Raw genomic sequence first — 230686 nt, 5'->3', positions numbered from 1 at the left:
TGCTTCAGCGCAAGGTTCATGAAGTGTTCGTCGTTCATCACCCGCAAATTACAGATTGCGCACGGTTTTCTGTAACTTGATGCAATGGGGGAAGTTTTGCACAACGAACTGATTGCCATGCGCCGTTTCTTCGAAACCGGAGAGACAAGGTCATTATCGTGGCGACAAACGCAGTTGAAAATAATGTACAGAGCGCTGGAAGAATACGAAGAGAAGATTGCCGCCGCGCTATTTGCCGATTTCAGAAAACCTTTAACAGAATCTTATGTTACGGAAACGGGTATGCTAAAAGCGGAGATCAGCTTTACGTTGAAAAATCTCCGCAAATGGATACGGCCCGAAAAACCGGGCACCAATTTCCTCAACTTCCCATCTAAAAGCCGGATATACAAAGAACCGCTGGGTGTTGTATTGGTTATCGGACCATGGAATTATCCCTTCATGCTCACCCTGCTGCCAATGATCAATGCCATAGGCGCAGGCAATTGCGTGGTGTTAAAACCTTCGGAAGCCGCCCCCGCATCATCAGCGCTGATGGCTGAAATGATCGGTAAATATTTTTCTCCGGCATACATAAAAGTCGTGGAGGGGGACGGTGAAAAAACGGTCGGTGAATTGATGAATTTCCGTTTCGACCATGTTTTTTTCACTGGAGGAAGCAATATTGGAAAGAAAATATATGAAATGGCCGCCCGGCAATTGATGCCCGTTACCCTGGAACTTGGGGGTAAAAGCCCGGTGGTGGTGGCGCAGGACGCGGATATACCGGTTACGGCTAAACGAATATGTGCCCCTAAGTTTTCCAATGCCGGCCAGATGTGTGTAGCCCCGGATTATGTATTGGCGCACGAAAGCGTAGCGCAGCGGTTGCTGGAAGAAATGAAAAAATGTATCCGCTCTTTCTATGGAGAAGAACCATTTCAATCGCCCGATTACGCCCGTATCATCAACGAAAGGCAGTTTTCCAGGCTGTGCAGTTATCTTTCAGAAGGAAGGATATTTTGCGGAGGAAAAATAAATGCCGAGGAGCTGTACATTGAACCCACCATCATGGTAGACATCGCTCCCAACACGCGCATTATGGAGGAAGAAATTTTTGGTCCGATACTGCCCGTCCTGACTTATACATCAGAGGAAGAACTTTTTCAAAACCTTTCCCGCCATCCTTCGCCATTGGCCCTGTATGTGTTTACCAACAATACCGGCTATGCGGAAAAATTAATGAAGGCGTTTCCTTTCGGCGGCGGCTGCATCAATAACGTGGCCTATCACCTGATGAACCCGCGGCTTCCTTTCGGCGGCATCGGGAACAGTGGAATCGGCGCGTACCATGGCCTTCACGGCTTTCACACATTTACCCACCGAAAGGCCGTGATGCAAACCCCGGTGTGGTTCGATCCTTCCCTCAAATATCCCCCGTTCGGGAACAGACTAAAATGGTTGCGGAAATTTTTAAAATGAGCGGATGGTTACTTCATCTTCTGAAGCCATTTTGCCACATCATCTCTTTTTAAAGGACCGCCGTGTCCCACGTGAAAACGCTGCACGCCCCAATCCAGCAAACGTTGAACATTCATCAGGATGTTTTTCTTATCCCGGTACAGGTAGGGGAATCTGGGTTTGGAAGGTTGGATGTATCCCCCGAAATGACCGCCACTGAGCAGGTCGCCGATGATGGCCTCGCCATTCTCAAAAATGATGGAGGCGGAACCAAGCGTGTGACCAGGCGTGTGAATGAGTTTCGCGGGAGCGCCGAACGGGTTGAGGTCCATCTCCCCTTCGAAGATGATCTCGGTGGAGAAGGGTGTAAAGCGGCGGGCCAAAAACCAGGAGCCGATTAAACCCGTAAGTCCTTTGGCACCGGCGGGCGCATTCGCGCCTTTTTCGATCCATTGAAGGTCGTTGGTATGGATGATGGTGGGGATGTCCGCTTTTTCCTTGATGGCGTGGGTGGAACCCACATGATCGGCGTGGGCGTGTGTATGCACGATCATTGCAAGTTCATGGAGCGTGAGTCCTTCTTTTTCCAGGCGGCGCGAGAGCAGTTGAAAATCGCCGGGCGACCCCGTATCCACCAATATCGGTTGCTCGCATTGAATAAGGTATGCGTTGGAAATAGTGAGGGGCAGCCTGGAAATCATAAAATAAATATATAAAACAGTTGGTATTCGTTTTAATAATTCTTCGGGCAATGGGTTTATGGGTTATTTTTGCCCCGCTTTCATGCATCTGATATGGTAAAGAAATTGTTCAACAGGAGTGATGACCAGGCGGAAATGTCGTTCGTGGACCATCTTGAAGCGCTGCGCTGGCACGTGGTACGTTCATTGGCGGCTGTGCTGGTAGGCGCGATTGTCGTGTTCGCGAATATTGATTTTTTCTTCAACGATATTATTCTCGGCCCTGCCCACAACGATTTTATCACCTATAAGCTGATCTGCGACTTCAGCCATAAAGTCGGGATGGGCGATGCCATGTGCATGGAAGACATCAACCTGAAACTGATCAGTACAGAGATGAGTTCCCAGTTCATGATGAGCTTTACCATCGCCTTCGTAGCGGGCTTCATTATCGCCTTCCCTTATGTTTTCTGGGAATTCTGGCGCTTTGTGGGCCCGGCCCTCACGCCAAAGGAAAAGAAAAAGACACGGGGCATGATCTTCTGGGTATCACTGCTCTTCTTCCTGGGTGTGGGTTTCGGTTATTTCCTGCTCGCCCCTTATACGGTGAACTTCTTTGCGAGCTTTACGCTCAGTCCGCTGATCGAGAACAATTTCCGTATCTCCGACTATATTGAGAACATCACCCAACTCGTATTGGGCACGGGCGTGGTGTTCCAGCTTCCGCTGGCCGTGCTTTTCCTTTCGAGAGTAGGTATATTAACCCCGGCATTTCTCCGTGCCTCACGCAAGTACGCGGTAGTGGTAATCCTGGTAATCGCGGCCGTGATTACACCGCCTGATGTGGTGAGCCAGTTGATCGTAACCATCCCGCTCTGGATTCTTTATGAAATCAGTATCGGCATCTCCGCAAGGGTAGTACGCGACCAGGAGAAGAAAGACAAGGAATGGAGTTGATCGTGATTATTAGTTAACTTCACGTCCTGTAATCTTAATTTATCATGAATACTTCGTTCGACCTTTCGTTGCCTATCGCTATCGGTGCCGACCATGCCGGTTATGAATACAAGGAAATGCTGCTGGCTTATCTCCAGGAGAAAGGATATACCGTAAAAAACTTCGGCACCAACAGTCCTGATTCTGCGGATTATCCAGACTTTGCGCACCCCACTTCCCTCAGTGTGGAATCGGGCGAATCGGGCTGCGGTGTACTGGTATGCGGCAGTGCGAACGGGGTAGCCATTACCGCCAACAAGCACCAGGGTATCCGGGCCGCCATCGCATGGCAGGAAGAACTCGCGAGCCTGGCCAGGAAACACAACAACGCCAACATTATTTGTATCCCTGCAAGATTCATTTCCACTGACCTTGCCAAACAAATCGTGGACACATTCCTGCATACGGAATTTGAAGGCGGCAGACACGAAAAACGCGTGAACAAGATCTCCTGTTAACCACCATTCTCTCCGGAAAACACCAACAATTACATATGCGAAAACTGCTCTTTGCCATGGCATTGATGGGCGCCGTTCCCACCATGGCCCAAAAAACAACGTTGAAAGGAGCCGATAAATTCGGTAAAACCATCACCGCCGCTGACCTGAAAAAACACCTCTATATTGTAGCCGGTCCCGAAATGGAAGGCCGCGAAACCGCGAAAGAAGGACAAAGAAAAGCCGCAGCTTATATAGAAGAATACTTTAAATCCCTGGGACTGAAACCTGGTAACGGAACCAGCTACCAGCAGGCATTCCCCGTGTATGAAGACAAATTTGAAGCCGCGGAACTGATGGTGAATGGTACAGCGCTGAAACTGGACCAGGACTTCACACTCAACCTAGGCCAGAGCCATACCGCCACACAATATTTCAGTGAGTTCGTATATGTGAAAGACACCACTATGGTGGGCGGCGGAAATGATTACAAAAACCTGGAAGTAACCGGGAAACTGGTACTGGTAAACGGACTTTCCGCAGCAGCCAATTCCCGCAACGCCAACTACGCCAGGGTGATCAACGCGCTTATCCGTAAGGGCGCGGCCGCAGTATTGCTGGTACAGGGCGGGTTTCCCCGCGAACAGGGCATCGCCGCACAACATGGGGCAATGAGCCTGAACCAGTACAAAAGAAGCGTAACGCCAAATGTATTCTCCATTTCCGAGCAGGTGGCGGCTAAGCTGATGGGTGCCGACTGGAACCAGGCAAAAGCCAATACCATTCCTTCCAAAACTTATCCCGCTGAAGTAAAACTCGCGTTCAGCAAATCATTCACCCAACTCGAAAGTACCAACGTACTCGGTGTGGTGGAAGGAACCGATAAAAAAGATGAATACCTTTTTGTGACCGCGCACTACGACCATATCGGTATTGAAAATGGCGTGATCAACGCGGGCGCCGATGACGACGGCTCCGGAACCGTGTCCATCCTCGAAATGGCGGAAGCCTTCGCCAAAGCGAAAGCCGCCGGGAAAGGACCGCGCAGGTCCATCGTTTTCATGACGGTTTCAGGGGAAGAGAAAGGGCTCTGGGGTTCCGCCTACTATTCCAACCACCCCATATTCCCATTGGAGAATACAGTGGCCGACCTGAACATCGATATGATCGGAAGGGTGGGTTTTGAATACCAGAAAAGTGCCGACTCCGGCAATTATGTTTACGTGATCGGCGACGATAAACTCAGTTCCGATCTGCGCCCCGTAAGCGAAGCCGCCAACAAGCAGTTCGTGAAAATGAAGCTGGATTACAAATACAATGATCCCAACGATCCCAACCGCTTCTACTACAGGAGCGACCACTATAATTTCGCCGTGAAAGGTGTGCCCGTGATCTTTTACTTCAACGGCGTGCATGCCGATTACCACCGTCCCGGTGATACGCCTGATAAAATCAATTATCCCCTGATGGAAAAACGTGCCCGCCTGGTGTTCTACACCGCCTGGGAAATGGCCAACAGGGAAAACAAAATTGTAAGGGATAAGCCGCTGTAAACAACCAGGCTACCCGATTAAGAAATGTTGAACCGGAAAATACCGCGTTCAACATTTCTTTTTTAGGGAATCGGCTATTATTTTGTAGCCAAACAACCTTCTTATGGAAAAAGCTCCGCAGCAAAACGATCAGGACACGATCTCTTCTTATGTAGCCGACCTCGCACAAATAGAAATGGAAGGCTATGAACTGGGGGTGAAAAAAGCGCGTAACGCATTATTCTGGGCAGCCGGACTATTCTTCGTCGGTGAAATGATCAGCCTGTTCATGACACCCGACCTGGACGCGATCACGATTTCAGTAGTAATGGCCATCGCACTGGTGGAGGCTGGTATATTCGTTGCCCTTGGATTCTGGACAAAGAAAAAACCATACACGGCCATTGTGTGGGGCATCATTACTTTTTGCGCCTTTATTATACTGGGGGCAGTAGCAACGGGCTATTCAGACGGCGCTTCGGCCGGGGTGGCCAGCATTTTCAGGGGCATCATTGTAAAAACTATTATCCTCATCAACCTGATCCGTCCGTTGGGCGATGCGAAAGCGTTGGAGGCAAAGCGGGAGTTGTTCGGGAAGGAATGAGTTACGGCGTCGGGAGTAAATTTGTTTCACGCAACTGCTTCGTGCTCCGTTCCTCGCAGTCTCGCAGACATATTAAGGCGCCTGGGCGGATAAGTAATGTCAGGAACGCGTGTGCTGTTTGCGGGAAAAGTATGTAGAAAGGATTGATGTATAAAATAAAGCTGGCGCATCTCTTTGGATACGCCAGCTTTTATTATTTGTAGCACAATAGCTTCCTACCAACCTAACAGATAAGCGAAAATCAACGGAGCCACAATGGTGGCATCACTTTCCACGATGTACTTGGGCGTATGGATATCCAGTTTACCCCAGGTGATTTTTTCGTTGGGCACGGCACCGGAGTAGGAACCATAAGATGTGGTGGAATCTGATATCTGGCAGAAGTAGCTCCAGAAAGGAACATCGTGCCATTCCAGGTCCTGGTACATCATGGGTACCACACAGATGGGGAAATCCCCGGCGATGCCGCCACCGATCTGGAAGAAGCCCACGCCTTTTCCTTCGGAATTCTGGCGGTACCAGTCGGCCAGCCACACCATGTATTCGATACCGCTTTTCACCGTATCGGCCTTCAGTTCCCCTTTGATCACGTAACTGGCGAAGATGTTACCGGTGGTACTGTCTTCCCAGCCCGGCACCACGATGGGCAGGTTCTTTTCTGCTGCGGCCACGATCCAGCTGTCTTTGGGGTCGATCTCATAATATTGTTCCAGTTCTCCGCTCAATACTGTTTTGTACAGGAACTCGTGCGGGAAGAACCTTTCGCCGTTGGCTTCCGCGTCTTTCCATTGCTTCACCAGGTGTTTCTGGAGGCGGCGGAAAGCTTCTTCTTCGGGGATGCAGGTATCGGTTACGCGGTTATAGTGGTTCTCCAGCAGGTCCCATTCTTCCTGGGGTGTAAGATCGCGGTAGTTGGGGATGCGCTTATAGTGGGAGTGGGCCACCAGGTTCATCACGTCTTCTTCCAGGTTGGCGCCTGTGCAACTGATGATATGAATCTTATCCTGACGGATCATCTCCGCGAGGGAAACGCCCAGTTCTGCGGTACTCATGGCGCCTGCCAGGGATACCAGCATTTTACCGTTTTCAAGGAGATGGGTCTCATATCCTTTGGCGGCATCTACCAGGGCAGCGGCGTTAAAATGGCGGTAATGGTGCGTGATAAACTGTGAAACGGGTCCTTTACTCATTTTCTTTATCGTTTTTTGAACCGGGCAAAATTAGTCTTTTTCGGGGGGATGAGCCGGTTAAAAAATCGTGTGCAGTTCAGGCAGGGAATACACCGTATGCGTGGCCCTGAAATCGGTTTTCACCGCCATGTGGTTCACGAATATATGATCGATACCGGCATTCTTCGCACCTTCCATATCAGCTTCTATACTATCTCCTATCATGATGCTTTTTTCGGGAACGGCGCCTGTTTTCCTGAAAGCGAAATCGAAAATCTCTTTGTTGGGCTTGAGGCTGTTGGAACCTTCAGAAGTAATCACTTCCCCGAAATAAGGGGATAACCCGGAATACTTTAGTTTGCTGTGTTGCACGTCTTCGAACCCGTTGGTGATGAGGTGCAGTTGGTAATTTTTGGAACGCAGGTAATCGAGCAGTTCCAGGGTTCCGGGGAAAAGCAGGTTTCGTGTGGGTAATCCCGCGAGAAAAAGGCGGGCCATTTCGCGGGCGAGTTTTTCGTCTCCGATCTTAAAATCGAGCAGGGTGAGCCACATTCTTTTCCAGCGGAGTTCATCCTGTTTCACAAATCCCTTGCGGTATCTTTCCCAGAGGCGGTCGTTGTGGTAGAGGTATTTTTGGTGGAAGGAGTCAAAATCTTTTATGCCTTTTGCCGGAAGATCAAGTTGAAGGAAGAGCTCCTGCAAAGTGAGGCGTGAATTGGCTTCGAAGTCCCAGAGGGTGTGGTCGAGGTCAAAGAAAAGATGGGAGTATTTCATGCGCAAAGATAGGTAGGGATCTTAGAATAGAAACAAAATTCTTTCTAAAATGTCCAGTTTTTTCATTAAAAAACTGGACATTTAGTTTATATTTGTACTCAACTTAGATGAGTACAACAGCGTTCATATCGAAGCAAATTGAGAAGCTACCTCCTGGCCAGGTGTTTTCTTACTCAACCTTTTTAAAGGAGCCGGACCAGCGTGAGGCAACCATAAAGGCGCTCAACAGAATGGTGGAAGCCGGTAAATTGTCAAAGCTTGCAAAAGGCAGATATTACAAAGCAGAACATACTGTGTTTGGTAAGCTGGGGCCTGATTTGTACCAGGTGGTAAAGGACCTGCTGGAAGATGGTGGCAAGGTAACAGGTTATCTCACAGGATATTCAATCTATAATAAGCTGGGACTAACAACTCAGGTTAGTAACACCATTCAAATAGGCAAAAACGATGTTCGTTCAAAATTAAAACGGGACCGATACACGATCTCATTTGTCCGGCAGAAAAATGAAATTACTACAGAACATATACCATTACTTCAAATTCTCGATGCCATCAGGTATATCAGGGAAATACCAGACGTTCCGGTGCTGTCTTCTATTGTCCGGCTCAACACTATTGTAAATGATTTATCAGATTCGGACCAAAAAAAAATGGCAGCGTTGTTGCTCAAATACCCGGCGGCCACCCGTGCATTGGCCGGAGCCATGTTTGAGCAGGCAGGAAAAGATGCTTTGGCAAAGAAACTACATCAAACCCTCAACCCGGTAACAAAATATAAGATGCCCGGTATTTCCTCGATAATTCCAAATGCTGAAAACTGGTATTTCAAATGAAGCTACATGAAAATGAAGAACTATTCAGACAGGCGATACAGTTCACAGCACAGGACATAGGTATTCCTGAAATATTTATTGAGAAAGACTATTGGGTAACATTTGCGCTATTTTCTATATTCAAAAGTAAAATAGGTGATGATGCGGTTTTCAAAGGCGGCACTTCATTGCTGAAATGTTTTGGTGCAATCAAGCGGTTTTCAGAAGATATTGATCTGGTAGTATTGCGGAGAGAGGGCGAATCAAACAACAGGCTGAACGCGAAAATAAAAATGATTGGAGATGCTGTTTCCAATGTACTTCCCGAAGTCGATCTGCCCAATGTAACTGTAAAGATGGGGATGAATAGAAAAACCGCTCACGAATATAAAAAGAAGTTCGCTGGCGATTATGGACATGTGCGGGATAAGATTATTATTGAAGCTACGTGGCTCGGCTATTTTGAGCCCTATGCAGAAATGCCAATAACTTCTTTTGTGTATGAAATGATGGTAAGAGGTGGGCAGCATGAACTTATTAAAGAATATGACCTGTTTCCTTTTATGGGAAAGGTTCTGCTACCTACAAGAACAATTTGCGAAAAGATCATGAGTTTGGTTCGCTTTTCTTACGGAACGCAGCCTTTGGAAGATTTAAAGCTTAAAGTAAGACATGCTTACGACCTTCACCAATTATTGCAGGTAACTGAATTTTTGAATTATTTTAATTCGGAAGACTTCAACGAGATGTTAATCAAAGTAGGGCATGATGATATGGTAAGTTACAAAACTAACCACCAATGGCTCAGGTTTCATCCGAATGAGTCCCTTATTTTTAAAGAACCGGCTATTCCCTGGGAATATATGCGGGCTGTATATGACCACCAGTTCAGGGCAATGGTGTTTGGGAATGATTTTCCAGAGGCAGAAGATATATTGCAAACACTACAAAAAATCAAACAAAGACTCTCAACCGTTCGTTGGGATGTTATAGCAGCCCAATTCTAAAATCCCCTCAATCACAACTATGTCCCAAACTCCCACCATACTTATTACCGGCGCTTCCAAAGGATTCGGTTACGCCATCGCAGAAGCATTCGCAAAACAAGGTTACAACCTGCTCCTCAGTTCCCGGTCAGACCTGGCGCTGTACAAGGCCATGGAAACGCTGATTACAAAATTTCCCAACAACGAGATCAGGGGAAAACATTTTGACCTCGGCACAAAAGACGGTGTAACCGGACTGGCTGCATGGGTGAAAGAAACAGGGATTGTACCAGATATTCTCGTGAACAACGCGGGTGTTTTTCTGCCAGGAAGCGTCCACAACGAACCGGAAGATACATTAGAGACTATGCTGAACGTGAACCTCTTCAGCGCATACCATTTAACCCGGGCCCTGATTGGCGATATGATGCAAAGGGGCAGCGGACACATCTTCAATATGTGTTCTATCGCTTCCCTCAACGCATACAGCAACGGCGGGGCATACAGTATTTCCAAGTTCGCTTTACTGGGTTTCTCCAAAAATCTCCGGGAAGAAATGAAACCGTATGGCATAAAAGTGACCCATGTGATACCCGGCGCAGCTTTCACGGCATCCTGGGAAGGATCGGGTATTAACCCCCAACGCATCATGGAAGCCGCCGACATCGCGCAGATGATGGTAGCCGCCGCGGCCCTCTCCCCGCAGGCCTGTGTGGAAGAAATTGTACTAAGGCCCCAACTCGGGGATCTGTGATCAAGGTTTTAACGCATTTTTAACCGATGCCGCCCATGCGTGAAATTTATCTTTGTACGAGGCGTATGCTGATACCGTGTGCAATGAAGACTGTAAAACCTATCGTTATCGGAGCAATATTACACTACCGTTCTTTACTGGTCCTGTGCACCCTGCTGTGTTCGTTCGCAACCACGGCCCAGGTGAAATTTGAAACAAGGGTCCAAAGCAAGAAAGTCGGCAAGGAAGACCCTTTCCGGGTAGAATACATTATTGAGAACGCTGAATCCATCAGCAGCTTTCAGGAGCCGGAATTCAACGGCTTCACCGTATTGCAGGGTCCCTCTCAGGGACAATCCACCAGCATCATGAACGGGAAGGTGTCTCAGTATGTTTTCGTGGCCTATATTATCCAGGCAAAAAAGACGGGTAAGTTCACCATCCCGGGTACGTATGCCGTTATTGGCGGGAAGAAGATAAAATCACAGAACATTGAGGTAGAAGTATTCGCGGGCAGTACCGGGAGACCACCCGTTACCGCTGTGGTGCCCACCCCGCGCCCTTCCTGGGATGATGTAAGGCCCAACAGCAAAGAACTTTATCTTAAACCCGGAGAGAACGCGGTGGACAAGATCCGCGGGAACCTCTTCGTGAAGGCAGATATCGACAGGAGCCAGTGTTATGTGGGAGAACCCATTGTAGCTACGTACAAATTGTATACAAGACTCCAGTCGGAGTCGAAAGTGACCAAACGCCCGTCGTTGAACGGCTTTAGCGTGTATGATATGGTGGACCCGGAATCGTCCCACGCCAGAACGGAAACACTGAACGGGAAAGACTACAATGTTTATTATATCCGCAAAACACAGCTTTATCCGTTACAGCCTGGCAAGGTAACACTGGAACCTGTAGAAGTGGAGAACAAAGTACTCTTCTATCAAAACACAGAACAGCAAAAACCAGGAAGAACTATGGACGACCTGGTACGGGAATTCTTCAACGATGTACCCATGGGTGAAGCGGAAGAACATACCCTCACGCTGAGCAGCAAGCCCATGGAGGTGAATGTGCTTCCGTTGCCGGAAGAGCATAAGCCAGCCACTTTTAACGGAGCCGTGGGACAGTTTACATTGAAAGCAGCGCTGGAAGCAGATGGCATTGCAACAGGAAGATCTGGCACACTGGTGCTCACCCTGGAAGGCGCGGGCAATTTTCCCATGATCACCGCTCCGGTAGTGAACTGGCCAGCTTCTTTCGACGCATTCGATCCATCTGCGGAAGAAAACATCAATAAGCAGGAAGCCCCCATTGCAGGAACCAAACGGTTCAAATATGTTTTCACACCTTCCGATACCGGACGCTTTACCATACCACCCGTTCAGTTCGCTTACTTCGACCCCAAAAGCAAAAAATATGTTACCGCAGAAACCGCAGCGCTGGGCGTAGATGTAGCCATGGGTCCAGATTATGGGAAAAAAGCTGTGAGCGGCATTCCAACCGAAAGCAATATTGACAGTAGTACCATCATTAAGCTACTGATGGGCGCAGCCCTCCTTCTCGTGCTTGTGCTCGGTTATTACGCCTGGAACAATAAAAGAAAAGCTGCACCAGTTGTGCAGGTCAAAAAAGCAACTGCTGCTCCTGTCGCGCCCGAACCCTCACTCATACCAGCACCGCAACCAACGGCAACACCAATTGTACCACACGACACTTCCATCAACTGGACACCTTTGGAAGAAATGATTTCCTCCGGCGACAGCAAAGGTTTTTACCAGGCCATGGGCAACCAGGTATGGCAGTTCTTCTCACAAAAATTATCCCTAACAGGCAGTGAACGCAACAAGAGGACTTTGGTGCAAAAGCTTACTGCCGCAGGTGTGGGCTCTGAAGAAACGGCCACGGCAACAGGTATCCTCAGCGATTGCGAAATGGCGCTTTATACACCGGTACATTCGGCATCGGACATGCAGTTGATGCTGGCGAGTTCAAAGGAACTGGTTAGGGTGTTGTCGGAAAAGCTGTAGTAGCTCGCATTAATTGTATCTCGCAAAGGCACGCTGCTTCATACCTCGCAGGCGCTAAGTGATGAGGTGTTTCGGGGCTGTTTGTTTTCTTCTTGCTTTTCACGCAAGGACGCAAAGGTACAAGGACGCAAAGAGAGGCTGTACTTTAAGGCCTGTTTGTTTTGTTGAAGACCGTTATTTGCTTACTATTCAGTGTACTTATAACCGACACCTCTTACGGAGTGGAAATAACGGGGATTGCGGGTATCTTCTTCGAAATACTTTCTGAAGTTAAGAATGAAATTATCGATCGTTCGGGTGGTGGGGTATACGTTATAACCCCATACCGTTTGCAGGATTTTTTCACGTGTCACCACTTCGTTTTTATTTTCCACGAGCAGTTTGAGGAGCATGGCTTCCTTCTTGCTGAGTGAGATCACGGAACCATCTTTGATGGTGGCTTCCTGGGCCTTGAAGTCTACTTTATTGGAACCGAAAGTGTAGGTATCCCCTACTGTTTCGCGGTCCTGGATGCGCTTGTTTTTGCTGATGAGTTTGTCCACGCGGAGGAGCAGTTCTTCAAGGTTGAAGGGCTTGGTGAGGTAATCATCGGCGCCTTTTTTCAGACCGGTGATTTTATCGGCGGGGGTATTTTTCGCGCTGAGGATGAGGATGGGCACGTCGTTGTTCTGCAGGCGTACACTTTCCGTAACGCTGATCCCATCCATTTCGGGCAGCATGATGTCGAGCACGATCACATCGAAATATTCCTGCTGGATCGACTTCATGGCCTGCGACCCATCGTAGGCGGAAGTTACTTCATAGCCTTCCAGTTCGAGGTTAAGGCGAAGCGTTTCGTGCAGGTGTTCTTCATCTTCCACCAACAATACCGATGCTTTATAATTGGGACGTGCCATGTTTTTTACACTTGAAAGTTCACCGTAAATATACTGCCTGCCGGTTGATTGGCGGTAATGGAAATAGTGGCCCCGTGGTCGGCAGCGATCTTTCTGCAAAGGAAAAGCCCCAAGCCCGTGCCTTTTGTGGTGCGCGTGTTCTCATTGCCCACCCGGTAGAATTTCTCAAATACCTTATCCTTTTCTTCTTCGGCTATGCCCACCCCTTCATCTTTCACGGAGAAGTTCCACCCGTTTTTTACCCGTTCCAGTTGTACCTCAACCACCGATGTTTTGGGGGAGTATTTCACCGCGTTCTCCACGAGATTGGAGATCAGCAACTGCAACAGCATGGAATCGCCATGAAGGATACAATCCGGGGCGATATCGGAACTGAATTGCCGCCCCTGGAACCTGTTCGCGAATTCTTTCATGGTATGCGCGAGCAGCTCGGAGAAAGGCACCTGTTCCCTGCTGAAGCGGTAACCGCCCCCTTCCAGTTGAGACGATATAAGAATGTTATTGGTAAGTGTGTTCAGCCTTTCGTTTTCCTGGAGCGTGTTCTGGAGCAGTTTCTGTTGTTTCTGTTCATCCAGGCGGTGCTTAATCATCGTTTCCAGGTTCAGCCTGGTAATGGCGATGGGCGTTTTCAATTCATGCGTAACGGCCATCATAAAATGTTGCTGTTGCTGCTGGAACCTGATCTGGCGGCGCATGGCCCTGTATACGAAACCGGAGCCGAGGATGATGATGCCCAGAAAAGTAACCCCTTCGCCGATGTATTTGGCCCGGCTGCGCCGTTCGAGTGAATGGATCTGCGCCAGTTCGCGCCGGTATATTTCGGGAACGGCCGTACTGTCGATGGTCGCGTTCAGTTGCGTTACCTGGAAGCGGCGCATTTCAGCGGTCTGCAGCATCAGGGAAATGAACCACCACACCAGTGCGGTAATGATATAGATCAGCAGGAACCAGTACACCCTTGTAATGGTGCGCAATTTTTTCCTGTTGTGATCGGTCAGCATATTGTTGTGGGCTTATGGCGTTACTTTTTCAATGCGCACCCCTATGTTCATGATGTAAGGCAATGGATCTTTCCGCATAATATGTCCGATCCTGAAGCGGTGGTTGCCGGCTTTCAGTTTGATGCCGCCTTCGGGCGTAATGGGCAGGCGGTGCTCGAAGATATCGTCCATGCCGGAGCCGTTCCACCCTTCGTTATCGGCGAGGGTAAGGTTGAGGCGTTGCGGCGGCAGACTATCGGCACCATTGTTCCTTTGGAGTTCGATCCAGAGGTTGTTGAACTCATAAGCGTTCATATGCCTTACCACGATGAATACATTGTAGAACGCGGCTGTATCCGTAATGTTGAAGTTCAATTCAGGTTTGAACGAACTGCTCCATTGGTGTTCGGGAATGGCCACGTTGTTCTCGTAGGCGCCGATGGTGGTGCAGGCGGAAAAAATGACCGCCAACAGGAAGGTTATGGGGAAGAAACGTTTCAAGGGATGCGCTTTTCGTAAAGGTATTATAAAACGTTCAACACTTGTTCCTTGGCTTTCTCGAGTTCATCCTTCATCATCACCACACATTTCTGGATGGAGGAATCGTAGGCTTTGGAACCGGTGGTATTGATCTCACGACCAATTTCCTGGAGAATGAAGGAGAGTTTTTTTCCTTTGGATTCTTCGGGCTCATCCAGGATTTGTTTGAAGTAATCGCAGTGGTTGCGGAGGCGCACGTTCTCTTCGCTGATGTCAATCTTTTCGATGTAGAAGATCAGTTCCTGCTCCAGGCGGTTCTGATCGTAGTTCTCCTTGCCTACCTGGTCTTCGAGCAGCTTCACCAGTCCTTCGCGGATCCGGGTCTGGCGACGGGGTTCCAGCAGTATTACTTCCTGTTGCTGCTTTTCGATATTGGAGATGCGCAGGCGCAGGTCTTCTTCCAAAGATTTACCTTCTTCCAGGCGATGGTTGTTCAGGTCGTCGATAGCGGAGAGGATGATGTTGCGGAAGCTTTCCCATTCTTCGGGCGTAAGCGTATCGCCGGTAGGTGTGATCACTTCGGGCAACTTCAGCAGTGTGCTGAGGATATTGGAAGGATCGAGATTCAGTTCCGCGCACAAAGCGGCCACGGGCTGGTAATAGGCTTTGGCGAGGTCGGTATTGATGGTAACGGGCTTTGCGCTGCCGGTTTGTTTCAGGCTGATGGTACAATCGATGCTGCCCCTGCCGAGCCGGGTGGAAAGCACGTTGCGTATCTCAAATTCGAAGGGTTTCAGGAAGGCGGGCATTTTAAGCTGAACATCGAATTGTTTTCCGTTCAGCGATTTGATGTCGACCAGGAATGTTTTATCTCCCACGGATTGCTCCGCCCTTCCGAAGCCTGTCATAGATTTGAGCATAGTTCTCGTAATTTTCGCTGTAAAGTAGTTTATTTTCTTTTACCGGCCTTCCCTTCAAACAACAGATCATACAATTCCTTCTGGTTCATCTCCACCAGTTCACCGGGCTGCATGTTGTCTAACGTCAGCTTTCCGATACTGAACCGCACCAACCTTAAAGTGGGGAAACCAACCGCGGCGGTCATCTTTCTCACCTGCCTGTTCTTTCCTTCTTTGAGTGTAACCGCGATCCAGCTATCAGGAACATTTTTTCTGAAACGGATCGGCGGGTTGCGTTCCGGAAGTGGTGGCGGCGCATCGAATAACTTTACCCGCGCGGGAAGTGTTTGGTGCGGCTTCCCATTGATTGAAATGGACACACCTTTTTCCAGTTGCCGCTTCGCTTCTTCCGTAAAATTACCTTCCACCTGCACGTAATAGGTACGTTCATGCCGGTGCTTCGGATGCAGTAATCTTTCGTTGAGCGAAGCATCGTTGGTAAGGATAAGCAAACCTTCACTATCATAATCCAATCTTCCCACCGGATAAACATCTTTTGGAACCTGGAAATGATCTTTCAGACATGATTTCCCATCAGCGGCAGTAAACTGTGTTAGTACCTGGAACGGCTTGTAAACGATAAAATAACGGTGTATGCTTTGCATGGAAGAACGGTGCGCGTTAGGAATGAATGGCTTGAAACATTGATGAATAAAGGCTTTGCGAAGATACGTGTTTGAAGTGGAGGGCATGAAAAAAGCCCGGTTAAAAAACCAGGCTTTATTATCAAGATGGGTTAGTAAGTACCGGGAACTTTCATTCCCGACACAATATTAAAAATATTTTTTTCATAGTAGAACAAAAAGGTCAAAAATTTTATTCACATTTTTTATATGTATGTGGAAAATGGAAGCATGAAATTGGAAATGGAAACAAGTTTTTACTTTTGATGCTTCAACTAAATCATCACCATGAAATTTCCCGCACCCGTTTCCGTTCAATGGCTCGCTGAATTTCTCGGCGCGGAACTGATCGGTAATACAAACGGAATGGCTTCCGGTATTAACGAGATCCACAAAGTAGAAGAAGGTGATCTTGTATTTGTGGACCATCCGAAGTACTATGAAAAATGTATTCAATCACCCGCTTCACATATCATCATCAACCAGCGCACCGATGTTCCCGAAGGCAAATCGTTGCTGATCGTTGAACAACCTTTTGAAGCGTACCTGAAGATCGTTCAACACTTTCGTCCTTATGTACCGCAGGCATCTTCCATCAGCGATACCGCGGTGGTAGGCGAAGGTTCCATCGTATATCCCGGTGTGTTCCTCGGGCACCATGTCACCATCGGAAAAAATTGCGTATTGCACCCCGGTGTGGTGATCCGCGACTATTGTGTACTGGGTGATAATGTAGTGGTGCAATCCGGCACCGTGATCGGCTCCGATGCGTTTTACTACAATACGAAAAAGGACCGCGAAGTATGGTACCGCCGCATGGAAAGTTGCGGGCGCGTAGTCATCGCCGACTTCGTGGAAATAGGCGCGGGCTGCACCATCGACCGGGGTGTTACACATGATACTGTGATTGGTCGCGGCACCAAGATCGACAACCAGGTACATATTGGCCACGATACTGTGGTGGGAGAGAATTGTTTGTTCGCCGCGCAAGTAGGTATCGCGGGAGCCGCAACCATTGGTAACGGCGTTATTTTATGGGGACAGGTTGGCGTAAGTAAAACACTGGAGATCGGCGACAATGCCGTAGTGCTCGCGCAAAGTGGTATTCCTTCCAGTTTAGCCGGAGGAAAAACCTATTTCGGATATCCTGCTGAAGAAGCCGGTATGAAAAAACGTGAACTGGTTTGGATCAAACGCATCCCAGCTATGTGGGAGAAACTGAAGTAGCGTAGTAACGCGCGATGCGCCCGATGCTTTCGTCAAAATCCGTGTAAGAGAATCCCGGAATTTCTTTCAGAGACCTGCTGTTATCAAAAGAGACCTTCGCCATAGCCGTGCGGGTGGTTTCTTTTGTTACCAGTGGCGTTTTACCGGTAAACCATGCTTTCACCGCTTCCAGTCGCCATACAACTTTAGCAAGTATTGGCGTAACCTTTTTGTGTGGTGGTTTCTTATTCATGCCTTTCGCGATGGCGGAAAATACATTGCGGTACGTGTCCACTTTTCCGCTGAGGATGAACCTTCTTCCGGAGATATCACTTTCCATCAACAGCATCATGGCTTTCACCACATCTTTCACATCCACGAAGCCGGTGGTACCCTCGGTATACCAGGGAAATTCGTTGTACACGGTTTTAAAGATCGCGGAAGAACTTTTACCCCAGTCGCCTTCCCCAAGGATAATTACCGGGTTCACCACGGCCACCTGCAAGCCTTCACCCATGCCGCGCCATACTTCCATCTCTGCGAGGAACTTGCTCTTCCCGTAAACGGAGTTGCTGGTGGCCTCGCTCCATTGCATGGTCTCGTTGATCACCTGTCCTTCCCGTAACCGACCCAGGGCCGCCACGGAACTTACGAATACAAGTTTGCGTACACCTTTTTCGATACAGGCGTTCACCACATTCGCTGTGCCCTCCACATTGTAACGCAGGAGTTGTTTTCTTTCTTCTTTCTGAAAAGAAACGATGGCCGCGCAATGGTACACTTCCTCCACACCTTCCAGCAGCTCCTCTAACCGTTGAATGTCCATGATATCGCCCTGCACCCAGTCAATGCCCGGTAAGGCAGCAGGAAGTTCTTTGCGGTACAACGCTTTCACTTGTTTACCCTGCGCCGATAATGCCGCCAGCAGATGTGATCCTACCAAACCTGTGCCTCCTGTAACGAATATCATGGGGGAATTTTGAATGATGAATGTTGAAATTCAAATTTAATACGCATAGTAGCCCTTACCCGTCTTCCGACCCAGTTCATTGTTCCTTACTTTCTCCGCCTGTATGGGAGAAGGCTGAAAACGCGGGGCGTTGCCACACGCTTCATAAAGAGAAGTGGTAACGGCGAAGTTCACGTCGTTACCGATCATGTCCATCAGCCGGAAGGGACCCATTTTGAAACCGGCGTTTTCCAATGCGGCGTCTATCGTTTCAAAGGAAGTGTTGGTTTGTTCCGCGATGCGCAAGGCTTCCAGGTAATAATGCCTTGCCACGCGGTTCACGATAAAACCGGGCGCGTCTTTACAAACCACGGGTGTTTTACCGAGTTGTTGCGTGAAAGTGACCAGGGTTTCCATCACAGCTTCTGAAGTAGCATTACCTTTTACCACTTCCACCAGTTTCATGAGTGGCGCGGGATTGAAGAAATGCAATCCGGCCACCCGTTCAGGGTGTGGCAGGGCTGAAGCCAATGTGGATACCGACAACGAGGAAGTATTGCTGGCGAAGATGGCACCATCGCTGTTCTGCGCGGCCAGTTGGGAGAACAATGCAATTTTAGCGGGCATTTGCTCCACGATCGCTTCTATGATGATATCTGCCCTCACTTCGTTGGGATCAGCTGAATAAGCCAGCTTTTCCAGTGTAGCGTTCATGGTGGCCGCATCTATTCTTCCTTTGTTCAGCTGTTGTTCCAGGAACAGCTTGTTTGCGGTTTCCGCTTTGGCAAGTGCTCCGGCCTGCAGGTCGAACAGCAGGGTATCAAAACCGGCACGGGCACAAACGAGTGCAATTCCGCTACCCATTGTGCCCGCGCCGCATATGGCGATTTTTTTACTCATCTGTGTTGAATTTCCCTACGCCCCTTCAAACTGTTTCAAAAATCGCACATCGTTCTCACTGAACAGGCGGAGGTCTTTGATCTGGTATTTCAGCATGGTGATTCTTTCCACGCCCATGCCGAAGGCGAAGCCGGTGTATTTGTTGGGGTCGATGCCGCAGTTCTCCAGCACTTTAGGATGCACCATCCCGCAACCCAGGATTTCCACCCAGCCGGTGTGTTTACAAACATTACAGCCTTTGCCACCGCAGATCAGGCAACTGATGTCCATTTCAGCGCTGGGTTCCGTGAAAGGGAAATAAGATGGGCGGAAGCGCACTTTCACGTCTTTCCCGAACATTTCCTGTACGAAGAAGTACAAGGTTTGTTTGAGGTCGGCGAAAGAAACATTTTCGGCGATGTACAACCCTTCCACCTGATGGAAAAAGCAGTGCGCCCTTGCACTGATGGTTTCGTTCCTGAATACACGTCCGGGGCAGATGATGCGGATGGGCAGTTTGCCTTTTTCCATTTCACGTACCTGCACGCTGGAAGTGTGGGTACGCAGGAGCCAGTCGGCACCCCCGGTTTCCGGATTCTTTACATAGAATGTATCCTGCATATCGCGGGCGGGGTGGTTCTCCGGGAGATTGAGGGCGGAGAAGTTGTGCCAGTCGTCTTCAATCTCGGGACCTTCGGCAACGGAGAAGCCCAGTCGCTGAAAGATGGAGACGATCCTGTTTCTTACGAGTGTGATGGGATGGCGCGAACCGAGCGGAAGCGCATCTGCGGGCAGGCTCAGGTCGAGTCCGCTCTCTCCTTCACCGCCTTCGGAAACCTGTTGTTTCCAGGCTTCAAACTTTTCTTCGGCGAACTGCTTGAAAACATTCAGGACGGCGCCGAATTCCTTTTTCTTCTCCGCGGGAACATTCTTCATTTCTCCGAACAGTCCTTTCACGATTCCCTTGGTGCCAAGGAACCGGATGCGGTATTCCTCCAATGCTGTAGCGTTACTGATCTGCAACTGGTCAATTTCTGATTTCCAGGCTTCAATTTGTTGTACAATCTGCTCCATGGCGGCAAAGATATTCAGTTTTGCGTAGGTTTGCGGCAAAATCGTTGTATGGCTTCTCTTACGTTACTGGCAGACTTCCTCGAACCCCTGAACCTGTTCGCGCTTTCCGACGATGAAGGTTACCAGGAAGGCCAGCTTGGCACCGTGATCAAAGCTTACGAAGAGGAGTTCCCCGATCTGGACGACGCGGATATTATTCTGCTGGGCTGTGGCGAACAACGCGGTACCGGTCGGCCGGTGAACAACAATGCCGCGCCTGATGCCATCCGTAAACAATTCTACCAGTTGCATTACTGGCACCGCGATATGGTGATCGCCGATATAGGGAACGTAAAAACCGGCGCTTCCCTTAACGATACCTATGCCGCACTTTATTCCGTATTACAGGAACTCATCGCCGCGGGCAAAACAGTGGTGATCCTCGGCGGTAGCCACGACCTCACCCTGGCGCAGTACAAAGCCTACGCCAACCTGGAACGGGTGATAGAAGCCGTTTGCGTGGATGCACGCATCGACCTGGCGATCGACTCCGTTCACTGGAACGATAACTTCCTCATGGAAATGCTCACCTCAGAACCTAACTTCATCCGGCATTTCAGTCATGTGGGTTTCCAGAGCTACCTCGTTCAACCCCGTATGCTGGAAACACTCGACAAACTCCGCTTCGATTGTTACCGCGTGGGGCACGTAAAAGAAAGACCGGAAGAAATGGAGCCGGTGATCCGCCACGCCAGCCTTTTCAGCTTCGATGTGGCGGCCATCGCCCACGCCTACGCCCCCGTAAACAGAATTACCCCCAACGGTTTCAACGGAGAAGAAGCCTGCGTGCTGATGCGACAAGCCGGCCTGAGTCCCTGGATCAACACCATCGGCATCTATGGCTACGACCCCGCAATGGATGTGCAGGACATGACCGCAAAGCAGATTGCGCACATGCTATGGTATGTTGTGGACGGAAGGTTCAAAGGAAAGAACGAAGCGCCACTCTCGGATGAAACAGCTTTCAACGCGTTTCACCTCGCCTTCGCGGAAGTGGAAGCCACTTTCCTGCAAAGTAAAAAAACCGGCCGCTGGTGGATGCAACTCCCCGATAAAAGATATATTGCCTGCTCCTACCACGATTACCTGGTGGCCAGCAACAACGATATTCCCGAAAGATGGCTCCGTGCCATGGAAAGAGGGTAAAAGATTATTGCGTAGAATAAAAAATGGCTTGTCCCCTTTGGTGTGACAAGCCATTTTTGTTTTTTGTTTTTATATTGTGCATTCCCGCTCCAGTCCTATCCTAAGCCCGCCTCCATATCCCCCGATCAGTATTTAAAGCCCCTCAATATGAAAAAAAATGTACTTTTTTTTGGACTGTTCTTCCTATGCGTGACTGTTGCCAAAGCCAATGTTTTCCGAGTAAACAACCTGCTTACTACGGATAAGACGCAAAAAATATACAACACGGTGAAAGAGGCGCACGATGCGGCCGAAGTGGTGGCAGGCGACACCCTCATGATTGAAGGCACTTCAAAGATTCACGCGAACCTGGTGATCACGAAGCGCCTGGTATTGATAGGACCTGGTTTCCTGCTGAACGAAAACCCCGAAACGCAGGCCAACATCGCCCCGGCGCTTTTCTCCAAAATAACCGTAAACGCTTCGGCCGCGGGAAGTATATTTATCGGATTGAGCTTTGCTGAAACCAGTTCAGCCAACAGGTTTGAGATTGAAGCACCGAACGTAATTGTGATGCGTTGTTATTCTCCCTATGATATCATACTACTCAATGGCGCTAACAATGTACAAATAGTACAGAACCTGCTTGAAGGAGTGTATTATTCGAACAGTGGACACGTTTTTACAGGCATCGTTTTAAAGAACAACATCATCTCCTCTACCCTAAACCTTCAGTCAAGCGTAACCTACCCCAGAACCTTTTCCCTGGTTGAAAACAATATTTTTCTCCGTGGTGCGGTGTTGCAAGCCAGCACTTTCAGAAATAATATCCTGGTAGGGAACAACAATTTTACCATCCAGGCATCCTCTATCGCGAACAACCTAACCGGAAGCGGGCAACTCCCGGCAACCAACGGCAACCAGACTTACGATGCCACCAATCTTTTTGTGGGCAAAACGGGCAACAGCACGGATGGTCAATACAAGATCAAGCCCGGCTCCCCTTACCTTACGGCGGGTTACAACAATACCCAGCCCGGGATTTTCGGCGGCACAAATCCTTATGTACTCTCCGGTGTTCCACCGGTCCCTTCCATCTATGAGTTTTCCGCCGACAATTTCGGCAGCAAACAAACCGGGCTTCCGGTTCAGCTCAAGGTAAAAGCAAACCAGTAAGCCATGCGTACACTCCTATTTATCCTGCTGCTCGCGGCATGGAGCCCCCATACGTACGCCCAGGTGGCGCGGGTGGAATATTTTTTTGATGCCGATCCCGGTGCGGGAAAAGGCATGCCCCTTTCTGTTGCAACGGGCAATCAAACCGGAGGCAACTTTCAGCTCCCTATGAGTACATTGTCCAACGGTTTTCATACCCTCTTCATCCGGGCCGCCAATTCCGCCGGGTTATGGTCACATACTACATCGGCACAATTCTTTTTACAGGAAACCTCCGTTCCGCAAATCAACAGAACGGAATATTTCCTGGATACCGATCCCGGTGAAGGAAAGGGCACTTCAGTAAACGTTTCCTCCGCACCAGCGGGCAGTACTTTTTTTATACCGCTCAATACTGTTCCAGGAGGAATGCATACTTTATTCATTCGTACACGTGACGACAATGGAAGATGGTCGCATGTGAACAGCCAGGCATTCTATGTGCAGCCACATTCAGGCAGCACCGTTCCGGCCATCGAATATTTCATCGACAACGATCCGGGTATGGGAAAAGCAACGGCCGTAACCATTCCGGCGAATGGTTCATTAAATGCCATTATTCCGCTTTCGAATACACCCGTCGGGTTCCACACTTTGGGCATTCGTGCAAAAGATGATCAGGGTCGATGGGGACAAACGCAGGCTTACGCATTTTTCGTGAACGAAAGAAATGATGCGCAAATTGATCGCATTGAATACTACTTTCAAAATACGGAAGACACTTCATCTACCTATACCTATAAGGTTCCCGAACCATCCGCCTCCGTATCACTGGATTTTGACGCGGACCTCAGTGGCTTACAAGGCGAAAAAGAATATACCATGTTTCTTTACGCGGTTACCAATACCGGGGTGAAAAGCCTGGTGCACAGCAAACAAGTGAAAGTGTGCGGCGGCGCGGTGGCAGCCGCGAAATTCGGAAACATAGCAATGGGTACGGAAATCAGTTTCATCGACTCTTCCCGAGACGCAACAAAATACTACTGGGATTTTGGGGATGGAAGCATAGACTCCGTTTCTAACCCTGTTCACAAATATGCGGAAGGCGGAAATTATACCGTGAAACTGGTGGTGGAGAATTTCTGTAACAGGGACACCGTTGAACAAATTGTGAATGCGCTGACGCTGCAAAGCATCTATCCCAATAGGGGCGGAAATACGGGGAGTGTTACCGTGAGTATTTTGGGCGGAGGGTTTGCCAATCCGGGTAGCATCACGATAACGAATGGTAGCGCACAATACCAAGGAAAGGATGTATCAATAAGAAAGGGGGGGAACGAACTGGTAACAACTTTCGAACTCATAAATGCGCCACAAGGATCTTACGACTTAACCGTGGAACAACAAGGCAGTTCTTATACGCTGGCGAATGCCATAACAATTGAACCATTGGCAACACCAGACTTCAATATTACTATAGCCGGACGAAACAGTGCAAGAGTTGGCATTAAGCAGAAATATTCAATTGATGTAACCAATAAAGGTAATGTTGATGCGCATGGGGTTCCGATATGGATTGCAGTGCCTCATGGATCAACTATAGACTTTGACTTCACAGTATACACCTTAAAAAGCAGTCCTATTCACAAAGATTCTATATCGACATACTTTACGACAGATTCACTTTTCAGTTCCCGGTACGACTCAATGGATATATACCCGCTTCTTATACCCTTAATTCCGGCAGAAAGCTCAATAAAATATGACTTTGATTTAACGCAAAAATCAGTAAAGGAAACACAGCTAAAAGCGTTTGTTTTCAGCCCGATTTACGGATCGCCCCCCAACCCACAATACATTGACTGTAACTCGACTATAGTCAACAAAAGCCTTTACGAAACGTTTACTGATCAGATAAAATGCAAACAAAAAGTTGATCAGTTTTTCCGAACAAATCAGGAAAAACTCACGAAACACCCATGTGCCGGGATTTCTTACGATGCACTGGAAAGAGCGTACGGCAAAATTGGCGATTGCGATATTCATAAGTGGTATTACGGCCAGGCATTCTCTTTACCGCATATTGTTTTACAAAGCATAGCTGAACAAGGACCTGGGATAATTCTTGCTTGTGGAAGTGATGGCAGAAACATCGTAGACCTCATGAAAAGCAAAAATGCCAAAGAGGCCATTTACAAATTGCTCAAAAGAATTTTTATGAACAAGATGAAAGCAGCTGCCGAAAGTAAACTCGCCTGCTCAGGTATTTTCGGGTTCAAAGCACTGGAATCATTGCGCGTTCAGGTGGTCGCCTCCTTCGATCCCAACGAAAAAACAGGCCCCTCCGGCAACACCGCACAACACTATACACAGGGTTCCGCCCCCTTCAACTACACCATATACTTCGAGAACGTGGACACAGCAACAGCCCCAGCGCAGGAAGTAATCATTGTAGATACATTGGATAAATCGAAGTTCGACCTGTCCACCTTCCAGGTAACAGCTTACGGTTTCGCGGACTCCACCTACAAAGCGCCTCCAGGATTGAACGCTTATGCCGGTCAAACGGTATTCCGCCGCAGCGCCAAGCCCGACCTGCACGTGCGGTTCGATGCCAAACTGGATACCGCGGCAGGAGTGGTAACCTGGCGCTTCCTGAGCATTGATCCGCTTACAAGGGAGCTTACGGATGATCCATTGGATGGCTTCCTGGCCCCCAACAAAAACAAAGCGGAAGGAGAAGGTTTCGTTTCATTCAGCATTGCCCTGAAACCCGGCTTCAATACCGGAACCGCCATCAGGAACAAAGCGCTGATCTATTTCGACAACAACAAGCCCATCGTTACCAATGAATACCTGAACACCATAGATGTTACCGCGCCACAAAGCAGGGTGAACACGCTCCCCGCACAAACGCCGGATACTAGCTTCACGGTGAAATGGAGCGGCTCCGATGCACACGCCGGAGTTCGCGGCTACGATGTATATGTTGCCATAAACAATGGTCCTTTCACCCTCTGGCATTACGATATCGCGGCCACCGAAGCCGTATTCACCGGACAAAAAGACTCTACTTACCGCTTCTATTCCATCGCGAAAGATTACGCCGGCAACACCGAAGCAGGGAAAACGGGCGCTGAAGCAACGGTGAAAATCGTCCCCAACGCCATTACGCCCGTGGATGATATCAATAACCCCGGACTTGTTTTCCAGGTGAGGCCAAACCCGGTTGCGGCAAATGCTTTCGTTTTCCTGAAACTACCCCAGGCCGAAGACGTGACCATCACACTGCTGGACGTGCATGGACGTATGGTAGAGCTGGTGACCAAAGGAATGAGGTCTGCCGGAGAACACCATCTCCCGCTGCAACACGACGCGCTTCAGCGCGGGATTTATTTACTGAAACTCCAAAGTAAAACCTATCAGAAAACCATCCGCATGATGAAATAACGGCAATTGATAAAATGAACTAAATTGTTGCCCACGAACAGATGGCAACATGAAGAAGTTTAGTACATATTCTATCCCGGCGCTCACCAAAGCTTTCCTCAAACACAGGAAAAAAACAGTGGGCGCCGTTTTTATATTGATGCTGTTAACAGGATGCTCCGCGCCAAAAGCAACCACTGTTACAAGTATTAATGCTCCTTTCAGCGGAACGGTACTGGAGAACGCGCACGTGGGCGTTGTTGTTTCCGATGCAACAACAGGTGAAGTGCTCTATGCACACAATGCCGACAAATACTTTACCCCCGCTTCCAATATGAAGCTGTTCTCCCTGTACACGGCGCTTTCAGTCCTGAACGATCAATTGCCGGGCATGGACTATGTTGAAACCACCGATTCTATCTTCCTTTTTCCAACAGGAGATCCCACGTTTTTACACCCTGATTTCAAGGACCAGCCGGTATTCGATTTCCTGAAAAAAACCAGCCTTCCCCTTGCAATGACCACCGCCAACTGGAACGAAAAACATTTCGGTCCCGGATGGGCCTGGAATGATTATGATTCGTATTACATGCCGGAAAGAAGTCCCTTCCCGGTGTACGGCAATGTGATCCATTGGGTGCAACAAACACGGAAAAATGAACAACCGCTTTCCGTGGAGGACTCATTGGAAACACTGGTGCTTTCAGAACCGGACATCAACTGGAAAGTGAATTTTCTTTACGGGAAGAAGGGCAATACGTTTGGCGTATCGCGCGCGAAGGATAGCAACCATTTTTTTATTGCGGAAGGGAAAGAACCCTCGGCTACCGCCGATGTGCCTTTTGTAACCGATACACTCCGTTCGGGCCTGGAATTGCTGTACGATAGCCTGCGGAAAGACATCAGTATTACCTCCACCCTTCGCCGTGAGTTCCCTCAAACCGTTTACAGTCGTCCGCTGGACAGTGTTCTTCGTCCAATGATGCACGTGAGTGATAACTTCTTTGCGGAGCAACTCCTGCTTTGTTGTTCCTATATGAAAACAGGTTACTTCAATGCCGCATCCATCATCGATTCCATGATGACGGGACCGCTTGCCGCCATGCCCGACAAACCACGCTGGGTGGATGGCAGCGGGTTAAGTCGTTACAACTTGGTTACGCCCCGCTCCATGACCTGGCTGCTCAGGAAAATGCAGCAGGAATTTGGTATGGATCGTTTAAAACATATTCTTCCTACCGGAGGGGAAGGCACTTTAAAAAATTATTACCTCGGTCAGAAGGGACGCATCTTCGCGAAAACGGGAACACTTTCCAACCAGGTAGCCCTTAGTGGGTACCTCTATTCGAAAAAAGGGAAACTGCTGGTGTTCTCGTTCCTCATAAACAACCATACTGCTCCGGTTTCGGAGGTAAGAAGGTATGTGGAGGAGTTTTTGAGCAGGTTCTGATATTTCAAATCTTCTTTAAGGAAAATCACGTAAAGGTTAGCGCGTTATAACACTACAGAACCGTTGTTAAATAACCGTGGGCAAGGGCAGAAAACAACGTCGGTGGCACCGGGTTAACCCAAAAACACGGTTTCTCACCCAATTAACGCAATTTTCGCCATTGGAATCATCCGTGAAATCACCGTAACGGGTTGGCAGAAAAACACCATCTCCGTTGGTGCCAGTTATCGTGTAAAACTGTAAATCTTCTCTGTTTTATTTCCCGCGATATCCTCCACGGTTATTTTAAGTTCGTGCGCGCCGGGACCACATTTTTCATCTACAGGATAAATGTAGTTGCGTCCTTTATCGTTGGTGAAGCGCAACCATTTCCCATCCAGTTCAGCACGGAAGTTCTGCCACTGCTCGTAATTGTCTTTAACGGTGAAAACAAAACGCTTCGCGGTTTTAAGGTAGGTGGCTGCAGTGGCGTCGGTAAATCCTACGGGAACAATAACGGGCGGCTGTTCATCCACTACCAAACGGAACACACCGAAGTCCCTGAATTTCGCGAAGGCCCAGTCTTGTTGCCACTCCACTTTCACCACTTGTTTTTTAGCCCCTGTGACGCGCTGCATGAGTGTACGTTGCTTTTGTTCAGCGGTTATTTGTTTATTGGGTAAGATGCGGATGGCGAAATAATCCTGCAAAGGAATGTATGCTGCCCCGATGGTATGCACCGCAGAAACAACATCCGGCGCCGCGGTAACGCTGCGGGTATGGTTGATACTCACGGAATCGTACAGCGATTGTTCCCCCAGGAAAAATTCAAGGTCCTCACTTTCATACACATCCAGCATCAACGGGTAAAACCTTTTTCCTGCGGCCGGCGCTACAGGTTTGTAAGGAGTCGTTTGTCTGATTTTGAAAGAAAGGGTAGACAGGTTTCCATCTGCATCGCGCACTTCAATACGGATATCGTGGGTTTCACCATCTGAAAGGTCGATCACGCCATTGCCGGAAAAGGACCTGTAAACGCTGTTGATATACCCGGGCAATTCAGAAAGGTGCTGCAACCAGGGGCCACCATTGGCTTTGGTGCGGTAGTCGATATGCGCGTTCAGGTAACGGGTATCTTCATAACCGATTTTCTCCATCCGGAATCCGTTCACGGCTTCATCGTTGTCGTACAGCAGCATCGTATAAACGCCATTGAGGTTAGAAGAGCCGGTATGTGTATCGAAACTGGTGATGGCGAAGCTTACTTTTTCGAGACTGGTGGAAATAATCGCGGGTGTGGTCACGTATTTACCGCCCAGTTTTTTAACGGGGTACAGGGTTGGCGACTGCTCATAAACACTCCTGTTCCGGTCGTACAAAGAAAGCCGTAAAATGGAAGGGGCCACATTATCCGTGATGGGCAATCCGAACAACATGGGATTGATGCATTTGTCGGTGCTGGTTTCCCTGATCTCGAAATGCACGTGCGGACCGCCGGAACCTCCCGTATTCCCCGAATAAGCGATGAATTGTCCCTTTTTTACAGGGAAGAGCGTGGGGGGAATGTCGAGATACACCGGCCAGGATTCCTGTTTGTATTGTTGTTCCCGCACATACCTTTCCAGCTCTGGATAAAAATCGTTGAGGTGGGCATACAAAGTTGTCAGTCCGTTGGGGTGGTTGAGGTAGATGGCCCTGCCAAAACCGCCGGGTTCTACTTTAATCCTGGCCACATAACCATCGGCGGCAGCGTGCACCGGTAAGTTTTCCCGGGCCTGGGTTTTCAGGTCGAGGCCCATGTGGTAATGGTTGGAACGGAGTTCACCGAAATTCCCGCTCAGGGAAATAGGGATGTTGAGGGGATTTCTGAAGAAGTTATGGGGATAAGCCGTAGCCGGAAACAATTGCGCCCGAACCGGCAGGAGGTAAAAAATACCCAGAAACAAGATAATGCCACACTTCTCTGAAAATTTACGCGTCTTCGCCATCCTTTTACCTGTTTTTTGCGTTAATAGTGGGTCAAAGGTAGGTGAACAGGCTTATCCGGAGAACCAATGTTTGAACATCAAACCAAAAGTTCTGTTAACTTAAAAATTATATATAAAGGATACAGCGTTTGGCATGATATTTCTGTCATCAGTAAAACATCCAATCTTCCAATATGAGATTCCGCTATTAAGCCTTTAAAAATTTAAAACAGGAGCGTATGAAAACAGGATTTAAAACAAAACTTACATTGCTGGTAGCCGCCGCAGCAGGGTTTGTGGCGGGAAGATGGGGAAATTCGGAAACAAAAGACAGGTTGACACAACGCTTCAAGGTCAAACAGATCGATCAACGCCCTGCGGCTGGGGATGTGGATGTGATGCATGGCGAGGTTACCCTTGACGAGTACGAATTGTTATCGTTTCACAACTGAGTATCAGATTTTTAAACGGATGATATATCCCCGCGTGCCCGCTTCTTTTCGAAGCGGGCACTTTTTTTTGGAGTGGGGGGCGCATCTTCATACCTTTGCGCAATTTATCTCGATAAAAAAATGCCTAAAGACGCCTCCATCAAGTCGGTCCTGATCATCGGTTCAGGTCCTATCATCATCGGTCAAGCCTGCGAATTTGATTACTCCGGAACCCAGGCTGCACGCAGCCTTCGTGAAGAAGGTATCAAAGTAATTCTTATCAACTCCAACCCCGCCACCATCATGACAGACCCTATGATGGCAGACAGGGTCTATCTGCTCCCACTCACCGTGGAAAGTATTGAGCAGATCCTGGAGGAAAACCAGATCGACGCAGTTCTTCCCACCATGGGCGGCCAAACGGCCCTCAACCTGGCCAAAGAAGCCGAAGAACTCGGGGTTTGGGAAAAATTCAACGTGCGCCTGATCGGGGTAGACATCAAAGCCATCGATAAAGCCGAAGACCGCGAACTCTTCCGCCAGTGGATGATCAGAATGGGCGTGCCCGTTGCCACAGCGAAAACCGCGAACTCCTTCCTCGAAGGAAAAGAATTCGCACAGGAAATCGGTTTCCCCCTCGTAATACGCCCCTCCTTTACCCTCGGTGGTACCGGCGGTGGTTTCGTGCACTCCAAAGACGACCTCGACGAAGCGCTCAACCGCGGACTCCAGGCCTCTCCCATCCACGAAGTACTGGTGGAACAAGCCGTGCTGGGATGGAAAGAATATGAACTCGAACTGCTCCGCGATGCCAACGACAACGTGGTGATTATCTGTACCGTGGAGAACTTCGATCCCATGGGTGTACACACCGGCGACTCCATCACCGTTGCGCCGGCCATGACCCTCAGCGATACCGCCTTCCAGCTGATGCGCAATACCGCCATCAACATGATGCGCGACCTCGGTAACTTCGCCGGAGGTTGTAACGTGCAGTTCGCCCTCAACCCCGAAACAGAAGAGATCATCGCCATCGAGATCAACCCGCGCGTGAGCCGCTCTTCCGCCCTCGCCTCCAAAGCTACGGGGTACCCCATCGCCAAAATCGCCGCTAAACTGGCCATCGGATACAACCTGGATGAACTGGAAAACCAGATCACCAAAACCACTTCCGCTTACTTCGAACCAGCTCTGGATTATGTGATCGTGAAAGTGCCACGCTGGAACTTCGATAAGTTCAAGGGTGCCAACGATACCCTCGGTCTGCAGATGAAGAGCGTGGGCGAAGTAATGGCCATCGGCCGCAGCTTCACCGAAGCCGTGCAGAAAGCCTGCCAGAGCCTGGAGAACAACGCTGTTGGTCTGGGCTACTATGGCAAATCCCAGATGCACGCGGAAGAACTCATCGAATACATCAAGACCCCGAAATGGGACCGCCTCTTCCGCATCAAAGACGCGCTGATGCTGGGCGTAAGTGTGAGCACCGTAGTAAAAGCCACCAGGATCGACCGCTGGTTCATCTACGAAATTCAGAAGATCTGTAACATCGAGAAAGAGATCGCAAAATACAAACTGGAATCCCTGCCCATCGAATTGCTGCGTGAAGCCAAACACCATGGCTTCTCCGACGAGCAGATCAGCCGCATCATGCAGGATGCCAGCGAAGATGCCGTGTACGAGAAAAGAAAGGCGGCAGGCATTACCCGCGTATACAAAATGGTGGATACCTGCTCCGCAGAATTCGAGGCCAAAACGCCTTACTTCTACTCTACTTTCGAAAACGGCAACTACAACGAAAGCAAACGCAGCGATAAAAAGAAGATCGTTGTACTCGGCTCCGGTCCCAACAGGATCGGTCAGGGTATCGAATTCGACTACTGCTGCGTACACGGGCTACTCGCCATCAAAGAATCCGGTTACGAAGCCATCATGGTGAACTGTAACCCCGAAACCGTTTCCACCGATTTCGACGTGGCCGATAAACTCTACTTCGAGCCCGTTTACTGGGAACACCTCTGGGAAATCATCGAACACGAGCAACCTGAAGGGGTGATCGTGCAGCTCGGTGGTCAAACAGCGCTGAAACTCGCCGAGCGCCTCCACGAAAAAGGCATCAAGATCATCGGAACGTCCTTTGATAGTATGGACATCGCCGAAGACCGTGGACGTTTCTCCGATATGCTGAAAGAACTGGAAATTCCTTACCCGCAGTACGGCACCGCTTACGATGTGGATGAAGCCATCGTGGTGGCCAATAAGGTAGGATACCCGGTACTCGTGCGTCCTTCTTATGTACTCGGTGGTCAGCGGATGCGTATCGTGATCAACGATGAAGAAGTGGAAAAAGCGGTAGTGAGCCTGCTGAAACATATTCCCGGTAACAAAATTCTCATCGACCACTTCCTCGACCGCTGCCAGGAAGCAGAAGTGGACGCCATCTTCGACGGGGAGAACTTCCACGTAATGGGGGTGATGGAACATATCGAGCCCGCAGGTATCCACTCCGGCGACTCCAACGCGGTACTGCCCGCCTTCAACCTCACTCCGCTCGTGGTGACTACCATGGAACACTATTCCGAAAAGATCGCCCGCGCGCTGAACATCAAAGGACTGATCAATATCCAGTTCGCGATCAAAGACGGAAAGGTATTTGTGATCGAAGCCAACCCACGCGCTTCACGTACCACGCCGTTCATCGCGAAGGCTTACCAGATTCCTTACCTCAACATCGCCACAAAAGTGATGCTGGGCGCCAATAAACTCACCGATTTCAAATTCGAGAAAAAACTGAAGGGATACGCCATCAAAGAACCGGTGTTCTCTTTCAACAAGTTCCCCGGTGTGAACAAAGAACTCGGTCCGGAAATGAAATCCACAGGAGAAGCCATCCGCTTCGTGAAAGACCTGCGAGATCCTTATTTCAGGCAACTGTATAAGGACAGGAGCATGTACCTGAGTAAGTAAATTTTTACATATTCTTTTGAAAAGGATGTGCCGGGAGGTGCATCCTTTTTTTGTTTAGGGGTTTTCACTCAATTGCTTCCTGCTTCGTTCCTCGCAGCCTCGCAACGCTAAGGAGCAAGGACGCAAGGCCTTGGTTATGTTCGGTCAGGTAGTGTTGAGGATTTTTTGCTTGCGGCGGCGCGGAGCATTGAGAGGGTGCGGCAGGCAACTGCTTTGGCAGTGCAAAAGTGCAAGGATGCAAGGGATAAATTTGAGGGGAAAAGGTTCTGGGAATGTGGAGGATGGAAGACTTCTCATTTTTTCCCAAGCGCAACCTTGTAATCATCAGGGTTTCCCGTGATACGTACACTCAGGAAAGCCAGCTTCTTATCCATATCCCGGTATACAATGGCATCCTCTTGTTCAGGGTCCACTTCTTCCTTCTTTCTTCCCCCGAACAAGGCACGCCAACCTACTTGTGTTACCAGTTTAAGCGGCACCCGAACCAAGTATTCCATATTCATATCCAAAGATTGCTTCCCCCCGATCTCCAGGAAGCCCAATGAGGAATTGATATTCATCACCGGAATATGCAGCGTCGCGTCTTTTAAAGCAAGGGTATTCTTTAACGTGTCAAAACGCACCATACGAAGGTTCTTATCCTTGAAGTAAGCAGACATCGCCTGTATCGGCGCAAAGTCTACCAGACTTCCATCCGTGATGGAAATATCCATTTCCGCCTCAGATTTTTCCAGGATGGGCACCAGGTCGGGATGCATCAGGAACGTACTTTTAACCGTTCCGCTCAACATGCCATGCAGGTTCTTATTCAACTGATAATCCTGACCGAAATTATCGAAGCGGAAAAGCGCTTTGTCGAGATCGAGGTTGTTGACGGAGATGGTGCTTTTAAAATAGATATGTGTTGGATCGGATCCGTTGAAATAACCCTTCGCGTTGAATTGTCCGCCGGTGAGTTTCATGGCGAACGTATCCACATACAGGTAATGGTTGGGCTGCATGCGCAGTGTGGCTTTCAGATCCTTCAGCCATATTTTGTGGTGGTTCAGTTTTTTGATATCGGCATCCAGCTTCGCGTAAGTGAACGGGAGTTGAAAGATATTGAAAGCCGAATCATGCTGAACGGGGGCCGTGGTTTCTTTGTAATTCATCAGCGCGTCCACATCCAGGAAATCGGAAGCCAGTGTGATCCTGTTGTGTTCTTTCATCAGCAGGGAATCTTCACCGAGGTACCAGTCTATGTCGGCGCGCAGGTCACTCTTGCCCATCTTTCCATAAAAATCACGTACACGTAACCGCTGTTTTGCGTAAACGATCCGGCCCTGGAAATCTTCAAATTTCATAGGATGTACTTTCAACTTCGCTTCTGCTTTGTTGAAAACGAGGAAAGCGCCCTGAAATGTTTTGTTGTACTGCATGGCGGCGGCTCCTTTGAGGTGCAGTTCCCGCAGTTCCTCGTGGCGGTAATCTTCCGGAACGTAGTTTTCTCCTCCGTAGCTGAAGAGATCCTCCAGTTTCAGGAGATCACTGCGCAGGTCGAATTCGAAACGTGTTCTGCCGTTCTTTTCGGCTTTCAGCCACAGCGGGTAATTACTGAGTTTCCCGGAGAAATGAAAATCGGATGTATCGATCTGGCCCGTGAAATCCTTCAGTTCAAGGGTAGAATCGTTGATGAGTATGTCGGCGTGAAAGTCGTGGAACGTATGTGGGTAGTGCTTTAATTTGGCGAAGAAGTCTTCGATAAAAAACTCACCCTTTGGGATACCCGAAGTATTGGTAAGATCGGCCACTGAAGTTTTGAAGGCCATTTTCGCGGAGAAGTTACTGATCTCTTCTTTGGAGGCGGGCGTAGTAGAATCGCCCGTGAGCAGTTCGTTTAAACGAAGCAGCTTCGATTGTACGAGCAGCCCCATTTCGATGGGTTTTTCCTGGTGGTGGAATATAGCGGGGAGATCGCTGAGGTAGCCGCTCAGTGCAATGTCCGAAGCGCCCATCTTACAATGGAAAGTATCCACTTCCACTTTCCCGTTGCGCATCTGGGCGTGGAGGTTTAATTGCTCCACGGGGTGCCTGCCGCCTTTCATGTTAAAACTGAAATCGCGGATGCGCAGTTCGCTGTCGATGCCTTTCTTCAGTTGCACCAGACTGTTTTCCGGCTGTGCGAAATCGATGAGTTCATTGAAGTCCATGTCCAGCAGCACCTGCCCTTTCATCCCTTGTAATGCTTCCAGCCCGAGGAACGCTTCCAGGAACTGCAGGTTCAGATCTGAATGCAATCTCACCGCAATGTGCGGATCGGAAAAATTCTGAATAGTAAGATCGCCCTGGAAAATGCCCGTGCCTGGTTTGGCGTACATGTTTTCCACTTTCAGTTCGGCGGATGTCCAGGAGCTGTCTTTCCCATTTGAGAAGCTCCCTTTAAACGCAAGGTCCTCCAGTTTTTTATCGGATACCGTGTTCAGAAAATAACCCTGATCGCAGCCGAAATTCGCGGACAATGCATATTTTTTTCCGGGTACGAAATGGCCCTTCAGTTTTGCATCGAAGAAAACTTTGCCCTGGTTGGCGTACGGCCTGAACATCTCCCTGATGTTTTCTGGCGCGAATGCAAGGATCAGGTTGAAATCCGGCTTAGTACCCTGTAAAGTTATATCGGTGAAAAGGTCGTTGTCCGGATCGATTTTTCCGGAGAACCCGAATACGCCGCCATCCATATTCAATGTGCTGGGCGCGATGGTCACTTCACTTGTCGATTGGTCAATATCAACTTTGGTGGAAAGACTGATCTTCTTGTGTTTGAAGAAACTGGTATCGCCGTTCTGCACGAAGTTCCACTCCATATCTCCATCAAATGCGGCCATAAGATGTGGCTCCTTCATGGAGAAAGAAGCCTTTGCGGAGGAGAAATAGGATTCGAACAACAAACTGTCTTTTTCATTCAGGTAAGTAACATCCATGTTCTTCAACGTCGCCGCTTTCAGTCCGAAATGAAACGTGGAAGTATCCGTGGTTGATTCATTTCCATCCATACCTTTCGCAAGGAGCAGATTGAGTGAACCATCAGGATGTTGCACCAGATCGAGATGACCGTTCTCAATATGCAGGCGTTTCACTTCGTAGTTGCCGGAAAGAATAGATTTTATATTGAAGCCCACATAGAAGTCGGCCACCTCATACATTGGTTTTGCTGAGGTGTCTTTTGAAGCGAAGAAGCGAACATTTTTCAGGTCAACGGAAATATACGGAAACTGGCGGAATGGGGAAATATAACTGTCGCCGACAGCGAAATGCCCTTTAAAGGTTTTGTTCAGTTCACCCACCACCTGGCTCACGATGGCCTTTTGTTTTTTGTACAGGATGTAGGGGGCCGCGCACAATACCAATACCAGGAGCAGGAAGATGGCCAGCAAAGAACGCAAGAGTATCTTTTTCAATTTCATAAGCGTGGATTTACCGGGCTTTCCTCACCCAAAACGGAAGGTCGGCCAAAAAATTGCCGGGCCGTTCCGGATGCTGTGAAATTAAATTTAAAATTTATGCAACGCTTTTTTGCAACACTGTGTCACTCAGGAAACGACGCGTATGAAAAAAGTTTACTCCCATTTTTCAGCCCTTTCTCTCCTGTTGTTTTCACTGATGCTGGCCGGATGTTTTCGCCCGGTGAAGCCACAGATCAGGGCCGAAGCATATGTTCCGGTATATGGGTTTGATTCTTCGCTCCGCATGATATCCGCTTCAGGACCACAACCCACCGTGAATGCCGGCAAGTTATATGTGGTAGGCAAAACATTGTTCCAGGTGGAACTGGATAAAGGCATTCATGTAATAGACTATACCGATGAGCAAAATCCAAAAAAGCTGGGCTTCATCAACATCGGCGGCTGCAGTGAGGTAGCGGTAAAAAACAATGTCATCTTCACGAATTGCATGAACGATGTGGTGTCCATCGACATCAACGACCTCTCCGCGCCCAAAGAGCTGAACCGCGCCGTGAACGCTTTCTCCAGCGATTACTATTACAACCAGATGGCTGTGCGGCAAAAGCCGCCCTACCCCAACGTATACTATAAATGTCCCGACGGATTCCAGGGCGACGTAATCGGCTGGAAGCTGGAAAAGAATGTGGAATGGGCAAACTGCCAAACCTATTGATCTCACCCCCACAACTCCTTCAAATGAAAAATATAGTTTACAGTTTACTGATACTTCTCGTTGCCCTGCAGTTCTCCTGTACCAAAGCCGACAGTGGCGGACCTTCTCACGGCGCCGGCGGTTCCACGGCGCGTTACACGGTTGTTGGCAACTACCTCTACCTCGTGGACCATTACGACCTGAAAACATTCGATATTTCCAATCCTTCCAATCTCGTGCTGAAATCCGTTGAAAACCTGGGCTGGAACATTGAAACGATTTATCCGTACAAAGACAAACTCTTTATCGGTTCGCAATCCGGTATGTTCGTATATTCCCTTTCCGATCCTTCCAGGCCAAAACGCGAAGGCGCAGTGAACCACGTGCGTGCCTGTGATCCCGTGGTAGCCAACGATACGGTCGCTTATGTAACCCTGCGCAGCTTCGGCACAACATGTAACGGTACACAGAATGTACTGAATGTGTACAGTGTGAAACAACCACAACCCACCCTAGTAAAAACCGTGAACATGACCCTTCCCTACGGACTCGGCATTAAAAACAATGCCCTGTACGTTTGCGAAGGCACCCACGGTCTCGTGGTATTCGACATCAGTAAGGGCTTCGATCCCGCGAAGAAAAAAACACTGAAAGACGAGGAGTATTTTGACGTGATCCCGTATGGGGATTTACTCATCTGCCAGGTGAAAAGCGGGATCAGGTTCTATGATATCAGTGATCCGCTGAACCCGGTAAAGGAGGGGTTGGTGGGGAATTAGAAAAACTACCCCTTCAACTTACTCAACTCCATCACCGGCATATCATACAACACACTATCCCTGTTGTTTCTCCGTTGCACAAAATGCACCCGCGCAATATACGGCTCCACAATCTTTACCTCTTCCGCTTTCGCTGGCGATACCACCATGATCTGTAAATTCAACTGCTTACACAAATCCATCAGGTAACGGGCCTTGTCTTCATCCTGCCGGCTGAAAGCCTCGTCCACACATATAAAGCGGAACGAGCGCTGGTCGAGTCCTTCCTTGCTGATCCCGAACTGGTAGGCGATGGCCGAACCTAGTATGGTGTACGTAAGCTGGGCCTGTTCCCCACCCGAGAGTTTTTCGGTACCGGTATAACTTCTGTAGGTGGTATTGTCTTCTTTCAGCACCTCGCGGGCCGTGAACTTCAGCCATTGACGCACATCCGTTACTTCACGGCGCCAGGCTTCCTTTTCATCCATTTCATCGAGTAGCGATTTGATAAGGAGATAACTGCTTTCCAGGATGGTCTCGTCTTTAGAACGGTGGTATTCGGCTAAGTTCGGTTTCCAGTTGGTCAACCGGAGCCTGAAATCTTTGATGGAAGGGGAGAAATCTTCTTTCGCGTCCAGTTGAATATAGGTGTCGGGATTTTTTCTGAAATGAATGTTGCGCAGACTTTTATTCAGCGCTTCCACATTGCGGAGAATTTCATTGAGTTGTTCATCCAGCATTTCCTTGAACGAACTCATGCGGTTGATCATCTCCTCGTTCAGGTATTTTTTAAAGCGCTCCTTCTGGTCGGAAAGTTGTTCGCTTTCCAGCTTCTCTAGCAGATCGATGTATTCACCCGCGTACTCGGCGTTATCAGAAAGCCGATGGGTATCTCCGCGCCAGTCTTCAAATTGCTTGAGGAGTTTTTCGTTGGAAGGATTTTTAAACTCCCACATGTTGCGCTGCAGGGCGCTTTTTGTTTTTGTGTATTGCTCGCTGAGAGCGTCCATCTTCCGCTGAAGGGTAATGGAAACGAACTTCCTGGTCTTTTCTATCACATCAAGATCAATCTCATATTCAAGGGGAACGATGTATTCCTGCTGGAAAGCAATGAGCGCGTTTTCAATGGGCAGTCCGTCGTAATGAAGAAGCGTTTCATCGCAGGCACGAATTTCCTGTTCACGGTGCGCCATGTCTGCCTTCAATTTCTCCTCTTCCCGGATGCGTTCTTCCTGCTGCGCACGTGCTTTGGAAAGTAACTCCAGGATATTTTCCTGCTGACGTTTCAGTTCCTGTAAAGCGCCGCTTCCTTTTTCCAGTTTCTTCTTTTCTTTTTCGCGTTGCTCAATCTCACTTACCACAGCTTCCCAGTTCAGTTCCGAGAAACTTTTTACGCGCAGGATTTCTTCCAGGGAACGCAGTTGTTCTTCCATCTGCAATACCCTTCCCTTGTGCACGGCCACTTCTTTGCCCAATGCCTGGTACTGCGCTTCCAGTTCGCTCATTTCGCGGATCAGGGCGCGTATCTTGGCGCTGTTGTCCCATCCCAGTACATAGTGCTGACGGCCTTTTTTATCCTGGCGGTCATCCTTTTCGTGGCGGGAACCATTCTTTGAAAGTCCGGATGAAGTGATGGCGAAATCGGTCTTCCCGAATTCGGTCATGTTATCGGTGCAGCGGTAGTTGTAGTATTTATTGAGTTGAAGCCGTACCCATCCCGCATAAGGAGAATTGTCTTTCACGTCCAGTTTTCCGGGCACGGTATCGGCTTCGGTATGGAAGAAATCGTTGAGCGAAGTTTGTTCACGGTAACGTTCGTACACAATACGTCCTTTCAGATCAGTCTGGTTTACGAACTTGTTCACCTGCTTGTAATATTCATCGGGAACCAGTAAACGAAGCGCGAAATTGTGCAGGAGTTTTTCGATGGCGTATTCCCAGTTTTCTTCTCCCGGCAGTAATTGGATCAGTTCGCCTACAAAAGGAATTTCGTCTTCGGTTGCACCGGTGTGTTCCAGTATTTCACGGCGGATCTGGGCAACACGTCCGGTAATATTGTTTTTCTGTTCCCGCAACTCGCCGATCTCCAATTCCAGCGTATCCATTTGTAATCCCACATCGTTCTTCCGCTGCTCACACGAAAAATGCACCCTGCGCTTTTCTTCCAGCTCAAGTTGCAACTGTTCTTTTTTCTCCTGCGCTTTCAGGCGGTTCTTTTCAAATTCTTTCTCACCAGGATTTTCATCCCATCCCAAACGCGCTACCCACTGGTTGTATTTTTCCTTTCTCGCCGCTTTCTCTTTGCGTTCAGTTTCCAGTTCACGGATCTTCGCGTCCAGTTCCTGCAAACGCCTACCGGCATCGCTGCTCCTGATCTGTCCTTCAATTTCATATAGCTCGTTCTGCTGCTCTTCTATCACAGCAGAAATTTCGTTTTTACGGTTTTGGACAGCTGAAATTTGTTGTGCCAGTTCCTGCACCAGTTTCAGCAGCAATTGTTTTTGTCGGGTGCTGAACCACGCGGGTAGCACATCTTTGTGTTTCCTAAACGATAGGAGATCGCCATCGATATTTTTCAGTTGATCCCAACAATTTTTCACGGGGAGCAATAACCGAATTTGTTCCTGTGTTTTTTCAATGTTCCGGTGGGCATCGCTCAGGGTTTTGAAATGCGCCTTCAGTTTTATGAAAGCATCTTCCATATCCGTTTCTTCCAACATCTGGTTGCGTACGAACTCATCGAGGTTGCCGAGTATTTTCAGACTGATGGTTTGGTTGAAAAGGGTCTGTGCTTTCTCGGAGCGCATGCCGAATATCATACGGAGCCGGTTGCCATATTCTTTCGGTCCATCAAAAAATTCAATGGTTTCCCGGTGGCCCTGTTTGGGATAAGTTTGTTTGAGCCTTTTCTTCCAGTCGCCCTGCGCATCGAAGTAACGGAAATCCGCTTCGATCCCCAATGACTTGTGTGCCACGATAAATGCTTTTTTCAACTCAGCCCCCACGAACCACCGAACCTGTACCAGCGTAACAAAATAGTCTTCATTCTTAAACGTAGCCAGCAATACAGAACGCAACCCGGATTTATCTTCTCTCAAACGCTGTACCTTACTGGTTCCTGTGGCATGGTCCTCCGTGGTGCCGTATTCTCCAGTTACATAACTTTCCTCTGTTCTTTCGTTCTTTGTTTTGCCTTCGGCGCTCTGGTTGAAGGAACGCATTCTTTTCTCCGATGCCAGGAGGGTGAGCAGCGCGTGCACGAAAGTTGTTTTCCCGCTTCCGTTGGCGCCCGTCAGCAGCGAGTTCTCTCCATTGGGATGGATGGAATAAATTTTATCATGGAAGGTACCCCAGTTCCATATCTCCACTTTATCGAGCCGGAAACCGGCTTGTTCGGGGTTCAGACTAAACAGGCTCAGCATGGTCGTTCTCGGCTTTCAGTTGTTCAAGAAATTGGTGCAGCACATCATCATCGAAACGTGCTTTCAGGATGCGGCGTACTTCAAATGTATCTTCATCATCCACCTGTACTTCACCGCGTACTTTTTTCAGGTAACCCAGGTCTTCCACTTCATTGATGTAGCGGTTCAGTTCACGGATCAGCTTCATGCGGTTGGCTTTTTCGCGGAAGAAAGTTTCGAGTTCCGTTCTCAACCCACGCCGGGTAATGTAACAATGTTTGCTGGTGGTATCGTTCAGTTCGAATTCCTCCAGCCATTTCCGGAGGATCACACACAACAGGGTTATTTCATAACTGAGTGGTCGCCGTTGCATCAGTCCGATGGTGTTGCCTTTCTCATCCAGTTCCCATTGCTTCAGGTACGCGTACCCATCTTTGTTGTCTGCAATCAGTTCCACGCCAATCTGTTCAAAGTATTGACTCACCGCCACTTTATGCAGTTGAAGTTGGTTCCAGGCTTCTTCTTCGTCATCAAACAAGGGTCCTTTCAGCAAACGCACCACGGTCTTTGCCCATGGAGCGGGTTTTCTATCCTGCACGATCATCTCGTAAATACAATTTGTGGGGTTCTTAAATAGCGGCGCCCGGCGGCATCGTATAAAATGGGCTCGTATTGTTCTCCATCAATCATACATTTGTTGCCGTAGGAACCGGTAATGCTCACGTACGCCAGCAGTTCGGCGAGTCCTCTTTCACAACCGAAGTTTTCCACGACTTCTTTCAGACTCACCTGCGTTTTGCGTTTAAGCATGGAAGTTATATTGTCCTTTAGTTGCTGCTTATCTATAAAATCATCTTCCACCAGCTTCTGTAAGTCGGAGAGGTGTGTAAGATCGAGTTCCGCCATTTGTGGCAGCGTGGCGAAATCGTGTACCATGGGCTTTTCCCCGGGCTTTCTTTCAAGAGGAAGAAAGATCTCCGGCCTGTGATCCACGGTAATAAAGGAAACGGCGCGTTCTTCTTTTTCGGAATGCTGCAACGCCTGCTGCAATATCTGGTTGATGATGAGCTGTGTTTTTTTCCGGTTCGATCTTTCTTTTTCCACCACGATGCGGCTGAGTTTATAACCCAGGAGTTCATTCGTTTCCAATACTTTTCTTCCGGCGGAATGGAGGATCGATTTTAACCTTTTCAAAGAACGGCTTTCGTATTCAATGCCGTGTCCGTCCAGTATATCGTACATCTGTTCACACATGCGTGCGAATTGTTCCTGTTGCGTATCGTCCATCAGGAATTCCCAGAAAGCGTAGAAGCTTTTTCCCTGGTCGTTGTTCTTCAGTTCTTCGAGTGCGTCGAAGGTGAGTTTGAGCAGTTGTCCTTTGGAGAGTTGCGCATCCGCGTGCCTGCGGCTGATGTGTTTGTAGATTTCTTTGAAGTTCTCTTCCACTTCCCGGAAATCGCCCATCAGCTCACTGCTGAGTTTGGAGATATCGCTCCAGCGGCTTTTCACCTGGTAGGTCTCCAGCGTATCCGGGTCCTGTCCTTTTTTGATGGCTTTTATTTCCGCGTCAATTTCTTTTTTCTTTTTCTCCAGTTCGGCCAGGCGGAGTTTTGGATCGGAAGTACTTCTTGTAACGAGTTCCTGCACTTTATCGAAGAGGTCGAGGAACTTACTTTCTGTGGCCACGAATTCGCGGTCCTTCAATACTTCCAGCGCCTGGAACACTTTCTCTGAATGTTTGGAAAGTGTAACATAAGGCGCATGGGTCTTTTCATCGAGGTTAATGAGGATGAACCTGCTGTCTTCGCCGGCCCATTTGTTGAGGTATAAGATGGCGCGTTCCTGGTAATCCTGTCCGAGGTAATCGAGGCCTATTTCAGCGGCATCGGAATCGAGGTAATTGAGGGCTACCAGGTAATCAGCGAGGGCATACGAGAGTTCTTCCAGCGGGATGCTGATGCGGTTTTGCTCACGGAACTGCTTGTAAAGGAAGGTGATACACATGGCCGCATTGCCTGAGCGCAACAGCTTCAGGGAGAAGGATTGCTGGAGGAATTGCAGCAGTGTGTGGAAGGTGAAAAGTGGTTCCATAAAAACGGTGTAAGATACGGTTTTTTAGGGGGGTGGCACGCATAGATGCGATGCCTTTCACGCAATTGCTTTGTGCTTCGCACTTCGCAACGCACTGCTTCGTTTCACGCGAAGACGCAAAGAAGCAAGGACGCAAGGAGCGGTTAGACGTGCTGGCGGATGAAGGAAATTTTCTCGCCACGGCGCGCTGCTTCGTTCCTCGCAGACGCAACGTGGCTATTTTATGCACAGCGGCCTATATAGTGGGGGCGCTTTTCTGGTGTAAAAGTCAGGTGGAGTATTTTTCTTGCGGCGACGCGGAGGGCTAATGTATTGTGGAGTTGCGGGTTTGTTGGGAAGAGCTATTTCGGCTAAATGATTTACTGATTCAAGTTCTTTTGAAAACTAAATGTAGAAACCCATAAGTAGCAATTCAACCAGAACTACTGCACCTTATAAAAATGTCTCTATGCGACTCAAAAAGGCGGTCTTTCTGCCAGCAATTACTCAACAACAAATTAAATCAACCGCTAACGTTGCGTCGCCGCGTTGCGAGGTACGAAGCAATTGCGAGCAATAAAATATCATCAGAGAACCTGCCCGAATACAAACAACGCCTTGCGTCCTTGCTTCCTTGCGTTGCGAAGTGCGAAGCACAAAGCAATCGCGTGAAACTATGCTGTCGCGTGAAACTATGGCACCGGATCGTGCCCATGCCCGCCCCACGGATGGCACCTGCTAATCCGCTTCAGCGTTAACCAGAAACCCTTCAGCGGCCCGTATTTTTTAAACGCCTCAATCCCATATTGCGAGCAGGTAGGCGTGTACCTGCACTTAGGGCCAAGCCAGGGCGATATTACGATCTGGTACAACCGTATCAATGCCACGAACGGCCAGGATAATATTTCGCGGAAACGGTTCATGAAAGGCGTTGCTGTAGTTTGTGGAGCAGTATATTCATTTTCTCCTGCACATCGGTAAAGGTAGGAAGATCACGGCCCGTGAACTGGAAGAAAAGGTAGAGTGTAGTTTTTTGCGCGGACACCAGTTCCAGCAAAGGGTGTTTCTGCAAACGGTAGGCTTCGCGCATCAGGCGCTTGATCCTGTTGCGGTGCACCGCTTTTTTGAAGTATTTCTTTCCTGCACCAACGGCCATCAGTACGTTATTTTCTCCTTCGGCAGACGGTGTTTTTCCCAGAAGAAAATGTACCCTTATAGGTGGCGCAGACAGGTTTTTCCCCTCCCGGAAAATAGCATCCAGAACTTTCCTGCTTTTCAGCATCTCTGATCTTGAGAGGGAGAACTGTTTCATCGCAATTGGTTGCTGTAACAAAAATAGCCCCGCGTTAGGCGGGGCCAGATATTTTGAAGCCTGTTAACGGCTTATTTTGCTTTACGCTCGTCGGAAACGGTCAGTTTCTTACGGCCCTTTGCACGACGTGAAGCCAATACTTTACGGCCATTGGCAGTTTGCATACGCTTACGGAAACCGTGAACGGTTTTACGGCGACGTTTGTGCGGTTGAAATGTTCTTTTCATTTTTTTACAGTTTTGCTAACCCAATTAATATGCCTGGGGAGAACCAGGCGGTTTTTTCAACTTCCACACGGGCCACCATGCCCTGATGTGTCGTGAAAGGGACGGCAAAGGTATAAATTTTTGGAAAGATCTGAAAAAGATGTGCACATTTTTTTTCAGCGGCTCAGGATGCCGTTTCAATGTGCTGGGAATGAACTGCTTCCCCAAAAAACATGCTCGCCTTCCGGTCGAATTCTTCCGCTGAATCCGAGGTATAAAAGGTTTTTACGCCCCCTCTGCTCAGTTGCTGCTCCATCTCCGGATGGCGGTGCAGGTAATCTTTTAAGCTTTCAGCCACAATACTACCTTGGGAAATAACACGGATACCGGCTGGCAGATGCGCCTTTATTTTGGGCTCCAGCAGTGGGTAGTGCGTGCAGGCCAAAAGCAATACGTCAATTTCCGGCGCTTGTTCCTGTAAAATACCCAGGTCTTTTTTAATGAAAAAATCAGCGCCGGCACCGCCATATTCTCCGTTTTCCACGAGTGGAACCCACATGGGGCAGGCATGTTGGTGCACGTTCACACCGGGGAAGAACTTACTTATTTCCAAAGGATAAGAGCCGGAACTCACGGTTCCGTTGGTGGCAAGAATGCCTACCGCCTGGGTTTGGGTATAATTGCCAATCACTTCCGAAGTAGGCCTTATCACGCCCAGCACTCTTTTCTCCGGACCCAGTCTTTGCAGGTCCTTCTGCTGGATGGAGCGGAGCGCTTTGGCCGAGGCGGTATTGCATGCCAGGATCACCAGCGGACAACCTTGTTTGAACAGCCATTCCACGCATTCAAGTGTATAATGGTAAACCGTTTCAAACGAGCGTGTACCATAAGGCGCACGGGCATTGTCGCCCAGGTAGCAATAGTCGTATTGCGGCAGGGCTTCCACGATAGAACGCAGCACGGTTAACCCGCCATAACCAGAATCGAAAACGCCGATGGGGTGCGCCATGAGGTGATTTTGGAAAAACGAAAAGGACGCAATACCTGCGTCCTTTCAAAAGTATAAAACCCGTGGGAATTATTTAATGTTCAGTTTCTTTTTGGCCAGTGCCAGCAGGTCGTCGGCGGGTGGTCCTACCATTACTGCTTCTTTGGTAATCACGTAGGCGTAGCCACTTTCTTTAGCGATGGCCTGAACGGTTTCCATGGCTTTTTTCTGGATCGGCGCAATCAGCTCCTGTTGTTTCTGCTGGAACTTTTGTTGAGCGGTCTGGTTCTGGTTCTGAATTTTCAGATACAGTTCACCCAGTTGCTTTCTTTTAATTTCCAGCTGTGCTTTGGTATAGCTGGCGGTATCCTTGCTGGAGAGCAGGCTGTCTTTTGTGTTGAAGTCCTGCACCATTTCATTGTACTCTTCTCCGAGTGCTTCCTGGTATTCTTTGAGTGAAGAATCAGCTTTTTTGAATTCGGGCATCAGCACGATCAGCTCTTCGAGGCTTATATAACCGATCTTTGTTTGAGCCTGCAGGTTTCCCGCTGCCATCACGCCCGCAGCCACCAACAAGGTAAATACGAATTTTTTCATCTTCCTTTTTTTAATTGTTTTGTTTGGGTTCTGAAATACAAGTTGATTTTGGTTGACAATTGGTTGTAAGCCTGCAATGTTTTTTCGGTTATTTAACACCCAGCGCTTTCAGAATATCCTCGCTTTTGTCCAGCTTGGGGTCGGCAAATATAACGGTAATTCCTTCACTTTTATCCAAAATAAAGTCGTAACTCCGGTCTACCGCCAATTTCTGGATGGCGTTGTAAACTTTGTCCTGGATGGGCTTTATCAGGTCCTGTCGCTTCTTGAAAAGGTCACCTTCAAAACCGAAACGCTGGCTTTGCAGCATCCTTACTTCTTTTTCAAGGTTGAACAACTGGTCCTCCCGTTTCTTTTTCAGTTCCTCACTCAGCATCACCTGCTCCGCGTCAAAATCCCGGTACATCTTGGTGAGTGTCTGTTGTTTATCGCTGATCTCTTTTTCCCAGGCCTTGCTGATCTCGTCCAGTTGTTTCTGTGCGGTGGCGTATTCCGGCATCTTATCAAGGATGTACCTGGTATCCACGATAGCATAGCGTTGTGCATGGGCGCCGGTGATGGCGGCGATGGCAAAGGTGAGCAGCAGGAACAGCTTTTTCATCATCTGAAGGTTTTATTTGTATGAAATTTATTCCGGTTCGAAGCCGAGCATGAAGGTAAACCTTGCCGCGTCGCGGAGTCTGCCATTCGGTGTCATGCGGTCGAAGCCGATACCATAGTCGAAGCCGAGCAATCCGAACATGGGCAGGAAGAAGCGCATACCCACACCAGCCGACCTTCTCAGGCGGAACGGGTTGTACTCTTTAAAGTCGTACCATCCATTGGCTGCTTCAAAGAAAGTAAGTCCGTAGATGGTGCTGCTTGGGTTGGTACTGAACGGGAAGCGCAGTTCCATCGTGTATTTGTTGAAGATGGTAAAGAACTGCTGCGCGCTCTGCTGGTCGGGATTGACTTTGGGATCGGAACTTTCGTAAACAGGGTATCCCCTGTGTGCGATGATGTCGTAACCCAGTACACCGAAGTTGTTGGTCAAGCCGGCGTCGCCCACCTGGAAGCGTTCGAACGGAGAGAACGGCATCTTGCTGTTGTACCTTCCCATGAAGCCGTACTTGGCGGCGAACTTCAGCACAAACTGGCGGTTCTTATCCGCGCCCATGGCTTTCCCGATGGGTACGTACCATTCACCGTTGAAGCGCCATTTGTGGTATTCCACCAACTTGTAAGGGTCGGCAGATTTTTCAAGGCTCTTGTTGATGAGTGAATAGGGTGGCGTGAACTGACCGCTCAGCATAAAGTTGGAACCGCTGCGCGGGAACGTGGGCTGGTCCAGGGAATAACGCTGAAGGGTCAGCTTCAGGTTGATGTTATGCGAGGTCAGGTTGCTCTGGCCTCCGAAACCGAATACCTGGTAGTTCTTCAGTTTGTATTGTGTGTAGTTCACCGCGGTGGTCAAACTGAAATAGTCGTCGGGCCATTTCAATTGCTTACCGAGGGCTACGGTAACACCGGTGTTCTTCAGGTAAGAACTGTCGGAGCGTGCGCGGCTATACGTGTACGTGGTATAATCGAATGCGTTCGAGAATTTTGTATTGAAGAAACTGATGGTGAACGGGTTTCTTTTCTTTCCACCCAACCAGGGTTCGGTGAACGAGAAGTTGTAGGAGCGGAAGGCGCGCCCGTTGGATTGCACACGAAGACTCAGTTTCTGTCCATCCCCCGTTGGCAGCGGATCCCATGATTTTTTATTGAAGATGTTCTTCACGGAGAAGTTGTTGAACGACACCCCGAGTGTACCGGTCAAACCGATACCACCACCCCAGCCTGCCGAAAGTTCGAGCTGGTCGGAAGATTTTTCTTCTACGGTATAGTTGATGTCCACTGTACCATCATCCTGGTTGGGGATGGGTACGATGCCGATATTCTCCTGGTTGAAGTAGCCGAGGTTGGCGATCTCACGGTTGGAACGGATAAGGTCGGCACGACTGAATTTTTCGCCGGGCACGGTCCTGATCTCCCTGCGGATCACGTATTCTTTTGTTTTATCGTTCCCCGAGATGCGCACGTTCTTGATAGTGGCCTGCGGACCTTCACGCATCATAATCTCGAAATCGATGGTATCGTTGTAAACGGCGGTCTCCACAGGATCCACACTAAAGAACAGGTAACCATCATCCATATAAAGACCACTGATGTCGCCACCTTCCGGAGACATTTGTTTACCCAGTTTCTTTTCCAGCGTTTCCAGGTTGTACACGTCTCCCTTCTTGATGCCGAGCAGGTAGTTCAGCAGGGAATCGCTGTATTTGGTATTGCCTTTCCAGGTGATGTTCCCGAAATAATATTTGTGTCCTTCGTTTACTTTGATGTCGATGTTCAGGTTGCCGTTTCCACCATTATAGATAGAATCTTTTTCGATGGAGGCATCGCGGAAACCGAGTGAGTTGTAGAAGGTAACCACTTTTTCCTTGTCTTCGCGGTACTTCTGTTCATTGAACTTCGCGGAGCTGAACAGTTTGAAACGGAACCAGGGGTCGAGGAATTCTTTTGTTTTGGAAAGGGAGAGGTATCCTTTGTTGTTGAGGTATTGGTTCACATCGGGACGATCGTTCACACCGAAAGTGCTGGAGTCGATTACGGGATACAGCGTGATGCGGGTCATTTCTTTGGTGCCCTTCATCTGCTTTTTGATCTTCAGGTCGGAAGCGTTGTCGTTTCCATAAATAGCCACCTGGTTCACTTTCACCTTTCTGCCTTTGTCGATGGTGATCACCACATCATTGGCGTTGTTCATTCCCGCAACAGGTGTTTCATCGATATCGATGGTCACGTTCTGGAAACCTTTCTCCTTATAATATTTACGGATATTCTCTTCTGCCGTGCGTTTCATGTTCTCGGTAATGGGTCTTCCCTTTACCATACCTGTTTTTTCCTTCAGCTCATCCGATTCAGATTTCTTAATGCCTTTGAATATATAATTGTTAAGGCCCGGCCTTTCGGTAACGGCCAGTTCAATATATATCCTGTTTCCAACTACTTTGGTAATATAAATGCGGATGTTGGCGAAAAGGTTTTGTTTCCAGATGTTCTGAATGGCCTTGCTGAAGGCGTCACCTCCGGGAATCAGGATCTTGTCGCCCACATTGATGCCGGCGATGGAAATAACCAGTGAGTTATCGTAACGTTTGTTTCCCGTAACCACCACTTCAGCAACGGTATATTCCTGGGGGTTCCTGGAGTTGAACAAATCGGGCACTTCCTGTGTAGTAGTATCGGTAACCTGCGCGAACAGCGCCGGGGAGGATAGGAGAGAAAAAACAAAAAGCAGGGCAGCCAGCTTAGATTTCCGTTGCATCAAAATATCGATATTAAGAGGAGCAAATTAAAGGGAATAATTAAAACTCTTTGTTAAAAGGCCATTTACAGGGCATTTGTGTCGGCGGTTTCGGCTTTTACCTGGTCGCCCGTCTTTCCGAAGCGTCTTTCCCGTTGCTGGAAATCGAGGATGGCCTCATAGAGGTTTTCCTTTCTGAAATCGGGCCAGCGCACCTGAGTAAAATATAATTCAGCATAAGCGAGTTGATAAAGCAGGAAATTACTGATCCTGTATTCACCGCTGGTGCGGATCATGAGTTCAGGATCGGGGAACGCACTGGTACACAGTTTGTTCTGTATGGTATCGTGGGTGATGGTGTCGGGATCGAGGCCATTGTTTTTTACTTCCGTGGCGATGGCTTTTACCGCATTCAATAGTTCCCACCTGCTGCTGTAGCTGAGTGCCATAATGAGGTTCAGTCCTGTATTGGCGGCGGTCATCTGAAGGGCTTCCTGGAGTTCCTGCCGGGCGTATTCCGGCAGCATGCTCATGTCGCCGATCACGTGCAATTTAATGTTGTTGCGGTTGAGTGTTTCCACTTCTTTCCGGATGGTATCCACCAGCAGTTCCATGAGGCCGGTCACTTCGTACTCGGGACGGTCCCAGTTTTCGGTGGAAAAAGCGTACAGGGTAAGGTAACCTATGCCCAGTTCAGCGCAGCCTTCCACGATGTTCCGCACACTTTCCACGCCATGAAAATGGCCATAGAGGCGGTCCTGCCCTTTTTCTTTGGCCCAGCGCCCGTTGCCATCCATGATGATGGCGATATGGCTGGGCAGCCGGTCTTTGTTGATTTTTTCCTTCAGCGACATATTCGCGTCAAATTTTAACCAGCCTGGAAGAAGTCCGGGCATGGGCGGCGACAAAGATAGGGAATAGCATCGCTACTACCTAACCGGCGGGCAGCGATAGGAAGTGAGGTTGAAGGAAAGCGTGAACTGCGCGGTGATGTACTGGTCCTTCTGCTTGCTCTGCCCGCGCTGACGGCCCGCAACACCAATAGGATCGCCTTTCTCATAGCTTCTGTCCTGGAGGAGGAAAGCCGGACTGGGGTCGCCGTTGGGCAGGTTCGGGAAAGCGTCGGCACCAGCATAAGTGGTGCTTACGTCATCGAGGTAATCGGTATTCGTAAAACGGTGCACTACTTCAAAGCCAACGTTAATACCGGGTGTAAGGTTGTATTTCACGCCCACCCCAAAAGGTATGGCCACCGCCATGGAGCTGTACGCTTTTCTTTCGGGGTAAAGTGCGCTGCCCTGCCCTTCGGTACCCAGTTGACGAAGAAAATATTTTTCACCGCCGAGGTACGCGTAAGGATCATAATTAAAAATGCCCACACCCAAGGTTACATAGGGCGTGAATGCATGGTCGGGGTCACCCGGAACGAATTTATAAAAGTTGAAATCGCCTTGCAGGGCGAGTTCCCAGATGCGGGAGTTGAAGCTGAGGTTGCGGCGCTGTTGGTATTCATTGGAGCTGTACACATCCGAATAGCCCACCTGCGCGAACTGGCCCCCTACTCTCAGACCTATATAATTGCCGAATTGTTTGCGGAAGAAAGCGCCAAAAGCGAGTTTGGGCCTGTTCAAACCGGCGCGGGTATTGAGGTCGCCAAAATAATGGGCCGCCCCAAGTGTTACCCCGAATTCCCCTTCCTGTACGATGGCTTCCGATTGAGCCTGCACGGTTCCCAAGCCGGTTAAAAGGGCGAAAGCCGCAGCCGTGGTAATTTTTTTCAGATTCATGTGCGCACGAATGTGTTAGTGGTTAACGTAAATACCGGCTTTTTAGGATAGAGGATCTGTTAATTTCTTTTATCAAGGCCCCAGGAAAGTTTGGTTCTGAGGGTCTGAAGGAAATTATTTTCATTGAGGCGTACCAAACTTATGGTAAAGTTCTCCTTTTTTACGGCAAGTTGTATGTCTTTTTCAACAATTTCTCTCCTCGAGTCCAGGGCGCAGATGATCTGGTCGCTGCGGCTCTCTACTTCAAAACTGATGACCGTGTTATCCGGCACCACAATGGGCCGCACATTCAGGTTGTGTGGCGCAACGGGTGTGATCACGAAACTACCTGAATCCGGGAACACCACGGGGCCGTTGCAACTGAGGGAATACCCTGTGGATCCGGTGGGCGTGGCCAGGATCAGCCCGTCGGCATAATAGCTGTTCAGGAATTCTCCATTGAGGTAGGTATGGATCTTTATCATCGAAGCGATGTCCCGCTTGTGGATGGAAAACTCGTTCAGTCCATAAGGCAGCCCATCAAATAAGGGGATATTGGAATCGAGGTGGATCAGCACTCTTTTATCCAGCACATAAGTGCGGTTTACAAGTGCGGAAACGGCGCTGGTCAGGTTTTCCTTGCCTATGCTGGCCAGGAAGCCCAGCCTTCCGAAGTTGATACCCATTACGGGGATATTCTTGTTGCGCACGAGGGTTACCGTATCCAGTAAAGTACCATCGCCGCCCAGGCTGATGATACAATCTATTTCTTCCCCCAGTTCGGCCGATTCGGAGAAGGTTTTCCAGCCGGGGAGCAGTTCCATGGATTGGCTGATCTGCTGGTAGAAAGGCGCGTAAAAAACGGGGTCTATTTGCTGGGCAACCAGTTCGTCGATCAGGAGCTGTACTTCCTGGTACAGGTCCCACTCCAATTTCCGGCTGTAAATAGCAACTTTCATCCGTATCTTTTTTGGTGATGCCCGGCACTCCGGTACAATAAGGCGGCAAAATACTCAGAAATCGTTTCTGTTGTGTAAAAACAGGCCGTTTTGTCCGAGTTGGTTCAGACTGAATTCGAACCGCATCACAAAATCGTAGATGGTTACCACGTCAACACCCAGCCCGCAGGTGTACAACATGCGGTTGGAAAGCTGGTTGGTAGGGCCCGGATCACGTGAATATACATAGCCGATGTCCGCGTAAGTTTTCAGGAAAAAGCGGAAAGGGATGGAGCGCAGGTTCGACTTTACCGGGTTGCCGATGGTTAATTTGAACATTTCCCGCCTTAACGTGGTGCGCAATAATCCGCCGGCTACGCCATCCACCACATAGTATTCCATTCCGCGGAGGTAGTTGTCGCCGAAGCCCAATAACCTTCTCGCGTAGAAAGGCTGGTTGAAAGGAAACTTTACCGAAGCGTTGGCCTGAACGGTGTACGACATTTTGGGCGCGAACTTCCTGGAATAATTGGCTTTCGCGGCAAAGGACCATACGTTCAGGTCCTTATGGAAACCCTGTTTCGCAAAAGTGAAATCGCCCATGAACCCATCCTGCGGGTAAGGAATATAATCCACGAACTGGTAATCGAGCGTATAAGACAGTTCCGGGAACCGTACGCGGCGCATGCCCGCATTAAAATAACCGGGGTTCAACTGCACAACGGTATCGCCCACTTTTTCATCGGTATAAATGAGTTTGAAGGTATGGCGGGTACGCAGCGCGGGGCGGTAAACATATTCCAGGTTCACCTGCAACTGGTCGCGGATGAAACCATCCCGTTTCACGAAGGCCTGTTTATCATCGATGGTGGCATAGTTCACCTCCCGGTTCTTGAGGTAGGAGAAGCCAATATTATAGCCGTGTTTCAAAGATTTATCGGCATAAGGCTGTTCGTACCGCATCTGTATCTGGCGGTTATAGCCGTTGATGAGCCATAAACGAAGTTTGTCCTTTCTGCCCGTAAAATTGTAATAAGTGAACTTCAGTCCATAGTTCACCCGTTCAAGGCTCTTGTTCTGTTCTACCCACCATTGGTTCAGGTTACGGTCCACCAACTTAAAGTACGGGATGGGGAAAACATACCATCTTTCCTTCACATCCACCATTACATCCACGTTGTAGCCTTCAAAACTTTTCACGGCCACCACCACTTCATGGAAGAGCGCGGTGTTCATCAACTGTTGCCGGGCGATCTCGAATTTCTCCACCAGGTATTTCAGTTCTACCATATCTCCACGGAGGAAAGGTAACTCCCGTTCAATGGTGTAGGATTTTGTTTTTTTATTGCCGGTGATATAAATTTCGCGAATATGGAAAGGGGAATTGACCGCAGGGCGGGGAGTGGTGTCTTTAGGCGGAACCACATTCAGAAATGATGTATCCAGAATGGGCGGGGGTTCTATCCGGGCCTGTGAGGAAGCGCGCATTACACACAACAGCAGCAGACACAATGACCATGCGTATTTTAAATCCGGTATCCTCATGAAGTGAAATGTGATAAAGATAAGCGTTTAGGGTGCTAAACGATACCGGACTAAAAAATTTATGCCAAGTTTAGATATTGAGGTAATTCATCAGGTGTTCATAATTGCTTTTCAGCTCGTTCTCATATCTCTCTTCCCCAAAATAGTATTTCACATTGTATTCGAAACGTTGCAGGGTGGCAATGATGTCGGATACTTCAAACTTATTGATGCGCAGGATCACAATAAATTCACCGGTTCCCGGAATATGTGCCGTATTCAGTTGGGTAACATAGGCGTCATTGGTTTCAATCAACCGGCTGATCTCACTGAAAGAGAAGTCCTGTTTTTCCATCGAAAGCACGATCAGCGCACCTTTGTCGTTGGCACCGGTAAAAAGGGCCAGTTGTTTGAGCAGGTCCTGCTGGGTGATGGAGCCGACGAAGTTGCCATCCGTTTCCACCACCGCAATAGAGCTCAACTGGTATTCGGTTATCTTACTGAGTGTATCGAAAATATGGTTGCCCGCTCCGGTGAAATGAGGGATGAAACTTTCCTGGATCCTGTATAGGGGCGCCGTTTCATCGCTTACATCGAGCAGACTTTCTTCATTCACCACACCTACAAACTTATCATCCTGCACCACGGGGAGGTGGGTGAGGTGGAAATCAGACATGTATTGCAGGGCCAGGTACACGGTATCGTGCAAATGGAGACGGGGGATGGCAGCTGAAATGAGGTTTCTGTTGATCACCGGTTCTGATTTTAAGGACGAACAATATGACTTTCCCACACAAGCAAACGCTGTTCCTTGCTTTCATATTGCAGGCGCATCGTTTGGCTCCGCTGTTCCCTTATAGACGATAATTACTGGTGAACCGCTGCCGGTTGATTCAGTTTTGTAAGAAATTTATGAAGGATCGAATTAAATTCCCCCGGCACTTCCATCATAGGGGCGTGTCCGCACTTGTCGATGAAATGCAGTTCACTGTTAGGAATGAGTTTATTGAATTCCCGGGCCACAAACGGCGGGGTAATGGTGTCGTTGTTGCCCCATACCAGCAGCGTGGGCTGTTTAATCTGGGCTAGTTCTTCGCCGAGGTTGTTGCGGATAGCGCTTTTGGCCAGCGCGATGATTTTGATGACCTTGAGCCTGGAGTTCACGATCTCGTAAACTTCGTCTACCAGTTCTTTGGTGGCCATAGCCGGGTCGTAGAAGGTAAGTTCAGTTTTTTTCCGGATGTACTCGTAATCGCCCCTTTTGGGGTAAGTATCCCCCATACCGTTCTCGAAAAGCCCGGAACTTCCGGTGAGAATCAGTGATTTGATGCGTTCGGGGTGCTTGAGGATGTGTACGAGACCAACATGGCCCCCCAGTGAGTTGCCGAGCAGGTGGATATTATTGTAATCCCTGGCTTCGATGAATTTATGGACATATTTTTGCAGCCCGCCCACCGAGGTGTGCAGGATATCCAGGTCGAATAAAGGCAACATGGGCACCACCACTTTATAATGCTGCCTGAAATATTCGATGAGGTCACTGAAATTACTCAGTGCACCGAACAAGCCATGTAACAATACCAATGGCTCACCCTGTCCTTCTTCAACGAACCTGAACTTATCCTGTTGTTTGATCTCGTAATGCATCTTGCTAGTTGATATTCAAAGCCACAATCAATCGCTAAAATAAAGGATTTTAACGCTTTATTTGTATTCAATGTAAGAAAAAAAACGTTACTCACGGCCCAGCCATGCTTCCAGATCGAGCAGGGCGTCTCTTAAAAACGGGAGCCATTGGGCCAGGAAACTGAGCACTTTGGGTGCGATCGGGGTCAATATACCGGCCAGCCCTTCGGTCCTGGGTTCCATTAATCCGGCTTTTCCGCCGTAATAAAGCGCCATACTCACCACGAATGCATATAAAATAACGTAGAGTACCACGCCTGCGAGCTTGTTGGCCGCGCCCAGCAGTGCCGCATCCATGGTGGCTTCCACCATTTTACCGGCCATATTTACCACCATCGTCACCAGCAACAAAACAATCAGGAAGGAAACGAACGGCAGCCATTTTCCATCCCAACTGGTATGTTCTTCCAGGTAAACGGCCATCACCGCTGAGAATTTGATGGCGGCCAACACGCCCAGCAAGGTGCCGGCAAGTGAAAACAGGGCCATGATGAAGCCTCTGCTCCACCCTTTCCAGGCGGCATAACCCAATATCAGGATGATGATAAAATCCAATGGATACGATTTAGCCGGCGAGCAGTTCTTTTACTGTTGCTGAAATTGCTTTGCCGTCGGCTTTTCCCGCCAGTTGTTTGGTAGCCATGCCCATTACTTTCCCCATATCGGCGGGAGATTTGGCGCCGGTTTGTTCAATGATGGCCCGTAAAGCGGCCTTCAACTCTTCGGGATCCAGTTGTTTGGGCAGGAATTTTTCGATTACCTCAATTTCTTCCTGCTCTTTCTGCGCCAGCTCCGGCCTGTTCTGCTGGGTGAATATTTCCAGGGAGTCCCTTCTTTGTTTTACGAGTTTCAGCAAAAGCTTTTGCTCCTCTTCTTCAGAGATCACACCGCCCGCGCCTTCCGCGGTTTTCGCGTTGATGATCCCCGCTTTGATGGCGCGCAGGGCGCGGAGGGCTTTTTCGTCTTTGGCAAGCATGGCGGCTTTCATATCGCCCATAATCTTTTGTTCAAGGCTCATGTGTTCAAGTTTTAGGTGATGTATCCGGCGAGTAACTCAACAGCGGAATCGGGTTATCCCGCTTTTTCCTGGCTGTCGCGGAATTTCTTATAGAAATCCTGGGCAAACTTTTTCATATCGTCCACCAGTTCGGTATGCCTGGTGGCGCGGTTGTACGTATCGGCCATGGTGGTGATGGTCTGGTAGAAAAAATCGGCCATTTCATCCACCATCATGTCTTTGGTCCAGAGGTCAATGCGCATAGCGGATTTATCGGCGCCGTCCCAGAAGGCCAGCATCATAGCCTTGGCGTTTTGGGCGGTATCCGCGGTACTGTCGGTGGCCTGCCAGTTGATTTCCTGTGGAACTTTATCTTCGTCCAATGCTACATTGATCGTGATCGTGGATTGTTTCATAGTGCTTATTGCTTACGCGCTGTTGGTGCTTTGTATAATGATGTTTGAACCTGTTTTCACGGGTAAATTACATGCAAATGTACAGAATCGCGGCCGCAATCGGATTCAGAACCATTGGTTGATCTTTTCCATCGTGGCCCGCGGTGTAAAAAGAAGTGCGCGCTCCAATCCGTTGTGGATCAGTTGGCTCCGATGGGCTTCATCTTTAAAGATCAGTTTCATCGCTTCTGAAAGTTCACCCGGTGTTCCTGCTGATATCAATGCCCCGGCTCCGGGAACAGCGGCATAACCGGCTGAAGTAATCACTGGCGCACCTGCGGCCAACGCAGTATAAAGGGGCAGGTGCCAGCTTTTTTGTGTGGGGAAATATAGGAGTGCATAAGCCGCCGCAATCCATTGCCAGGGCAGGATGGCTTCGGGCAGGGGTAGAATAGTAAGGTGCTCGCGCAATTTATAGGAAGCCGTCAATACCTTAAAGGCCGCTACCTGCGCTTCGGTACCCGCGAACAACCAGCGCAGCCCGGTACGCTGGCGTTGCTTGAACAACGAATAAGCCTTCAGCATTTGCGTGAGGGAGGTTTTGTCGTGGGCATCCAGTAAGGTGAGGAAATATTCCTTTCCTTCTGTTAGCTGTTCTTTAACGGTCTCACGTTCTTCCCAGTTCAGCACAGCGGCTGCAGGGTCTGCAAAAGCCGGTAGCCAGGGAACATCGGTCTCTTCCGCAAGCGGAGCATCGGGCGTGAAAACACCAGTTCGGTTTTTTTGCCCAGGCGATAACACCACGTTCATGCAGGGCTTTTCTCCCGTATGTGGCCTGTATTCATCCAGACTAACCACGGCGCCGGTACCGGAGTTTTTCAGGAGCGAGGGTAGGGTGAACCTGCGAAACCAGGCTTTTTCAATAACAGAGGCCTCTTTATTTTCAGCATCAGGCGCATTGCTCCTGGCCCAGCCAATATGTACAGCAGCATTACCGGTGGCTTTCAGTTCCGCGGTAACGAACTGGCTTTCATCAAAGAAAAGCGCGTTCTTTTTGTTCTTACCGGGAACATGCAGCAAAATTTTTCCGTTCATTTCCGCAAAAGTAACACATTCCTGAAAGGCGCAATAAATAAGGCTTTGCTTCGTTTTACAGTTGTGTTCCGGCAAGGGTCCGGCCCAAAAAAGGCTTGGTTTTTGCGGGAATTACGGTGCTTAAAATTGAAGGGATTCCACCTATGAACGGGTTGGTATTCTTTCTAATTTTGCAATTGAATCCGAATCCAAGGTCCAAATCCAAATTGATCCCTATGAAACCAAAATTCTACACATTGTTATGTGCGTTATGGCTGATTGGTTTTAGTTTTTCTTCAAGTGGTGCTTCTGCACAGTGTAATTGCAGCAATGGCGATCCTGCCACGCCAATAACCTATTACTACGTTCTTGATACTACTATTGCGCCCTCGGCAACAATTTCTTTTCCAAAGTTTCTTCCTTCCACGGGCATGCTTACATGCGTTGTTTTTCAGGATACACTTTCATTGGTGGCATTAACGGAGGTTAAGAACAATGCAGATGTTGATGTAACCTACCGGTTTGTTCTGAATCTTGCCAATGAATTTAATGGCCCGGGAGTTTCCGTTTTTGAATCGGCATCGAGAAATTATGGGCCGAGTTTATTGGCAGCAAAAGGGAATCACCCCGCAGATAGTATTGCTTATGGCCCCGATACACTATTTAAAAGTAGTGCTCACATAACTTCTGCCGCGGTTTCAAGCCATGCAACATATCTGGGAACATCCGGCACAGTGGATTTTACTTATACGGTAAACGGCGGACTGATTTCTACAACGGGTGGGATTAATTTCCTTCAGCAAATAAATTCCAAATACTGGGGTTCATTCCGTCTTACCTATTATTGGTGCCCACAGGAAATCCTTCCTGATGGCATGAAATATTTTAATGCTTACAAGAAAGATGGAAAGATCAACCTTGAATGGCTTGGACTGAACGAAAACTCAGATATAAAATACGAAGTAGAAATCAGCACAGACGGGAAAAACTTTCAATCTGTAAAAACACTTCAGGGCACAGGGTCTTTGTCCTCTCTGTACAATATTGCCTATTCACCAGAAACAGGAATCAACTCCAACTTATTCTTCCGGGTGAAAAGAATTGAGCCCTCAAAAAATTACAGCTACTCTCCTGTTAAACTGGTAAATTTCAGTGATGGCAATCTTGCGCTCACCACTTACCCCAACCCGGCCATCTCCGGCGTACGCCTCGATTTCGACCGCGCCATTAAAGGAGATATGGAAGTGGAACTGATCAATACCACGGGCCAGCGGATTTTCACCAAACAATATACACTCCGCAACCAGCCTTCCCTCCAGGTAGACTGGTCCGTAAAACCAGTACCGGGTTTGTATTATGTACGTGCCACCGATAAGGCCACCAGGCAGCAATTTACCACCCGGCTTTTGATACAATAACGTTTAACCCATTCAAAATCAACACAATCCAGGGAGTTGCTTTTTTCAAATTGTTTCCTGTACCTTTGACGGTACTTATAAACCGCAATCGACTAAGGCTAGCCAGTACTCAGGCGCCATGCGCAGTTCGGTTTTTTACCTAGTAAATACATTTTTATTTCTCAGCAACTTACCTGCATGCAGTACAATACTACCAGGAATCACCTCATCATGAGGGAATACGGCCGTCATATCCAGCGTATGGTGGAATACCTGATGTCTATTGAAGACAAAGAAACCCGCCAGCGCAATGCCTACGTGGTGATAGAACTGATGGGCTTTCTGAACCCACACCTCAAAAATGTGGAAGACTTCCGCCATAAACTCTGGGATCACCTTTTCCTTATCTCCGATTTCAAACTGGATGTGGAATCTCCCTACCCCATTCCAACGCGTGAAACACTGAAGGCAAGGCCGGAAATTATTCCGTATCCCAAAGGAAAACCACGGTATTCCCACCTGGGAAAACACCTGGAAAGGGTGATCAACAAAGGACTGCAGGAAGAAAATCCGGAAAAGAAAGCTGGTTTCGCCAATGCTGTTGCATACTATATGAAACTGGCTTACCAGAACTGGCACAAAGAAGCCGTTCATGACGATGCCATCCGCGGTGAACTGGATGCCATCACCGGTGGCGGACTTGAATTTACCAACGCGCCAGCGGTGAAAGCTCCTCCCCCACAGCATTTCCGCCAGAACGACAACAGGAATTACAATGATTTCCGCAACAAACGCAACCAGAAATTCCAGCCGCGAGGCGGAAACCAGGGTAACGGTGGCGGCCAGGGTAATAACCGCGACCGGAACAACCAGGGCAGCGGCGGCAACAACAACCGGAACAACCAGAACAATCCAAACAACAAGTTCAACAAGAAGAGATTCAAATAACCGGCCATGAACGCTTTTGTAGTGAACGGCGGCAAGAAGCTGAAAGGGGAAATCATCCCCCAGGGCGCTAAAAATGAGGCCCTGCAAATCATCAGCGCGGTTTTGCTTACGCCGGAAGAAATCACCATTTCCAACATACCTGATATTCTTGATGTCAATCTGCTGATAGAACTCCTAGGAGAACTGGGCGTTTCCATCAACCGGGTTTCTCGTGATACCTGCGTCTTTAAAGCAGATAACGTAAACGTGGACTACCTGGGAACCGGCGAGTTCCGCCAGAAAAGCGGGCGCTTACGCGGCTCCGTTATGCTGGCGGGTCCATTACTCGCGCGTTTCAAAAAAGCTTATGTACCGAAGCCCGGCGGCGATAAGATCGGACGCCGCAGACTGGATACACATATCATTGGTTTCGAAAAACTCGGCGCCACCTTTTATTACGAACAGGGAGAAAGTTTCTTCCGCCTGGAAGCACCGGAACTGAAAGGCGCGTACATGCTGCTGGATGAACCCTCCGTTACCGGTACCGCCAATATCGTGATGGCCGCCAGCATGGCCAACGGCACCACCACCATTTACAACGCCGCCTGCGAGCCTTACCTGCAACAGCTTTGTAAGATGCTGAACAGGATGGGCGCAAAAATATCGGGCATCGGCAGTAACCTGCTCACCATTGAAGGAGTGAACTACCTTGGCGGAACGGAACACCGGATGCTGCCCGATATGATCGAGATCGGTTCGTTCATCGGCATGGCCGCCATGACGGGCAGCGAGATCACGATCAAAAACGTAAGCCTCGAAAATCTGGGCATCATACCAGAAAAATTCAAACAACTCGGCATCCGGATGGAATTTCGTGGTGATGATATCTTCATCCCCGAACAGGACGCCTACGAAATACAAACCTTCCTCGACGGCTCCGTACTTACCATTTACGACAACCCATGGCCGGGCTTCACACCCGACCTGCTCAGTATCGTACTGGTGGTGGCCACACAGGCGAAAGGAAGTGTGCTGATTCACCAGAAGATGTTCGAAAGCCGCTTGTTCTTCGTGGACAAACTGATCGACATGGGTGCACAAATCATTTTATGCGATCCACACCGCGCAGCGGTGATTGGTCTGGGCAAACAACACCGTTTGCGGGGCATCACCATGAGCAGTCCGGATATCCGTGCGGGCGTTTCCCTGCTCATCGCGGCATTGAGCGCGGAAGGGAAAAGTACCATCCAGAACATCGAACAGATCGACCGCGGCTATCAATATATTGATGAACGCCTGAAAGCACTGGGCGCCGATATTCAAAGGATATGAACGATTCCGCCAATAAAATCATCATCATCACCGCGCCATCGGGCGCGGGGAAAAGCACGATCACCCGGTTCCTGCTGGCAAAATATCCATGGCTCTCCTTCTCCATTTCAGCCGCCACCCGGCAGCCGAGGGCCGGGGAAGTGGATGGAAAAGATTACCATTTCATGAGCGTGGAGCAGTTCCAGGAACACATCCGCCACAATGATTTCATTGAATGGGAAATGGTGTATGAAGGAAAATATTATGGTACCCTCCGGGCTGAAATAGAACGCATCTGGCAAATGGGCAAGATCCCGATGCTGGATATTGATGTGAAAGGCGCCATTCACGTACAACAACAATTCCCCGAACAATCCCTTTCTCTTTTTATAGAACCGCCTTCCGTGGAAGAACTGCGCCGCAGACTCGAATCACGCGGGACAGAAACGGCGGATACGCTTGAAGCCCGCGTAAACAAAGCGTCTTACGAGATTTCGTTTAAAAATCATTTCGACCGCATCATCGTGAATGATCACCTGGAAACAGCCTGTCGCGAAACGGAAGCGGCCATTCTCGCCTTTGTTGGCAATTCACCCGAAAAGCCGTAACTTATCTTTTTAATATGCCTATGAGTTTGTATCACTATGTGGGTGTGGTGGGAATCACCATACTGGTCCTGCTGGTATTCGCTTTCTTTTCAGGGCTCGAAATGGCGTTCGTTTCCGCCAATAAACTCAGCATTGAACTGAAAAGAAAGCAGGGAAAAAGAAGGGGAATCATTCTTTCCAGGTTCATGGACGAGCCTTCCCGCTTTATCGGAACATGCCTGATCGGCATGAATATCATGCTGGTAATCTACGGATTGCTGGTGAGCGATTTTATGTACGATGTGCTCTGGAAAAGGGTGAACATCGAAATACCTGTTCCCCGCCTGATCGTGGATGTTTTCCTGGCCACGATCATCATTCTCGTGGTGGAATTCTTTTTTAAAGCCATCTTCCGCGCAAAAGCTGATACGCTGCTTTATTATTCCGCTTCCATCGTTCAATTCTTCCATACACTTTTTTATCCTATCGCATCTTTCTTTGTAAGTATCGCAGAATGGATACTGAAATACCTGTTCAACGTGCGCATCCACGAAAACCGAGAAGCACTTTCCCGTGTTGACCTTGAATATTTCTACCAACAAACCAAAGAGATGCGTTCCGAACACAGTGAAGACCTGGACACGGAACTTTTTGAAAACGCGCTTTCCCTGCCCGGTGTAAAAGTGCGGCAATGTCTGGTACCCAGGAAAGAAATTGAAGGAATAGATCTCAATGCGCCCATTGAGGAAGCGCGGCAGAAATTCATGAGTACGCAGCTCAGTAAACTGGTGGTGTACGAGGGCAACATCGACCAGATCGTGGGCTATATCCACCAACTCGATCTTTTCAAACACCCGGTGAACATCCCTGCTATCCTGCTCCCCATCCCCGCCGTTCCGGAAAGTATGAGCGTGACTGACCTCATCAGCAAGTTCACCAAAGAGCGCAAAAGCATAGCCTGGGTGGTGGATGAATTCGGGGGCACGTCCGGCATCGTTACAATGGAAGATCTGCTGGAAGAAATCTTCGGTGAAATCAAAGATGAACACGACACCGAAGAATTTGTTGAAAAGCAGATCGCCGACGACGAATATATCTTCTCCGGCAGGCTGGAACTGGATTACCTGAACGAGAAATATGGTTTCAAGTTTGAGGTGGATGAATCAGAAACCCTGTCGGGGTTCATCATTAATCACCATGAAACGATTCCTAAGTTGAAGGAGCGGATCATCATCGACAAGCTACAGTTTGATATACTGAATGTTTCGGATACAAGAATTGAGATGGTGAAGGTGAAAGAGCTCTCTTAGGGCTTTTGTAAGTAAGAATATTTTCAAGTCTCTCCATTGGGGAGACTTTTTTTGTTTGAGTATTTCGCGCGACTGCTTTGTTGATTTTCGTTTCGTACTGGCTACAGCAAAATAGGCGATGTGCCCACCGGCACCCTTACCTACACTGATGCCAGCCTGTCTGCAGGTGCGGTAAGGTACTACCAGGTAAGGGCAACCGTAAGCTCTGGCGTAACACCGTTCAGCAATACCGCGGCGGCAAGCACGGTGGCTTATGTGATTAACCTGAACATGAACGATGGTACGGCTAACGCTCCGGCACAGCCAGGCAACTGGAACAATACGAACGCGCTGATAGCCGATGGCTTTGTACTGCCCAATATGATCAACGATCAGGGGCAGGCTACAGGCATCAACTTCGGGGTAACCACCGCCTTCAGCGGATTTAACTACTTCGGTACAACAACCGGTGATAACAGTGGTATCTACCCGGATAATGTGATGAAGAGCTTCTATTATGTGAACTTCGCGGATACCGCACGTCTGCGCATTACAGGACTTACCCTCGCACACGAATACAACTTCGCGTTCTTCGGCAGCAGGGTGAACCCGCAGGTAGGTGTGATCACCGCATACAAAATAGGCAATCAGGTTGTAACGCTTAACGCAGGCAACAACACGCAGAATGTTGCCAAAATAAGTGGTGTGAAACCTGATGCTGACGGCTCTGTGTCCATCACGATCTACGGTACTGTTCAGGGTGGATTCGGATACCTGAACGCGATGACAATCGAGGGCGCGCCAACGATTTTGACGGAAACACAACCTGATGTGGCCATTTCTACCGGAACGATTACTCAATCTGCAATCACTTCAGCCATTACGCTGAAAACCGCGCAGGATGAAGAGCAGGTTAGAATCGTGAAAGCTACCGCGTTCCCCAACCCATTCGTAGACGACATCACCGTGGAAATGAAACTTACCAGCGACGTAAGCAGGTTTACGGTACAGGTAATTGACATGAACGGAAAAGTAGTGTACAGCAAGGACGTGGCGAATGCACAGAAAGGTACCTGGTTACAGAAACTCGGATTGAATGGCAGACTTCCGAAAGGAATGTACTTCATCAGAGTAAACGGCTTACCTGGCCAGGGTGTACAGATCTTAAAAGTCGTGAAACGATAGGATTATAGGAATCTTCGCATTAGATTTGTGAATGGGATCGGAATTTCCGATCCCATTCTTACTACTTCTGACTATTAAAGCAAAAAGAAAATGGAATTCGCCTATCTATTTAAGGTGCTGATGCGGCGTAAATGGATCATTCTCGCATGTACAGTGGTCGCCTTGGTGGCCGCTTATTTCTTCACCAAAAAGATCAAGCATACCTATAAATCGGTGGCCCAGTTGTCAACTGGATTCACTGTAATACAGGACCTTAAACTTTCTGATGAGAATTTCAGCCTCCCCCAGATCGATGTGAAGTTTAACAACGCCATCGAAAACATTACTTCTCCCAAAGTGTTGAGCCTCGTTTCTTACAGGATGATGATTCATGACCTGGAAAATCCGAAAGAGGCCTTTACCGCTGTAAAAGAGGAGGACAAGCAAAAAGACAGTTTTAAAAAGACGGACCAAAAGAAATTACTGACCCTGCTGAAACAGAAACTGGAAGGCGCCGTTCAACTCAGCCCTTCTGTTCCGGAAGAAAAAGACGCCATCGCCTTCCTTGAAGTTTATGACTATGACATCGGTACCATCAAAAATAACCTGAATGTGGCCAGGTACCAGCGGACGGATTACATTAATATCGACTATGTTTCACAGAATCCTAAGCTTTCAGCCTATGCAGTGAATACGCTTTGCCAGGAGTTTAAACGCTTTTATGGTCTTGACCAGCGCGAAAGATCAGATGTTTCCGTGGTTTCACTCGACTCTCTTGTAAAGCAGAAAAAAGCCATTTTCGATCAGAAGATCCAGCAAAAGAACCAGTTTATGTCTTCAGAAGGCGTTCTGGATGTTGGTTTGGAGGGCTCGAACAAACTTGGTCAAGTGGGTACTTTTGAGAGCCAACTGATTGAAGAAAAAGCGAACCAGTCTAATCTTTCTTACCAGGTGGCCCAGCTTACCAAACTGATTGATGCCGCGAAAGCCAAAGGAATGACTTCGGTAATTGCGCCCACAACCGGCAATTCGGGGATAGGCAATGCAGAGTACATGAAGCTTCGCAAACAGTACAACAGCCTGAATGCACAGTACATCGCTTCCGGTTCATCAGACGCTGAGATCAAGCGGAAGATGGATGAGATATCCCAGAAGATGCAAAAGATTGACCTGGCCGACAATTCAGGCGGGGTTACACAGGACGGTGGCGCGGCTCCCGTTACGATAGACCAATTGATTCAACGCCGGGTAGGGCTGGAGGGACAACTAAAAGCCACCACCCAGAAGATATCCTCCATTCAGTCGAAAATCAGTCAGTTGAACGGGGGACTCACCGGTATGGCCGCTAAAAGCGCGAATATTGAACAACTGGATAAGGAAATTGAAATGGCTTCTGCGGAATACAAAGAAGCCACCCAGCGTTATAACCTGGCGCTGAACATGACCGGCGCCACGCCCGGCGTATTCAAACAAACCATGTTTGGAGAACCGGCCCTGTTGCCGGAACCTTCCAGGAAATTTATGATCATGGCCATCTCCGGCATCACGGCCCTTATCATTTCCTGCCTTATCATCATCGGGAAAGAATTTTTCGACAATTCCGTGAAAACGCCTTCCGCTTTCCAGCGCCTTACCGGCCTCCCATTGCTGGGCGTAGTGAACTGGGTGAAGTTCCAGCAATCCAATGTGCTGGAAAAAATCACTTTGTTCAACGAAAAAGAAGTGCGGCACAACCTGTTCAGGGAATTACTCCGTAAACTCAGGTATGAACTGGAAAGCAACGGCAAGCGCATTTACCTTTTTACCAGCACAGAACCACAGCAGGGAAAAACGACACTGATACAGTCTTTGGCCTACAGCCTGAGTCTCAGCAAAAAAAGGGTACTGATTATTGATACCAATTTTTGCAACAACGATCTCACCAAAGCCACAAACGCCAATCCCGTACTTGAAAAGTTTAGTCTGAACGGAAAACCCTTTTCCTTCGAAGACCTAAAATCATTCATCTCCAAAACGAATGCGGAAGGTGTGGATGTGATTGGTTGTGAAGGAGGAGATTATACGCCTTCCGAGATTCTCCCTAAGAATCACCTGCTCAATTACCTGGACCAGTTGCGGGAAGAATATGACTTCATTTTCCTGGAAGGCGCGCCATTAAATGGCTTTACCGACACCAAGGAACTGATCAAATACGCTGACGGGCTGATTGCCGTTTTCTCGGCTGAAGCTACGTTCAGTGCAGCGGACAAAGAATCAATCGCTTTCCTGAATGAAAACAGGGAGAAATTTATTGGCGCGGTGCTGAATAAAGTACAGGAAGATAATCTCGCTTTATAAATGATGTTCAGCCAGTTTTTACATATTTCCGGAAAGCAGGAAGTGGCTGCGGTTGCAGTGCCCAAAACCGGTAGCAGGCTCCAATGGGTGGATTACGCGCGTGGGCTTGCGATTATGCTGGTGGTGTACCGCCACGTGATTGTAGGGATGAAAAGGGCCGGATTACCTGTTTCTCAATTGATGTACGACCTGCAGGAAGTGGTGTATAATTTCAGGATGCCCGTATTTTTTGTATTATCAGGCATTTTCCTGGCGGGCAGTCTAGCGCGGAGAACTGCGGGTGAAATCACAAAGAACCGCGTATTCACGATACTTTACCCCTACATTATATGGGGAAGTATCACGGTGATCCTCCAGATTGTTTTTTCGAATTTCACCAATTCAAAACGCAGTTGGACCGATCTCTTCAACCTGCTGCTCGACCCCAGGGCTATTGATCACTTATGGTACCTGCTCGCCCTTTTTAATACCAATGTGCTTTACCTGTTGCTGAACAAACTGATGAAAGATGGCTGGCTGCACGCATTACTGGCGGTGGGTATGTATGTGCTTTCCAGGATGCCGGTGATGCATGGCAATAGTTTTATGGCTGATATGTGCTATTTCTACCTTTACTTGTATGTAGGGGTGAAACTGTCCTCTATCTTACTGGTTCCTGAAAAAAGAGAAAAAATACTGAACGTACGCAACCTGCTATGGCTTATTCCCCTTGTGCTGGCCGGGCAATACTTCTGGTTCCAGATCTGGCAGATGGAGGATTATGCCGCGGAAGAAAGGAAATACCTGCCCCTGTTCTTCGTAATCAACCTGCTTGCCTGCTACTTTATGTATATAATTTCTTACAAAGTATCCCTGCTGCCCCGCACCGGATGGCTGGCATGGCTGGGAAAGCATTCACTCTACATTTATATCCTGCACGTTTTTGTGGCATCCGCAGTACGTACCTTAATACTGAAAACAATACCGGACCTGAATGTTTGGGTGATTGCCGGGATTTGCTGGACGATCGCCCTTATATTGCCCGTGCTGTTGTACAACTGGCTCCGTCCTTTCGGGTTCGATAAATTATTCTCTTTAAAGCAAAACAACTGATTTGAGCGTTTTCCATAAATACAGGTACTGGGTTGATTCCGCCAAATACACCACGATTCAGAAGCTGGCCATACTATTGATGGGCATTGTATCCTTCAAATTGCTGGCCACTGAACTGGGGCTTTCTGATTATGGCGTGTGGGGGCTGTTTATCCTGATCTCCTCCATTACGGAAACCGCGCGCAATGCCCTCGTAAGGAACGCGTATATCCGGTTCATGCACCAGTACGAGGAAAAGGAGCACGGCCATTTACAAGGCGCGGCGTTTATGTTGAGTATGTTCATCAGCCTTTTGCTCGGCGGCATATTTCTCCTGTTTGCACGGCCGGCCGCCAATGCGCTGAACGCACCCTCACTGGCGCCCATGCTTTACCTGTACACCACCAGTCTGCTGGTAAGCGTGTTTTTTGCACAGTTTGAAATTGTGCTGAACGCGAAAATGAATTTTAAAGGCATCTGTTGGATGAACTGTGTGCGCCAGAGCGGACTGATTCTTGGGATCATCGTGCTTGCCGCGGCGGGCCAAACGGTAACGCCTTCTGTACTTGCTATTGTTTACCTGCTTTCTGTTGCCGCCGGTACGGTTACGGGATATGTTTTCGCGAAACCTTATCTGTCCTGGACGTTCAGCGGAGCGGGTGGATGGACGAAGCGCTTGTGGCACTATGGAAAATTCGTGTTTGGCAACAATGTATGCTCGCAACTGTTCCGGAGTACCGATAACTTTATGACCTCCCGTTTTTTTGGAACCGCGGCGTCGGGCTATTACAACGCCAGTTTGCGCATCAGCAACCTGGTGGATATGCCTTCCGCCGTGCTGGCCGACGTGATGTTCCCTAAAGCGGCCAAATTCAGCACAACCGATAAAGATTCTATCCGTTCTTTGTACGAGAAATCCGTGGGCGCCACGCTTATTTTTTCCATTCCCGCTTTACTGATACTGCTGGTATTTCCCGAAACCATTCTGCGCATACTCTCTTCCGAGGAGTTCGTGGTGGCGGCCCCCATTCTGAGGATCGCGGCGTTCTTCGGCTTTATACTGCCTTTTCTGAAACAATTCGGTACGGTGATGGATGCCACAGGAAGTCCGGACCTGAACTTTAAAGTCATGTTCGCGGGATTCCTGTTGAACATCGTGTTTAACCTCACGGGTATATATATATTCGGAATGATTGGCGCGGCTGTAGGAACGGCCACCACTTACCTGGTGCTTTTCCTCGCTACCCATTATATCCTGCACAAAAAATTCGGTATCACCATACAGGGCGTGTTCATGAATACTTTCCGGCTTTCGGGAGAATTGGTGCATACCTTGAAAGGGTATCTTCCCGCAGGAAAACAAGTGTAAACAAAATGAAAAAAGAAACGAAACAAACCGGGGACCTGGACGACAAACGTTACTCCAATGATTCGCTGTTGCAGATCATGGTGATGACTTTCATCCTGCTGATCGTTACCTTTCTTTTTCTTAAAATATTATTCTTTTAAAACGAACCATCAAAAAAAGTGGCGCTTCCAACAACAAGAAGGACTTCTTCGATCGCACCGGACGGACTTTGGGGAAAGTTATTATGGGTGCTGCTGCCCTTGCTTGGCCTGGCGGTAGCTTATGGCGTTTACCGGTTTGGTAATGTGGCGGGGATACTCCTCATTATGGGCGCATTCGGCGCTATCCTATTGCTGGCCTCGGTGCTTTTCCCTAAAGTGGGGTTTTATTCCGCCATCATCATTTCATTTTTCCTCTTCGATATTCAGCGCTTCCTGCGTTCGGATATTCCCTTAGGAACGCTCGTTGATTTGCTGGTGTACATCTGTTTCCTTGGAATCATTGTCAGAAAGATACAGGTGAAGGAGTCGTTCTGGCAGCACGGCAATCATCCTATCGTGTTCGTATATATACTGGTGTTCCTGTATTCTTTGATTGAAATATTCAATCCGATGGGGGCGCCGTTCTCTGTCTCTTTCCTGATATACCGCCGGTTTCTTACGCTGATTCTTTTTCTGTATTGCAGCATTCAGCTTTTCAGAACACGTGACGATATCGTGGAGTTTCTAAAAATTTATTTCATCTTCATTTTTATCGCGGCGCTATACGGCTGTTACCAGGAGTGGTTTGGTTACCCCGCTTATGAGATGCGGTACATTATGTCGAACCCGCTGGGGGAGCGACTGCTTTCGCTCGGCGGCGGCAAATACAGGAAGTTTTCGTTCCTGGCGAGTCCGGCTGATTATGGTTTGCTGATGGCGGCCTCCGCATTGTTCCTGCTCGTGTTGTTGCTGAACGCCAAATTCAAATGGAAAAAAAGAACCATTACAGCCGTTACACTCATACTTTGCGCGCTGGCGATGGGCTATTCCGGTACGCGAACCGCTACGCTGATGCTGGTGATCGGAATTGTTTTATACGTGCTCATGACCTTGTCGAATCCCAAAACACTGGTATTTACCTCTGTATTCGGACTGCTTTTCGTATTCCTGATCTATGGACCCATTTACGGTAACTCTACGATCAACAGGTTGCGAACGGCTTTTGAACCTAACGAAGACGAGTCGGTTCAGGTGCGCGACTATAACAGGCAAAGGATACAGCCGTTTATTTATACCCATCCCCTCGGAGGAGGACTTGGAACGGCGGGCGTGGGCAGCAGCGCTTATGTGCCCAACCATCCGCTGGCGGATTTTCCCTCAGACAGTGGATTGCTGCGCAACGCGATCGAATATGGCTGGGTGGGCCTGCTCCTCCTGTATATCACTTATATTGTAGTGCTGCAACAGGGGGTGCAGGCGTATTACAAGAGCAGGGATCCCTTCAACAGGGTGCTGCTGCTCGCTTCTGTGGTTACCCTGTTCAGCTATATCGTTGCCCAGTACTCGCAGGTGGCCATCGGCATGATACCGGGCGCTTTCCTCGTTTACCCGCTGATCGCTATAGTGGTGCGGCTCAGACAAATTGAATTATCCGGACTTAAACAATCATAACATGAAATCAATTCCTGTAATCGCGGTTTTTTGTTTGCTGGCAGCCTTTTCAGGCTTCGCTCAAAATCCAGCGGGAATCAATTCTTCCAATTTTAACCCATCGGTGGATAGTGTGGCCGAGAAACTGGTTGAAATGGCTTACCTCAACGCGAGGTTAACTTCCATGGAACACGTGGCCGCACAAAGCTACAATGAATACAAGGCTTCAAAAATGGCCATCCTGAACAGGGTGACCGTGGCGGGAAACCTGAATGAACTGTCCATCAAACAAAGCAGTGGCGCCAATGCCGACCCTTTAAGGCAAAGCACACAATTCCCCAGGTACAATATTGGAGTGGTACTGCCATTGGGAACTTTTGCAACGCAGGGCAAGCAGAACAAAGCGAATTACCACCGGTACCAGTCGATGGTGGACCAGGTTAAAATTGAAAGGCAGAATATAAGGGAAGAAGTATTACTGAAATACGAAGATTACCAATATACCCGTCAACTGCTGGCCATGCAGCAGGAAGTAATGCAGGATGCCAAGATTCTGATGACGAGGCAGGAAGAAAAGTTCAGCAACGGAGAATTGTCGCTGGAGGTGTACACTACAAGTGTGAAGGCCTACAACAATGAGCAGGTGAAGGAACTGGGTATAGTAAGGGAACTGCGTACAATAGAAATACAACTGGAAACGTTGATTGGAATGCGTTTGGCGGATGCCCTCGCGGAAATCAATAATAAAGCAAAAAGCGGTCAGTAATGATGAAGAACCGGGATATCGTTATCGTGGGGTTACAGCCATGGGACATTGAAATAGGATCGAATTGTAAGAACATCGCCACCGAGTTCGCAAAGCACAACCGGGTATTGTATGTGAATGCGCCCATCGATAGGAAAACGTATATCCGCGATAAGGAAAAGCCCAATGTCAAAAAAAGGATAGACATCATTAACGGGGCCGAGAACCTGGTGGAGATCGCGCCCAATCTCTGGAACCTTTATCCCAGAAGCATCATTCATTCCATCAACTGGGTACCTTTCACAGGTTTGTTCAGCATTTTCAATAAGTCAAACAACAGGAAATTCGCACAGGACATCAAAGCGGCCATGCAGCGCCTGGGGTTTAAAGACATCATTCTTTTCAACGACAGTGATATGTTCCGGAGTTATTTCCTCAACGAAATGCTGAAGCCGGACCTCAGTATTTATTACAGTCGTGATAACCTGATGGTGCACAAGTACTGGTACAAGCACGGGCATATACTTGAACCCAAACTGATGTCCCGGAACGCTTTGGTAGTAGCCAACTCCGAACACCTTGCGCGAACCGCCGCACAGTACAATAGGAATTCATTTAATGTAGGGCAGGGGTGCGACATCTCCGTATTCGATTCTACGAAGGAGTATGCCGTTCCGGAAGATCTCGCGCAACTTCCAAGACCCATCATCGGCTACATAGGGGCGGTGTTGGGCCACCGTCTGGATATTCCCATGATTCGGGAGATTGCCAGGCTGCGACCGGATTGGAGCCTGGTATTTGTAGGCAACCTGGACGCTGATTTTAAAAACAGTGACCTGCACAGCTTTCCCAATATTCATTTCCTTGGGTTGAAGGAAGAAAAATCACTACCCAATTACCTTCAGCATTTCGATGTGGCTTTCAATCCTCAAAGCATTAACGACTATACCGTCGCCAATTATCCCCGCAAGATTGATGAATACCTGGCGCTGGGAAAACCAACCGTGGCAACTGATACCGCTACCATGAGCATTTTCAGGGATGTGGTGTATCTGGGAAGTTCAGCCGAAGAGTACATTCAATTGATTGAGCGTGCCATCACGGAGGATTCTCCTGAAAAAAGGCAGCAAAGGATCGCCTGCGCCGCCTCCCATACCTGGGACCAGAGCGTGAAAGCGATTTATGAAGCCATTTACAAAGTGCGTCCCGATCTTCAACCAAAATAGTTAAAACGGCTCTTCGCTTTTAGTTGTGGCGCTTCAGCACATCCAGCAGGTAAGCATCGGTTTTTGTAGCGGTATCAGAAAGCGGCTTGCCGAAGAAATACGTTTCATATTCATTCCGGAAAACTCCATTCGCCTGTTTTTTAGCCATCAACTTTTTATCAAAAGAAGTATAGGTCATATAACCTATGGCGGCCAAACCGCTGATTACATAAGGTATAATCAATACATAGCTTAGCCTTCTCCACGTCACTGTCGTGAGCTTCACCTGGCACACCAAAGCAATAAAAAGCGGAACAACCGGCACCCAGAAACGGGGATCATAAAAAGGCCAGTTGAACATGAGCAGGGTGTAAAAAAGGAGATAGGCTTTCACCACAAACGGAATATTGTTCCTGCGGATGAAGAGCAGGTAAATGTATCCGGCCAGGTAAAGTATACCGATGCCGATAAAAATGATACTGCTGGTTGTGGAGGAGAAAACCGTGTTCAGTCTTGCGATAGACGTGTTGAGCCCGATCTCCGTGAATTCAGTGAGGTGCCATTTGAAAACACGGGTTACTTTGGCGCCTTCATCGAATTGTTTGGTAAGCACACCGGTGTAATGATCCAGTCCGAGGAACTTTGAAAAAGTGACGACCAGCACTACCAATACAGCGAGGGCGATCAGGATCACCTTATGTCTTTTCAAAAGCTGAATGATCTGTTGCCTGTATTCCCACATAACGCCCGCCACCAGCGCGGCGATAAGCGTTACGCCAACCGTGCGGGTAAAAAAAGCCAGGGCGCCGCACGCGAACGCAAGCAGCAAAGGCATTATTTTTTTCTCGTTTGCATAACGGTGAAAGAAATATAATGCCGCCATGGAAAAGAAAAGGTATTGCATCTCCGAAAGCGGGTGTACCATGAATTTAATGGTGGTCCAGTTCAGCAATACCAGAACAAAAAGCAGGTATTTGTTGAACATTCCGGCGAAAATACGTGCCGTAAAATACAGCGCCGCCATAAGGTAGATGGCGTTGATGAGAATAATGGTGAAAGAGTGGAGGATGCCGGCTTTCGAAAGGCCCAATAACAGGAAGGTATAGCCGTAAGGCAGGTAATCCTGCGCGGCTACGGAATCGGGGGCGCAACCCACTTCAAAACAATCTTTGATGGCGAAATACCGGTTGGTATCAATATGGAAACGGAGCGGCGAAACGCAATTCGCGAGGTAAACGGCGGCCAGCGCGAAACTGATCCATTTCAACAGGTTGACCCATTTGTCGTTCGGCGAAGATGTTGTGGGTAGCATATGTCTTTTTTTATGCGTGAACACGGGCGATTCCGATCACCGAAAGTCCCATGCTTTTCAAGAGTATTTTATCTGCCAGGCGAAACGCCGGCACCAGTTTTTCAAACAGGTGAAGTTGCCCGCGCGGGATGGTCCTTTTCTTCAGCAAAGTGCCGGAAAACCACCATCCGAATAAACCCGCGAAGTTGAAATACTTTGTTTGAAGCAATTCGCCACCAGAGTTGGACAGTAAGGTGCTGAGCGACTGGCGCGTATACCTTCTGAAATGCCCCAGCTCCACGTCAAATCCGTTGAAAAGTTGCTGGTAAGCGGGTACAAGTACGATCAATACCCCGTTGTCTTTCAGCAAGGCGCGGCAGTTTGCTATGGCCAGTTGGTCGTTTTCAATATGTTCCACCACATTTAACGCGATCACCGTGTCGAACGTATGCAGCAAAAAAGCATATCGGGTGGTGAAATCGGGGGCCGCCAGATCTACCTGCACCACTTCTTTAAGTTGGGCGTGCGCATGGAATCTTTTACGGAGTACCGCGCAGTATTCAGGGCGGAGGTCGCTCAGTGTTACAAGGCCTTCCCGTTCCAGCAGGAGCGTGGAGATATTGCCAATTCCGCTCCCGATTTCCAGGATCTGCTTACCGCAGAAGGGAGCTATTTCGCTGAACAGCCATTGGTTGAACCCGGGGGCTTCAGCGAAAAGTTCGAGCGTTTCATTTCCTGCCGGATCACTGATCGCCGCTTCTTTTTGCATTATTTAGAGAAGAGATTGTATTTCAGGATACAATAAATAGCCCTTACGCCGTCTTTCCAACCGATCTTCTTGCCTTCTTCGTAGGTACGGCCATAGTAGGAGATGCCTACTTCATAAATCCTGACTTTTGGTACCCGGGCGATCTTGGCCGTGATCTCCGGTTCGAAACCGAATCTTTTTTCTTTCAGTTTGATCTTCTGGATAATGTCGGTACGGAAGAGTTTGTAACAGGTTTCCATGTCGGTAAGGTTCAGGTTGGTGAACATATTGCTGAGCATGGTGAGCACGTATTTGTTACCGATGGAGTGCCAGAAGAAAAGGATGCGGTGCGGATTGCCGCCCATGAACCGGGAGCCGAACACCACATCGGCGGCTCCGCGCAGGATCGGTTTCAGCAGCAGGTTGTATTCTTCAGGATCATATTCAAGGTCAGCATCCTGAATAATCAGGTATTCACCGGTGGCTTTTGCGATCCCTGTATGGATGGCTGCTCCCTTTCCCTGGTTTACTTCGTGCTTGTAATATTGCATGTTCAGCTCCGGGTGGCTGGCTTTGTAGGCCAGCAGTACTTCTTCCGTGTTGTCTGTGGAGCAGTCGTTCACCAGAATAAGTTCCTTCTCAATATTATTCAGCAACTGAACATTGGCAACCCTGTCGAGTATCAGGTGAATGGTACGGGCTTCGTTGTAAGCGGGGATTACAATGGAGAGCTTCTTAAAATTTTCCATTTGGGAGTTATAAGGTGATTTGGCGCCTAAATTATAATAGAAACACTGTGTTTGCAATACATGTCCGTCTTTTTTTACTTACGGACACATACTTATTCCTGTTTCAGCAGTTCATCTATATATATAAGCTTAGTATGTTGTGTTTTTAAAAATGATTTGCGTGCCTTCCCCAATTTCAACAGGGCCATCGCCTGACGGAATGCGAAAACCGGAATCATGCAAAGCGCGCCCAGGTATTTGGTGCTGCGTCCTTTGATGAGCACGATCGCGATGAAGGAAAGCAGGAAAGACAAGAGGATGCCCGCCCATATTTTGAAATGTAGCGGATCTATAAAAAAGTTGAGCGCCGTAAAAAAGAAGGCCGCGCCCAGCACGATGAAAAGTGGTGGACGAAGCACGGAGAACCCGAAATACATCAGGTTCAGGTTGAACTTTTTCAGCCCGGTCAAAAAGATGGCCCAGCTTTCAGCGAAGTACTTAAAATAGGCGTTGATCCACCTGGTGCGTTGGGTTTCCAATGATTTGCCGGAGCTTATTTTTTCATCATAAAGAACGGCTTCTTCGGCAAAGGCGATACGGGGCACACTGGTTACCAGGTGCGCCTGCAGTTTTTTATCGAACCCGCCCAGCATACTCGAATACTTCACTTCGCGGTAGAGGTCCAGGTCCACGGCTACCCCGGAGCCCCAGATGGCGGAAGAAAGTCCCATCCAGGCCCTCGATTGTCTTTCAATGAAGAAGTTGAACATATCACCTATGGCATCCATTCTGGCGAAAACGGAGTCTGTATTCTTCGGTTTGAAGTCGCATTGTACCACTTTATAACCCTTTCTGAAATAGTCGTTCATTACGGCCAGGAAGCGGGGGTGGAGCAGGTTGTCGGAATCAAGAATGATCACTGCGTCGTGTTTGCGCTCCAGGTGGTCCAGTGCATAATGGATGGATTTGATCTTTGCATGAAGGGCGGGTTGTGGTTCCAGCACGGTAATTCTGGGGTCGGAAAAAGTGAGCAGGCGCGTATCACAATCATCGGCCACCACGTAAACCTGGAAGCCGCCATAGCTTTGTTTCAGAATAGAATCAACCAATGGCAGCACGAACTCTGCTTCCTGGTGCGCGGTAATAATGACCGCGAATTCCATGTTCCTGTCCACTACAATTGGTTTCCTTTCCGCCGGGGGCTTGGCGGAAAACAGTTTCGCGATCCCGTATCCTGCCAGTGAAAATAATGGAACAAGTACATACAATGCAACAAGAAGTTGCACCAGCAGGAAAAGGTAGTAAAGTATGGTTGTAAATAGGTTCATGTTTTCAATGCTTATGCGAAATTTTCCCGGGCCGCCTTATCCCACAATACGGATTGCTTTCCGCGCAGGTACCGGAAAAGGCCAAGATAGAGCGAAATATTCAGGAACAGAAAATAATAGGGTACGTACAACAACTTTACTTTCTTGTTGCGGGTAGAGTAATACCAGCCCACCAGCGCGGCGGCGTAAAAAAGCACCTGCGCGGCCAGCAGGGCCTGGAATGGCCAGGCTCCGTTCGTGCACACAAGGTAAATATTCAGCAATAAGATGAGCGGCAGCAGGAACGGGCACACGGCCCAACGCAGCACACGATGGGAGATGTATTGAAAAGACAGCACCGGATAACGAAAGATGTTCAGCAAAGGACGCAGCATCACAATTGACTGAAACCCGCCCGCACTGATACGGATCTTTCTTTTTTGTTCCTCCAACATGGATGCTGAAGGGGCCTCAACGGCATAGGCTTCCGGTTCATAGGCCACACGGTAACCGCGTTGACAAATGCGCAGGGATATAATGAAGTCGTCCAGCAATACATCTGAAGGCACTTTTTCATAGAGATGGGTTCGTATGGAAAACAGTTCCCCGGCAGCGCCAACAACAGTGTACAGTTCAGCGTCAAGTTTTTTCAGGTACGATTCATATTTCCAGTAAAGCCCTTCACCGGCCCCTGCCACCTGTGTTTCTTTCAATGAACGTACTTTTTTCTCGCCGGCTACGCCACCCGTCTTTTCATCCTGGTAATGGCGCGCGATGTTCAGTATGCAGGCTTTGTTGAGCGTGGTGTTGGCATCCGTAAAAACCACGATAGGGGTGTCCACTTTTTCCATCGCACGTTCTATGGCGGCCACTTTTCCTCTTCTTTCAGGCTGGTGCATCACTATAACGCCGGGATAAGACGACGCGATTTCAGGCGTACGGTCTGATGAACCATCTGTAATAATCAATAGTTTAAAAAGCCCTTCGGGATAGTCGAGGGAAAGTGAGTTCTCTATCTTTTCCCCTATAAAATCTTCTTCATTGAATGCCGCTACCACCAATGTAACCGCAGGTAACGGCGCTTCCGAAAAGGTATGCCCTGCTTTGCCGATTTTTTTCTTCAGGAATACAAGTATGGTGATAAGAAAACCATAGCCCAGATAACTATAAAACACAATAAATGCAAATAGGAAGAGAAGCCAGGCCGCCAGGTTCATATATGTAAAAGTGCTTATGTTAATTATTTTATTTCAAATGTGGAAAAGAAGCCTTTTCCCGGATAAAAAACCGGGTTAACTTACGCCTTCCCGTTCGGATCCCTTTTAAACTTCCACTTTCGGCATTATCCGATAATCTTCCCGCACTGAAAACAGTTTCGGCTTAACAGGTCGTAAATGTAATCGTTTTAACCGCATTCATAGTATGAAAAAATAATTTTATTCCACGGCGACGTGAGTATCAACGCATTTTGTGGAATATTATTGAAGATTCGGGAAAAATGTTACGCATAAGTGTTTTTTTTAGTGGTTTGGTATAATTATTGATTTTTCTCAGCGTTTTGCAATAAATCCGTGCATTTTGAATAAAGTAGAAATTGCTTGAAACCATTTTGTAAACAAAAAATTTAATACATCCATTAAGAACCCGAGAATTGATGCTTTTTCTATCCCAATCCAAATATCCTAAACTTTATGAAAACCAAATTGTTACACACCCTGATTAGGGCGGGGCTCACAGCCTTGGTCCTGATTGTCCTGAACCTGGAAGGGGCGCGAGCCCAGAGCGAAACGAACGACATGATCACTTACGACACGGTATGTGTCAACAATGGTGTTACATGGACATTACGGATCACGAGGCCCAGGCACATGTTCACGGCCAATCACCCCGACACTGCTTCCCGACCTGTGCTGATTTCCATGCCGGGCGCCGGCGAAGTGTCCACGAATCCTGCAAATCTCACCAAATTCGGACCACACTACTGGCTCGCCAGGGGCTGGGACGGTAGCGTGAAACTTGGAAACGGCACGCATTATCCCATTCTTATCACCATTCTCACCAGCGCGACCAATGTAAGGCCAGGTCCGTTACTCACGCTTTTTGAGCACCTCCTGAAAACATACCGGATCAAAAGAAACTCCGTGCACGTGGCGGGCCTGAGCATGGGCGGCTTCACCTGGGGCCGGTTCATCTGCTATGCCGCTTATGCCGGCGATGAACGGGCGATGAGCATGGTGAAAAGTTATGTGGCCCTGCAAGGCGTTGCCAACGATAACTTTACCGGATACAATATGGAAGGCTGGACAGCTTTCGGGCATTGGGCCAAAAAGTATGGCGGTCGCTTCTTTGGATTGGAAGGTACCGGCGATACCCGGCAGGTTTGGCGCGTACGGGATGCTATGGAGCTGACCGTACCCGGTTCGGCTTACTTCTCTTATGAAACCATTGGTGGCGGCGCGCACTGCTGCTGGAACGATATGTACAATCCCTCCGCTACTGATTGGCAATGTACAGGTACCATCACCAACCCGGTGATCGGCACGAATAAAAACTACCCCAACAGCATGGGGACCTATAAAAAAGGCTCCAATATTTTTCAATGGATGCTGCGCCAGGGTGATACCACACTGGTGGGAAGTACCACCACCACACCAGCTCCGGCCGGACCTCCCATAGTGACCGTTGGCGCGACGCAGAACCTGCAACTGCCGCTTTCTTTAACAACTATCTCAGGCACCGCCACAGCACAGGGGACCAAAAAAATAGCTTCCGTGAGTTGGGCGCAAACCTCAGGGCCCGTAACCGCTTTGCTGGCCTCACCCCTGAGCCTAACGACTACTGTTAGTAACCTGCTCACTTCCGGCACTTATGTGTATACGCTTACCGCAAAAGACGATGCCGGATTGCAAGCTTCCGCTTCCGTTACCGTAAATGTGGCACCCCTTTTAGCGGTGGCGCCCACCGTAAATGCGGGAACAGATAAAAGCATTACGCTGCCAACCTCTTCTGTAACAATTACTGGTACAGCATCGGGTAACAGTGGCGCGACCATCACAAAAACAACCTGGACGCAAATAAGCGGTCCCGGTACAGCTGTGATCGGGAATGCGGCTGCTTTGTCCACCACTGTTTCTGGTCTTACCGCAGGAACCTATATTTTCAGAATAACCGCCACGGACAGCAATGGAAAAACCTCGACGGATGATGTTTCTGTAGTCGTGAATCCCGCACCTGCAGCAGAAAAACCAACCACCTCCACGCCGCGGATACTTGTTGGGCAGGGTGAATACCAGGTGCTTTTTATCGATAAGAACCAACACCTCTGGGGACTTGGAAACCTCTCTAATATCGGCACTGGCGGGAAAGGTAAAGCCGGTGTTCCCCAGCGTGTTCAGGTGTCGCCCTACGACCTGAAATTTAAAGACGCGGTGGGTGGATTACATGGAGCCGCCGCCATTGATGTGGATGGATATGTTTGGGTGATGGGCGACAACGACCAGGGCCAGCATGGCCAGGGCGACCTAACACACCCTTACCTGTTGCCCAGGAAAATCACCATCGACAGCGCGGGTAATCCGTTCAATAACATCGCCAGCATGTGCGCGTATTTCGTGAAAACAACCACTGGCGGGCACAACGGATTTTTCGCGGTAAAAGAAGATGGTACACTTTGGGTTTGGGGAAGAACACTCGGAGGAATGCGCGGAGATGGCGCAGATGATACGGACGCGCACATGAATACACTTCGTCCTGTGCAGGTAAAAATGCCCGGAAGCCGCAAAGTAAAACAAATTGTAGCCGGTAACTTCGCCATTGCGCTGTGTACCGATGGTACCGTTTGGACCTGGGGTAAGGTAGCCGCCTCCAACCTCGGTTATGCCGCGACAGGTATGGATTATGCTTCACCGCATCAACTGACGGGGTTATCTGATATTACACAAATCGCAGGCTCCGGAACTTTTAACTACGCGTTACGTAAAGACGGTGTATTGTATGGCTGGGGTGCGCATTCCGCTCAGATGGGAGATTACTACCTCATCGGAAACGGTTTGCCCAAACCTACCCCCGTGGTGCTTACTAAAATTACCAGCAATCTTCCGTCCCCTATCAGAAAAATTGTAACCAATACCGTAAGTACACACGTCATCCTTGAGGATGGCAGTATGTATGGCTGGGGAAACAATGGCGAAGGGAACGTTGGTAACGGCTGGGAAAGAAAATGGGAGAAGTTCTCTCCCATGTACGCCTGGGATTATACTGTCGCCGAAGGTGAGATAGTGACCCTTCCGGTGAAAATTGCCCCTAATGTAAAGTTTGCCGATGTGTTCGGTTCCAACGTGTATACCTTCTACACCTACGCATTGGATGTGGATGATAACCTGTATTGCTGGGGCAGAAACAAAGGCTCTGTACTGGCCGTACAAACCACCGCACCGAACGGAACCATTGTGGCCCAGCGCCAGAGTGCATGGGACCGCTGGTGGCCCACACCTGTAAATCCTTTCAATCAAACAACTTCTTATATTTCCCCCTCAAAAGATTGCGTGGATGGCACGGCCACAGGATCACCCTGCACTACTTACACCATCCCGGCAAACACTGCACCGAAAGCAAATGCAGGGGAAAAGCAATACATTACTACCAGTACCGCAAAACTTAATGGAACAGCCAGTACGGATAACGTGTTTATTGCCTACTATGAATGGAGCCAGGTTTCAGGTCCTAACCAGGCTGTCATTAACCTGCCGGCATCCCCTACACCTACAGTTTATGGATTGGTTACAGGAACATACACTTTCAAGCTTAAAGTGACGGACAATGGATGGTACTCCGACAGCGCTACCGTGCAGATTGTGGTAAATGGTTCCGGAAATGTGGCCCCTGTCGCAAAAGCAGGAGCAGACCAATCCATTACACTCCCAACAAGTACAGTAACATTGGATGGTTCTACCTCTTCCGACGAAGATGGAACGATCTCCAAATACGCATGGCGTAAACTGAGTGGTCCTTCCGCAGGAACGATTACTTCACCCGCAGTTGCAAAAACTACAGTTACCGCTTTAACCGCAGGAGAATATATTTTTGAACTCACTGTAACGGATGACAACGGAGAAACTTCTTCCGACCAAGTGAAGATCACCGTGAACCCCGCGCCCAACAAAGCGCCCGTTGCCAATGCGGGTGCCGCGCAAACCATCACTTTGCCAACAAGTTCGGTAACACTGGATGGCTCCGCTTCTTCTGATGAAGATGGTACGATCTCCAAATACGCCTGGACCAAGTTGAGTGGTCCTTCCGCAGGAACGCTTACTTCACCTGCCGTTTCAAAAACTACAGTTACCGGATTGGTAGCCGGAGAATATGTATTTGAGCTTACGGTAACCGATAACAGTGGCGCGACCCACAAAGCCACCGTAAAAGTGGTGGTGAACCCCGCGCCCAACAAAGCGCCCGTTGCCAATGCGGGTGCCGCGCAAACCATCACTTTGCCAACAAGTTCGGTAACACTGGATGGCTCCGCTTCTTCTGATGAAGATGGTACGATCTCCAAATACGCCTGGACCAAGTTGAGTGGTCCTTCCACAGGAACGATTACTTCACCTGCCGTTTCAAAAACTACGGTTACCGGATTGGTAGCCGGAGAATATGTATTTGAGCTTACGGTAACCGACAACAGCGGCGCGACCAACAAAGCCACTGTAAAAGTGGTGGTGAATCCCGCGCCCAACAAAGCGCCTGTGGCCAATGCAGGTGCCGCGCAAACCATCACCTTGCCAACAAGTTCGGTAACACTGGATGGCTCCGCATCTTCTGATGAAGACGGTACGCTTACAACCTATGTTTGGGCAAAGATTAGTGGCCCATCCGCAGGAGTGATTTCTTCTCCTACCGTTTCAAAAACGACGGTTACCGGACTGGTAGCCGGAGAATATATATTTGAACTTACGGTAACCGACAACAGCGGCGCGACCAACAAAGCCACTGTAAAAGTGGTGGTGAATCCCGCGCCCAACAAAGCGCCTGTGGCCAATGCAGGTGCCGCGCAAACCATCACCTTGCCAACAAGTTCGGTAACACTGGATGGCTCCGCATCTTCTGATGAAGACGGTACGCTTACAACCTATGTTTGGGCAAAGATTAGTGGCCCATCCGCAGGAGTGATTTCTTCTCCTACCGTTTCAAAAACGACGGTTACCGGACTGGTAGCCGGAGAATATATATTTGAACTTACGGTAACCGACAACAGCGGCGCGACCAACAAAGCCACTGTAAAAGTGGTGGTGAATCCCGCGCCCAACAAACTACCTGTTGCCAATGCGGGCGTTGCGCAGACCATTACCCTGCCCATCAGTTCAGTAACATTGGACGGCGGCAACTCATCGGATGAAGATGGTTCCATCGTTTCTTTTAAATGGGAAAAACTCAGCGGCCCCTCATCAGGTGTCATCACTTCACCCAATAGCGTGAAGTCAGGTGTTACAGGGTTAACAGAAGGGGTATATGTATTTAAAATAACTGTAACCGACAACAATGGTGCTACCGCTGCCGCACAAGTGACCGTTACAGTACTGGCGGCACCGCCCGCGAACCAGGCTCCCGTAGCGAACGCCGGTTCCGATATCACAATCACTTTGCCGGTGAATACGGCTACGCTGAACGGTACTTCTTCTTACGACAGCGATGGTAGTATCAAGACCTTCAGCTGGAGCAAAGTAAGTGGTCCTTCCGCTGGAACTTTAAGCAATGGTTCTTCATCCACAGCTTCAGTAGCTGGTCTGGTGGCCGGAACTTATGTTTATGAATTAACGGTTACAGACAACGACGGCGCCTCTTCTAAAGATCAGGTGAAGATCACCGTGAATCCCGCGCCCGTTCCCAACCAGGCTCCGGTAGCGAATGCCGGTTCCGATATCACAATCACTTTGCCGGTGAATACGGCTACGCTGAACGGTACTTCTTCTTACGACAGCGATGGTAGTATCAAGACCTTCAGCTGGAGCAAAGTAAGTGGTCCTTCCGCTGGAACTTTAAGCAATGGTTCTTCATCCACAGCTTCAGTAGCTGGTCTGGTGGCCGGAACTTATGTTTATGAATTAACGGTTACAGACAACGACGGCGCCTCTTCTAAAGATCAGGTGAAGATCACCGTGAATCCCGCGCCCGTTCCCAACCAGGTTCCGGTAGCGAACGCCGGTTCCGATATCACAATCACTTTACCGGTGAATACCGCTACGTTGAACGGTACTTCTTCTTACGACAGCGATGGTGCTATCAAGACCTTCAGCTGGAGCAAAGTAAGTGGTCCTTCCGCAGGAACCTTGAGCAATGGTTCTTCATCCACGGCTTCCTTAGCTGGTCTGGTGGCCGGAACTTATGTTTATGAATTAACGGTTACGGATAACGACGGCGCCTCTTCTAAAGATCAGGTAAAGGTCACCGTGAATCCCGCGCCCGTTCCCAACCAAGCTCCGGTAGCGAATGCCGGTTCCGATATCACGATCACGTTACCGGTGAATACCGCTACGCTGAACGGAGGAGCATCTTATGATCCGGATGGTACGATCAGTACCTACAAATGGAGCCAGGTGAGCGGTAATGCCACCATATCCAATCCTTCGGTGATGATCACCAATGTAACCGGGCTGAAAGAGGGTACTTACGTGTATGAGCTGACAGTTACCGACAACAAAGGGGCTACAGCTACCGGGCAGGTGAAAATAACCGTGTTGCCGGTACCCAATAAAGCGCCAATTGCCAATGCGGGTGCTGATGTTTCTATTACGCTACCTCAAAACCTGGTTGTGCTGGATGGTTCCGCATCTTATGATCCTGATGGACGGATAGTGGCTTACAGCTGGGCGAAATTGACTGGCCCCAGTCCTTTCACGATTTACAACTCCAATACGGCATCGCCTACCTTGCCATCTTTGCTGGAAGGGACGTATGTATTTGAATTAACGGTGACCGATGACAAGGGCGCTAAAGCCACTGATAAGGTTACGGTTGTAGTGAAGGCGCAACAAGTGGTGAATATGCCGCCGGTGGTATTGCTGCAGCAAACCATCAGGATACAATTGCCGGTTTCTGAAGCGCTGCTTGACGGCTCAGGTTCTTCTGATCCGGAAGGCAAACCACTCAGTTTTGCCTGGAAGCAGGTGAATGGTCCTTCAGAAGCGGCCATGGCAACACCCGAGAAAAGCGTTACCAAAGTGCAGGGGCTTATCCCCGGAGAGTATGTGTTTGAACTCACTGTAAGGGATGAGAAAGGCGCGTCGGCCACCGGAACAATTAAGGTTGTGGTGGTAAACAGCACCCAACGCTACGATGAACTGGTGCATGTTTATCCCAATCCCGTTCCCGCGGGCGGGAACGCTACCATCAAAGTGGTTACCGACGCTACCAATGAGAAACTGGTGTTTACAGTGTATGATCTTTCCGGAAGGCCGGTACTCACGAAAACAGCGGTGAAAGCGGGTAATGTACATACGGAGCAATTGTACATCGCACAACTCGCCGGTGGCTCCTATGTTGTGGAAGTGAAGGTGGATAATTCCCGGAAGATGGTCACACGCATCATCAAGAACAGGTAATACAAACAGTTATCCATAAAATAATTAAGGCGCACCTTTTGAGTGCGCCTTAATTATTTTATATGCTGATGGATTATAACTTAATCAGTCTTTGTCCTTCTACCCGAACATTTTCCTGGAAAACATTCATCTGGTACATGCCTTTGGCGAGGTTGCCCAGCTGAACCTGGTAAGTGCCGGGCTGGAATTTCCACCTGCGCAATTCCACGCCGTTCAGGTTAGTAATGGTTACAGTGATGTTTTTCTCCTGTACGGATATGTTCAACTGGCTAACAAACGGGTTAGGCCCTGCTGTAACCACTTTTACATTCCCGTTGGTGAAGCGTACGTTTCTAACTTCTGAATAATCAAAGCTGCCATCAAAGTCTACCTGCTTTATTCTGTAAAGATTATTCGTGTTGGTATTGGGAGCGGCGTGCGTAAAATTATATGAACTCAGTGTGTTCGTATTGCCTGAGGCCTGGATGGTACCCACCGCCTTATAGTTGCCGCCTTCGGTTGCATGTTCCACAATAAAATGCGAGGCGTTCACTTCCGCGTCAGTTTTCCAGTTCAGTTGAACAGTATTGTTTTGCGCGATTGCCGTGAAACTCACCCATGATACGGGAAGAACAGATAATTTTTCAATGGTAACCGTTCCGCCCGAAATGGTAAGGTTGCCGTAGTTGGCGGGAATATTGGCAATGGCGAATGGACCGGTAAAAGTGCCGGTGCTGGTCATGATGGTATACACGCCAAGCGGAGCGGCGGGGTTATCAGTTACAGTGAGTGTAGCTGAAGTAAGACTTGCGCTTCCGGATACGGCGAGCTGGTCGTGGCCGGTTCCAGGCGTGGTGGCGCTCACAATTTCAATGATCACATTTGTGGGTTGAGCAGTGAGGTAAGCCGGAGCAACGGTAAGAACGCCGGGTGAGGTGCCCGGAGAAGTTCTCCCGCTGTTTGAAATAGCCGATGCTACGGAATAGGTAAAAGTGCCAATGCCTCCGATGGTTGCGTTTGGCCCGATATTCAGCGGGGCGTCTATTTGTGTTGAAGCGGTACTATTTGTTTTAAGCAAGGCCCCTGTTCCGGAAATATTGAATGCGTTTGTCCCGGTTCCGTTCAGAATTCTGTTCAGGCTGCTTGCACTTGAAGTCATCGTATCGGAAATCGTCAGCGTGCCACCACTTAGATTGATATCTCCATTCACCCAATCCGCATTACCGTTTAAGGTCAGCGTTGCATTTTCAATAGTACCAACAGTTACACCCGCGGCACCGAGGATCGCTGTTCCGTTTACCGTAGTTGAAGCGCTGATGGTAGCACCCCTGCGGAAACCAAAAAGGCCACCTGAATTAACCACCACGGTACCACTGCCGGTAACAATGGCACCCAGGGCGTAATGCAGGTTGCCATTTACAAGAAGATCAGTGCCCGTTCCGTTGTTAATGGTACAGGTAACTGTGCCTGCATTAACAAAAATCGCCAGCTTAGCATTTGCTTCTACTACCACCTGGTCGATGGTAACGGACGATTCAATCCGCATACTGTCGCCCGCTACAATAGTAATTACTCCGTTGGCTGAGGTGGGGGCGGAGGACGCGGTAACCCAGTCTGTTCCGTTCCAGGTCAGCCAGTTTGTGGCCGAACTCCATACACCGGTGGGCGCCACATTACTTCTGTAATCGCCTACTGCCTGAGCGAGCGCCACATTACTGATCATAAGGCATACAATCAGTTTCAGAAAGGTAAATTTCAGTTTCATAACACAAATTTTAATAAGCACATATATATGTCACATCGCATCATGGGAAAACCATGAGCAATGCAGGTTCAACGGGAAAAATAATAGGAAGTATTGGGTTTCTACGCCGAGGAACAGACTGATATACAGCTGTTTACAACAGGTTATGAGGTGAGGTCTTTAATAAGATAGAGGGAGTTGTGTGGAATAGGAGCAATAAAAGTAGTAAAAAATAACAGAATGCAAAATATAATGGGGATAAAAATAGTTTTAGTGTTGCTGCAATTCAGCTACCCGGAAGCGTTATAAATTGCATCTTATTTCTTCTATATTTACGCCTTAAAATAAGCGCATGAAGCGACGCAGGTTATTCCGGAATATAGTTGTGGCGGGCGTTGCCGGCGCGGCAACTTATGCGGGATATAAAACATACAGCACCTACAGAACACCACGGCTTGACGAGCTCGCCAGTCGGGAAGAGCTGATTTCAGACCTGGCGGAAACGATCATACCACGCACAAACACGCCAGGGGCGAAAGATGCGGGGGTTGGCCCCTTCGTCATAAAAATGGTGAAAGAATGTTTGCCGAAAAAATCACAGAATAACTTCCTCCATGGACTGGATCGGTTAGAACAACGCGCAGGTGCTGAATATGGAAAATCTTTCAGCGCCTGTTCAGCGGAACAAAGAACCGCGCTGCTTTCTTATTTTGAAAAAGATGGAAAGCCTTATCCCGGATTGATGGGGAAAGTGCACCGTAAACTGCTTGGGGATTCTTTTTTTACTACACTAAAAAGATTCACGGTACTGGGGTATTGTACCTCTAAAGCAGGCGCCACCCAGGCCCTGGCTTACGATTATGTGCCGGGAAAATTTGAAAACACACCACTTGGTCCCGGACAACGCGCCTGGGCCACTCAATAAAATAGCATGGCAGATCCTGCAAAAAATGTTCATATCAGCAACAGGGCCCGGGAAACAAATACCTACGACGTAATTGTAGTAGGCTCGGGCATCAGCGGCGGCTGGGCCGCGAAAGAATTCGCTGAAAAAGGATTCAAAACACTCTTGCTGGAACGCGGCCGCAATGTGGAGCATGTGAAAGATTATCCCACCGCTTCGCTGAATCCCTGGGAGTTTGACCACCGCCTGGTGAACCCTGAAAAAGAAAAGACTGAAAATCCCGTTCAGAGTACGGTATATGATGAGAGCAACAAGCACTTCTTCGTTAGCGATAAGGATCATCCATATATCCAGAACGACCCGTTCCATTGGATCAGAGGCTATCAGGTGGGCGGTCGTTCTTTGATGTGGGGGCGCCAATGTTACCGCTGGAGCGATCTCGATTTCGAGGCCAATGCCAAAGATGGCGTGGGCGTGGATTGGCCCATTCGTTATAAAGACATTGAACCCTGGTACACCTATGTGGAGCGCTTTGTTGGGATAAGTGGTTCCTGCGAAGGACTTCCGCACCTGCCCGATGGCGATTTTCTGCCGCCCATGGCCATGAATGCACTCGAACTCAGGTTTAAAGACGAAATCAAAAAGAAATTCCCCGACAGACTGGTCACCATCGCGCGCCTTGCGAATTTGTCCCGGGGCTGGAATGGACGCGGTCCCTGTCAGTACAGGAACCTGTGCAGCCGCGGATGTCCATTTGGCGGGTATTTCAGTTCCAATTCAGCCACCATTCCGGTAGCTATGGCTACGGGTAACCTCACGCTGCGGCCATTTTCCATTGTGGCCGAAGTATTATATGACAAGGAAAACAGGCAGGCCAAAGGGGTGCGTGTGGTGGATACAGAAACAAAGGAGTCAATAGAGTTTTTTGCGAAAGTGATTTTTCTGAATGCTTCCACTATTGCTTCGGCTGCAATACTGCTTCAGTCGAAAAGCGATGCCTTCCCCGAGGGTATGGGCAATGGCAGCGGCCAACTGGGTCGCAACCTGATGGACCACCATTTCAGAATAGGTGCGGAGGCGCAGTATGAAGGACTGATGGATCAGTATTATGTGGGAAGAAGACCGGGCGGCATCTATATCCCACGCTTCCGGAACGTGAACGAAGCCACCAAAAGAAAGGACTATATCCGTGGATTCGGTATCCAGGCCGATGCGGAAAGAAGAAGCTGGTACGATACCGTGAAACATACGGAAGGCTTCGGAAAAGATTTTAAGGAGCAACTGATTTCCCCGGGCATCTGGACCATGTGGATGGGAGCATGGGGCGAAACACTGCCTTACGAAGAAAACAAGGTAACACTTGATGAAAACAAAACCGATAAATGGGGCATACCACTGGTGAAGATCGACTTCTCCTTCCGCGACAATGAAAAAGCCATGCGCAAGGATATGAAAGAAAGTGCCATGGAAATGTTGCACGAAGCCGGATTAAAGAATGTGACCGGGTTCGACTATAGTTCGGTAGGCGGCGATTGCGTTCATGAAATGGGAACCGCCAGAATGGGCCATGATCCTAAAACTTCCGTATTGAATAAATGGAACCAATTGCATGAGGTGAAAAATGTGTTCATCACCGATGGAAGTTGTATGACTTCTTCCGCCTGTCAGAACCCCTCTCTTACTTATATGGCACTTACGGCGAGGGCTTGTGATTTCGCAGTTTCGGAAATGAAGAAAGGATCGCTTGGGTAAGCAACAGCAGGAACAACGGTTCCGTCTCAAAACGGAAACGCATGTTTTCATAATGTTCAAATACTGAGCTCAGGCAGAAGGAATACGCGATGGTCAACAGGATGAACCATTGCAGCGGAGAAAGTTTTCTGTTGCTGAACCATTGCAGGAACAGCCAGCCGAAAACAGCGGCGTACAGCAATATTTTAGGTAGCGCGGAAACCACCATGGCTATGCGCCTTTCCTGCTTTCCCTTTGCAAAGTGCGACAAGTTGAAGGAATAAACAATGTCGTAATGCCGCATCTTACGGGCCTGGAATTCCGTGACCGAATACCGGGTGGCAGGCGCGAAGAAGATGATGGCCGATTGCGCCACGTTTTTCAGGAATGCGACCGGCTTCTTTTTGATGTGTTCTTTTCCCGATTTCAGGTACAGATCCGAGACTTCAATATAACCTGCATGCTTCACATTCAGGAACGTATCGTTTTTGTATTCGGAAAACAAATCTCTGTCGTTCAGTCCTTTGAACCGCGAAATATCTTTTGTGATAAACTTGCTGTAAGTGGAAATGGGTTGAAAGGGTGGAAGCGACGCGATATTGGTGGAATCGGTGATCTCCGAGTCATGGAAGGCGTTCCTGCTCAGGTTCATGCCGAGCCAGGTAGAGGTGGAGAAAGAGCCGAATATCACCTTGTTCTTATAATACCATCCACTTACCAGAATGGTGGCGGCCAAACCTGCCACCAGCAACCGCGAACTGTGGGCCCGCTTCCGCAACATCAGGTAAACCGCCGCACTCAATACCACCAGCCAGGCCAGGTGGTACATGCTTCTCGTGAAGCAGATCAGCAGGAGCAGTGTAGCGAAGAGGAACGCGTTCTTCCAGCTGATATTTGTTTGCAACCGCAGCAATACATTGCAGGTTAGTAAAAAGAACAGGGTGATGAAAGTGGTGTAAAAAAGTTCGTGCTCAAATACAATCGTACCCGGACTTAACAGATAGAACAAGGAAACCGCCAGCGGCATCCATGCAACGGTAGTTTGCTTCTGAACCAGTTTATACAGCAGGAATGTATTGGCCAGCGTAATTATTTTCAGCAGCCATACAAATGCAAGGGGGGCAGCCGGGCCTGATAGTTTGAGTACAATGCCCAGCAGCAAGTTAAAAAAAGGAGGTTGCGTATGGTCGTACCAAACGCCTGCCAGCAGGTTGTGCCGCAGCGTTTCCACATCAAGGTACTGCCAATACCGTAACAGTGCGTTCTGCTCCATTTCGATGCCCGCGAGTGACACGAATACACGGGATATGCAGAAAGCCAGCAACAGTACCAGCAAATCCTTTATGGAACGGTTGCTGTTCAACTACGGAAAGGTTTGTAATGAGGGGTATGCGCCAGGGCCAGCATGGGACGGTCGCCGCTGCTGTCGCCATAAGCCAGCACATGATCGAATTGTTGCGTGTTGAACAGCGCCGCGATGCGGGCCACTTTTTCAGCGCCGTAACAATTGTTACCCATTATTTTACCGGTAAGCAATTCGTTCTTTGTTTCCAGTTGTGTGGCGATCAGTTGTAGTCCTTCTTTTGCCGCCCATTTCCTGATCCAGTTTTCAGGGGATGCCGATACGATCACGATGGTGGCGCCTTCTTTTTTCAACCGGGCGATTTCTTCCATGGCACCGGGTCGCAGCAATCCGGGGATCATTTTTTCCGCGAAGTCGTCACAATATTGCTGGAAGGTATCCAGCGGCATTCCGCCGAAAAAATGCGCGAGTATCCTTTCCTTCACCTGTTGGTTGCGCAGTAATTTTATTTTCATGCCCACCAGGTAGGGCGCGTTCCGCACGAAACCATTGTAGAACGCCGCTTTCCCTTTGCTGAATTTGATGAATTCCAGCAAGGTATCATGCGTGGTGATGGTGCCGTCAAAATCGAAAAGCGCAAGCTGCTTCTTCACAATTTCATTTTTTTGAACATGAACTCGGGGATCATCTTGATGACCAGCATGATCCATTTCCAGAACCACTTCACGTATACCACGTTCTGTTTGCGTTCCACCGCTTTGTACACGGCTTCTGCCACGTCTGCGGGATGTCCGGTAAGCAATTTCGGTAGCGGCATGTTTTCGGTCATGCGGGTATAAACGAAACCGGGTTGAATGGTGGCCACATGCACGTTGTGGTGGAACAGCCTGTTCCGGAGACCGGAAAGATAGGCCGTGAACCCCGCTTTCGCACTGCCATACAGGTAGTTGCTCATTCTCCCGCGTTCTCCTGCCACGGAGCTGATGCCCGCGATGGCACCTTTGCCCATGCTTTGGTAGTGATTGGCAATGATATTAAGAATAGAGACCGCGCCGGTGTAGTTGGTATGAATGATGGCTTCCGCTTCCTGCCAGTGCTGCTCGGCTGTTTCCTGCGTACCAAGTAAACCGAATACACAAATGGTGACATCGGGCTTTACGGGGAGCGATTGAAAGAACTGCTGGTGCGAACCGAAGTCTGCGGCATCAAAATCATGCAACGTACACGTTACATTGTTGCGGATGGCCAGGTCGGATGCCGTTGCTTTTAGTCGTTCCGGTTTCCGTGCGGCCAGTTGAATATCATATCCTTTGGCCGCGTATTTCAGGGCGATGGCGCCCGCCATATCGGAACTGGCGCCCAATATCAGTACAGTTGGCATATCTTATTTTGAAGTAAGGTGTAATCTTTCCGATTGAACGGATCTTATTTTATTGGCGGGATTGTATTTCTTTACGATCTCCCTGAAACGCGGCAGATTGGGATAACCGGCCTCCAGTATTTCGGGTTTCATCCGGGCATCTTTCGACATGTACAAACGGCCATTGTATTTCAGCACGATCTGGTCCAGTTCATCCAGGAATTCAAACAAGCCATCTCTTACCGGAAAGTCGAGGGCCAGCGTATAACCTTCGCTGGGAAATCCGATGAGCGTATCCTTATCCCCGAACACTTTCAGTACAGCGAGGAAAGAACCCATGCCCCGGTCGCTGATTTTCTGGAGAATTTCAATAAGGCCCTGTTTGGCGCTCATGGGCACCACGAACTGGTATTGCACGAAACCTTTTTTCCCATAGCCCCGGTTCCAGTGCAGGATCGCGTCGAGCGGGTAAAAGAAGGGCTCGTAAGAAACAATGTTGTCGATGTATTTCTTGAAATTTTTCCCGTAATACAAAAAGTTGAAAGCCTTAACGGTAAAGGTGTTCAGTACCCATGATGGGAGGTTGAAGGGAAAGGTAATCTGCTTTTTTTTCGGCAGGGCCAGCGGCGCTTCTTTTTGTTTGGGAGAAAGTTCATCCAGCTTCGCGTGTTCGCCCACCATGAGGATACTGCGGCCGAAGTTCTTCCCTTTTTTCAGGCAATCAATCCAGGCTACGGAATAGGTCCAGTCTTTGTATTCATCGAAAAGACGGATGATCTCCTCCAGGTTTTCGGCCTTAATTTGCTTCTGGCGGATGTAAGATGTTTCAATCTTTTTCATGGAGAACTTCACCCGCGTAATGATGCCCGTAAGGCCCATGCCACCCGCTGTAGCTTCAAAAAGATCGCTGTGCAGGGTGGGGGAGCAGGTAACGGTGGAGCCGTCTGCGAGGAGTATGTCCATGTCAATCACATGGTGGGAAAAGTTTCCGTCCACGTGGTGGTTCTTGCCATGTACGTCGCTGCCGATGGCGCCGCCTATGGTGATGTATTTGGTACCGGGCGTTACGGGCAGAAACCAGCCTTTGGGAATCGATACTTCCAATACCTGATCAAGGGTGATGCCGCTCTGGCATTCAAAGATGCCGTTCTCCGTATCGAAGGAAAGTATTTTGTTGTATTTCGTGGTATTGATGGTACGGGTGGCCAGCGAGGCGTCGCCGTAACACCTGCCGTTGCCGCGTGGGATGAAGGGATCGTCTTTGGTTACCAGCTTCTGAAGGTCCTCATCGAAGCTGAAAAGTTGTTCATCCGATTCCATTACCGGGTAATTGCCCCAGTTCGCGATTGCTTTTTTCATGTGCACCGTTTTCTGATTGTTTGCCAGATGAAATATGTTCCGTTATCAACGGAGTGTATCTCATTTGAATATGGTAATATCTTTCATGTAAATGATCGAAATATAGCTGGCAATCCAAAGGAGCAGGGTAACCTGGATGAATCGGTCTTTGTAAAGGATTTTAGTTGGAGAACCGGAATCGGCGGATACGTAAATGATTTGTAAATATCGCATAATTCCGGCTAAAACAAAAAGGCAGGTATAATAAAGGCGGTAGGTGCCCATTCTTTCTTCTACTTCCGGCGACATGGTGTACATGAAGTAAGCCACCACAATTACGGAGCAAACGAGTGCCAGCAGCGTATTCATGAAGTCGAGGGAGTACCCTTTGATGGCCTTGCGCATATCGGTGCCTGAACTGAGTTTCAGCAGGATATCGTCCCGCCGTTTTCCGATAGCCATGAAGAGCGCGAGCAGGAACACCATGATGATGATCCATTCGGAAAGCGGTATAAAAGAGATCACGGAACCAGCTTTAATGCGCAGCACAAACCCGATGGCCACCAATACAATATCCAGGATGGGAATATTTTTCAATCCGAAGGAATAACCCAGGTTAATCAGAAAGTAAATACCCAGGATAAAAGCGAATTTATCACGAACGAACCAGGCCAGGGTAAAGCCACCGGCCAGCAGGATGAAAAAGATCACCAGCGCCATGTTGGGGGAAACAGCGCCGGAAGCCAGCGGGCGTTTGCATTTTACGGGGTGTTTCTTATCATCTTCCCTGTCCCTGTAATCATTTAATATGTAGATAGCGCTTGCTACGGCGGAAAATGCGAGAAAGCCAAGGAAGATCCGGTACATCACCGGGAAGTTGAAGAATTCTCCCGCAAAGAAAACCGGAATATAAAGGAACAGGTTTTTGGCCCAGTCTTTCGGTCTTAATAGTTTCAGATATGCCACTGGTAAGAGTTTGAGCGCCAAAATACACACAATTCATTAAAAGTTATAGCGTTTTAGCTGGAACAGTGTGATTATTTTTAATAAGTTTACAAATACAACTCCCTGTAAAACAACTTTTATGTTGAAAAAATGGTATGGTTATACCGATATCTTCTTTATCCTTCTTCTGGCCGTGGTTCCGCTCTTTGTTACTTTTCCCTACCGGGTGAACATCTTTCTGTCGTGGGAAGGCGCTTACCGGATAAGCGAGGGACAGCTTCCCTTCCGTGATTTCGGCACGCCGCTGGGTGGCATGTATTGGGTGATTCCCGGCATCTTCTTTAAAATTTTCGGTCCGCAAATGGTGAGCCTCATCAAGGCGCAGGTGTTTATCAACATCATTTCCGGGCTGGCTTTCCGTTCCATCCTGAAGAGCCTTGATGTGCACGCGGGCATCCGGTATATTTCGGTATTGCTGTATTGTATTTCCTTTTCTTTTTTTAATTTCTGGCCATGGTACAACCATTCGGTGATCGTGTACGAATTCATTGGACTGGCTTTCCTGTTCAGGTACCTCTCCAACGCCACGGCGCCGCGCGCCTTATTTTTCGCGCTGCTGGGCGGGGTGTTTATGTTCTTTTCCTTCATGACCAAACAGGACGGCGGCGCCATGGGATTCCTGATCGGCGCGGCCCTGGCTGCTTACCATGCTTTCACGAATAAGGTATGGAAGGGATTACTGCTTTATGTAACAGGTTTCGTGGCCTTGCTGGTATTGGTGATTGCTACACTTGGTCCGAATGGTTTCGGTTACTGGTTCAACCACGGCCAGGCGCCACACAGCGCACGGGTGGTGCCATTCGACCTGCTGGATGAATTTTTTACTGGCTCCGAATGGATCAAGTTTTACCTCGCCATTATTTTTATATTGATGATACCCCGTTTCAATAGGTTCAAAGACTGGCTGAACGATAAGGGTGAAGTGATGTTTTTTCTGCTCACTATGGCCATCCTGCTGGAAGCGAGTGTATTCCAGGTTACCAGTTATACGCCTCCGGACAATAATATTTTCTTCCACAGCTTCGCTTTCGCCTTCATCCTGTACAGGTTGAGTAAGCTGGCGTTGCTTGATTTCGCGAAACCGCTCACGCTTTTCATAGGCTTTGCCGGATTGATGCTTTGGTGGAGTGAAGTGTACTGGAAATACATTCAGCGCATCGCCGCAAGGGCGTTGCCACCTTCCGAAGAAGTGGTTTCCGCCACTGGTGAGAATGTGGTGAACAAGAAAACTTATATGATTCACCCGCCCGCAAAGGATGTTCCCATGGAGCAATGGACTTTCAGTAAATTGAAAACACTGGAAAAAATATACATGCCACAACCCACCGTTGATGGTATTGAAAGGCTGATGAACATGCAGGTGCTCAAAAAACAGGACCCGAAGGTGCTGAACATGAGCGAACTCACTTCGCTTGCGGCGGAAGTGCCTTTCAAACTGGAGAAAGGGTCCGAATATCCGTTATGGTATCACCTTGGCGTGGGTATGTTCAACAAACAAGCCGCTTTGTTTGAAAGCAAAATCAGCAGGAAAGAATATGACCTGGTGTTGTTTGAATACATTCCCACACTCAATAACTTTTACCCTTTCCGAACCAGGGATAGCCTGAAAGTGCATTATCAGCTGGTAGACAGTTTTCTCGCTCCCAGAAGAGGCGATACACAGGGGATGATTGAAGTGTATACAAAATAAGTACTTTGATAAAAAAGTATTGCCCTATAAAAGAACTGGCGCATCACGTGAATGATGCGCCAGTTCTTTTATAGGACTGTAGGAACTATTCCCGTTATTGTTTAATCACTGATTCCGACCGGGTGAACGTCCCATTGGTATACTGAACGATGTACCTTCCTTTGGGCAGATTGCCTGCGGGAATCGTAAAGGTTGCCGCGGCTTCCTTTTTTTCAGCGATAATATTTTTGATGGTCCTTCCCTGGCTGTCGAGCAGTGTGATCACTACTTTGCCGGTTGCGGCATCGTTCACGAACAGCTTCAATGGCTGCGATCCGGTGAGCGGGTTGGGGCCTGCACGGAAACTGCCTTCCGGTTGAGCCGTCACCTTCATCAGGTTGAAGTATTCTTTTTTGCCGGAATGATCGGTTTGGGAGAGGCGATAAAATACTGTTCCCGAAACAGGGCCGTCGGTAAAGGAATAGCCTGTGCTGGCCGCTCCCGTATAAGCAGAAGGAATGTCGGCGAGGTGCGTGAATGTAATGCCATTGGAAGATTTTTCCAGTGTGAAGAAGTTGTTGCCGGTTTCCACCGCCGTGTTCCAGGTAATCAGCACTTCGTTGTTGTTTTTCAACCGGGCTTCCATACTATTCATCACCACCGGTGTGGGCGCACCTGCGGCGCTGATCCTGTATTGCAGCATCCACTCGTAAATGTTCATTCCGTCTTCCTTGAATGCGGGATCATAGGTTTTGGTCCATGCGTCATGGGTGTCACCTTGTGTTACAATCGGGAAGATGGTCTTTTTAGGTGTTACCTCAGGAGATAGGGCGTTGATGTAACTGATGAAGTTGTTGGTATTGGAAACCGGAGTGGTGCGGTCGCCATCATTGTGGGTGGCCCAGATATGAAGTTTGGCGTCCACCATTTTTTCGGCTTTGGAACTGGTGGGGGTGGTGGCGCCGCAAACGGGTACAATGGCGGCTATTTTTACGGCGTTCTGCAGGGAGCTGCCCACAAAATCCCAGGTGGCACCGCCGCCCATACTCATTCCCGTGAGGTAAATACGGCTTTTATCAACGCGGTAAGTCTTGTAAGCGTATTCCAGCAGGTTGTTGATGTCGGTGTTGTTGGGAGTGGCGGTAAATTGCGGTGACAGTACAATAAAAGAAAAAGTACTGCCATTTACAGAAAAGCTGGTAGGAAACTTGCTCTGCTCTATCAGCAGCGGTATCCCATACTTCGCGACCAGTCCAATTTCAGAAGGCGAGCCATTTCCCAACTGCCCGCGACCGTGAATGCTGATCAGCAAAGGGTACTGCCGGGCATTGTCGTTGTAACCAACGGGTAAATACTCATAAAACCCCTTTACCTGCGAAGAAATATTCACTTGTTTGGGCGTATGCGTTTGGGCCATTGCCGCTCCGCAACATAAAAAAGACAAAACGACTAACCAGGATTGTAAACCTTTGACCATATACTTCTTGTTTGATAAGTGTATGGTACGGATGATGCGGGAAATTCCTAGGATGGAAACGATTACATATAGCAGGCTTACTTTAAAAACCGGGCCAATATCTGAATATTCTAACAATTATGCAAATACGTAGCATAATTTTCTAGGAATTAATATTAAAGAAAGGCTTTACGCAAAAAGTTAATATGTTGTTTCGGCGCAGGCTTGGGTAAAAAGTTCCCGGAAATAGAAAATTTTCTACGGCCGAACAGGATGGCCTTCCTGAAAATAGGAACAGGCTATCTTTGCACCCATCGAACGCAACAATTCCATATTATCCACACCCATCGAATACCTCAAAGGTGTTGGTCCGCTCCGTGCGGATATGCTGAAGAAAGAATTGCAGTTGTTCACTTTTAAGGACCTGCTGGAATTTTTCCCTTACCGCCATGTGGACAAAACACAGGTAAGAAAGATAGCGGAAATCACCCCGAATACCGACTACATCCAGGTGGCCGGGGTATTGTACGATATGCAGATTCAAGGGGAGAAGAAGGGGAAACGGTTGACGGCCTTCCTCAAAGATGGTACGGGAATACTTGAACTGACCTGGTTCCAGGGCATATCCTGGGTGCAGAAGACGATCGTTCCCGGGCAGCAATACCTTGTTTTCGGTAAAACAGGTTTCTTCATGGGGAAACCACAGATGGTGCATCCGGAACTCGAAGTTTTTTCTCCCGCCGCGAAGGAAGGGAAATCGTTCCTGGAACCCGTTTATCCCAGTACCGAAAAACTAAAGGCCCGTGGATTAAGCGGCCGCGCCATCTCCAAACTAAGTTTTGAACTGCTCAACAAGGTGCCCGCCACTGAACTGAAGGAGAACCTGCCCGAGTCATTGTTGAAGGAACACCAGTTGATGCCCCGTTACCTGGCGTACAGGAACGCCCATTTCCCGGTGGACACCGCACATTTCGACGCGGCCATCCGCAGGTTGAAATTTGAAGAGTTCTTCTACGCGCAGCTCCGGCTGAACCTGGTGAAATCGCAACGGCACCGCTTCTCACGGGGTGTGGTATTCGATAAAGTGGGAGCGCTGTTCAATACGTTCTACCATGAGCATCTTCCTTTCGACCTAACGGGCGCGCAGAAACGCGTATTGAAAGAAATAAGACAGGATACAGCGCAGGGCAAACAAATGAACCGCCTTTTGCAGGGTGATGTGGGGAGCGGTAAAACCATTGTGGCCCTGCTCTCGATGCTGCTGGCCGCCGACAATGGTTTCCAGGCCTGCCTCATGGCGCCCACTGAAATACTTTCGCGCCAGCATTACGAAGGAATCTCAGCGCTGTTGAGCCAAATGCCGGTGAAGGTAGCCTTGCTTACCGGGAGTCTGAAGGCCGCGCAAAAGAAAAAAATACTGGCCTCGGTGCTTTCGGGAGAAACCAACTTCCTGATCGGTACCCACGCATTGATAGAAGATAAGGTGCAGTTCAGTAACCTTGGACTGGTTGTGGTAGACGAACAACACCGCTTCGGGGTAGAACAAAGGGCGAAACTCTGGAAGAAAGCGGCCATTCCCCCGCACGTGCTGGTAATGACGGCCACGCCCATCCCCAGAACACTGGCGATGACCGCTTACGGCGATCTTGATTACAGTGTCATGGACGAACTTCCACCCGGAAGGCAACCTGTGCACACCGTTCACCGTTATGAAGATGCAAGGCCCAGGGTAATGCAGTTCATCCGCGCCGAAATTGATAAGGGGCGACAGGCATACATCATTTTCCCGCTGATCGAAGAATCGGATAAACTGGATTACGAGAACCTGATGAAGGGGTATGAAAATGTGAAAGCCTGGTTCCCTGAACCGAAATACTGGATCAGCATGGTGCATGGCCGCCAGCCTGCGGAACAAAAAGAAACCAACATGCAACGGTTTGTGCGCAATGATACTCAGATCATGGTGAGCACCACCGTGATAGAAGTGGGGGTGAATGTGCCGAACGCCAGTGTGATGGTGATTGAAAACGCGGAAAAATTCGGACTTTCACAACTGCATCAACTGAGAGGACGGGTGGGAAGGGGGGCAGAAAAAAGTTTTTGCATACTTTTAACAGGGCTCAAAATAACAAATGACGCCAGGGAACGGTTAACAACGATGTGCAAAACCAACAACGGTTTTGAGATCGCCGAAAAAGACCTGGAGTTAAGAGGCCCGGGAGATATTGAAGGCACCCGCCAGAGCGGCGCGCTGAACTTCAAACTGTCGGATATCGTACAAGACAAACCCATCCTTGAAATCGCCAAAACTGCTGCAGAGAAAATAGTTGCCGCCGATCCCGAACTTAATTCGGCCGAAAATTTGCTGGTAAAAGATCACCTGCGATCCCTGAAAGGCAAAACCGAATGGAGTAAGATATCGTAGCTGCATACATTGCAATCTATTTATTAACTTGTAGAAAAGTAACTTTGAAAATCTTCAGTTACATAGTATTGCTTGCAGTACTTTTTTGGACCACCCCTGATGCCGTAGCCCAACATACGCACTTCCCGAATATTGAGTTTACAGAGAACAAGGGGCAATGGCCAGATGAAATTTTGTTCAGGGGCCAGGCTGGAAACGGGTATGTATTCCTGACTAAATCAGGCATCAGTATCTTGCAGTATAACCCCGACGATTTACAACGGTGGTCGCAATACCTTCATAAACATCAGCCAAATTCAGGTATTGACTCCGGAGTGCTACGTTACCATGTTTATAAGGTCGCACTTCCGGGCGCAAAAATTGATGCGCGAAAAGTTCGCGGTGACAAAGCACTTCAATCAGTTTCAAACTACATCAACGTTGGGCGGGACAAGGTGAAAAGGAGTGCCGGAGGATGCAAGTCCTATACTGCTGTATCCATGAACGAAATCTATGAAAATATAGACCTTCGGTTTTACTCAGATGGCGGGCAGCTTAAGTATGATTTTATTGTAAAACCTGGTGGAAAAGTAGAAGACATTACCCTTCAATACGAAGGGGTGTCCAAAATGCAGGTGAAGCAGAACCAGCTTAAAATAAAAACTACAGTAGGTGAGGTAACGGAACTGTATCCGCTTTCTTACCAGACTGGTGAAAATGGCCGGGCCGAAATAGGGATGCGATATGCGCTGAAAGGGAAAGAGGTGAAATTCAAAGCTGATACTTACGACCGCTCAAAGTCACTGGTAATAGACCCTACGATTGTATTTTCAACATTTTCCGGAAGTGGATCCGACAACTGGGGCTTCACTGCCACTTATGGGGCGGATGGAAGTTTTTACGGAGGGGGAATAATAATGGGAGGGGATTTTCAAACTACTCCGGGCGCGTATCAGAGCCGATTTGGGGGAGGTCCGACTTCTCCCACCTCTGAAGGATTTGATGTGGGCATTATAAAACTGGATGCACTGGGAAGAAACCGTATTTATTCCACGTATATAGGAGGTTCCGGCAACGATCAGCCGCACAGTATGGTGGTTGATGCACAGGGGAATTTGGTAGTTGCCGGTCGCACAACCTCCCCGGATTTTCCATTGAACAGCGCTGCAGATGTAATTGGAACGCGGGGGGGCTGGGATATTTTCGTGGTGAAACTGAATGCCAACGGAACAGCCGCCATCGGCACAAAAATTATTGCTGGCAGGGGGGATGACGGGGTTAATGTTTCGGCATCCCGGGGTGGGCCTTCTTCGCTGGCTAGAAACTATGGTGATGACGCACGCAGTGAAGTGATACTTGACAGAAACGGGAATATTTACCTGGCCTCCTGTACGCAGTCTGATAATTTTCCCGCTCGCAACGCATTTAGTACAACGGAGCAAGGGCTTCAGGATGCGGTATTGCTGAAATTTAATGCCGATTTATCTCAGATGCTTTTCGCCGCAAGGTTTGGAGGAGCAAATAACGATGCCGCGTTTGTGCTGGCTGAAAATCCGCTCACTGGGAATATTTTTGTTGCTGGCGCTACGGAGAGCAAAGATATTTCTGGACAGATTACCAATGTTCAGCAGGGGCAGTTGTTGGATGGTGTGGATGGCTTTGTTGCTGAAATTACACCCGATGGTAGCGCTATGCGCCGCTTCTGTTATTACGGAACCACTGGCACAGACGTTATTTTCGGTATACAATTCGACAGGGCAGGTTTTCCTTATATTATGGGCACTACAACGGGCTCATGGCCGGTGTTGAATGCAACATATTTTCAAAATGGCGGAAAGCAGTTTATTTCTAAATTGCGCCCTGACCTTACTGATTACGTGTATTCCACCACATTCGGCACTTCCAACGGTCCTAATATTTCGCCAACAGCATTTCTTGTAGACAGGTGTGAAAATGTTTACGTTTCTGGCTGGGGTGGGAAAATTGGTGCCTATGGGAACACCGGCTTAGGTACTTCCGGTCTTCCGATTACTGCAGATGCGTACCAAAAGGACACGGATAACGGAGATTTTTATTTTATTGTCATAAAGCGGAATGCGGAGTCGCTGCTGTATGGTTCATTTTTCGGACAGGCCCTGGGAATTACCGAACATGTTGATGGCGGCACCAGCAGGTTTGATGAAAACGGCGTAATATACCAGGCAATCTGCGCCAACTGTAATGAGGCAGGTGGCCCTCCCAGGCCTCCATTTCCTACTACAGCCGGATCGTGGAGCGAGAAAAATGGGAGTGACAGGTGTAACCTGGGAATGGTAAAAATTGCCTTCAATTATTCAGGTGTGGGGGCCGCACCAACAGCCACAATAAACGGCAGAAGAGATTCCTCAGGTTGTATCCCGCTCGTGGTTGATTTCAGGGATAATATCCGCAACGCTAAGTCTTACGAATGGAATTTTGGTGACGGCTCTCCTGACGTATCTACCACTTCTTTCACCACCCAGCACACCTACACGGCTGTAGGAACCTACACCGTGAGGCTCATCGCCATAGATCCCGAATCCTGCAACGGAAGGGATACGGCATACCTGACTATTCAGGCAGGCGACAATAAAGCTGCGCTGGCTATGGATTTCGAAAAACTTGACCCCTGCGAAGCGCTTAACTACCGGTTCGATAACCTCTCCCTCGCACCAACAGGTTTACCGTTCGGACCAACCAGTTTCGCCTGGGATTTTGGTGATGGAACCGCTATCGTGCCCACATCCACCGCTAGTGTTACACACAGCTATGCGTCGCCGGGCACTTACAATGGAGCTTTGATTCTGCTGGACAACCGGTATTGCAATTACCCCGATACATTGCGCTTCACCATCCGGGTAAGTTCCGTGGTGGAAGCCAGGATAGAAACCCCACCCACAGGTTGTGCTCCTTATGATGCCGTATTCAACAACGTTTCACTGGCAGGGCAGGATTTCTTCTGGGATTTCGGGGACGGCACTACTTCTACGGATGTTAGCCCAACGAAACGATATGAAAATCCGGGTACATACACAGTACGCCTCCGTGCCGTAGATCCTAACACCTGTAACCTGGAAGACGAAACGTCCGTGACCATCACTATTTTCCAGAAACCAACAGCGGCCTTCAGTTACAGTCCTGTGGAACCGGTTGAGAACACGCCGGTGGATTTCTTTAACAATTCCTCCACTGATGGTATACGATACAAATGGCTGTTCGGCGATGGCGATTCACTGATTACCATCAGAAGAGACACTACGGTGCGCCACCAGTACAATGCTACCGGCACTTTCCTTGTTCAATTAATTACGTACAATGCAGGAGGATGCACCGATACGGCCACACAGGAAGTTAGGGCCATTGTATTGCCGTTGGTGGATGTGCCTTCCGCCTTCGTGCCACAGGGCGACGCCCGCGTGAATACTGTTTACGTGGTAGGATTCGGTATCTCGAAAATGCGTTTCAGAATCTACAACCGCTGGGGGCAGCTGATGTTTGAAAGTACCGACAGGAGGCAGGGATGGAACGGAACCTACAAAGGTGCCATTCAGCCCATGGATGTGTATGTATATACACTGGAAGTGGAATTTTTCGATGGTACGAAAACAACCAAAAAGGGCGATATTACGTTAATGAGGTAGCGGCTAATACCGAAACCGGAAAACAGATAGATTATGGGGGAGAAGATGACAACACTGAAGAGTATCTGGACTCGATTGCTGGATTGGATCAGGAATGGGGAAGCCCAACCTGTACCAGTACCCGTGCCCGTAAAAAACAACAGGCGCCTGGTAGGATACACCTTGGCTTGTTTATTAGGTGGGGGCTCATTACAAGCCCAGGACCTGCATTTCTCCCAGTTCTACCACACGCCGCTTACCACGAATCCCGCCAATACCGGGTTTCTTCCTGACGCTGACTACAGGCTGGGAGTGAATTACAGGAACCAATGGTCCAATGTGATGCAGGTGCCTTATAAAACAATGAGTGTTTACGGTGATGCACAAGTGATGCGGGATAAATTTGAAACAGGATGGCTTGGACTAGGTGGCGTGATTCTCCGGGATGTGGCCGGCACCGGTCAACTGGCTTCCACAAAAGTGTACGGCTCCGTGGCCTACCACCAGATGCTGGGTTACAGCAGTTTGCTGAGCGCCGGTTTTAACGTAGGCTATGCTAACAAAAGAATAGATATCACCAAACTCACTTTCCCCGACCAGTTTGACGGGAAGTTTTTTGATGGCCAGATTCCAACCAGCGTTGTAGTTGCACGGAACAATGTAGGCTATTTCGATATGCAGGCCGGACTGAACTACGCGTATTTCCCTACGGAAAATATTTACCTGAACGGTGGCGTATCCGTACACCACATCAACCGTCCGGAGGAAACTTTCTTTACGCCGGAAACTGGTCGTGACACCCGTATTCCACGCCGTTACATAGGATTTCTGAACGGCAGTTTCAAAATGAACGATCTCGTAATCCTGAATCCAAACGTCTATTATACCATGCAGGCCAATTCCTCGGAATTCACTATTGGAGGTTACGCCCAATATAACCTTTCCGGTGATGGCGCCACCCAACTGCTGGGCGGTATCTACTACCGTTCCTCCGATGCCGTGATCCCGATGGCCGGTTTCCAGTGGAACGATCTCCGTCTCACGTTCAGCTACGATGCCACGATATCGGGCCTTGCGCCTTACAATGGTTCCCGTGGCGCTTACGAACTCGGTATCGTAAAACAAGGCTTCTTCAGCACCTACAATGGCGACCGCCGCCAAAGTATGTGTCCTAAATTTTGACCCATCCCGAGCGCAGCGAGGGACCTCCCATCGACTACCCCCAAACAGGCCCCTCAACGTCCTAACAAACTCATCGCCTTAACCAGCTCCCCACTCCCAATTAACTCCCCACTCTTAACCAACTAACCAACCGCTCACAACCAACTCCTCACTCCCAACTAGTAGACCACATCCTCCCAACCAGCTCCCCACTCCCAATTAACTCCCCACTCTTAACCAACTAACCAACCGCTCACAACCAACTCCTCACTCCCAACTAGTAGACCACATCCTCCCAACCAGCTCCCCACTCCCAATTAACTCCCCACTCTTAACCAACTAACCAACCGCTCACAACCAACTCCTCACTCCCAACTAGTAGACCACATCCTCCCAACCAGCTCCCCACTCCCAATTAACTCCCCGCTCTTAACCAACTAACCAACCACTCACAACCAACTCCTCACTCCCAACTAGTTGGCCACATCCTCCCAACCAATTCCCCTCTCCCCAAAATAAAACCACCTCCTTTCCCTGATTCTGTCTAATAAATTTCCCCTTTTCTTAAAAAATCTCTAACCACCTTCCAATCTTCCTTAGATTTCAATTTTTTCAATTGCCGGTTTTGTGCGAATTTGCATCAAATTATACACCTGTTTATGGAAGTGGTTGCAGCACAAAGCGTAGTTACCGCGGAGCACGTAGAAGCTTTCCGTAGTATTCTTGGAGAAGCGAATGTTTGGATGGATGAAGAAACGCTTCAGTATTATTCCCACGACGAAACCGAACACCTTCATTTCCTCCCCGATGTTGTGTTGAAACCCCGTACCCCCGAAGAGATCAGCGCCATCATGCAGATCTGTCACCGCGACCGGATCCCGGTAACACCACGCGGCGCAGGTACCGGTTTGAGCGGCGGCGCCCTGCCACACCTCGGCGGCGTTCTGATTTCCACCGACAGGATGAACAGCATCCTCCACATCGACGAACGCAACCTGCAGGTAACCACCGAACCCGGTGTGATTACCGAAGTACTAATGGATGCGGTGAAAGAAAAAGGACTTTTCTATCCCCCCGATCCCAGCAGTAAAGGCTCCTGCTTTATCGGCGGAAACATCTCTGAAAACAGTGGCGGTCCCAAAGCCGTGAAATATGGTGTGGTAAAAGATTATGTGCTGAACCTGCAAATTGTATTGCCCACAGGCGAGATCATCTGGACAGGCGCCAACGTATTAAAAAACTCAACCGGTTATAACCTCACCCAACTGGTGGTGGGCAGCGAAGGAACATTGGGTATCGTCACCAAAATCGTTCTGAAACTGGTTCCGTTGCCCAAACACGACCTGCTTATGCTGGTACCCTTCCGCTCCCTGGAGCAGGCGGGCGAAGCCGTGAGCGCCATATTCCGCGCCGGTTTCACGCCCAGCGCATTGGAACTCGTGGAAGTGGACGCCCTCCAGATCGTCAGCAAATTCGTGGACAGCAGCGCTGTTCCCATCACAGAAGATACCGCGGCGCACCTTATTATTGAAGTGGATGGTAACCACATCGAAACACTGATGAGTGAAATGGAGGCCATCTCTGAATTGCTGATGCAATACGATATTGGAGAACTGTATTTCGCGGATGACGCCCAGCAAAAAGCCGAGCTTTGGAAACTGCGTCGCCGCACCGCGGAAGCCGTAAAAGTGAACGGTTATACCATTGAAGAAGATACCGTGGTGCCCCGCGCCGAATTGCCCGCTCTGATCCGTGGAGTGAAGGAGTTGGGCGTAAAATACCAGTTCCATGCCGTTTGTTACGGACACGCCGGCGATGGTAACCTGCACATCCGCATCAACAAACCCGGCCTATCCAACAGCCAGGACGATCCGCAAATGATTGAAGGACTCCGCGCCCTGTTCGCACTGGTGAAAAGCCTGGGCGGAACCATCAGCGGAGAACATGGCATCGGCCTGATCCAGAAAGGGTATATGGACATCGTTTTCGAAGAGACCAACCTGCAACTGATGCGCGCCATCAAAAAGGCTTTCGATCCGCACAATATCCTCAACGCCGGTAAAATATTCGACTAGGCATTACCGCTGGTTTAAAAGATGTTAAATGTGTCGTATGGCAAGTGTCAGCATACGCCATACCGAAAGGTTGTGTACATTTACGCACCCCTTTCAGAAGATGAACCATTTCCATCATCTTAAAAACTTGGTATGAAAAAAGTCGTTTCTTTCGCGGTATTGTTTTGTTTGCTGTCCACAGTTTTGTCCGCCCAGGACAATGAAGACGGTGAAGAACCTACAAAGGGTTTTGACCGGTCCAAACTTTTCGGAGGCGGGAACTTCGGGCTGGGGTTCGGCAGCAGCAATACTTTCATCAATATTTCCCCTCAACTGGGTTATCGTTTTACAGACCATGTGGCTGCTGGCGCAGGGGTGAATTTCATTTACAACAAAGTGAACTTCGGAGGTATTGAAGATAAGCTGGGGTTTGCCGGACTGAACGTGTTCGGGAGATTATATCCCCTTAAATACATTATTCTCCACGCGCAACCTGAACTCAATTATTCCTGGGGGAAGTTTAAGGACCTTGGAAATAATATTACACAGAAATACGAAGGAAAATTCATCCCGTCCATGTTAGTAGGCGGCGGTGCGAATATTCCTACAGGCGGTAACGGCGCCTTTACTATTATGTATTTGTACGACCTGGTGGACGATGCGCGTTCTCCGTATTCCACCAATCCATTTATAAGCTTTGGGTTTAATTTCGGGTTCTGATCACCTTTCCAGCACCTTATTGATCAGCATACCCGGGTTCTCGCAGAAATGAATCCTGTCTTCCACCGGACCATACAGAAAGCCTTCCCGCTCCATCGCTTTGAGGTGTTGCAGTAAAGGCGTATAGAAGCCGACGGTATTCAGTATGTAGATGGGTTTGTCGTGAATTTTCAGTTGGTTCCAGGTGAGCATTTCGAAGAATTCGTCCATGGTGCCGAAACCGCCGGGTAGAATAATGGCAGCGTCGCACATTTCATACATCATTTTTTTTCGGGTGTGCATATCCGGTACCACGATCAGTTCGGTGATGCCTTTGTGTTGTTGTTCCCATTCCAGCAATACCTGGGGGATTACGCCCATAACCGTGCCGCCGGTCACCATCACGGCATCGGCGAGTTTGCCCATCAGTCCTTTGTTGCCGCCGCCATATACCAGTTTGATGTTTAGTCCCGCGAGCATACGGCCCAACTCACTGGCATGTGCTGCATAAAGGGGATTCTTTCCTTCCTGGGAACCACAAAAAACAGCAATCGATCGGATTTCCATAAAAAACCTTTATTTTGAAAAAATTCATTTCCAACAAGTTGGCCTAAAACAAATATAATGTCTGCATCCCTGCTTTTTACCATCGTACTCATTTATTTCGTGGTTTTGCTGGCGGTGGCTTTCTATACTTCCCGTAATTCCAACAACGATTCTTTTTTCATCGGCAACAAAAAATCGAACTGGATGCTGGTGGCTTTCGGCATGATCGGCACCTCGCTCAGTGGGGTTACATTTGTTTCCGTGCCGGGAACTGTGGGCGGAGCGGGTTTCGCCTATTTCCAGGTGGTGATCGGTTACCTCATTGGTTACCTGCTGATTGCTTTTGTGTTGCTCCCATTGTATTACAGGCTCAACCTCACCTCTATTTACAATTACCTGCTGCAGCGCTTCGGGGTGGTATCTTATAAAACGGGCGCCTTGTTTTTCATCATCTCCCGCACTCTGGGCGCCACCGCGCGTTTGTTCCTGGTGATTAATGTTTTGCAGATTTTCATTCTCGATAATTTAGGGGTGCCGTTTTGGGTCACCACATTCATCATCCTGCTCATGATTGTGTTGTACACCTACGAGGGTGGGGTAAAAACCATCGTTTTCACGGATACCCTGCAAACAACGTTCATGTTGCTGGGCCTCGTGATCTGTACCTGGTACATCATGACGAATATCGGTGAAACCTTCGGCTCTACGATGACCATTCTCGCGGAGAAAAGCTATACCCGCATCTTCAATACAGACGTCAACAGTTCTTCTTATTTCCTGAAACACATAATGGGCGGCGCTTTCATTACCGTGGCCATGACCGGACTTGACCAGGAGATGATGCAAAAGAATATCAGCGTAAAGAACCTGAAAGACTCTCGGAAAAATATGCTGAGTTTCAGCGTGGTGATGGCGCTCGTGAATTTCCTGTTCCTTTTCCTCGGCGGACTACTGTACCTGTTTGCGGAGAGCCGCGGCATCAAAGTACCAGCGGATGATCTTTTCCCTACGGTGGCACTTCAGTTCATGCCTACGGCAGTATCCATCATTTTTATCATTGGCCTGATATCCGCCTTGTTTCCCAGTGCCGACGGCGCCCTTACCGCCCTCACTTCTTCCTATTGCATAGATATTATCGGGCTGAAACGCCGCGAAGACTGGGACGAACAGAAAAGAAAAAAAGTGCGGCTTGCGGTGCATTTCACCTTTACCCTGATCTTTTTCCTGGCTGTGATGGGTTTTAAATGGATGAACAACAAATCCATAATCGATGTGATCCTGAAAGTGGCCGGGTTCACCTACGGGCCTTTGCTCGGTTTGTTCGCCTTTGGGATCCTTACGAAACGTTCCATCAACGACAAACTCGCGCTGGCCGTGTGTTTGCTTGCACCCACATTGATCCTTGCCGTGGATTTTCTCAACAATCCAGCTTGGTACGAGGACCAGTTAAAACTGGGTGGCAACTGGCTTGAAAGCGTGAAATCTTGGTCGGAAGGCGTGTTTGGTTCCTTCAGAATAGGCTATGAAATACTTATTTACAACGGCATTGTTACTTTCTTCGGGTTATGGGCCATTTCTAAACCTTCTCTAAAACCTTCATTATAAGTATCTTTGCCAGAAAGTTTTGGATATTGTTTCACCAGAAATAACGGCTTATGCCGACCGGTTCACCAGCGCCGATGATCCTTTAAGGGAAATGTTGCTGAAGGATACGCTGGAAAACCATCCGCATGCCCATATGGTGAGTGGCCGGCAACAGGGACGTTTCCTTGAAATGGTGAGCCGGATGCTGCAACCGCGCAGGATATTGGAAATAGGTACCTTCACCGGTTACAGCGCACTTTGCCTGGCGGAAGGGTTACCACCCGATGGCAGGCTCCATACCCTTGAACTGAGAACGGAAGATGCCCAGAAGGCACAAAGCTATTTTAACAGGTCGCCACACGCTTCCCGGATAATTTTACATACCGGTAATGCGTTAGAAGTGCTGCCGGAACTGGAGGAAGTCTGGGACCTGGTGTTCCTGGATGCCGACAAAACCGCTTACCTTGCTTACTATGAGATGGTGGTGGAACGCATCCGGCCCGGAGGTATTTTACTGGCAGACAATGTGTTGTTTCACGGCCAGGTGTTGGAAGAGCCGATTAAAGGAAAGAACGCCAAAGCCGTCCACGCCTTCAACGAGGCGGTGGCGAACGACCCCAGGGTGGAAACTGTATTGCTCACCATACGCGACGGGTTGCTGATGGTGCGCCGGAAATAAAAACTTAATTTCGTTGTGATGAAAACCAGATTGATTATTACCGCATTGCTGCTCATCTCCGCATTCACTTTCGCGCAGCAGCCCCAAAATCCTGAAATCCTGGAATACATCAGGCAATACAAGGATATCGCCATGCAGGAAATGATCAGGACAGGCGTTCCCGCGGCCATCAAACTAGCACAGGGTATCCATGAAACGCAGGCCGGAAAAAGCGATCTCGTGAAAAGATCCAACAACCATTTCGGAATCAAATGCAAAACTACCTGGACCGGCGAAAAAGTATACCACGACGACGATGCCAGAGGGGAGTGCTTCCGTGCTTACCAACGTTCAGAAGATTCTTTCCGGGATCACTCCGATTTTCTCCGCAACAATCAGCGTTACAGTGCCCTTTTTACCTTGAAACCCACGGATTATGAAGGATGGGCGAACGGATTGAAGAAAGCCGGATACGCCACCAACCCAAGGTATCCGGCCATCATCATCAAACTGGTGGAAGACTATAACCTTCAATTGTATACGGAAGTAGCGTTAGGATTGACGAAAGAACCGGATATGATCCTTGTGAAAAACGACAATCCACCCGCCCCGGTATTCATTCCAACAAAGAATACAGTGGAAAGCGCACCGGTGGTGAAACCGACGGCCATCACCCGCAACCGGTCCAAACAATGGCCCACCGGAACATTCACGGTAAACGATACCAAAGTGGTGTACGCGCCCGCGGGCACTTCATTGCTGGCCCTGGCACAGGAACACCGCATCAACCTGCCCCGTTTGCTTGATTTCAATGATATGGACGACAAAGATGTGCTGGAAGAAGGACAACTGGTATTCCTGCAACGCAAAAGAAGAACAGGTGCCGCGGAACACCACCTGGTGGCGGAAGGCGAAACACTGTACGCGATCGCGCAGGAAGAAGGCATCAGGTTGGAAAATTTGCTTGAGTTGAACGGCCTTCAAAAACATTTCAAACCCGCTTCCGGTGAAAAGATTTATCTCCGTGCAAAAAATCCCGGTAAGGTGGCCGCTTTTACGGAACCAACCGTAACGGCAATGAACAGGAACACCGCGCCTGCACTGAATAAAAACACTGTGTATCATACTGTTCAGCAAAAAGAAACGTTATACAGCATAGCAAAAAGGTATGCCGTATCGGTGAATGAGTTGCGGGAATGGAACGGACTGGCGGGAGAAGGACTCAGGATCGGACAGCAATTGATCATTCAAACCCCTGCCTATGCACAGGATTCAGGTACTCGATAAATCTTTTGAACCCTATCTTTCCAGCACTGCTATTTCGGCGCGCGTGAAAGAAGTGGCTTCGGAGATCAATGCTGTTTACGAGGGAAAGAAACCGTTGTTCATCGCTATCCTGAACGGTTCATTTATGTTCGCTTCCGATCTTTTTAAGGAAGTGAGCATTGACGCGGAGATCTGTTTCATCAAACTCGCATCGTACAAGGGCACCAAATCAAGCGGTCAGGTGGTGACGGCCATCGGGCTGGACATAGACATCTTCGGAAGGGACGTGATCATTGTGGAAGACATTATCGATACCGGTAAAACCCTTGACGCTTTCTTACCCCAGTTGATGCACCAGCAACCCGCCTCCATGAAAATCGCCGCCCTGCTGCACAAACCCGAAGCAACTGTTTTCCCCATAAAGCCGGATTTCCTGGGCTTCTCTATTCCCGACAAGTTCGTGGTTGGCTACGGACTGGATTACAACGGATATGGCAGAAACCTGGACGCCATCTATAAGCTGGCCGAGTGATCCCGGCACACCCAAATATGCTATCCGATTGAAAGTTGCCATTACGATACTGCTTTTATTGCAGGTAATGCAGGCCAAGGCCCAGTTTTACCTGAGAGGCGAATTGCGCGACGAAAGCGGGAAACCGGTGGCCAACGCAAAGATTGTACTCCGCTCCGCGGGTTACGTCTATTTCAGTGGCTCCTCAGGTGGATTCGGCATTACCAGTGCAACAGCTTCAGACTCTATCGATATTACAGCGGATGGCTTCTATCCGCATTCAGCAAAAGTAAGCGCGCAGCAGTTCGCTGTTATCCCGCTGAAAACCATTTCCCGGAACAGCAGTATTCAGAAGCCCGGACTCAGTTCCTTTACGAAAGGCCTGGTTTTTAACGATCAATACCGTTGGACGGTGGGAACGGAAACCTACAGCAGTTTGCTGGAGAACGAATTTATCGAGACTGGTAAATTTCCTGAAACGGGCTTCGCCGTAAACATCCACAAAGCTTCTTATTCCAACATCCGACGGTTCCTGAATATGGAAAGTCCCGTTCCGCCCGATGCCGTTCGCCTGGAAGAAGTCCTGAACTATTTTAACTTCAACTACAAAGCTCCGCCCCGGGACAGTATCTGGGCCGGCTCCACCAGGTTGAGCGATTGCCCCTGGAACAAAAACAACAAACTCCTGTTCCTGCAACTCAGCGCGAAAAAGCTCGACATGGAGAAGGTGCCGCCCGGCAATCTCGTTTTCCTGATAGATATTTCCGGTTCTATGGACATGCCCAACCGGTTGCCACTCCTGAAATCGGCTTTCCAGCTAATGGTGGAGAACCTCCGCCCAACGGATACCGTCTCCATTGTGGTGTACGGCAGCACCGTTGGTGTATGGATGCCGCCTACCAGCGGTGGCGATAAAAAGACCATCAAAAAATACATAGAAGACCTGGCGCCAGGAGGGGCCACGGCGGGCGCTTCGGGTATCCTTTTCGCTTACGCGCTCGCGAAAAATAAATTCATCCCCGGCGGCAACAACCGGGTGATTCTGGCCACGGATGGTGATTTTAACGTAGGACAAACTTCAGATAAAGAGTTGGAGGAACTCATCGTGCGACACAGGATGGAAGGCATATACCTGACCTGCCTCGGCGTGGGAATGGGCAACTACAAAGATTCTAAACTGGAAATGCTCGCGAAACGGGGAAATGGAAATTTCGCCTACCTCGACCATGAAAAGGAAGCGGAAAAAGTATTGGTCACAGAACTTACCCAAACACTATATGCCGTTGCCAACGATGTATTTGTTAACCTGAAATTCGATCCGGAACAGGTGGCGGGCTACCGGTTAATAGGCTTCGACAACAAACTCAACGCCCTGAACGATTCCACCAGCGAACTGGAGGGTGGGGAAGTGGGTTCCGGACATTCACTGATGGCCATGGTGGAACTGAGTCTGAAACATCCGCCAACAGTTGGAAAGGTTGAGACCGCGTTGGGAAGGGCTGAAATCGCTTATCGTTTACCCAACGACAGCATCACGAGAAGACATGTATTGTCGATTGAACCTGATTACAAACCCCTCAACGAAATGGATGGATGCCACCGTATGGCCACTTCGCTCGTGATGTTCGGTTCCATGTTGAAGGCTTCTCCCTACACGAAGAACATCACCTGGAACGAGGTGCAGGCGCTGGCGCAGGGGGCGGTGGAAAAAGAAAATCCTTTACACACCGAGTACCTCCGAATGCTGGAGCAGGCGAAAAAGATTTATTCCGGAAAGAAAAAAAGAAAGCGATCGGAGTGATCACTGTTGTTCTCGAATTCTTTCAATACAGGTTTTCAGACTGTCTTCCCAGGGCTTCAATTTTATCCCGAAATCCGCGCATATTTTCTCTTTAGACAATACGGAATAGCCCGGACGTTTAGCCGGTGTTGGAAATTTTTCCGAGGGAATGGGCAATACTTCTGTAGTATGCCCCCAGGTATCCCGGATAGCCGTTGCAAACCCGTGCCAGGTAGTGGTCCCGGCGTTGGAGAAATGATACACGCCGCCCGGATGTTCCGGGTTATCCCGCAACTGCGTCACGATCTGCAGGATGGCGGCGGCCAGGTCAGGAGCATACGTTGGCGTACCGGTCTGGTCGGCTACCACGCTGATCTGCGGACGTTCCTGCATGAGCCGGAGCATCGTTTTCACGAAGTTGTGTCCGAACGGAGCGTACACCCATGATGTTCTGATGATGATGGTGGCGGGATCGTGCTGAAGTGCCAACTGCTCTCCTTTCAGCTTCCCGGCCCCGTAAATGTTTACGGGATCCACCGGATCCGTTTCAAGGTAGGGCGATTGTCCATTGCCGCTGAATACATAGTCGGTGGAAATATGGATCAGCCTTGCGCCATGCTTCCTGCACAATTCAGCCAGCAATCCGGGTGCGGTGGCATTAATGGCTTCGGCGATTTCTCTTTCTGTTTCAGCCTTATCCACTGCCGTGTAGGCCGCGCAGTTGATGCAGAAAGCAGGTTGGATCGAAGAAAAGATGGCTTCACCCTTCTCTGCGGAATCAATGGGAAAATCTTCTCTGGAAAAGAAGTGGAAAGTGAATGCCGGAAAAGTATTTTCCAGTTCCTTCAGACTTCTTCCCAATTGGCCGTTGGCACCCGTTACCAGGATATGCTGCTTCATATTATAGACTAGAAAGGCGATTGCAATTGGGAAAGAACGGGATATACCTGATCCTTCTCCGATAATACCATGGCCTCGGCAGGAATCTTCCAGTCAATGGCGAGTGAAGGATCTGTTGGCAGCAATCCACCTTCCGCCCCTTTATTGTAAAGGTTATCGCATTTGTACATTACTTCCGCGGTTTCACTCAATACCGAATAACCGTGGGCGAAACCCGCGGGTACCAGCAACTGTTTTTTGTTTTCCGCGCTCAGTTCAATGGAAAATACTTTGCCATACGTAGGTTGTTCTTTCCTGATATCCACCACCACATCCAGGATCGTGCCCTGGAGGGCACGGATCAGCTTGGTTTGTGTGAATGGGGGCGCCTGGAAATGCAGGCCGCGTACCACACCGTAACTGGAGCGTGCCTGGTTGTCCTGTACCCATTTCATGGTAACGCCGGCTTCATGGAAAACGGCTTCGTTGTAACTTTCAAAGAAATAACCGCGGTTGTCTTCGAATACGCGTGGTTCAAAAACCAGCAGTCCGGCAAATTCAGTTGGGGTGAAGGGCATGTGAGAATAAGTTAGCGTTCGTGGTATTGTTTATCGTAATACTGTTGGTAGGCGCCGGAGGTCACGTTCTTTACCCAGGCTTCATTGGTCAGGTACCAGTCAACGGTTTTTTCCAGTCCTTCCTCAAACTGGAGTGAAGGTTCCCAGCCGAGTTCTTTGTTCAGTTTGGTGGCATCTATCGCATAACGGTGGTCGTGACCCGGACGATCGGTAACATACGTGATCAGTTTCTCAGATGTACCTGCTTCGCGACCGAGTTTCTTGTCCATGATGGCGCACAGCGTTTTCACCAGGTCTATGTTTTTCCACTCGTTGAAACCCCCTATATTGTAGGTGTCGCCGTTCTTGCCGTTGTGAAAGATCACGTCTATCGCGCGGGCATGGTCCTCCACGAACAGCCAGTCGCGGATATTGTCTCCTTTTCCGTAAACGGGCAGCGGCTTATTGTTGCGGATGTTGTTGATCATAAGCGGGATCAGCTTCTCGGGGAAGTGATGCGATCCGTAGTTGTTGGAACAGTTGGATACCACCACGGGCAACCCGTAAGTGTGGTGGTAAGCCCGCACCAGGTGGTCCGAAGATGCTTTCGAGGCCGAATACGGGGAGCGGGGATCATAAGGCGTTTCTTCCGTGAAGAAGCCTGTTTCTCCCAGTGATCCATATACTTCATCGGTGGAAACATGGTAGAACCTTTTCCCTTCGTATGCTCCTTTCCAGCTTTGGCGCGCGGCGTTCAGCAATACCGCCGTGCCCATCACATTGGTTTTGATGAACACCAGTGGATCGATGATGCTCCGGTCCACATGACTTTCAGCCGCCAGGTGAATCACACTGGTAAAACCATGCGCTTCGAAAAGCGCGTTAATGGCTTCCTGGTCGGTGATATCGGCTTTGAGGAAAGTATAATTAGGGGCATCTTCAATATCCCGCAGGTTTTCAAGGTTGCCCGCATAGGTAAGGGCGTCCAGGTTGAAGATCTGGTACTGTGGGTATAATGTTACCATTCTGCGTACCACATGCGAGCCGATGAAACCGGCTCCGCCTGTAATCAGTATTTTTTGTGCGGTAGTGTTCATGCACTGCATCTGTTTGCGTTCAAAATTAAATTACTCCCGGCTTCTTTTGGGAAGAAGGAGGTTATTCTTTTCCAAAAGTATTTTGCCAGCCTGAATTTACAAGGGCTGGCAAAATACTTTATCAGTTTATTAGAATCCTTATTTGAATTCTTTGGGCATTTTCTTCCATTCCGATTCCGGCAGGGATTTGAAGTAGTCGTAAGTGATCTTCAAACCTTCTGCCCTGGATACTTTCGGTTCCCAGCCTAATAGTTCCTTTGCCTTGGTGATATCTGGCTTTCTCTGCTTGGGATCATCTTTGGGCAATGGTTTGAAAACGATCTTCTGATCGGTTCCGGTAAGTTTAATGATCTCTTCGGCGAAATCGAGCAGGGATATCTCATCGGGATTACCAACGTTCACGGGATAGGCATGATCGCTCATCAGCAGGCGGTAGATACCTTCCACAAGATCATCCACGTAACAGAAAGAACGTGTTTGTGAGCCGTCACCGAAAACGGTGAGGTCTTCGCCTCTTAATGCCTGGCCGATAAATGCGGGTAACGCGCGTCCGTCGTTGAGGCGCATCCTTGGGCCATACGTATTAAAGATGCGGACGATCCTGGTCTCCACGTTATGGAAAGTATGGTAGGCCATGGTGATTGATTCCATGAAGCGTTTGGCCTCATCGTACACACCACGCGGACCAACCGGGTTTACGTTGCCCCAGTATTCTTCCGTTTGCGGGTGCACCAACGGGTCGCCATACACCTCGGAGGTGGAGGCTACCAGCATACGGGCACCTTTTGCTTTGGCGAGTCCAAGGCAATTGTGCGTACCCAGCGCGCCCACTTTCAGGGTTTGAATGGGAATCTTAAGGTAGTCGATCGGGCTTGCGGGGGAGGCAAAGTGAAGGATATAATCGAGTTTTCCCGGCACATGAATGAACTTACTCACGTCGTGGTGGTAGAATTCAAAATCTTCTCTTTTGAACAGGTGCTCAATGTTGGCGAGGTCTCCGGTGATCAGATTGTCCATCCCGATCACATAAAATCCTTCTTTAATGAACCTGTCGCAAAGGTGAGAACCGAGAAATCCGGCCGCCCCGGTAATGAGTACACGTTTTTTTTCCATGGTATTTATTTAGGGGCGTCCAATGCTTTCGTAGTGGAATCCTAGTTTTTTTACTGACTCCGTTTCGAAGAGGTTACGGCCATCGAAGATTACTTTGTTGTTGAGGGATGAAACGATTTTCAGGAAATCGGGTGTTCTGAACTCATTCCATTCTGTAGCGATGATGAGTGCGTCCGCATTTTCCAGCGCATCGTACTGGCTTTCCGCGTAGTTGATTTTATCTCCTACAACAGATTTTACATTCTTCATGGCTTCGGGGTCATAAGCCGTAATGGTGGCGCCTTGCGCGGTAAGCGCTTCAATCATATACAAGGCTGGCGCTTCGCGGATATCATCCGTGTTTGGTTTGAAAGCAAGCCCCCACAGTGCGAAATGTTTTCCTTTCAGATCGCCGTTGAAATATTTTTCAATTTTGGGCATGAGGTGCAATTTCTGCTTCTCATTTACGTCCATCACGGCGTTCAGAATCTGAAAATCATAGTCTACTTCAGTGGATGATTTAACCAGAGCCTGCACATCTTTAGGGAAGCAGGAACCACCGTAACCTATACCGGGGAACAGGAATCTTTTCCCGATCCTTTCGTCGCTGCCGATTCCTTTTCTTACCATATCCACATCGGCGCCGAGGCGTTCGCAAAGTTGCGCGATCTCGTTCATGAAGGATATCTTCGTGGCGAGGAAGGAGTTGGCCGCATATTTAGTAAGTTCGGCGGACCTTTCATCCATAAAGTAAATCGGGTTGCCGGAGCGTACAAACGGCGCGTACAATTCACCCATTAACTTGCGTGCCCTATCTGAGTTGGTGCCGATCACCACACGATCTGGCTTCATGAAATCTTCTACGGCTACACCTTCCCGAAGAAATTCCGGGTTGGAAACCACATCAAATTCGCCATTGTAATTTTTCCGTACCGCGGCGGCCACTTTTTCGGCGGTGCCTACGGGGACGGTGCTTTTATCAATAATTACTTTATAATCTTTCAACAACTTGCCGAGATCTTCGGAAACGCCGAGGATGTATTTAAGGTCGGCGGAACCATCTTCTCCGGGAGGTGTGGGGAGAGCCAGGAAAATGATCTGAGCATCCTCAATGCCTTCGGCCAGGTTCGTGGTGAAGCGGAGTCTTTCTTCTTTCAGGTTACGCAGGAATAGTTTTTCAAGTCCTGGTTCATAAATGGTGATTTCTCCGCCGGAGAGTTTTTCTACTTTCCTGGCGTCAATATCCACACAGGTTACGTTATTTCCGGTTTCGGCGAAACAGGTTCCTGTTACCAGGCCTACATAGCCTGTACCTACGACTGCGATGTTCATTTGGTTAATGGTTTGTTTTAAGAAGTATGACGGGTCATTTGTTTGTTTAGAAATTCAATTACATGTCCGGTGATCCATTTCAATTGTTGCTCGTCCAGTTCAGTGTGCATAGGCAACGATATCACCCTTTCCGTGAGCCAGTCGGTCACAGGCAAATTGTATGCCTCACCTCCGAAAGCCTCAAACATTTTCTGTTTGTGCGCCGGCACTGGATAATAGATCATAGACGGCACCTGGTTTTCGGCGAGGTACTGGTTCAGTGTATTCCTCACTTCCGCCGGATTTTCCAGTTGTTCGAGCACAATCGTGTATTGATGGAACACATGGCTGCTGTATGCGGCCTTATAAGGTGTCCTGATATGGGGGTGCCCTGCAAAAGCCGCATCATAGAACGAGGCTGCCTTTTGCCTGGCGGCGGTGTACTCATCAAGTTTCGTAAGTTTAACATTCAGCACGGCAGCCTGGAGCGCATCGAGCCTGGAGTTACAACCCACCATATCATGGTAATACCTTCTGCTTTGCCCATGATTGGCGATCATGCGCATGCGGTTGGCTAACGCTTCATCCCGCGTGAAAATTGCACCACCATCACCAAAACAACCCAGATTTTTGGAGGGGAAGAAAGAAGTGGTGCCAATGGTGCCCATGGTGCCGGTTTTTAAACTGGTACCGTCTTCAAAAGTATATTCTGCCCCAATCGCCTGGGCATTGTCTTCTATAACATATAAGCCATGCTCCTTAGCCAGCTGCAAAATCTCCTGCATAGGCGCTGATTGTCCATACAGGTGCACCGGTACAATTGCTTTCGTGCGTGGCGTAATGGCTGCCTTTATAGCGGCTGGGTCAATGCAGAAAGTCTTGGGATCAACTTCTACGAAGACGGGTTTTAACTTCAGGAGGGCGATCACTTCCGTAGTGGCAACATAAGTAAAAGAAGGCGTAATTACTTCGTCACCCGGCTGAAGGTCAAGCGCCATCATAGCGATCTGGAGCGCATCGGTTCCATTCGCGCAGGGGATAACGTAGGGGACCGAGAGGTAACCGGAAAGGTTGGTTGTGAATTCCTGCACCTGTTTTCCCCCGATAAAAGCGGTGTTTTCAATCACATCTTTTATGCCCGCGTCCACATCATCCTTGATTTTCAGGTACTGCTGCTTCAGGTCAACCATCTGTATCGGCCTCATTTCCATGTATTATCTTCTTTTTGAATGCCAGCAAATTTAATAAAATATGGTTAGGGTCAAAGTTTGGGTATAGATTTGCAATAAATTAATGTAACCGTGTCTCTCTTTCTGTACAGGATATTTTTGTGGTTGTTTGTACTGGGCGTGCGGATCGCTGCGCTGAAAAGTCCAAAAGCCAGGCTCTGGCTTGCCGGAAGGAAAAACAGTCGTGCGCGGATAAAAGAGATGGGTGCCTCCCTTAAAAAAGGGAGCGGTCCCGTCATCTGGATGCACTGCGCTTCGCTGGGGGAATTTGAACAGGGAAGACCGGTCCTTGAAGCGCTGAAGCAGAAAGATCCCTCCTGCCGCATCGTGCTGAGTTTTTTCTCGCCTTCCGGATACGAGATCAGGAAGAATTATGAACTGGCCGAACACGTTACTTATCTTCCGATGGATGGTCCCGGCATGGCGAAGTTGTGGCTGAAAGAAATTGAACCGGCCCTGGTCATTTTTGTAAAGTATGAGTTCTGGTATTTCTACCTTACCGCGGTAAAGAAACGAAACATCCCCTTGTTGCTGGTTTCCGGGCAATTCAGGGAAGACCAGCCTTTCTTTCGCTGGTATGGTGACCTCCACCGCTACATGCTCGATTGTTTCACCCATCTTTTTGTGCAATCGCAGGAAAGTGCCGATCTGCTCCTGAAGAACGGTTTCAAGCATGTTTCCGTTACCGGAGATACCCGCTTCGACCGGGTAATCGCCATTGCCGAGCAAAACGGTAACCTCCCCGTAATCGAACATTTTTGTGGCCATCATCCGGTATTGGTGGCGGGTAGCACCTGGACCGAAGACGAAGAAGAACTGGACCATTACGCCAAAATACACCCGGAAATCAGGTTCATCATCGCGCCGCACGAAGTGGATCAAGATAATATTTCAGAAGTGGAAACACTTTTCCCGGCCAGCATCCGCTATTCCGAACTCAGCCGCTTACTGGGTATTCAACCACACCAGACCGCTGTGGTACCAGAATGGACACCACCCGCCAACGGCGAAGTTGCTTTGCAAGAAAAGTTTGAAAAAGCGAATACACTGATAATAGATAACATAGGTATGCTATCCCGGTTGTACCGTTATGCTGATGTAACCTATGTGGGTGGCGGATTTGGCAGCAACGGACTGCACAATATCCTGGAAGCGGCGGTATATGGGAAACCAGTGCTTTTTGGTCCTTACCATGAAAAGTACCCGGAAGCATTGGGATTAGTGGATGCCGGCGGCGCTATTCCCATAGAACATGCGCTGGATGCGGAAAAGAAGTTGGATGTACTTTTCGGTGATGTTTCAGCAAGGGAAAAAGCCGGGGCCGCGTCGAAGGATTTTATTTATGCCAGCAAAGGCGCGACCGCGCTGATCATGCGTTACATAGAAGAGAAACGTCTTTTCACCAACTGATAGAACTGCTTTACCATCGGATGGTGCTCATCCCAGCCCAGCTTTATTTTCAGTTCCCGTTCCATCCAATAGGCGGCTTCGGGATAGATGTGAAAGTTGTTGATCGTTTTAAGCGATCTTTCATACATGCTTTCATCGCCCCGGAATAATTCGCTGATAAACGCGAACCTGTCGTTGATGCCGATGGCCTTCTTCAGGTCGCGCACCGGGCTTTCCGTAAGTACCATGCCGAGTTCGGTCTGGTGGGAAGGACGAAGCTTTTCATTCAACGACTCCACCCGTGCCGCAATGATATCGTTCAGTTCAGCGGCTTCTTTCTGGTGGGAAAGTGTGGGCACATCAAGGATAGGATCGTATGGCGGAATAGTATGATAAACAGGTTCAGCAGCAATTTCTTCTTCCGCATCCGTGTTCGCTGTAGATTCCGGAGATGAATAAACAATACCGTTCACCTGTTTTTCCTCTGCAATATATATGGGTTCGGGTGTTGGCTCTTCCACAACAATTGGTGTTGCCGGAACTGGAGGTTCAGCTGGAATGTCCTGTTCCTGTTCAACAGGAACAGGTATTTTTTGAATGATCGGTGCTTCGGGTGCTGCAACAGTTTCCGTTACAACCACCGCTTCAGGTTGTGGCGCGGAAGCAGAATTTACTTCATAAGCGGGGCGCATATTCATGCCTGCGGGCAACACCACCGCGATCTTGCTGCGTACCTGTGAAGGAGCAACAGGCGCGGAAGCCAGTTCCTGCTGTATCATCTGAACGGTTACCTGCAACTGTGCCGTTGAAGCCTGTTGCGTGTATTGTTCCTGTAATTTGCTAATCAGAATACCTAATCTTTCCATTGGATTACGGTACTTTTGCGGGTTAGTAACGAATAAAATTAAAGTTACAAACAGTTTGCCAATTAAATCAAGCAAATCAAGATGTTTATAGAACCGAACCTGAATGGCGGTCGCAGCGGATGGATAGAAGTGATCTGCGGCTCTATGTTCTCCGGTAAAACGGAAGAACTGATCAGGCGTTTAAAAAGAGTTAAAATTGCCAATCAGTCGGTAGAAATTTTCAAACCTTCCATCGATACACGTTACCATGCGGAGCACATCGTTTCTCACAACGAGAACACGATCGCCTCCACGCCCATAGACAATTCCCAGAAAATATTACTGCTCGCCCAGGGCGTTGACGTGATCGGCATTGATGAGGCCCAGTTCTTCGACGACCAGTTGCCCGATGTATGCGATAAGCTGGCCGCCTCCGGCGCCCGCGTGATTGTTGCCGGGCTGGATATGGATTTCCGTGGCCGCCCCTTTGGACAGATGCCCTTCCTGCTTGCCCGCGCCGATTATATCACCAAATTGCACGCCATTTGTGTGAAATGCGGGAACATGGCGAGTTATTCTTACCGGAAAACCGGGGAAGAAGGGCAGGTGGTGCTGGGCGAGAAAGATTTATATGAGCCGAGGTGCAGGAGTTGCTGGGAAGGAGGGTAGTTTTTCGGTTCACGCCAAGACGCAAGGAAGCAAGGACGCAAAGCCTTGATTGCGTTGCGTCGTGGTATTAATGCGAGAATATAGCTATCTATAAATCAACCATTCCCCTGCATACAACGCTTTGCGTCCTTGCTCCTTTGCGCTGCGCAGTGCGAAGCACAAAGCAGTTGCGAGAAATTCCCTAGTAGCCAGCAGCACTAAAACCGCCCCTTGCGTCCTTCCCCCTGCGAGGAACGAAGCAGTGCGTCTTGGCGTGAGACCATCCAAAATTCAAAAATCTCCCCCATCTTTGCGCGAAAACCAACACCATCAATTCCCTTAAACACATATCAGCCCTCTTCAGAAAGGATTTGCTCCTTGAAATCCGCCAGCAGTACACCTTTTATGGCATACTGTTGTATGTGGCCTCCAGTATTTTCGTGATCTACCTGGCCATGGGGCAACCCGATAATGTAGTGTGGAACGGGCTTTTCTGGATTACCCAGCTTTTTATCTGCACCAATGCCGTAGCAAAAAGTTTTCTCCAGGAGAGCCGTGGCAGAATGTTGTATTTCTACTCCATCGCGGGGGCGAGGGATTTTATATTGAGCAAACTTCTGTTCAATTCCCTGCTGATGCTCGTGATGAGCTTTCTGAGCTTATTGCTTTTCCTGCTTTTACTGGGAAATCCGTTGGAGAAAACCCTTCAGTTTGTGGGCATCTCCCTGTTGGGCGGCTGGAGCCTGAGCCTGGTATTCACTTTTTTGGCGGCCATCGCGGCGAAAGCGCAGCAGCAGGCGGCCATAATGGCAATTTTAGGCTTTCCGCTCATCATACCACAGTTGTTGCTCCTCATGAAAATTTCCAATGCCGCTTTCGGGGCCATCCAGGCCGGACTGGGGCAGATGGTGCTCCTGCTTTGCGGGTTGGATGCCATGGTAATAGTACTCGCCGTTATTTTATTTCCCTTTCTCTGGAAGGATTAACAGGAAAATTGTTTCCCAAGCCTTAGATTTGCAGGATTATTTTTCATCTTAAACCTCATAAGATGCGCCGGCACTGGTGGAAAATCCTCTCTTTTGTACTCCTGGCAGCTACCTGCTGGACCGGATTCCTCGGCGGCGTGCCGGTGAAACCCATTCTCAACGAAACCATCCGGAACCTGTATTTCCACGTTCCCATGTGGTTCAGTATGATGATCCTGTTCTTTATTTCCATCTGGAACGCGGTACGTTACCTCCGCAACCCGATCCCAAAATATGATATCCTGAGCGTGCAGTACGCGAAGTCGGGCATACTGTTCGGTATACTCGGACTGGTTACCGGGGCCATCTGGGCCAACTATACCTGGGGCGCCCCCTGGAGCAACGATCCCAAACAGATTGGCGCGGCCATCGCGCTTCTGATCTATTTCGCCTACCTCGTGCTCCGCAATTCCATGGAAGATCCCGATAAAAAGGCCCGCATCAGCGCGGTATACAACATATTCGCTTTCGCGATGCTCATTCCCACGCTCTGGGTGATCCCGCGTTTGCTGGAAAGTCTGCACCCAGGTGGTATGGGCAATCCCGCGTTCAATACCAAAGACCTGGACGGCAGAATGCGCATGATCTTCTGGCCACTGGCCGTTCCCGGATGGACGCTCCTGGGCGTATGGGTGACCATGCTCAGCATCCGCATCAAAATTTTGCAAGAGAAAAAACTCAGCCATGTTTAACGCCCTGAAAAAAATCCTCTTTTTATTGCCCGTACTGTTGTGTTCCCTCGCCATGGTGGCACAACCCGTAACGGATGCCGTACCCGAAATGGCCGATACCATGCGCAGCAATGGGAAAATATACGTGGTGGTGGCCGTTGTTATCACCATACTTGCCGGCGTTTTTTTCTACCTCGTGCGTTTGGAAAGAAAAATTAATAAATTGGAGAAAGAAGGGTAGGGGATTTGAAATCCAAAATCTCACAACGATTGTTAACCATATATAAAACGAAAAACACAAATCATGGCAGTTCAGCACGAGTACAGTTTTTTTGACGCCGTACAGGAAAGTTTCGACAAAGCTGCAAAATTCACCAGTTGGGATCCGGGTATCCTCGAGCAGATCAAACAATGCAACTCCGTTTACCGGATGCACTTCCCCGTTAAGATCGGCGACAAAATCGAAGTGATCAAAGCCTACCGCGTTCAGCACTCCCACCACAAAACACCTTGTAAAGGCGGTATCCGCTTCTCCACCGCGGTAAACCTTGACGAAGTAATGGCCCTGGCCGCCCTTATGACCTACAAATGCGCGATCGTGAACGTCCCCTTCGGCGGAGCCAAAGGCGGTATCAGTATCGATCCTAAAAAATATACACCTTTCGAACTCGAAAAGATCACCAGGAGGTACACTTCCGAACTGATCAAGAAGAACTTCATAGGACCCGGAACCGATGTTCCCGCCCCGGATTACGGTACAGGCGAAAGAGAAATGGCCTGGATACTGGATACCTACATCAGCATGCGTCCCGGTGAAGTGGATGCCCTCGGTTGCGTAACCGGTAAACCCGTAACGCAGGGTGGTGTGCGCGGTCGTAAGGAAGCTACCGGACTGGGGGTTTTCTACGGTATCCGCGAAGTGTGTAAGATGCCTGACGTGATGGAGCGCCTTGGGCTTACGGTTGGTGTAAAAGAGAAGCGCGTAGTAGTGCAGGGACTCGGTAACGTGGGCTACCATGCCGCCAAGTTCTTCCGCGAAGGTGGCGCAAAAGTGATTGCCATCGCGGAATTTGAAGGCGCGATCATGAACCTGAACGGATTGAACGAAGAAGAAGTGTTCCAGCACAGGAAAAAAACCGGTTCCATCCTCGATTTCCCGGGCGCTACCAACCTGCCCGTTTCAGGAGAAGCACTGGAACTTGAATGTGATATCCTCATTCCCGCGGCACTGGAGAACGTGATCAATGGCGAAAACGCACCGCGCGTGAAAGCGAAGATTATCGGGGAAGCCGCCAACGGACCACTTACACCCGAAGCCGACGAAGAATTCGTGAAAAGAGGCATACTGGTTGTACCCGATATGTACCTGAACGCAGGCGGTGTGACGGTTTCTTACTTTGAATGGTTGAAAAACCTCAGCCACGTGCGTTACGGACGGCTTGAAAAACGCTTTACAGAGAACCTGAATACGGAGATACTGCAACAGATTGAGGAACTCACGGGTAAAAGGGTGAATGAAACCCAACGCCAGTTCATCATGCACGGCCCCGATGAAGTGGACCTGGTGTACAGCGGACTGGAAGAAACAATGATCACCGCCACCCGCGAGATCATGGACCTCTGGAAAAACAATCCCGCTATTCCCGATATGCGTACCGCCGCTTACGTGGTGGCCATCAATAAAGTGGGCGTGGCGTATGCCGAACTGGGTATATTCCCATAGAGGAACATATTTTTAATGTTGGATGATGGGTTTTGAATGTTGAATGGCAGCACCTAAGGCGCAGCAGAAGTATCAGACCCGCCGTAGGCGGGAAAAATCAAACGCCACCTTACAGTAGCTTTCATCCGGCATTCAAAATTCAACATCCAAAATTCTCCTCTCATGATCAACTGCATCGTCATAGAAAAGGATGTTTCTTCCTCGAATACGCTTACGGAGCACATTCACCTGATGAATGACGTGAACCTGCTGGGATGGTTCAATACACTCGAAGACGGACTCGCGTTCTGCAAACAGGAAAAAGTGGACCTCTGCCTGATCGACGCGGAAGAACAGTCGGGTGAAGACATTGCCTGGGTAAAACAATTCATCCCACTCACCGCTGTGGTGCTCACTGCCTCTTCCCCCGAACACGCGCTCCAGGCTTTTGAAGCGGGCGTGGTAGACTATATGCTGAAACCCGTTTCCTTCGCAAGGTTATTCTTCGCCCTGGAAAAAGTGCGCCGCATTTATTTTACTTCCGTGAACCCCCTTCCGGCCGCGAATCCGGGTGGTGCCGCCACCACTTCGGGAGAGCATCTGTTCATCAAAAGCGGGAACAGGGTGGTACGCGTGAGGATCCAGGATATTCTTTATGTGGAGGGACTCAAAAGTTATGTGGCCTTCCATTTCAAAAAGGAAAAAATCCTCAGCCTCATGACCATGAAAGAAGCGGAAGCGCGGCTGAAGCCCTACCAGTTCCTGCGTATCCATAAATCTTATATCATCAATCTGCAACATATCAATTATATTGAGAAAGGAATGGTGTTGCTGACCGACGCGGGTGCATTGCCCATCGGCGAAACCTACAAGAACGCCATCAACGAAAGTTTCCGGATCTGACCTTACTACTGTCTGCCTTTGCCACCCATGCTGTAGCTGCGCTGATTTTTTAAAACCAGGTCGGGCTATTACAGGTTTTCGTAACTTGTAGTACCTGAATTAAAACTGCTACGTTTGAAAAATATCACCAGGAGGAACTTCCTCGCAGTGGTGCCGGCACTTACCTATCCCGCTATGATGGCGCTGGATATGTTACGGGCTGCTCCCATTCGCCCGATGAACACTGAACCAGGCGCGAAAGGCAAACATGTACTGATACTTGGCGGCGGATTGTGCGGACTCACCTCCGCGTACGAATTACAAAAACTCGGCTACCAGTGCACTATACTGGAAGCTTCGCACCGCGCAGGCGGAAGGTGTTTTTCCATCCGGAACGGCACCGTGCATGAAGAAGTGACCAATGGAAAACAGGTCGCGTCCTTCGATCCCGGGTATTACTACAATGCCGGTCCCTCCAGGATCCCGCACCATCATGAAGTGACCATGCACTATTGCCGTGAACTCGGCGTGCCATTGGAAGTGTACAACAACATCAATGAGAACGCTTACTTTTTCAGTGAAGGCAAAGGCCCGCTTTCCAATAAAAAAATCCGCATCCGCGAAATACACAACGATGTGCGCGGGTATATGAATGAATGGCTCGCGAAAGCCGTGCATGAAGAAAAACTGGACACCGGGCTCACGAAAGAAGATACCCAGAAGATCATCACTTACCTCCGTGCTGAAGGTGGTCTGGATATTGACCGGCTCTACAAGGTTTCCGCCAGAAGAGGATACAAAGTTCCTCCTGGCGCCGGGAACAAAACAGGCGTGTTGGATAATCCGCATACGTTGCAAAACCTGCTCGCTTCGGGCCTGATGGACCCGGAATTTTACAATGTGGCCGAATACACCTACGAATTACAAATGACGCTTTTCCAGGCCGTAGGTGGTATGGATAAAATTGTAGAGGCACTTGAAAAGAAAGTGGCCCCCTCGCTCCGTAAAAATGCCGCCGTTACGGAAATCACTAATCTCGAAAAAGGGGTTAAGGTCCGCTACAAAGAGGCTTCCGGTGAAAAAGAGATTCCCGCCGACTACTGCATCTGTACCATTCCACTGCCGGTACTTTCGGGCATCAGCCATAACTTTTCCGGTAACCTGAGCCGGGCCATCGATTTTTCTTCCTATATCCAAACGGGGAAGATGGGACTACAGTTTAAAAGAAGATTCTGGGAGGAAGACGAAAATATTTTCGGGGGCATCACCCATACCAACAACGAACTCACACAACTTTTCTACCCCAATAACGATTACCTCGGTAAAAAAGGAATACTGATCGGCTATTATCATTTCAATGAAAGAGCGCTGAAGGCCGGGGAACTGAGTTATAAAGAAAGAGAAAAACTCGCGTTGCAAAAAGGCAGGCTGATTCATCCGCAATACGATACGGAATTTGAAAAGAGCTTTTCCGTTTGCTGGCACAAAACAAAGTTTCAGTTGGGCGGATGGGCCGTTTATACCGAACAACAACGCAACACCTTATATAAGCACCTTACGGAGCCGGATGGTAATGTGTACCTCGCCGGAGAACACACCACCTACCTGAACGCCTGGATGGCAGGCGCTTTTGAATCGGCGCGCAGCACCGTTTCGGCTATCCATGCGCGTGTGAACGAAACCAATACTAACAACACATAAACACTGCAAACATGACCAACATCAACCGCCGGAACCTGCTGAAGTCAGGGGCGCTCCTCGCCGGAGGACTTCCGCTCCTCCCATCTTTTGTTTCGGCTTTACCCGCCACCACCCGGGCACCTTTCAAACAACGGTTCTCCTCACTGGAACAGGAATATGCGGCTGTACTGGGCGCGGATCCTGAAAACCCCATGAAAGCCAGGCTGCTGGCCAACGAAAATCCTTTCGGTCCTTCCCCCGCCGCGAAAAAAGCCGCCACGGACGCGCTTACCTTATCCTACCAGTATCCGTTTGGAGAGATAGGAAAACTGATCAAAAATATTGCCGCGCATGAAGGCGTTAAAGAAAACCAGGTACTGCTCTGCTCCGGTTCTACGCCATTGCTTCATGCAGCTGCTGTATATTACGGAAAGAATAATGGAACGATTGTAACGGGAGACCTTACTTATGATGACCTCCCCGAAACTGCTGCCTTCTTCGGCGCGAAGATCACCAAAGTGCCGCTCACCGCAGATTACAAGTACGATCTGCCCGCTATGGAACAGAAAGCTACAGGCGCCGCATTGGTGTATATCTGTAATCCCAATAACCCTACGGCTACTACGGTGGAATCCAGCCAACTGATGCAGTTCTGCGAAAAAGTTTCTCCAAAGGTGCCTGTATTTGTAGACGAAGCGTATATCGATTATATGGATGATCCCGCTGCCGCCACCATGATTCCCGCGGTTAAAAAAGGATTGCCCGTAATTGTGGCACGTACTTTCTCTAAACTGTACGGGTTGGCGGGTATGCGCATTGGCTACATCATTTCCACCCCGGAAATTATAGAGAAATTATCCGGTTACTGCATTGGTCCCATGGGCGTTTCAGCAGCATCGGCTGCGGCTGCGAACGCGGGTTACCAGGAAAAAGCGTTCATGAAAGAAGCGTTGCAGAAAACCATTGCTTCCCGTGATTTCCTGTACCAGGTGCTGAAATCTGAAGGCTATGAATACATCCCTTCCTCCGCCAATTTTGTACTGTTCCCCGTTAAAATGGAGAGTCGCCGCTTCGCCGGAGAAATGATGAAACGCGGCGTAGGCGTGCGTTCCTGGAAATACCGCGACAAAGAATGGTGCAGGGTAAGCATCGGAACCATGGACGAAATGAAAATATTTGAGAAAGCGTTCAGAGAAATTTCATGATTAAAATTCGAAGGGGGGATATCAAGGTGTAAAAACACGTCTACCCTTCGGAGGAAAACACTGTTTCCCTCAACGGAAAACAACGTCGGTGGCACCGGGTACACCCGGCCCGCGGGAGGCGAAATTCGTTGAAACCCTTACCAGTTAATTGTTTCAAACGAAAATTAAACTAAAAAACGGTCCAACCGTTTTTTAACGGAGGTCGGAATGTTTAAAACCGAAAGATCAAAAAGAAAACCACCACAAAATTTTAAAGACCGTCTATAATCATTAAGACAACTACGATGAAAACAAAATTGCTACTGGTTATTACAATAGCCTTCCTTTCAATTCATATCCAGGCGCAGGATACCAAACCGCGCGCCATTACCGCCGATGAATATGCGCTCGCCAAAACCGCGCTGGTAAAGGACCTGGATAAGGATACTTATGTGAAGCTCTCTCCCAAATATGTGCTGGACAGATACGAAATGAAAAAGCCCTACTTCATCACAGGCGATGACGGACTCCGTAAAAGGATCGATCTTTACAAACTCATCGCCCGCGACAGTATGCAGGAACTGGGCACCATTCTTTTCTACACCACAGAGAAAGGAAAGTTATACACCGCCTGTATTCCCTCTCTGCCCAGTGAGGGAAAAGTATGGGAGCGTTATTTCGAAGACATTCATGCCATCGACAAGGAAGAAAAAAACTTCGTGTTGAAATTGTCGTATGTGCTTTCCCGTGAATTCAGTTTTCTGCTGGGGCGGGCATCGGGTAAAGGTGGTCCCGTGGAAGATGCGAATTACGGCAACGAAATTTGTTTCCCCGGCTCCGGTGATGTGCTGATGGCCAACGGGAGCTATAAAAAAATGAGCGAGGTAAAAGAAGGGGATGAGGTGGTGACCATTCACCCGCATACTTTGAAAGCATCCATTCATAAGGTGACGGACGTGGCCGTACATACGCCGAAGAATTACGCGGTTACCACGCTTACACTCATTAAGGATGAAGTGCTGGAAAGCGCGGTGGGCAAGGAAGTGCGCCTTTCAGTGAAAAGTCTGTCCGCAACGCCGAATCACCCCGTTTCCTATGGAGACATTTCCGTTGAAATGGGCCGTATCCCTGTAGGCGCGCAATTGCTTTGCAGGAACGAAACAGGTGGATGGAGCCGTTACCAGGTGGTGCTGAAAGAAGAAAAGGCGCATGGCGTTCAGCCGGTGTTCAGCATTAACACCGCGGACGGCAGTGCGTTGGTGGTGGATGGCGTATTGGTGTTACAGAAAAAATAACAGATCATTTTCCGTTGATCGTTTCGTGGATCACATCCACCAGTCCTTTGTTAGGGAGGTCGTTGCTGATCTCCCAGAACATGATGCCACCCAGTTGGTGCGCCAGTACATATTGTGTTTTCAGTCGTATTGATCTTTTGTCGTCGAAGGTGGCGAATTTCTTTTCAGTGGCGTTGTAGGCGTACGGGGCTTTTGCGGTATTGTCCCAATGGAGGGCGTAACCCGCGGCTGGAGAGAGTTTCTCTTCAAACTGACGGAACGCGATTCCTGCTTTGAACTTCCCGGGCTGGTACAGTCCGTTGTTTTCAGGCGGAACGTTTTCCCATACGCGGGCATAAAAAGCCGCGCCGATCACTATTTTAGAAGCGGGCACACCGGCTTTCTCCAGCAGGTACTGAACGGCATTGTCGGTAGATTCCTTTTGTTGGGGAGTGGAATACAACGCGGTGTGGTGCCCCGTTTCAGTGGCATATCCATTGATGAGGTCGTAACTCATGAGGTTCACAAAGTTTACTTCCTGCATTACAGCGTTCCAGTCTACGGCTTTTTCGAGGTAGGTGTTGAAACCGCCTGCGGCGAAACTGATGGTGGCCTGGGCACCCAGCGCTTTGCGCAGTTGTTTTACGAGATCGGTGAAGTTGGCTTTATCCTGTGGTGAAGTTTTATGTACAGGTTCTTTGTCCACATCATTATCGAGCCGGATGGTGGGATATTCCCAGTCCAGATCGATGCCGTCTGTTTTAAAATAATCGTTCACTTCTTTTACGGAAGCCGCGAATGCCTTTCTTTTTTCAGCCGTGAAGAAGCCGTCGGAGCAGTTTTCACAACCGCCCCATCCGCCCAGCGACAGCAATACTTTCAAGGATGGCTTTTTTTCTTTCATCGCCACCATCCGGTGGATCAGCGCTGAATCGGAGGCGTTTCCAATGTGAAATTTCCCTTCTTTCAGGTGTCCGAAACAATAGATCAGGTGGGTGATCTTCCGTACATCAACAGACTCCAGTTCCTGTGGTTTTCCGGCAAAATAAGCGATCACCATGGGGGCGTGGGCGCCCTGGGAAAAACTTGTTGTGCAGGCGGTGGAAAAGAAAATTGCCAGCAGGAGGAATTGTTTCATGATGGGGAATTGTGGTTTAAATATACGGAAAGGGCCTCACCCCGCCCCCTCTATCCCGCCGGATTTCACCCCTTCATTGCCGCAACATCCCCTTTTCAAAGAAAAGCAATACCAGTATTTTTGAAACAAATCAACCTACATGAAAAAGTTCTTTAAGATCATCGGACTTTTGCTCCTGCTGATCATTGCCTTTGTATTGATCGCGGGAATATTCGTAAAGAAGGAATTCCACCTGGAGAGAAGCATCACCATTAATGCGCCGCGTGAAGCCGTTTGGCCGAAGATATCCTCTCTTGCGGAAATGAAGGCCTGGAGTCCCTGGATGGCCATGGATACTGCAACCAAAACATCCATTGAAGGGGTGCCCGACCAGGTAGGTTCCGTTTTTAAATGGCACAGTGAAGAAGTAGGGGTAGGTGATCAGACCCTTACCAAAATTGATCCGATGCAAAGAGTGGAATCGCACCTTCATTTCGTAAAGCCTTTCGAAGGAGAAGCTGAAGCTTATATCGCGCTGGGTACGGCACCGGAGGGATCGAGGGTTACCTGGGGCTTTGATACAAAATATGCTTACCCCATGAACACCATGTTGCTGTTTTTTGATATGGATGATATCATGGGCAAGCAGTACGATGACGGACTTGCCAGGCTGAAGCAAACTGTGGAGAGCGGTCAGGTCGCGAAGTAAGCGTTGCCACTGCTCCTTTCGAAACGTCCTGATTTACGGGTGAGCCGGATCCTGAAAACAATACCACCGATTTGTTCGTTCGATTTGGGCGGGAAGGGCCATTGAGGAGAAATGTGCATGGTCTCGCTGCTTACCACTGGTAATACACGGCCCAACAGCTTTTCAATGGCTTCACTTCTTTCCGTTTCATTGGATATCTCTTCAAAATTTCCCCAGCAGATGGCGCTTTTCCAATTGTCGAGGTTGCGGGTGTCATCCACCTGGAAGCATACGGAAGGACTGTTGCGCATGAAGTTCAGCTTCATGCCTTCCCTGGTATGCCCGTAAATACAACCATCGGAATAAACATAGCTGATGGGGACCACATAGGTAATGCCTTCATAATGACAGCCAACACGGCCGATCAGCTGTTGTTCCAGCAAAGTTTCTATTTCTTGGGGCGCGAGTGTTCCAAACATGTTCTTTTTTTTATAAAGAACGGGAGATGGCGCCGGATTCATCATGACTGGCGTTGGAGGAAAGGATGATCCTTATCAGGAAGGCTTCAGAGGAGCCTCAGCACCATCCGGAGCGCCCAGATGGCGGCGAGGGAAATTACCATCACCCAAAGCAATTCTATTTTCCGTTGGTGAAAGCGGGTTTCTTCTTTTTTCATGAACAGTAGCAGTTGGTTAGAGATGCAGGGCTGACAACACGCAGGCCATGGCCGCTGCACAACCTGCCACTTCTAACATAACTTTCACAGTGTCAGCCTGTGGCGTTCAAACTGATCTCCATGCGGTGGCCCTGTCCTTCCTGGTAAGAAAAATCGTAATCTGCCTGGATGAATTGCGCGCGCTGGTGAACGGACAGCAGGTGGGAAGTATTGCCATTGCTGAAACCCGCGCCGTTGTCCTCGATGGAAAGTACCTGTTTGCCGGCTTTATTGCGGATGGCCACTTTAATGCGCGTGGCGCGATGGTGTTTGCTGATGCAGTTGAAGGCGTCCTGGCAGATGCGGAACAAGTCGAGCTGAACATCTTTCGGAAACAGGTTTTCGTTGTAGGACCCCGCGTAAGTGCAGTAAAGGCCGCTGCCTTGCGAAAACTCCCTGCAATACCATTCCAGTGTGGCATCCAGGCCAAGATCATCCAAGATGGCCGGGCTCACGAGGAAGGAAGTGCGTCGGATCGTATCCACCAGCATATTTACCGTAACCAATGCGTGTTCCAACCGCTTTTCAACGCCATCGGGTTGGGTATGCATTAATTCCAGGTCAAATTTCAGGGCGGTAGCCAGTTGGGCAACACCTTCGTGCAGTTCCGTGGCCAGGAACTTGCGGTCCTGCTCCATATTGTTTTTCAGGTGAACGGCCAGTTGGCGGTATTGGAGGTGACGCGCCTCAATTTCCAACTCTATCCGCTTGCGGGCCGTGATGTTTTTGGCGATGGCGAAAACCACTTCTTTGGATGGCAGGTAAACGGAGGTCCATTCCATCCAAACCACCTCCCCGTTTTTTGTAAGGTACCTGTTCTGGAAATTCAGCAGCGCCTTCCCCTCCAGCAGTTGGGCCCTGGTGGAGGCGGTGATCGCTTTGTCGTCGGGATGTATATTGTCGGAGATGAGCCTGCTCATCAACTCCTCCCTTGAATACCCTAAGGTATTCGGGACGGCGGGATTAAAATCTATGAAGTAACCGTTCTTTGCGGCAATACAAACCCAGTCGGGCGTCATTTCGAACAAATGCAGGAATTCCCCGGCATTGTGATGGTCGGGCATATTCATAAAGAAATGATCGGTTTGGGGTGTAGGAACAATAATACGAAACTCTGCTTAATGAAATTATCATGGGGAATAAATGTCTTTTGTGGGGAGAAATCAAACGGATAGGGGTCGGCCAATGCCTGCGTTGGGCTGCTGTTGGGCAACAATCCATCCCTGACTTTTCGTAATATTGCAGTTCATTTCAACTCACACCGTAGTGTTGGACCAGGAAGCATATCTATTAACCGGTTTCCGTGCTGGAGAGGAATGGGCCATGAAGCAGGTTTTTGACCGGTTTTTTCGTCCACTCAGCTATTTTGCCCACAACCTCATTGGTAACCGGGAAGAAGCCAGCGATATCGCGATTCATTTGTTGCAGAAATGTTGGGAGAAACGGACGGAAATAGATTCAACCGAAGCCATCGGTGCCTATCTTTTCACCGGTGTGCGGAACCGGTGTATTGATTATGTGCGGCAACAGAAAGTACGCGCCGGCTACCGCGAGGAGTTGTTGCTCACACAGCCCACCCAGCCGGTTTCCGAACCGGAAGTCACAGATGCCTTTCTTTTCAAAATAGTGGCCGAAGCCATCGAAGCCTTACCGGGTAATGGCCCCGCCATATTAAAAATGAGTTTACTGGAAGGAATGGACATCGCCGAGATCGCCGAAAAACTGGCCATCACACCTAATCATGCCCGCGTGCAGAAATCACGTGCACTCGCCGCCTTACGTCCCGTACTGCTTCAGAAAGGACTGGACACCGGCGTTTATCTGCTGCTCTGTAAGCTTTTTTAAGTTTTTATGAATTTTCTGTAATGACGGGTTTCCTCATCCGTTCTCCTTGTATGCCGGCCCTACAACCGGCAGGGATTTTATGGTAATGAACAACGAACGCATTGCGGAATTAATTTATAAACGGCTTTCCAACGCATCGCTGAACGAATCGGAGATGATTGAACTGCAACATTGGGCGGATGCCGCGGAAGAAAATGCGGCCTATCTTAATAGTGTAGATGCCGATCGCGAAGTTTTTCTGGAAAAACTGGGCACTATGCTCTCCTTCAACCAGGAAGCCGGATGGCAGCAGTTCAGGGAACAAAACTTTTCCAGTGGCAAGGCACCTGTTAAAAGAATCTCAGTATTCTGGAAGGCAGCAGCGGTATTTGTATTGCTGGCAGGAGCAGCATGGTTGTTTTTACAGAAAGAAACGCGTGATAACAATTCGGTTCCAGATGAGATCGCTGTGGTAAATGATGTCGCGCCGGGAATGGATGGCGCTGTGCTTACGCTGGCCAACGGGCAGCGCATGGTGCTGGACAGTATGCCGGATGGCAACATCAATGCGCCGGGCGCCACCGGGATTCGTTTGCAGGATGGTACGATTTCCTATGCAGGTAACGGCGGCAACAACCCTTCTATCAATACACTGCAAACCCCCAGAGGACGTCAGTTCCACCTGGTATTGCCTGATGGAACAGGCGCATGGCTCAACGCCGCGTCATCCATCAGTTTCCCCACGGCCTTCACCGGTAACGAAAGAAAAGTGCGCATCACAGGAGAAGTATATTTTGAAGTGGCCGCCAATAAAGCAAAGCCTTTCCTGGTAGAATGGGCGGAGGCGAAAGTAGAGGTGCTGGGCACACATTTCAACATCAACGCCTACGCTGATGAACCGGAGGCGATCACCACACTCGTGGAGGGTAAAATAAAGATGATGCGCGGAAAGGAAACCGTATTGCTGAAACCGGGTCAGCAGGCGGTACTGCCAACGAATGGAACATTACGGCTGCAGCAGGGCGATCCCGAACATGCGCTCGCCTGGAAGAACGGGAACTTCCATTTCGCGGGAAGAACAGGATTGGAAGAAGTGATGCGCCAGGTGGCCCGCTGGTACGATGTGGAAGTGGTATATGAAAACGGCGTTCCGCAACAGGTATTTGCGGGAGAAATGGAAAGGCAACTGACACTGAAGCAAGTGGTGAATGCCTTGAACCAGATAGGCGTGAAGGTGCGGATGGATGGAAAGAAACTGGTGGTGCGCAAATAAAATTCCACCGCAAGGTGTAGTCATAAAACTGAAAACCGGAAGTGGTGCAACACTCCCGGCAAGTAAGGCCAATAATTACAAGTAGCGTTCTGAACTGCTTATTTATCAACCAAACTGTTACAAAAGTATGTTTTTTAACACTTTTCGTAACCTGGGAATCCTATGCGCGGGCAGAAGTTCCGCCGATGGCTCCGGGTTGCGTTTATCAGCCAAAACGTATCGTGTTATGCGATTCACAGCATTTTTTCTTTTCGCTTTCAGTATGCACATCTGTGCATCGGGCGTTTCACAACAAATCAGTTACCGGGCCCGCCAGGTGGCGCTGGAAAAACTGTTCCCCGTCATCAAACAACAAACGGGTTATCTCGTACTGTATAATCCTGATCTGCTGGCGGCGAAGCCGCTGGTGTCGGTAGAGGCCAGTAATATGCCGCTGAAAAGCTTTCTGGATCAGGCTTTCAAAGGAACGGGCCTCACTTATTTTATTGAGAATAAAACCATTTTCATCAAGAAAGGAACTTTGTCTTCTGCTCCAAACGAAGTGGAAGCCAAAGAGGTGCCATTGGTAAAGGGCACCATCACCACCCACGAAGGGCAGCCACTCGCGAGTGTGTCCATCCGCGTGAAAGGCACCGATAAAGGAACGCTTACCAACGAGCAGGGGAGCTTTTCCCTGAAGAATGTGCCGGAAAATGGTACGCTCGTGATTTCTTCCATCGGGTACGAATCCATCGAAATACCGGTCTCCCGCGCCATGGGTGGAGTGAAAGGCGGTACCCGTGGATTGATGTACGCCGCGGTGGAAGATGAGCAGTTGAATATAGTGGTTTGTCTTACGCAGTCCGCCGTATTATTTGATGATGTTTCCGTTACTTCCGATGGTTTCCGCACCATGCCCCTGGAAAGAACCACGGGCGCATCTTCCAAAGTAACGAACGAGCAACTGAACGCCCACCTCAATACCAACCTGGCCGCGGCTTTGGAAGGGAAAGTGGCCGGACTGAGTTTCTATAAAAATTCGCTTCAACTCCGTGGTACAGCTACGTTTTCCTCGCTCAATGTAGGCACCACGCCACTGCTTGTAATTGACGGACTGCCCACGGAAGGTGATATCAGTCAGATCAATCCTTACGATATTGAATCGGTGACCGTGCTCAAAGATGCGGCCGCTTCTTCCATCTACGGTGCACGTTCGGCCAATGGCGTGATCGTGATCACCACCAAACAGGCTTCCAAAGGAAAGACGACCATTTCCTTTAACGTGGACCGCTTCATTACCGAACGCCCCGATCTTTCCAAAATGCACTACGCATCCACCAGCGACCTGATCGATTATGAAACCGCTGTGTACAACCGGGAGCTGCGTCGTACAGGAAGTGCAACCGCTTTGTTCAACGCGTATGGCAATTTCAGGAATGGCACCATCCGCTACTACTCTCCGCTGTACGCGCTCTTCCGGAAAGAAGCCGCGGGACAAATATCCAAAACGGAACTGGACAACACCATCAACAGCTGGCGGAACAACGATTACATGCAGGAATACCACGATGAGGTATGGCAGAATGAAGTACGCCAGCGCTATAATGTTTCGCTGAGCTCAGGGTCCGAAAAAGCGAGTACTTACTTCTCGCTCAATTTCGACCAGAATGATGCGCGCATCAAATACAATACTTCCGAAAACCTGAACCTCTACCTGAAATCGAGTTTCCACAGCAAAAAGGCTTTCACCGCCACCTTTGGCGTGAATACACAGTATTCGAAGTATGTATCTACGGCAACCGACCTCAACGATTACACCATTCAGGAAAGGTACGCCCGCATTTTAGATGAGAACGGCAATAAAGTGTATTCGCCCTATGTGAACCTCAGCGATGGATTCAGCTCCGGTGGCGGCATGAACAGTGCCGTGGCCGATACCATTCTTACCAAATCGGTGTTGAAGCCGGTTTATTTTAACGTGCTGGATGAATTGCAGAACGGAAGAACCACCACGAAAGGATTGAACATCCGCGCTTTCGCAGACTTTAACGTGAAGCTTCCGCTGGGCTTTAAATACAACCTGAAGTTCCAGGTGGAAAGAGAGTCGGCGCAACAGGAGAATTATATTGGTCCCGATGCGTACAAGATGCGCTACCTGCACAACGTGATGACCAGCTACGATGCTGCCGCCAACCGTTACACGAACAATGTGCCGAATGGCGGAAGGTATTACCAGTTCGCTACTTCCCGTTCCAACTATACTTTCAGGAACCAACTCGATTATGACCGCAGCTTCGATATCGGTGGCAGATCGAATGATTTCAGCGCACTGGCCGCATTTGAAATGAGAGAGTCTTTTGTGCCCCGGGCCAATGGTGAACTCCGTTATGGATACGATCCCGTAACGCTGACCTCGCAGTTGATCGATTGGGAAAGGTTGTCGCAAACCGGCGTATCTTCTTATCTCTACAACGGGAATAAAACCATCAGCTATCTTCCCGGCCGTGTTCAAACGGAAACCAAGCATCGGTTCGTTTCCGTGATGGGCAACTTCGGTTATACCTTTGATGGAAGATTCTCTCTTACAGGAAGTTTCAGGATCGATCAGGCCGACCTCTTCGGAACCGATCCCAAATACCGCTACCGCCCCATGTGGTCCACAGGACTCGCATGGAACGCCTCCAAAGATCCGTTGCTGAACAATATTGACTGGCTGAGTTATCTTAAGGTGCGCATGACCTATGGCGTGAACGGAAACGTGGACCAGACTTCTTCCGCGCTCATCACCGCTGCCTTGCGCAATGATAATCTTTTCCCCGCATTGCAATACCTCGTGCCCACATTGCCCAACCCGAAACTGCGTTGGGAGAAATCTGAAACCGTGAACACCGGGTTTGATTTCGGTGTATGGAAGAATAAACTCACCGGCTCGCTGGAGCTGTATTACAAATACAGTTCGGACCTGCTCACCCAAATGGACCTGGATCCCACCGTGGGCGCTACTTCCCAAACCGTAAACAATGGAGCAATGAGCAACCGGGGCGTGGAACTTTCGTTGCGCTCCACCTGGTTCGAGAAAGGAAAATGGGCGCTGAGTTCCTCCGTTACGGCGGCATACAACAAAAACAAGATTGAAAGAGTGGACAGGTTGATCAACCAGGCGTTCAACTTCATTTCCGCACCATCGAATTATTTTGAAGTGAGCACCCCGTACAACACGGTTTACGCTTACAGGTTCCTGGAAATGGTGAACGGTTATCCTACTTTCCTCAATGAAAAGGATGCTTCCAACGTTACCTTTAATACAGAAGGCAATATCGCGACCGTGGCACAAATCACCAGTCCCGACGCTATTGTGAAACTGGGGTCCCTGATCCCTGTCTGGAACGGGTCTTTCCAGCAAAGTGTTCGTTACGGCAACCTGCAACTGTCGGCGCTGTTCGCATTTTATGCCGGGCACAAACTCCGCAGGGACGTGCCTTCCATCAGCGGATTCACACAGAATACGACACATATCAACGACAGGTACACCAATACCAATACAACTACTTCCCTGCCAAGGCTGGAACTGGATTACCCTGATATCGCGGCGAGCAGTTCACACGCGAGTACATTGAGTACACTGTACCGGTATGCTGATGTGCATGTGGCCGATGCCTCTTCGGTTAGACTGAGGAATATCTCACTTTCCTATGCGCTGCCCACGGGCTATTCAGGCTGGCTGCGCACCAATAGTGTGAAGATCACCGCCCAGGTGAACAACCTTTGGTTGTGGAGTGCCGCCGGTGATGATATTGATCCGGAAACGTATAGTCTGAACGGCGGAACCCGTTCCCTGCCTACACCCAAATCATTCCTGGTAGGAGTGCAGATTGGTTTTTAACTTTCAAAAGAAGCAACAATGAAAAGAAATATAGTATACCTCTTTTTGCTGATGACGCTTTTTAGCTCCTGCAAAAAATACCTTGACCTGGTGCCGAAAGGAAAGATCGTGCTGGAAGAGGCCGAAGATTTTCACAAACTGGTGTCGTTCCCGAACAGGGGCTACGCTACTAACCAGTTCATGTACCTCGTGGATGATTACTGGATGCGGGAAGCTTACGTAATCGGTCAAACGAAAACGACGGATATTTTCAATTTTACCTACGACTCATCGGTGAGCAGGGTGGTCCGTTTTACGACATCTTCCCTCTACAACCGGGTGTACGTGTACATCAACCAGTGGAACATGATTATTGACGGGGTCGACAACAGTAAAGGCCCTGATTCCCTGAAAACACTCGCTAAGGCGGAAGCCCGCATATTCAGGGCGTTCGATCATTTCCTGCTGGTGAATACTTTCGCGAAGCACTACAACGCGGCCACGGCTGAAACAGATGGCGGCATCTGCATCATGGACAAATACGACCTGGAGGCTAAGCCGGTGAAGGCTTCTGTCGCGGAAGTGTACCGATTTGTTGAAAAGGATATCGACGAGTCCATTCCCCATCTCCAGGTTACACCTGCCGATCCTTACCATCCTTCGCTCGCTTTCGCCTATGCGCTGAAGGCGAAGGTGCACTTGTTTAAGAAAGAGTTTGATAAGGCCGAAGCGGCCGCGCTCAAATCGCTGGAGTACAACAATGTTATTTTCGACCTCGTGGATTATGCGGCGAAAGGTGGAACGGCCGCCATTAAAATGCCCGCGGGCACTAACCCGGAAATCCTGAGCATTATGTTCATGACCGGTTACACCGAGATGAATATCGCGTACAGCCAGAATTTCAGTCCGGAACTCCGGAACCTTTTCGGCGCCACCGATGCGCGTTTCAGGCTTTTTTACAATACCACCAACGCCTCTTTTCTCGACATTGGTGCGGGTACAACATATTGGTCGGCAAGGCATACCGATTATTTCTACCCATCCGTGGGTATGCGCACGCCGGAGGTGTACCTGATGCTGGCGGAATGTTATGCCAGGAGAGGGGCGCTCGATAAAGCCATGGAAACACTGAACCTGCTGCGTTCCAAAAGAATCACAAGCCCTGCGGACGCGGTATTGCCCACCCCGGCTACGGAAGTGGAAACGGTGAAACTCATCATCAACGAGCGCAGGAGGGAAATGGTACACGGCTTTAACCGTTTCTGGGACCTGAGGCGTTTTAATACAGAACCCGCTTACGCCAAAACGCTGGAACGCAGGTTCCCGATCGTAAGTACCGCCGTTCCCCAACAAACCTACACCTTACCGCCGGGGTCCCAACTGTACATATTGCCTTTCGCGCAGGATGTATTGAAGCAGAACCCCGGGCTTACCATCAATACCAACGAAGCACTGCCCTGGTAAAACGACGATCCCTTGTTTGCAGTGGTGCCGGGTGGCGCCTGGCACCGCTTTACCTTAAAATATCTGTTAGTTATGTTGCAACGTTTTGCATTTGTATGTTTTGTGTGTGTCGCGTTTTGTTTGCCGGTATATGCCCAGGCTCCCGTACAGGGGGCCGGGGGCGATACCACCGCTAAACCTGTGGTGGCTAAACTGCGCCCTTACGATAAGGTCATTACCGCATCGGCAATTTCAAAATATGGCCTGTTCGGCGTGCATGAAGTGGATGGCAGGTGGTTTTTCGAAATCCCGGATTCGCTGATGGGACGTGATATGCTGGCCGTGACCCGTTACACCGCCACGCCGCAGGGGGGAAGAGTATATGGAGGAGAAGAAGTGAACCGGCAAAGCATTTTTTTCGAAAAAACAAAACACAACAAAATATTGCTCCGCGTACGTGTGTACACACAGGATGTAAAGGATTCCTCTCAGGCCATCGCGGCGGCCGTGCGCAACAGCGATGTAATGCCCATCGTATTCGCCTTCGATGTAAAGGCGGAGAACAAAGCCGGAAACGCCAGCGTGATCGATGTAACGGATTTCTTCCGGAAAGAAAGTCAGGTGGTTTCTTTCCCCAATGAACTGAAAACGGAAAAGAAACTGAATGCTTTCGCGGACGATAAATCTTTCCTCGACAACATCAACGTGTTCCCGATCAACGTAGAGGTGAATACCACCAAAACCTACGCGGCCGCCAATGGTGTGTTTCCCGCGGCCGGAACAGGCTTCGTTACCCTGCAACTGAATACTTCTATCGTATTGCTCCCCAAAGTGCCGATGCGCAAAAGGTTCTTCGATGAAAGAGTGGGCTTCTTCGCCGAAAGCTTTACCCTGTTCGACGATGAGGCGCAGCGTGTGGAGAAATCCTATTTCATTCAACGGTACAGGCTGGAGCCGAAAGAGGAGGACATGGAGAAGTACAAAAAGGGTTTCCTGGTGGAACCGAAGAAAAAGATCACTTACTATATTGATCCCGCCACACCACGAAAATGGGTGCCTTACCTGATCGCCGGGGTGAACGACTGGAACGTGGCTTTTGAACAGGCCGGTTTCCGCAATGCCATTGAAGCGAAAGAATGGCCCGCGACTGATAGCACCATGAGCCTGGAAGACGCGCGCTTCTCTGTGATACGCTATTATGCTTCAGATATTCCCAATGCCTATGGTCCGCGCATTACCGACCCCAGGAGCGGAGAGATCATCGAAAGCCATGTGGGCTGGTACCACAACATCATGCAATTGTTGCAGGGTTGGTATATGGTGCAGGTGGCCGCCGTGGATCCCCGTGCCAGGAAAATGGTGCTGGACGATGAGCTGATGGGAGAACTCGTGCGTTTTGTGTCGTCGCACGAAATTGGTCATACCATAGGATTGCGGCACAATATGGGCGCCAGCAGCGCCACGCCGGTGGAGAAACTCCGCGATAAGGCCTGGGTGGAAAAGAACGGGCACACCGTTTCCATCATGGATTACGCGCGTTTCAACTACGTGGCGCAACCTGAAGACAGTATCGGAACAAAAGGCATCTATCCGCGGATCGGCAGCTACGACAAATGGGCCATCGAATGGGGCTACCGGTATTTCCCCGGAACAAAGGATGCATTCGCGGAGAAAAAGATGTTGCAGAAAATGATTGTGGATACACTGGCCGCACACCCCGAATTGTGGTTCGGCGGAGAAGGCAAAACGATTGATCCGCGCAGTCAGACCGAAGACCTGGGCGATGATCCCGTAAAGGCCAGCACCTATGGCATCATGAACCTGAAAAGAATTGTTCCGCACCTCCTGGAATGGACCGCGGAAGAGGGGGATATGTACAACCACCTGCAGCAAATGTATGTGAACGTGGGCAGGCAGTTCTCCCGTTACCTGTACCATGTGAACAAGAACCTCAACGGTGTGTACATCACACAAAAAAGTACCGAACAGCCCGGAGCCGTTTATGTACAGGTGCCCGCTGATCGTTTGCGCGCCAGCATCGCGTTCTTCGGAGAACAGGTACTTACACCACCATTATGGTATTACGACAGTGCCATCCTCAGCAAGTTGAACATCGACCCCGCCAAGGAAATATACACCCTTCAAAACCAGTTCCTCAATATCCTCCTGAACCAGAACATGATGGCGAACCTGCTCGATAAGTCCGCCGTTACTTCAGATGTGTATCCATTGAATGAATACCTGAACGACCTGAAGAAGTATTGCTGGAAACCACTGTCTGGTAACACCTTTGAAACTATGTTACAGCGCACACTGGAACGTTCTTACGTGGAGCGGCTCTCGCAGATCGCCATCGGCAAAAAAGTACAGGAACTGGGCACCAGCACGCAGGCCGACAGAAGCGATGTGCGCCTCTATGTACGCCAGCACCTTTCCGCTTTGCAGAAAGCAATAAAAAGAATGAAAACTAAAGGCGAAATCAATGAGCTGCACCGCAAAGAAATGATAAGGCTGATCGCTTCGGTGCTTTCGTTCCGCCATTCCTGATACCTGACAAAATAGTATATGCAAAGAATTATTGGAATATTTCTTTTACTGGCTATACAAACAACGTTACACGCGCAACATGTGTTCAAGCTTGTATTCACGGTATACCAGGCGCCCCAGGGCGACAGCTCCACGATCTTCTACCATCCGAAGGGACTTAACAAAGAAACAAAACCCTTCCTGAAGGCACGTGTTTTACTGGGAGATACTACGGGCTGGAAGCGGCAGGAATCGCAACTACTCCGTACCGACAGTGGCTGCTACGGGAAAATTTTAATACCCGCCAACACGTTGCGCCTCTTCATTCACCTGGAAGAACCGGGAAATACAGGGAAAGAAGAATTCCACTCCTGGCCAATATATGGAGCCGATAAAAAAGCGGTTCCCGGAAGCTGGGCGCTGGATGCGTTCACCCGCTGCGACCTGTTGAAACGCCCGTCTGATCCCGTGTTGAAAAGCAGCGAAATGCTTGACCCGACTTCGGCGCTTGCCGCGCTGGACCGGGAATATGCTATTCATCCCGCTACTTTTCCCGCCTATGTAAAAGCATGGGCGAGGCTCGCCGCCATGGTGCATCCGGAAACGAAAGACAGCATCATTGAAGCACGGCTGAACACCTTCCCGGGAAAAGAAATGCTGCCACTGGCCTGGGTTCGGAATATATATGAGGTGAAAAAAGAAATACTTCATTCCAACACCACCGATTTGGTGGAATGGGAACAATACATCCGGTTAAAGGACGAAAATTAGCAGTTGCTTTCTCAAAACATAATTCCCCATTTGAAGAAAACTTCGAATGGGGAATTATGTTTTATACAAATATTACTTTTTCTTTTCCGCTCTGAATTCAGAAGGTGTCATATGATAGGCGGCTCGGAAAACCTTTGTGAAATAGTTCGCGTTCGTAAAGCCCGTTTCATAAGCTACCTCGGTAATGGTTTTGTCTGTCCTTTCCAGCAACTCTTTCGCTTTCTCCAGTTTTACCGAGCGGATAAATTCAACCGGTGTAACCCCCACATATTCCATGAGTTTATTGTATAAGGAAGCCCTGCTGATAAAGAGGTGCGTACTCAATACTTCCACGGACAATTGCTGGTTATCGAGATTTTCGTAAATAAAGTTGAGGGCTTTCTGAAGGAATTCTTCTCTCTCTGAAAGCACTTCAGATTTTGGAAGCCCCACTGTTACTTTTTTCGAATAAGTATCTTTAAACGACTGGTTCAGCAGCAGGATGTTGTGCAGTTTCGCCTGCAATACCGCGAAGTCGAAAGGTTTGGTCATATAATCGATCGCGCCCGATTCCAGTCCGTACAATACATTATCCGGTGTATTGGCGGCTGTGAGCAGGATCACGGGAATGTTCTTGGTTTTTTTATCTGATTTCAGTTTCTGCGCGAGTTCCAGTCCGTTCATGACCGGCATCTGCACATCGCTCACCACAATGTCCGGGTGGTGCAACAACGCCTGTTCCCAGCCCGCTTTTCCATCAGCGGCTTCCACAATGCGGTACAACGAACGGAGGTTTTCCCTGATATAAAAACGGAAATCTTCGTCGTCTTCCACAATGAGGATGCAGGGCAGACTATGGTCAACGGAAGCTGTTGCTGCTGGTACACTGCCTTGAACGTTTTCCGCAATAAGAGATTCAGGCAATACCACAGGTTGGGTTTCGCCACCGGCTTTTTCCAGCGAAAGATCGAAGGAAAAAGTACTTCCCCGGCCCACTTTGCTTTCCACGGTAATCCTTCCGCCGTGCAGTTGTACGAATTCCTTGGTGATGGCCAGTCCGATACCGGTGCCGTGGTTCAGTATGTCCGGTGTGGTCTCGTGCTGGAAGAAACTTTCGAATATGCGTTCCCGTGCCTCTTCGGGAATGCCGATACCGGTATCGGATACGGAAACTTTCAGGTGAACGTCACTGTTGGTTTCGGGTACGGGAACGGCTTCCACGCGAATATTGATGCGCCCGTTTTCAGGGGTGAACTTGAACGCGTTGGAGAGGATGTTGAAGAGAATGCGTTCGATTTTATCGTGGTCGAATAAGGTGTGGGCTTCGGGCACTTCGCTTTCAAACCGGAGTTCGATCTTTTTCCTGCGCGCCAGGTCCTGGAAGGAATCACAAACATCTTTCATGAAAGCGATGATATTCCCTTCACTGCGCTGCAGTTTCAGTTCCCTTTCTTCCATTTTTCTGAAATCGAGCAGTTGGTTCACCAGGTTCAGCAGCCGCCTTGCGTTGCGCCGGATCAGACCGAGCTGGCCCGCGTGGGGTTCTTCCTTTACATGACCAATGAGCGTTTCCACCGGCCCGGTAATGAGCGAGATCGGGGTCCTGAATTCATGACTGAGGTTGGTGAGGAACTTGATCTTGATCTGATCGAGCTTGTGGAGGTACTCCGCTTCTTTTCTTTCCCTTTCAATCAGTTCTTTCGCCTTTTGCCTTTCCTGCTCCAGCTCGAAGCGGGTGCGTATTTTCCTGATGCCGAGGCGTCTTAAATACAGCATAATCCCGAGCGCGAGTAGCAGGTAGAGCACGTAAGCATAGATGGATCGCCACAGAGGAGGGTCCACATGAATCCTGATGGCACGCCCGGTTTCGTTCCAAACGCCGTCGTTGTTGCTGGCGCGTACACGGAAAGTATAGTTGCCCGGGGGAATATTCGCGAAGTAAACACTGTGTTCCTTGCCCACTTTTATCCAGTCTCTGTCGAGCCCTTCCAGTTTGTACTCATATTGGTTGGCTTCGGGAACCGTAAAGTCGAGCGCTTCAAAGGCGATGGAAAAACCTTGTTGGTATTTGAGGCTTATTTCATCGGCCAGGAGTATCGACTTTTCAATCGGTCCTTTGGGAGAGGGAGAAACGGATCGGTTGTCCACTTTCAGATCGGTGAGTACTACTTCGGGAACGTTGCGGTTGGTTTTCAGGTTGGCGGGGTTGAAATAGTTGAAGCCGTTCTGTCCCCCGAAAAAAAGCGCGCCATCGGGCATCATAATGCCCGCGCCACGCGTAAAGGCGCCCGCCTGCAGCCCTTCGTTCACCGAATAGTTCTTGAAACGCCCGGTGGCGGGATCATAGCAACTGAGCCCGTTGTTAGTGCTGATCCATATTTTTCCGCTCTGGTCCTCTATTATTTTATACACCATCCCATTAGCGAGACCATCTTTCTCAGACAATGTTTCGAAGGTACCGGCGCCTTTTTTAAGCAGCCCCACACCGTTGCCGCCTGTTCCGGCCCATACGTTTCCCTGTGAATCTTCCAGGATAGACAGGATGTAATCACCCGGAAGCCTGCTGTTGGCCTTGGTATAGTACCGCGGGTTGCCGCCTGCCGGATCCACCACGGAGATGCCGGCGCCATAGGTGCCGATCCAGATGCGCCCCGCTTTGTCTTCCTCAAAAGCGCGGATAAACCTGCTGGCGGGCCTGGCGGGGTCGTTTTCCTTTTCGGGATCGTGCAGAAAGCGGGTAATTGGCCCACTGGGGGGAATGATATTGATGCCGCCGCCGTTGGTGCCTACCCAGATATTTCCCCGGCGGTCTTCCAGCAGGCAGAATATATTGTCGCTGGTAAGGTTTCCGGGGCCTTCGCCTTTGCTGTAATGCTGATGCGTTCCGTTAGCGGGATCGTAACGGTATATACCATCTGTATAGGTGCCCACCCATAACTTGTTGTTCCCGGCCATTTCAAGGGCGAGGATGGTGAGCCCGCTTTTGGTATTGTCGGAATTGTTCGTGAAGGGAAGATTAATCGGGTCGAGTAAGCCCGTGTTCCGGTGGTAAAGGTGCAATCCGCCGCCGTCGGTTCCCACAAATACATCGTTGTTGTGACCGGCGAAGGAGGTGACTACGGGTGATCGCAGGCCGAACGGGTCAAACGGACTGTATTCCTTCAGTCCGAAATAGTTGAAGTTCTCATCGTATTTGTTCAGCCCCCCTCCAAAGGTGCCGACCCAGTAGATGCCCTGGTTATCAACTAATATGGAACGGATTGATCTGCCGCTGATGCTCCTGGGGTTTCGTTTTTCAGGCAGGCAAACGGTGAGTTGCCCGGTAGCGGTTTCCAGAATATTCAAGCCCATTTCCGTACCGATCCATAGCCTTCCTTTATTGTCCGCTTCCAATGTAAATATGATCCCCGAACTTAATTTAAAGGGAGAAGACCGGGCGGAATAATTCCGGAAAGCGGATTGCTCCGTAAGAAATCTGGCCAGGCCGTTATCGGTTCCTACCCAGATGGTGCCGTTCTTTTCCTCTACTATCTTATTGACAATATTGTGCGGCAGGCCGGAGGTGTCCCCGTTTTTGTGGACAAAATGTTTCAATTGCTGCCGTTGGGGATCGTACCAGTATAAGCCTTCGTGGGTGCCCACCCAGATATTGCTGCGGCTGTCTTCCAGAAAACACAGGCTTACTTTCCCGCTGAGTTCGGAAAGCAAGGGTTTGTACTTTCCTCCGGTAAGCTGTTTTCCCGTTTCAGGGTCTATTATATACAAACCGCCGTAGCTGCATACCCAAACGTGACCGTCTTTATCACCATGAATAGCCGTGATGCCCACACCGGGTTGCCCGGGGCCGCCGGAGCTGTAGTTGGAAATGGAGTCCTGTGTTCTTTCATAAATACTGAGGCCGCCGCCGTTTGTGCCGATCCAGATGCGTCCGTTCCTGCTTTCAAAAAGGGAGGTGATGTGGTTGGCCTTCAGGCTGTTGGGGCGCGCGGGGTCGTGGCGGTAGGCTTTGAAGTTGGTGCCGTCAAACCGGTTGAGTCCATCTTCCGTGGCCAGCCATATAAAGCCGAAACTGTCTTTCAGAATATCATAAACCGTGGCGGAGGATAGCCCCTGTCGGGAAGAGTACTTTCTGAAACTCGGTTCAGCGGGTTGGGCCGTAAGCACCAGGCATACGGAAAAGGAGAGGAGAATGGTAGTTACATAGCTATATATCTTCATATGGTTAAGCCTGGGTGTTAGTGGGCAAGGCGTCACTATTTGGGAATGCAATAATAGTTTTCCGTCCTGAAAACCGGCATTATTGGAAACGGTTGCAATATTCTTTCCACGTTTTTTTAACTGCTTATACTTTGGTCAAATCCGGCTATACATTCGGGTGGTACAGCAGTTCAGCGCATTCAAATTTCAATATTTTTTTTCCCTTTTCCTAAATGTCAAATAAAAAGAAATCGGTTACATTTTTTTTCTAGTATTGATATTCAAATATTTATAAAGTGTATAATAATTTATGTATCAGAATCGCTAGACAATATTACCCTAAATTTAGAGAATCTTACTATACGCCTTTGGAATAGGCATCTACTTTTGGATTGAATCTGCTTGTTAACGAGGCCGGTTCAATTTCTCCGAAAATCGTAATTGCCAAAACTTTAAAAACGATTGCAATGAAACCAAAACGATGCTTATGCCCTGGCAGCTGTTGCCACTTTTCAATTAACGTCAATTTTACATTTATCAGAACGGAGTAAAATAGTCTGCGGTTCCTCTGGAAGGCGGACATTTTGGTTTTCTGTTCAAAGTATTTAGCTTTTGTTAATATGTTCTATTCTGAGGAGCTGTGTGCTCTTTGTATCCCTACATCATTCACAAACCAAAAAAGCTCAAAATGATTTTAAGTTTAAACATGCGGAAGCGGTTGCTTACGGCTGCGGCAGCGCTGTTGGCGATGGTTGTCTGCTCGCCCGTGCAGGCGCAGGATGCGCGGGTGGTGCGCGGCGTGGTGCTTGATGCCTTGCAGGTGCCGGTGAACGGCGCTTCGGTGCGGGTATTACAGGCAACCGCCAGTACAAAAACGGATTCGGAGGGAAAATTTTCCCTGAATGTACCCGCCAACAGGCGGATTTTACAGGTGAGCCATGTGGGAAAGGCCACCCAGGATGTAAACATTGGCACCCAGGATTATGTGGTGATTACGATGAAGGACAGCACTTCGGAGATGGATGAGGTGATTGTGGTTGGGTATGGTAAGCAGAAGAAAGAGTTGGTGGTATCGGCAGTGAGCCAGACATCAGGTAAAATTCTGGAGCGTGCAGGAGGTGTTTCCAATATTGGTGCTGCGCTTACCGGAAACGTACCAGGCCTTATCACGGCACAAAGTACTGGTTTGCCGGGTGAAGAGGATCCTCAGTTGCTGATTCGTGGCCGAAGCACATGGAATGATGCCAGCCCGCTGGTATTGGTAGACGGTGTTGAAAGGTCCATGAACAGTGTTGATATCGGCTCGGTAGAAACCGTTACGGTCTTAAAAGACGCATCAGCTACTGCCGTTTTTGGATCGCGTGGCGCGAATGGCGTTATCCTCATCACTACAAAAAGAGGTAAGCTTGGCAGGGCGTCAATCAGAGGTACGGTTAATACCATTGTAAAGGTTCCTTCCAAATTGCCCGGAAAATACGATGCTTACGATGCGCTGCGGATGAGGAACGAGGCCATTGAATATGAACTTGCGCTCAAGCCGGAAAGCTGGAATAATTATCTTCCACAGAGCACACTTGACAAATACCGTAATCCCGCCAACCAGCAGGAAGCTGAAAGATACCCCAATGTGGATTGGGTAGAGGCGCTTTTTAAAGACTACGCAACTTCAAACAACGCGAATATCAACATCAGTGGGGGAACGAAAGCGGTGAAGTATTTTAACAGTATCGACTTCCTTAGTGAGGGCGATCTCTTTAAAATATATGAAAACAAAAGAGGTTACAATCCGGGTTTTGGTTTCAAAAGGTTGAATGTACGCAGTAACCTTGATTTCCAGTTAACCCCATCCACCCTGCTGAAAACCAACCTTTCCGGTTCTTATGGAGTAAGAAAGACCCCATGGGGATTCCAAAGTGGGAGTTACGGTTCCTGGATCGATGCTTACACTACTGCTCCTGATGTTTTTGTGCCGGTTTATGAAGATGGCACCTGGGGCTATTATGCTCCCAATGAGGGGCGGGCTGAAAACTCTGCAAGAAGTCTCGCATTGGGCGGTGTACAGTTTCAGACAGCTACCCGTATTACTACAGATTTCGTACTGGAACAGAATCTCGATATGCTGGTAAAAGGGCTGAAGTTTTCCGGTACACTTTCTATGGACAACAACTTTGTGGAAAGCAACAGGGGGATCAACGATCTGTACAATGATGCACAAAGGAAATGGATAGATCCCGTTACGGGTATCGCTACCTACAAACTTGCTTTTGACGGTGTCACCAATTTCGATTTCCAGGAAGGAATCAAATGGACGCCTTCGGGTGGCAACGTTTCCGGCAACGAGCGCCGGCTGTTCTACCAGTTACAACTGAATTACGCCAAAACATTTGCGGATAAACACAGTGTATCTATAATGGGGCTGTTGAACAGGAACGTAAGAGCGAATGGAAGTGAAATTCCTTCCTACAGGGAAGATTGGGTGTTCAGGAGCAGTTACAGCTATGAAAATAAATATACCATTGAATACAGCGGCGCTTACAACGGTTCTGAAAAGTTTAGCCCGGAAAACCGCTTTTCATTCTTTTCTTCCGGAGGGCTTAATTGGATGATGTCAAGAGAGAAGTTTATGAATTCAGTGAAATTCGTAGACATGCTGAAACTCAGGGCTTCGTATGGCCAAACCGGCTTTGACAATGTTGGGGGTACGAGGTTTTTGTACCTTACAGAATGGGCTTTTGGTGGAAGATCGAGGCTGGGTATGAATGGAGAAGGTGCGGAACAAAGCCCTTACAACTGGTACAGGGAAATGAGTGTGGGTAACCCAAACCTGCAATGGGAAGAGTCACAAAAGTATAACCTGGGTGTTGAATATGAACTGTTCAGGGGACTTATTAAGGGTAAGGCTGATTTCTTCTACGACAAACGTTCCAATATCCTGTTAAGTGGTAGCCCTAACGTGAACCCAAGAAGGACGGTGCCTTCTTATTACGGGGCAACGCCTGCGGTGGCCAACCTTGGAAAGGTGGATTCAAAAGGATATGAATTGGAACTCAGCATCAGCAAAAACCTTAATCGCAATGCGCGGGTGTGGGCCGATCTGAATATGACCCATAGTCAAAACCGTGTGATGGAATCAGATGATCCCGCTTTGTTGAAAGCCTATCAGAAGAATGAAGGCTACCAGATAGGCCAGACAAGATCTTATGTAAGCCAGGGATACTACAATACATGGGATGAACTTTATGGCAGTACCATGCACAATACAAATGACCTGCAGAAATTACCCGGAAACTATCATATTGTAGATTATAACGGTGATGGTGTGGTAGATGCGCAAGATGAAATCCCGTATGGTCATACGGGCTGGCCGCAAAATACTTATAATGCTACTTTTGGATTTGACTGGAAAGGCTTTACTGTTTTCGCCCAGTTCTACGGGGTTAACAATGTCACACGTCAGGTTGTGTTTAATAGCATGACCTCTCAAAGCCACCTTGTATATGAAGAAGGGTCTTATTGGTCAAAAAACAATATTAACGCTGATGTGCCCATGCTGCGCTGGCTTTCCACACCAGCAGGGTATTACAGGGGCACTCAGTATATGCACGATGGCGCTTACCTGCGGTTGAAGAATGCGGAAGTGGCCTATTCATTCACAACTGGTCAGGTAAGACGGTTCGGACTTTCAGGATTACGTATTTACCTCAATGGTAATAACCTGATTACCTGGAGTAAAATGCCCGACGACAGAGAGTCAAACTTTGCCGGAACAGGATGGGCTTCGCAAGGCGCTTATCCAACAGTGAAACGCTACAATTTGGGCGCAAACATTACTTTCTAAGATTTTACTATGAAAAAGAATATAAAATTGTTATTGACCGCATGCACAGTGGCTGCGGCTATAGGCCTGGGCTCTTGTACAAAATTTCTTGACAGGGCACCAGAGTCGATCATCTCGGAAGATGACGCCTATAAAAATTTTATCGCTTTTCAGGGTTTTACAGAGGAACTGTACCACTGTATTCCTGATTTTACGAACGCTTACTGGACCAACTCCTGGAACTGGGGAGAAGATGAGATACAGTCTACTTCAAGGGATTTCCACTTTATCGTGAAAATCGATAATGGTGATTTCTGGGGATGGCAATCTCAGTTCGATGGATGGCAGGCCGGATGGATGGACAGAAACAATACGAGTACCAACGATGACCGTTTTGCAAAGTCGCTCTGGAAGCTTGGTTGGTACGGCATCAGGAAAGCGAATATGGGATTGGAGAATATTGATAAACTCACTGAAGGTACCCAGGAAGAACGTGATCTGATTAAAGGGCAATTGCTGTTTTTCAGAGGGTGGTTTCATTTTATGTTCATGCAATATTTCGGTGGACTGCCATATATTGATTATGTGTTACCGGCAGACGAAAAGCTAACGCTTCCGCGCCTGAAATACCATGAGTGTGCGGATAAGGCTGCCGCTGATTTCAGGGAAGCCGCAAACCTGTTGCCGCTTAACTGGGATAATACCGTAGTAGGTAAAAGAACGGTTGGTAAAAACCAATTACGCATTAATAAAATCATGGCGCTGGGATACCTCGGTAAAAATTACCTATGGGCAGGAAGTCCGCTCATGAACAAGGAGTCTACCGGAAGCGAAAGCTACAATGCAGAATATTGCAAGAAAGCCGCTGATGCTTTTGCTGAACTGTTGCAATTTTGCGAATCCGGTGAAGCGACCTACAGCCTCCTGCCGTTCGCGCAATACTCGACTAACTTTTACACTACTGGTCAGAACTGGGCGATGCCCGGAGGAACAGAGGCTATTTTCAGAGGCCCTTACTTCGGCGCTCACGGGTCTACCTACGGTACCGCAAGGCAATATGCGCCTTCGCCCATCCTGATTGATGGCGACGTTAAATTCCTGCCTACTTCCAACTATGTGAATTATTATGGAATGGCGAATGGTCTCCCCATTAAAAACATTACCCAGGCTGATCCGGAATCAGGGTATGATCCGCAATATCCCTGGAAAGGAAGGGACCCCCGCTTTTATAATGACATTGTTTTTGATGGCGTGAAATGCGTTCAGGGTAGTATTCCATCTGCTCAGGAAGAAGGAAACAGGTACGCTAATCTTTACACAGGAGGTAGTTACAGGAATATTTCTACCGGTAGCCGCACAGGATATCTGTTGTACAAGTTTATTCCGCGTACCGCAAATAAATTTGACAATGGCGACAGTTACGATAAGAGTCTGAACATTCACCTGCCATACATGCGCCTTGCCGATATCTACCTGATGTACGCTGAAGCGGCTGCGATGGGATATGGATCACCTTCTGGGAAAACGCCTTCTTATTCCCGTACCGCCATTGATGCCATCAATGTGCTGCGCGACAGGGCCGGAGTAGCGCATGTGCATGCGAAGTTTACAGCTTCCCTGGATGTATTTCTCGAAGAAGTAAGGCGCGAACGTGCTGTTGAGCTTGCTTTCGAAGGTCACCGTTTCAACGACCTCCGTCGCTGGATGTTGCTGATTAAGAGTCCATATACATTGAAAAAGTCTGTGGAGTTTGACCGGGCCGGACCAATCAATACAACGGATCCTACTGCCAACAGAGTACTCAACCTGCGCGAAGTAACCATTCTTGAAAGGAAATACACAGAAAAACACTACTGGCTTCCCTTGAAAAACGCCGATGCCAATATGTACCTCGAGTTCCGTCAAAACCCGGGATGGTAACCGTTGCTATTATATCATACTGTAATGATTAAAGAATTGATAATGAAATATTTTAAATTAACAATATTGTTCTGCGCGCTTATCGCCTTGCTCCCGGCGGTCCCAAAAGCGCAGAATGCGCCGAAGGTCAATATAAAAGCTATTGTTTACGGCGCGGACAATAAGCCGCTCAAAGGCGCACTGGTTACCAGCACTGAAAAGGGACATATTGAAGTGGTTACGGATGAAACAGGGACATTTACCCTGGAGGCACCGCTGGATGCGTCATTAAAAATTGAGGCTCCTGGCTACACAACAAAATACCTTGCCGCAAGCGCAGATTTGACGCAGGTGGTGATGGAAGAAGATAAGGATGGTGGAATGATTCCGGTTGCTTTTCGGAAAATAAACCGGAAAGACGCTTTCGGAGATGTTGCCGTGGTGAATGTAGAGGAACTGCTGAAGAAAAACTATTTTACGTATAGCCTGGATGGGATGGACGCCCTCGCCCCTGGCTTTAATGGCAACAGTACATGGGCAATGGGCAGTTACCTTTTGTTGATTGATGGAGTTCCCCGTGAAGCCGGTAATGTAATGCCGACTGAAATTGAACACATCACTTTTTTGAAAGGCGTAAATGCCGTGGCGCTTTATGGTAGCCGTGCCGCCAAAGGTGCGGTGCTGATTACCACCAAGAGGGGCAAGGCTAATGACAGAAGGGTGGATTTTCGTGTCAACTCCGGCGTGCATACTCCAAAGCGTTATCCCAAATATCTCGGGTCTGCAGAATGGATGACACTTTACAATGAAGCGTTCATTAACGATGGCAGGTTGGTGCCTGGCACGGATATACCGCACGATGAAGAAGAAATTTACAACCATGCCTCGGGAAGAAATCCATACAGGTATCCTAATGTTGATTATTATTCAGATGAATTCCTGAAAAAGGCGTACTCCAGGCACGACGCAACAATGGAAATCTCCGGCGGTAATGATAAAGCCAGGTACTATACCAATATCGGTTTCAATACTTCTGGTTCTTTGCTGAACTTCGGAGAGGCCATTAAAAACGACAGGTCCGATCGCCTGAATCTCCGCGGAAATATTGATGTAAACCTCAACGAATACCTGAGCTTTAACGTGGACGCCACAGCCATATTCTATACCGGAAGAGGAGTGAACGCCGATTATTGGGGAAGTGCGGCAACCTTGAGGCCACACCGGTTTGCGCCCCTAGTCCCAATCGAATTTATCGAAGAAACGGATGAAGCGTCTTTGCTCTTCGTAAGAAACAGCAACTATGTTATTGACGGGAAATACCTGCTGGGTGGAACCCAGCTTGATCAGACCAATCCCTTCGCCGCAATTTATGCGGGAGGAAATAATAAGTATACCAGCCGGCAGTTTCAATTCAATACAGGTGTGAATGCGGATCTCCGGAATGTGTTAAAAGGGCTTTCCTTTAATTCCCAGATCGCGATAGACTATAATACTTCATATAACCTGTCTTTCAATAATAGTTACGCGGTATACAGGGCTGATTGGAATACTTACTCCGGCACCGACCTGATCAGCAGCTTGCAGAAGTTCAATGAAGACCAGAAAAGTGGCGTTCAGAATGTGAGCAATTCCTGGTACAGGCAAACCATTGCGGCCAACGCGTATTTCAATTATAAAAACACTTTTTCCGGCAAGCACAATGTATCCGCTATTGCTGCGGTAAATGGTTTCCAGATATCTGAATCAGCTATTTACCACAGGATAAGCAATGCTAACCTCGGTTTCCAGGCGGGTTATAATTATGCACAGAAATATTACTTCGATTTCAGCGGCGCGCTGATCCATTCCGCGAGGTTGCCTGAAGGACAGCGGAAAGCATTTTCTCCCACAGTGTCCCTCGGATGGAGGCTCAGTGAAGAGCAGTTCCTGTCAGGTTCAGGTTTTGTAAACGACCTGAGACTTACGGCATCAGCAGGCATTCTGCATACCGATCTTGATATTGCTGATTATTATTTGTACGAAGGTATTTACACCGTTAACGGCTCATGGTATGGCTGGAAAGACGGTACCGGCATTCAGGCCACCGAGTCCCGCCGGGGGGCCAACCCGATACTTTCGTTCCCCAAGAGAGAGGAGTTGAGTGTAGGATTGGAAGGTTCCTTTTTGAACAATACCTTGAAACTAGGAGGTAATTTCTTTGTGAATACCATGTCGGGCAATGTTATCCAGGCAGCGGTGCTGTATCCTTCTTATTTTACTACCGGATGGCCTGTTTCATCTTTTACGCCTTATGTTAACTACAACAATGATAAACGTACCGGCTTCGATTTTAACGCAAGTTTCAGCAAGCGTACCGGAGAAGTGGACTGGTCTGTTGGCGTGAATGGCATGTATTATGCCACCAAGGCCACAAGACGTGCTGAAATACCTGCAGAAGAAAACCTCAGGAGAGCAGGAAGACCCCTGGATGGAATATGGGGGCTACAGAATGAAGGTTTTTTTATGGATGACGCAGATATAGCCGCATCCCCAAATCATTTGGGACAGGTAATGCCTGGAGACATCAAGTACAAGGATCAGAATGGCGATGGCCTGATAGATAGCCGGGATGAAGTATATCTTGGCCGCGGAGGTTGGTTTGGCGCACCGCTCACCACGGGCGTTCATATATCCGCCAAATGGAAAAATCTTTCACTCTTTGCATTGGGGGTTGGACGTTTTGGCGCTTACGCCATGAAGAACAGTTCTTACTTCTGGGTGAACGGTGAAGATAAATATTCAGAGGTGGTAAGAAACCGCTGGACAGAAGGAACAAAGCATACTGCTACTTTTCCACGGTTAACCACAGGTGCGGGAGACAATAACTTCCGTTCCTCAGATTTCTGGCTTTACAACACCAATCGCTTCGACCTTGGAAAGGTGCAGATTTCCTATGATATGACCGGTCTCCTTAAAAGCAAGGCTTTTGTGAGAGAACTGGGCGTATATGTGAGCGGCTTCAATTTGCTTACCATCTCTCCTGAAAGAGAAGTGTTGGAAATGAATGTTGGTAGCGCACCGCAAACACGTTTGTATAACCTGGGCTTAAAGGCGTTGTTCTAGCCCGGGAAGTAGTAATTATTAAAATGAGAAGAATGAACAAGATATTATCTATACTCCTTGCCGCGGTTGTGTTGCTTTCTGGGTGTAAGGATCTTATTGAGCCTGCAATAGAAAACAACCGGCAGCTTGATCCTGCGGATTACGTTCCGGGCGATGCAAGATTTCCGTTTGGTTTGCTGCTTAACGGGTACAATCGTCTTCCAACAAATGGATGGTCATTTAATGATGTGGCCACCGACGATGCCGTAAGTAACGATCCCAATAATGGATACCTGAAGATCGCTTTAGGGCAGTGGACCGCTACCAATAATCCTGCAAGCCAATGGAACAATAGTTTCGCTGCCATTCAGTACATGAATATTGCACTGGAAGAAATAGAAAAGGCAAAACTGGCAGCCGATCCTGTTGTAAGCGATTTGTATAAAAAAAGGTTTAAAGCTGAAGCCCGTGGTTTAAGGGCGATATTCTTCTACCACTTGTTACAGAACCACGCGGGTGTTGCACAGGATGGTAAATTGCTTGGCGTGCCCTTACTTTTAAGTGTGCAGACGCCAGCTTCAGAGTTTAATATACCCCGTGCCACTTTTGAAGAGTGCATGCAACAAATATATACTGATCTGGACGCTGCCATAGAAGCATTGCCACTGGATTACGAAGATGTTGCAGGAACCGGGCAGATACCTTCTCATTATGGCAATATTACCGTATCACAATATAACCGTGTCTTCGGTTCAGCCTTTCGTGGTTTCTTTACAGCAAGAATAGCCCGGGCCATTAAAGCACAGGCTGCATTACTGGCGGCGAGCCCCGCATACAGTGCCGGTTCTACCACTACGTGGGCACAGGCTGCCAACTATGCCGGTGCTGTACTGGCGCTTAAGGGTGGCGTAGGTTCATTGGCAGCGAATGGCCTTACATGGTATTCCAATGCAAGTGAAATTACAGCGTTGAAAGATGGCGCCAATCCTCCGGAGATCTTATGGAGAAACAACTATGCGGACAACAGGGACCTGGAACAGGCCAACTTCCCGCCCACATTGTTTGGTAGCGGTAGAATAAATCCAACGCAGAATCTTGTAGATGCATTTCCTATGGCCAATGGATACCCTATTTCCGATCCCAACAGCGGTTACAATTCCAATGATCCTTATGCAGGAAGAGACCCCCGCCTCCGTACATTTATCCTCGTGAACGGTGGAACAGCGGGGCCGGCAAATACGGTAATTACTACAGCTGCAGATGGCCTTAGCAACGATGCCCTGAATAAAGTGGAAACATCCACAAGAACCGGATATTACCTTCGCAAACTGTTGCGCCAAGATGTAAACCTGAATCCCAATTCCGTAAACAATCAGCGTCATTACAAGCCGCATATCCGTTATACTGAAATCCTGCTTATGTATGCTGAAGCTGCAAATGAAGCCTGGGGCCCAACCGGCTTTGGTGAGCAAAGTTTCTCAGCTTACGATGTAATTAAAGCGATCAGAGGCAGGGCCGGAGTGGGCACCAATAACGGTGATCCATATCTCGAAGCCGCAAAAACAAGCAAGGAAACAATGAGGGCGCTTATCAGGAACGAGCGAAGGCTGGAACTTTGTTTCGAAGGATTCAGGTTCTGGGATCTCCGCCGCTGGAATGCTAACCTTACCGAAACCGCTAAAGGAATGAGCATCAGGAACGGAACCTATAGTATCATCAATGTGCAGGAAAGGCTGTTTGAAAGTTATATGAATTACGGCCCGATTCCACAAAGCGAAACACTCAAATTCAGCGCACTGCAACAAAATAAAGGCTGGCAATAACCAACCGCCTTCTTACAACATTAAAGATTGAACTTATGAAGAAGAGTTTGTTTTTCCTCGCGATGATAACTGTTGCAGTACTCTCCTGCAGCAAGAAAGTGGATCATCCCGACTTCGATTACCAAACCGTATATTTCGCCTATCAATACCCGGTTCGTACCATCACTTTCGGTGAGGATATCTTCAGCACCGAACTCGATAACCAAGGTAAATTTAAAATCATGGCCACTACCGGCGGCGTGTACTACAGCAAAAGAAATGTAACCGTTGACGTGGCCGTGGATGAAACCCTTCTTGGGAATGGCATGACGTTCACACCAGGCGGTAATGATGTGCTGCCTATGCCTTCAAAGTATTTTTCGCTTGCTTCCAATAAAATTGTTATCCCTGAGGGAGGGCTTTCAGGAGGCGTGGAAGTGCAATTGAGCAATGATTTCTTTGCGGACCCCAACGCCATCAGGAACTCCTATGTGATCCCGTTACGCATTACCGGTGTAAGCAATGCCGACTCTATACTTTCCAATAAAAACTTCGTGCTTTACGCGGTGAAGTATGTAAACGACTGGCACGGGAACTACCTGCGCAGGGGAAAGGATGTGGTTACCGGAAGTATGAACCAAACCATCGTAAGGCACAAACCTTACGTGGAACAGGATGAAGTGAACAAGCTATGGACCCGCTCCAGAACTGATGTGGAGTTTCCCCTGGTATTGAAAAACCAGTCCGGTGGAAACGTGAACTGCCCGCTGATCCTGAAGTTTGACGCCACAGGCAAATGCACCATCTCCGCCGCAAACAGCAGCTTTACCGCTTCAGGAACCGGAACCTTCGTGAAAAAAGGAGAAAAGAACAGTTGGGGAAGTAAGGACCGCGACGCGCTTTACCTCAGCTATGAAGTTAACCTGCCCGATATGAAAGTGGTATCCACCGATACGCTCGTGGCCAGGGACCGTGCGGTAACCATGGAAACCTTCACCCCTGTTAACAAGTAATAATAACTGCTATATGAATAAAATTTATAAAACGGCTTTAGGAGTTGCCGCCATGGTTATGGCCGCATCCTGTAGTAAATACGAGCCCCTCGGCTTCGAAGTGGACAAGCCGGAAAGTGTAGTGCTCCAGGAGGAAATTGACTCCTATGACGCGCTGTTGAGTTACATCAACCTTTCCGCTCATCCTAATTTTAAACTTGGCGCCGCACTTTCATTGTCTACCTACGTGAACAAAAGCGTCATGTACCGTCTCGCCAACCGGAACTTCAACGAAATCGTGATGGGCTGGGAAATGAAACATGGCGGCGTGGTACAACCCAACGGAAGTCTTGCGCTGGAAAATGTGTCGAACCTAATGGAAAAAGCGAAGGAGGCAGGCATGCCGGTTTTCGGGCATACCCTCTGCTGGCACGCCAACCAGAACGCCAGTTACCTGAACGGGCTGATTGCCCCGCTCAGGGTTACCGCTCCTTCTTTTCCTAACGGACTGAACCTGGCGGGTGCACAGGATGGCTCCTTCACCAACTGGACCAAAGCACACGCGGGAGCAGGCATCACCGTTGAAAATATGGGTATGGGCGCCGGTACAAAAGCGATTAAGCTCGTAGCTGCCGCAGGTTCCGCCGCCGCGCAGGACCTGCAGTTGATCACACCGGCCATTACGGTTGACCCCGCACATAAATATGAAGTGGTGTGCTATATTAAATCAGATATGCCCGGCGAAGGACGTATCGCTTTCGAAGGACTTACCAATAACGAGCCTTCCGTAGACTGGATGAAAACCGGAACCGCTTCAGCTACTTTCCAAACCAGTATCTCCTGGAAGGAAATCAGGTTCCAGGTCAGCGGGTTCACCGGTAATTCCATTAAACTGCATTTTGACCTTGGATACAAGCCGAATGTAACCTACTACATTGACATCAATAACTTGTACGTTTACGATACACAGGGGACACCGATTATCAGTAACCTGGTATCAAATGGTAATTTTGAAGCAGGCTCCGGATGGGGCGGATGGGGTGGAAGCTCTTCCAGGGGGATATCTGCCGATGGACTGGGTTTTGGTAACAAGGGAAAGGCTTTCTTTGTAACCAATCCTACTAAAGCTGCGAATTTTTGGGACGTTCAAACGGTATATAACTTTGCGGAAGCGCTGAAGAACGGTGAAACCTACAACCTGAGCTTCTGGGTGAAAGGAACAGCTGAAGGGATCATACGCCCGGAACTTCAAAGTTCCGACTACTCCTCCAACGGCTTCGGTCAGGTAGGCGTTACGAAAGAATGGAAGCAGGTGAATCTTTCTACTACAGCCACTAAGGCAGATAGAACACGCCTTATCTTTAGTTATGGTGAATATGCTGGAACCGTTTACATCGATGATGTTGTGCTTACCAGCTCAAAAGGCGGCGGCGGTGGAACCACCATTGTTGAAAAAACAAATGTTGAAAAACAACAGATCATCTCTTCCGCCCTCGAACATTGGATATCCGGTATGCAGGCCGTTACCAAATCCTATGTAAAAGCATGGGATGTGGTGAACGAACCGATGGATGATGGTAAGCCTTATGAACTGAAAACCGGCGTGGGAAGAACACTGAACACCGACGAATTCTACTGGCAGGATTACATGGGTAAGGATTACGCCGTGGAAGCCTTCAAAATGGCCAGGAAGTACGGCAATGCCACCGATATTCACTTCATTAACGATTACAATCTCGAATACAACCTCGACAAATGCCGCGGCATCATCGAATACGTAAAGTATATCGAAAGCAAAGGCGCCAAAGTAGATGGTATCGGTACGCAGATGCACATCGATATCAACTCCAATAAAACGAACATCGAAGAAATGTTCAAACTGCTTGCCGCCACTGGTAAATTGATCAAAGTATCTGAACTGGACATAGGCGTTGGCGTGAAAACACCCAATGCAACCGCTGAACATTATGCCAAACAGGCTGACATGTACAGGTTCGTGGTAGAAAAGTATTTCGAACATGTTCCCGCTGCCCAACGTTACGGCATCACCATGTGGAGCCCGTTAGACAGCCCCGCAAGCTCCAGCTGGAGAGCCGGTGAGCCCATTGGTTTGTGGACCGAAGGTTATGTACGGAAACCTGCTTACTCCGCTGTAGCGGAAGCTTTGAAAGCGAAGGCGAAATAATATAAAAACAACCTTAATCCTTAAACCGGCCGGTTGCGGTGAATACCGTAGCTGGCCGGTTTCTTTTGTATTGGAAACTAAAAAAGGAGAAGCATCTTCAAGATGACTTCTCCTTTCATTTTATCAGCAGGTTGATGTATGCTTCCGCTGAAGAATGAACTATTTGAATTACCTCGTTCCCGGCAACTCCGTTTTCGTTTTATTCAATACCGAAGTAACACTTGAAATAACGCCCGCGATATCTGAAAGGTCCGCAGGTACGATCATGGAGTTGTTCGTTTTGGCCAGCTTACCGAATTCCGTAAGGTATTGCTCAGCGATGCGGAGGTTTACGGCGTTCATGCCCCCTTCCTGGTTGATGGCCGTAGCGATTTCACGGATACCTACCGCGGTGGCGCGTGCGATCAGCTCAATTTCAGAAGCGGTACCACTGGCTTCGTTGATCTTTCTTTGTTTTTCCCCTTCGGAACGGGCGATCATTTCCTGTTTATCCCCTTCGGCCCGGTTGATCTTGGCCTGTTTGTCACCTTCAGATTCCGCGATCAATGCGCGTTTCTCTCTTTCGGCACGCATCTGCTTTTCCATGGCATCTTTGATGCTTTGGGGCGGCGAAATATTTTTCACTTCATAACGCGATACTTTGATGCCCCAGGAATCACTGGCCTTGTCTACGGCTTCCACAATGCCGCCGTTCACGGTTTCTCTTTCCTCGAAGGTTTTGTCGAGTTCCATTTTACCAATGATGCTGCGCATTGTGGTTTGGGAAATCTGTATCACCGCGAAGCGGTAGTTGTCGATGCCATACGAAGCTTTTTGCGGGTCGATCACCTGGAGGTAGAGGATGCCATCCACTTCTACCGCGATATTGTCTTTAGTAATACAAATTTGTGAAGCCACGTCAATGGCCTGTTCTTTCAGGTTCTGTTTGTACGCGATCTTGTCGATGAACGGAATCAGGATATGAAAGCCTGCTTCCAGGGAGCGGCTGTATTTACCGAGTCGTTCCACGATATAAACGGAGCGTTGCGGCACCACTTTAAAAGTGGACAGGAACGCGACAAACACAAATACGGCTAAAAGAATGAGGATAACTGTTGTTGCGGTCATATTGTTTGGGTTGATCTTACGATGAGAAGGATGCTTTTGTTGCCGGTGATGATGACGTTCTCGCCCGCGGCGATGGTGTCGTTGGAGGAAGCCTCCCAACTGGTGCCTCTGAAAGTTACTTTTCCGTTAGTTCCCGGCGTAATGGGTGTTTCCGCCTTTGCGGATTGTCCGATAAATTCATCTTCCAGCGCCTGGGGCGATTTTTTGCCCATGCCCAGTTTTGTTCTGATCCAGTTGCGGAACAGCAGTACGTTGAGCAGAGAACTTCCCAGGAAAATAATGAGTTGTGTGTTTAGGGAAATATCGGTGAACAGGGCGATAATAGCCACTATCCAGGCACCTGTACCAAAGAAGAACAGGATAAAGCCCGGAAGGGCGAATTCTAGTAGAAATAGCACCAGTCCGATAAAGAACCAGATCACGGCGATGTTTTGGAAAACTTCCATGGGTTTAGTTTGTGTACACTGCCGAATATAGGGGATTTTTACCGAACCGGGGGAAGGTTTGGATGAACGGAACTAAGCGCCCTTGCTAAAGATCAGGTTTGAGGAAGTTTTCAGCCGCAGGCGTTTCTTTATCCGGAGCATGGTCTGCACGATGTTCTTGCATGGCGCCGTGGTTACCCGGTACATGATCGTCTATAAACTCCGGGTTGGCATCAGGAGTTTTAATGTTAACGGGTAGTTTTTGAAGGTCCACTTTATTGGGAATGTCTTCCCGCTCTTTCTTTTCCATATACTATAGTTTGAATGGTGTTGTCCGGACTTATTTGTCCGCCTTCTTTTTGGGTACTTTCGCCCCGGCGTCTCTCGCTTCCGACAGTCCGATGGCTACGGCCTGTTTCCTGCTTGTGACCTTTTTGCCGCTGCCACTTTTCAGTGTTCCTTTTTTCATTTCATGAACGGCCCGCTCTACCTTTTCGGAAGCTTTGGCTGAATACTTTGCCATATCGGTTCATTTTGAATTAAAGTATAAAAGGGTTTTGGCGTTGACCAAAACCCTTTTTGTAGTTTCCCTTCGCCGGCATTATCCGGATCAGGTGGTATGGGTATGATCTCAGGCTTTTCAGCCACCCCTTACTACATGGTATAATGTGTAAAAAACATGCCGGAATGTTTACCGATAGGTATCTTGAAAGAGGTGTGAACAAATGCCCACACCTGTAAAAATCGCGACACGTTCAGGATGATTGTAAAAGATAACAGGTGAATGTACTGCCCACTTCAGGTGTGGTATCAACAGCAATCCAACCCTGGTGCGCCTGGGCGATCTTTTCTGAAAGACTTAAACCAATGCCAGTTCCCGCCGGGCGCGGATCGCGCGGATATTGAACGAACATATTAAAGATGCGGGGAATCTCCTCGGGCGGAATCCCTTGGCCGTTGTCTGAAACGGCGATGCGTGCGTATTTTTTTTCGCCCTCTGTTTCAAGTGCTATTTTTAAACTGATTGCGGGCGTTACAGATGGGCGCGAAAACTTTAAAGCATTGTCCAGCAGGTGATAGAGCAACTGCTCCACCATTTCTGGCGAGGCAAAAATTTCGGGAACAAGTTCAGTGGTAATAACCGCTTTCTTTTCTGTTGTCTTTTTCTGAAGTCTTTCAAGGGTTTTTTCTACAACCGGCGCCAGCGCGAAGATTTTCTTCTCCTTTAATACATTCCCGGCTTCTGCCAACTGTGTGAGGTCGTCCAGCAGAAGGTTCATCCTGGAAAGGGAGGATTGCATCCGCCGGAAATTCGCTTTGGAGCCATCACTCAGTTTCCGACCTTCCGATTTGATCACCAGTTCAAGCCCCGTGTAAATATTGCGTATCGGATGCTGTAATTCTGAGGTGGTGATGAGTGTGAACGCGGAAAGCTCGCGGGAAATCTTTTCAAGTTCACTGCATTTGTCGTTGAGATCGTCGTTCAGTTGCTTCAACTTATTTTCCGCGTCCATACGGTGCGATACATCGTGCATGATCACTACGGCGCCTTCAACCTGTTCCTCCAGGTTTTTCAGGGGCAAGGCATGGCTTTCATACGCGTTCCTGCTGGCCACATCACCTCCGGAGGAGAGGAATGCGGTTTCTCCTGATAGTGCCGTTTCTATGGCTTTGCGCAACTGCTCATCTTTTTCTGTAAACGGGAACAACGATAGAAGGGGGGCTCCTTTTGCCTTTTCAGTCGCAATACCGGTATCCCGGACCAGGGTGCTGTTCCATGATACCACCCGCCACTCCATGTCGATCGAGAAGATTTTATCCGACGTAGCATTGATGATCATTTCATAAACGGAAGGCGCATAGATCGAATAAGGTTGCATATCAACTGTTTAAGATTTACGAAATTAAATACTGATTAACTTTGACAAAATTTTTGTATTTCATTTTTGATTGACGTACTTTTAAACTACTTGCGGATTTTCGAACCCCGTCCCGCAAAGTTCATACATCATTATTCTTCCCAACCGTAATTTATGATTTGCATACTGCCGATCCTTTAGGGATATGGAGTGTATCGCTGTTTTCGTTTCCTGGAATCTTATACCTCTCTTTCACAGTTATTCATTCATCCATAAAACTATTCCTATGCAAAAATTGATGCTTCTTATCGACGACGACAAAGAGGAACAGGAAATATTAAAAGCAGCCGTGGAAAAGGCTGATCCCGATGTTTCTTTCGCGTGGGCGGCAAACGCTTACCGCGCGGGTCTGTTCCTGGAGCAGGTACTCCCCGATCTTATTTTCCTGGACTATAACATGCCGGGCATTAATGGCCTGGAGCTGCTTTCTTCCCTCCGCAAAAAGGAGAAGATGAAGCATGTGCCCGTATTCATTTATACGTCGGCGCTTACGCCTGCCTTGCAGGAAAGGGCCAGGACGCTGGGCGCCAATGGTTGCCTGGAAAAGCAGCCGGATACGAAGCGGCTTGTACGTGATGTACAGGATGCGCTGCGTACCGTGGCCGGAACAAAATATCATCCCATTCATTAAAACCTTAAAACAATGCGTGTACACATCATTGAAACGGACAGCCAGTTTTCAGGTGTTATGGCCCGCTTCCTTGAAAAGAATGATTGCAAGGTGACCAGGAGCGGCTTTTCAGAAAGGACGATTGTGTCGGATGTGGATGCCCTGGTGTACGACCTGGACGCGAATGTTGATCCGGCATTAAAACACCTTGAAAATATTATTCAGGAACATCCTGAAATCCCAGTAATCGTTACTACCGACACCGATGATATCAAGATTGGTGTGGGTATCATTAAAGCCGGTGCGTCGGATTGCCTGGTGAAGCCATTCCTGCCCGACCAACTGAAACAGGCACTCAGCAACGCTGCCGCCCGTAAAAAAAAGCAGGTAGAAGCGTGCGTGGCGGATGAAAATGAAATTCCTGTAAAAGCAGAAATGCCACCGGATGAAAATGTTTCATCAGAAGAATTCCTCTGGACACCTGGCACGGATATGTTGCGTACCCAGGCTGAACAGATGATCCGAAATAATGGAATGGTCTTCATTTATGGGGAAGCAGGCACAGGGAAAAAAAGCCTCGCCAGGTATATTCATGAACACAGCAGTCGGAGGAATGGACCTTTTGTTGTGGTGGAAGGCGCAACAATTAAGGAGCATTGTAAACAATGGACAGAGCAGGCGAAATCAGGAACGTTATTCATTGAAAAAACGGAAGAGGTGCTACAGGAAGTATTGGCTGTTTTGCTGAATACTTCCGGCAACGATACACGGTTGATACTTTCTTCCACACACGCACTCGAAACGCTGAGCCAGAAAGGGCATATCAATCCATCGCTGTTGAGTGGTGTTGAATATTATAGTGTATACCTCCCGCCATTGCGGAAACGTTCCGGCGATATACTGGCACTTGCGCACCATTTCAGTAGCGAAGCCTGCACTGAACTCCGGAAGGAGCGTATGTTCTTTTCCTCCGATGCCGAACGCGATTTTATGGCTTATGACTGGCCGGGTAATGTCCGGGAACTGAGAAACGTGGTGAATCGCATGGTATTGCTAGGTAGTGGGGGAGAAGCATGGCGCGCAGCTTATTTCAATTTCAGAAAAACGGGAGCAGGGCAGATGGAAGCCGAGAAGGTTCCTGAAACCAAGGCTTCCATCAATTTAAGGGAGGCTTCGGCCAAGGCTGAAATGGATTTTATCCTGCGTATGCTGGAGAAGGTGAAATTCAATAAAAGCGCCGCCGCCCGGCTTATGAACATCAGCAGGCGCACGTTGTACAATAAATTAAGGATGAGTTGAGGTCGGTTGAAGATGGTATGATTTTTTTGCCGGGAAGGATATGAATACAGCACAGGAGCAACTTTGGTGGAGAAGCGCCGTAATTTACCAGGTATACCCGCGGTCGTTCGAGGACAGCAACAATGATGGTGTGGGCGACCTTAATGGCATCCGTAAACGATTGAATCACCTCGTTGAACTGGGGGTGGACGCACTTTGGATTTCTCCCATATATCCTTCCCCCATGGCCGACTTCGGTTATGATATCAGTGATTACACCGATATACATCCGATCTTTGGTACACTGGCTGAAATGGAGGCGCTAATTGATGAGGCGCATGCGTTACAGCTCAGGATTATACTCGACCTGGTGCCGAACCATACTTCCGATCAGCATCCCTGGTTCCTCGAATCGCGCTCCTCGCGTTCCAACCCGAAAAGAGACTGGTATATATGGGAAGATCCCCGCCCTGATGGAGGTCCGCCCAACAACTGGCTCAGCGTATTCGGTGGCGGAGCCTGGGAATGGGAGGAGCATACCGGGCAATATTATTACCACGCTTTCCTGAAAGAGCAACCCGACCTCAATTGGAGGAATCCCGAGGTGAGAGCCGCTATGTACGATGTAATGCGCTTCTGGCTTGAAAAAGGCGTGGATGGCTTTCGCGTGGATGTGATGTGGCACATGATCAAAGACACGCGCTTGCGCGATAATCCCGTCAATCCCGGGTATGCTCCAGGGCAACCCACCTATAATCAGTTGTTGCCGGTGTATTCCACCGATCAGCCAGAGGTCCATGATATTGTTGCTGAAATGCGGGACATAATGGAAACTTTCGGCAACGGTAAACTGCTGATCGGCGAAGTGTACCTCCCGTTACAGGACCTGGTATTGTATTACGGCAAGAACAACGAAGGGGCGCATCTTCCCTTCAATTTCCAATTGATTACCCTGCCCTGGGAAGCCAGGACCATAGCCGCTTGTGTGGATGAATACGAAGGATTGCTTCCTGCGGATGCATGGCCCAACTGGGTATTGGGCAACCACGATAACCACCGGGTGGCAAGTCGTACAGGCATCCAGCAGGCGAGGGTGGCCGCTATGTTGCTGTTCACCCTTCGTGGCACACCTACCGTGTATTATGGCGATGAGATCGGTATGCGGAGCGTGGCCATTCCGCCGGAAGAAGTAAAGGACCCGCAGGGGCTCAATATGCCAGGTCTTCACCTCAGCCGTGACCCGGCGCGCACGCCCATGCAATGGGATGCTTCTCCATACGCGGGATTTTCAGGTGTGCGTCCCTGGTTGCCGGTGGAACGCTCCTGGCAGCGTTGCAATGTGGCCATGCAGCAGGATGATCCTTATTCCATGTTATCCCTTTACAAAGCACTGATCAAACTCCGGAAGGCCGAACCCGCCTTGCATGCGGGACAATACGATCCCGTTTATGCCGACAGGGGCATTATGGCGTTCACCAGGAAAATGCCAGGCCGGCATTACTTTCTCATTGTGCTCAACATGACACATGCGCCAGCCTGGTTTGTTCCGGCGCATTTTACCTTTAAAGGAAAAGTGGTATGCGCCACCATTCCCGAATGGACCGGCGTGGAAGTGCACAACAGCATCGGTATGGATGGTGACCTCGGACTTATTATTCAACTGGAACAATAACTTGAATCTATTATGAACAGCATTGAACCCGATAAGGCATTAATAGAAACATTGGCGCAGTTGCTTAAGGACCGGAAAGAAACCATTGCCGCAGCGGAAAGCGTAACCGCCGGCCTTGTACAGTTCAGTCTGTCAGGGATGCCTGAAGCCTCACTTGTTTTTAATGGCGGCATCACCGCATACAACCTGGAACAGAAAATAAAGCACCTGAAAGTGGATCCCGTGCATGCGGCAAGGGTAAACTGCGTTTCAGAACGGGTGGCCGTTGAAATGGCCGCTGAAGTGGCCACCGTTTTTGATGCTGCCTGGGGCATCGGCATCACAGGGTACGCCGCACCGGTGCCGGAGTCGGAAAACCGGCTGTTCGCCTATTATGCCATCGTGTACCGGCAGGAGCTTCTGGGCTCCGGTATGTTAACCGGCAAGGAAGGAACACCTATGGCGTTACAAGCTTATTATGCCCATACATTATTGAAGCGGTTGCTGGAAATGATCCAAGCGAAAACCCCCGCTTAACGGTGCGGGGGTTTTTCTTTGTAATATTTGTTCTTCTTTTTCTGATAAGAAGATTCGTTGGTGTAATCGTCACGTCTTCCGAAGTTGGATTTTTCCTGCCAGGCTTCCGGATGTTGTTCAGCGGACTTTTTATGCTCGTCCGCTTTGATAAGCTTGTCTTCGCCTGATGTTTTTTGTTTCATGGATTTAAATTGAAGGATGAAAGCCTAATCACCGTGAATTGGGTTGAGCTGTATCCCTTCTCGCCATTGTATCTACAGAAAGCGGCGTTGTATCATTGCTGTTAGGGAATCCTCTCGTGGAGTCCGCATGCATTTCAATGCGGGTGCTGTCCTGTTCAGCTTTGTCGTTGCCGCCGTTTCCGCAGGCGACCACGCTAAGGCACAAAATAATAAAGGCTATTGACTTCATGGTAAATGAATTTTATGTTTTGTTACGCAGCGGCTCTTCTTCCTCCTCTTCTCCAACGCTGTAATAATCGTTCTCTTCATCGGTGTCATCTTCATCGTCGTCTCCGGGGATGTCCAGTTCAGTGCCATCAGAAGTGGTGTCTCCTTCGTTGAGGGGATCGCCTTCATCATCGGTATCATCCAGTTGGGCTTCGTCAAACAATTCGTCATCATTATCATCGTTGTCCTGGTCAGGGTTTCCCAGTGCGGCAATGTCCTCATCGGTAACTTCCGCATCCATGTCTTCAGGGTTTTTCTTTGGTCCCTTTTGCGCGTAAAGGTCGGCCCTGTCGCGGATCACTTCTTCCTGTTGTGGCGTTTGAATACCTGTTGCTTTTTGAGATGATTTGCTTAATAACATAGTTCAGTATTTAATTGGATTGAAGAAATAAGGGTTAATCATCCCGTGTTTTTTTCTTGCCCTGCATGGCGATGTAGGTGCCGATCAGGAGCAGGACAATAAATGTGGCGATGATCATTATTACCATATCAGATGCTTTTAAATACCTATGCAAATTTCGGGAACGCCTGAAATGGGCTGATTTGTGAAGGTTTTTCCCGGACATGTATATAAAATGCTTCAAAACACATGGCCTGCATATTGAACGGATGCACAAAAAACTATGTATATCGTTCCCGTTTTAGCGGCTTCCGTCGCGGCTACGGCCGTTATGTCTTTTTATATGTTTATCATCTCTCTTTTCAGCGGAAAGGAATACCGGATCCCCTTTGTTCTCGGGAGTATGTTCAGCGAAAAGAGCACCGCGGGCAACCTGATGGATTATTCGTTACGTACACGAATTATCGGAACGGTGATCCATTATTTTACCGGTGCCCTGTTCGCCTTGGCATTCCTGTTTTTGTTCCGCAGGGAATGGATGGATTTATCCGCGAAATCAATGTTTTTATATGGAGTTGTTATTGGTATTACAGGCATCGTGGTGTGGAGGGTATTCTTTTTCTTTCACCCCTTCGCTGTACGCATAAACCTGAAAAAATACCTTTTTCATTTGTTCATAGCGCACCTGGTTTTTGCAGCGGTTTTGGTGTATGTTTTCGGCATACTTACAAAAGATGCGCTGCTGATGGAGGCGCCGTACGGTATCATTGAAATGTAAGCTAGTCCTTTCTTTCGAAAGCATCGAACAGGTAATCATGATCGTGGTGCAGGTTGTGGAGAATTATTCTCCTGATATTGGGGTGTTCAAATCGCTTCAATGCCGCCTCGAGTTCTTTCCAGGAAGTGAACAACGGGACTTTGCCCGACATGTCTTCCCTGGTGATGTGTGCAGTCGCGGCTTCAAAATGTTCCGGCCGTTTCAGTTCGGCAAGTTGTTCCGGTTCCAGCAACATTGTTTTCCAGTATTGGTAGGCACTTTCCAGGGCTTCTTCTTTGGTGGGCGCAAAGGAGAATGCATACTGGAGAAATACGGGACGGGAGTCATCATCACCGGCGTAGGCTTTGATTTTCCGTTGCGCTTCTTCCGGCGTTGACGCGGTTGTGAGCAAGCCTTCGCTCCAGTCGCTTACCCTTGCCGCGGTTTCTTCCGATACTGCGGCGATGAATATGGGTGGTCTTTCTTTTGGGAGCGTAAACAGCTTTGCCCTGTTTATTTCCACCAATCCTTCCATGGTAATCTCTCTTCCTTCCAGCAGCAAACGGATGGCTTGTTCGCATAGTTGTAACCGTGTGTTCCTGGTTGCTTTGGTGGGCCATTTTCCCAGTATGGCTTCATTCAGCGCTTCTCCGCTGCCCAATTCAATGGAGAACCTGTTGGGGAATAGCTCGCATAAAGTAGCGGTGGCCTGTGCAAGCACAGCGGGATGGTACCTTCCACCCGGGGCGCATATTACACTGAATGGAATTTGTGTGGCCTGCATGGCGGCGCCCAGCCACGAAAGGGAGAAACCGCTATGGCCCTGGGCATTGGTCCAGGGAAAGAAATGATCGGAACTGTGAATGGCATTAAAGCCCGCTGCCTCCGCACGGATGGCCCAACGCAGCAGTTGAGAAGGAGGGAACTGTTCGTGCGAAGCATGATAAGCCAGTGGTATATGCATGGACAATCTGTTTCAGAAAATATTCAAAAAATGGTGCCTGAACTTTTTTTTGTGCAGGAATTTCCGTTCCTGTGTAGCAATTGCACAGAATACAGGAAGAAATTTTGAAATATCGCATGGCAGGAAAGTTGAAAGATGTATTACAAATCATTCTTCACACAAAAAGAGAAATACTATGAATACAGAATTCGGCTCCGAAGGAAAGGTCGCGGAAGCGATAGAAGACAAAACATCAAGAGTGCCCTCCGATGTTTATTTATGGGCATCTGTTGGTGCGATGGTAGTTTCCGCCACTTTAAAATGTCTGGGCAGAAAACATGCAAGTCTGTTTGTGGGCCAATGGGCGGCCCCGTTCCTGCTGATGGGCATCTACAATAAGATCGTAAAAACCCATGGACACGATCAGCAGGATGCCATGCAATAACCATTACACGAATACAAATAAAACACGCAGTTATGAAACAATTACTATTGGTGGCAGGGATCGGCTTTGGTATGGTGGCCCTTGCTTACACTTCACAGCCTTCCGGTGTTACATCGGAAGCGCAGGAACTGATCATGACAGATACGGTTCCTAAAAAAGATACCACTAAGAAAAAAGGCAAGAAACAGGGAAAAACCGACACGTTGCGAAGGGATACCTCACGATGGCCCACAGATACTAGTCTTGTGAGGTGATAGCGCAGTTTTGTGGTGATTTGTAGAAGGGTGGGAGCCATTTGGTTTCCGCCCTTTTTTTAGTACGCCGCACCAGCCGGTGGTGAAGACAGTTGCTTCCGGCATAACCTTACTGTTTCCAGTGTTCTTTTGTACAAAGCGGCATCTCCCTTTGGTATGTTCAGCAGGATGTCTTCCGCTTCCAGGAGATAACGCGTCGCGAAATCTGATCCGCTGTTCACAATGTCTGTGCTGTTGTCCAGGATGTCGGCATACTTAATGGTTTGTGCCGCCGGTGAAATTTTCGACAAACGCAGCACTTCGAGTTTCTTCCTTTTCACCCTGTTCCAACCCGGGTATTTTGCGGACACATATTCATCCGTAAGTTCCTGCACCAGCTTCATCACTTTTACCGCTTCGGGACCGGAGTGCAGCGTTTGGAGAAATTTAAAAAGCATATTGGCGGACACTTCGGTGTCTTCAATTACATCATGCAACAGTGCCGCTTCCAGCACTACTTCATCGTTTACATATTCCGCGCAGGTATGCATTACACGAACCGGGTGGTTGATGTAGGGTTCATTCGCATACTTCCTGCGCTGCCCCTCGTGGGCCGACCTGGCGAATGCTTCAACTGTGGCTAGTATATTCATTTTGAATTTGTTTTAAAGTTAATGTATTAAAGTGCAAACCCTGTTCCAACAGGCAGGCATGTGAATTGAAACACTGCTATAAAGTAAATGACATGCAAATTGAACAGGCGGATAAGGGAGCGCTTCAACTGGAGGAATCCATTCCCCTCCAGCGCACCGGTTGGAAGATACAGGCCTTCATGAAAGTGTTCATCATGGCGCTGCTTGTGTGCGGCGCCATCGGCATCTTTGGTAACGGCGAACTTTCCACGGCTGAATACCAGACGGAAAACCTGAAGGTGGTATATGAGCGTTACGCCCGCAATGGCGCAGAGCAGGTAGTGTTGATCAAAGGAACCGAAAACGTACGTTTAATAGGCATGGATGCCGCTTCCGGACCAGCCTACACCTTTGTAAACATTCATCCCCGTCCCGATACCGTATTTACTAAAATGGGCAGGGTAGAATATGTTTTTACCGGGAAGGTTCCGCAGGTTTCACTGCGCCTGAAAGTGGACGAGTCTGGCAGGAGTACGCTTGCACTGTACGTTAACGAACGTTTTTTATCACTTCCTCAATTTATTTACCCATGATGAATCCTGTACTGCGTGGCGCCGTGATCTATCTTTTCCTCCTCGTCATCTTCCGGGTGATGGGAAAACGCACCCTCTCGCAAATCACCACATTCGATTTTGTATTACTGCTCATCATCGGAGAATGTACCCAGCAGGCTTTGCTGGGAGAAGATTATTCCATGACGAACGCACTTGTGGTCATCATCGCCCTGGTGGGCATAGATTTGCTCATCTCTTTGTTGAAAGGAAAATCCGTTCTGTTCGATCGCGCGGTGGATGGGCTTCCACTCATTCTTGTGGAGCACGGTAAAGTGCTGAAAAAGCGCATGGAAAAAGTGGGGGTTGAAATAGATGACGTGATGGAAGCGGCGCGCATTCACCAGGGGTTGGAACACATCGGGCAGGTGAAGTTCGCAGTGCTGGAGCGGGATGGGACTATTTCTATTATTCCGTGGGGAAGTTCGGGGAAGAAAGAATGATGTTTTTTCACGCGATTATTACGTTTCTCGCGACTGCTTCGTACCTCGCAGCGCGAGGGAGCAAGGACGCAAGGCGTTGTTTGTGTTTGATCCGTTTTATTGCTGAAGAGGTTTATTTCTCGCTACGGCGCAACGACGCAAGGCCTTAATTGGTTGGCGGGAGTTTCTTTTGGAGAGGATTTTTGGTTTCTCGCCATGCAACGTGTTCGTGCGGGCCTCACCCCAACCCCTCTCCCGCGGGAGAGGGGCAAGAACTAAACGATTAATTTTTATTATCTAAGCCCATGTGTTAATGATTAATCCTGGAATCGTGTAGTTATAGTTATAAGAATAGCTTTTGGATAGCATGAATTTGATAGCCGCGTATGCAAATGGATAAAGAAAAACTTATAACAAATACGTCCACAAAGTCAGCATCCAACGTTGTGTCGTTGCGCCATAGCGAGAAATTAAAAAATCTCTACAAAAGAAACTCCCGCCAACCAATTAACGCTTTGCGTCCTTGCTCCCTCGCGTTGCGAACTGCGAAGCAGGAAGCAATTGCGTGAAATTTTCTCTTCGCCTGAAAACTACGCCGGTACCTTCCTCGGCTTCTCCCGCTCCCAAAACCGATGCATCGCCACTGCCCCGATAAACCGCTTCGCCAGATCCGCCAGCTTATTCCCGATGATCACCCCCGGATCGGCTACCGCGTTTTTCGCATCTCCGGCCGGCAGCACATGCGCGAAATAGGTATGCCTTAAAAGCTCAATGCCGTCTTCATCGCAGGCGATCGCTTTACAATGCCTGTACGCTTCATTCAGGAAATGCACCGCATCACCCTCCGCGGCGAGCGCCGCTATGGAGTTGGTGCCAGCGGGCACATAAACCGCGTCGTAAAAAACGGAACTGGCAGTAAGCAGACTTTTATCCACCATAATCTCCTGTTCGTTCCAGGCTTTGATATGGCCCAGCCTTGGGGCCACCACTTCAACCACTGCACCTGCGGCTTCCAGCAGTTCTTTCATTTGTGCTACGGAAAATTCTTCTACGCCGTCAGCCGCGAGAATAGCAATCTTCCTTGTGGCGATGGAGTCTTTGATGGTGTTTTGCATACTGAGGAACCTGGAGGATGCCAGTTTGCTTTCCGTAAGTGTAGGTTGATAGTCGGCGGGATCACCATCGGCAGGAACGCTGTGGTTCATAGCTTCCAAAGGTATCACCGGTACATCAAGTCCTAATCCGTAGGCTACCTGTGTCGCCAGGTTCTTGTCTATATTGCGGATGATGCCCAGCATACGTTGCCTGATCTCCGGGTTGGTTACTTTGCCCAGTTCGAAGCGGAAAGCATCCACGATATGGTTTTTCTCCGGCTCAGACTGGCTGTTGTAAAATAGCGTAGCCTGGCTGAAGTGGTCGAAGAAACTTTCACTGCGCTCCCTGATTTTGTGGGCATCCACTTTTTCCATGTAGCTGGTATAGCCACCTTCGCTGAACTTCGCCTGGAAGGGACATCCGCCTCCGGTGGAATTGGGATGGTAACTGCTTTTTCCTTTGTTGATGGTTTGCCGCATATAGCCATCCCGCTGGTTGTTGTGCACTGGCATAACGGGCCGGTTGATGGGGATTTCCTGGAAATTAGGTCCACCCAGCCGGATGAGCTGTGTATCGGTATAGGAAAAGAGCCGGCCTTGCAGCAGCGGATCGTTGGTGAAATCGATGCCGGGTACCACATGTCCCACATGGAAGGCGATCTGTTCTGTTTCGGCGAAAAAATTATCCGGGTTTCTGTTCAGTGTGAGCCGGCCGATCTTTTGAACGGGAACAAGTTCTTCGGGAATGATCTTGGTGGGATCGAGCAGGTCGAAGTCGAAACTGTGTTCGTCTGATTCGGCTACCAGTTGCACGCCGAGTTCGTATTCGGGGAACTGTCCCGCTTCGATGGCTTCCCAGAGGTCGCGGCGGTGGAAGTCGGGATCTTTGCCGGAAATTTTCTGGGCCTCATCCCAGGCTACCGCATGTACGCCCAATATAGGTTTCCAGTGGAACTTCACGAAGGTGGCTTCTTTGTTGGCGTTCACTAACCTGAACGTATGCACGCCGAACCCTTCCATCATGCGGTAACTTCTTGGGATGGCGCGGTCGCTCATCAGCCACATGATCATGTGGGCCGATTCGGGCATCAGTGAAATGAAATCCCAGAAAGTATCGTGGGCGGAAGCGGCCTGCGGCATTTCGTTGTCGGGCTCAGGTTTAACGGCGTGCACGAGGTCGGGAAACTTGATCGCATCCTGGATGAAAAAGACCGGCATATTGTTGCCCACCAGGTCAAAGTTGCCTTCCTCCGTATAAAATTTGGTGGCGAAACCGCGTACATCCCTGGCCAGATCGGTGGAGCCGCGGGAACCGGCAACGGTGGAGAAGCGGACAAATACAGGTGTTTCAATGGATGGATCGGATAAAAAACGGGCCCTGGTATATTGCTCCATAGTGGAGTCGTAAACGCGGAAAACGCCGTGCGCGCCGGAACCGCGGGCGTGAACGATGCGTTCCGGAATGCGTTCATGGTCGAAGTGAGTCATCTTCTCGCGGAAGATGAAATCTTCCATGAGGGTGGGGCCACGACTTCCCGCTTTCAGGCTGTTCTGGTCGTCGTTTATTTTGGTGCCGTGGTTGGTGCGCATGAATTCCCCGGTACTATCAAGGGTGTTTTTATTCAGGTCGGTTGTTTTATTGTTGTCGCTTCCGGCAGTCTTCTTTTTTGAAGGCATAGTATATAATTTATGGTTTGGGTTAAATAGCGGTGGGGTATTCTTCCAGGGAAATGCTGTCCAGCAGATCGTTGGCCATCATTTCCTCCTGTAAGGTTTGTTGCAGGATGGTGACCACATCTTCCCGGTTCAAAAGGTTAGCTAGTTTGATCAGTCCCTTGTAACCGGCGGCTTCGTGTTGTTCTACTTTCTGAGCGGCGAGGATGATGCCCATGTCTCGTTCCGGCGATTCCGGCATCGTGTTCTGAAGGATATTCTCCGCATCCATGTCCAGGCCTTCCATGGCGTTGCACTTCACGGCGCAGATTTTTTCTTCCATCATTTCAAAGATCATTTCCAGGCGCCCCACATGCTCCTTCGTGATCTCGAGGTGTTCGGCCAGGGCGGCTTTCAGGCGGGGCGCACCACTGGCTCTTTCCAACACGGGAATGCTTAGCAGGAGTTGGTTCTCCGTCCAGTACATGGCTTCCAGTTCCTGCAGGAACAATTCCAGCACGCTGGTCGATGATAATCCCATTTCCGCCACCGCGCCATGCTGGCGGCTTGATTTTGTTGCTTTTTTTGCAGTCGGCATAATCGTTTTACATACAGGCCATCAAAAAAATATGCCCCCGCATTTGCTTGATTTATTGGCGCTTACGTGGGTGGTTACCTGCACATTTCTACAATGTGTGGCGGGATGTTTACAGGAAGGGAAGCGGGTTGCACGCCGGATAGTGGCACCAATATTCCTATTTCCTTATTGTTAACGAATGATGCTATGAACGGGATATTCAGTGGAAAGCGCGCCTGGTGGAAAGAAGGGATCGTGTACCAGGTGTATGTAAGAAGTTTTAAAGACAGTAACGGAGACGGCATCGGCGATCTGAAAGGAATGCTTGCGGCCGTGGATTATATTGCCGCACTGGGCGTAGATATGGTCTGGATCAACCCGGTACTGGCTTCTCCCAATAACGACAATGGATATGATATACGCGATTTCAGGGCCATCATGAAAGAGTACGGCACCATGAAAGATTTCGAGGCGCTGCTAAAGGCACTGCACAAAAAAAACATCCGTTTAATCATGGATTTTGTGCTGAACCATACCAGCGATGAGCATCAATGGTTCAAAAAAGCGAAGCGGTCCAGGAAAAGTCCTTATTACCAGTATTACCATTGGTGGCCGGAAGAAAATGGAAAGCCGCCTAAACGATACAGTTTTTTTGATCCGAAAGGCGATGCCTGGACCTACAACAAAGCCACCCGATCCTGGTACCTGCATTATTTCTCCGCGAAGATGCCCGACCTGAACTGGGAACACGAACCGGTGCGCAACGAAATGCTGGACAACGTCCGGTTCTGGTTCGATAAAGGGGTTGATGGACTGCGCCTGGATGCCGTAACTTATTTGTCGAAAGATACTTCCTGGCCCGTTATCTCCGATAAGGATATCAGGGAAAAATACCGGGAAGACTGGTCCTACTATCTTTCCCAGGGGCCGCAGCTCCACGAATACCTAAGGGAACTGCACGATAAGGTGCTCCAGTTTTATGACGTAACCACCATTGCCGAAGCGCCCGGCATCTCTCATGAAGAAGCGCCGGACTTTGTTAAGGAAGAAAGGAAGGAATTGCAGATGTTGTACCATTTTGAAGGCATGCAACTCGGTTATGCAAAGTCTGGCTTTAAAAGGCCTGATCCCGATGGATACGACCTGCTGAAATTTAAAGAAATCTATTCCCGTTGGGACAAAGTCTTCAGCAGGCAGGGCTGGGGAACGGTGTACCTCGGCAACCACGATCAGCCCCGCATGGTTTCCAGGTGGGGAAACGAAGCGCCGGGTTTCAGGAACGTTTCCGCCAAAATGCTGATCACTTTCCTGCTGACGATGCGTGCCACCCCCATCTTCTACAATGGTGATGAGTTGGGGATGGCGAACATCAGGTTTGAAAATATCAACGACTACCGTGACGTGGAAACGCTGAGCATGTACCAATACCTGGAACACCAGGGAGAAGATTTGGAGGCTTTTCTGCGCGACCAGCAGTTTGGTGCGAGAGACAATGCACGAACGCCATTTCAATGGTCGGGAGAAAAACATGCCGGCTTCACTAACGGAGAACCCTGGATTAAAGTAAATCCCGATCATGTATATGTGAATGCGAAGGCACAAGTTGAGGATCCGGATTCCGTGTTGAATTTCTTCAGGAAAATGGTGCAGCTCCGCAAAGAAAGACTGGTGCTGGTGTACGGAGAATACCAGTTGGAAGAACCTTTTCACCAGCAACTATATGTGTACACGCGCCGCATGAAGAAAGAAGGTGTGCTGGTGGTGTTGAACTTTTCTCCCCAGGTGGTTCCCTTTCAATTGCCCCACTGGTTCACGCTCAAAGAAGTATTGCTCAATAACGTCAATGTATTTCAGATGAATGAAACTACATTAACCCTCCTGCCTTACCAGGCTCTTATTCTTGATTGCAAAAGCCAATAATATGGAAGATAAATACAAACTATTACCGGGGCAGCCCCACCCGTTGGGGGCCACCGTTTTTCCCGATGGCGTCAACTTCGCGATCTTCTGTGAGCACGGGGAAAAAGTTGAACTGTGTTTGTTCAGCAACGAATTGCCCGCGGCAGAAGAGATGGTCATTCAGTTGCAGGAACGCACCGACCATACCTGGCACGGATTCGTAAAAGGGTTAAAGCCGGGTCAATGCTACGGCTTCCGCATACATGGTCCTTATGATCCGGCACAGGGCCACCGCTTCAATCCGAATAAATTGCTCATGGATCCTTACGCGAAGGCCATCGCGGGGAACATCGAATGGCACGATCACCTGTTCGGTTATGAGATGGGCCATGATCAGGAGGATCTTAGCTTCAGTACACACAACAGCGCACCCTATGTGCCCAAATCTGTGGTGGTAGATGATGGATTTGATTGGGAAGACGACAAGCCTCCGGCAACACCTTACCACAAAACGGTCATCTATGAAATGCATGTAAAAGGATTCTCCCAACTGCATCCGGAGATACCCGAAAATATCCGCGGTAGTTTTGCCGCCATTGCCACCCCCGCCGCGGTAAGCTATCTCAAAGAACTGGGTGTTACGGCTGTGGAGCTGCTGCCCGTGCCGCAATTTGTTGCCGACAGGCATCTTGTGGAGAAGGGACTCACAAATTACTGGGGATACAATACCATCGGTTTTTTCTCACCCGAAGCTGCTTATGCCTCCTCCGGGCTGAAAGGGGAACAGGTTACTGAGTTCAAGGAAATGGTGAAAGCACTGCACAAAGAAGGCATAGAAGTGATCCTGGATGTCGTGTTCAACCACACGGGAGAAGGCAATCACATGGGGCCGACGCTTTGTTTCAGAGGCATCGACAACAGCGCTTATTACCGGCTGGATGACGATAAAAGGTATAATGTGGATTACACAGGTACCGGCAATACCCTTAATGCTTATCAGCCACACGTGCTCCGGCTCATTATGGACAGTCTGCGCTACTGGGTAAGGGAAATGCATGTGGATGGATTCCGTTTCGACCTGGCGGCTACACTTGCCCGTGAATTAAAAGATGTGAACGCGCTGAGCGGTTTCTTCGACATCATTTACCAGGATCCCGTGATCGGAAATGTAAAGCTGATCGCGGAACCCTGGGACCTGGGGGAAGATGGTTACATGGTGGGGCAATTCCCTTCGGGATGGGCGGAATGGAACGACAAGTACCGCGATTGCATGCGCGATTTCTGGCGCGGCGAACCAAGGAATATCGCTGAATTCGGCACCCGCTTTACCGGTAGCGCAGATATCTACCGGAACGATTACCGTTGCCCCACCGCAAGCATTAACCTCGTGACCGCACATGACGGCTTTACCTTAAAGGACCTGGTTTCCTACAACGAAAAGCACAACGAAGCCAATAAAGACAATAATACGGATGGCAGTGATGAAAACCGGTCCTGGAACTGTGGCGCTGAAGGCGACACGGAAGATGAAACGGTGAATAGTTTAAGGCGGCAGCAACAGCGGAACTTCCTCGCCACGCTGCTGCTTTCCCAGGGCGTGCCCATGTTGCTCTCCGGCGATGAGTTTGGAAACACCCAGTTTGGCAACAACAACGCTTATTGCCAGGATAATGAACTGTCGTGGCTGAAATGGGGTAACATGGATGCCGACCTGCATTCATTTGTAAAGAAACTGATACAGTTGCGTAAAAACCACCCCGTGTTCAGCCGGAGAGGCTGGTTCAAAGGATGGGAGTTTGATGCGGACAAAACCGATGATATCGCCTGGTTCCAGCCCACAGGGGAATCCATGCAGGATGATTACTGGCGCGAAGAACAGGCGCAAAGCCTGATGGTGTTCCTCGACGGCAACGGCATCGACCTCCCCGACGAGGAAGGCAATAAAGTGACAGATAAGAACTTCCTGCTCTGTTTCCATGCCGGGGCGGAAGAACAGGCGTTTCGTATGCCTGATGAAAAATTCGGGAAAGATTGGAAGGAAGAACTCCGTACATCACCTCTTCATGAAAATTCAACTGAGATTATAAAAGCAGGCAGCGATATCGTGTTGCCACCACGAAGTGTAATCGTGTTTTCGTGCGACCCGGTTTGATAGTATTATCCATCATTCAAAATTTCCAGGGGTATGGTTTTAGTAAACTATAACGAAAAATAAGCTATGCTGAAAAGAGACGGGGCAAATCCAAGCGTATGGCAGGGAACTGCCGATCCATATATCGTAAAAAATAAAACGGGTAAAAAGGAGTTTGATATCGCCATCGCAGGTGGTGGTATTACCGGGATCACTACCGCGCTGATCTTGCAGGAAGCCGGTTTCAGTTGCGTGATACTGGAGAGTGAAACAGTTTGTTTTGGCACCACTTCAGGCACTACCGCACACATCAATACTTTGCTGGATGTGCCATACAGCACGTTGTCGAAGAATTTTGGCGAGGAAAACGCGGCGCTGGTGCGTTCCTGTGTAGCGGAAGCTTTGCTTTTCATAGAGAAGAACGTATATACTTATAACGCAGACTGCGGTTTCAAACTGCAGGATGCTTTTTTATTCGCCAGCGAAGAAGCGCAACTGAAAGAACTGGATGAAATTATGGAGGCATCTGAAAAGGCCGGAATAGAATTGATGGAGGCTGAAAGCATTCCTGTGCCCGTCCCATTTTTGAAAGCGATGCGCGCCGACGGACAGGCAAGGTTTCATCCTATACGTTATGTGCATGCGCTGGCGAATGCGTTTGAAGAAGCGGGTGGGGTGATCGTGGAAATGTCCCGCGTTCTTGAAGTGGAGGAAAATGAAAAAGTGCAGGTGCGTACCACCGGAGGAGATTATTTCTGTAATCACCTGATCTACGCCACACATACGCCGCCGGGTATCAATTTCCTGCATACGAGGTTGGTGCCGTACAGGAGTTATGCCATGGCGGTAACGCTGGAAGATGAACTGTATCCCGACCACCTCACGTATGATATGTATGATCCCTACCATTATTACCGTACACAGGTGATTGATGGAAGATCATACCTGATCGTTGGTGGAAAGGACCACAAAACCGGGAAGGAAGCGAATACAGAAGCCTGTTTCCTGGCATTGGAGGCACATATCAGGAAGTATTTCCCGGTTCGTGAAGTAATGTATAAATGGTCCTCACAATATTATGAATCCGTGGATGGACTACCCTATATAGGATTTCTGCCCGGGAAAGAACGTACGCTGGTAGCCACCGGCTTCGGCGGGAATGGGATGATATACAGCAGTGTGGCGGCGTTGGTGTTGCGCGATATATTGCTGGGGAAAGAACATGCCGCCGTTAAACTTTTTGATCCCTCCCGCATAAAACCGGTTGCAGGGTTTACTGAATTCGTAAAACACAATACAGGTGCCGTGAAGGAGCTGCTGAAGAAGCTGATTCCCGTGCAAAGTATTGATGTGGTGGCAGAGATGGCGCCGGGTGAAGGAAGACTGGTACAATACGAAGGTGAGAAACTCGGTCTGTACAAAGACGAGCAGGGGATGCTGCACGCAGTGCTGCCTTCCTGCAGCCACATGCATTGCGATGTGCAATGGAACGGTACGGAAAAAAGCTGGGACTGTCCCTGCCACGGCGCAAGATATGCACCCAACGGCGACTTACTCAACGGTCCCTCAACGGCACCGCTAAAAACTATTCGCCTGGCTGATTAGTTGCTGGCCGGTCTTTCTCTTCTGAAAGATCGGCATCTGTTTTTTTGCCGGTCAGCGCTTCTTTGCCCGCCTGCTCTCCTTGCTCTTTTTCTTTTGCAGGATTCTGATCCACGCCTTGAAAGTTCTGATGTTGCTCTTTTTCCTGCTGACCTCCCGGTGTTGTTTTTTCTTTTTGCATGACGATATGTTTGACCCTATTCCAGCAAACTGTGTTCCTTCCTGCACGGGTATATGTATTGCAGGGGTGAAGTATGACTACAAGGGATCTTCATATTTTTCTTCGTGATAAGCCGTACCGCTTTGTGTTACGCATCGAACAGGATGGAGACATCACCCGGTACCGGGTAGAACCGGATGCGAATTATGAGTTGCTGCAGGATTTTATTCCCAGATGGATGGAGTTTGATGTGGATGGAACTGCACAGTTCGATGAAAGAATCAGCACGGCGGAAGGGGCTGAAATTGCACAGGCCGTGTGGAAAGGCATTAAAGCGCAACGTGAAGGGAACCAGGATGAAACGAAATCAGATCAATCATAAAAAAATATTTTATGGAAAAAATGAACACAACAAACAGGAACGATTATGTGCTGCTTACGGGCGCCACCAGCGGAATAGGATACGAACTGGCTAAGTTGTTCGCGGCCGACGGGTTCCATCTTATTCTCGTGGCGCGTAACGCTGAAAGGTTACAGGAAGTAGCCGATGAGCTGAAAACCCGGTATAGCGTGGAAGTAACGCCATTGTCCAAAGATTTGTTCCTGCCTTCGGCAGCCCGGGAAATATACGATTTCACGAAGCGCATGGGCATAGAAGTAAGTGTACTGGTAAATGATGCCGGTCAGGGACAATGGGGCCCATTCGTTGAAACGGAATTGCAAAGGGACCTCGATATTATTCAGTTGAACATTTCGTCCCTCGTTTCGCTTACTAAACTTTACCTCCGCGATATGGTGGCCATGGGCAGGGGAAAAATATTGCAATTGGGTTCCGAAGCGGGAACCACTCCTGTGCCCCTGCTTTCGGTATATGCGGCAACCAAGGCGTTCGTGCTCTCTTTCAGCGCGGCGCTCGCCAATGAAATGAAAGATAAGAATGTGACCGTTACCGTATTGCTGCCCGGTGCAACAGATACGGATTTCTTTCACAAAGCGGAGCAGGAGGATACTGTTATTTATAAAGAAGAAAAACTTTCTTCCCCCGAAGAAGTGGCGCTGGATGGCTACCAGGCACTCATGAAAGGGGAGAACAAGATCATATCCGGCGCGAAAACGAAGTACCATGTATGGATGGCAGATTTTGTTGGCGCGAAAATGAGTGCGGAGAACATGCGGAAAAAAATGGAACCCAGCAGGGAAGCCGATGGAAGGGACGAAAGTGCGCATGAGGCATCGCGTAAAGAAAGAGCGGCCATCCGGGAAAAAACGAATGCGTTGAGTGGTGATAGTTCCATCGGCAACCAGGCGCCTTATGATGATTCGCCCGGAGAAATAAAACCGTTTTAAAGAATGGAAACGGGACGCTTCTTCGCCGGCACTTCCGGATGGCATTATAAACACTGGAAAAACACCTTCTATCCTGCTGATGTAAAACAGAAAGAGCAGTTCACTTTTTATACCCGGTACTTTGATACGGTAGAGATCAACAATTCCTTCTGCCGGCTTCCTGAAGCGTCCACGCTTACCGCATGGCAGGAGAAAAGTCCGGAAGCATTTCTGTTTGCTATGAAAGCGGGCCGGTTCTTAACGCACCTGAAGAAGCTGGATGTTGACCAGGCGAGCGTGCACAGGTTTCTGGATGTGTTCTCGCACCTGGGTGATAAGCTGGGCCCGGTACTGTTCCAGCTTCCGCCTGGCTGGCAGGTGAATGTTGAAAGGTTGCGCGCTTTCTTTTTATTGCTTCCGCAGGGATTAAGGTATGTTTTTGAATTCAGGAATTCTTCCTGGTACAACGAGGAAGTGTATGCGGTGTTGCGGACCCACAATGCAGGATTCTGTATATACGAACTGGCAGGTCATCTTTCGCCTGAGGAAGTAACGGCTGATTTTGTGTACATCAGGTTGCACGGCCCGGGCGCAAAATACCAGGGTAGTTATCCGGACGAAACCCTGGAAACATGGGCTACGAAAGTACTGCTGTGGATGGAAGAAGGAAAAGACGTGTACCTCTATTTCGATAATGATGATTCCGGCTTCGCGCCTCAGAATGCGCTTACGATCAAAAAGATTGTTTCACAAAAAATAAAATCATATGAAAGCATTGGTGTTCCATAGTCCGAAAGATGTAAGGGTTGAGCAACAGCCCGATCCGGTAATTGAAGATAGCCGCGATGTGATTCTGAAAGTAACTTCCACAGCCATCTGTGGTTCCGATCTGCACATATACAACGGCATGTTCCCGCAGCCGAAGCCCATGGTACTGGGGCACGAGTTCATGGGAGAAGTGGTGGAAGCGGGTCTGGATGTACTGAAGCTGAAAGTGGGCGACAGGGTGGTGGTGCCCTTTCCTGTGGCATGTGGTTCCTGCTTCTTCTGCCGGATGGATATGCCCGTGCATTGTGAACATTCCAACCCGGAACATTACGGTCCGCAGGGAGGACTGCTGGATGGAAAAGGAGGTGGACTTTTCGGCTACACCGACCTGTATGGCGGTTACAGTGGCGGCCAGGCGGAATACGTGCGTGTGCCTTACGCCAACAACGGGCCCAGGATCGTGCCCGCCGGAATGACCGACGACCAGGTGCTTTTCCTGACGGATATTTTCCCTACGGGTTGGTCCGCTATCGACTGGGCGGAATTAAAAGGAGGAGAAACAGTGGTCGTGTTCGGCTGCGGTCCTGTCGGGATTATGGCTCAGAAAGCGGCCTGGCTGAAAGGTGCCGGTCGGGTGATTGGCGTGGACATTCTACCTTACCGCCTTGAAATGGCCCGCCGTTCCGCTTCCGTGGAAACGATCAATGCTGCGGAAAATGATCCCGTTGAAGTGATCCGCGAATGGACCGGCGGCTACGGGGCTGATGTATGTGTGGATGCCGTGGGTATGGAAGCCGACCGGAACTGGCTGGAAAAAGCCGCTAATGTGATCCAGGGCGAGAAGGGGTCCATGAAGGTACTTGAAGCATGCTTCGATGCGGTAAGAAGGGGTGGAACAGTAACGGTGGTAGGGGTTTACGGCACGCCATACAACAAATTCCCACTCCATCAGATTTTCGATAAGGGCATTAAAGTAATGGGCGGACAGGCATGGGTGCACAAATACATTGATGAGCTGATGCAGCTTGTTGTAACCGGGAAGGTGGTGCTCGATGATATCATCACGCACAAAGTGGCGCTGAACAGCGCGCCTGATATGTACGATATCTTCAATAAGAAAGAGGACAATTGTGTGAAAGTGGTGCTGAATCCGTGGATGTAGCAGGTTTTTATCCTGAATCTCCTAGATTTGTTGGAACTGTCCAACCATGAGTAAAGAGATCAGGAATATTGTGTCCGCTTACGAAGCTGCCTGCGCTGCCAACAGAAAAGTGGTACTGGCTACTGTAGTGCATGTAGAGGGTTCCTCGTACCGCAGGCCCGGCGCAAGAATGCTGGTGGAGGAAGATGGCATGATTACCGGCGCCATCAGCGGCGGATGTCTGGAAGGAGATGCCTTGCGTCGCGCCATGCATGTGATCGCGCTGAATGAAAAAAGATTAATTACTTACGATACTACCCTGGATGATGACCTTGAATTCGGGGTGCAATTGGGTTGTAATGGTGTGGTGCATATTCTTTTCGAACCAGTTCATCCTGCCGATGAAATGAATCCCGTTCTTTTACTGAAGAAATGTATTGAAGCGGGTGAGATGGATAAGGTGCTTGTTACCTTATTCAAGCTGAACGATCCCCAATACCAGGAGGCTGGAACATGTATGTTCTTTGCCAATGCAGCTGTGTACAGCAACCACAGGATAGAGGAAGGGGTACTGGCTGAATTGCGCGAAGGTATTTCGATGGCTTTCGAACAAAGACGTTCTGCAAAAATAGACATGGAAGCAAAGAGGCTTACCGCGCTGATCCAATGGGTGAAGCCGCCTGTTTCCCTGATAGTGATCGGAGCCGGAAACGATGCCCTGCCGCTGGTGGAAATGGCCGCGGTAATTGGTTGGGATGTAACAGTGGCCGATGGCCGGAGCAGCCACGCCAGTTTAAAAAGATTCCCCAAAGTAAACAGGATTATCGTTGGTAAACCGGATGAGGTGGTCGCGAAGTTAACCGTGGACTGCAATACCGCGTTGGTGCTGATGACGCATAATTTCAATTACGACCGCGATTGCTTAAAGGCGCTCAGCGCACATGCCCCGGCGTATATCGGTTGCCTTGGTCCAAAAAAGCGCCTGGAAAGGATATGGGGTGAACTGGAAGAACATGGTGCCCAACTACAGGAGGACTTCAGAAAAATCGTTCACGGTCCCGCCGGACTTGATATCGGTGCGGAGTTGCCGGAAGAGATCGCACTGTCTATAATAGCGGAGATCAAAGCTGTTTTTGAAAACCGGAATGGTGCGTTCCTTAAAAACAGGCAGGCGCCGATCCATGACAACAGATAAGTTGAAAACGTTACGTGTACCAGTTGAAAAACGCGCCATTATTGTGCTTGCGGCAGGCGCGTCCATGCGTATGGGTAGTCCTAAACAGTTGTTGCCATACAAAGGAAAAACGCTTTTGCAACATGTGGTTGATACCGCGAGAGCAGCGGAAGTTTCGTTGGTGGTAACGGTACTCGGGGCGAATGCGGAAGCTATTCTTCAACAATCAGGTGCGGGAATCAATCCTTATGTAGTGAACGAAAACTGGCAGGAGGGAATGGCTTCTTCAATACAATCCGGGTTGAAAAAAGTGCTGGAGTTGCTCCCCGGTCTTGAAGCGGTAGTTTTCCTGGTGGGCGATCAACCTTTTCTGAGCAGTGCAGTTATCGACGAGCTTTTTGTACTGATGGAAAACACCAGGGCGCCCATCGTTGCCTGTAAGTACGGAAGCGTTGTGGGTGTTCCCGCCTTATTTCACAAGACTACTTTTTCAGCACTGATGGAGTTGAAAGGAGCGGAAGGCGCGAAGAAACTCATTAAGGCGGAAGGCGAGAAAGCAGCACTGCTGGATTTTCCGCAAGGTGCGATTGATATAGATACACAGGAGGATTACCTCAGACTCTTAAAATAAGAAACTGGTTACACACTCAGGAGCGGGGTCGCAAATAGGGTTCTACTGAAGCGATCAGTTTGTGTAGGGCATTGTTCAGGTGCCGGTCTACGGTTTTTGTTGAAATTCCCAGAATCTCGCCTACTTCGCGGTAGGAGAAGCCGTCTTCCCGCACCAGTTTATAGACCATCTGGCATTTCGGGGGTAACAAACTGATGGCGTGCATTACTTTTTCCCGGAACTCCTGGTCCAGGAGCTGGTCTTCGGGAGAGCCATAAATTCCGGTTTGTAAATTGATTTCTATCGTATCGAAATCCAGGGTTTCAATGGTTTTATTGCGGTCAATATGGTTGAGCGCCGTATTCCGCACGGCACGGTACAGATATAGCTTCAGGTTTTCCACGCGCAGCAATTCTATGCGCATGGTCCATATTTTCAGCATTACATCGGACACAATTTCTTCTGCCGTTTCTTCTGATCTTACAAAATCTCTCGCAAACCCCGTTAGCTGCCGGTGAAAATGGATGAACAGTTTCCGGTAGGAGCGTTCATCTCTTTGTTCGGCTACCTTTTGCTGGAGTTGCGATATATCTTCCACAGATAATCTATCCATAATAATCACAATCGGGCGGTAAATATAGACATATTTCATTTTACAGGTCGGGTTGAAAAAAAACATGGGAAGGCAATGGGGACATTGTTTAAATACTGTGTCTTATAGGTTACATCATGAAAGATCGATTCACCTACCTTACCGCGCAGTTGCTATCAGGAGCCATCACGCCCCATGAAAGGGAGGAGCTCTCGCGCCTGCTCGAAACCGATGAGGACCTCAGGAAGTTATATGAAAACCTGTTTGACCGCCCTGTAGCACCCACGGCTGATGATGACTTGCTGGCGGAACAGGCGTATGCCGCTCATTTCGTGAAAATGCAATTGCAGGATGCCTTTGATGAACAGGAGCAGGACAGCATGCCAATTCCTGTAAGCGGCAAAAGAAGAAGTACATGGTGGATGGCGGCGGCTGCATTGTTGATCGTTGTTGCCGGCACGACCTATCTTTTACTGCGGGAAAGTCCCCCGGAAACCGGAAAGGTAAACCCCAGCGTGGTCACCACCAGGAAAGGATCAAGGTCGCACCTTACCCTTCCCGACGGGACAAAGGTATGGTTGAATGCGGATAGTAAACTGAGCTACAACCAGGATTATAACCGCTCCATAAGGGATGTTTACCTGGAAGGAGAAGCGTTTTTTGATGTGGAGAAAAACCCTGACAAGCCTTTTGTGGTGCACCTCGGTGCATTGGATATTAAGGTGACCGGCACAACGTTTAACGTGAAATCCTATCCCGGCGAAGAGCAGATGGAAACAGCTTTGTTCACCGGCGAAATAGAAGTGCAGTTCCCCCATTCTCCCGAAAAAAAAGTATTGCTGAAACCAAGAGAGAAAATCACCATTCGCAATCCGAAAGCATTGGAACCGCAGGAGCCCGGCTCCGGAACTGCACAAGTGGATACCGATGTTTCGCTCGTATTGGGGCATGTTAAATTCCAGCCTAAAGACAGTGCCAGTTACGAAAATGCCTGGATCCGCAATCAACTGTCCTTCGACGGTGAAAAGTTCCAGGATATAGCCGGTAAGCTGGAGCGTTGGTACAATATAGAAGTGGAATTCCGAAACGAGAAAACCCGCATGATGCGCTTCACAGGCGTATTTGAAAATAAAACGTTACCGGAAGTGATGGACGCGCTCAAACTTCCGGGAGGATTCAGGTACAAATTCGAGCAGAATAAGCTCACGATCTTTTAATAACCTATCAAAACTGCTTCTTATGATGCTACCCCCATAGGATGATGGGCCATTTAATGCTACTGTATTCATCCTTACTTAAGATCACTCTAAACAAATATTATGAAAAAAGACGATTGCTGCCTTCGCCCGGGCGAGCGGCGCAAGCGCTCAAAGCGTACTATCGCAGCTCGGATATTGATGCTGTTTACCCTTCTTTTGTCGCTGGAAAGTTTTGCCTTCTATGGATTCGCACAGGAGAAGGTGTCGCTCAATCTTTCCAATACAGCATTGAAAATGGTGTTCAGGGAAATTGAAAAGCAAACCAGTTACAGGTTTGTGTACAACGATGACAATATTCCCGTGAACCGGAAGGTGACTATTAAAGTGAATGAATTACCGCTGGATAATGTGCTTTCCCGCCTGCTCGATAATCTTGGACTGTCGTGGAAAGTGCAGAGCAATAACCTGATTGTTGTGGCCGAAAACATCGCGGCAACAAAGAACGAAGCGGCAACCGTTACCGGCCAGGTGATAGGTGTGGATGGCAAGGCTGTGAGTTTTGTTAGTATTCAGGAAGATGAAAGCGCTTCGGGTACGCTCGCCGATGAAGACGGCAAATTTACGCTCCGCGTTTCTTCGCTGAACGCCACATTGGTGATCAGTAACGTGGGGTATATCACCCAGCGCGTGCCGCTGAATGGAAAGTCGAATATAACTGTAGTGCTGGTGCAGGACAACAAAGAACTGGAGCAGGTGGTGGTGGTAGGTTATGGTACGCAGAAAAAAGCGACCCTTACCGGCGCTATCAGTACCATTGACAATAAGGCCCTGATACAGTCGCCTGTGGCCAATATCAGCAATTCGCTCGTGGGCCGGTTGCCGGGGCTCGTAGCCATTCAGCAGAGTGGTGAACCGGGTTTCGACCAGTCGAGGATCAAGATCCGTGGTATCGGAACACTGAACGATGGCAGCGGCTCAGATCCGCTGATCCTCATCGATGGTGTGGTGCGCGATGGTTTCAATACACTTGATCCCAACGAAATTGAGTCGGTAAGCATTCTGAAAGATGCCTCTTCCACCGCGGTATTCGGTGTACGTGGCGCAAACGGGGTGATTATGATCACTACCAAAACCGGTAAATCCGGTAAGCCGAACATCAGCTATTCTTCCAACGTGGGCTTCCAGACACCAACGCAGTTACCGCGCCTGCTCAACAGTTTCGAGTATGCGACATTGCGCAACGAAGCGCAACGCAATATGGGACAAACCCCGTATTTCTCCCAGGCCGATCTCGATCATTTCCAAAACGGCACCGATCCTTATTTCCATCCCGATGTGGATTGGTTCGATAAGGTGCTGAAGCCTACCAGTCTGCAGCAACAGCACAACCTCAACATCGGTGGGGGTACAAAAGATACCCGCTACTTCGTTTCACTTGGCTATTTCGAGCAGAACGGAGTGTACAATGTAGGTGATCTGCAAAAAGAATATTCGGCTAATCCAAAATATAAGCGTTACAACCTGCGGTCGAATTTTGATTTCAACTTCAATTCAAATTTTTCCGGCTCCATTAAACTGGGCGGACAGGTGGCCGATGCCAACTATCCGGGACAGGGTGCAGGAGAGATCTTCTTCCGCATCATGAACTCCAACCCGTTGATGAACCCGGGCGTGGTAGATGGTAAACTGATCAGCGGTGTGGAAGGGCTTACGAGCAGTTCCGGCAACCCCCTGGGTTTCATCGCCACCAACGGTTATCAGAACAATTTCAACAGCAACCTCAATTCTTCCCTCAATCTTACGCATAAACTGGACTTCGTTACAAAAGGGCTGAAAGCGCGTGCACTCGTGGCTTACGATCATTATTACAGCCATTCTGTACGCAGATCCAAAGCGGCTATTCAGTACCGGATCATCAAAGATCCTACGGATCCGCTGAAGCCCATCTTCGTAAGGGAAGGCAACGAAGCGCCTTTCGGTTTCAGTGAAAGTTATGGCAGGAACCGCAAGATATATGGTGAGTTTGCATTGGACTACGCCCGCTCTTTTGGTGACCACAACTTTACCGGTTTGGCCCTTTACAACCTGGAGAAGTACCACCAGCCCGGACTTGAATACAATGTGCCCCGTGGTTACCTTGGTGCGGTGGGCCGGATTACTTACAACTACAGAAACAAATACCTTTCGGAATTCAATATGGGCTACAACGGCTCTGAGAACTTTCCGGAAGATAAGCGGTTCGGCTTCTTCCCCTCTTTCTCACTTGGATGGGTGGTGTCGGATGAAAACTTTATGAAAGGAGCGGGCGCCGTTTCTTTCCTGAAAATCCGTGGTTCCTACGGTGAAGTGGGTAACGACAAGATCGGTGGTTCCAGGTTCCTGTACCTGCCTTCCGTTTACCTCTACGGCGGTGGATACAATTTCGGACAACTGGGTTCCAACTACCAGTGGTACGGTGGTTCACAGGAAGGAAGAATAGGAAACCCCGATGTTACCTGGGAAGTAGCGAAGAAAACCAATATTGGTATTGAAGCGAAATTCTTTGATGACAGGCTGCAATTGGTGGCGGATGTGTTCCGGGAAAGAAGGAATAATATTCTGATTACAAGAGGTACAGTTCCCGCGCTGGTACAGGCTACATTGCCTGCCGTGAACATGGGCGCGGTAGAGAACAAAGGCTACGAAATTGAATTGTCCTGGGCAGGAAAAGCAAATGAGGTGAATTACTGGATCAGGTCGAATTACACTTTCGCCAGGAACAAGATATTGTTTATGGATGAACCTGAACGCGCTTTCGATGGGCTCAGAAGAACTGGTCGCCAGGTAGGACAATACTTCGGTCTGGTAAGTGAAGGATTCTACAATACACAACGCGATCTGGACAATGCCATTCCTTCTCAATGGCAACCCAATCTTCAGCTCGGTGATATCCGTTACAAAGATGTGAACGGAGATGGACGAATAACCGATCAGGATGAAGTACCCATCGGCTTCGCTACTTTTCCGCAGGTAGTGTATGGCGTTTCTTTTGGATTCGATTGGAAAGGGTTTGATTTCTCCATGCTTTTTCAGGGTGCTACCAAAGTATCCACCTACCTGTCTGAAATGGCGGCATGGGCGTTTGATACCGACTGGAGAAGCGCGCAGGAGCGTCACCTGGAGCGCTGGACGCCTGAACGTTACGCGGCGGGAGACCCCATTACTTACCCCCGCCTGGAATTGTCGCCTACGGTTGGAAAACACAATTACCGCCCTTCCGATTTCTGGTTGATCGATGGAAGCTACCTGCGTTTGAAGAACATGGAGATCGCGTACCGCTTCCGCGGCGGGTTCATCGAAAAGATGGGCGCCAGGCATCTGCGAGTGTACATGAACGGTAACAACCTGCTTACCTGGAGCAAGATTGAGAACTATGATCCTGAAGCGCCTCCGGGCCGCGGACAGTTCTATCCGCAGATGAGAGTATTTAACGCAGGCGTGAACATCCAGTTCTAACCACAAAAAAGACATCATGAACAAAAAAATATCCCTGCCTAAAGGCATCGTGGCCCTCCTGGTAGTGGTGATTGCCGCCACTTCCTGCAACAAGGATTTCCTGGAAAAGCCACAAAGCAACGACGTAACGATCGATACTATTTTCTCCACCAAAATAAAGGCGCAGACCTTCCTTTGGGATACGTACAACAAATGCGTGCCGCAAGGGTTTCCTTTCGACTGGGGCTCTCACAACGGCATGTATGCCTGTATGCTGATGGCCGCTTCAGATGAGGGCGACCTCTATGATGCATGGCCTTCCGCGCAAGCGCACAATGAAGGTTCCTGGGGACCAAACTCGAATGGCGAAGACGATTTCGGCGCACATTTTAAGGGTATAAGGAACGCCAGTATTTTCATCGGCAACATTGGCCGGGTAAGCGATATGGGCGACACGGAAAAAAGCCAGATGGCCGCAGAAGCAAAAGTGTTGCGTGCATTGCAATACCATGAACTGATGAAAAGGTATGGCGCAGTTCCCATTGTGGATAAGCCGCTTTCCGCTTCAGATGAAATCAATCTTCCAAGGAATACGTATGAGGAATGCGTGAATTTCGTGGTGAAGGAATGTGACGATGCGGCTGCGGTACTCCCCAATAATTACTCCACGGAATTTAATGGAAGAATTACGAAGGGCGCGGCCCTGGCGCTGAAGGCGAGAGTATTGCTGTACGCGGCAAGTCCATTGCACAATACACAAACACCTTACAAAACGGAAAATAGGGCGTTGACGGGCTATCCCAGTTTCAATGCTGAACGCTGGAAGCTTGCGGCAGATGCCAGCAAGGCCGTACTGGATTGGGCGCAACAAAATAATGTGCGGTTGGTGACTCAGTTCGCCACACCGGCGCAGAACTATGAATCCGCTGTAACCGACCTGAATACTGCTGAAAATATTCTTTCCAACCAGGCGCACGGCTGGTGGGGGGCCTGGAGCCCGATGTTCCAGCAGTTCGCCATGCCAAGAGGCATATATGGCGGCTGGTATGGTCATGGGGTAACGTTCCAGCACGCGGTGAAATACCAGAAAACGGATGGCACCGACCAGCAATGGCCCGACCAGGGTACCGGTGCGGAGTTTCTGCAGAAAATGCAGCAGATGGAACCCCGGTTCCAGGCTTCGGTTTATTACGCAGGCGCCAAATGGAACGATGAAATAGGCGTGCGCACTTTCTTCCGGAAAAAAGACAATACATGGTCTGACAACGCGCCGGTGAATGGTGTGGGGTACATGAAGAAGTTCCTCACCAGGATGAACTGGGGCGGCGGCCAACTCAACTGGATCGTTTTCAGGCTCGCTGAATCCTATCTCAACTATGCCGAAGCTTTGAATGAATACAGTCCCAACGATCCCTTGTGTTATACCGCGCTCAATGAAGTGAGGAAAAGGGCCGGGGTTCCTGAAATTACGGCTGCTGATCCCCGTTATGATACGCAGGATGAACTTCGCCAGGCCATCAGGAGAGAACGGGCTGTGGAACTGGCTTTTGAAGAACACCGCTTCTTTGATGTGCGCCGCTGGCAGATTGCCGGACAGGATGGGGTGATGAAGGGACAGATGATGGGACTGAACCTTTACGAACAGGCCGATAATTCCCTCCTCTACCGCAAAGAAGCGTTCGAAACCCGGGTTTGGGACGACAAAATGTACCTCTATCCCTTCCCACAGGGTGAGATCGATAAAAGGTACCTGACCCAGAACCCCGGATGGTAATATTTTCAACCAAAGTAACATTTGCTATTATGAATTTTCGCGATAAAAAGAACAGGTATTCATCCAAATTCGCAGCAATGGCGCTTCTGCTCGCAATAACGGGTGGAGTATCCGCACAAGATGCCACGGCTACCACGGCTGATTCTCTGCCCGCAGGCAAAACAGATAAGCAGGTTCCTGTGGCTTATGGCTTTCAGTCTTTCGGACGTCTTACAGGCGCTGTATCCACCGTTTCAGGAGAAGTGCTGCGTAAAACCAACGCGCCTAACGTGAGCAATACGCTTTTCGGCAGGCTGCCCGGTCTTACTGTAATGCAGGGCTCTGGAGAACCAGGCTACGATTCACCGGGATTATTGCTCCGCGGAAAAGCAAGCTACCGCAACAATGGTATGCTCACCTTTGTGGATGGCTTTGAAAGTTCTTTCGACCAGATGTCGATTGATGAGATCGAATCCATCACCATTCTGAAAGATGCCGCCGCGCTGGCTATGTATGGTATACGTGGCGCGAACGGGGTTATCCTTGTTGCCACGAAGCGGGGAACAGAATCTTCCAAAACAAAGATCACTTTCAATGCCAGAACCGGATGGCAACAGGTGCAAAGGCTTCCTGAATTTGTGGATGCCTACAACTACGCTTCGCTGTACAATGAAGCGCTCGCCAATGATGGACAGCCTGCACGGTACACCCAGGCCGACCTTGATGCTTACCGTAATGGCAACGATCCTTATTTCCACCCCGATGTGAACTGGTACGATGAAGTCCTGCGCAAATCAGCGCCACTCAGCGATTACAGTCTTACTTTCAATGGAGGAAATGCCGTGGCGCAATACAATATCGTGCTTGGCTACATGCGCAACCAGGGCATCTATGCCAATACGGATAAAGACAGGAAAGAAAATTCCAACGCCGATTTCAGGCGTTATAATTTCCGTTCCAATTTCGACATTAAACTCTCCAATGCGGTATCCGCCAGTTTCGACCTGGCCGGTCGTATTGAAGACAGGTCTTTTCCCAATTTTAACGGTACCCAACTCTGGACCAATATGGCCAGGTACCCGGCCAACGCATACCCGGTAAAGAACCCGAACGGCACCTGGGGCGGTAACGCGGTTTATATGGATAACCCGGTAGCATCCGTGCTGGCAAGAGGCACCAATTCCACCCATGACAGGAACCTGATGGGGACTTTTCGCCTGAATGAAAAACTGGACTTCCTGCTGCCGGGACTGAGTTTTTCCCAATTAGTATCGTTCAACAACTGGTCGAGAGGCGCCGTAAACAGGACACGCAATATCGCGGTGTTTGAACTGTCAAAGAACGGGAACGATACAGTGTACCGTCAGCATGGACAAAACACCGATCCCGCCGTGGACGAAGGCGGCAACGACCAGTGGAACCGCACCAACGTGCAACTTCAGTTGAACTATGACCGGAAAATGGGGAACAACGGGCTGGCCGCGCAACTGGTTTACCACCAAGACGTTTACCGTCCGGGGGGCAACAACGTGCCTTTCGCCAACCAGAACTTCGCCGGAAGAGTGAACTATCATATCCGAAATACTTACATCGCGGAACTGGGCATGTCCTACAGCGGATCGGAATCCTTCCCTGCAGGGAACAGGTTTGGTTTCTTCCCTTCCTTATCAGCGGCCTGGATCGCTTCCAACGAAAGTTTTCTCTCCGGCAGTAAAACCATCACTTTCCTGAAAGCACGGGCTTCGGCCGGTTTGCTGGGGAACGACCGCACCAATGGTTCACGCTTCGCGTATGACCAATACTACTTCTTTGATGGCTCCGGTTACAGCTTCGGTAAAAACAACAACTGGTGGGGCGCCGTAGTGGAAGGCGCGCTCGGAAACCCGGGGATTACCTGGGAGAAAGCCATGAAGTACAATATTGGTGTAGATGCCACTTTCTTCAACAGGCTCGATGTTAACCTTGAACTTTTCCATGAGAACAGGAAAGATATTCTCGCTACGGCAGATGCCACCGTGCCCGGTTATGTGGGCGTGGCCATGCCGCTGGAAAATCTGGGACAGGTAAAGAATAAGGGCTTTGAACTGAGCGCGACCTATACCGGTAAAACAGGTGACCTCACCTGGATCGCCGGAAGCAGCGTATGGTACGCCAGGAACAAGATCATCCGCATGAATGAAGTAGTAAGGCCCGAAGCATACCTGTACAGAACTGGACTTCCTGTTGGACAATCATTCGGACTGGAAGCGATAGGTTTCTTCCGCGATGACGCAGACATTGCCGCAAGTCCGTTGCAAACTTTCTCGCCCGTTCGTCCGGGAGACATCAAATACAAGGACCAGAATGGCGATGGCCTGATCAATGAGAACGATGAAGTCTCTTTTGGTAAAGCCTTCGAACCTGAAATTACGTACACGGCCAACCTCGGGTTGCAATACAAAGGATTTGACCTGGAACTTTTCTTCCATGGCATCGCCAACAGAACTGTTTACCTGAACGGTCCTTATTTCTGGGCCTTGCAGAACGACAATAACATCGCCACGAATGCATTGGGAAGGTGGACGCCACAAACAGCGGATGTGGCCACTTATCCAAGACTCACCACTTTGCCGAACGATAACAATTACAGGGCATCTACCTTTTGGTCGCGCTCCGGTAATGCGCTTCGGTTGCGCAACGCGGAAATCGGGTACAGCTTTCCGTCCGCTGTGCTGGAGCAGTTGAAGCTGACCCAGTTCAGGGTATTCGCAAGCGCCATCAATCCATTCATCTGGGATAAAGTAAAAACGGTGGACCCGGAAAGCCTGGGTGGCTATCCGCCTATGAAATCTTATAACATCGGCGCAAGGATTCAGTTCTAATCATCCCACAACGAGCTACGCATGAAAAAAATGAAAGTCTTACAATATGCACTGGTGCTGACGGCACTGGCCGGTTGCCAGAAAAATTTCCTCGACAGGCAACTGGATACCAATTATACTGAAGACCAGGTCTTCTCTTCCGTGAACAACATCGAAAGTTTTGCTGTAGGCATCTACGCGATGCTTCCCGCGGGATTCGACAGGTTCGGCGGTGGCATGCTTTCTTCCGCCACGGATGAATCCGTGCATTCCGGACTGGTGCAGGATGTGCAACGGTTTAACAATGGCAGCTGGAACCCATTTATGAACCCTGATGAACAGTGGGTGAACATGTACAGCGGTATCAGGAAAGCCAATCTTTTCCTGGAGCGCACCGGCGATTTCAGGCATATCGCATTTCGGGATACCACCACACAGGCTGGGAAAACGAGTTACAATACGGATACTTCGAACATCAGGTTCTACCGGGCGGAAGCAAGGTTCCTGCGCGCGTTCTTCTACTTTGAACTGGCAAAACGCTACGGTGGTGTTCCGCTGATCACCAATACACTTACCGGAAGCGAGAACGCTATTCCAAGGGCGGACTTCAATACCGTAATAAACTTCATCTCCACAGAACTGACAGATGTGAAGGACTCGCTCCGGCGCACCTGGCTGGGTGTGTTTGAAGACAAATACATAGGTAGGGCCACCATTGGCGCGGCACTGGCTTTGAAGGCGCGTGCCTTATTGTATGCCGCCAGCCCTTTGCACACACCTGGTGGTGATGTGGCCAAATGGGAGGCTGCCGCCGCTGCCGCAAAAGACGTGATTGCCCTGGGGCAATACAGCCTTGATGGAAACTACAGGAATATGTTCCGCGCCCTGCAAAGCAATGAGTTCATCTTTGAAAGAAGGTATCAGCCCTCCAATACCCTGGAAAGGAATACCTATCCTGCCGGTTATGATGGCGCGGTAGGCGGAACAAATCCCACGCAGAACCTGGTTGACGCTTACGAAACCAGCAATGGTCTTACTATTGCGGCCGATCCGGCTTACGATCCGCAAAATCCTTATGCCGGGCGTGATCCGCGTTTGCAGATGACCATCATCACCAATAACTCCGATTACAAAGGACGTAAGGTGGAGACCTTTGTTGGTGGACGGGATGGACAGGGAAAACCACGTGCAACAAGGACCGGCTATTACCTCAAAAAGTTCGTGGATGAAAGTCTTGACCTTGTTCAGAACAGAACCAGCGCACATACCTGGGTGTACATGCGTTATGCTGAAGTGTTGCTCAACTACGCGGAAGCAATGAATGAAGCTTATGGTCCTGATATGGTACCCACAGGTTATCCAATGTCCGCAAGGGCTGCATTGAACCAGGTGCGGAGCAGAGCCGGGGTAAACATGCCAGCGGTAGCCGCCGGAGGACAGGATGAACTGAGAACAAGAATAAGGAATGAAAGGAGAGTGGAACTGGCTTTTGAAGAGCACCGCTTCTGGGATGTACGTCGTTGGAGAACAGCGGCGCAGGTGTTAACGGCACCCATTCGCGCAGTGAACATCACCAAACTCCAGGATGGCACATTTAATTACCAATATCCTTACGGTTCAATTGAAACGAGGGTATGGGCGGATAAAATGTACCTGTATCCCATTCCTCAAACCGAGATCAACAAATCCTACGGCGTACTTTCACAGAACAATGATTGGTAAACGAAAGCTTCGCACTGAAAGAACCATTGCTCAATTTAAAAACAGCGGGTTATGAAAAATCTATTTAACGCCCAACCGAACTGGTTGCGGCAGGTGAAAAAAAACGGCGCCATGCTTGTGCTGGCAACAGGTGTGGCGGCCGCAGGTATTGTGTTGGCTTCTTTTGATGAAAGTGAAGTGGCCGACAAGAAAAAGAAATGGAAACTGGTTTGGTCCGATGAATTTAATAAAAACGGCAGGCCCGATTCCACGAAGTGGGACTATGAAACCGGTTTCGCCCGTAACCATGAAGCACAATGGTACCAACCGGAGAACGCCTGGTGCGAGGGCGGTAACCTGATTATCGAGGCCCGTAAAGAGGAAAAACCCAATCCGCTGTATGTTAGTGGCAGCAACGATTGGAGAAAGTCCAGAGAGAAGATCGAATACACTTCTTCCAGCCTGAGAACACTTAAAAGCCAGACCTGGCAGTATGGAAGATTTGAGATGCGCGCGAAGATAGATACCGCGCCCGGCATGTGGCCCGCCTGGTGGACCCTCGGCATCAACGGCGAATGGCCCTCCAATGGCGAAATAGATATCATGGAGTATTACCGCGGGAAACTGCTTGCAAATATAGCCGTGGGCACCGACCAGCGCTATAAAGCCGAATGGCACAGCGAAACCCGCAAAGTAAGCGAAATGGGCGCGGGTTGGAGTGATAATTTTCACATCTGGCGCATGGATTGGGATGAAAACGAGATCGCTTTGTATGTGGACGACAAACTCCTGATCAAAGTACCCCAAAGTAAACTCAACAACAAGAATGCATCAGGGATCGTTCCTTTCAAACAACCGCATTACATGATCCTTAACCTGGCCCTCGGTGGGGATAATGGCGGTGATCCTTCGCTCACAAGTTATCCCAGGCGGTATGTGATCGATTATGTACGTGTTTACCAGGAGAAATAATTTTCTGCCCCCTTGCTATACCATAAATCCTTCGCCGTTTTTGGCGGGGGATTTTTTCTTCCCAAAGCTTCCTATTTTTAGATATGGAGCAGATCAGAACTTACTTTGAACGAAAGTTGAAAATGACCGACGGCGACTGGTTGTACTTTCGAGCTAAACTGAAAAAGTATGCTTTCCCGAAGAAAAGCCTTTTGCTCCGGGAGGGACAGGTAGAAAACCATTTGTCTTTCATTGAAACCGGAACCGTGCGCTTCTTTGTTGCCGGAGCAGAAGATGAACGTACTTTCGGGTTCGCTTTTGCCAATAATTTTGTGAGCGCATACGACTCCTTCCTCGCAAGAACGCCATCCGTATACCACATGGAAATGCTTACGCCCGGCGTACTCTGGCGCCTTACCTATAGTGATCTCCAGGACGTGTACGCGAATACCGGCATAGGCAACCAGATCGGAAGGCTGGCCTGCGAGGAACTTTTCCTCAAAAAATCAAAACGGGAACTTTCCCTGCTGAATGAAACCGCGACGCAACGTTACCTCAACCTGATGGAGGAGCAGCCGTTATTGTTTCAGCAGGTGCCTTTAAAATATATTGCTTCCTACATCGGCATCACCCCGCAGGCGCTGAGCAGGATTCGCAAACGCATTTCTTAACCCGGGTTCATTGTTTGCGTAAAAACTGAACATGATCTTTGCAAAAAAAAGCAATGAAACCATTGATCGTTTTACTGGGTACGTTCCTGGTTGCCCTGTTGGTGATCCGCCTTGCGCAGGGAAGGTTCGACTGGGCGCAGGCCGCGCGCATAGGTATGTCGGCCATGCTGGTGTTTACCGCGGTTGGGCATGTTATGTATACGAAGGGCATGGAAATGATGGTCCCTGCATTCATTCCCGCAAAAACGACGATGGTTTACGGTACCGGCATCATAGAGGTGCTTGCCGCGATAGGCTTATTGGTACCGCAGTTCCGGGTGCTGACGGCCTGGCTGCTGATCGTCTTTTTCATCCTGGTATTACCGGCCAATGTGTTGGCGGCTGTGAAGCAGGTCAATTACCAGAAGGGGGATTTTTCAGGCGCGGGCACGTCATACCTTTGGTTCCGGGTGCCTTTACAGGTATTGTTTATTGTATGGACTTACTTGTGTTCCGTTAAAGCGGGATGAAGCGCATTTATCAATCACATTTTTCCGTCCGGTTTGTTGTCGCTTTTAACGATGAGCTGAACAACACTTTCAGGCCGTATACCCCGGAAGAGTAGTCTGAACTTACATTGGCATGCCCTCCGCCGAAGGAAAACCGCTCCGCCTTAATTGGTGGATTGCGCTAAAACGGAGTAGTTCAACAGGTTATCTAACCATGTGCCATATCGCGGGCTCAAAGATCAGGATATGATTTAAGGGAACTGAACAGTTTTTTATACCTGCTCATTAGTTGCTTATGGGGAATATTTTTTTAATATGTTTAAACAAGATATATTGCAATAAATTATTATCCATTTAAAGCCCCCTAAGCAATGATGAAGTTAAAATGCTACCTTTTAATCTTCTCCGTTTCATTCATTGTACCATTAACCACTATGGCTACTACATGGAATGGAACTACATGGAGTGGCGGTGCCCCTACAAATGCCGTGGATGCTGTAATAGCTTCCAGCGTAACGCCAGGCGCTTTCACCTGTGCGAACCTGACCATCAATTCCGGCGTGTCGCTCACCATTAACACTGGCGTTACGGTTACTGTTGCGGGCAATATTACCAACAATGGAAACGGTCTTGCAGGGATGGGTACCATTCAGTTTAATAAGAACGCCAGCACTGTGCAGCTTTCAGGCAATGCCATTGCCTTTGAAGGAATCGTAGATGTGGTAGCCGGTACAACGCTGAACACCGGCGGGCTGCTTACGCTTACGGCAAGTACCACTACCAGCTATGGACGCATCACGGGTTCTACGGGTGTAATAACAGGCAATGTGACTGTTCAAAAAGTATTGGCCAATACCAATGCGGGCTGGCGGCAAATTTCGTTGCCGGTGGATGCGCCGCTGACCAGCCTGGTAGGTATTGACCTGCTGAACAGCACCTATCCGAATGTAAACGACAGGAATGTTTTTTATTATGATCCGGCTAATGGAACCGCTGCGCCTTTTGGAGGTTTTTATGCCGTGGGATGGACAGCGCCCTCCAATACAGATGATGAAACAAGGGCTTATACCATATTCAGCGACAACAGCCTTGCAGGCTTGAAAGACATTTCCTCCTCTATCAGTATAACTGGTGTACCCAATCATGCATCATATACGGTGAACCTGAACTATAGTTATGATCCTGCCAGTCCTGGTAATTCCTCCATTCAAAGAGGCTGGAATTTTATTCCCAACCGCTTCCCCAGTAATATAGATGTAAGCGTCTTGGTAAATGACGCAAACTTTGGCACTACTTATAAAGCTGTTCATGTGTACGATGAAATAAACGGGCAATACGTTGCGATCAACCAAAGTAGCAGGAATACTTATAACAATACCACTTCCCATCCTATTGCCACGAGTGATCTGATGCCTTTTCAGGGTTTTTGGGTAAAGGCTACCTCCACCTCACAAAGCATCCAGGTGAAGATGGCACACCGTAGTACCGATCTCAGTACTTCCGCAGTGTATACAAGAAGAAGTTCCGAACAATTGCGCCTGCATGTGGCCGATGCTTCCGGCCGGGCCGATCAGGTAACGGTTATTTTTGATGAAACCGCAACTGAAGCGCTGGATGGAGCAATAGATATGTTCAAACTGAAGTCGCCCAATCGTACAGTGCCTACCCTGTATTGCCAGGAAGGCGACCTGGAACTTAGTGCCAATGCACTGCCCGCACTGAACAAAGCGCGTAAGGTGCAGTTGATTTTTGAGAGTTGGAAAAAGGATTCGACCTATACATTTACTCCGGATCTTTCCGCTTTTAACCAGGATGCAAAAGTGCAGATCGAAGACAGGAAAACAGGCAGGTTCCACGATCTTGCTGAAGGCGCCTATCAGTTTGTTTATGATGACGCTTTCGGTAAAGACCGCTTCGTCCTACATTTCACTCAGCACGAAAAGTCCGGAATTAACGCCCTTTCTGCTAATGACCACGGCGTGGCTTTTAGTAAAAACAATACTTCCATCACTCCAAATAACTAATTCAGATGAAAAGAGGCATACTTTTTTTGATTTTTCTTATCGGAGCTATCACCATCACCCATGCGCAGCCGCTGAATCCGGCGCCGGCAAACCTTCCGGTTAAACTCATCAGTTTTAAGGCCAGTGTGGTAAATGGTTCAACAAACCTGACCTGGCAAACAGCCGCGGAAATTAACAGCAAGGAGTTCGTAGTAGAACACAGTGTGGAGGGCACACAATGGACGAAAGTTGGCGTTGTAAATGCCGCGGGTAACAGCTCTGTTACCCAGCAATACGCTTTTACACACACACAACCCGCAGAAGGATTGAACTTATACCGGTTAAGAACAATAGATTTTGATGGGTCTTCCGAACTGAGTACCACACTCCGCGTTGCCATCAACAATGCGCTGGTTTCAGGTATACGACTGTACCCCATTCCAGTATCAGATCACCTTATCGTTGATCTGACTGAGTTTAAGGAATCCTTTACTTACACAATCATAGATGCAAATGGCAGGGAGTTGAAACGCGGTATCGTTACGCGGAACAAACAACGGATCGGCTTGCAGGAACTTAAACCAGGTGTTTACTTTTTTAAAACGGAGCAATCCGGGGCGATCAGGTTTGTAAAATAAGTGATGGGGGCTATTGATTTGAATTTGATTTTGATTTTAGTTGGTAGATAAGTACTAGCGTAAGAAGAATTTTAACTGGCAGACTATTGGTATTCCTGTTTCATTGAGAAGCAGAAATGTCGGTAGTCTGCCTTTTCTTTTTAGAATTCTTTTTTCAAATCAGTTCATTGCTTATATTTGCAACTATGTTGCATAATTGTAGTGCGGTTGTTCAATCCAACAGTACTTCTTTTCCGCAGCACCTTAAACCATCAATTTTTTCAAATGACTATGCTTTCTAAAAAACTTCCCGTTACCGTACTCAGCGGCTTTCTCGGGGCGGGAAAAACAACACTCCTCAATCACGTACTCAACAACCGTGAAGGACTTCGTGTAGCCGTGATCGTGAATGATATGAGTGAAGTGAACATTGATGCGCAACTCGTAAAGAACGGCGGCACACTCAGTAAAACAGAAGAGAAGCTTGTTGAAATGAGCAATGGTTGCATCTGCTGTACCCTGCGGGAGGACCTGCTCCGCGAAGTGGAACGCCTCGCCAGTGAAGACCGGTTCGATTACCTGCTCATCGAAAGTACAGGCATCAGTGAACCACTTCCGGTGGCCCAGACCTTCTCTTATAAGGATGAACAGAACGGGATCGATCTGAGCAGCATCGCGCAACTGGATACTCTGGTAACCGTGGTGGACGGTTTTAATTTCATCCGCGATTATACTTCGCAACAAAGCCTCCGCGACCGCGCACTTACCGATATGGAAGACGACCGCCGTTCCATCGTACACCTGCTCACAGAACAGATCGAATTCGCCAATGTGATCGTACTGAACAAAACCGATCTTATTTCCGAAGCGCAATCGGCTACTTTGCACCAGTTGCTCCGCGAGTTGAATCCCGGCGCCCTGGTGATCCCTGCCGAGAAGAGCCGTGTGGACCTCAAATGTATCCTCAATACCGGCCTTTTCGATTTTGACAACGAAAGCAAACGCCCGGAATGGGTGGCGGAAATGAACAAAGTACATACACCTGAAACAGACGAGTACGGCATCAGTTCTTTTGTATTAAAGAGCAAACGCCCTTTCCATCCGGAACGTTTCTGGGATTACGTGAATGAGCATTGGCCGGAAAACGTGATCAGAAGCAAGGGGCTTTTCTGGTTGGCAAGCCGCCCGGACGAGGCTTTGAACTGGAGTCAGGCCGGTGGCAATCTTTCCGTTGAAAAAGCTGGTGTATGGTGGGCCAGCATGGCTTACGGAGAAAGGATCCGCTATGCTTCCTTCCTGGATAATCAAAAAGAAATAGAAGCCAGGTGGAACAAACAATGGGGCGACCGCTACAACGAACTCGTGATCATCGGGCAGGACCTCAATAAAGAACTGGTTGCTTCGGAACTGAACGCGTGTTTGTGTACGGATGCTGAGGCGGAAAGTATGATGAAAGGAAAGTTTGTGAAAGACCGGTTCCCGGTCGGGTAAATTAATTGCCATGGTGTGCGTATCATTGGTTTGAACTGCATGGTAAAGGCAGAACAACAATTGGTGTGGTTGAAGCATTGCGCAAAGAAAATTCCAATAAGTGGACCATCGTTGCTTGCCATTATTCGGTATATTCCGCTTCTTGCGGCAGAGACAACCAGCGCTGAAACCCCTCCTGGAATAGTGCCGGGTAGATATGGTGTAGCAGGGGCTCGACCATGTGTACACCCGTGCCATGATGCACCCCAAAAAATAACCGGTAAAAAACAGTGCAGTATTGTATACATGGTTTCCGGTATCAATGAACTCGGAGGATTTTATGTCAATGCAACTGTAGAGGGGCATCTCACCTGGACCGTAACAACTACCGTTCCTGCAGGGAAAGTTTTTGCTATGGACTGCGCAGATGGATCCAATTTCGCAGACCTTAACGGCGCGGTATCCGGCACTGGCGGCTTATCAGATTATGGAACAGTTAGTGGCCATTTGGGAGGTGCGGTTGCCTTGTTTCCGCCCTCAGGCGATCAGATCATTATTTATCAGGGTACCAGCGGTACAACTACAGGGGCTACTTTTATCTATGGTTACAGCACAACGCAGAATGCAACTTCTATTTCAGGTACAGGTGTATGGCAGACAAGCGGAACCGTTGCGAGTCAAGTGGGCTCTTATTTGCCCACCGGTCTAAGCAATGGCACAACTGCAATTGCACTAACGCACAATGTAAACAATACATCCAGCGGTCCTGGAACTTTCGGAACGCCAAATTATGGTTTCGATAATATGATCTATGCCGGCATCAGAACAGGAGCCAGGGCGCAACTGTTAGCTGCGATTGGTACTCCGGCAAATCATATCGGAGATAATGCCACTCCCTATCCTATAGGTATCGGTGGTAGTTTCAGCATCCCTTCCGATTTTACGATTACAGGGACATTGCCACTCCATTGGGGAGAAATAGCCGGAAAATTAAAAAATGGTAAGGCCTTGATTCAATGGGAAACAATTCAGGAGATGAATACCAGTCATTTTGATTTGGAAATTTCGACCGACGGCCAACAGTATGTTGCGCAACGGAGTGGTATAGCCGCCGCAGGGAATAGCGACAATAAACGTTCCTATCAATATGAATTTTCAACAAACGTTTCGTTGATTTATGCAAGGGTTAAACAGGTAGATATAGATGGAGCATACACGTATTCGAAAGTGATTGTACTTAAAAATGATCAAACAGGAACTCTCCGGCTTCTAAATAATCCTGTGGTAAATGAACAACTTGTTTTCACCGCTCCGGACGGCTTGAAGGAAGCGAAGTATTCGATATTTAGCGCCAGTGGGCTTTTGCTGAAATCGGGAAAGCTGGAAGCAGGTAATGGAGGAAATAAAATGGTAACGCTTGGTAATATCCCCGCGGGTACATATCAATTGGTGATTTTCGATCAAACCCCAAAAATAAGCCGTCAGTTTATTAAACTATGACAGGGGTGCTGAAGGTTTTAGCTTGATTCATCTCTGGTTCCAGTTGATGTATGTCTGTATTTAATCTATCGTTCTGTACCTGGAAATAATTCACCTTGGTATAATAGGGGAGCGTTTATTAATATCAGGTGTCCATCAACTGGAAACTTCTTTGCTGGTAAGTGATTTGATAGGGCGTTAACGCTTAATGCAGTCATAAAAAAAGCCCCGTCGCTATGACAGGGCTTTTTCCCAAGTTGCCCGACCTGGATTCGAACCAAGACAAACAGAACCAAAATCTGTCGTACTACCATTATACTATCGGGCAATCCGTAAATGGAGTGCAAAAATAATGTCTGATTTCATTCCCTCAAAAAATATTTTCATTTTCTAAGCAATTCTTTTTCAACCCGCCCGCCAATTTTTCCGCCCGGAATATTTGCCGTAGATTTGCACGACCTCCGGGAAATTCATGCATTCTTTGCAATCCTTCGGTCAGCAAGCTGGGTAGAAATCACTCCTTTATATTATTCACCGCATTTATCCTGATACGCAAAGCAATTTGGTATCGGGGATTTTTTTTGCCGGAAAATAGCATAAAGTATAAGATACGGCTTACTAAGTGTTTATATAATCAGAATATCATATCATGGCCAAGTACATTTTTGTTACAGGAGGTGTTACATCATCATTGGGAAAAGGAATCATTGCCGCGTCGCTGGCCAAACTGCTGCAGGCGCGTGGGTTGTCGGTTACCATTCAGAAATTCGATCCCTATATCAATGTGGATCCGGGTACGCTTAACCCTTACGAACACGGAGAGTGTTATGTAACGGAAGACGGCGCTGAAACCGATCTTGACCTCGGTCACTACGAGCGTTTCCTGAGTATTTTCACCTCTCAGAACAACAACGTTACCACCGGCCGTATTTACCAGCATGTGATCAATAAGGAAAGGGAAGGCGCCTTCCTCGGTAAAACCGTGCAGGTGATCCCGCACATTACTGACGAGATCAAACGGCGCATGCTCCAGCTTGGTGCGGATGGTAAATATGATATCATTCTTACAGAAATAGGTGGGACCGTGGGCGATATTGAATCGCTGCCCTTTATTGAAGCGGTGCGCCAGTTGCAGTGGGAGTTGCCGGAAGAAGATTGTATGGTGGTGCACCTTACGCTGATCCCTTACCTGAAAGCGGCGAAGGAATTGAAAACCAAGCCCACGCAGCACAGTGTGAAAATGATGAGCGAGAACGGCGTACATCCCGATGTGATCGTTTGCCGTTCCGAAGAACCACTGAGCAATGAGCTCAAGAAAAAAATCGCGCTTTTCTGTAATGTGAAGATCGACGCGGTGATTGAAGCGACCGACGCGCCTACCATTTACGAAGTGCCGCTGATGATGATGCGCGAAAAACTGGATCTGTTCTGCCTGAAAAAAATGAACATCACCAACTACCATGAGCCGGAACTGGGTAAATGGAAGGAGTTCCTGGATAAACTGAAATATCCTAAATCAAAAGTTACGATCGGACTGATCGGGAAATACATTGAGCTGCAGGATGCGTACAAATCTATCCTGGAATCATTTGTACACGCCGGCGCCATCAACGAATGCAAGGTGCAGGTGGTGAACGTGCACAGCGAGTTCATTACAGATGATAATGTGGACGAAAAACTGAGTGACCTGGACGGATTACTGGTGGCTCCCGGCTTCGGACACCGCGGTATTGAAGGAAAGATCACAGCGGTGAAATATGCCCGTGAAAAAGGATTGCCTTTCTTCGGAATATGCCTGGGTATGCAGATGTCGGTGATCGAATTCGCCCGTAACGTACTTTCCCTGAAAACGGCCCATTCCACTGAAATGGACGCCAATACGCCTGATCCGGTCATTGATATGATGGCGGAACAGAAAGAAATCACGCGCAAAGGTGGTACCATGCGCCTTGGTGCTTACCCCTGCCACCTGGAATCAGGTTCCCTGGCGGAAAAAATTTATGGTGCGCAGGATATTTCGGAAAGGCACCGTCACCGCTACGAATTCAACAACCAATACCTGGAGCGTTTTGAAAAAGCGGGTATGGTGGCCAGCGGAAGGAATCCTGAAACAGGACTCGTGGAAATCGTGGAAATTCCGGAACATCCTTTCTTTATCGGTGTGCAGTTCCACCCGGAACTGAAAAGTACCGTGGAAAACCCGCAGCCCCTGTTCGTGCATTTTATAAAAGCCGCTAAAGAACACGCTGAAAAGAACGGGAACGGTAAAAAACAATCCGTGTAACCCTGAATAACCTACCTTTGCCCCCTCAAAAACTCGAACTAAATGGGAATGGATAGAAATACGGTGATCGGTTTCGTACTGCTGGCCGTTTTGTTTTTCGGATATTTCTTTTACAACCGCCAGGGACAACTGGAAGCTGAAAAGGAAAAAGCCCGTGTTGATTCTATTGCAAAAGCCAATGCGCCTAAACCAGTGATCGACACTACAAAAAATGTAGTGGATTCCCTGGCTGTTGCAGATTCCGCCGCTCCCGCAGTGCAGGTGGCTGAAGCGCTGACCGTGCTTGAGAACGAACTGTTGAAGGTGACTTTCTCCAATAAAGGTGGTCAGCCCGCCATGGTGGAACTGAAAAAATACAACGCCACCGATAGTACGCCGGTAAAACTGGTGGAAGGGAACGGATTCGATCGCGTCTCTTATACGATTAACGCGGAAAACAACCGCTCGGCGCAAACCGCTGATCTCGTGTTCGGCGCCCCCGCCGTTTCGAAGAACCAGGACGGCAGCCAGACCATCAGTTATAAACTGGATGTGGCCCCGGGGAAATCCATCATCCACCAGTATACCCTTCGTCCTGACGATTATATGATCGACTGGAACCTGCAACTGCAGGGCGCCGATCAGTTGCTGACGCAGCAGGCCCTCAACCTGCTCTGGCAAACTAAAGCCGTACAGCAGGAGAAGGACATTAAGTACGAAAAGCAACAATCACAGGTGACCTTCTTTGAAGGAGGTGATTTCGATTACTATAATGTGATTTCCCGCAACAATTATAAGTTTGAGAAAGATGTGAAATGGGTAAGCGTGAAGCAACAGTTCTTCAGCCAGATCCTCATTTCCAACGGAACGAACTTCTCCGGTGGGGAACTGAACTGGATTGTACCAGAAGATTCCCTGCGCACCATCGCTAACGCCACCACCAACCTGCGGATGCAGGTGCCGGCCGGTGCCGTGGCCAATGTACCACTGAAGTTTTACTACGGTCCCAACGATTTCCATACGCTCAAAAAGTATAAACTGGAGCTGGAAAACAACGTGAACCTCGGCCAGGGATTCTACGCCTTCGTGAAATACATCAACAGGCTTATCATCCTTCCGCTGTTCAACCTGTTCGAGTCGTTCATCAGCAGTTATGGTATCGTGATCCTGTTGCTGACGGTGATCATCCGTCTCCTGATCTCCCCACTCACTTATTCCAGCTACCTCAGCGGCGCCAAAATGAAAGCGCTTCGTCCCGAACTGGATGAGTTGAAAAAGAAAATGGGCGACGACCAGCAAGGATTCGCCATGGAGCAGATGAAGTTGTTCCGTGAAGCAGGCGTGAACCCGCTCGGCGGATGTATCCCTGCCCTGTTGCAGATTCCGATCTTCTTCGCGTTGTTCAGTTTCTTTAACTCGAACGTGGCGCTCCGCGGACAAAGTTTCCTTTGGGCCGATGACCTTTCCGCTTACGACGTGATCGCGAAACTGCCGTTCCATGTATGGGGACTGGGTGACCACATCAGTCTGTTCACTTTACTGGCCGTGATCACCAGTTTGCTGATCTCGTTGTACAGCATGAACATGTCGCCGGACCAGAACAACCCGATGCTGAAGTATATGCCGTATATTTTCCCGATCATCATGTTGGGGATATTCAACAGCCTGCCTTCGGCCCTCACCTGGTATTACACGGTATCGAACGTGATTACGCTGTTATTACAGTTCATTATCCAGAACTTCATCATCGACCATAAGAAAGTACTCGAGAAGATAGAACTGAACAAGAAGAAGCCTAAAAAGCAGTCCAAATGGCAGGAAAGGCTTTCCCAGATGCAGGATGCGCAGAAGAAGATGCAGGAAGCGAAGAAGAAATAAATTTTGGATGTTGAATGATAAATTATTGCCGTTCCATTTTGGAACGGCTTTTTTTATGCGTAAGTTTCAGTCGTTCTGCTGCTTAACCCAACATGAAAAGAACCGCTATGCGTTCTTGCTCCTATTGATTAATTTGCTAACAGGCACGAATTGCGCTCATGCAAAATCCAATATTCAAAATTCAAAATCATACAACTAAGTCCTATCTTCAATCGTCTTTTATCCAAGCGCTATCAATATGAAAAAACAGCTACATATAACCCTGCTGGCTTTATTCTTGTTTGCCGGTATTCGTTTGTCGGCACAACGAAAGGTATCTGAACTGACTGTAACCTACCACGCTTCTGTGGTATCTACCGGGGCGGAACCTAAAATCGCTGACGCGTTTGACGGGGCCACCACCAAAGTGTACATCAAAGGAGCACTGAGCAGAACGGATATGGTAAGCACATTGGCCACCTTCAGTACTATTCATGACCTGAAGACGGGTCAGGCAGTAAGTTTAAGAGAAACGGGCGCGCAGAAGATACTCATCCGCATGACCGCGGACAACTGGAAAGACAGGAACAAACGTTACGAAGGAATAAAATTCACCACCACCACAGAGACCAAACAGATCGCTGGTTACAATTGTGTGAAGGCCACAGCTTCCTTGCAGAATGGCCGCACACTAACCGTGTATTACACGCCCGATATTCTTCCCGAGAACAGGGAATATGATTACCAGTTCCGTGAATTACCCGGGCTTCCCATGGAATACGAAGTGGAAATGGATAAGTACGCCATTAAATACACGGCAAGCGCTGTAAGCTTTAATCCGGTGCCTGTATCAAGGTTCGATATACCCAAAACAGGTTACAGGGAACTTTCTTATGAGGAAAGCATTAAACTGAGAAATTAGAAAGGAAAATAATTAACGGTGTGGCGCGGGAGTGGGCGTTTTGAACTTTTGCAGCACCACCTTTTGCTGCGTCGGGAAAATATGAACGGTATTCCCATTCCTGTAAGTCACCACAGAATTGTGCATCACGAACTTTCCATCCTGCTGTGTGGTTAATATCTGGCCACCTCTGTAATTCGCGTTGGATTTCAACGTAAAAGGGCTGGCTCCCGGACGGAACGGTGTGAAAGTAGGGGTGCGCAACAAAGAAGTATTCTTCTTCTTTCCGCCTCCACCGCCCATGCTGGCAAATGCGAGAACAGAAACGGCGGTAAACAAGGTGGCGATCGCCAGCTTCTTACCTGAGTCCTGAATGTGCTTCTTTGTTATCATTTTCACAAAAGTATAATTTATTATCCAATCCCCGCAAACCGTTCGTCACATCTTTTACATATTATTTAACGAATACGCTGCATGATTGTTACAAAAAATATTGGGTTTTTATGAAAGAATCCCATAAATTACACTAACCTATTGAATATGAGAGAGAATCCATTCAGGGAAGACAGAGAAGAAATAGAGGAATTGGTGAGGCAGTACGAGAATATGAAGGCGGGCAGGGGCCATTCCTTCCTGGAAGAAGATGCGTTTGAACGGATCATCGACTTCTACGATGACCATGAACAGATTCCCAAAGCCATTGAAGCCGCTGAAACAGGGATTTTGCAATTCCCTTTCTCGGCCAGTCTCCTCATCAAAAAAGCCGACCTGCTCATTGTTACCAAAAAATACCGGGAAGCGGTGAACCTGCTGGACGCGGCATCTTTGCTGGATAGCGGCGATATCAACCTGTACATCCTGAAAACAGACGCTTTTATGGCCATGGAGCGCCATGAAGAAGCCGCTGCCCTGCTTTTAGAGGCGCTTGACCTTTTCGAAGGGGAAGAGCGCATTGAATTACTTTTTGAACTGGCCGACGTGTACGATGATTATGAGGAGTTCGATAAATTGTTTGAGTGCCTGAAACTGATACTGGAAGAAGATCCTAATAGCGAAGAAGCCCTCTATAAAATTTGTTTCTGGACTGATTTTACCGGCAGGAACGAAGAAAGCATCAAACTGCACAACAAGATCATCGAGGAGTTTCCTTACAACGAACTGGCCTGGTTCAACCTCGGCGCGGCTTTCCAGGGATTAAAACTCTACGAAAAAGCCATCGACGCTTACCAATACGCTATTGCCATCGACGAGAAATTCGATTATGCCTACCGCAACATCGGCGACGCGTACATCCGTTTACGGAAGTACAAGGAAGCGATCGAGATGCTGGAAAAAGTGGTGGAACTTGCCCGTCCGGAAGACGTGATCTTCGAAGCGATAGGGTTCTGCTATGAGCGCCTGCACAATTTCGCGCAAGCCAGGATTCATTACAGGAAAGCAGTGCATCTTAGTCCTGACGACAGCAAACTCTATTTCAAAATAGCCTGCACCTACATGGAGGAACTGCAGTGGGAGCGTGCGGCGAAACAACTGGAAACCGCGCTCCGCCTGCACCGCAACGTGCCCGATTACAACCTGGCTATGGGAGAATGCAAAATGGAACTGGGCGAGGTGAAAGATGCTATTCAGTATTTTTCACTGGTGGTAAGCGCCCGGCCCCGATCCGCTTCAGGATGGGAATTGCTGGTGAAATGCCTGTTCAGGGCCGGTTACCTCGATGAGGCGGAAGAACAGGTAAATGCCGCGATAACAGCTACCGGCGGCAAGCCCGTGTTTGAATTCCTGAAGGTGGGCGTATTGCTGGCGCTGGGAAAAACCAAAGAAGCGCTGCTCTGCCTGGAGGCCGCCATGGATAAAACCCCCAAAATGCTGAAAAAGCTCGTGGAACTCAATCCCACGGTGTTGCAACACCAGCAGGTAGTGGACGTGGTGGCGCGTTTCAGGAAGGGAAACCGATTTCACTGAGGGTAACCCACGGAATATCAACCTATCTTCTTATTTTTGCCGCGCTTTACTTTGATTGACGAAACCAGTAGCAAGCAATGAACTTTAATTTGACCCAGATTCCTGAACGCATGGTGAAGCCAAGGCAGAATGGAATCACAATGGTAATGGACAAAGGACTTAGTATAGAAGAGGCCAGGAATTTTATGAGTATATCCCATCCCCATACGGATATCGTAAAGCTCGGTTTCGGCACTTCCTTTGTTACCCCTAATCTCCGCGAAAAGATTGAAGTGTACCAGAAGAATGGCATCCCGGTGTACTTCGGCGGTACGTTATTCGAAGCTTTCCTGGTACGCAATCAGTTTGAGGATTATATCGCCGTTTGCAAAGATTATGGTATTGAACATGTGGAGGTAAGCGACGGCTCCATCACCATTCCGCATGCGGAAAAATGCGGATACATCGAAAAACTCACCAAGCATTTTACTGTACTGAGTGAAGTAGGCAGTAAAGATGCGGCCCATATTATCCCTCCTTACAAATGGATCGAATTGATGCGCGCCGAACTGGAAGCGGGCGCATCTTATGTGATCGCTGAAGCCCGTGAAGCCGGGAACGTAGGTATCTACCGCGGTTCAGGTGAAGTAAGGGAAGGACTTGTGCAGGAAATTCTCACGCAGATTCCCGAAGAGAAAATTATCTGGGAAGCGCCGCAGAAAGCACAACAATTGTACTTCCTGGAACTGATCGGCTGTAATGTGAACCTCGGTAACATCGCCCCCACCGAAATGATCGCCCTGGAAGCGATGCGCATCGGGCTCCGGGGAGATACTTTTCACCTTTACCTCGACAAAGCCGTTCACTGATGCCGCTCTACGGATTGATCGGTTATCCGCTGGGGTATTCTTTTTCCCAGGCATATTTTAATAAGAAATTTGAAGCACTCGGGTTAGCGGGTTCCTATTATGTGAACTTTCCGCTGGCCGATATCAGGGAGTTTCCTGTGGTAGTGAAAGCCAATCCGGGCCTTGCCGGCCTCAATGTCACCATTCCTCATAAAGAAGGCGTCATTCAATTCCTGGATGAACAGGATGAAGTGGTGCGTGCCTGCGGCGCTTGTAACTGCATCAGATTTCAAGATGGTAAACTGTATGGCTACAATACAGACGTGATCGGGTTTGAAAGATCCTGGGAGCCGTTACTGGAACAGCACCATACCCGTGCACTTGTTTTGGGAACAGGTGGATCATCCAAAGCCGTGGCTTATGTATTGAAGAAGAGAGGGATCGGTTTTTCATTCGTGAGCCGCAAGGAAAGACCGGATGAAAACATTATAGGGTATGCGGCACTTACGGAGGAGATTATGCGCAGTCATACTTTGCTGATCAACACCACTCCTTTGGGGATGGCGCCTAAAGTGGAGGATGCGCCTCCCATCCCTTATCAATATATTTCTTCCGCCCATTATTGCTACGACCTGGTGTACAACCCTGCTGAAACACTTTTTCTGAAGCAGGCGAGGGAGCGTGGTGCCACGATAAAGAACGGGCACGATATGTTGGAATTGCAGGCCGAAGCCGGTTGGGAAATATGGAACAGTTAGGCCTGTAGTTTTTCCGCTGCCAAAGCCGGTACAGCAGCAACTTTACGCGTGTCGTAGTTAAAGCAGATCATTCCCGTTTTTGCCGTTGCCACCAGCTTGCGTGCGCCTTCCACTTCTTTTTCCAGTTTATAATAAAGCTCAAAGCCCACTTTTGAAAATTCAGTGGCCGCTACGGAAGCAATGACTTCTTCGCCATAAAAAAGTTCGGCTTTGAATTCAATGGCCACATCGGCCATAATAAGACTTACGCCTTCCAAAGAAAGTTCGGAATAGCCCAGGTGCTTCAAAAACCGCATCCGGGCTTCGTGTAGCATGGAGAGAATTGAATCGTTCCCAACATGGCCGCCATAGTTCACATCGGTGATCCTGACGGGAATGGTAGTAGAAAAAGTAAAGTTCGCGGGAAGTTCAATTTTTATGCGGGCCATGTTTTTTCGGCGAATATAAATCAGTTTTTATCGAGTACTTCTATCAGAGAAAGCAGGTCCATCATATTTGAAGCGGAGGGAATGAAAGAACTTTCCGCCAGTTGCGCTTTCCAGGAACGGATTTTCTGGGCAAGCTGATTGGTTTCAAGAGAAGATGCGCCGCTTTCCGTGATGCCCATATCGGCGAGGACCGCCGCGGCTATTTTCCGGGATACGCGGACCTGGTTACCATCGCTGGTGGTCAGGTAAATGTAGTTCTCATTCACAAGGTCGGTACCATCTTCCCTGTAAAGCCGCTTGTCAAGCGTCTGTGCCATCTGGCCCGGACCAAAGTCTCCGGAACGTAAGTTTGCGGTTTGCGCAACATAAACTGGAGCAGGCGTATGTTCCGCTACTGCCCGGTCATTTGAAGGTTGGGTATAGATGTTTGAACGCCTGAACGATGGGCTGCCGGAAGTATATGGTGTTTCGTCCTCCATGGCGGGAGCTGGTATGGTAACGCCGCTGTTGTCAGGAATTGTACTGTTATTATTGGAGGCTACGCTGGTTTCAGCAGCATTTTCCGAGGTTGCCCACCAGAGTAATGCCGTGGTAGCGAGGATAAGAACGGATGCGGCATATTTTACCCAAACCGGGATTTTCACCGTCTTCGGTGGTGTTTTTTCACCCAACGAAGCGGCGATGTTCGCCCATGCTCCGGGAGGCGGGGGCGCTTCATAATCGAATATTTTTTTCCTGGTTTCTTCCCGTATCATGATCCGGATTTTAGGGTTGTTCTTCTTTCGGATAAATAGGTTTGCACCAGTCGCTGCAATACAGCTTTAGCGCGTGCAAGTTGTGATTTACTTGTTCCTTCGCTGATGCCCAGCATCTCCGCGATCTCTTTATGGCCGTAACCTTCAATGACATAGAGGTTAAAAACGGCCCTGTATCCGGGAGACAGCTGTCTTACCAGTGCGATGATGTCTTTCTCTGCAAGCCTGTCAAGTGCGCTCTCCTCCGTGGCTTCAATGGCCGCTTCTTCTTTTTCCGTAACGGGCTGGAGGTGCTTTCTTCTCCTGAAATGCTCGATCGCGGTATTGATCACGATGCGCCTGATCCAACCTTCAAAAGAACCTTCCTGCCTGAATTTCTCCAGGTTTCTGAACACTTTGATAAAGCCTTCCTGCAAAATGTCCTGCGCTTCCTCCTGGTCGCTGGTGTAACGGAGGCATACTCCGTACATTTTGGGCGCAAACCTTTCGTACAGCGCGGCCTGCATTTTACGGTCTCCTTCCAGGCATCCCCTTATAAGGTCGTATTCTTCGATATTTTGGTTGGCAGCGATAAGTATTATTTTTTAACATAATTGTTCAAAAAGCTTACCAACTGTTCCACCGCTTTTTTCCGGTGGCTGAACATGTTTTTTTCTTCCATAGTCATTTGGGCGAAACTACAGTTTGCGCCCAGGGGTGAAAATATGGGATCATACCCAAAGCCGCCTGTGCCGTTCGGCTCATTCAGTATTGTGCCTTCGCAGATGCCTTCGAAAAGATGGTGCGCCCCATCGAGCCTCAGGGAAATCACGGTCCGGAAACGTGCGGAGCGATCTTCTTTACCTATCATTTCGGACAGGAGCTTTTCAACATTCTTATCAAAAGACTTGTCTTCTCCGGCATAACGCGCACTTTTTACACCTGGCGCGCCATTCAGGGCAGTTACTTCGAGCCCGGTATCCTCACTGAAGCAGTTGTTGCCGGTCAGTTGGAGGATAGTCGCGGATTTTTCCGCTGCATTTTCTTCCAGCGTGTCGTGTGGTTCAGGGATATCTATGTTGATGCCTGCTTCTTTCAAGGTGGTGATCAGGAATTGCGATCCGGTGGCCGCACGTATCTCGTCTACTTTGTGCTGGTTGTTGGTGGCGAAGATCAGGGGTGTATTCATTCGTTAAAGTTGGAACATTATTTTGAGGTTGAGCCATAGCCTGCCTTTGATGGATTTGGCGGTATCGCTTTGCTGGTTCATAGCCTCGAGTGGGGGAGAAGATATGAACTGGATTTGGTCGATTGTTTGAAGCTCCAGTTCTTCGAGGCGGAAGGGCGCTTCGATAGCTGGTGAGGTTATGCCGAGCCATAGCTGGCACGCGGGAGAGAGTTCGCTCATGATACGGGTGTAGGTAAGTCCTGTATGTTGCGCGATGTTCAATATACCCACTTCATCCAGGGACAGTTTACATGCCTGGAGGATATTGGTCAGGAAATTCAGTTGTTCCTCCGGCAGGTGCACTTCGTTCGGGTACCGGACAAGGATCAGTATTTTCCTGGAGAAGTTGCCCAGTATTTTCACTGGTGGAGCCACGTTTAAAGACGGAGACTCCATTGTTTTTTCCGGGATAATAACCAGTCCCCGCCTGTAAAACTGGGCCATTTGCTGCGGTACCAGGTGAATGTTGTTGATGCTCATATTGGTATGGCCCTCGGAAGGCGAAGGCTTTTTTCTTTACATTTGTAGCAAAAATAGAGAATTATGATTGCAGCTATGGATATTCCCGTAACAAAAGCGAGCAAGAGCAAGCTGACTGATATGGACATGAACAATCTTCCTTTCGGGAAGTTTTTTACCGATCACATGCTGGTGGCAGAATATGAAAATGGCACCTGGAAACAGCCTGTGATTAAACCTTATGGTCCCATCCAGCTTGATCCCGCCAATGCCGCGCTTCATTACGGACAATCCATTTTTGAAGGTATTAAAGCTTACCGCAATGAGGCTGGCGAAGCATTCATTTTCCGTCCTTTCGACAATTATAAGAGATTCAACATTTCCGCGAAGCGTATGAGTATGCCGGAAGTGCCGGAGGATATCTTTATTGAAGGGATGCGCCAGTTGATAGACCTGGAGAAGAACTGGATCCCCGCGAAAAAAGACCATTCCCTGTACATCAGGCCATTTATGTTTGCTGCGGATGATACCATCGGGGTAAAGCCGGCGGATAAATACCTGTTTATGATTATTTTAAGTCCTACAGGTCCTTATTACGCCGCGCCAATGCGCATTTACGTGGAAGATATATACACCCGTGCCGCTCCCGGCGGGATCGGGTTTGCCAAAGCCGCGGGTAACTACGCGTCCAGTTTGCTGGCCGCATCTGAAGCGAAGGCCAAGGGATTCGACCAGGTGCTCTGGACAGATGCTTTTGAGCACAAATACGTACAGGAAGTGGGTACCATGAACGTGTTCTTCCAGTTGGGCAACAAAATCGTTACGCCCAGATTGGATGGCGCTATCCTTGCCGGCGTAACCCGGAACAGTGTGATCACTGTACTACAGGAACTAGGCTATGAAGTAGAAGAAAGAGATATTAAAATAGATGAATTGATGGAAGCCTATAAGGCAGGTGAACTGAAAGAAGCCTTCGGTACGGGTACCGCCGCCACCATCAGCATGATCAAAGAACTGCATTATAAAGGATACTCCATGACCTTTGATACGGCCACCTGGAAAACGAGTCCGGCCATTTCCGCCCGGATGAACGAGATCAGGGAGGGAAAAACAGAAGATGTTCATGGCTGGATGTTCCGTGTTTAATTGAATAAAGGATTGATTATTAACATATTTTCCACCCGGTGACGAAGTGAATCAAAAAAAATCATTGCATTTTTTTTGATTCTGCAATTAAATCGTACTTTTGCCGTCCCAAAAATATAAATAGGTTCAGATGCCTACAATACAACAATTAGTAAGAAAAGGAAGAGAAATTATCAAGGCCAAGAGCAAGTCAAGAGCTCTGGATGCGTGCCCTCAACGTCGTGGTGTATGTACACGTGTGTACACTACCACGCCTAAGAAGCCTAACTCCGCGCTTCGTAAAGTTGCGAAAGTGCGTTTGACCAACAAAGTAGAGGTGATCGCCTACATCCCGGGTGAAGGCCATAACCTCCAGGAGCACTCCATCGTGTTGATCCGTGGTGGTCGTGTGAAGGATTTGCCAGGTGTACGTTACCACATCGTTCGCGGTAGCCTCGATACTGCCGGTGTAAAAGACCGTAAGCAAAGCCGTTCCAAATACGGAACCAAGCGCGAAAAAGCTAAAAAATAATTCACTCAATAATTCGCCGGTGTGCTGAGTAAAGTTTTAATACTTGAAGACATTCAGCCACATTGGTGTACTAAAAATTAACAAAGATGCGTAAAGCACAAGCCAAGAAGCTTCCCTTAGCACCTGATCCCAGGTACAATGACAAGCTGGTTACCCGTTTCGTGAACAACATTATGTGGGAAGGTAAAAAAAGTATCGCCTACGAAATTTTCTACAACGCACTGGATAAAGTTGCCAAGCAAACCGGTGAAGACGGCTACGAAATCTGGCGCAGAGCGCTGGCCAACGTAACCCCCGCTGTAGAAGTTCGTTCCCGCAGGATTGGTGGCGCCACTTTCCAGATTCCTTCTGAAGTTCGCCCCGACAGGAAAATCTCCCTGAGCATCAAGTGGCTGGTTCGTTACAGCCGCGAGCGTAACGGCAGAAGCATGGCAGACAAGCTGGCCAACGAAATCGTAGCCGCTGCAAAAGGTGAAGGTTCCGCTTTCAAAAAGAAAGAAGATACGCACCGTATGGCTGAAGCCAACAAAGCGTTCTCTCACTTCCGCTTCTAATACTATTGTTGATATATTTCAGAAAGCCCCCATTGAACCGGGGGCTTTTCTTTTTGTGTGATGTTTGGGTTAACGCCGTTTCCCGCATTCATGTTGCCCCAGCCACTTTCTGCCACTCGTTCAGCCCAAGATGCTCCCAAAAACTACCGCATTAATTTATCTCTGGCCTTATAATCAACGCTTTGCGTCTTAGCACCTTTGCGTCTTTGCGTGAAATCTCTGTAACGCTCGCAAAGGCGCAAAGCCGCAAAGAAAAGCCGCTTGCAGGAACACCGCTTCCCAATATTCACACCCGATTGCTTGTATTATAGAATTCACTACCTTTGCACCCCAAATAACATTCTTAATAGTCATTACTAATTTATGGCAGACTTAAAATTTCAAAGGAACTTCGGTATTGCCGCTCACATTGATGCTGGTAAAACCACCACTACGGAGCGTATCCTGTATTATACAGGTAAATCCCACAAAATAGGGGAGGTACACGAAGGTGCAGCCACCATGGACTGGATGGCGCAGGAGCAGGAGAGAGGTATCACCATTACTTCTGCCGCAACCACTTGCTTCTGGAAGTTTCCTACTACCCAGGGTGACCTGATCCCCGGGCAGACCAAAGAATATAAATTCAACATCATCGATACCCCAGGTCACGTGGATTTCACTGTGGAAGTGGAACGTTCCCTCCGTGTACTGGACGGACTGGTGGCCCTGTTCTGCGCCGTATCCGGTGTGGAGCCACAATCTGAAACCGTTTGGCGCCAGGCCAACCGTTACCGCGTTCCCCGTATCGGGTTCGTGAACAAAATGGACCGCGCAGGTGCAGACTTCCTGAACGTGGTAAAACAGGTGAAGGAAATGCTGGGTGCGAACCCCGTGCCCCTGATGCTGCCCATCGGCGCTGAAGATACTTTCAAAGGCGTGGTGGACCTGATCACCATGAAGGCGATCATTTGGGACGAGGCTAGCAAAGGTGCTACCTACACTGAATCCGAAGTTCCTGCAGACATGAAGGACGAAGCGGAAGAGTGGAGAGCCAAACTGGTGGAGTCCGTTGCTGAATACGACGAGAAACTGATGGAGAAGTTCTTCGAAGATCCCAACTCCATTACGGAAGATGAAATGCACGAGGCTATCCGCAAGGCTACCATCGACATCGCCATCATCCCCATGCTGTGTGGTTCTTCCTTCAAGAATAAAGGTGTACAGAAGATGCTGGACGCGGTTTGCCGTTACCTGCCTTCTCCCCTGGACATCGAAGCCGTTGCCGGTACACACCCCGACACTGGCGCTGAACTGCAACGTAAGCCTAACGTGAAAGAACCATTCTCCGCCCTCGCGTTCAAGATCATGACTGATCCTTTCGTGGGCCGTCTGGCGTTCTTCCGCGCTTACTCCGGTAAGCTGGACTCCGGTTCTTATGTACTGAACACACGTACCGGTAAGAACGAGCGTATCTCCCGGATCATGCAGATGCACGCGAACAAGCAGAACCCCATCGATTTCATCGAAGCTGGTGATATCGGCGCGGCTGTTGGTTTCAAAGACATCAAAACCGGTGATACCCTTTGCGACGAAGCGCATCCCATCGTACTGGAATCCATGACCTTCCCTGATCCCGTGATCGCGGTAGCCGTAGAGCCTAAAACGCAGGCCGACGTGGACAAAATGGGTATGGCCATCGCTAAACTGGTGGAAGAAGATCCTACACTGCGTGTAAATACAGATGAAGAAACCGGTCAGACCATCCTCCGTGGTATGGGAGAACTGCACTTGGAAATCATCATCGACCGTATGCGTCGTGAATTCAAAGTGGAAGTGAACCAGGGTGCACCAATGGTGGCCTACAAAGAAGCGTTCAGCCAAACCGTTGAGTTCCGTGAAGTACTGAAGAAACAAACCGGTGGTCGCGGTAAATTCGCCGACATCCAGTTCTCACTCGGTCCTGTAGACGAAGAATGGCAAAAAGAGAACCCGGATAAGAGCTTCCAGTTCGTGAACAACATCGTTGGTGGTTCTATCCCCCGCGAATTCATCACGCCGATCCAGAAAGGTTTCGAAACCGCGATGAACACCGGTGTACTGGCCGCTTACCCTGTTGTGAACATGAAAGTGCGCATCTTCGACGGTAGCTTCCACGCGGTGGACTCCGATGCGATGTCCTTCGAACTTTGCGCCAAAGCCGGCTTCCGCCACGCAGGTGTGAAAGCGAAGCCCCAGCTCCTCGAGCCGATCATGAAAGTGGAAGTACTTACGCCCGACCAGTATATGGGTGACGTGAGTGGTGACCTTTCCCGTCGTCGTGGTATGATCGAAGGTATGGATACCCGTGCAGGTGTTCAGGTAATCAAGGCCAAAGTGCCCCTGAGCGAAATGTTCGGTTACGTAACCTCCCTCCGTTCACTGAGCTCCGGTCGTGCAAGTTCTACCATGGAGTTCTCCCACTATGCTCCTGCTCCGAACAACGTGGCAGAAGAAGTGATCGCCAAGAACAAAGGCAAGATCAAAGTGGAAGAAGATTAATCATAACTTTATTGATTATACAAAGCCCCCTGGAGTTTTTCAGGGGGCTTTTTGTATTTTAGCGCAACTCAAATTTCAGGACCCCTAATACCTTTTATGCTCAGAACTTTATCCTTTCTTCAGAAGCAAGGCTTACTTGCGGTAGTATTTGTTTTTAGTAGTTTGTTGGTGGAGGCGCAAAACTTCCCGGTGAAATGGCAAACGAGCCTTGGTCATGTGGATTCAATATTGTGCGCGTTTGCAACTGGCAGTGATGGACGTATTTATGCAGCTGGCGGAACCGGGTACTGGGAGAGTAATCCTTCTTATAACAATAGCGCTAAAGTATCTTCCTTAAATGGAAAAGGAGAAATACTTTGGGAGAAATCTTTTGAGGAGTTGAAATCCAAAAGGGTTAAGGCAATTATTCCTGCTGAAAGCAGTGTATTCACGTTGGGAATGTCAGGCTCCACAACTGGTTATTTTTCTGAAAATTTAGGTGGATATGATGCATGGGTTACAAAGTTTGACCATAACGGAAACATCAGTAACCTGAAATTGTATGGAACAAATACGACGCAGGATTATTTCAACGGGGGAATGATAAGTGCTTCCGGATCGTTGATCGCAGCAGGGGAAAGAAGGGTAAGTAGCAAATATTCGTATTTGCCCGTCCTTGCTAAAATAGATACGGCAAACCTTTCTGCTGAATGGTATCAGGAGTATGAGCTTTTCGGAGCTGGGGCAAAAACTATTTTCTGGGTATCTTCTGGTGATACGGTTTCAAGGTCCGAATCTAATTTATCAGCGGCATTTGATTGTGTAGTAGAATTGCCTTCTGGAGATTTTCTGGCGGGTGGTAAAGCTTACGCGCTTGATACATTGGTTGGTCAGGGCTTGGTTACGCTCCTGTCCCCGGAAGGTGTTGTAAAATGGATAAGATTGATTAAGGAGGATGGAGTGGTAAATCCCGCAGAGGATGAGTGGTTTCATGATTTTAATACAATAATTGGAATGCATGATGTTGGTGATGGAGTGATCATTGTGGGTAATTGCCTTAGAGAAGTGTCGCAGAATGATCCATGGATTTCTTTGGTTGCGCCAACCGATATTCTAATAACTAAGATAAGTTACAACGGGGGATACATTTGGCAGAAAAAGATCGGAGGAAGTGCACGAGATTATGCGCACCAGTCTTTTAAAAAAAGTGCAAATTCTATTCTTATCGCAAGTGTAACAGAGTCTAGGAACGGGGATATAAATTATAGAATTCAGAATCCATCAGCCCAGTCAAGTGATAGCGGAGACATGTGGTTTCTCGAACTTGATAAATCCGGGAATATTGTTTCCAGGCTGTGTTTTGGTGGGAATTCAGTTGATTTGGGTTTGGGGATATCCAGCCTTCCCAGTGGAGATTTAATTATTCAAGGGGTGACAGCATCTCAGGATGGTACTTTCAGCGGGCTACAGCCAGATTGGTTTCAGCATATTATAGCCCGGGTAGTTCCTGCGGCAGGTGAAGTTTCCGGAGTTGGCTTCGTGGATACTAATGAAGACGGCGTTTATCAGCCGGGGGAGCGTAGAATAAGTTACTTTAAAAGCCATATTGTACTGAACGGCGATACGTTAATGACTACAAGCCCAAATGCAAACGGTATTTTTTCAGTGGAATTAGCAGCGGGTAACTATCAATGTGTTATTCAGAAAGTTTCAGATTACTTCTTGCCTCAGGTAAGTGAAGTAAGTGTAGCAGTGAATGGTTTGGTTGCTCCGGATACTATATTCATTCCTTTTAGAGAGACTCCCCAGATCAGTGATTTATTGGTGTATTTTGTAACCTCACCGTTTGCAAGACCCGGTTTTGGTTATGGGTTTTCAGCAAGTGTAAAAAACAGAGGTACGGTTGCAGCAGGAGATAGTTTAAGAATTGTACTGGACCATCGAAGAACTGATGTGCCTACGAAGCCCATTGGGTCGTTTTTGAGGGGGGATACACTTATTGTTCCCATTTCGCCTTTGCAGCCGGGGGAGGATAGAATGTATGATTTCGGTGTTTCACTTGCCCCTCCTCCTCAATTAAGCATTGGAGACACACTCCAGTTTAAAGCAGAAGTATTTCCCATCACCAACGATGTAAACCCCTCCAACAACCAGTTCACCCTCAAACAACTTGTTACCGGATCGTATGATCCCAACGACAAAACCGAATCGCACGCAGGTGTACTAACACAGGAAGAGATTGACGGGGGAGAATACCTTAACTACCTGATCCGCTTCCAGAATACCGGAACTGATACAGCCTTTACCGTGGTAATTAGGGATACCCTGGAAGCGCGGCTGGACGTGTCTTCCTTTGAAATGATTGCCGCCAGCCACGATTATAACCTTTCTATATTGAACGGCAACCAGTTGGCGTGGACTTTCAACAATATCAACCTGGCCGACAGCAATGTGAATGAGCCCGCCAGTCACGGCTATGTGCAGTTCCGCATACGGCCCTTCCCCACATTGGCTCCGGGAGATACAATAAAAAATTCCGCGTCCATTTATTTCGACTACAATCTCCCGGTATTGACCAATACCGAAAAAACCACTTTGGTGATACCCGGAGCACTGCCTGTTAAGTTGTTGAATTTTAGTGCGGTACGAAAAGGAAGTCTGAATGAAATAGTCTGGCAGACTGCTGAAGAACAGCAGGTGGAACGTTTTACCATCGAGCGGTCTTTGAACCGGCTGGATTATGTGGCCATTGGCTCCGTTAAAGCGAAAGGTATTCCCGCCAGTTATACCTTTTCGGAGACCGCGCCGGTTGTTCCGATAGTCTATTACAGGCTGAAAGTGGTGGATACCGACGGCAGCATCCAGTACAGTCCGGTGGTGGCTTTGCGTGGAAATTCAGCTTTTTCAGCAACGATTTTCCCCAATCCCATCACAGGAGATGCCTCTATTGAAATAAATACTGCATCTGCGCATGCATTGCAATGGAGTATACGGGATATGGAGGGGCGCCTTCGTAAGAGGGGAGCCCTACAACTCAACACGGGAACTTCCATCCGTTCGCTTCCAACAGCGGCCCTCGAACCCGGAATGTTCATTATCTCCCTCAAAGGAAAGGATGCGGAGCAGAATATCATGATAATCAAGAAATAAGCGCGATAAAATAAAGGGCAGCGCGGAAAGATTCTTCCGAACAGGGCCGTAAGCATGAAAAAATCTTGCTTCCGGCCCTGTTCTTTGCGAAAAATACCTGAAAAAAATTTGATAATCTAAACCTAATACATACCTTTGCACTCCCAATAAATTGGGCAATAAGCTATGTCTCAGAGAATCAGAATCAAATTGCAGTCGTACGATCACAACCTGGTGGACAAATCTGCTGAAAAGATTGTGAAGACCGTACGCAGTACAGGAGCGGTGGTAACAGGACCAATTCCTTTACCTACCAAGAAGAAGATCTTTACCGTGTTGCGTTCACCGCACGTGAACAAGAAAGCCCGTGAGCAGTTCGAATTGAACACTCATAAGCGTTTGTTGGATATTTACACTTCTTCTTCCAGAACTGTGGATGCGCTTTCCAAGCTCGATCTGCCCTCTGGTGTGGAAGTTGAGATCAAGGCCTGATGAAGCCGCCCGCTGAAGCCAAAAAGCTGAAGTGGAAAATTCCTCGAAAAAGCTAGTTCTTATTCATGTTTCATCTCTCAAATCCGCCGGTGGCGGGCCAAAAGAGCGCTGAACTTATTTTGATCGAATTTATTCATTCTGCTCCGGCAGGATCGAAATATAAAAACATATGAACAAGCCTTTCAGGGTTTGTTTACTATCGGTACTTCCCCCGGTTCCGTTCCTGCAACAAGTGCAGGAAGGGCCGAACTCAGGAAAAGGTCGGTAGCAAACTGGGATTGAAGTCCTGCGCTGTGCAGGATTGTCCATATAACCTTGAAGGGTATAAACCTACATAATAATGAAAGGATTAATTGGAAAAAAAATCGGGATGACCAGCATCTTCGATCCCAGTGGCAAGCAAACCGCCTGCACTATTATTGAAGCTGGTCCTTGTGTGATCACGCAGGTAAAAACGTCTGAATCAGACGGTTACAACGCTCTCCAACTCTCATTTGGCGACAAGAAAGAAAAGAATGCTACCAAAGCTGAAAAAAATCACTTCGCCAAAGCCAACACAGCTCCCAAAAGTTTCGTAAAAGAATTCCGCGACTTCTCTACCGATAAACCACTCGGTGAAGCCATTACCGTTGACATCTTCGCCGAAGGCGAAAAGATTGATGTGGTAGGTACCTCTAAAGGTAAAGGTTTCCAGGGTGTTGTTAAGCGCCACGGATTCTCCGGTGTGGGTGAACAATCACACGGACAACACGACCGTCAGCGCGCCCCGGGTTCTATCGGTGGCTCTTCCTATCCTTCCCGCGTATTCAAAGGTATGCGCATGGCCGGCCGCATGGGTGGCGATCGCGTGAAAATGAAAGGTCTCAAGATCGTTAAGATTTTCCCCGAAAAAAATTACATTCTGGTAAGTGGTTCCGTTCCGGGCCATATCGGTTCATATGTTCTCATCCAGAAATAACCTATTAATCTGAAGTACGATGCAAGTAGATGTTTTAAATATACAAGGACAAAAAACCGGGAGAACAATTGAACTTCCGGAAGAAATCTTCGGAATTGAGCCGAATACCCACGTGATCTACCTCGCTGTGAAACAATACCTCGCCGCTCAACGCCAGGGTACACACAAGGTGAAAACCAGGATGGAAGTGAAAGGCGCCAGCCGTAAACTCCACCGT

The 230686-nt window shown here is 48.9% G+C and carries 190 protein-coding genes, 1 tRNA gene, 1 pseudogene and 1 riboswitch (2 of these 193 running past the window's edge); of the genes and pseudogenes, 113 read left to right on the top strand and 79 right to left on the bottom strand.

The annotated features are described in order from the left end of the window. Positions 1–38, bottom strand: the 5' portion of a protein-coding gene (locus M4J38_RS13400) for a nucleoside deaminase (protein WP_251760119.1). 400 nt of this gene lie to the left of the window's left edge; only the first 38 of its 438 coding nucleotides appear in the window; it begins with the start codon at positions 36–38; the stop codon falls past the left edge of the window. A gap of 46 nt (positions 39–84) precedes the next feature. Here M4J38_RS13400 and M4J38_RS13395 point away from each other — a divergent pair, with 46 nt between their 5' ends. Next, on the top strand, positions 85–1461 hold the full coding sequence (locus tag M4J38_RS13395; protein WP_251760118.1) for an aldehyde dehydrogenase: 1377 nt from the start codon (positions 85–87) through the stop codon (positions 1459–1461). Positions 1462–1469: 8 nt separating this feature from the next. Here the strand turns inward: M4J38_RS13395 and M4J38_RS13390 are convergent, their stop codons facing one another. Then, positions 1470–2141, bottom strand: coding sequence for an MBL fold metallo-hydrolase (locus M4J38_RS13390; protein ID WP_251760117.1), 672 nt, complete (start codon positions 2139–2141; stop codon positions 1470–1472). A gap of 93 nt (positions 2142–2234) precedes the next feature. Here M4J38_RS13390 and tatC point away from each other — a divergent pair, with 93 nt between their 5' ends. The 4 genes from tatC to M4J38_RS13370 all read left to right on the top strand — a co-directional run bounded on the left by tatC (position 2235) and on the right by M4J38_RS13370 (position 5689). Further along, positions 2235–3077, top strand: coding sequence for a twin-arginine translocase subunit TatC (tatC, locus tag M4J38_RS13385; RefSeq protein WP_251760116.1), 843 nt, complete (start codon positions 2235–2237; stop codon positions 3075–3077). 44 nt (positions 3078–3121) lie between these two features. Continuing rightward, complete coding sequence (rpiB, locus tag M4J38_RS13380; protein ID WP_308217819.1) at positions 3122–3574, top strand: ribose 5-phosphate isomerase B; 453 nt, start codon at positions 3122–3124, stop codon at positions 3572–3574. A gap of 35 nt (positions 3575–3609) precedes the next feature. Then, the gene (locus M4J38_RS13375; protein WP_251760115.1) at positions 3610–5106 is read left to right on the top strand and encodes a M28 family peptidase; all 1497 of its coding nucleotides are present in this window, start codon (positions 3610–3612) and stop codon (positions 5104–5106) included. 103 nt (positions 5107–5209) lie between these two features. Next, positions 5210–5689 (top strand): UbiA family prenyltransferase, encoded by a 480-nt coding sequence (locus M4J38_RS13370; protein ID WP_251760114.1) that lies wholly within the window; start codon positions 5210–5212, stop codon positions 5687–5689. 215 nt (positions 5690–5904) lie between these two features. Here the strand turns inward: M4J38_RS13370 and M4J38_RS13365 are convergent, their stop codons facing one another. Beyond that, positions 5905–6879, bottom strand: coding sequence for a deoxyhypusine synthase family protein (locus M4J38_RS13365; RefSeq protein WP_251760113.1), 975 nt, complete (start codon positions 6877–6879; stop codon positions 5905–5907). Between the two features lie 57 nt (positions 6880–6936). Continuing rightward, positions 6937–7632 (bottom strand): YjjG family noncanonical pyrimidine nucleotidase, encoded by a 696-nt coding sequence (locus M4J38_RS13360; protein WP_251760112.1) that lies wholly within the window; start codon positions 7630–7632, stop codon positions 6937–6939. A gap of 107 nt (positions 7633–7739) precedes the next feature. On the opposite strand from M4J38_RS13360, the gene M4J38_RS13355 reads away from it, so the two are divergent. From M4J38_RS13355 to M4J38_RS13340, 4 genes are all read left to right on the top strand, one after another. Beyond that, entirely contained in the window at positions 7740–8465 is a 726-nt protein-coding gene (locus M4J38_RS13355; RefSeq protein WP_251760111.1) for a DUF6088 family protein, read from the top strand. Further along, entirely contained in the window at positions 8462–9451 is a 990-nt protein-coding gene (locus M4J38_RS13350; RefSeq protein ID WP_251760110.1) for a nucleotidyl transferase AbiEii/AbiGii toxin family protein, read from the top strand. The genes M4J38_RS13355 and M4J38_RS13350 overlap by 4 nt, the downstream gene beginning before the upstream one ends. Before the next feature lie 19 nt (positions 9452–9470). Then, a complete protein-coding gene (locus M4J38_RS13345; RefSeq protein ID WP_251760108.1) occupies positions 9471–10184 on the top strand; it encodes an SDR family oxidoreductase in 714 nt (237 codons plus the stop codon). 83 nt (positions 10185–10267) lie between these two features. Then, positions 10268–12187 carry a BatD family protein gene (locus tag M4J38_RS13340; protein WP_251760107.1) on the top strand — a complete coding sequence of 640 codons (1920 nt, stop codon included), beginning with the start codon at positions 10268–10270 and terminating at the stop codon, positions 12185–12187. Between the two features lie 185 nt (positions 12188–12372). On the opposite strand, the gene M4J38_RS13335 is transcribed toward M4J38_RS13340, so the two are convergent. The 5 genes from M4J38_RS13335 to M4J38_RS13315 are packed head-to-tail and all read right to left on the bottom strand — an operon-like array spanning position 12373 to position 16107. After that, a complete protein-coding gene (locus tag M4J38_RS13335; RefSeq protein WP_251760106.1) occupies positions 12373–13083 on the bottom strand; it encodes a response regulator transcription factor in 711 nt (236 codons plus the stop codon). Positions 13084–13088: 5 nt separating this feature from the next. Further along, positions 13089–14084 carry a sensor histidine kinase KdpD gene (locus tag M4J38_RS13330; RefSeq protein WP_251760105.1) on the bottom strand — a complete coding sequence of 332 codons (996 nt, stop codon included), beginning with the start codon at positions 14082–14084 and terminating at the stop codon, positions 13089–13091. A 12-nt stretch (positions 14085–14096) separates the two neighbouring features. Next, a complete protein-coding gene (locus tag M4J38_RS13325) occupies positions 14097–14564 on the bottom strand; it encodes a gliding motility lipoprotein GldH (protein WP_251760104.1) in 468 nt (155 codons plus the stop codon). Between the two features lie 23 nt (positions 14565–14587). After that, positions 14588–15463 carry a YicC/YloC family endoribonuclease gene (locus M4J38_RS13320; RefSeq protein WP_251760103.1) on the bottom strand — a complete coding sequence of 292 codons (876 nt, stop codon included), beginning with the start codon at positions 15461–15463 and terminating at the stop codon, positions 14588–14590. Between the two features lie 29 nt (positions 15464–15492). Further along, positions 15493–16107 (bottom strand): pseudouridine synthase, encoded by a 615-nt coding sequence (locus tag M4J38_RS13315; protein WP_251760102.1) that lies wholly within the window; start codon positions 16105–16107, stop codon positions 15493–15495. A gap of 306 nt (positions 16108–16413) precedes the next feature. Here M4J38_RS13315 and M4J38_RS13310 point away from each other — a divergent pair, with 306 nt between their 5' ends. Further along, a complete protein-coding gene (locus M4J38_RS13310) occupies positions 16414–17352 on the top strand; it encodes a UDP-3-O-(3-hydroxymyristoyl)glucosamine N-acyltransferase (protein ID WP_251760101.1) in 939 nt (312 codons plus the stop codon). On the opposite strand, the gene M4J38_RS13305 is transcribed toward M4J38_RS13310, so the two are convergent. The 3 genes from M4J38_RS13305 to pheS are packed head-to-tail and all read right to left on the bottom strand — an operon-like array spanning position 17330 to position 20233. Continuing rightward, positions 17330–18301 (bottom strand): NAD-dependent epimerase/dehydratase family protein, encoded by a 972-nt coding sequence (locus M4J38_RS13305; protein WP_251760100.1) that lies wholly within the window; start codon positions 18299–18301, stop codon positions 17330–17332. The genes M4J38_RS13310 and M4J38_RS13305 overlap by 23 nt on opposite strands. 36 nt (positions 18302–18337) lie before the next feature. Continuing rightward, the gene (locus M4J38_RS13300; RefSeq protein ID WP_251760099.1) at positions 18338–19180 is read right to left on the bottom strand and encodes a 3-hydroxyacyl-CoA dehydrogenase family protein; all 843 of its coding nucleotides are present in this window, start codon (positions 19178–19180) and stop codon (positions 18338–18340) included. A gap of 15 nt (positions 19181–19195) precedes the next feature. Beyond that, a complete protein-coding gene (gene pheS, locus M4J38_RS13295) occupies positions 19196–20233 on the bottom strand; it encodes a phenylalanine--tRNA ligase subunit alpha (protein ID WP_251760870.1) in 1038 nt (345 codons plus the stop codon). Positions 20234–20281: 48 nt separating this feature from the next. Here pheS and M4J38_RS13290 point away from each other — a divergent pair, with 48 nt between their 5' ends. From M4J38_RS13290 to M4J38_RS13275, 4 genes are all read left to right on the top strand, one after another. Beyond that, positions 20282–21418: an arginase family protein gene (locus tag M4J38_RS13290; protein WP_251760098.1), complete on the top strand. Its 1137-nt coding sequence runs from the start codon at positions 20282–20284 to the stop codon at positions 21416–21418. Positions 21419–21565: 147 nt separating this feature from the next. Next, a complete protein-coding gene (locus M4J38_RS13285; RefSeq protein ID WP_251760097.1) occupies positions 21566–22573 on the top strand; it encodes a hypothetical protein in 1008 nt (335 codons plus the stop codon). 3 nt (positions 22574–22576) lie between these two features. Further along, positions 22577–26002 (top strand): PKD domain-containing protein, encoded by a 3426-nt coding sequence (locus M4J38_RS13280; protein WP_251760096.1) that lies wholly within the window; start codon positions 22577–22579, stop codon positions 26000–26002. A 49-nt stretch (positions 26003–26051) separates the two neighbouring features. Continuing rightward, positions 26052–27431, top strand: coding sequence for a D-alanyl-D-alanine carboxypeptidase/D-alanyl-D-alanine-endopeptidase (locus M4J38_RS13275; RefSeq protein ID WP_251760095.1), 1380 nt, complete (start codon positions 26052–26054; stop codon positions 27429–27431). A gap of 224 nt (positions 27432–27655) precedes the next feature. Here M4J38_RS13275 and M4J38_RS13270 read toward each other — a convergent pair whose 3' ends face one another. Then, positions 27656–29398, bottom strand: a complete 1743-nt coding sequence (locus tag M4J38_RS13270; RefSeq protein ID WP_251760094.1) for a M23 family metallopeptidase — start codon at positions 29396–29398, stop codon at positions 27656–27658. Between the two features lie 218 nt (positions 29399–29616). Here M4J38_RS13270 and M4J38_RS13265 point away from each other — a divergent pair, with 218 nt between their 5' ends. Then, on the top strand, positions 29617–29829 hold the full coding sequence (locus M4J38_RS13265) for a hypothetical protein (RefSeq protein WP_251760093.1): 213 nt from the start codon (positions 29617–29619) through the stop codon (positions 29827–29829). Between the two features lie 120 nt (positions 29830–29949). Further along, positions 29950–32772 (top strand): carbamoyl-phosphate synthase large subunit, encoded by a 2823-nt coding sequence (gene carB / locus M4J38_RS13260; RefSeq protein WP_251760092.1) that lies wholly within the window; start codon positions 29950–29952, stop codon positions 32770–32772. 293 nt (positions 32773–33065) lie between these two features. Here carB and M4J38_RS13255 read toward each other — a convergent pair whose 3' ends face one another. Then, entirely contained in the window at positions 33066–36212 is a 3147-nt protein-coding gene (locus tag M4J38_RS13255) for an AsmA-like C-terminal region-containing protein (protein WP_251760091.1), read from the bottom strand. A gap of 142 nt (positions 36213–36354) precedes the next feature. On the opposite strand from M4J38_RS13255, the gene M4J38_RS13250 reads away from it, so the two are divergent. Both M4J38_RS13250 and M4J38_RS13245 read left to right on the top strand, forming a co-directional pair. Next, positions 36355–36924 carry a hypothetical protein gene (locus tag M4J38_RS13250; protein ID WP_251760090.1) on the top strand — a complete coding sequence of 190 codons (570 nt, stop codon included), beginning with the start codon at positions 36355–36357 and terminating at the stop codon, positions 36922–36924. Positions 36925–36947: 23 nt separating this feature from the next. Further along, positions 36948–37682: an LVIVD repeat-containing protein gene (locus M4J38_RS13245; RefSeq protein ID WP_251760089.1), complete on the top strand. Its 735-nt coding sequence runs from the start codon at positions 36948–36950 to the stop codon at positions 37680–37682. A 5-nt stretch (positions 37683–37687) separates the two neighbouring features. Here M4J38_RS13245 and M4J38_RS13240 read toward each other — a convergent pair whose 3' ends face one another. From M4J38_RS13240 to M4J38_RS13145, 20 genes are all read right to left on the bottom strand, one after another. Next, a complete protein-coding gene (locus M4J38_RS13240; protein WP_251760088.1) occupies positions 37688–41083 on the bottom strand; it encodes an ATP-binding protein in 3396 nt (1131 codons plus the stop codon). Next, on the bottom strand, positions 41067–41666 hold the full coding sequence (locus M4J38_RS13235) for a DUF4194 domain-containing protein (RefSeq protein ID WP_251760087.1): 600 nt from the start codon (positions 41664–41666) through the stop codon (positions 41067–41069). The genes M4J38_RS13240 and M4J38_RS13235 overlap by 17 nt, the downstream gene beginning before the upstream one ends. After that, a complete protein-coding gene (locus M4J38_RS13230) occupies positions 41663–43153 on the bottom strand; it encodes a DUF3375 domain-containing protein (protein ID WP_251760086.1) in 1491 nt (496 codons plus the stop codon). Before M4J38_RS13230 ends, M4J38_RS13235 begins: the two co-directional genes overlap by 4 nt. 671 nt (positions 43154–43824) lie before the next feature. Beyond that, entirely contained in the window at positions 43825–44055 is a 231-nt protein-coding gene (gene yidD / locus M4J38_RS13225) for a membrane protein insertion efficiency factor YidD (RefSeq protein WP_251760085.1), read from the bottom strand. Beyond that, positions 44052–44444 carry a ribonuclease P protein component gene (gene rnpA / locus M4J38_RS13220; RefSeq protein WP_251760084.1) on the bottom strand — a complete coding sequence of 131 codons (393 nt, stop codon included), beginning with the start codon at positions 44442–44444 and terminating at the stop codon, positions 44052–44054. Before rnpA ends, yidD begins: the two co-directional genes overlap by 4 nt. Positions 44445–44515: 71 nt before the next feature. Next, positions 44516–44671 carry a 50S ribosomal protein L34 gene (gene rpmH, locus M4J38_RS13215; protein WP_251760083.1) on the bottom strand — a complete coding sequence of 52 codons (156 nt, stop codon included), beginning with the start codon at positions 44669–44671 and terminating at the stop codon, positions 44516–44518. A gap of 163 nt (positions 44672–44834) precedes the next feature. Then, on the bottom strand, positions 44835–45659 hold the full coding sequence (murI, locus tag M4J38_RS13210) for a glutamate racemase (RefSeq protein ID WP_251760082.1): 825 nt from the start codon (positions 45657–45659) through the stop codon (positions 44835–44837). Positions 45660–45728: 69 nt separating this feature from the next. Continuing rightward, entirely contained in the window at positions 45729–46235 is a 507-nt protein-coding gene (locus M4J38_RS13205) for an OmpH family outer membrane protein (protein WP_251760081.1), read from the bottom strand. 88 nt (positions 46236–46323) lie between these two features. Then, complete coding sequence (locus M4J38_RS13200; protein WP_251760080.1) at positions 46324–46839, bottom strand: OmpH family outer membrane protein; 516 nt, start codon at positions 46837–46839, stop codon at positions 46324–46326. Positions 46840–46863: 24 nt separating this feature from the next. After that, positions 46864–49587, bottom strand: a complete 2724-nt coding sequence (locus tag M4J38_RS13195; protein WP_251760079.1) for an outer membrane protein assembly factor — start codon at positions 49585–49587, stop codon at positions 46864–46866. A 65-nt stretch (positions 49588–49652) separates the two neighbouring features. Then, complete coding sequence (locus M4J38_RS13190) at positions 49653–50420, bottom strand: isoprenyl transferase (RefSeq protein ID WP_251760078.1); 768 nt, start codon at positions 50418–50420, stop codon at positions 49653–49655. 75 nt (positions 50421–50495) lie between these two features. Then, complete coding sequence (locus tag M4J38_RS13185) at positions 50496–51353, bottom strand: DUF6089 family protein (protein WP_251760077.1); 858 nt, start codon at positions 51351–51353, stop codon at positions 50496–50498. A gap of 59 nt (positions 51354–51412) precedes the next feature. Beyond that, positions 51413–52291 (bottom strand): NAD kinase, encoded by an 879-nt coding sequence (locus M4J38_RS13180; RefSeq protein WP_251760076.1) that lies wholly within the window; start codon positions 52289–52291, stop codon positions 51413–51415. Between the two features lie 54 nt (positions 52292–52345). Then, entirely contained in the window at positions 52346–53815 is a 1470-nt protein-coding gene (locus M4J38_RS13175) for a POTRA domain-containing protein (RefSeq protein WP_251760075.1), read from the bottom strand. Between the two features lie 70 nt (positions 53816–53885). Further along, the gene (locus M4J38_RS13170) at positions 53886–54548 is read right to left on the bottom strand and encodes a CBS domain-containing protein (protein ID WP_251760074.1); all 663 of its coding nucleotides are present in this window, start codon (positions 54546–54548) and stop codon (positions 53886–53888) included. A 113-nt stretch (positions 54549–54661) separates the two neighbouring features. Then, positions 54662–55441, bottom strand: a complete 780-nt coding sequence (locus M4J38_RS13165) for an alpha/beta fold hydrolase (RefSeq protein ID WP_251760073.1) — start codon at positions 55439–55441, stop codon at positions 54662–54664. A gap of 87 nt (positions 55442–55528) precedes the next feature. Next, complete coding sequence (locus M4J38_RS13160; RefSeq protein ID WP_251760072.1) at positions 55529–56035, bottom strand: CvpA family protein; 507 nt, start codon at positions 56033–56035, stop codon at positions 55529–55531. A 10-nt stretch (positions 56036–56045) separates the two neighbouring features. Further along, positions 56046–56498: a GatB/YqeY domain-containing protein gene (locus M4J38_RS13155; RefSeq protein WP_251760071.1), complete on the bottom strand. Its 453-nt coding sequence runs from the start codon at positions 56496–56498 to the stop codon at positions 56046–56048. 53 nt (positions 56499–56551) lie between these two features. Continuing rightward, a complete protein-coding gene (gene gldC / locus M4J38_RS13150; protein ID WP_251760070.1) occupies positions 56552–56893 on the bottom strand; it encodes a gliding motility protein GldC in 342 nt (113 codons plus the stop codon). A 105-nt stretch (positions 56894–56998) separates the two neighbouring features. Next, a complete protein-coding gene (locus M4J38_RS13145) occupies positions 56999–57967 on the bottom strand; it encodes a glycosyltransferase (protein WP_251760069.1) in 969 nt (322 codons plus the stop codon). A gap of 143 nt (positions 57968–58110) precedes the next feature. On the opposite strand from M4J38_RS13145, the pseudogene M4J38_RS19850 reads away from it, so the two are divergent. The 14 genes and pseudogenes from M4J38_RS19850 to M4J38_RS13085 form a co-directional block, all read left to right on the top strand. Further along, positions 58111–58779 (top strand): annotated as a pseudogene (locus M4J38_RS19850) (choice-of-anchor E domain-containing protein); the annotation flags it as partial. A 42-nt stretch (positions 58780–58821) separates the two neighbouring features. Further along, a complete protein-coding gene (locus tag M4J38_RS13140) occupies positions 58822–59364 on the top strand; it encodes a T9SS type A sorting domain-containing protein (RefSeq protein WP_251760068.1) in 543 nt (180 codons plus the stop codon). A 177-nt stretch (positions 59365–59541) separates the two neighbouring features. Then, the gene (locus tag M4J38_RS13135; protein ID WP_251760067.1) at positions 59542–60291 is read left to right on the top strand and encodes a DUF4290 domain-containing protein; all 750 of its coding nucleotides are present in this window, start codon (positions 59542–59544) and stop codon (positions 60289–60291) included. A gap of 6 nt (positions 60292–60297) precedes the next feature. Beyond that, positions 60298–61602, top strand: a complete 1305-nt coding sequence (murA, locus tag M4J38_RS13130; protein WP_251760066.1) for a UDP-N-acetylglucosamine 1-carboxyvinyltransferase — start codon at positions 60298–60300, stop codon at positions 61600–61602. After that, positions 61599–62189, top strand: coding sequence for a guanylate kinase (gene gmk / locus M4J38_RS13125; RefSeq protein WP_251760065.1), 591 nt, complete (start codon positions 61599–61601; stop codon positions 62187–62189). The genes murA and gmk overlap by 4 nt, the downstream gene beginning before the upstream one ends. 20 nt (positions 62190–62209) lie before the next feature. After that, positions 62210–63478 (top strand): hemolysin family protein, encoded by a 1269-nt coding sequence (locus M4J38_RS13120; RefSeq protein ID WP_251760064.1) that lies wholly within the window; start codon positions 62210–62212, stop codon positions 63476–63478. A gap of 120 nt (positions 63479–63598) precedes the next feature. Then, on the top strand, positions 63599–64642 hold the full coding sequence (locus M4J38_RS19825) for a T9SS type A sorting domain-containing protein (protein WP_251760063.1): 1044 nt from the start codon (positions 63599–63601) through the stop codon (positions 64640–64642). 90 nt (positions 64643–64732) lie between these two features. Then, positions 64733–66958 (top strand): polysaccharide biosynthesis tyrosine autokinase, encoded by a 2226-nt coding sequence (locus M4J38_RS13110; protein ID WP_251760062.1) that lies wholly within the window; start codon positions 64733–64735, stop codon positions 66956–66958. Then, complete coding sequence (locus M4J38_RS13105) at positions 66959–68050, top strand: acyltransferase (protein WP_251760061.1); 1092 nt, start codon at positions 66959–66961, stop codon at positions 68048–68050. 1 nt (position 68051) lies between these two features. Then, the gene (locus M4J38_RS13100) at positions 68052–69398 is read left to right on the top strand and encodes a flippase (protein WP_251760060.1); all 1347 of its coding nucleotides are present in this window, start codon (positions 68052–68054) and stop codon (positions 69396–69398) included. A gap of 5 nt (positions 69399–69403) precedes the next feature. After that, on the top strand, positions 69404–69538 hold the full coding sequence (locus M4J38_RS19750; protein WP_256469209.1) for a hypothetical protein: 135 nt from the start codon (positions 69404–69406) through the stop codon (positions 69536–69538). Between the two features lie 18 nt (positions 69539–69556). Continuing rightward, entirely contained in the window at positions 69557–71029 is a 1473-nt protein-coding gene (locus M4J38_RS19820; protein ID WP_251760059.1) for an O-antigen ligase, read from the top strand. Position 71030: 1 nt separating this feature from the next. Next, entirely contained in the window at positions 71031–71774 is a 744-nt protein-coding gene (locus tag M4J38_RS13090; RefSeq protein ID WP_251760058.1) for a TolC family protein, read from the top strand. After that, the gene (locus M4J38_RS13085) at positions 71774–72979 is read left to right on the top strand and encodes a glycosyltransferase (protein ID WP_251760057.1); all 1206 of its coding nucleotides are present in this window, start codon (positions 71774–71776) and stop codon (positions 72977–72979) included. The genes M4J38_RS13090 and M4J38_RS13085 overlap by 1 nt, the downstream gene beginning before the upstream one ends. Before the next feature lie 19 nt (positions 72980–72998). Here M4J38_RS13085 and M4J38_RS13080 read toward each other — a convergent pair whose 3' ends face one another. The 5 genes from M4J38_RS13080 to M4J38_RS13060 all read right to left on the bottom strand — a co-directional run bounded on the left by M4J38_RS13080 (position 72999) and on the right by M4J38_RS13060 (position 78249). After that, positions 72999–74270, bottom strand: a complete 1272-nt coding sequence (locus M4J38_RS13080) for a hypothetical protein (protein WP_251760056.1) — start codon at positions 74268–74270, stop codon at positions 72999–73001. 10 nt (positions 74271–74280) lie between these two features. Continuing rightward, on the bottom strand, positions 74281–75018 hold the full coding sequence (locus M4J38_RS13075) for a bifunctional 2-polyprenyl-6-hydroxyphenol methylase/3-demethylubiquinol 3-O-methyltransferase UbiG (RefSeq protein WP_251760055.1): 738 nt from the start codon (positions 75016–75018) through the stop codon (positions 74281–74283). After that, on the bottom strand, positions 75018–75746 hold the full coding sequence (locus M4J38_RS13070; RefSeq protein ID WP_251760054.1) for a glycosyltransferase family 2 protein: 729 nt from the start codon (positions 75744–75746) through the stop codon (positions 75018–75020). The genes M4J38_RS13075 and M4J38_RS13070 overlap by 1 nt, the downstream gene beginning before the upstream one ends. Before the next feature lie 92 nt (positions 75747–75838). After that, on the bottom strand, positions 75839–77053 hold the full coding sequence (locus M4J38_RS13065) for a glycosyltransferase family 2 protein (protein WP_251760053.1): 1215 nt from the start codon (positions 77051–77053) through the stop codon (positions 75839–75841). An 11-nt stretch (positions 77054–77064) separates the two neighbouring features. Next, positions 77065–78249, bottom strand: a complete 1185-nt coding sequence (locus M4J38_RS13060) for a glycosyltransferase family 2 protein (protein ID WP_251760052.1) — start codon at positions 78247–78249, stop codon at positions 77065–77067. Between the two features lie 474 nt (positions 78250–78723). Here M4J38_RS13060 and M4J38_RS13055 point away from each other — a divergent pair, with 474 nt between their 5' ends. Next, complete coding sequence (locus M4J38_RS13055; protein ID WP_251760051.1) at positions 78724–85623, top strand: PKD domain-containing protein; 6900 nt, start codon at positions 78724–78726, stop codon at positions 85621–85623. Between the two features lie 73 nt (positions 85624–85696). Here the strand turns inward: M4J38_RS13055 and M4J38_RS13050 are convergent, their stop codons facing one another. Further along, positions 85697–87367 carry a T9SS type A sorting domain-containing protein gene (locus tag M4J38_RS13050; protein ID WP_251760050.1) on the bottom strand — a complete coding sequence of 557 codons (1671 nt, stop codon included), beginning with the start codon at positions 87365–87367 and terminating at the stop codon, positions 85697–85699. 331 nt (positions 87368–87698) lie between these two features. Here M4J38_RS13050 and M4J38_RS13045 point away from each other — a divergent pair, with 331 nt between their 5' ends. Further along, positions 87699–88271 (top strand): gluconate 2-dehydrogenase subunit 3 family protein, encoded by a 573-nt coding sequence (locus M4J38_RS13045; RefSeq protein WP_251760049.1) that lies wholly within the window; start codon positions 87699–87701, stop codon positions 88269–88271. A gap of 6 nt (positions 88272–88277) precedes the next feature. After that, positions 88278–90002 carry a GMC oxidoreductase gene (locus tag M4J38_RS13040; RefSeq protein WP_251760048.1) on the top strand — a complete coding sequence of 575 codons (1725 nt, stop codon included), beginning with the start codon at positions 88278–88280 and terminating at the stop codon, positions 90000–90002. On the opposite strand, the gene M4J38_RS13035 is transcribed toward M4J38_RS13040, so the two are convergent. The 5 genes from M4J38_RS13035 to M4J38_RS13015 are packed head-to-tail and all read right to left on the bottom strand — an operon-like array spanning position 89944 to position 94948. After that, on the bottom strand, positions 89944–91344 hold the full coding sequence (locus M4J38_RS13035) for a hypothetical protein (protein WP_251760047.1): 1401 nt from the start codon (positions 91342–91344) through the stop codon (positions 89944–89946). The two genes, M4J38_RS13040 and M4J38_RS13035, sit on opposite strands and share 59 nt — an antisense overlap. Continuing rightward, entirely contained in the window at positions 91341–91937 is a 597-nt protein-coding gene (locus tag M4J38_RS13030) for an HAD family hydrolase (RefSeq protein ID WP_251760046.1), read from the bottom strand. Before M4J38_RS13030 ends, M4J38_RS13035 begins: the two co-directional genes overlap by 4 nt. Further along, the gene (locus M4J38_RS13025) at positions 91934–92665 is read right to left on the bottom strand and encodes an SDR family oxidoreductase (protein ID WP_251760045.1); all 732 of its coding nucleotides are present in this window, start codon (positions 92663–92665) and stop codon (positions 91934–91936) included. The genes M4J38_RS13030 and M4J38_RS13025 overlap by 4 nt, the downstream gene beginning before the upstream one ends. A gap of 3 nt (positions 92666–92668) precedes the next feature. Next, positions 92669–94003: an FAD-binding oxidoreductase gene (locus tag M4J38_RS13020; RefSeq protein WP_251760044.1), complete on the bottom strand. Its 1335-nt coding sequence runs from the start codon at positions 94001–94003 to the stop codon at positions 92669–92671. Positions 94004–94063: 60 nt separating this feature from the next. Further along, positions 94064–94948: a decaprenyl-phosphate phosphoribosyltransferase gene (locus M4J38_RS13015; RefSeq protein WP_251760043.1), complete on the bottom strand. Its 885-nt coding sequence runs from the start codon at positions 94946–94948 to the stop codon at positions 94064–94066. Between the two features lie 118 nt (positions 94949–95066). Between M4J38_RS13015 and M4J38_RS13010 the strand changes: the two genes are divergently transcribed. Beyond that, positions 95067–96677 carry a hypothetical protein gene (locus tag M4J38_RS13010; RefSeq protein WP_251760042.1) on the top strand — a complete coding sequence of 537 codons (1611 nt, stop codon included), beginning with the start codon at positions 95067–95069 and terminating at the stop codon, positions 96675–96677. 94 nt (positions 96678–96771) lie between these two features. On the opposite strand, the gene M4J38_RS13005 is transcribed toward M4J38_RS13010, so the two are convergent. Further along, a complete protein-coding gene (locus M4J38_RS13005) occupies positions 96772–98133 on the bottom strand; it encodes a T9SS type A sorting domain-containing protein (RefSeq protein ID WP_251760041.1) in 1362 nt (453 codons plus the stop codon). 280 nt (positions 98134–98413) lie between these two features. Here M4J38_RS13005 and recG point away from each other — a divergent pair, with 280 nt between their 5' ends. The 5 genes from recG to M4J38_RS12980 all read left to right on the top strand — a co-directional run bounded on the left by recG (position 98414) and on the right by M4J38_RS12980 (position 108089). Continuing rightward, a complete protein-coding gene (gene recG / locus M4J38_RS13000) occupies positions 98414–100537 on the top strand; it encodes an ATP-dependent DNA helicase RecG (RefSeq protein ID WP_308217828.1) in 2124 nt (707 codons plus the stop codon). A 479-nt stretch (positions 100538–101016) separates the two neighbouring features. Continuing rightward, positions 101017–104175, top strand: coding sequence for a PKD domain-containing protein (locus M4J38_RS12995; RefSeq protein WP_251760040.1), 3159 nt, complete (start codon positions 101017–101019; stop codon positions 104173–104175). A gap of 33 nt (positions 104176–104208) precedes the next feature. Next, complete coding sequence (locus tag M4J38_RS12990; RefSeq protein ID WP_251760039.1) at positions 104209–105336, top strand: PorP/SprF family type IX secretion system membrane protein; 1128 nt, start codon at positions 104209–104211, stop codon at positions 105334–105336. A gap of 638 nt (positions 105337–105974) precedes the next feature. Then, positions 105975–107390, top strand: coding sequence for an FAD-binding oxidoreductase (locus tag M4J38_RS12985; protein WP_251760038.1), 1416 nt, complete (start codon positions 105975–105977; stop codon positions 107388–107390). 132 nt (positions 107391–107522) lie between these two features. Continuing rightward, positions 107523–108089 carry a hypothetical protein gene (locus tag M4J38_RS12980; RefSeq protein ID WP_251760037.1) on the top strand — a complete coding sequence of 189 codons (567 nt, stop codon included), beginning with the start codon at positions 107523–107525 and terminating at the stop codon, positions 108087–108089. Here M4J38_RS12980 and M4J38_RS12975 read toward each other — a convergent pair whose 3' ends face one another. Beyond that, positions 108090–108635 (bottom strand): TIGR00730 family Rossman fold protein, encoded by a 546-nt coding sequence (locus M4J38_RS12975; protein ID WP_251760036.1) that lies wholly within the window; start codon positions 108633–108635, stop codon positions 108090–108092. It abuts the gene before it with no gap. 57 nt (positions 108636–108692) lie between these two features. Between M4J38_RS12975 and M4J38_RS12970 the strand changes: the two genes are divergently transcribed. Genes M4J38_RS12970 through M4J38_RS12950 form a run of 5 tightly spaced genes read left to right on the top strand, consistent with a single transcriptional unit; the run spans position 108693 to position 114434 of the window. Next, the gene (locus tag M4J38_RS12970; RefSeq protein WP_251760035.1) at positions 108693–110219 is read left to right on the top strand and encodes a sodium:solute symporter; all 1527 of its coding nucleotides are present in this window, start codon (positions 108693–108695) and stop codon (positions 110217–110219) included. A 19-nt stretch (positions 110220–110238) separates the two neighbouring features. Then, the gene (locus M4J38_RS12965) at positions 110239–110877 is read left to right on the top strand and encodes an O-methyltransferase (protein ID WP_251760034.1); all 639 of its coding nucleotides are present in this window, start codon (positions 110239–110241) and stop codon (positions 110875–110877) included. An 18-nt stretch (positions 110878–110895) separates the two neighbouring features. Then, positions 110896–112143 carry a glucosaminidase domain-containing protein gene (locus M4J38_RS12960; protein WP_251760033.1) on the top strand — a complete coding sequence of 416 codons (1248 nt, stop codon included), beginning with the start codon at positions 110896–110898 and terminating at the stop codon, positions 112141–112143. Then, positions 112118–112654, top strand: coding sequence for a hypoxanthine phosphoribosyltransferase (hpt, locus tag M4J38_RS12955; RefSeq protein ID WP_251760032.1), 537 nt, complete (start codon positions 112118–112120; stop codon positions 112652–112654). The genes M4J38_RS12960 and hpt overlap by 26 nt, the downstream gene beginning before the upstream one ends. After that, the gene (locus M4J38_RS12950) at positions 112614–114434 is read left to right on the top strand and encodes a von Willebrand factor type A domain-containing protein (RefSeq protein WP_251760031.1); all 1821 of its coding nucleotides are present in this window, start codon (positions 112614–112616) and stop codon (positions 114432–114434) included. Before hpt ends, M4J38_RS12950 begins: the two co-directional genes overlap by 41 nt. On the opposite strand, the gene rfbD is transcribed toward M4J38_RS12950, so the two are convergent. The 6 genes from rfbD to M4J38_RS12920 all read right to left on the bottom strand — a co-directional run bounded on the left by rfbD (position 114435) and on the right by M4J38_RS12920 (position 120554). Continuing rightward, positions 114435–115313, bottom strand: coding sequence for a dTDP-4-dehydrorhamnose reductase (rfbD, locus tag M4J38_RS12945; protein ID WP_251760030.1), 879 nt, complete (start codon positions 115311–115313; stop codon positions 114435–114437). 8 nt (positions 115314–115321) lie between these two features. Beyond that, a complete protein-coding gene (gene rfbC, locus M4J38_RS12940) occupies positions 115322–115870 on the bottom strand; it encodes a dTDP-4-dehydrorhamnose 3,5-epimerase (RefSeq protein WP_251760029.1) in 549 nt (182 codons plus the stop codon). A gap of 11 nt (positions 115871–115881) precedes the next feature. Beyond that, positions 115882–116955, bottom strand: coding sequence for a dTDP-glucose 4,6-dehydratase (rfbB, locus tag M4J38_RS12935; RefSeq protein WP_374662581.1), 1074 nt, complete (start codon positions 116953–116955; stop codon positions 115882–115884). 129 nt (positions 116956–117084) lie between these two features. Next, on the bottom strand, positions 117085–118059 hold the full coding sequence (locus M4J38_RS12930; RefSeq protein WP_251760027.1) for a UDP-glucuronic acid decarboxylase family protein: 975 nt from the start codon (positions 118057–118059) through the stop codon (positions 117085–117087). Positions 118060–118068: 9 nt separating this feature from the next. Then, complete coding sequence (locus M4J38_RS12925) at positions 118069–119370, bottom strand: UDP-glucose/GDP-mannose dehydrogenase family protein (RefSeq protein WP_251760026.1); 1302 nt, start codon at positions 119368–119370, stop codon at positions 118069–118071. A gap of 17 nt (positions 119371–119387) precedes the next feature. Then, entirely contained in the window at positions 119388–120554 is a 1167-nt protein-coding gene (locus M4J38_RS12920) for a DegT/DnrJ/EryC1/StrS aminotransferase family protein (protein WP_251760025.1), read from the bottom strand. Between the two features lie 96 nt (positions 120555–120650). Between M4J38_RS12920 and M4J38_RS12915 the strand changes: the two genes are divergently transcribed. Next, positions 120651–121988, top strand: coding sequence for a 3-deoxy-D-manno-octulosonic acid transferase (locus M4J38_RS12915; protein WP_251760024.1), 1338 nt, complete (start codon positions 120651–120653; stop codon positions 121986–121988). Here M4J38_RS12915 and M4J38_RS12910 read toward each other — a convergent pair. Next, a complete protein-coding gene (locus M4J38_RS12910) occupies positions 121955–122833 on the bottom strand; it encodes a hypothetical protein (protein WP_251760023.1) in 879 nt (292 codons plus the stop codon). The two genes, M4J38_RS12915 and M4J38_RS12910, sit on opposite strands and share 34 nt — an antisense overlap. Positions 122834–122914: 81 nt before the next feature. On the opposite strand from M4J38_RS12910, the gene M4J38_RS12905 reads away from it, so the two are divergent. From M4J38_RS12905 to M4J38_RS12865, 9 genes are all read left to right on the top strand, one after another. Beyond that, positions 122915–123481, top strand: a complete 567-nt coding sequence (locus tag M4J38_RS12905) for a thymidine kinase (protein ID WP_251760022.1) — start codon at positions 122915–122917, stop codon at positions 123479–123481. Positions 123482–123789: 308 nt separating this feature from the next. After that, positions 123790–124446 carry a heme exporter protein CcmB gene (locus M4J38_RS12900; protein WP_308217827.1) on the top strand — a complete coding sequence of 219 codons (657 nt, stop codon included), beginning with the start codon at positions 123790–123792 and terminating at the stop codon, positions 124444–124446. A gap of 62 nt (positions 124447–124508) precedes the next feature. Further along, a complete protein-coding gene (locus M4J38_RS12895) occupies positions 124509–125177 on the top strand; it encodes a cytochrome c biogenesis protein (RefSeq protein WP_251760020.1) in 669 nt (222 codons plus the stop codon). Beyond that, positions 125170–125397, top strand: coding sequence for a CcmD family protein (locus M4J38_RS12890; protein ID WP_251760019.1), 228 nt, complete (start codon positions 125170–125172; stop codon positions 125395–125397). Before M4J38_RS12895 ends, M4J38_RS12890 begins: the two co-directional genes overlap by 8 nt. A gap of 63 nt (positions 125398–125460) precedes the next feature. Further along, entirely contained in the window at positions 125461–126879 is a 1419-nt protein-coding gene (locus tag M4J38_RS12885; protein ID WP_251760018.1) for a Glu/Leu/Phe/Val dehydrogenase, read from the top strand. A 162-nt stretch (positions 126880–127041) separates the two neighbouring features. Next, on the top strand, positions 127042–127761 hold the full coding sequence (locus tag M4J38_RS12880; protein ID WP_251760017.1) for a LytTR family DNA-binding domain-containing protein: 720 nt from the start codon (positions 127042–127044) through the stop codon (positions 127759–127761). A 114-nt stretch (positions 127762–127875) separates the two neighbouring features. After that, a complete protein-coding gene (locus tag M4J38_RS12875) occupies positions 127876–129441 on the top strand; it encodes a flavin monoamine oxidase family protein (protein WP_251760016.1) in 1566 nt (521 codons plus the stop codon). 11 nt (positions 129442–129452) lie between these two features. Then, positions 129453–130625, top strand: coding sequence for a histidinol-phosphate transaminase (locus M4J38_RS12870; RefSeq protein WP_251760015.1), 1173 nt, complete (start codon positions 129453–129455; stop codon positions 130623–130625). A gap of 284 nt (positions 130626–130909) precedes the next feature. Beyond that, positions 130910–131899 carry a Hint domain-containing protein gene (locus M4J38_RS12865; RefSeq protein WP_251760014.1) on the top strand — a complete coding sequence of 330 codons (990 nt, stop codon included), beginning with the start codon at positions 130910–130912 and terminating at the stop codon, positions 131897–131899. A gap of 4 nt (positions 131900–131903) precedes the next feature. On the opposite strand, the gene M4J38_RS12860 is transcribed toward M4J38_RS12865, so the two are convergent. Further along, positions 131904–133016 carry a glycoside hydrolase family 18 protein gene (locus M4J38_RS12860; protein ID WP_251760013.1) on the bottom strand — a complete coding sequence of 371 codons (1113 nt, stop codon included), beginning with the start codon at positions 133014–133016 and terminating at the stop codon, positions 131904–131906. Positions 133017–133155: 139 nt separating this feature from the next. Here M4J38_RS12860 and M4J38_RS12855 point away from each other — a divergent pair, with 139 nt between their 5' ends. Then, positions 133156–133704, top strand: a complete 549-nt coding sequence (locus tag M4J38_RS12855) for an SRPBCC family protein (protein WP_251760012.1) — start codon at positions 133156–133158, stop codon at positions 133702–133704. Here M4J38_RS12855 and M4J38_RS12850 read toward each other — a convergent pair. Both M4J38_RS12850 and M4J38_RS12845 read right to left on the bottom strand, forming a co-directional pair. Next, positions 133689–134162, bottom strand: a complete 474-nt coding sequence (locus M4J38_RS12850; RefSeq protein WP_251760011.1) for a pyridoxamine 5'-phosphate oxidase family protein — start codon at positions 134160–134162, stop codon at positions 133689–133691. The two genes, M4J38_RS12855 and M4J38_RS12850, sit on opposite strands and share 16 nt — an antisense overlap. A 289-nt stretch (positions 134163–134451) precedes the next feature. Further along, positions 134452–135468, bottom strand: coding sequence for a PAS domain S-box protein (locus M4J38_RS12845; protein ID WP_251760010.1), 1017 nt, complete (start codon positions 135466–135468; stop codon positions 134452–134454). Between the two features lie 199 nt (positions 135469–135667). Here M4J38_RS12845 and M4J38_RS12840 point away from each other — a divergent pair, with 199 nt between their 5' ends. The 6 genes from M4J38_RS12840 (at position 135668) to M4J38_RS12815 (ending at position 146076) form a co-directional block, all read left to right on the top strand. Beyond that, positions 135668–136243, top strand: a complete 576-nt coding sequence (locus M4J38_RS12840; RefSeq protein WP_251760009.1) for an RNA polymerase sigma factor — start codon at positions 135668–135670, stop codon at positions 136241–136243. Positions 136244–136322: 79 nt separating this feature from the next. Beyond that, on the top strand, positions 136323–137495 hold the full coding sequence (locus tag M4J38_RS12835; RefSeq protein ID WP_251760008.1) for a FecR family protein: 1173 nt from the start codon (positions 136323–136325) through the stop codon (positions 137493–137495). Positions 137496–137721: 226 nt separating this feature from the next. Further along, positions 137722–141357 (top strand): SusC/RagA family TonB-linked outer membrane protein, encoded by a 3636-nt coding sequence (locus M4J38_RS12830; protein ID WP_251760007.1) that lies wholly within the window; start codon positions 137722–137724, stop codon positions 141355–141357. An 18-nt stretch (positions 141358–141375) separates the two neighbouring features. Next, complete coding sequence (locus M4J38_RS12825; protein WP_251760006.1) at positions 141376–142800, top strand: RagB/SusD family nutrient uptake outer membrane protein; 1425 nt, start codon at positions 141376–141378, stop codon at positions 142798–142800. A 72-nt stretch (positions 142801–142872) separates the two neighbouring features. Continuing rightward, complete coding sequence (locus M4J38_RS12820) at positions 142873–145326, top strand: zinc-dependent metalloprotease (RefSeq protein ID WP_251760005.1); 2454 nt, start codon at positions 142873–142875, stop codon at positions 145324–145326. Positions 145327–145344: 18 nt separating this feature from the next. Further along, entirely contained in the window at positions 145345–146076 is a 732-nt protein-coding gene (locus tag M4J38_RS12815; RefSeq protein ID WP_251760004.1) for a hypothetical protein, read from the top strand. Between the two features lie 72 nt (positions 146077–146148). Here the strand turns inward: M4J38_RS12815 and M4J38_RS12810 are convergent, their stop codons facing one another. Next, complete coding sequence (locus M4J38_RS12810) at positions 146149–150273, bottom strand: two-component regulator propeller domain-containing protein (protein ID WP_251760003.1); 4125 nt, start codon at positions 150271–150273, stop codon at positions 146149–146151. A 667-nt stretch (positions 150274–150940) separates the two neighbouring features. On the opposite strand from M4J38_RS12810, the gene M4J38_RS12805 reads away from it, so the two are divergent. The 6 genes from M4J38_RS12805 to M4J38_RS12780 are packed head-to-tail and all read left to right on the top strand — an operon-like array spanning position 150941 to position 164028. Beyond that, entirely contained in the window at positions 150941–154090 is a 3150-nt protein-coding gene (locus tag M4J38_RS12805) for a SusC/RagA family TonB-linked outer membrane protein (protein WP_251760002.1), read from the top strand. Between the two features lie 9 nt (positions 154091–154099). Further along, on the top strand, positions 154100–155989 hold the full coding sequence (locus M4J38_RS12800) for a RagB/SusD family nutrient uptake outer membrane protein (RefSeq protein ID WP_251760001.1): 1890 nt from the start codon (positions 154100–154102) through the stop codon (positions 155987–155989). 42 nt (positions 155990–156031) lie between these two features. Continuing rightward, on the top strand, positions 156032–159070 hold the full coding sequence (locus tag M4J38_RS12795; protein ID WP_251760000.1) for a SusC/RagA family TonB-linked outer membrane protein: 3039 nt from the start codon (positions 156032–156034) through the stop codon (positions 159068–159070). Positions 159071–159102: 32 nt separating this feature from the next. After that, a complete protein-coding gene (locus M4J38_RS12790; protein WP_251759999.1) occupies positions 159103–160872 on the top strand; it encodes a RagB/SusD family nutrient uptake outer membrane protein in 1770 nt (589 codons plus the stop codon). A gap of 35 nt (positions 160873–160907) precedes the next feature. Then, positions 160908–161864: a DUF5627 domain-containing protein gene (locus M4J38_RS12785; protein WP_251759998.1), complete on the top strand. Its 957-nt coding sequence runs from the start codon at positions 160908–160910 to the stop codon at positions 161862–161864. A gap of 13 nt (positions 161865–161877) precedes the next feature. Beyond that, positions 161878–164028, top strand: a complete 2151-nt coding sequence (locus M4J38_RS12780) for an endo-1,4-beta-xylanase (RefSeq protein ID WP_251759997.1) — start codon at positions 161878–161880, stop codon at positions 164026–164028. 168 nt (positions 164029–164196) lie between these two features. Here the strand turns inward: M4J38_RS12780 and M4J38_RS12775 are convergent, their stop codons facing one another. The 5 genes from M4J38_RS12775 to M4J38_RS12755 all read right to left on the bottom strand — a co-directional run bounded on the left by M4J38_RS12775 (position 164197) and on the right by M4J38_RS12755 (position 167440). Next, positions 164197–165135, bottom strand: coding sequence for an SPFH domain-containing protein (locus M4J38_RS12775; protein ID WP_251759996.1), 939 nt, complete (start codon positions 165133–165135; stop codon positions 164197–164199). Continuing rightward, the gene (locus tag M4J38_RS12770; protein WP_251759995.1) at positions 165132–165581 is read right to left on the bottom strand and encodes an NfeD family protein; all 450 of its coding nucleotides are present in this window, start codon (positions 165579–165581) and stop codon (positions 165132–165134) included. The genes M4J38_RS12775 and M4J38_RS12770 overlap by 4 nt, the downstream gene beginning before the upstream one ends. An 85-nt stretch (positions 165582–165666) precedes the next feature. Further along, the gene (locus M4J38_RS12765; RefSeq protein WP_251759994.1) at positions 165667–165870 is read right to left on the bottom strand and encodes a hypothetical protein; all 204 of its coding nucleotides are present in this window, start codon (positions 165868–165870) and stop codon (positions 165667–165669) included. 30 nt (positions 165871–165900) lie between these two features. Then, entirely contained in the window at positions 165901–166083 is a 183-nt protein-coding gene (locus M4J38_RS12760; RefSeq protein WP_251759993.1) for a DUF6496 domain-containing protein, read from the bottom strand. A gap of 47 nt (positions 166084–166130) precedes the next feature. Then, positions 166131–166222, bottom strand: a riboswitch (TPP riboswitch). Positions 166223–166315: 93 nt separating this feature from the next. Next, positions 166316–167440 (bottom strand): ATP-binding protein, encoded by a 1125-nt coding sequence (locus M4J38_RS12755; protein ID WP_251759992.1) that lies wholly within the window; start codon positions 167438–167440, stop codon positions 166316–166318. A gap of 265 nt (positions 167441–167705) precedes the next feature. Here M4J38_RS12755 and M4J38_RS12750 point away from each other — a divergent pair, with 265 nt between their 5' ends. Genes M4J38_RS12750 through M4J38_RS12735 form a run of 4 tightly spaced genes read left to right on the top strand, consistent with a single transcriptional unit; the run spans position 167706 to position 171555 of the window. Then, entirely contained in the window at positions 167706–168110 is a 405-nt protein-coding gene (locus M4J38_RS12750) for a response regulator (protein WP_251759991.1), read from the top strand. 12 nt (positions 168111–168122) lie between these two features. Then, positions 168123–169388, top strand: coding sequence for a sigma-54 dependent transcriptional regulator (locus M4J38_RS12745; RefSeq protein WP_251759990.1), 1266 nt, complete (start codon positions 168123–168125; stop codon positions 169386–169388). 40 nt (positions 169389–169428) lie between these two features. Continuing rightward, positions 169429–171039, top strand: coding sequence for an alpha-amylase family glycosyl hydrolase (locus M4J38_RS12740; protein WP_251759989.1), 1611 nt, complete (start codon positions 169429–169431; stop codon positions 171037–171039). 12 nt (positions 171040–171051) lie between these two features. Further along, positions 171052–171555, top strand: coding sequence for a CinA family protein (locus tag M4J38_RS12735; RefSeq protein ID WP_251759988.1), 504 nt, complete (start codon positions 171052–171054; stop codon positions 171553–171555). Here M4J38_RS12735 and M4J38_RS12730 read toward each other — a convergent pair. From M4J38_RS12730 to M4J38_RS12720, 3 genes are read right to left on the bottom strand one after another with little or no spacing between them, the layout of a single operon-like run. Continuing rightward, positions 171552–171737, bottom strand: coding sequence for a hypothetical protein (locus M4J38_RS12730; RefSeq protein WP_251759987.1), 186 nt, complete (start codon positions 171735–171737; stop codon positions 171552–171554). The two genes, M4J38_RS12735 and M4J38_RS12730, sit on opposite strands and share 4 nt — an antisense overlap. A 28-nt stretch (positions 171738–171765) precedes the next feature. Further along, the gene (locus tag M4J38_RS12725; protein WP_251759986.1) at positions 171766–171966 is read right to left on the bottom strand and encodes a hypothetical protein; all 201 of its coding nucleotides are present in this window, start codon (positions 171964–171966) and stop codon (positions 171766–171768) included. 12 nt (positions 171967–171978) lie between these two features. Next, the gene (locus M4J38_RS12720; protein WP_251759985.1) at positions 171979–172365 is read right to left on the bottom strand and encodes a hypothetical protein; all 387 of its coding nucleotides are present in this window, start codon (positions 172363–172365) and stop codon (positions 171979–171981) included. A gap of 262 nt (positions 172366–172627) precedes the next feature. Between M4J38_RS12720 and M4J38_RS12715 the strand changes: the two genes are divergently transcribed. Next, positions 172628–173122 (top strand): hypothetical protein, encoded by a 495-nt coding sequence (locus M4J38_RS12715; RefSeq protein ID WP_251759984.1) that lies wholly within the window; start codon positions 172628–172630, stop codon positions 173120–173122. 1 nt (position 173123) lies between these two features. On the opposite strand, the gene M4J38_RS12710 is transcribed toward M4J38_RS12715, so the two are convergent. Continuing rightward, complete coding sequence (locus M4J38_RS12710; RefSeq protein ID WP_251759983.1) at positions 173124–174065, bottom strand: LLM class flavin-dependent oxidoreductase; 942 nt, start codon at positions 174063–174065, stop codon at positions 173124–173126. A gap of 175 nt (positions 174066–174240) precedes the next feature. Between M4J38_RS12710 and M4J38_RS12705 the strand changes: the two genes are divergently transcribed. Both M4J38_RS12705 and M4J38_RS12700 read left to right on the top strand, forming a co-directional pair. Next, positions 174241–174489, top strand: a complete 249-nt coding sequence (locus M4J38_RS12705) for a hypothetical protein (RefSeq protein WP_251759982.1) — start codon at positions 174241–174243, stop codon at positions 174487–174489. Between the two features lie 32 nt (positions 174490–174521). After that, a complete protein-coding gene (locus tag M4J38_RS12700; protein WP_251759981.1) occupies positions 174522–174743 on the top strand; it encodes a hypothetical protein in 222 nt (73 codons plus the stop codon). Between the two features lie 59 nt (positions 174744–174802). On the opposite strand, the gene M4J38_RS12695 is transcribed toward M4J38_RS12700, so the two are convergent. Beyond that, positions 174803–175375, bottom strand: coding sequence for an HD domain-containing protein (locus M4J38_RS12695; RefSeq protein ID WP_251759980.1), 573 nt, complete (start codon positions 175373–175375; stop codon positions 174803–174805). A 92-nt stretch (positions 175376–175467) separates the two neighbouring features. On the opposite strand from M4J38_RS12695, the gene M4J38_RS12690 reads away from it, so the two are divergent. Together M4J38_RS12690 and M4J38_RS12685 are read left to right on the top strand one after the other, a co-directional pair. Next, the gene (locus M4J38_RS12690) at positions 175468–175947 is read left to right on the top strand and encodes a hypothetical protein (protein ID WP_251759979.1); all 480 of its coding nucleotides are present in this window, start codon (positions 175468–175470) and stop codon (positions 175945–175947) included. Further along, complete coding sequence (locus M4J38_RS12685; protein WP_251759978.1) at positions 175944–176408, top strand: DUF421 domain-containing protein; 465 nt, start codon at positions 175944–175946, stop codon at positions 176406–176408. The genes M4J38_RS12690 and M4J38_RS12685 overlap by 4 nt, the downstream gene beginning before the upstream one ends. 569 nt (positions 176409–176977) lie before the next feature. Here M4J38_RS12685 and M4J38_RS12680 read toward each other — a convergent pair. Together M4J38_RS12680 and M4J38_RS12675 are read right to left on the bottom strand one after the other, a co-directional pair. After that, positions 176978–179158, bottom strand: a complete 2181-nt coding sequence (locus tag M4J38_RS12680; protein WP_251759977.1) for a catalase — start codon at positions 179156–179158, stop codon at positions 176978–176980. Between the two features lie 22 nt (positions 179159–179180). Next, positions 179181–179732, bottom strand: a complete 552-nt coding sequence (locus M4J38_RS12675; protein WP_251759976.1) for a DUF892 family protein — start codon at positions 179730–179732, stop codon at positions 179181–179183. Between the two features lie 105 nt (positions 179733–179837). Between M4J38_RS12675 and M4J38_RS12670 the strand changes: the two genes are divergently transcribed. The 3 genes from M4J38_RS12670 (at position 179838) to M4J38_RS12660 (ending at position 185346) form a co-directional block, all read left to right on the top strand. Then, entirely contained in the window at positions 179838–181631 is a 1794-nt protein-coding gene (locus tag M4J38_RS12670) for an alpha-glucosidase (RefSeq protein WP_251759975.1), read from the top strand. A gap of 1 nt (position 181632) precedes the next feature. Beyond that, positions 181633–183762 carry a glycogen debranching protein GlgX gene (gene glgX / locus M4J38_RS12665; protein WP_251759974.1) on the top strand — a complete coding sequence of 710 codons (2130 nt, stop codon included), beginning with the start codon at positions 181633–181635 and terminating at the stop codon, positions 183760–183762. Positions 183763–183828: 66 nt separating this feature from the next. Beyond that, positions 183829–185346: an FAD-dependent oxidoreductase gene (locus M4J38_RS12660; protein ID WP_251759973.1), complete on the top strand. Its 1518-nt coding sequence runs from the start codon at positions 183829–183831 to the stop codon at positions 185344–185346. Here M4J38_RS12660 and M4J38_RS12655 read toward each other — a convergent pair. Next, complete coding sequence (locus M4J38_RS12655) at positions 185327–185524, bottom strand: hypothetical protein (RefSeq protein ID WP_251759972.1); 198 nt, start codon at positions 185522–185524, stop codon at positions 185327–185329. The genes M4J38_RS12660 and M4J38_RS12655 overlap by 20 nt on opposite strands. 124 nt (positions 185525–185648) lie before the next feature. On the opposite strand from M4J38_RS12655, the gene M4J38_RS12650 reads away from it, so the two are divergent. Genes M4J38_RS12650 through M4J38_RS12625 form a run of 6 tightly spaced genes read left to right on the top strand, consistent with a single transcriptional unit; the run spans position 185649 to position 190543 of the window. Continuing rightward, a complete protein-coding gene (locus tag M4J38_RS12650) occupies positions 185649–185885 on the top strand; it encodes a hypothetical protein (RefSeq protein WP_251759971.1) in 237 nt (78 codons plus the stop codon). 11 nt (positions 185886–185896) lie between these two features. After that, positions 185897–186850, top strand: coding sequence for an SDR family oxidoreductase (locus M4J38_RS12645; RefSeq protein WP_251759970.1), 954 nt, complete (start codon positions 185897–185899; stop codon positions 186848–186850). 3 nt (positions 186851–186853) lie between these two features. Next, positions 186854–187618, top strand: coding sequence for a DUF72 domain-containing protein (locus M4J38_RS12640; RefSeq protein ID WP_251759969.1), 765 nt, complete (start codon positions 186854–186856; stop codon positions 187616–187618). Next, entirely contained in the window at positions 187596–188759 is a 1164-nt protein-coding gene (locus M4J38_RS12635) for a zinc-dependent alcohol dehydrogenase (RefSeq protein WP_251759968.1), read from the top strand. The genes M4J38_RS12640 and M4J38_RS12635 overlap by 23 nt, the downstream gene beginning before the upstream one ends. Before the next feature lie 46 nt (positions 188760–188805). Beyond that, the gene (locus M4J38_RS12630) at positions 188806–189933 is read left to right on the top strand and encodes an XdhC family protein (protein ID WP_251759967.1); all 1128 of its coding nucleotides are present in this window, start codon (positions 188806–188808) and stop codon (positions 189931–189933) included. Further along, positions 189920–190543, top strand: a complete 624-nt coding sequence (locus M4J38_RS12625; RefSeq protein ID WP_251759966.1) for an NTP transferase domain-containing protein — start codon at positions 189920–189922, stop codon at positions 190541–190543. The genes M4J38_RS12630 and M4J38_RS12625 overlap by 14 nt, the downstream gene beginning before the upstream one ends. A 16-nt stretch (positions 190544–190559) precedes the next feature. Here M4J38_RS12625 and M4J38_RS12620 read toward each other — a convergent pair whose 3' ends face one another. Next, on the bottom strand, positions 190560–191135 hold the full coding sequence (locus M4J38_RS12620) for an RNA polymerase sigma-70 factor (protein ID WP_251759965.1): 576 nt from the start codon (positions 191133–191135) through the stop codon (positions 190560–190562). A 116-nt stretch (positions 191136–191251) separates the two neighbouring features. Here M4J38_RS12620 and M4J38_RS12615 point away from each other — a divergent pair, with 116 nt between their 5' ends. From M4J38_RS12615 to M4J38_RS12560, 12 genes are all read left to right on the top strand, one after another. Further along, complete coding sequence (locus M4J38_RS12615) at positions 191252–192331, top strand: FecR family protein (RefSeq protein WP_251759964.1); 1080 nt, start codon at positions 191252–191254, stop codon at positions 192329–192331. A 102-nt stretch (positions 192332–192433) separates the two neighbouring features. After that, positions 192434–195808 carry a TonB-dependent receptor gene (locus tag M4J38_RS12610; RefSeq protein ID WP_251759963.1) on the top strand — a complete coding sequence of 1125 codons (3375 nt, stop codon included), beginning with the start codon at positions 192434–192436 and terminating at the stop codon, positions 195806–195808. Positions 195809–195824: 16 nt separating this feature from the next. After that, positions 195825–197561, top strand: a complete 1737-nt coding sequence (locus M4J38_RS12605; protein WP_251759962.1) for a RagB/SusD family nutrient uptake outer membrane protein — start codon at positions 195825–195827, stop codon at positions 197559–197561. Between the two features lie 29 nt (positions 197562–197590). Continuing rightward, positions 197591–200401 (top strand): TonB-dependent receptor, encoded by a 2811-nt coding sequence (locus M4J38_RS12600; protein WP_251759961.1) that lies wholly within the window; start codon positions 197591–197593, stop codon positions 200399–200401. A gap of 21 nt (positions 200402–200422) precedes the next feature. Continuing rightward, positions 200423–202102 carry a RagB/SusD family nutrient uptake outer membrane protein gene (locus M4J38_RS12595; RefSeq protein ID WP_251759960.1) on the top strand — a complete coding sequence of 560 codons (1680 nt, stop codon included), beginning with the start codon at positions 200423–200425 and terminating at the stop codon, positions 202100–202102. A gap of 51 nt (positions 202103–202153) precedes the next feature. Beyond that, entirely contained in the window at positions 202154–203053 is a 900-nt protein-coding gene (locus tag M4J38_RS12590; RefSeq protein ID WP_251759959.1) for a family 16 glycosylhydrolase, read from the top strand. Between the two features lie 83 nt (positions 203054–203136). Further along, positions 203137–203703: a Crp/Fnr family transcriptional regulator gene (locus tag M4J38_RS12585; protein WP_251759958.1), complete on the top strand. Its 567-nt coding sequence runs from the start codon at positions 203137–203139 to the stop codon at positions 203701–203703. A gap of 53 nt (positions 203704–203756) precedes the next feature. Further along, complete coding sequence (locus tag M4J38_RS12580) at positions 203757–204212, top strand: hypothetical protein (protein WP_251759957.1); 456 nt, start codon at positions 203757–203759, stop codon at positions 204210–204212. Between the two features lie 413 nt (positions 204213–204625). Beyond that, on the top strand, positions 204626–206215 hold the full coding sequence (locus M4J38_RS12575) for a hypothetical protein (protein WP_251759956.1): 1590 nt from the start codon (positions 204626–204628) through the stop codon (positions 206213–206215). 5 nt (positions 206216–206220) lie between these two features. Further along, entirely contained in the window at positions 206221–206832 is a 612-nt protein-coding gene (locus tag M4J38_RS12570; protein WP_251759955.1) for a T9SS type A sorting domain-containing protein, read from the top strand. Between the two features lie 264 nt (positions 206833–207096). After that, positions 207097–208302 carry a GTP-binding protein gene (locus M4J38_RS12565; RefSeq protein WP_251759954.1) on the top strand — a complete coding sequence of 402 codons (1206 nt, stop codon included), beginning with the start codon at positions 207097–207099 and terminating at the stop codon, positions 208300–208302. Between the two features lie 15 nt (positions 208303–208317). Beyond that, a complete protein-coding gene (locus tag M4J38_RS12560; RefSeq protein WP_251759953.1) occupies positions 208318–209781 on the top strand; it encodes a T9SS type A sorting domain-containing protein in 1464 nt (487 codons plus the stop codon). 236 nt (positions 209782–210017) lie between these two features. Here M4J38_RS12560 and M4J38_RS12555 read toward each other — a convergent pair. Then, positions 210018–210088 (bottom strand) — tRNA-Gln (locus M4J38_RS12555). Between the two features lie 321 nt (positions 210089–210409). Here M4J38_RS12555 and M4J38_RS12550 point away from each other — a divergent pair. The 3 genes from M4J38_RS12550 to M4J38_RS12540 all read left to right on the top strand — a co-directional run bounded on the left by M4J38_RS12550 (position 210410) and on the right by M4J38_RS12540 (position 214802). Beyond that, positions 210410–212044, top strand: a complete 1635-nt coding sequence (locus M4J38_RS12550) for a CTP synthase (protein ID WP_251759952.1) — start codon at positions 210410–210412, stop codon at positions 212042–212044. A gap of 48 nt (positions 212045–212092) precedes the next feature. Beyond that, positions 212093–213901, top strand: a complete 1809-nt coding sequence (gene yidC / locus M4J38_RS12545; protein WP_251759951.1) for a membrane protein insertase YidC — start codon at positions 212093–212095, stop codon at positions 213899–213901. Positions 213902–214139: 238 nt separating this feature from the next. Next, entirely contained in the window at positions 214140–214802 is a 663-nt protein-coding gene (locus M4J38_RS12540) for a GLPGLI family protein (RefSeq protein WP_251759950.1), read from the top strand. Between the two features lie 12 nt (positions 214803–214814). Here the strand turns inward: M4J38_RS12540 and M4J38_RS12535 are convergent, their stop codons facing one another. Further along, a complete protein-coding gene (locus tag M4J38_RS12535) occupies positions 214815–215180 on the bottom strand; it encodes a hypothetical protein (protein WP_251759949.1) in 366 nt (121 codons plus the stop codon). Positions 215181–215321: 141 nt separating this feature from the next. Here M4J38_RS12535 and M4J38_RS12530 point away from each other — a divergent pair, with 141 nt between their 5' ends. The 3 genes from M4J38_RS12530 to M4J38_RS12520 all read left to right on the top strand — a co-directional run bounded on the left by M4J38_RS12530 (position 215322) and on the right by M4J38_RS12520 (position 218331). After that, entirely contained in the window at positions 215322–216746 is a 1425-nt protein-coding gene (locus M4J38_RS12530) for a lipopolysaccharide assembly protein LapB (protein ID WP_251759948.1), read from the top strand. A 77-nt stretch (positions 216747–216823) separates the two neighbouring features. Then, positions 216824–217594, top strand: coding sequence for a phosphosulfolactate synthase (locus tag M4J38_RS12525; protein ID WP_251759947.1), 771 nt, complete (start codon positions 216824–216826; stop codon positions 217592–217594). After that, entirely contained in the window at positions 217594–218331 is a 738-nt protein-coding gene (locus M4J38_RS12520) for a shikimate dehydrogenase (RefSeq protein WP_251759946.1), read from the top strand. The genes M4J38_RS12525 and M4J38_RS12520 overlap by 1 nt, the downstream gene beginning before the upstream one ends. On the opposite strand, the gene M4J38_RS12515 is transcribed toward M4J38_RS12520, so the two are convergent. The 5 genes from M4J38_RS12515 to M4J38_RS12495 form a co-directional block, all read right to left on the bottom strand. Then, the gene (locus tag M4J38_RS12515) at positions 218328–218759 is read right to left on the bottom strand and encodes a thioesterase family protein (RefSeq protein WP_251759945.1); all 432 of its coding nucleotides are present in this window, start codon (positions 218757–218759) and stop codon (positions 218328–218330) included. The two genes, M4J38_RS12520 and M4J38_RS12515, sit on opposite strands and share 4 nt — an antisense overlap. Positions 218760–218779: 20 nt before the next feature. After that, on the bottom strand, positions 218780–219514 hold the full coding sequence (locus M4J38_RS12510; protein ID WP_251759944.1) for a hypothetical protein: 735 nt from the start codon (positions 219512–219514) through the stop codon (positions 218780–218782). Further along, on the bottom strand, positions 219511–220020 hold the full coding sequence (locus tag M4J38_RS12505) for an RNA polymerase sigma factor (RefSeq protein ID WP_256469206.1): 510 nt from the start codon (positions 220018–220020) through the stop codon (positions 219511–219513). Before M4J38_RS12505 ends, M4J38_RS12510 begins: the two co-directional genes overlap by 4 nt. Positions 220021–220091: 71 nt before the next feature. After that, positions 220092–220682, bottom strand: coding sequence for an RdgB/HAM1 family non-canonical purine NTP pyrophosphatase (gene rdgB / locus M4J38_RS12500; RefSeq protein ID WP_251759942.1), 591 nt, complete (start codon positions 220680–220682; stop codon positions 220092–220094). Between the two features lie 3 nt (positions 220683–220685). Continuing rightward, positions 220686–221201: a hypothetical protein gene (locus M4J38_RS12495; RefSeq protein WP_251759941.1), complete on the bottom strand. Its 516-nt coding sequence runs from the start codon at positions 221199–221201 to the stop codon at positions 220686–220688. A gap of 63 nt (positions 221202–221264) precedes the next feature. Between M4J38_RS12495 and M4J38_RS12490 the strand changes: the two genes are divergently transcribed. The 8 genes from M4J38_RS12490 to rplD all read left to right on the top strand — a co-directional run. After that, positions 221265–222326, top strand: coding sequence for a branched-chain amino acid aminotransferase (locus M4J38_RS12490; protein ID WP_251759940.1), 1062 nt, complete (start codon positions 221265–221267; stop codon positions 222324–222326). Positions 222327–222456: 130 nt separating this feature from the next. After that, positions 222457–222837, top strand: coding sequence for a 30S ribosomal protein S12 (rpsL, locus tag M4J38_RS12485; protein WP_251759939.1), 381 nt, complete (start codon positions 222457–222459; stop codon positions 222835–222837). An 86-nt stretch (positions 222838–222923) separates the two neighbouring features. After that, positions 222924–223391, top strand: coding sequence for a 30S ribosomal protein S7 (rpsG, locus tag M4J38_RS12480; protein WP_251759938.1), 468 nt, complete (start codon positions 222924–222926; stop codon positions 223389–223391). Positions 223392–223754: 363 nt separating this feature from the next. Next, positions 223755–225911, top strand: a complete 2157-nt coding sequence (gene fusA / locus M4J38_RS12475; RefSeq protein ID WP_251759937.1) for an elongation factor G — start codon at positions 223755–223757, stop codon at positions 225909–225911. 96 nt (positions 225912–226007) lie between these two features. After that, complete coding sequence (locus M4J38_RS12470; protein WP_251759936.1) at positions 226008–229040, top strand: T9SS type A sorting domain-containing protein; 3033 nt, start codon at positions 226008–226010, stop codon at positions 229038–229040. 165 nt (positions 229041–229205) lie between these two features. After that, positions 229206–229511, top strand: coding sequence for a 30S ribosomal protein S10 (gene rpsJ / locus M4J38_RS12465; protein WP_251759935.1), 306 nt, complete (start codon positions 229206–229208; stop codon positions 229509–229511). 337 nt (positions 229512–229848) lie between these two features. Further along, a complete protein-coding gene (rplC, locus tag M4J38_RS12460; RefSeq protein ID WP_374662841.1) occupies positions 229849–230469 on the top strand; it encodes a 50S ribosomal protein L3 in 621 nt (206 codons plus the stop codon). 19 nt (positions 230470–230488) lie between these two features. Next, positions 230489–230686, top strand: partial view of a 50S ribosomal protein L4 gene (rplD, locus tag M4J38_RS12455; RefSeq protein WP_251759933.1) — the start only. 444 nt of this gene lie beyond the right edge of the window; only the first 198 of its 642 coding nucleotides appear in the window; it begins with the start codon at positions 230489–230491; the stop codon falls past the right edge of the window.

It is taken from the genome of Parasegetibacter sp. NRK P23 (genome assembly GCF_023721715.1).
Taxonomy (GTDB): domain Bacteria; phylum Bacteroidota; class Bacteroidia; order Chitinophagales; family Chitinophagaceae; genus Parasegetibacter.
The sequence above is the reverse complement of the archived record's forward strand: the minus strand, read 5'-3'. Positions and strand labels throughout refer to the sequence as shown.

Excerpts from the sequence above, each read along its gene's own strand:
- M4J38_RS13395 (WP_251760118.1), top strand. The coding sequence starts at position 85 with ATGGGGGAAGTTTTGCACAACGAACTGATTGCCATGCGCCGTTTCTTC.
- M4J38_RS13390 (WP_251760117.1), bottom strand. The coding sequence starts at position 2,141 with ATGATTTCCAGGCTGCCCCTCACTATTTCCAACGCATACCTTATTCAA.
- tatC (WP_251760116.1), top strand. The coding sequence starts at position 2,235 with ATGGTAAAGAAATTGTTCAACAGGAGTGATGACCAGGCGGAAATGTCG.
- rpiB (WP_308217819.1), top strand. The coding sequence starts at position 3,122 with ATGAATACTTCGTTCGACCTTTCGTTGCCTATCGCTATCGGTGCCGAC.
- M4J38_RS13375 (WP_251760115.1), top strand. The coding sequence starts at position 3,610 with ATGCGAAAACTGCTCTTTGCCATGGCATTGATGGGCGCCGTTCCCACC.
- M4J38_RS13370 (WP_251760114.1), top strand. The coding sequence starts at position 5,210 with ATGGAAAAAGCTCCGCAGCAAAACGATCAGGACACGATCTCTTCTTAT.
- M4J38_RS13365 (WP_251760113.1), bottom strand. The coding sequence starts at position 6,879 with ATGAGTAAAGGACCCGTTTCACAGTTTATCACGCACCATTACCGCCAT.
- M4J38_RS13360 (WP_251760112.1), bottom strand. The coding sequence starts at position 7,632 with ATGAAATACTCCCATCTTTTCTTTGACCTCGACCACACCCTCTGGGAC.
- M4J38_RS13355 (WP_251760111.1), top strand. The coding sequence starts at position 7,740 with ATGAGTACAACAGCGTTCATATCGAAGCAAATTGAGAAGCTACCTCCT.
- M4J38_RS13350 (WP_251760110.1), top strand. The coding sequence starts at position 8,462 with ATGAAGCTACATGAAAATGAAGAACTATTCAGACAGGCGATACAGTTC.
- M4J38_RS13345 (WP_251760108.1), top strand. The coding sequence starts at position 9,471 with ATGTCCCAAACTCCCACCATACTTATTACCGGCGCTTCCAAAGGATTC.
- M4J38_RS13340 (WP_251760107.1), top strand. The coding sequence starts at position 10,268 with ATGAAGACTGTAAAACCTATCGTTATCGGAGCAATATTACACTACCGT.
- M4J38_RS13335 (WP_251760106.1), bottom strand. The coding sequence starts at position 13,083 with ATGGCACGTCCCAATTATAAAGCATCGGTATTGTTGGTGGAAGATGAA.
- M4J38_RS13330 (WP_251760105.1), bottom strand. The coding sequence starts at position 14,084 with ATGCTGACCGATCACAACAGGAAAAAATTGCGCACCATTACAAGGGTG.
- M4J38_RS13320 (WP_251760103.1), bottom strand. The coding sequence starts at position 15,463 with ATGCTCAAATCTATGACAGGCTTCGGAAGGGCGGAGCAATCCGTGGGA.
- M4J38_RS13315 (WP_251760102.1), bottom strand. The coding sequence starts at position 16,107 with ATGCAAAGCATACACCGTTATTTTATCGTTTACAAGCCGTTCCAGGTA.
- M4J38_RS13310 (WP_251760101.1), top strand. The coding sequence starts at position 16,414 with ATGAAATTTCCCGCACCCGTTTCCGTTCAATGGCTCGCTGAATTTCTC.
- M4J38_RS13305 (WP_251760100.1), bottom strand. The coding sequence starts at position 18,301 with ATGATATTCGTTACAGGAGGCACAGGTTTGGTAGGATCACATCTGCTG.
- M4J38_RS13300 (WP_251760099.1), bottom strand. The coding sequence starts at position 19,180 with ATGAGTAAAAAAATCGCCATATGCGGCGCGGGCACAATGGGTAGCGGA.
- pheS (WP_251760870.1), bottom strand. The coding sequence starts at position 20,233 with ATGGAGCAGATTGTACAACAAATTGAAGCCTGGAAATCAGAAATTGAC.
- M4J38_RS13290 (WP_251760098.1), top strand. The coding sequence starts at position 20,282 with ATGGCTTCTCTTACGTTACTGGCAGACTTCCTCGAACCCCTGAACCTG.
- M4J38_RS13285 (WP_251760097.1), top strand. The coding sequence starts at position 21,566 with ATGAAAAAAAATGTACTTTTTTTTGGACTGTTCTTCCTATGCGTGACT.
- M4J38_RS13280 (WP_251760096.1), top strand. The coding sequence starts at position 22,577 with ATGCGTACACTCCTATTTATCCTGCTGCTCGCGGCATGGAGCCCCCAT.
- M4J38_RS13275 (WP_251760095.1), top strand. The coding sequence starts at position 26,052 with ATGAAGAAGTTTAGTACATATTCTATCCCGGCGCTCACCAAAGCTTTC.
- M4J38_RS13270 (WP_251760094.1), bottom strand. The coding sequence starts at position 29,398 with ATGGCGAAGACGCGTAAATTTTCAGAGAAGTGTGGCATTATCTTGTTT.
- M4J38_RS13265 (WP_251760093.1), top strand. The coding sequence starts at position 29,617 with ATGAAAACAGGATTTAAAACAAAACTTACATTGCTGGTAGCCGCCGCA.
- carB (WP_251760092.1), top strand. The coding sequence starts at position 29,950 with ATGCCTAAAGACGCCTCCATCAAGTCGGTCCTGATCATCGGTTCAGGT.
- M4J38_RS13255 (WP_251760091.1), bottom strand. The coding sequence starts at position 36,212 with ATGAAATTGAAAAAGATACTCTTGCGTTCTTTGCTGGCCATCTTCCTG.
- M4J38_RS13250 (WP_251760090.1), top strand. The coding sequence starts at position 36,355 with ATGAAAAAAGTTTACTCCCATTTTTCAGCCCTTTCTCTCCTGTTGTTT.
- M4J38_RS13245 (WP_251760089.1), top strand. The coding sequence starts at position 36,948 with ATGAAAAATATAGTTTACAGTTTACTGATACTTCTCGTTGCCCTGCAG.
- M4J38_RS13240 (WP_251760088.1), bottom strand. The coding sequence starts at position 41,083 with ATGCTGAGCCTGTTTAGTCTGAACCCCGAACAAGCCGGTTTCCGGCTC.
- M4J38_RS13235 (WP_251760087.1), bottom strand. The coding sequence starts at position 41,666 with ATGATCGTGCAGGATAGAAAACCCGCTCCATGGGCAAAGACCGTGGTG.
- M4J38_RS13230 (WP_251760086.1), bottom strand. The coding sequence starts at position 43,153 with ATGGAACCACTTTTCACCTTCCACACACTGCTGCAATTCCTCCAGCAA.
- yidD (WP_251760085.1), bottom strand. The coding sequence starts at position 44,055 with ATGAACCGTTTCCGCGAAATATTATCCTGGCCGTTCGTGGCATTGATA.
- rnpA (WP_251760084.1), bottom strand. The coding sequence starts at position 44,444 with ATGAAACAGTTCTCCCTCTCAAGATCAGAGATGCTGAAAAGCAGGAAA.
- rpmH (WP_251760083.1), bottom strand. The coding sequence starts at position 44,671 with ATGAAAAGAACATTTCAACCGCACAAACGTCGCCGTAAAACCGTTCAC.
- murI (WP_251760082.1), bottom strand. The coding sequence starts at position 45,659 with ATGGCGCACCCCATCGGCGTTTTCGATTCTGGTTATGGCGGGTTAACC.
- M4J38_RS13205 (WP_251760081.1), bottom strand. The coding sequence starts at position 46,235 with ATGAAAAAATTCGTATTTACCTTGTTGGTGGCTGCGGGCGTGATGGCA.
- M4J38_RS13200 (WP_251760080.1), bottom strand. The coding sequence starts at position 46,839 with ATGATGAAAAAGCTGTTCCTGCTGCTCACCTTTGCCATCGCCGCCATC.
- M4J38_RS13195 (WP_251760079.1), bottom strand. The coding sequence starts at position 49,587 with ATGCAACGGAAATCTAAGCTGGCTGCCCTGCTTTTTGTTTTTTCTCTC.
- M4J38_RS13190 (WP_251760078.1), bottom strand. The coding sequence starts at position 50,420 with ATGTCGCTGAAGGAAAAAATCAACAAAGACCGGCTGCCCAGCCATATC.
- M4J38_RS13185 (WP_251760077.1), bottom strand. The coding sequence starts at position 51,353 with ATGAATCTGAAAAAAATTACCACGGCTGCGGCTTTCGCCCTTTTAACC.
- M4J38_RS13180 (WP_251760076.1), bottom strand. The coding sequence starts at position 52,291 with ATGAAAGTTGCTATTTACAGCCGGAAATTGGAGTGGGACCTGTACCAG.
- M4J38_RS13175 (WP_251760075.1), bottom strand. The coding sequence starts at position 53,815 with ATGAGGATACCGGATTTAAAATACGCATGGTCATTGTGTCTGCTGCTG.
- M4J38_RS13165 (WP_251760073.1), bottom strand. The coding sequence starts at position 55,441 with ATGCATTACGAGATCAAACAACAGGATAAGTTCAGGTTCGTTGAAGAA.
- M4J38_RS13155 (WP_251760071.1), bottom strand. The coding sequence starts at position 56,498 with ATGAGCCTTGAACAAAAGATTATGGGCGATATGAAAGCCGCCATGCTT.
- gldC (WP_251760070.1), bottom strand. The coding sequence starts at position 56,893 with ATGAAACAATCCACGATCACGATCAATGTAGCATTGGACGAAGATAAA.
- M4J38_RS13145 (WP_251760069.1), bottom strand. The coding sequence starts at position 57,967 with ATGAACGGAAAAATTTTGCTGCATGTTCCCGGTAAGAACAAAAAGAAC.
- M4J38_RS13140 (WP_251760068.1), top strand. The coding sequence starts at position 58,822 with ATGAAATATTTTAATGCTTACAAGAAAGATGGAAAGATCAACCTTGAA.
- M4J38_RS13135 (WP_251760067.1), top strand. The coding sequence starts at position 59,542 with ATGCAGTACAATACTACCAGGAATCACCTCATCATGAGGGAATACGGC.
- murA (WP_251760066.1), top strand. The coding sequence starts at position 60,298 with ATGAACGCTTTTGTAGTGAACGGCGGCAAGAAGCTGAAAGGGGAAATC.
- gmk (WP_251760065.1), top strand. The coding sequence starts at position 61,599 with ATGAACGATTCCGCCAATAAAATCATCATCATCACCGCGCCATCGGGC.
- M4J38_RS13120 (WP_251760064.1), top strand. The coding sequence starts at position 62,210 with ATGAGTTTGTATCACTATGTGGGTGTGGTGGGAATCACCATACTGGTC.
- M4J38_RS13110 (WP_251760062.1), top strand. The coding sequence starts at position 64,733 with ATGGAATTCGCCTATCTATTTAAGGTGCTGATGCGGCGTAAATGGATC.
- M4J38_RS13105 (WP_251760061.1), top strand. The coding sequence starts at position 66,959 with ATGATGTTCAGCCAGTTTTTACATATTTCCGGAAAGCAGGAAGTGGCT.
- M4J38_RS19750 (WP_256469209.1), top strand. The coding sequence starts at position 69,404 with ATGAAAAAAGAAACGAAACAAACCGGGGACCTGGACGACAAACGTTAC.
- M4J38_RS13090 (WP_251760058.1), top strand. The coding sequence starts at position 71,031 with ATGAAATCAATTCCTGTAATCGCGGTTTTTTGTTTGCTGGCAGCCTTT.
- M4J38_RS13085 (WP_251760057.1), top strand. The coding sequence starts at position 71,774 with ATGATGAAGAACCGGGATATCGTTATCGTGGGGTTACAGCCATGGGAC.
- M4J38_RS13080 (WP_251760056.1), bottom strand. The coding sequence starts at position 74,270 with ATGCTACCCACAACATCTTCGCCGAACGACAAATGGGTCAACCTGTTG.
- M4J38_RS13075 (WP_251760055.1), bottom strand. The coding sequence starts at position 75,018 with ATGCAAAAAGAAGCGGCGATCAGTGATCCGGCAGGAAATGAAACGCTC.
- M4J38_RS13070 (WP_251760054.1), bottom strand. The coding sequence starts at position 75,746 with ATGGAAAATTTTAAGAAGCTCTCCATTGTAATCCCCGCTTACAACGAA.
- M4J38_RS13065 (WP_251760053.1), bottom strand. The coding sequence starts at position 77,053 with ATGAACCTATTTACAACCATACTTTACTACCTTTTCCTGCTGGTGCAA.
- M4J38_RS13060 (WP_251760052.1), bottom strand. The coding sequence starts at position 78,249 with ATGAACCTGGCGGCCTGGCTTCTCTTCCTATTTGCATTTATTGTGTTT.
- M4J38_RS13055 (WP_251760051.1), top strand. The coding sequence starts at position 78,724 with ATGAAAACCAAATTGTTACACACCCTGATTAGGGCGGGGCTCACAGCC.
- M4J38_RS13050 (WP_251760050.1), bottom strand. The coding sequence starts at position 87,367 with ATGAAACTGAAATTTACCTTTCTGAAACTGATTGTATGCCTTATGATC.
- M4J38_RS13045 (WP_251760049.1), top strand. The coding sequence starts at position 87,699 with ATGAAGCGACGCAGGTTATTCCGGAATATAGTTGTGGCGGGCGTTGCC.
- M4J38_RS13040 (WP_251760048.1), top strand. The coding sequence starts at position 88,278 with ATGGCAGATCCTGCAAAAAATGTTCATATCAGCAACAGGGCCCGGGAA.
- M4J38_RS13025 (WP_251760045.1), bottom strand. The coding sequence starts at position 92,665 with ATGCCAACTGTACTGATATTGGGCGCCAGTTCCGATATGGCGGGCGCC.
- M4J38_RS13020 (WP_251760044.1), bottom strand. The coding sequence starts at position 94,003 with ATGAAAAAAGCAATCGCGAACTGGGGCAATTACCCGGTAATGGAATCG.
- M4J38_RS13010 (WP_251760042.1), top strand. The coding sequence starts at position 95,067 with ATGTTGAAAAAATGGTATGGTTATACCGATATCTTCTTTATCCTTCTT.
- M4J38_RS13005 (WP_251760041.1), bottom strand. The coding sequence starts at position 98,133 with ATGGTCAAAGGTTTACAATCCTGGTTAGTCGTTTTGTCTTTTTTATGT.
- M4J38_RS12995 (WP_251760040.1), top strand. The coding sequence starts at position 101,017 with ATGAACGAAATCTATGAAAATATAGACCTTCGGTTTTACTCAGATGGC.
- M4J38_RS12990 (WP_251760039.1), top strand. The coding sequence starts at position 104,209 with ATGGGGGAGAAGATGACAACACTGAAGAGTATCTGGACTCGATTGCTG.
- M4J38_RS12985 (WP_251760038.1), top strand. The coding sequence starts at position 105,975 with ATGGAAGTGGTTGCAGCACAAAGCGTAGTTACCGCGGAGCACGTAGAA.
- M4J38_RS12980 (WP_251760037.1), top strand. The coding sequence starts at position 107,523 with ATGAAAAAAGTCGTTTCTTTCGCGGTATTGTTTTGTTTGCTGTCCACA.
- M4J38_RS12975 (WP_251760036.1), bottom strand. The coding sequence starts at position 108,635 with ATGGAAATCCGATCGATTGCTGTTTTTTGTGGTTCCCAGGAAGGAAAG.
- M4J38_RS12970 (WP_251760035.1), top strand. The coding sequence starts at position 108,693 with ATGTCTGCATCCCTGCTTTTTACCATCGTACTCATTTATTTCGTGGTT.
- M4J38_RS12960 (WP_251760033.1), top strand. The coding sequence starts at position 110,896 with ATGAAAACCAGATTGATTATTACCGCATTGCTGCTCATCTCCGCATTC.
- hpt (WP_251760032.1), top strand. The coding sequence starts at position 112,118 with ATGCACAGGATTCAGGTACTCGATAAATCTTTTGAACCCTATCTTTCC.
- M4J38_RS12950 (WP_251760031.1), top strand. The coding sequence starts at position 112,614 with ATGGCAGAAACCTGGACGCCATCTATAAGCTGGCCGAGTGATCCCGGC.
- rfbD (WP_251760030.1), bottom strand. The coding sequence starts at position 115,313 with ATGAAGCAGCATATCCTGGTAACGGGTGCCAACGGCCAATTGGGAAGA.
- rfbC (WP_251760029.1), bottom strand. The coding sequence starts at position 115,870 with ATGCCCTTCACCCCAACTGAATTTGCCGGACTGCTGGTTTTTGAACCA.
- rfbB (WP_374662581.1), bottom strand. The coding sequence starts at position 116,955 with ATGCAGTGCATGAACACTACCGCACAAAAAATACTGATTACAGGCGGA.
- M4J38_RS12930 (WP_251760027.1), bottom strand. The coding sequence starts at position 118,059 with ATGGAAAAAAAACGTGTACTCATTACCGGGGCGGCCGGATTTCTCGGT.
- M4J38_RS12925 (WP_251760026.1), bottom strand. The coding sequence starts at position 119,370 with ATGAACATCGCAGTCGTAGGTACAGGCTATGTAGGCCTGGTAACAGGA.
- M4J38_RS12920 (WP_251760025.1), bottom strand. The coding sequence starts at position 120,554 with ATGAGGCCGATACAGATGGTTGACCTGAAGCAGCAGTACCTGAAAATC.
- M4J38_RS12910 (WP_251760023.1), bottom strand. The coding sequence starts at position 122,833 with ATGGAAAGATTAGGTATTCTGATTAGCAAATTACAGGAACAATACACG.
- M4J38_RS12905 (WP_251760022.1), top strand. The coding sequence starts at position 122,915 with ATGTTTATAGAACCGAACCTGAATGGCGGTCGCAGCGGATGGATAGAA.
- M4J38_RS12895 (WP_251760020.1), top strand. The coding sequence starts at position 124,509 with ATGCGCCGGCACTGGTGGAAAATCCTCTCTTTTGTACTCCTGGCAGCT.
- M4J38_RS12890 (WP_251760019.1), top strand. The coding sequence starts at position 125,170 with ATGTTTAACGCCCTGAAAAAAATCCTCTTTTTATTGCCCGTACTGTTG.
- M4J38_RS12885 (WP_251760018.1), top strand. The coding sequence starts at position 125,461 with ATGGCAGTTCAGCACGAGTACAGTTTTTTTGACGCCGTACAGGAAAGT.
- M4J38_RS12880 (WP_251760017.1), top strand. The coding sequence starts at position 127,042 with ATGATCAACTGCATCGTCATAGAAAAGGATGTTTCTTCCTCGAATACG.
- M4J38_RS12870 (WP_251760015.1), top strand. The coding sequence starts at position 129,453 with ATGACCAACATCAACCGCCGGAACCTGCTGAAGTCAGGGGCGCTCCTC.
- M4J38_RS12865 (WP_251760014.1), top strand. The coding sequence starts at position 130,910 with ATGAAAACAAAATTGCTACTGGTTATTACAATAGCCTTCCTTTCAATT.
- M4J38_RS12860 (WP_251760013.1), bottom strand. The coding sequence starts at position 133,016 with ATGAAACAATTCCTCCTGCTGGCAATTTTCTTTTCCACCGCCTGCACA.
- M4J38_RS12855 (WP_251760012.1), top strand. The coding sequence starts at position 133,156 with ATGAAAAAGTTCTTTAAGATCATCGGACTTTTGCTCCTGCTGATCATT.
- M4J38_RS12850 (WP_251760011.1), bottom strand. The coding sequence starts at position 134,162 with ATGTTTGGAACACTCGCGCCCCAAGAAATAGAAACTTTGCTGGAACAA.
- M4J38_RS12845 (WP_251760010.1), bottom strand. The coding sequence starts at position 135,468 with ATGAATATGCCCGACCATCACAATGCCGGGGAATTCCTGCATTTGTTC.
- M4J38_RS12835 (WP_251760008.1), top strand. The coding sequence starts at position 136,323 with ATGGTAATGAACAACGAACGCATTGCGGAATTAATTTATAAACGGCTT.
- M4J38_RS12830 (WP_251760007.1), top strand. The coding sequence starts at position 137,722 with ATGCGATTCACAGCATTTTTTCTTTTCGCTTTCAGTATGCACATCTGT.
- M4J38_RS12825 (WP_251760006.1), top strand. The coding sequence starts at position 141,376 with ATGAAAAGAAATATAGTATACCTCTTTTTGCTGATGACGCTTTTTAGC.
- M4J38_RS12820 (WP_251760005.1), top strand. The coding sequence starts at position 142,873 with ATGTTGCAACGTTTTGCATTTGTATGTTTTGTGTGTGTCGCGTTTTGT.
- M4J38_RS12815 (WP_251760004.1), top strand. The coding sequence starts at position 145,345 with ATGCAAAGAATTATTGGAATATTTCTTTTACTGGCTATACAAACAACG.
- M4J38_RS12810 (WP_251760003.1), bottom strand. The coding sequence starts at position 150,273 with ATGAAGATATATAGCTATGTAACTACCATTCTCCTCTCCTTTTCCGTA.
- M4J38_RS12805 (WP_251760002.1), top strand. The coding sequence starts at position 150,941 with ATGATTTTAAGTTTAAACATGCGGAAGCGGTTGCTTACGGCTGCGGCA.
- M4J38_RS12800 (WP_251760001.1), top strand. The coding sequence starts at position 154,100 with ATGAAAAAGAATATAAAATTGTTATTGACCGCATGCACAGTGGCTGCG.
- M4J38_RS12795 (WP_251760000.1), top strand. The coding sequence starts at position 156,032 with ATGAAATATTTTAAATTAACAATATTGTTCTGCGCGCTTATCGCCTTG.
- M4J38_RS12790 (WP_251759999.1), top strand. The coding sequence starts at position 159,103 with ATGAACAAGATATTATCTATACTCCTTGCCGCGGTTGTGTTGCTTTCT.
- M4J38_RS12785 (WP_251759998.1), top strand. The coding sequence starts at position 160,908 with ATGAAGAAGAGTTTGTTTTTCCTCGCGATGATAACTGTTGCAGTACTC.
- M4J38_RS12780 (WP_251759997.1), top strand. The coding sequence starts at position 161,878 with ATGAATAAAATTTATAAAACGGCTTTAGGAGTTGCCGCCATGGTTATG.
- M4J38_RS12775 (WP_251759996.1), bottom strand. The coding sequence starts at position 165,135 with ATGACCGCAACAACAGTTATCCTCATTCTTTTAGCCGTATTTGTGTTT.
- M4J38_RS12770 (WP_251759995.1), bottom strand. The coding sequence starts at position 165,581 with ATGGAAGTTTTCCAAAACATCGCCGTGATCTGGTTCTTTATCGGACTG.
- M4J38_RS12765 (WP_251759994.1), bottom strand. The coding sequence starts at position 165,870 with ATGGAAAAGAAAGAGCGGGAAGACATTCCCAATAAAGTGGACCTTCAA.
- M4J38_RS12760 (WP_251759993.1), bottom strand. The coding sequence starts at position 166,083 with ATGGCAAAGTATTCAGCCAAAGCTTCCGAAAAGGTAGAGCGGGCCGTT.
- M4J38_RS12755 (WP_251759992.1), bottom strand. The coding sequence starts at position 167,440 with ATGCAACCTTATTCGATCTATGCGCCTTCCGTTTATGAAATGATCATC.
- M4J38_RS12750 (WP_251759991.1), top strand. The coding sequence starts at position 167,706 with ATGCAAAAATTGATGCTTCTTATCGACGACGACAAAGAGGAACAGGAA.
- M4J38_RS12745 (WP_251759990.1), top strand. The coding sequence starts at position 168,123 with ATGCGTGTACACATCATTGAAACGGACAGCCAGTTTTCAGGTGTTATG.
- M4J38_RS12740 (WP_251759989.1), top strand. The coding sequence starts at position 169,429 with ATGAATACAGCACAGGAGCAACTTTGGTGGAGAAGCGCCGTAATTTAC.
- M4J38_RS12735 (WP_251759988.1), top strand. The coding sequence starts at position 171,052 with ATGAACAGCATTGAACCCGATAAGGCATTAATAGAAACATTGGCGCAG.
- M4J38_RS12730 (WP_251759987.1), bottom strand. The coding sequence starts at position 171,737 with ATGAAACAAAAAACATCAGGCGAAGACAAGCTTATCAAAGCGGACGAG.
- M4J38_RS12725 (WP_251759986.1), bottom strand. The coding sequence starts at position 171,966 with ATGAAGTCAATAGCCTTTATTATTTTGTGCCTTAGCGTGGTCGCCTGC.
- M4J38_RS12720 (WP_251759985.1), bottom strand. The coding sequence starts at position 172,365 with ATGTTATTAAGCAAATCATCTCAAAAAGCAACAGGTATTCAAACGCCA.
- M4J38_RS12715 (WP_251759984.1), top strand. The coding sequence starts at position 172,628 with ATGTATATCGTTCCCGTTTTAGCGGCTTCCGTCGCGGCTACGGCCGTT.
- M4J38_RS12710 (WP_251759983.1), bottom strand. The coding sequence starts at position 174,065 with ATGCATATACCACTGGCTTATCATGCTTCGCACGAACAGTTCCCTCCT.
- M4J38_RS12705 (WP_251759982.1), top strand. The coding sequence starts at position 174,241 with ATGAATACAGAATTCGGCTCCGAAGGAAAGGTCGCGGAAGCGATAGAA.
- M4J38_RS12700 (WP_251759981.1), top strand. The coding sequence starts at position 174,522 with ATGAAACAATTACTATTGGTGGCAGGGATCGGCTTTGGTATGGTGGCC.
- M4J38_RS12695 (WP_251759980.1), bottom strand. The coding sequence starts at position 175,375 with ATGAATATACTAGCCACAGTTGAAGCATTCGCCAGGTCGGCCCACGAG.
- M4J38_RS12690 (WP_251759979.1), top strand. The coding sequence starts at position 175,468 with ATGCAAATTGAACAGGCGGATAAGGGAGCGCTTCAACTGGAGGAATCC.
- M4J38_RS12685 (WP_251759978.1), top strand. The coding sequence starts at position 175,944 with ATGATGAATCCTGTACTGCGTGGCGCCGTGATCTATCTTTTCCTCCTC.
- M4J38_RS12680 (WP_251759977.1), bottom strand. The coding sequence starts at position 179,158 with ATGCCTTCAAAAAAGAAGACTGCCGGAAGCGACAACAATAAAACAACC.
- M4J38_RS12675 (WP_251759976.1), bottom strand. The coding sequence starts at position 179,732 with ATGCCGACTGCAAAAAAAGCAACAAAATCAAGCCGCCAGCATGGCGCG.
- M4J38_RS12670 (WP_251759975.1), top strand. The coding sequence starts at position 179,838 with ATGTTTACAGGAAGGGAAGCGGGTTGCACGCCGGATAGTGGCACCAAT.
- glgX (WP_251759974.1), top strand. The coding sequence starts at position 181,633 with ATGGAAGATAAATACAAACTATTACCGGGGCAGCCCCACCCGTTGGGG.
- M4J38_RS12660 (WP_251759973.1), top strand. The coding sequence starts at position 183,829 with ATGCTGAAAAGAGACGGGGCAAATCCAAGCGTATGGCAGGGAACTGCC.
- M4J38_RS12655 (WP_251759972.1), bottom strand. The coding sequence starts at position 185,524 with ATGCAAAAAGAAAAAACAACACCGGGAGGTCAGCAGGAAAAAGAGCAA.
- M4J38_RS12645 (WP_251759970.1), top strand. The coding sequence starts at position 185,897 with ATGGAAAAAATGAACACAACAAACAGGAACGATTATGTGCTGCTTACG.
- M4J38_RS12640 (WP_251759969.1), top strand. The coding sequence starts at position 186,854 with ATGGAAACGGGACGCTTCTTCGCCGGCACTTCCGGATGGCATTATAAA.
- M4J38_RS12635 (WP_251759968.1), top strand. The coding sequence starts at position 187,596 with ATGAAAGCATTGGTGTTCCATAGTCCGAAAGATGTAAGGGTTGAGCAA.
- M4J38_RS12630 (WP_251759967.1), top strand. The coding sequence starts at position 188,806 with ATGAGTAAAGAGATCAGGAATATTGTGTCCGCTTACGAAGCTGCCTGC.
- M4J38_RS12625 (WP_251759966.1), top strand. The coding sequence starts at position 189,920 with ATGACAACAGATAAGTTGAAAACGTTACGTGTACCAGTTGAAAAACGC.
- M4J38_RS12620 (WP_251759965.1), bottom strand. The coding sequence starts at position 191,135 with ATGGATAGATTATCTGTGGAAGATATATCGCAACTCCAGCAAAAGGTA.
- M4J38_RS12615 (WP_251759964.1), top strand. The coding sequence starts at position 191,252 with ATGAAAGATCGATTCACCTACCTTACCGCGCAGTTGCTATCAGGAGCC.
- M4J38_RS12610 (WP_251759963.1), top strand. The coding sequence starts at position 192,434 with ATGAAAAAAGACGATTGCTGCCTTCGCCCGGGCGAGCGGCGCAAGCGC.
- M4J38_RS12605 (WP_251759962.1), top strand. The coding sequence starts at position 195,825 with ATGAACAAAAAAATATCCCTGCCTAAAGGCATCGTGGCCCTCCTGGTA.
- M4J38_RS12600 (WP_251759961.1), top strand. The coding sequence starts at position 197,591 with ATGAATTTTCGCGATAAAAAGAACAGGTATTCATCCAAATTCGCAGCA.
- M4J38_RS12595 (WP_251759960.1), top strand. The coding sequence starts at position 200,423 with ATGAAAAAAATGAAAGTCTTACAATATGCACTGGTGCTGACGGCACTG.
- M4J38_RS12590 (WP_251759959.1), top strand. The coding sequence starts at position 202,154 with ATGAAAAATCTATTTAACGCCCAACCGAACTGGTTGCGGCAGGTGAAA.
- M4J38_RS12585 (WP_251759958.1), top strand. The coding sequence starts at position 203,137 with ATGGAGCAGATCAGAACTTACTTTGAACGAAAGTTGAAAATGACCGAC.
- M4J38_RS12580 (WP_251759957.1), top strand. The coding sequence starts at position 203,757 with ATGAAACCATTGATCGTTTTACTGGGTACGTTCCTGGTTGCCCTGTTG.
- M4J38_RS12575 (WP_251759956.1), top strand. The coding sequence starts at position 204,626 with ATGGCTACTACATGGAATGGAACTACATGGAGTGGCGGTGCCCCTACA.
- M4J38_RS12570 (WP_251759955.1), top strand. The coding sequence starts at position 206,221 with ATGAAAAGAGGCATACTTTTTTTGATTTTTCTTATCGGAGCTATCACC.
- M4J38_RS12565 (WP_251759954.1), top strand. The coding sequence starts at position 207,097 with ATGACTATGCTTTCTAAAAAACTTCCCGTTACCGTACTCAGCGGCTTT.
- M4J38_RS12550 (WP_251759952.1), top strand. The coding sequence starts at position 210,410 with ATGGCCAAGTACATTTTTGTTACAGGAGGTGTTACATCATCATTGGGA.
- yidC (WP_251759951.1), top strand. The coding sequence starts at position 212,093 with ATGGATAGAAATACGGTGATCGGTTTCGTACTGCTGGCCGTTTTGTTT.
- M4J38_RS12540 (WP_251759950.1), top strand. The coding sequence starts at position 214,140 with ATGAAAAAACAGCTACATATAACCCTGCTGGCTTTATTCTTGTTTGCC.
- M4J38_RS12530 (WP_251759948.1), top strand. The coding sequence starts at position 215,322 with ATGAGAGAGAATCCATTCAGGGAAGACAGAGAAGAAATAGAGGAATTG.
- M4J38_RS12525 (WP_251759947.1), top strand. The coding sequence starts at position 216,824 with ATGAACTTTAATTTGACCCAGATTCCTGAACGCATGGTGAAGCCAAGG.
- M4J38_RS12520 (WP_251759946.1), top strand. The coding sequence starts at position 217,594 with ATGCCGCTCTACGGATTGATCGGTTATCCGCTGGGGTATTCTTTTTCC.
- M4J38_RS12515 (WP_251759945.1), bottom strand. The coding sequence starts at position 218,759 with ATGGCCCGCATAAAAATTGAACTTCCCGCGAACTTTACTTTTTCTACT.
- M4J38_RS12510 (WP_251759944.1), bottom strand. The coding sequence starts at position 219,514 with ATGATACGGGAAGAAACCAGGAAAAAAATATTCGATTATGAAGCGCCC.
- M4J38_RS12505 (WP_256469206.1), bottom strand. The coding sequence starts at position 220,020 with ATGCAGGCCGCGCTGTACGAAAGGTTTGCGCCCAAAATGTACGGAGTA.
- rdgB (WP_251759942.1), bottom strand. The coding sequence starts at position 220,682 with ATGAATACACCCCTGATCTTCGCCACCAACAACCAGCACAAAGTAGAC.
- M4J38_RS12495 (WP_251759941.1), bottom strand. The coding sequence starts at position 221,201 with ATGAGCATCAACAACATTCACCTGGTACCGCAGCAAATGGCCCAGTTT.
- M4J38_RS12490 (WP_251759940.1), top strand. The coding sequence starts at position 221,265 with ATGATTGCAGCTATGGATATTCCCGTAACAAAAGCGAGCAAGAGCAAG.
- rpsL (WP_251759939.1), top strand. The coding sequence starts at position 222,457 with ATGCCTACAATACAACAATTAGTAAGAAAAGGAAGAGAAATTATCAAG.
- rpsG (WP_251759938.1), top strand. The coding sequence starts at position 222,924 with ATGCGTAAAGCACAAGCCAAGAAGCTTCCCTTAGCACCTGATCCCAGG.
- fusA (WP_251759937.1), top strand. The coding sequence starts at position 223,755 with ATGGCAGACTTAAAATTTCAAAGGAACTTCGGTATTGCCGCTCACATT.
- M4J38_RS12470 (WP_251759936.1), top strand. The coding sequence starts at position 226,008 with ATGCTCAGAACTTTATCCTTTCTTCAGAAGCAAGGCTTACTTGCGGTA.
- rpsJ (WP_251759935.1), top strand. The coding sequence starts at position 229,206 with ATGTCTCAGAGAATCAGAATCAAATTGCAGTCGTACGATCACAACCTG.